General features: G+C 49.0%; 172 protein-coding genes, 4 tRNA genes and 1 rRNA gene. 86 read left to right on the top strand and 91 right to left on the bottom strand.

The window, feature by feature from the left end; genetic code table 11:
• Both FH968_RS12625 and FH968_RS12620 read left to right on the top strand, forming a co-directional pair.
• Positions 1-87, top strand: a tRNA-Leu gene (locus FH968_RS12625).
• Between the two features lie 61 nt (positions 88-148).
• Positions 149-235: transfer RNA gene (locus FH968_RS12620), tRNA-Leu, on the top strand.
• A 36-nt stretch (positions 236-271) separates the two neighbouring features.
• On the opposite strand, the gene FH968_RS12615 is transcribed toward FH968_RS12620, so the two are convergent.
• Positions 272-511, bottom strand: coding sequence for a DUF1435 domain-containing protein (locus FH968_RS12615; RefSeq protein WP_139879997.1), 240 nt, complete (start codon positions 509-511; stop codon positions 272-274).
• Between the two features lie 711 nt (positions 512-1,222).
• On the opposite strand from FH968_RS12615, the gene FH968_RS24175 reads away from it, so the two are divergent.
• Both FH968_RS24175 and fhuF read left to right on the top strand, forming a co-directional pair.
• Complete coding sequence (locus FH968_RS24175; protein WP_370451500.1) at positions 1,223-1,849, top strand: GGDEF domain-containing protein; 627 nt, start codon at positions 1,223-1,225, stop codon at positions 1,847-1,849.
• Between the two features lie 119 nt (positions 1,850-1,968).
• Positions 1,969-2,757 carry a siderophore-iron reductase FhuF gene (gene fhuF, locus FH968_RS12605; protein WP_139879994.1) on the top strand — a complete coding sequence of 263 codons (789 nt, stop codon included), beginning with the start codon at positions 1,969-1,971 and terminating at the stop codon, positions 2,755-2,757.
• 46 nt (positions 2,758-2,803) lie between these two features.
• On the opposite strand, the gene FH968_RS12600 is transcribed toward fhuF, so the two are convergent.
• Positions 2,804-4,150 (bottom strand): PTS sugar transporter subunit IIC, encoded by a 1,347-nt coding sequence (locus FH968_RS12600; RefSeq protein ID WP_139879992.1) that lies wholly within the window; start codon positions 4,148-4,150, stop codon positions 2,804-2,806.
• Between the two features lie 479 nt (positions 4,151-4,629).
• Here FH968_RS12600 and FH968_RS12595 point away from each other — a divergent pair, with 479 nt between their 5' ends.
• The gene (locus FH968_RS12595) at positions 4,630-5,088 is read left to right on the top strand and encodes a YbaK/EbsC family protein (RefSeq protein ID WP_139879990.1); all 459 of its coding nucleotides are present in this window, start codon (positions 4,630-4,632) and stop codon (positions 5,086-5,088) included.
• A 49-nt stretch (positions 5,089-5,137) separates the two neighbouring features.
• Here FH968_RS12595 and FH968_RS12590 read toward each other — a convergent pair whose 3' ends face one another.
• From FH968_RS12590 to pobA, 4 genes are all read right to left on the bottom strand, one after another.
• Positions 5,138-5,842: a LuxR C-terminal-related transcriptional regulator gene (locus tag FH968_RS12590; RefSeq protein ID WP_139879988.1), complete on the bottom strand. Its 705-nt coding sequence runs from the start codon at positions 5,840-5,842 to the stop codon at positions 5,138-5,140.
• 21 nt (positions 5,843-5,863) lie between these two features.
• Positions 5,864-6,535, bottom strand: a complete 672-nt coding sequence (locus tag FH968_RS12585) for a LuxR C-terminal-related transcriptional regulator (protein WP_139879985.1) — start codon at positions 6,533-6,535, stop codon at positions 5,864-5,866.
• A 164-nt stretch (positions 6,536-6,699) separates the two neighbouring features.
• The gene (locus FH968_RS12580) at positions 6,700-7,578 is read right to left on the bottom strand and encodes a helix-turn-helix domain-containing protein (RefSeq protein ID WP_139879983.1); all 879 of its coding nucleotides are present in this window, start codon (positions 7,576-7,578) and stop codon (positions 6,700-6,702) included.
• A 41-nt stretch (positions 7,579-7,619) separates the two neighbouring features.
• A complete protein-coding gene (gene pobA, locus FH968_RS12575; protein ID WP_139879981.1) occupies positions 7,620-8,804 on the bottom strand; it encodes a 4-hydroxybenzoate 3-monooxygenase in 1,185 nt (394 codons plus the stop codon).
• Positions 8,805-9,106: 302 nt separating this feature from the next.
• Here pobA and FH968_RS12570 point away from each other — a divergent pair, with 302 nt between their 5' ends.
• The 4 genes from FH968_RS12570 (at position 9,107) to FH968_RS12555 (ending at position 11,725) form a co-directional block, all read left to right on the top strand.
• The gene (locus FH968_RS12570; protein ID WP_139879979.1) at positions 9,107-9,883 is read left to right on the top strand and encodes a threonine/serine exporter ThrE family protein; all 777 of its coding nucleotides are present in this window, start codon (positions 9,107-9,109) and stop codon (positions 9,881-9,883) included.
• Positions 9,874-10,347, top strand: a complete 474-nt coding sequence (locus FH968_RS12565; RefSeq protein ID WP_139879977.1) for a threonine/serine exporter — start codon at positions 9,874-9,876, stop codon at positions 10,345-10,347. The genes FH968_RS12570 and FH968_RS12565 overlap by 10 nt, the downstream gene beginning before the upstream one ends.
• 108 nt (positions 10,348-10,455) lie before the next feature.
• On the top strand, positions 10,456-11,097 hold the full coding sequence (locus FH968_RS12560; RefSeq protein ID WP_139879975.1) for a TetR family transcriptional regulator: 642 nt from the start codon (positions 10,456-10,458) through the stop codon (positions 11,095-11,097).
• A 118-nt stretch (positions 11,098-11,215) separates the two neighbouring features.
• Positions 11,216-11,725, top strand: coding sequence for a DUF2501 domain-containing protein (locus FH968_RS12555; RefSeq protein ID WP_139879973.1), 510 nt, complete (start codon positions 11,216-11,218; stop codon positions 11,723-11,725).
• A 49-nt stretch (positions 11,726-11,774) separates the two neighbouring features.
• Here the strand turns inward: FH968_RS12555 and FH968_RS12550 are convergent, their stop codons facing one another.
• The 3 genes from FH968_RS12550 to FH968_RS12540 form a co-directional block, all read right to left on the bottom strand.
• On the bottom strand, positions 11,775-12,788 hold the full coding sequence (locus tag FH968_RS12550) for a class I SAM-dependent methyltransferase (protein WP_139879971.1): 1,014 nt from the start codon (positions 12,786-12,788) through the stop codon (positions 11,775-11,777).
• A 120-nt stretch (positions 12,789-12,908) separates the two neighbouring features.
• The gene (locus FH968_RS12545) at positions 12,909-14,075 is read right to left on the bottom strand and encodes a M20 aminoacylase family protein (RefSeq protein WP_139879969.1); all 1,167 of its coding nucleotides are present in this window, start codon (positions 14,073-14,075) and stop codon (positions 12,909-12,911) included.
• 14 nt (positions 14,076-14,089) lie between these two features.
• Positions 14,090-15,424: an MFS transporter gene (locus tag FH968_RS12540; protein ID WP_139879967.1), complete on the bottom strand. Its 1,335-nt coding sequence runs from the start codon at positions 15,422-15,424 to the stop codon at positions 14,090-14,092.
• 171 nt (positions 15,425-15,595) lie between these two features.
• Here FH968_RS12540 and FH968_RS12535 point away from each other — a divergent pair, with 171 nt between their 5' ends.
• Positions 15,596-16,531, top strand: a complete 936-nt coding sequence (locus FH968_RS12535) for a LysR family transcriptional regulator (RefSeq protein ID WP_139879964.1) — start codon at positions 15,596-15,598, stop codon at positions 16,529-16,531.
• A gap of 50 nt (positions 16,532-16,581) precedes the next feature.
• Here FH968_RS12535 and FH968_RS12530 read toward each other — a convergent pair whose 3' ends face one another.
• Both FH968_RS12530 and ascF read right to left on the bottom strand, forming a co-directional pair.
• Positions 16,582-18,012 carry a 6-phospho-beta-glucosidase gene (locus tag FH968_RS12530; protein ID WP_139879962.1) on the bottom strand — a complete coding sequence of 477 codons (1,431 nt, stop codon included), beginning with the start codon at positions 18,010-18,012 and terminating at the stop codon, positions 16,582-16,584.
• A gap of 17 nt (positions 18,013-18,029) precedes the next feature.
• Positions 18,030-19,484, bottom strand: coding sequence for a PTS cellobiose/arbutin/salicin transporter subunit IIBC (gene ascF / locus FH968_RS12525; RefSeq protein ID WP_139879959.1), 1,455 nt, complete (start codon positions 19,482-19,484; stop codon positions 18,030-18,032).
• A 290-nt stretch (positions 19,485-19,774) separates the two neighbouring features.
• On the opposite strand from ascF, the gene FH968_RS12520 reads away from it, so the two are divergent.
• Positions 19,775-20,788 carry a LacI family DNA-binding transcriptional regulator gene (locus FH968_RS12520; RefSeq protein WP_139879957.1) on the top strand — a complete coding sequence of 338 codons (1,014 nt, stop codon included), beginning with the start codon at positions 19,775-19,777 and terminating at the stop codon, positions 20,786-20,788.
• Positions 20,789-20,822: 34 nt separating this feature from the next.
• Here the strand turns inward: FH968_RS12520 and FH968_RS12515 are convergent, their stop codons facing one another.
• On the bottom strand, positions 20,823-21,854 hold the full coding sequence (locus tag FH968_RS12515) for an NADP-dependent oxidoreductase (RefSeq protein WP_139879955.1): 1,032 nt from the start codon (positions 21,852-21,854) through the stop codon (positions 20,823-20,825).
• Between the two features lie 200 nt (positions 21,855-22,054).
• Entirely contained in the window at positions 22,055-23,575 is a 1,521-nt protein-coding gene (locus FH968_RS12510; RefSeq protein ID WP_139879954.1) for a PAS domain-containing methyl-accepting chemotaxis protein, read from the bottom strand.
• Between the two features lie 294 nt (positions 23,576-23,869).
• Here FH968_RS12510 and proP point away from each other — a divergent pair, with 294 nt between their 5' ends.
• The 6 genes from proP to FH968_RS12480 all read left to right on the top strand — a co-directional run bounded on the left by proP (position 23,870) and on the right by FH968_RS12480 (position 30,652).
• On the top strand, positions 23,870-25,375 hold the full coding sequence (gene proP / locus FH968_RS12505) for a glycine betaine/L-proline transporter ProP (RefSeq protein WP_139879953.1): 1,506 nt from the start codon (positions 23,870-23,872) through the stop codon (positions 25,373-25,375).
• Between the two features lie 201 nt (positions 25,376-25,576).
• Positions 25,577-27,145, top strand: coding sequence for an ABC transporter substrate-binding protein (locus FH968_RS12500; RefSeq protein ID WP_139879951.1), 1,569 nt, complete (start codon positions 25,577-25,579; stop codon positions 27,143-27,145).
• A gap of 86 nt (positions 27,146-27,231) precedes the next feature.
• A complete protein-coding gene (locus FH968_RS12495; RefSeq protein WP_139879948.1) occupies positions 27,232-28,281 on the top strand; it encodes an ABC transporter permease in 1,050 nt (349 codons plus the stop codon).
• Positions 28,281-29,114, top strand: a complete 834-nt coding sequence (locus FH968_RS12490; RefSeq protein ID WP_139879946.1) for an ABC transporter permease — start codon at positions 28,281-28,283, stop codon at positions 29,112-29,114. Before FH968_RS12495 ends, FH968_RS12490 begins: the two co-directional genes overlap by 1 nt.
• Complete coding sequence (locus FH968_RS12485; protein WP_139879944.1) at positions 29,107-29,943, top strand: ABC transporter ATP-binding protein; 837 nt, start codon at positions 29,107-29,109, stop codon at positions 29,941-29,943. The genes FH968_RS12490 and FH968_RS12485 overlap by 8 nt, the downstream gene beginning before the upstream one ends.
• Positions 29,930-30,652 (top strand): ABC transporter ATP-binding protein, encoded by a 723-nt coding sequence (locus FH968_RS12480; RefSeq protein ID WP_139879942.1) that lies wholly within the window; start codon positions 29,930-29,932, stop codon positions 30,650-30,652. Before FH968_RS12485 ends, FH968_RS12480 begins: the two co-directional genes overlap by 14 nt.
• Before the next feature lie 3 nt (positions 30,653-30,655).
• Here the strand turns inward: FH968_RS12480 and FH968_RS12475 are convergent, their stop codons facing one another.
• A complete protein-coding gene (locus FH968_RS12475; protein WP_139879940.1) occupies positions 30,656-31,555 on the bottom strand; it encodes a diguanylate cyclase in 900 nt (299 codons plus the stop codon).
• Positions 31,556-32,026: 471 nt separating this feature from the next.
• Between FH968_RS12475 and ygjG the strand changes: the two genes are divergently transcribed.
• Both ygjG and FH968_RS12465 read left to right on the top strand, forming a co-directional pair.
• A complete protein-coding gene (gene ygjG, locus FH968_RS12470; RefSeq protein WP_223271318.1) occupies positions 32,027-33,424 on the top strand; it encodes a putrescine aminotransferase in 1,398 nt (465 codons plus the stop codon).
• Between the two features lie 106 nt (positions 33,425-33,530).
• Positions 33,531-34,502, top strand: coding sequence for a hypothetical protein (locus tag FH968_RS12465; RefSeq protein ID WP_139879936.1), 972 nt, complete (start codon positions 33,531-33,533; stop codon positions 34,500-34,502).
• 56 nt (positions 34,503-34,558) lie between these two features.
• Here the strand turns inward: FH968_RS12465 and lsrG are convergent, their stop codons facing one another.
• The 6 genes from lsrG to lsrA are packed head-to-tail and all read right to left on the bottom strand — an operon-like array spanning position 34,559 to position 40,286.
• Positions 34,559-34,852 (bottom strand): (4S)-4-hydroxy-5-phosphonooxypentane-2,3-dione isomerase, encoded by a 294-nt coding sequence (gene lsrG, locus FH968_RS12460; protein ID WP_139879934.1) that lies wholly within the window; start codon positions 34,850-34,852, stop codon positions 34,559-34,561.
• Positions 34,849-35,739: a 3-hydroxy-5-phosphonooxypentane-2,4-dione thiolase gene (lsrF, locus tag FH968_RS12455; RefSeq protein ID WP_139879932.1), complete on the bottom strand. Its 891-nt coding sequence runs from the start codon at positions 35,737-35,739 to the stop codon at positions 34,849-34,851. Before lsrF ends, lsrG begins: the two co-directional genes overlap by 4 nt.
• 10 nt (positions 35,740-35,749) lie before the next feature.
• Positions 35,750-36,769 (bottom strand): autoinducer 2 ABC transporter substrate-binding protein LsrB, encoded by a 1,020-nt coding sequence (gene lsrB, locus FH968_RS12450; protein WP_139879930.1) that lies wholly within the window; start codon positions 36,767-36,769, stop codon positions 35,750-35,752.
• Between the two features lie 2 nt (positions 36,770-36,771).
• Entirely contained in the window at positions 36,772-37,776 is a 1,005-nt protein-coding gene (gene lsrD / locus FH968_RS12445) for an autoinducer 2 ABC transporter permease LsrD (protein WP_139879928.1), read from the bottom strand.
• Positions 37,777-38,808 (bottom strand): autoinducer 2 ABC transporter permease LsrC, encoded by a 1,032-nt coding sequence (gene lsrC, locus FH968_RS12440; protein WP_139879926.1) that lies wholly within the window; start codon positions 38,806-38,808, stop codon positions 37,777-37,779.
• Positions 38,805-40,286 (bottom strand): autoinducer 2 ABC transporter ATP-binding protein LsrA, encoded by a 1,482-nt coding sequence (gene lsrA, locus FH968_RS12435; RefSeq protein ID WP_139880008.1) that lies wholly within the window; start codon positions 40,284-40,286, stop codon positions 38,805-38,807. The genes lsrC and lsrA overlap by 4 nt, the downstream gene beginning before the upstream one ends.
• Before the next feature lie 231 nt (positions 40,287-40,517).
• On the opposite strand from lsrA, the gene lsrR reads away from it, so the two are divergent.
• The 3 genes from lsrR (at position 40,518) to FH968_RS12420 (ending at position 45,378) form a co-directional block, all read left to right on the top strand.
• Positions 40,518-41,489: a transcriptional regulator LsrR gene (lsrR, locus tag FH968_RS12430; protein WP_139879924.1), complete on the top strand. Its 972-nt coding sequence runs from the start codon at positions 40,518-40,520 to the stop codon at positions 41,487-41,489.
• 40 nt (positions 41,490-41,529) lie between these two features.
• Positions 41,530-43,122, top strand: coding sequence for an autoinducer-2 kinase (lsrK, locus tag FH968_RS12425; RefSeq protein WP_139879922.1), 1,593 nt, complete (start codon positions 41,530-41,532; stop codon positions 43,120-43,122).
• Positions 43,123-43,359: 237 nt separating this feature from the next.
• On the top strand, positions 43,360-45,378 hold the full coding sequence (locus FH968_RS12420) for an FAD-dependent oxidoreductase (protein ID WP_139879920.1): 2,019 nt from the start codon (positions 43,360-43,362) through the stop codon (positions 45,376-45,378).
• Here FH968_RS12420 and rlmG read toward each other — a convergent pair.
• Entirely contained in the window at positions 45,375-46,511 is a 1,137-nt protein-coding gene (rlmG, locus tag FH968_RS12415; protein ID WP_139879917.1) for a 23S rRNA (guanine(1835)-N(2))-methyltransferase RlmG, read from the bottom strand. The two genes, FH968_RS12420 and rlmG, sit on opposite strands and share 4 nt — an antisense overlap.
• Before the next feature lie 85 nt (positions 46,512-46,596).
• Between rlmG and FH968_RS12410 the strand changes: the two genes are divergently transcribed.
• Positions 46,597-47,097 carry a M48 family metallopeptidase gene (locus FH968_RS12410; protein WP_139879915.1) on the top strand — a complete coding sequence of 167 codons (501 nt, stop codon included), beginning with the start codon at positions 46,597-46,599 and terminating at the stop codon, positions 47,095-47,097.
• Between the two features lie 110 nt (positions 47,098-47,207).
• Here the strand turns inward: FH968_RS12410 and FH968_RS12405 are convergent, their stop codons facing one another.
• On the bottom strand, positions 47,208-48,854 hold the full coding sequence (locus tag FH968_RS12405) for a dihydroxyacetone kinase subunit DhaK (RefSeq protein ID WP_139879913.1): 1,647 nt from the start codon (positions 48,852-48,854) through the stop codon (positions 47,208-47,210).
• 136 nt (positions 48,855-48,990) lie between these two features.
• Here FH968_RS12405 and FH968_RS12400 point away from each other — a divergent pair, with 136 nt between their 5' ends.
• On the top strand, positions 48,991-50,493 hold the full coding sequence (locus tag FH968_RS12400; RefSeq protein ID WP_139879911.1) for a helicase HerA-like C-terminal domain-containing protein: 1,503 nt from the start codon (positions 48,991-48,993) through the stop codon (positions 50,491-50,493).
• Positions 50,494-50,545: 52 nt separating this feature from the next.
• Here FH968_RS12400 and lptG read toward each other — a convergent pair whose 3' ends face one another.
• Positions 50,546-51,625, bottom strand: coding sequence for an LPS export ABC transporter permease LptG (gene lptG / locus FH968_RS12395; protein ID WP_139879909.1), 1,080 nt, complete (start codon positions 51,623-51,625; stop codon positions 50,546-50,548).
• Complete coding sequence (lptF, locus tag FH968_RS12390) at positions 51,626-52,729, bottom strand: LPS export ABC transporter permease LptF (RefSeq protein WP_139879907.1); 1,104 nt, start codon at positions 52,727-52,729, stop codon at positions 51,626-51,628.
• Between the two features lie 275 nt (positions 52,730-53,004).
• Between lptF and pepA the strand changes: the two genes are divergently transcribed.
• From pepA to FH968_RS12370, 4 genes are all read left to right on the top strand, one after another.
• Positions 53,005-54,516 (top strand): leucyl aminopeptidase, encoded by a 1,512-nt coding sequence (pepA, locus tag FH968_RS12385; protein WP_139879904.1) that lies wholly within the window; start codon positions 53,005-53,007, stop codon positions 54,514-54,516.
• Positions 54,517-54,632: 116 nt separating this feature from the next.
• Positions 54,633-55,091: a DNA polymerase III subunit chi gene (locus FH968_RS12380; RefSeq protein WP_139879902.1), complete on the top strand. Its 459-nt coding sequence runs from the start codon at positions 54,633-54,635 to the stop codon at positions 55,089-55,091.
• 6 nt (positions 55,092-55,097) lie between these two features.
• Entirely contained in the window at positions 55,098-57,953 is a 2,856-nt protein-coding gene (locus FH968_RS12375) for a valine--tRNA ligase (RefSeq protein WP_139879900.1), read from the top strand.
• A gap of 137 nt (positions 57,954-58,090) precedes the next feature.
• Positions 58,091-58,594, top strand: a complete 504-nt coding sequence (locus FH968_RS12370) for a GNAT family N-acetyltransferase (protein ID WP_189389100.1) — start codon at positions 58,091-58,093, stop codon at positions 58,592-58,594.
• Positions 58,595-58,626: 32 nt separating this feature from the next.
• Here FH968_RS12370 and FH968_RS12365 read toward each other — a convergent pair whose 3' ends face one another.
• Together FH968_RS12365 and rraB are read right to left on the bottom strand one after the other, a co-directional pair.
• Positions 58,627-59,391 (bottom strand): tRNA isopentenyl-2-thiomethyl-A-37 hydroxylase MiaE, encoded by a 765-nt coding sequence (locus FH968_RS12365; protein ID WP_139879896.1) that lies wholly within the window; start codon positions 59,389-59,391, stop codon positions 58,627-58,629.
• Between the two features lie 57 nt (positions 59,392-59,448).
• The gene (rraB, locus tag FH968_RS12360; protein WP_139879894.1) at positions 59,449-59,874 is read right to left on the bottom strand and encodes a ribonuclease E inhibitor RraB; all 426 of its coding nucleotides are present in this window, start codon (positions 59,872-59,874) and stop codon (positions 59,449-59,451) included.
• 164 nt (positions 59,875-60,038) lie between these two features.
• Here rraB and argF point away from each other — a divergent pair, with 164 nt between their 5' ends.
• Positions 60,039-61,046, top strand: a complete 1,008-nt coding sequence (gene argF / locus FH968_RS12355) for an ornithine carbamoyltransferase (protein WP_139879892.1) — start codon at positions 60,039-60,041, stop codon at positions 61,044-61,046.
• Positions 61,047-61,085: 39 nt separating this feature from the next.
• Here the strand turns inward: argF and FH968_RS12350 are convergent, their stop codons facing one another.
• Positions 61,086-61,538: a YhcH/YjgK/YiaL family protein gene (locus FH968_RS12350; RefSeq protein WP_139879890.1), complete on the bottom strand. Its 453-nt coding sequence runs from the start codon at positions 61,536-61,538 to the stop codon at positions 61,086-61,088.
• Between the two features lie 601 nt (positions 61,539-62,139).
• On the opposite strand from FH968_RS12350, the gene speFL reads away from it, so the two are divergent.
• The 6 genes from speFL (at position 62,140) to ridA (ending at position 68,459) form a co-directional block, all read left to right on the top strand.
• The gene (gene speFL / locus FH968_RS12345; RefSeq protein ID WP_139879888.1) at positions 62,140-62,244 is read left to right on the top strand and encodes a leader peptide SpeFL; all 105 of its coding nucleotides are present in this window, start codon (positions 62,140-62,142) and stop codon (positions 62,242-62,244) included.
• A gap of 330 nt (positions 62,245-62,574) precedes the next feature.
• A complete protein-coding gene (gene speF, locus FH968_RS12340; RefSeq protein WP_139879886.1) occupies positions 62,575-64,737 on the top strand; it encodes an ornithine decarboxylase SpeF in 2,163 nt (720 codons plus the stop codon).
• A 118-nt stretch (positions 64,738-64,855) separates the two neighbouring features.
• Entirely contained in the window at positions 64,856-66,178 is a 1,323-nt protein-coding gene (gene potE / locus FH968_RS12335) for a putrescine-ornithine antiporter (RefSeq protein WP_139879884.1), read from the top strand.
• Positions 66,179-66,461: 283 nt separating this feature from the next.
• Entirely contained in the window at positions 66,462-67,394 is a 933-nt protein-coding gene (pyrB, locus tag FH968_RS12330; RefSeq protein ID WP_139879881.1) for an aspartate carbamoyltransferase, read from the top strand.
• Between the two features lie 17 nt (positions 67,395-67,411).
• Positions 67,412-67,873, top strand: coding sequence for an aspartate carbamoyltransferase regulatory subunit (gene pyrI / locus FH968_RS12325; protein WP_139879879.1), 462 nt, complete (start codon positions 67,412-67,414; stop codon positions 67,871-67,873).
• A gap of 199 nt (positions 67,874-68,072) precedes the next feature.
• Positions 68,073-68,459 carry a 2-iminobutanoate/2-iminopropanoate deaminase gene (gene ridA, locus FH968_RS12320; protein WP_139879877.1) on the top strand — a complete coding sequence of 129 codons (387 nt, stop codon included), beginning with the start codon at positions 68,073-68,075 and terminating at the stop codon, positions 68,457-68,459.
• A gap of 43 nt (positions 68,460-68,502) precedes the next feature.
• Here the strand turns inward: ridA and FH968_RS12315 are convergent, their stop codons facing one another.
• Together FH968_RS12315 and mgtA are read right to left on the bottom strand one after the other, a co-directional pair.
• Entirely contained in the window at positions 68,503-70,893 is a 2,391-nt protein-coding gene (locus FH968_RS12315; protein WP_139879875.1) for a beta-N-acetylhexosaminidase, read from the bottom strand.
• Positions 70,894-71,017: 124 nt separating this feature from the next.
• Positions 71,018-73,732: a magnesium-translocating P-type ATPase gene (gene mgtA / locus FH968_RS12310; protein WP_370451499.1), complete on the bottom strand. Its 2,715-nt coding sequence runs from the start codon at positions 73,730-73,732 to the stop codon at positions 71,018-71,020.
• A gap of 363 nt (positions 73,733-74,095) precedes the next feature.
• On the opposite strand from mgtA, the gene treR reads away from it, so the two are divergent.
• The 5 genes from treR to nrdG all read left to right on the top strand — a co-directional run bounded on the left by treR (position 74,096) and on the right by nrdG (position 81,316).
• Entirely contained in the window at positions 74,096-75,043 is a 948-nt protein-coding gene (gene treR, locus FH968_RS12305; RefSeq protein WP_139879872.1) for a trehalose operon repressor TreR, read from the top strand.
• Between the two features lie 121 nt (positions 75,044-75,164).
• Complete coding sequence (gene treB / locus FH968_RS12300) at positions 75,165-76,583, top strand: PTS trehalose transporter subunit IIBC (protein WP_139879870.1); 1,419 nt, start codon at positions 75,165-75,167, stop codon at positions 76,581-76,583.
• A gap of 129 nt (positions 76,584-76,712) precedes the next feature.
• A complete protein-coding gene (gene treC / locus FH968_RS12295) occupies positions 76,713-78,371 on the top strand; it encodes an alpha,alpha-phosphotrehalase (RefSeq protein WP_139879868.1) in 1,659 nt (552 codons plus the stop codon).
• 345 nt (positions 78,372-78,716) lie between these two features.
• Entirely contained in the window at positions 78,717-80,852 is a 2,136-nt protein-coding gene (nrdD, locus tag FH968_RS12290) for an anaerobic ribonucleoside-triphosphate reductase (RefSeq protein WP_139879866.1), read from the top strand.
• The gene (nrdG, locus tag FH968_RS12285; protein WP_139879863.1) at positions 80,852-81,316 is read left to right on the top strand and encodes an anaerobic ribonucleoside-triphosphate reductase-activating protein; all 465 of its coding nucleotides are present in this window, start codon (positions 80,852-80,854) and stop codon (positions 81,314-81,316) included. The genes nrdD and nrdG overlap by 1 nt, the downstream gene beginning before the upstream one ends.
• 18 nt (positions 81,317-81,334) lie before the next feature.
• Here the strand turns inward: nrdG and FH968_RS12280 are convergent, their stop codons facing one another.
• From FH968_RS12280 to FH968_RS12270, 3 genes are all read right to left on the bottom strand, one after another.
• Complete coding sequence (locus FH968_RS12280) at positions 81,335-82,381, bottom strand: permease (protein ID WP_139879861.1); 1,047 nt, start codon at positions 82,379-82,381, stop codon at positions 81,335-81,337.
• A gap of 90 nt (positions 82,382-82,471) precedes the next feature.
• Positions 82,472-83,122, bottom strand: coding sequence for an NAD(P)H-binding protein (locus FH968_RS12275; protein ID WP_139879859.1), 651 nt, complete (start codon positions 83,120-83,122; stop codon positions 82,472-82,474).
• A gap of 15 nt (positions 83,123-83,137) precedes the next feature.
• Complete coding sequence (locus FH968_RS12270) at positions 83,138-83,578, bottom strand: YhbP family protein (protein ID WP_139879857.1); 441 nt, start codon at positions 83,576-83,578, stop codon at positions 83,138-83,140.
• Between the two features lie 53 nt (positions 83,579-83,631).
• On the opposite strand from FH968_RS12270, the gene FH968_RS12265 reads away from it, so the two are divergent.
• A complete protein-coding gene (locus FH968_RS12265) occupies positions 83,632-83,940 on the top strand; it encodes a GIY-YIG nuclease family protein (RefSeq protein ID WP_139879855.1) in 309 nt (102 codons plus the stop codon).
• Here the strand turns inward: FH968_RS12265 and FH968_RS12260 are convergent.
• The gene (locus FH968_RS12260; RefSeq protein ID WP_139879853.1) at positions 83,924-84,430 is read right to left on the bottom strand and encodes a GNAT family N-acetyltransferase; all 507 of its coding nucleotides are present in this window, start codon (positions 84,428-84,430) and stop codon (positions 83,924-83,926) included. The two genes, FH968_RS12265 and FH968_RS12260, sit on opposite strands and share 17 nt — an antisense overlap.
• The gene (locus FH968_RS12255; RefSeq protein WP_139879851.1) at positions 84,424-84,948 is read right to left on the bottom strand and encodes an SCP2 domain-containing protein; all 525 of its coding nucleotides are present in this window, start codon (positions 84,946-84,948) and stop codon (positions 84,424-84,426) included. Before FH968_RS12255 ends, FH968_RS12260 begins: the two co-directional genes overlap by 7 nt.
• A 246-nt stretch (positions 84,949-85,194) precedes the next feature.
• On the opposite strand from FH968_RS12255, the gene FH968_RS12250 reads away from it, so the two are divergent.
• From FH968_RS12250 to FH968_RS12240, 3 genes are all read left to right on the top strand, one after another.
• Positions 85,195-86,190, top strand: a complete 996-nt coding sequence (locus FH968_RS12250; protein WP_139879849.1) for a peptidase U32 family protein — start codon at positions 85,195-85,197, stop codon at positions 86,188-86,190.
• A gap of 8 nt (positions 86,191-86,198) precedes the next feature.
• The gene (locus tag FH968_RS12245) at positions 86,199-87,083 is read left to right on the top strand and encodes a U32 family peptidase (RefSeq protein WP_139879847.1); all 885 of its coding nucleotides are present in this window, start codon (positions 86,199-86,201) and stop codon (positions 87,081-87,083) included.
• Between the two features lie 103 nt (positions 87,084-87,186).
• Positions 87,187-88,197 (top strand): luciferase-like monooxygenase, encoded by a 1,011-nt coding sequence (locus FH968_RS12240; RefSeq protein WP_139879845.1) that lies wholly within the window; start codon positions 87,187-87,189, stop codon positions 88,195-88,197.
• A 31-nt stretch (positions 88,198-88,228) separates the two neighbouring features.
• On the opposite strand, the gene mtr is transcribed toward FH968_RS12240, so the two are convergent.
• From mtr to rlmE, 18 genes are all read right to left on the bottom strand, one after another.
• Complete coding sequence (gene mtr / locus FH968_RS12235) at positions 88,229-89,473, bottom strand: tryptophan permease (protein WP_139879843.1); 1,245 nt, start codon at positions 89,471-89,473, stop codon at positions 88,229-88,231.
• Positions 89,474-89,632: 159 nt separating this feature from the next.
• On the bottom strand, positions 89,633-91,627 hold the full coding sequence (locus tag FH968_RS12230; protein WP_139879841.1) for a DEAD/DEAH family ATP-dependent RNA helicase: 1,995 nt from the start codon (positions 91,625-91,627) through the stop codon (positions 89,633-89,635).
• On the bottom strand, positions 91,620-91,697 hold the full coding sequence (yrbN, locus tag FH968_RS12225) for a protein YrbN (protein WP_139880003.1): 78 nt from the start codon (positions 91,695-91,697) through the stop codon (positions 91,620-91,622). Before yrbN ends, FH968_RS12230 begins: the two co-directional genes overlap by 8 nt.
• Before the next feature lie 110 nt (positions 91,698-91,807).
• On the bottom strand, positions 91,808-92,692 hold the full coding sequence (nlpI, locus tag FH968_RS12220; RefSeq protein WP_139879839.1) for a lipoprotein NlpI: 885 nt from the start codon (positions 92,690-92,692) through the stop codon (positions 91,808-91,810).
• 123 nt (positions 92,693-92,815) lie between these two features.
• Complete coding sequence (pnp, locus tag FH968_RS12215) at positions 92,816-94,945, bottom strand: polyribonucleotide nucleotidyltransferase (RefSeq protein WP_139879837.1); 2,130 nt, start codon at positions 94,943-94,945, stop codon at positions 92,816-92,818.
• A 245-nt stretch (positions 94,946-95,190) separates the two neighbouring features.
• On the bottom strand, positions 95,191-95,460 hold the full coding sequence (gene rpsO / locus FH968_RS12210; protein WP_002434239.1) for a 30S ribosomal protein S15: 270 nt from the start codon (positions 95,458-95,460) through the stop codon (positions 95,191-95,193).
• A 153-nt stretch (positions 95,461-95,613) separates the two neighbouring features.
• Entirely contained in the window at positions 95,614-96,558 is a 945-nt protein-coding gene (truB, locus tag FH968_RS12205) for a tRNA pseudouridine(55) synthase TruB (protein ID WP_139879835.1), read from the bottom strand.
• Positions 96,558-96,962, bottom strand: a complete 405-nt coding sequence (gene rbfA / locus FH968_RS12200; protein WP_034459684.1) for a 30S ribosome-binding factor RbfA — start codon at positions 96,960-96,962, stop codon at positions 96,558-96,560. The genes truB and rbfA overlap by 1 nt, the downstream gene beginning before the upstream one ends.
• Before the next feature lie 71 nt (positions 96,963-97,033).
• On the bottom strand, positions 97,034-99,715 hold the full coding sequence (gene infB / locus FH968_RS12195) for a translation initiation factor IF-2 (protein ID WP_139879833.1): 2,682 nt from the start codon (positions 99,713-99,715) through the stop codon (positions 97,034-97,036).
• Between the two features lie 24 nt (positions 99,716-99,739).
• A complete protein-coding gene (gene nusA / locus FH968_RS12190) occupies positions 99,740-101,227 on the bottom strand; it encodes a transcription termination factor NusA (RefSeq protein WP_139879831.1) in 1,488 nt (495 codons plus the stop codon).
• A gap of 27 nt (positions 101,228-101,254) precedes the next feature.
• Positions 101,255-101,707, bottom strand: coding sequence for a ribosome maturation factor RimP (rimP, locus tag FH968_RS12185; RefSeq protein ID WP_139879829.1), 453 nt, complete (start codon positions 101,705-101,707; stop codon positions 101,255-101,257).
• A gap of 210 nt (positions 101,708-101,917) precedes the next feature.
• Positions 101,918-101,994: transfer RNA gene (locus FH968_RS12180), tRNA-Met, on the bottom strand.
• Positions 101,995-102,054: 60 nt separating this feature from the next.
• Positions 102,055-102,141: transfer RNA gene (locus FH968_RS12175), tRNA-Leu, on the bottom strand.
• Positions 102,142-102,189: 48 nt separating this feature from the next.
• The gene (gene secG / locus FH968_RS12170; RefSeq protein ID WP_139879827.1) at positions 102,190-102,519 is read right to left on the bottom strand and encodes a preprotein translocase subunit SecG; all 330 of its coding nucleotides are present in this window, start codon (positions 102,517-102,519) and stop codon (positions 102,190-102,192) included.
• Between the two features lie 232 nt (positions 102,520-102,751).
• Positions 102,752-104,089 carry a phosphoglucosamine mutase gene (gene glmM, locus FH968_RS12165; protein ID WP_139879825.1) on the bottom strand — a complete coding sequence of 446 codons (1,338 nt, stop codon included), beginning with the start codon at positions 104,087-104,089 and terminating at the stop codon, positions 102,752-102,754.
• Entirely contained in the window at positions 104,082-104,930 is an 849-nt protein-coding gene (gene folP / locus FH968_RS12160; protein ID WP_139879823.1) for a dihydropteroate synthase, read from the bottom strand. The genes glmM and folP overlap by 8 nt, the downstream gene beginning before the upstream one ends.
• A 101-nt stretch (positions 104,931-105,031) precedes the next feature.
• A complete protein-coding gene (gene ftsH / locus FH968_RS12155; RefSeq protein ID WP_139879820.1) occupies positions 105,032-106,969 on the bottom strand; it encodes an ATP-dependent zinc metalloprotease FtsH in 1,938 nt (645 codons plus the stop codon).
• 56 nt (positions 106,970-107,025) lie between these two features.
• Positions 107,026-107,655: a 23S rRNA (uridine(2552)-2'-O)-methyltransferase RlmE gene (gene rlmE, locus FH968_RS12150; RefSeq protein WP_139879818.1), complete on the bottom strand. Its 630-nt coding sequence runs from the start codon at positions 107,653-107,655 to the stop codon at positions 107,026-107,028.
• 125 nt (positions 107,656-107,780) lie between these two features.
• On the opposite strand from rlmE, the gene yhbY reads away from it, so the two are divergent.
• Positions 107,781-108,074, top strand: coding sequence for a ribosome assembly RNA-binding protein YhbY (yhbY, locus tag FH968_RS12145; protein ID WP_139879815.1), 294 nt, complete (start codon positions 107,781-107,783; stop codon positions 108,072-108,074).
• Between the two features lie 106 nt (positions 108,075-108,180).
• On the opposite strand, the gene greA is transcribed toward yhbY, so the two are convergent.
• Complete coding sequence (gene greA, locus FH968_RS12140) at positions 108,181-108,657, bottom strand: transcription elongation factor GreA (RefSeq protein ID WP_139879813.1); 477 nt, start codon at positions 108,655-108,657, stop codon at positions 108,181-108,183.
• Between the two features lie 255 nt (positions 108,658-108,912).
• On the opposite strand from greA, the gene dacB reads away from it, so the two are divergent.
• The 3 genes from dacB to pmrB are packed head-to-tail and all read left to right on the top strand — an operon-like array spanning position 108,913 to position 112,067.
• The gene (gene dacB / locus FH968_RS12135; protein WP_139879811.1) at positions 108,913-110,346 is read left to right on the top strand and encodes a serine-type D-Ala-D-Ala carboxypeptidase; all 1,434 of its coding nucleotides are present in this window, start codon (positions 108,913-108,915) and stop codon (positions 110,344-110,346) included.
• Positions 110,347-110,349: 3 nt separating this feature from the next.
• A complete protein-coding gene (pmrA, locus tag FH968_RS12130) occupies positions 110,350-111,012 on the top strand; it encodes a two-component system response regulator PmrA (protein WP_139879808.1) in 663 nt (220 codons plus the stop codon).
• Positions 111,009-112,067 (top strand): two-component system sensor histidine kinase PmrB, encoded by a 1,059-nt coding sequence (gene pmrB, locus FH968_RS12125; RefSeq protein ID WP_139879806.1) that lies wholly within the window; start codon positions 111,009-111,011, stop codon positions 112,065-112,067. Before pmrA ends, pmrB begins: the two co-directional genes overlap by 4 nt.
• Positions 112,068-112,118: 51 nt before the next feature.
• Here pmrB and cgtA read toward each other — a convergent pair whose 3' ends face one another.
• The 4 genes from cgtA to rplU all read right to left on the bottom strand — a co-directional run bounded on the left by cgtA (position 112,119) and on the right by rplU (position 114,969).
• The gene (cgtA, locus tag FH968_RS12120; protein ID WP_139879804.1) at positions 112,119-113,300 is read right to left on the bottom strand and encodes an Obg family GTPase CgtA; all 1,182 of its coding nucleotides are present in this window, start codon (positions 113,298-113,300) and stop codon (positions 112,119-112,121) included.
• Positions 113,301-113,316: 16 nt separating this feature from the next.
• A complete protein-coding gene (locus FH968_RS12115) occupies positions 113,317-114,282 on the bottom strand; it encodes a DMT family transporter (RefSeq protein ID WP_139879802.1) in 966 nt (321 codons plus the stop codon).
• 99 nt (positions 114,283-114,381) lie between these two features.
• Positions 114,382-114,639, bottom strand: a complete 258-nt coding sequence (gene rpmA, locus FH968_RS12110) for a 50S ribosomal protein L27 (protein WP_024549632.1) — start codon at positions 114,637-114,639, stop codon at positions 114,382-114,384.
• Between the two features lie 18 nt (positions 114,640-114,657).
• A complete protein-coding gene (gene rplU / locus FH968_RS12105; RefSeq protein WP_034498836.1) occupies positions 114,658-114,969 on the bottom strand; it encodes a 50S ribosomal protein L21 in 312 nt (103 codons plus the stop codon).
• A 261-nt stretch (positions 114,970-115,230) separates the two neighbouring features.
• On the opposite strand from rplU, the gene ispB reads away from it, so the two are divergent.
• Positions 115,231-116,202: an octaprenyl diphosphate synthase gene (gene ispB / locus FH968_RS12100; protein WP_139879800.1), complete on the top strand. Its 972-nt coding sequence runs from the start codon at positions 115,231-115,233 to the stop codon at positions 116,200-116,202.
• A gap of 223 nt (positions 116,203-116,425) precedes the next feature.
• Entirely contained in the window at positions 116,426-116,689 is a 264-nt protein-coding gene (sfsB, locus tag FH968_RS12095) for a DNA-binding transcriptional regulator SfsB (protein WP_139879798.1), read from the top strand.
• Positions 116,690-116,734: 45 nt separating this feature from the next.
• On the opposite strand, the gene murA is transcribed toward sfsB, so the two are convergent.
• From murA to mlaF, 7 genes are all read right to left on the bottom strand, one after another.
• Entirely contained in the window at positions 116,735-118,003 is a 1,269-nt protein-coding gene (murA, locus tag FH968_RS12090) for a UDP-N-acetylglucosamine 1-carboxyvinyltransferase (protein ID WP_139879796.1), read from the bottom strand.
• Positions 118,004-118,056: 53 nt separating this feature from the next.
• Positions 118,057-118,311 carry a BolA family iron metabolism protein IbaG gene (gene ibaG / locus FH968_RS12085; protein ID WP_139879793.1) on the bottom strand — a complete coding sequence of 85 codons (255 nt, stop codon included), beginning with the start codon at positions 118,309-118,311 and terminating at the stop codon, positions 118,057-118,059.
• A 125-nt stretch (positions 118,312-118,436) separates the two neighbouring features.
• Positions 118,437-118,739 (bottom strand): lipid asymmetry maintenance protein MlaB, encoded by a 303-nt coding sequence (gene mlaB, locus FH968_RS12080; protein ID WP_139879790.1) that lies wholly within the window; start codon positions 118,737-118,739, stop codon positions 118,437-118,439.
• Positions 118,739-119,368: a phospholipid-binding protein MlaC gene (gene mlaC / locus FH968_RS12075; protein ID WP_139879788.1), complete on the bottom strand. Its 630-nt coding sequence runs from the start codon at positions 119,366-119,368 to the stop codon at positions 118,739-118,741. Before mlaC ends, mlaB begins: the two co-directional genes overlap by 1 nt.
• A gap of 18 nt (positions 119,369-119,386) precedes the next feature.
• A complete protein-coding gene (gene mlaD, locus FH968_RS12070; RefSeq protein ID WP_139879784.1) occupies positions 119,387-119,938 on the bottom strand; it encodes an outer membrane lipid asymmetry maintenance protein MlaD in 552 nt (183 codons plus the stop codon).
• Between the two features lie 4 nt (positions 119,939-119,942).
• A complete protein-coding gene (mlaE, locus tag FH968_RS12065; protein WP_139879781.1) occupies positions 119,943-120,725 on the bottom strand; it encodes a lipid asymmetry maintenance ABC transporter permease subunit MlaE in 783 nt (260 codons plus the stop codon).
• Between the two features lie 7 nt (positions 120,726-120,732).
• Positions 120,733-121,548: a phospholipid ABC transporter ATP-binding protein MlaF gene (gene mlaF, locus FH968_RS12060; protein WP_139879777.1), complete on the bottom strand. Its 816-nt coding sequence runs from the start codon at positions 121,546-121,548 to the stop codon at positions 120,733-120,735.
• A 231-nt stretch (positions 121,549-121,779) separates the two neighbouring features.
• Between mlaF and FH968_RS12055 the strand changes: the two genes are divergently transcribed.
• The 11 genes from FH968_RS12055 (at position 121,780) to npr (ending at position 129,718) form a co-directional block, all read left to right on the top strand.
• Positions 121,780-122,757, top strand: a complete 978-nt coding sequence (locus tag FH968_RS12055; RefSeq protein WP_139879774.1) for a calcium/sodium antiporter — start codon at positions 121,780-121,782, stop codon at positions 122,755-122,757.
• Between the two features lie 15 nt (positions 122,758-122,772).
• Positions 122,773-123,759 (top strand): arabinose-5-phosphate isomerase KdsD, encoded by a 987-nt coding sequence (kdsD, locus tag FH968_RS12050; protein ID WP_139879770.1) that lies wholly within the window; start codon positions 122,773-122,775, stop codon positions 123,757-123,759.
• A gap of 16 nt (positions 123,760-123,775) precedes the next feature.
• Entirely contained in the window at positions 123,776-124,342 is a 567-nt protein-coding gene (gene kdsC / locus FH968_RS12045) for a 3-deoxy-manno-octulosonate-8-phosphatase KdsC (RefSeq protein WP_139879766.1), read from the top strand.
• Complete coding sequence (gene lptC / locus FH968_RS12040) at positions 124,339-124,914, top strand: LPS export ABC transporter periplasmic protein LptC (RefSeq protein ID WP_139879764.1); 576 nt, start codon at positions 124,339-124,341, stop codon at positions 124,912-124,914. The genes kdsC and lptC overlap by 4 nt, the downstream gene beginning before the upstream one ends.
• The gene (gene lptA, locus FH968_RS12035) at positions 124,883-125,443 is read left to right on the top strand and encodes a lipopolysaccharide ABC transporter substrate-binding protein LptA (RefSeq protein ID WP_139879762.1); all 561 of its coding nucleotides are present in this window, start codon (positions 124,883-124,885) and stop codon (positions 125,441-125,443) included. Before lptC ends, lptA begins: the two co-directional genes overlap by 32 nt.
• Before the next feature lie 5 nt (positions 125,444-125,448).
• Positions 125,449-126,174: an LPS export ABC transporter ATP-binding protein gene (gene lptB, locus FH968_RS12030; RefSeq protein ID WP_139879759.1), complete on the top strand. Its 726-nt coding sequence runs from the start codon at positions 125,449-125,451 to the stop codon at positions 126,172-126,174.
• Between the two features lie 48 nt (positions 126,175-126,222).
• Positions 126,223-127,656, top strand: a complete 1,434-nt coding sequence (rpoN, locus tag FH968_RS12025; protein ID WP_139879757.1) for an RNA polymerase factor sigma-54 — start codon at positions 126,223-126,225, stop codon at positions 127,654-127,656.
• Positions 127,657-127,678: 22 nt separating this feature from the next.
• Positions 127,679-127,966, top strand: coding sequence for a ribosome hibernation promoting factor (gene hpf / locus FH968_RS12020; RefSeq protein WP_139879755.1), 288 nt, complete (start codon positions 127,679-127,681; stop codon positions 127,964-127,966).
• Between the two features lie 83 nt (positions 127,967-128,049).
• On the top strand, positions 128,050-128,541 hold the full coding sequence (ptsN, locus tag FH968_RS12015) for a PTS IIA-like nitrogen regulatory protein PtsN (RefSeq protein ID WP_139879753.1): 492 nt from the start codon (positions 128,050-128,052) through the stop codon (positions 128,539-128,541).
• A gap of 53 nt (positions 128,542-128,594) precedes the next feature.
• Complete coding sequence (rapZ, locus tag FH968_RS12010; protein ID WP_139879750.1) at positions 128,595-129,449, top strand: RNase adapter RapZ; 855 nt, start codon at positions 128,595-128,597, stop codon at positions 129,447-129,449.
• Positions 129,446-129,718, top strand: a complete 273-nt coding sequence (npr, locus tag FH968_RS12005) for a PTS phosphocarrier protein NPr (protein WP_064543100.1) — start codon at positions 129,446-129,448, stop codon at positions 129,716-129,718. The genes rapZ and npr overlap by 4 nt, the downstream gene beginning before the upstream one ends.
• Position 129,719: 1 nt before the next feature.
• Here the strand turns inward: npr and mtgA are convergent, their stop codons facing one another.
• From mtgA to FH968_RS11985, 4 genes are all read right to left on the bottom strand, one after another.
• Positions 129,720-130,448 carry a monofunctional biosynthetic peptidoglycan transglycosylase gene (gene mtgA, locus FH968_RS12000; protein WP_139879748.1) on the bottom strand — a complete coding sequence of 243 codons (729 nt, stop codon included), beginning with the start codon at positions 130,446-130,448 and terminating at the stop codon, positions 129,720-129,722.
• A complete protein-coding gene (gene elbB, locus FH968_RS11995) occupies positions 130,445-131,098 on the bottom strand; it encodes an isoprenoid biosynthesis glyoxalase ElbB (protein WP_139879746.1) in 654 nt (217 codons plus the stop codon). The genes mtgA and elbB overlap by 4 nt, the downstream gene beginning before the upstream one ends.
• 235 nt (positions 131,099-131,333) lie before the next feature.
• Positions 131,334-133,682 (bottom strand): aerobic respiration two-component sensor histidine kinase ArcB, encoded by a 2,349-nt coding sequence (gene arcB, locus FH968_RS11990; protein ID WP_139879744.1) that lies wholly within the window; start codon positions 133,680-133,682, stop codon positions 131,334-131,336.
• Between the two features lie 61 nt (positions 133,683-133,743).
• Positions 133,744-134,676: a TIGR01212 family radical SAM protein gene (locus FH968_RS11985; RefSeq protein WP_139880001.1), complete on the bottom strand. Its 933-nt coding sequence runs from the start codon at positions 134,674-134,676 to the stop codon at positions 133,744-133,746.
• A 684-nt stretch (positions 134,677-135,360) separates the two neighbouring features.
• Here FH968_RS11985 and gltB point away from each other — a divergent pair.
• Positions 135,361-139,818, top strand: coding sequence for a glutamate synthase large subunit (gltB, locus tag FH968_RS11980; protein WP_139879742.1), 4,458 nt, complete (start codon positions 135,361-135,363; stop codon positions 139,816-139,818).
• Positions 139,819-139,827: 9 nt separating this feature from the next.
• Positions 139,828-141,246, top strand: coding sequence for a glutamate synthase small subunit (locus FH968_RS11975; RefSeq protein WP_139879740.1), 1,419 nt, complete (start codon positions 139,828-139,830; stop codon positions 141,244-141,246).
• A 73-nt stretch (positions 141,247-141,319) separates the two neighbouring features.
• Here FH968_RS11975 and FH968_RS11970 read toward each other — a convergent pair whose 3' ends face one another.
• The 8 genes from FH968_RS11970 to zapE form a co-directional block, all read right to left on the bottom strand.
• Positions 141,320-142,813, bottom strand: coding sequence for an MFS transporter (locus FH968_RS11970; RefSeq protein WP_139879738.1), 1,494 nt, complete (start codon positions 142,811-142,813; stop codon positions 141,320-141,322).
• Between the two features lie 98 nt (positions 142,814-142,911).
• A complete protein-coding gene (gene nanA / locus FH968_RS11965) occupies positions 142,912-143,811 on the bottom strand; it encodes an N-acetylneuraminate lyase (RefSeq protein WP_139879736.1) in 900 nt (299 codons plus the stop codon).
• Between the two features lie 181 nt (positions 143,812-143,992).
• Positions 143,993-144,775, bottom strand: a complete 783-nt coding sequence (locus FH968_RS11960) for a transcriptional regulator NanR (protein WP_139879734.1) — start codon at positions 144,773-144,775, stop codon at positions 143,993-143,995.
• Positions 144,776-144,943: 168 nt separating this feature from the next.
• Positions 144,944-145,438, bottom strand: a complete 495-nt coding sequence (gene sspB / locus FH968_RS11955; RefSeq protein WP_139879732.1) for a ClpXP protease specificity-enhancing factor — start codon at positions 145,436-145,438, stop codon at positions 144,944-144,946.
• 3 nt (positions 145,439-145,441) lie between these two features.
• A complete protein-coding gene (gene sspA / locus FH968_RS11950; protein WP_139879730.1) occupies positions 145,442-146,083 on the bottom strand; it encodes a stringent starvation protein SspA in 642 nt (213 codons plus the stop codon).
• Positions 146,084-146,405: 322 nt separating this feature from the next.
• A complete protein-coding gene (gene rpsI / locus FH968_RS11945; RefSeq protein ID WP_034459799.1) occupies positions 146,406-146,798 on the bottom strand; it encodes a 30S ribosomal protein S9 in 393 nt (130 codons plus the stop codon).
• A 14-nt stretch (positions 146,799-146,812) separates the two neighbouring features.
• Positions 146,813-147,241 carry a 50S ribosomal protein L13 gene (gene rplM / locus FH968_RS11940; RefSeq protein WP_139879727.1) on the bottom strand — a complete coding sequence of 143 codons (429 nt, stop codon included), beginning with the start codon at positions 147,239-147,241 and terminating at the stop codon, positions 146,813-146,815.
• Between the two features lie 226 nt (positions 147,242-147,467).
• Positions 147,468-148,586 carry a cell division protein ZapE gene (gene zapE, locus FH968_RS11930; RefSeq protein WP_139879725.1) on the bottom strand — a complete coding sequence of 373 codons (1,119 nt, stop codon included), beginning with the start codon at positions 148,584-148,586 and terminating at the stop codon, positions 147,468-147,470.
• A 191-nt stretch (positions 148,587-148,777) separates the two neighbouring features.
• Between zapE and zapG the strand changes: the two genes are divergently transcribed.
• From zapG to degS, 3 genes are all read left to right on the top strand, one after another.
• Positions 148,778-149,179, top strand: a complete 402-nt coding sequence (gene zapG, locus FH968_RS11925; RefSeq protein WP_034459804.1) for a Z-ring associated protein ZapG — start codon at positions 148,778-148,780, stop codon at positions 149,177-149,179.
• Positions 149,180-149,357: 178 nt separating this feature from the next.
• On the top strand, positions 149,358-150,728 hold the full coding sequence (gene degQ, locus FH968_RS11920) for a serine endoprotease DegQ (protein WP_139879723.1): 1,371 nt from the start codon (positions 149,358-149,360) through the stop codon (positions 150,726-150,728).
• 86 nt (positions 150,729-150,814) lie between these two features.
• Positions 150,815-151,882, top strand: a complete 1,068-nt coding sequence (gene degS, locus FH968_RS11915; RefSeq protein ID WP_139879721.1) for an outer membrane-stress sensor serine endopeptidase DegS — start codon at positions 150,815-150,817, stop codon at positions 151,880-151,882.
• Positions 151,883-151,946: 64 nt separating this feature from the next.
• Here degS and mdh read toward each other — a convergent pair whose 3' ends face one another.
• Positions 151,947-152,885 (bottom strand): malate dehydrogenase, encoded by a 939-nt coding sequence (gene mdh, locus FH968_RS11910; RefSeq protein ID WP_139879719.1) that lies wholly within the window; start codon positions 152,883-152,885, stop codon positions 151,947-151,949.
• A gap of 283 nt (positions 152,886-153,168) precedes the next feature.
• Here mdh and FH968_RS23875 point away from each other — a divergent pair, with 283 nt between their 5' ends.
• The 4 genes from FH968_RS23875 (at position 153,169) to yhcN (FH968_RS11890) (ending at position 154,826) form a co-directional block, all read left to right on the top strand.
• On the top strand, positions 153,169-153,354 hold the full coding sequence (locus FH968_RS23875) for a hypothetical protein (protein WP_139879717.1): 186 nt from the start codon (positions 153,169-153,171) through the stop codon (positions 153,352-153,354).
• A complete protein-coding gene (argR, locus tag FH968_RS11900; RefSeq protein WP_139879714.1) occupies positions 153,320-153,790 on the top strand; it encodes a transcriptional regulator ArgR in 471 nt (156 codons plus the stop codon). Before FH968_RS23875 ends, argR begins: the two co-directional genes overlap by 35 nt.
• A 388-nt stretch (positions 153,791-154,178) precedes the next feature.
• Entirely contained in the window at positions 154,179-154,442 is a 264-nt protein-coding gene (yhcN, locus tag FH968_RS11895; protein ID WP_139879712.1) for a peroxide/acid stress response protein YhcN, read from the top strand.
• Between the two features lie 117 nt (positions 154,443-154,559).
• A complete protein-coding gene (gene yhcN, locus FH968_RS11890) occupies positions 154,560-154,826 on the top strand; it encodes a peroxide/acid stress response protein YhcN (protein WP_139879710.1) in 267 nt (88 codons plus the stop codon).
• A 73-nt stretch (positions 154,827-154,899) separates the two neighbouring features.
• Here yhcN (FH968_RS11890) and FH968_RS11885 read toward each other — a convergent pair whose 3' ends face one another.
• The 5 genes from FH968_RS11885 to aaeX all read right to left on the bottom strand — a co-directional run bounded on the left by FH968_RS11885 (position 154,900) and on the right by aaeX (position 159,861).
• Entirely contained in the window at positions 154,900-155,172 is a 273-nt protein-coding gene (locus FH968_RS11885; RefSeq protein WP_139879708.1) for a hypothetical protein, read from the bottom strand.
• Between the two features lie 42 nt (positions 155,173-155,214).
• Positions 155,215-156,669 carry an NAD-dependent succinate-semialdehyde dehydrogenase gene (locus FH968_RS11880; RefSeq protein ID WP_139879704.1) on the bottom strand — a complete coding sequence of 485 codons (1,455 nt, stop codon included), beginning with the start codon at positions 156,667-156,669 and terminating at the stop codon, positions 155,215-155,217.
• 74 nt (positions 156,670-156,743) lie between these two features.
• Positions 156,744-158,705: a p-hydroxybenzoic acid efflux pump subunit AaeB gene (aaeB, locus tag FH968_RS11875; protein ID WP_139879701.1), complete on the bottom strand. Its 1,962-nt coding sequence runs from the start codon at positions 158,703-158,705 to the stop codon at positions 156,744-156,746.
• A 12-nt stretch (positions 158,706-158,717) separates the two neighbouring features.
• Positions 158,718-159,650: a p-hydroxybenzoic acid efflux pump subunit AaeA gene (aaeA, locus tag FH968_RS11870; RefSeq protein WP_139879698.1), complete on the bottom strand. Its 933-nt coding sequence runs from the start codon at positions 159,648-159,650 to the stop codon at positions 158,718-158,720.
• Between the two features lie 7 nt (positions 159,651-159,657).
• Positions 159,658-159,861 carry a p-hydroxybenzoic acid efflux pump operon protein AaeX gene (gene aaeX / locus FH968_RS11865; protein ID WP_139879695.1) on the bottom strand — a complete coding sequence of 68 codons (204 nt, stop codon included), beginning with the start codon at positions 159,859-159,861 and terminating at the stop codon, positions 159,658-159,660.
• A gap of 158 nt (positions 159,862-160,019) precedes the next feature.
• Between aaeX and aaeR the strand changes: the two genes are divergently transcribed.
• On the top strand, positions 160,020-160,967 hold the full coding sequence (gene aaeR / locus FH968_RS11860; protein ID WP_139879692.1) for an HTH-type transcriptional activator AaeR: 948 nt from the start codon (positions 160,020-160,022) through the stop codon (positions 160,965-160,967).
• A 15-nt stretch (positions 160,968-160,982) separates the two neighbouring features.
• On the opposite strand, the gene tldD is transcribed toward aaeR, so the two are convergent.
• The 8 genes from tldD to csrD all read right to left on the bottom strand — a co-directional run bounded on the left by tldD (position 160,983) and on the right by csrD (position 173,342).
• The gene (gene tldD, locus FH968_RS11855) at positions 160,983-162,428 is read right to left on the bottom strand and encodes a metalloprotease TldD (protein WP_139879688.1); all 1,446 of its coding nucleotides are present in this window, start codon (positions 162,426-162,428) and stop codon (positions 160,983-160,985) included.
• A gap of 126 nt (positions 162,429-162,554) precedes the next feature.
• A complete protein-coding gene (gene yhdP, locus FH968_RS11850) occupies positions 162,555-166,355 on the bottom strand; it encodes an AsmA2 domain-containing protein YhdP (RefSeq protein WP_139879685.1) in 3,801 nt (1,266 codons plus the stop codon).
• Positions 166,356-166,414: 59 nt separating this feature from the next.
• Positions 166,415-167,884 (bottom strand): ribonuclease G, encoded by a 1,470-nt coding sequence (gene rng / locus FH968_RS11845; RefSeq protein WP_139879681.1) that lies wholly within the window; start codon positions 167,882-167,884, stop codon positions 166,415-166,417.
• Positions 167,874-168,467 carry a nucleoside triphosphate pyrophosphatase gene (locus FH968_RS11840; protein ID WP_139879679.1) on the bottom strand — a complete coding sequence of 198 codons (594 nt, stop codon included), beginning with the start codon at positions 168,465-168,467 and terminating at the stop codon, positions 167,874-167,876. Before FH968_RS11840 ends, rng begins: the two co-directional genes overlap by 11 nt.
• An 8-nt stretch (positions 168,468-168,475) precedes the next feature.
• Positions 168,476-168,964: a rod shape-determining protein MreD gene (gene mreD, locus FH968_RS11835; RefSeq protein WP_139879677.1), complete on the bottom strand. Its 489-nt coding sequence runs from the start codon at positions 168,962-168,964 to the stop codon at positions 168,476-168,478.
• Positions 168,964-169,983: a rod shape-determining protein MreC gene (gene mreC, locus FH968_RS11830; RefSeq protein ID WP_139879675.1), complete on the bottom strand. Its 1,020-nt coding sequence runs from the start codon at positions 169,981-169,983 to the stop codon at positions 168,964-168,966. Before mreC ends, mreD begins: the two co-directional genes overlap by 1 nt.
• Positions 169,984-170,050: 67 nt before the next feature.
• Complete coding sequence (gene mreB / locus FH968_RS11825) at positions 170,051-171,094, bottom strand: rod shape-determining protein MreB (protein ID WP_034498906.1); 1,044 nt, start codon at positions 171,092-171,094, stop codon at positions 170,051-170,053.
• A 307-nt stretch (positions 171,095-171,401) separates the two neighbouring features.
• Positions 171,402-173,342: an RNase E specificity factor CsrD gene (csrD, locus tag FH968_RS11820; protein WP_139879672.1), complete on the bottom strand. Its 1,941-nt coding sequence runs from the start codon at positions 173,340-173,342 to the stop codon at positions 171,402-171,404.
• Between the two features lie 312 nt (positions 173,343-173,654).
• Between csrD and msrP the strand changes: the two genes are divergently transcribed.
• From msrP to FH968_RS11745, 15 genes are all read left to right on the top strand, one after another.
• Positions 173,655-174,659: a protein-methionine-sulfoxide reductase catalytic subunit MsrP gene (msrP, locus tag FH968_RS11815; RefSeq protein ID WP_139879670.1), complete on the top strand. Its 1,005-nt coding sequence runs from the start codon at positions 173,655-173,657 to the stop codon at positions 174,657-174,659.
• Position 174,660: 1 nt separating this feature from the next.
• Complete coding sequence (gene msrQ / locus FH968_RS11810; protein WP_139879668.1) at positions 174,661-175,260, top strand: protein-methionine-sulfoxide reductase heme-binding subunit MsrQ; 600 nt, start codon at positions 174,661-174,663, stop codon at positions 175,258-175,260.
• 232 nt (positions 175,261-175,492) lie between these two features.
• Positions 175,493-175,945: a type II 3-dehydroquinate dehydratase gene (gene aroQ, locus FH968_RS11805; RefSeq protein WP_139879666.1), complete on the top strand. Its 453-nt coding sequence runs from the start codon at positions 175,493-175,495 to the stop codon at positions 175,943-175,945.
• Positions 175,946-175,966: 21 nt separating this feature from the next.
• Complete coding sequence (gene accB, locus FH968_RS11800; protein WP_139879664.1) at positions 175,967-176,440, top strand: acetyl-CoA carboxylase biotin carboxyl carrier protein; 474 nt, start codon at positions 175,967-175,969, stop codon at positions 176,438-176,440.
• A 10-nt stretch (positions 176,441-176,450) separates the two neighbouring features.
• Positions 176,451-177,797, top strand: a complete 1,347-nt coding sequence (gene accC, locus FH968_RS11795) for an acetyl-CoA carboxylase biotin carboxylase subunit (protein WP_139879662.1) — start codon at positions 176,451-176,453, stop codon at positions 177,795-177,797.
• A 113-nt stretch (positions 177,798-177,910) separates the two neighbouring features.
• On the top strand, positions 177,911-178,153 hold the full coding sequence (locus FH968_RS11790) for a YhdT family protein (RefSeq protein ID WP_139879660.1): 243 nt from the start codon (positions 177,911-177,913) through the stop codon (positions 178,151-178,153).
• Complete coding sequence (panF, locus tag FH968_RS11785; protein WP_139879658.1) at positions 178,143-179,597, top strand: sodium/pantothenate symporter; 1,455 nt, start codon at positions 178,143-178,145, stop codon at positions 179,595-179,597. The genes FH968_RS11790 and panF overlap by 11 nt, the downstream gene beginning before the upstream one ends.
• An 11-nt stretch (positions 179,598-179,608) precedes the next feature.
• Complete coding sequence (gene prmA, locus FH968_RS11780) at positions 179,609-180,490, top strand: 50S ribosomal protein L11 methyltransferase (RefSeq protein WP_139879656.1); 882 nt, start codon at positions 179,609-179,611, stop codon at positions 180,488-180,490.
• A 411-nt stretch (positions 180,491-180,901) separates the two neighbouring features.
• Positions 180,902-181,867 (top strand): tRNA dihydrouridine synthase DusB, encoded by a 966-nt coding sequence (dusB, locus tag FH968_RS11775; RefSeq protein ID WP_139879654.1) that lies wholly within the window; start codon positions 180,902-180,904, stop codon positions 181,865-181,867.
• Positions 181,868-181,892: 25 nt separating this feature from the next.
• Positions 181,893-182,189, top strand: coding sequence for a DNA-binding transcriptional regulator Fis (gene fis / locus FH968_RS11770; protein WP_003855228.1), 297 nt, complete (start codon positions 181,893-181,895; stop codon positions 182,187-182,189).
• A 287-nt stretch (positions 182,190-182,476) separates the two neighbouring features.
• Positions 182,477-182,698: a hypothetical protein gene (locus tag FH968_RS11765; RefSeq protein WP_034459881.1), complete on the top strand. Its 222-nt coding sequence runs from the start codon at positions 182,477-182,479 to the stop codon at positions 182,696-182,698.
• Positions 182,699-183,143: 445 nt separating this feature from the next.
• Positions 183,144-184,169, top strand: a complete 1,026-nt coding sequence (locus FH968_RS11760; protein WP_139879652.1) for an amino acid ABC transporter substrate-binding protein — start codon at positions 183,144-183,146, stop codon at positions 184,167-184,169.
• Positions 184,170-184,238: 69 nt separating this feature from the next.
• A complete protein-coding gene (locus FH968_RS11755; RefSeq protein WP_139879650.1) occupies positions 184,239-185,420 on the top strand; it encodes an amino acid ABC transporter permease in 1,182 nt (393 codons plus the stop codon).
• A 9-nt stretch (positions 185,421-185,429) separates the two neighbouring features.
• Positions 185,430-186,527: an amino acid ABC transporter permease gene (locus FH968_RS11750; protein ID WP_139879999.1), complete on the top strand. Its 1,098-nt coding sequence runs from the start codon at positions 185,430-185,432 to the stop codon at positions 186,525-186,527.
• A gap of 10 nt (positions 186,528-186,537) precedes the next feature.
• Positions 186,538-187,296 (top strand): amino acid ABC transporter ATP-binding protein, encoded by a 759-nt coding sequence (locus tag FH968_RS11745; protein ID WP_139879648.1) that lies wholly within the window; start codon positions 186,538-186,540, stop codon positions 187,294-187,296.
• A gap of 91 nt (positions 187,297-187,387) precedes the next feature.
• Here the strand turns inward: FH968_RS11745 and rrf are convergent.
• A 5S ribosomal RNA gene (gene rrf, locus FH968_RS11740) occupies positions 187,388-187,473 on the bottom strand; the annotation flags it as partial.

Here is a 187,473-nt window from a genome sequence, read left to right as displayed (position 1 = left end):
GCGAAGGTGGCGGAATTGGTAGACGCGCTAGCTTCAGGTGTTAGTGTTCTTACGGACGTGAGGGTTCAAGTCCCTCTCTTCGCACCAATGCGAAGGCGATATCTATCTTTAAGCGCAAGCTATAAGAAAAAACAGAAAGAAAACCAGTGCGAAGGTGGCGGAATTGGTAGACGCGCTAGCTTCAGGTGTTAGTGTCCTAACGGACGTGAGGGTTCAAGTCCCTCTCTTCGCACCATTTCTTGCAGTACTCTCGTTATCCTCAGTTTTATTCCTATCTTATCGTTCCCAAATTCATCATCACCAGCGCAAGCCCACTGGCAAATGCAACGCATGATGGCAATAACACAAAATGACGCAACCGTTTATGGTACAGCATGGCCGTAGACACCAGTAACCCCAACACAATCAGCACTCGCCACTGGCTAAAAGAAAGATCCAGATACCACAACGCGGCGACAATTCCCCCGGGCACCAGCACACCCCACGCGCTTTCTAACTGCCGTTGTAACATTATGGCTATCCCATCAATTGATAATGATAACCAATATCATATGATATTATTTCTCGTTTGTCAGCGATAGCTGTATCGTCCGTTTTATATCAAAACAGTTAAGGTTTTCTCACCATCAGATGACATATATTCATTAAGGTGATAGATTGAGCTGCATTATTAAATCTATGATTAACATCCATATAATTACTTAAAGTAATCACTTTCTGGGTATATTTCCCTATTTCATTCAATAGCATAACGTCGGGCATGAGTCGTAAGAGTTATTTTGATATGACAGCAACGAATTGGCGCGCATTACTTAAAGGGAAACATCAACTCTCTTTACGTTTATTTTTATTACTGAACTCATTTTCTGCGGGTTTTAGTATGCTGTCCCCAGCAACTAACACGCAACACCTTACAGTGCCTATCATTCTGGTCCTGGTGCTAAGCTTGTCATGCCTTGTCTGGCAATTTGTAAATAAAACAAAATTAATTAACATCAACCTCATTTCTTTAATATTTGGGTTACTTTGGGCATGGCATATCTATATAAAAGCCACGGCGATGCCGAATGAAGATCTCTCTTTTTTAATTATTGCTTTGCTGGCAATATTATTTATTGGTTCAATCTCTTTTATCAATAATATACAAGCATTTATTGCATCATGCCTTCCGGTAACCCTGATAGTATTCTGGCTCGATCATGGGGCAAACTGGCCACGCCTATTGTATTCAATTATCCTGCCCGGGGTCGGAATTACCATTCAACATATCATTCATCAGCGCCATGAGAACTTCACCCGTCGCTTGATGGATAAATTGCTCGAAGAAAAAGAAACGCTTAATGATTTGAGTATGTTAGACCCGCTTACCGGTTTATATAACCGTCGTGGATTTCGTAATCGACTCGATACGATTCTGTCCTTAGGCAGCGGGCAGCATTACGTGCTACTGCTGGATATCGATCATTTCAAAGCCTATAACGACAACTACGGCCATAGCATGGGTGATCAGGCCCTGACACACGTCTCCGCCGCTATTCGCGATGCTGTTCGCTCACGCGATGTTGTCACACGTTATGGTGGAGAAGAATTTATGGTGCTGCTGACTGACATTGATGCCGAGCGTGCACTGCTAACGGCTGAACGAATTCGCCAGCGCGTCTATGATTTAGAAATTCCGCATTTGTTTAATGAAGATGTTGCGACTAACGTGACCGTCAGTATTGGTATGGCAGCACTTGAACAGCATGATATTGATGAAGCATTACGCCAGGCTGATGCGGCACTTTATCGTGCAAAACGCCAGGGCCGAAACAGCATACTGACTAGCGATTCACTGCTGATAACCTGAGCTGTAATAACCCGTTATTTTCTCCTTTTTGACATGCTCGCAAAATGACCTTGCTAAAGGTTTTATCTATAGATAGGATTGGCAATCATTATCATTTGTATTAGTGGTCCTGTTTGTCAATGTCGTATCCTTCTTTACAGCTACTTGATGATCTTACATGGCAACCGCCATTTACGAGCTCGCAGCCCACGGTTGCGGATGAGCTACGCGCGCATTTCATCACACATCGGCCGTATTTTAATGACATTATCAAACTCGATGAACCCGCTCCAGCAACCAGCCTGATGCTGCAGCAGTGGGCGAAACCCGCGATGTTAGACTCACTTCTCGCTTGTTACAGCAATCATATTTATCGTAATCAGCCACAGCTTGCCCGGGAGGGTAAACCACTGAAATCACTGTGGGCACAATGGTATCTCGGCTTACTGGTTCCCCCCTTGGTCATGGCGCTCATTACACAGCAACGAGCAATGGATATCGACCCGCAGCACATACATGTCGAGTTTCATGAAACGGGCAGAGCCGCGACTTTCTGGGTAGACGTTCAGGAAGATAAAATCGCGACCACCATGTCGCTTGCTCAACGCCTTGAAAACCTACTCATCAAGGGTTTGATGCCCGTGGTCAATGCACTGGAAAACAGCGGTGAGATAAATGGGAAACTCATCTGGAATAATACCGGGTATTTGCTGAACTGGTTTTTTGGCGAACTTAGAGAATTGCTGGATGAAACAACGATAGCAGAATTGCGCCACGCCTGTTTCTTTGAAAAACAACTGCGCGATGGCCAGGATAATCCTCTTTACCGCACCGTTATCCCTCGTGAAGGTTTACTGGTACGCCGCACCTGCTGCCAACGTTATAAATTGCCTGATGTACAACGCTGCGGTGACTGCACCTTAAAGTAAAACGGCAGGTTTCCCCCACCGTTTCATCTAACCATTCACAGTATATTTAAGCCGCCTGTTGGCTCTCTTCTCCAGACGCTCTTTGCGCTTCTTCCGTTTCCTGTTCCAGCAACTGCTTTTCGTACACTTTAAAGAACGGGAAGTAGATGATGGCAGACACAACAGCCAGCAAGATAACCAGAATCGCTGCACGGAAATCCCAACCTAACGCCCATGCTGCACCAATTGGTGCAGGTGCTGTCCACGGTACTACTGAGATAACTCGCCCAATCAAATCCATCTTCATTGCGCCCCATGCCAGCACGGCGTTAACCATTGGTGCCAACAAGAACGGAATGAAGAACACTGGGTTCATAACGATTGGCGTACCAAAAATCACCGGTTCGTTAATGTTAAAGAAGCTTGGCACTACGCTCAGTCGCCCAATAGACCGCAAGTGAGCCGATTTACTACGCAGATAGCAAATCACCAGCCCCATGGTTGCGCCTGAACCACCAATCACAATAAAGAACGTCCAGAATGCTTCCATAAAGATATGCGGTAGCGGCGCACCTTGTGCCAGAGCACTCTGGTTCATCCCGAGGTTGGTCAGCCAGAACATTTGCAACATGCCAGAAATAATTGCTGCACCATGAATACCTGCAAACCAAAGCAGGTGGCCAATCAGCACCGCCAGCAGAATGGCAGGCAATGAATCCGCCGCAGAAACCAGCGGTTTGAACAGTGACATAATGGCCTGTGGAATCAACATTCCAAACCCAGACTGAATCAGCAAGCTCAGCGGATACAACGTCAGTACAACAACCAAAACTGGTATCAGAAGATCAAAGGAGTTTTTGATCATCGGTGGAACCTGGTCCGGGAGTTTAATCCCGATATTATGCGCTTTCAGGAAACGCATCATTTCGACGCAGTAAATAGCAACCAGGATTGCGGTAAAGATCCCCGTTCCTCCCAGGCTATCGACTGGCATAACCCCTTTGGTTTTCGGTGCAGCCACCAGCAGAAACGCCATCAGTGAAAGCATTGCGCACATGAATGGGTCCAGACCGTGCGACTTCACATAGTGCTTACCGAGGTTATAGGCAATGGCCGCGCAAATGTAGATAGACATAATGCCCATCGTCATATCAAACGGCGTAAGAATTTGCCCTTCAAACTGTTTCGCCATATCCAACCACGCACGTGCAAACCCCCAGGTGGTGGTTGGCGAGAACGGTGGATATGCAAAGACCAACAAGAACGAACCGACAATCATAAATGGCATTGCAGAAATGAACCCATCACGAATGGCCATTACATGGCGCTGTGACGAAATTCGTCCCGCAACGGGGCTAACGTAGTTTTCTACAAAGCGGAAAATCAAATTAAAAGCAGCATGATTCGTAGACATAGCGGCGCTCCTGTCAGGCTAACAACGCGAATGTATCTGCGGGAAAGGTATCGCCGCGCAACAGTCCGTAATTGATAGAGTTGATCCCCGTAACCGGGACCTTTTTAGATACAGCTTTAAATTCGACATCATTGGCACAGCATAAAAAAATAGGTTTCATAGGCTGCTCTTATTATTGGGTACAGGTGTGTGACCGTTTCAGTATTCATCGCTATTTCGCACACTGCAACCGGTTACTGTAACCGGTTGCAGTGATTGTGAAGAAGATCCAAAAATCACTGAAACTTTAACTTCATTAGGCATTTCAAATCACAGCAGTGTCTTTCTGCTCGACAAACTCAAGCATAGACAAATCGATGCAAGCTGATTTAAACCTTTCATACTTCGAGTGATAGGCAGGCTGTAACTCGAAGTATGAAGGGTTTACATATAGCACACGCTTATGCCAAATTATTTGCACTTAAGTATGGGAGAAAAGCATGAGCTTGCAGTCTGTACGGCAATTCTTTGCCGTAAACGCCCCCGATATCGACATCATTGAATTGAACCAAAGCACTGCAACTGTTGCTTTAGCCGCGGTCGCTCATAACGTTGAACCAGGTCAAATAGCCAAAACATTGTCGTTGAAAGTTAAAGATCAGGTGCTGCTGGTTGTCGCAAAAGGTGACGCACGCCTGGATAATAAAAAACTCAAAACTGTTTTTGGGGCAAAAGCCCGCATGTTGAGCAGCGATGAAGTTGTCGTGTGGACGGGCCATCCGGTAGGCGGCGTTTGCCCTTTTGGTCTGGAAAATCCGTTAATGGTTTACTGTGATATTTCACTTAAACAGTATGACGAGGTTTTGCCTGCTGCCGGTGCCATTCATAGCGCAGTACGTATCTCCCCTGCTCGCTTGGCTGAACTCACCGCCGCACAATGGGTCGATGTGTGCCAATAATCAGGAAACTGAGGGCTGGCTCGCACTCCTCAGTTTCCTCCAGTTATCTTCATATTCCCAGGTTACACGGCGGGAAGTTCAATTCCTTCATCCCATTTTCACTGATCATCCACGCGTACATTTCGGCATCCGTTTTCAACGCAAGGCGACGCAACGCACTGCTTTTTTGCGCACTGATAGTTTTATAGTTTTTCCCGAGCAATGCCGCAATTTGAGTCAATTGCCAACCTTTACTGAGTAGCCGTAAAACGCGTCTTTCTGCGAAAGTCAGACTAAGCCTGACCACATCCTTAGTTGATACCTCTGCTGCTTTCTCCTGCAAAAGATGACTGCTGATTCTTTCGACTTCGCTGTCACAATCGAATATATGCTCGATAATGCTGCTCATCGGTTCATATAAAGAAAGCAATGACGTTTTGTTCGTCAGCAAGTATTCAACCGCAATGGTCACCAGATGAGTGGGCAAAGTGAAAATCCACTGCACCTGTCGATACTGATTTTGCAGATGATTAATGAAGCCACATGCATCAAAGCTCTCGCGCAACGGTCTGTCCAACTCAACCATCACCACATCGACATTTGCCATTATTTCTGACTTGAGCTCTAAATAATCCTCCAGTAACACCAGCGAAGACCGAGTTGCTTTTTGCTCCATAACAAACTGCAAACCTTCACGCATTAAAGGCCGCTTACTGATAGCTACCACGCGGCAAAAAGGGTTGCGTAAAAAGATCCTGGCTTTGCTTTCCTGCATCGTTATCTCCTTATAAAACGGCTACTTTCCTGACAGCGCACAACCTAAAACATGAAGATCTTTTTCGCCGTTCAACCCCAATTTTGCCATCGCATGTCTTTTATGCGCGCTCACGGTTCTAATATTGCGGCCTAAATTCAGCGCCACTTGGCTGACGCTGTGGCCTAAAAATAACTGCCCCATAACTTGAGCCTCGCAAACGGTCAGCTCACCACAAACCCGTTCCTCAAGAATGTTTTTGATCATCGGGCTGCATAACATCTCCTTAGAAGAAAATGACTTTACGATGAGATCAATGAAGGTTGTGGTTGGCTCATATTGAGAAATAATCATCCGCACGCCCAGAGCCGAAATATAATTAAGCACACTAAGTTTATGATTACTCGTGTAAGCAACAATTACAGCGTTGGGTTGTACCATCCGGCACCAGTTAATAAGCTTTATTTCCTCAGTTAATCGGCTGGAAGATTCACTGATATTTAAAATGACGAGTGAACCCGGCATCTTTAAAATATCGGCGCAGGGTTCATCAATACTTTTGATAACATTTACTAAATGCCTAATTCTTGGTTCTGATTTTAACTGATGAACGACGCCGGCCGCAGTCAACACACAAGGTAAGATAACCACTACCTGAGCAGATATATTACTCACAGTGATAATATTTTCAATATCATTTTTTTTATTAATCATTCGATACCGTAAAAATTATGAACGTGTATTTACTTATACATTTACCGTATGAATAAATAAGAGATAATAGTGATAAAAGAGGATAGTGGATTTAATTGAAAATTAAAAACAGAAGAAACATTAATAAGAAAAATCCAAGTGAGCTAATAATAAGTTAAATTAATTTATAATTCGCGCATCGGATGGCAACGAAAATTTTTTGGCGTAGTCCCCGTATAGCGACGGAAAAAACGCGAAAAATAGGTCGCTTCGCTAAAGCCAAGATAATCAGAAACCTGGCTTATCGTCATGCTGGTGTAGAGCAAACTGCGCTTAGCCTCCAGCAGCACGCGCTGGTGAAGGACATTCAAGGCACTACAGCCATAAAATTCATGGCACAGATTATTCAGATGAACACTTGATAACCCAACCACACCAGCATAATGCGTCACCGACAATTGCTGCCGATAGTGGCGTTCAACCAGTTGATTGAATTGATGAATAACAGAACGCTTGCGCTCAACACGTGAACTGCCGCTCGGAGCTGGGGCGCACTGCCGATTGAGCCAGACCAATAACGCACTGATCAGTGAATGTAGCATCATGTCACGCGCTTCACCCTGGCCTTCGTACTCACTCTGTAAGGTGCTAAATAAAGTATTAATTTGCCTGCGGGAGCTTTTCACCGGCACGCAAGCTGCTTGCGTGAGCACCTGTAAAGGACGGCCAAATTGCTGTTCAAACTGGGTGATTAAGGGTGCGGAAAACGAGAGAGAGTATCCCTGTGCGCCAGGTGAAAATTTAAAACCGTGCACACACAGCGCAGGCACAACCTGAATACAGGCATGTCCCACGTGATGTTTAACCCCTTCAATATCAATCTCCACCTGCCCTTTATGCAAATAAAGCAGCTGAACTATATCTGCATGTTGATGCGTACGAATGTGCCATTCATAGAGACTGCTGCGGCTGTGGATAGACTCACAATGCAGTAAGTCTGCTGCTGGCCAGTTCCGGCTTTCACCATAAAGTTTAAAGACCGGAATGCTGGTGTTCAGACTCATGACATCCTCTTTCAGAGTAATAAAATCCACATAAGTGTAGTTTATTCAACGGATTCGAATGGTAATCCGACGTAATTCTCGGCGATGGTCGTTAAGCCCGCTCGCGAAGCCAGATAATACTCTCGATCAGCCTGCTGCATTTTGCGATCAAAAGCATTCTGCCCTTCGTAATCATGCAGGAGATTGGTCATAAACCAGCTAAAACGCTCGCCTTTCCACACTCTGCGCAACGCCATTGGCGAGTAGGTTTCCAGCAAGTCGGTTCGTCCTTCTTGATACACCTTACACAATATCCGATACAGGTAATTCACATCTGACGCGGCCAGATTTAGCCCTTTTGCACCCGTCGGTGGCACGATATGTGCGGCATCTCCTACGAGGAAAAGGTTGCCATACTGCATCGGTTCAACCACAAAACTGCGTAATGGCGCAATGCTTTTCTCAAGTGAGTGACCAGTCACTAACTTGTCAGCCAGCTCTTTTGGCAACCGCAGTTTTAGTTCGCCCCAGAAGCGTTCATCTGACCAGGCCTCTACGTTATCGCTCAACGGTACCTGCAAATAATAACGGCTCCGTGTTAGTGAGCGCTGACTACACAAAACGAATCCCCGCTGATGATAGGCATAAATCAGCTCGTGATTTACAGGCGGCGTGTCGGATAACAAACCTAACCAGCCAAACGGATAAACGCGTTCATATTCACGGGTGATTTCCGCAGGAATCGCTTTGCGTGAAACGCCATGAAAACCGTCGCAACCGGCAATGTAATCGCAATCTATACGATAAGCTTCGCCCTGCTTATCAAAAGTGACATAAGGACAATCTGTTTTTACATCAAACAATTGCACATTACTGACGCCATACATAGAGACAGCATCAGTATCATGGCGCGCCTCCATCAAATCGCGGGTCACTTCTGTTTGACCATACACCATCACCGTCTTTCCACCCGTCAGCTCTTTAAGCGGGACAGGAATACGCTTGCCATCGACCAGAAACTCCACGCCTTCATGGACTAACCCTTCAGCATCCATTCTTTTGCTGGCCCCTGCCTCACGCAGTAAATCCACCGTACCATTTTCCAGAATACCTGCCCGAATGCGGCCTAAAACATGCTCCGGTGACTGTCTTTCAAGCACCACATTGCTTATACCGGCGTTATTCAACAATTGCCCCAACAGCAAGCCCGACGGACCAGCTCCAATAATCACTACCTGAGTTTTCATAGGATACGCTCTCTGATATGGCGTTATTAAAATGTTATTTTTATGTTTAATAAATGCGTGCTATTGCATTTTTATCGCTAGAGGAGAGAAAAATAAGGCCAATATCAGCCTAAAACGTGCACTTTTCGAAACTCACGCACAGAATGTGGACGAGTTCATACTTCGCCGAAAATGTGTGCGAAATCGGTTATTACGCTAAATGTTGATCTGGCGCGCCTGATTCAATGTGGCGGCCTATGTTAAAAATGAAGGATGTTAAAATTTGAGCAACAACGCTCGCTTTTCATTTTCATGGACCAAACATGCAGACAGATGTAAACACGCAGCGTGACGTCACCCGTCTCTGCATCCAGTGTGGGCTTTTTTTGCTGCAACACGGTGCAGAAAGCGCCCTGGTAGAAGAGCTTTCCAGCCGGTTGGGTATTGCTTTAGGTATGGATGGTGTTGAAAGCTCAATTTCAGCCAACGCTATCGTATTAAGCACCATAAAAGATAATCAGTGCCTCACCACGACGCGTAAAAATATCGACCGTGGCATCAACATGCACGTGGTGACAGAGGTTCAACATATCGTGATCATGGCAGAGCATAAACTGCTGGATCATAAAGATGTTTTGAAGCGTTTTGAGCACATTAAACCGCTGCGTTATCCGCGCTGGTTAGTCGTGCTAATGGTCGGTCTTTCCTGCGGCTGTTTCTGCAAGCTCAATAATGGCGGATGGGATGGCGCTTTCGTGTCATTCGTGGCCAGCTCCGTCGCAATGTATGTCCGATTGCTTTTCACTGCGCGTCACTTGCATCCACAAATTAACTTCTGCATTACGGCATTTGTCGCGACAACAATTTCTGGCTTACTCATCACCAAAGGGCCGTTTACCTCGACATCAAACATTGCAATGGCGGCAAGCGTACTGCTCCTGGTCCCAGGCTTCCCACTGATTAACGCCGTAGCCGATATGTTCAAAGGCCACGTCAACACTGGTCTTGCAAGGTGGGCTATGGCCAGCCTTCTTACACTTGCAACGTGTATTGGTGTCGTCATGGCGATGTCATCATGGGGGCTACGAGGATGGGAATAATCGATTTTTTACTGGCGTTATTGCAAGACATGGCTCTGGCCGCCATTCCCGCCGCAGGCTTCGCTCTGGTATTTAACGTCCCCCAGCGGGCTTTACCTTACTGCGCTTTACTGGGCGCGATTGGTCATGGTTCCCGAATGGCAATGATGACTGCGGGTATGAACATCGAATGGAGTACTTTTATCGCTTCAATTCTGGTTGGCAGCATTGGAATACAATGGTCGCGCTGGTATCTGGCACACCCGAAAGTCTTTACCGTGGCTGCGGTCATTCCCATGTTTCCAGGTATTTCTGCCTATACCGCCATGATCTCTGCCGTGAAACTCAGCCACTTTGGTTACACCGAAGAGCTGATGATCCAGCTTCTTACTAACTTCCTGAAAGCGTCGTTTATCGTCGGTGCGCTGTCGATTGGCTTATCAATTCCGGGTTTGTGGCTTTACCGTAAACACCCGCGAGTGTGATGCATTTCAGGGCTTCGCTAACTCGTCAGTGCTTTGCCACCGCAAACTTGTTTTAATGTCATCAGGCCTGGGCGGTACCAGCGGCCTGATGACATTAAGGAGCCTTGCGTGGAAACCCACGAAATTTATCTTCCTGAGCGTTTTGATGACGCCAGCCTGAAAGAAAAGATTTTCTTCAGCGCTATAAGTTTGTTCGCTGAATTTGGCCTGAACGGTGCACGCATGGAACAAATTGCAGAGAAGGCAAACACCACAAAACGGATGGTTGTTTATCACTTTAAAAGCAAAGAGTTACTTTATATTCAAGTGCTGGAATATGTGTATACCCAAATCCGTAGCTGCGAACGCCAGCTTAATTTGTCTCATCAACCACCAGTAGAGGCAATGGTGGAATTGGTGGAATGGACATTCGATTTCCACGCCGCCCACCCGGATTTTATTCGTATCATCTGCATGGAGAACATGCAACGTGGGCGCTTTGTGAAAGAGTCAGCCTATCTGCGGGAGATAAACCGCAGTGCGCTGGAAGTGCTGGAAGACGTGCTAACGCGCGGGCAGGAAAAACAGCTATTCAACAAACTTGTCACCGCCAAAGACGTGCACCGCTTGATAAGTAGCTTTAGTTTCTATCATGTTGCTAACAGCTACACCTTCTCTAACTTCTTCGAAGATGGGGCCGAACCGATTGATAGCACCACGCATTACCGTGAAATGGCGGTAAAAGTGGTACTTCGCTATATCGGGCCATAAAAAAATCGTTTTTTCTGGCAGTTTTAAGAAAGCTCCTGGCATCAATGGGCTCGGGCAAAGCGCTATACTCGACGAAAATTCTCCTGCGATGCAGGTAATAGAAAAAGAGTATAAGCAGATGAAAGCAAGCAATAAGATTATGTGCGCACTGGCGCTGGCAACATCCGTATTTGCCGGTCAGGCGATGGCAGCAAGCTGGCAAGATCAGCTCTCCAGCGCGGCAAATGAGTTAAGCAAATCGAGCACCACCAGCAATGCCAGCACAACAGGGACGACCGGCAACTCAGTCGCGTCACTGACCAGCCTTCTCGGCGGCGGTACTAAAGCACTGAGCGCCGACAGCATGACCAACGCGGCGGGTATTTTGCAGTATTGCATGAAGAACAAACTGGTTTCAGCCACCAATACCGACAACATCAAGAATGGTCTGCTGGATAAGCTGGGCTTGGATAGCGGCACCAAACAAAGCCAGCCAGAAGATTATACTCAGGGTCTAATGGGACTTCTGAATACCGGGAATGGCCAGCAACTGAATCTGGATACTATCGGCAGCTCGCCGCTGGCAGAAAAAGTGAAAACTCAAGCGTGTGATTTTGTCCTGAAGCAGGGTGCGAATTACCTATCCTAAAAATATTACCTGTCTCTCAATCTGAGGGGCAGGTTTTTAACCCTCGTAATCAAACTACATTTATTTCCAGCACCGCATACACGCCATCATTAGGTAACGTCACGGTGACATTTTTCAAATCGACTCCAGCCGCAAGAACAATATCTCTTATCTCAAGCAGTGTTCGCGGGTAAAGCGTCGGCCAGCCGATACAGCGTAATAAAAAAGCCAGCTGTGGGCTGGTAGCCAACATGTTGGAAATAATCAGCACGCCACCTGGTTTAACTAATCGCAATGCGTGGCGAATAAAATGCACCGCTTCTGGTGCCGAAAAATATTCGAATATCCCCAGGCCATCAACAAGCTCTGCGGAATACTCACCCAGTTCCTGAACCAGTTTGTCGCTGGCAACCATCCGGTCGAATAAATTCCGCATTAACAACTGAAAATGATGCCCTTCCACCAGGCCATATTGCGTCGCTAGCCCACGGGCAAATTTCAACGACTGCCTGTCATGATCAATCAGCAATAAAGTAAATTTCTGAGCCCGTAACTTTGCGCCACGTAATGTCCTTAATACCGGCACCGCGGCGCCACAGGCAAGGCTTACCCAGTTTCCGGATACGCTATTATTGATATGATTGTCAGCAATGGCTGCCATCACTTTCGCACGCGATCGAACGCCTTGTGCGTCATTGGCATGTATAAACCAGGACCGGCTGTTACTATCCACTTCCCTACCACTTATCAGGCGTTCGGCAAGTGGGTGCTGCACAGCCCAGAGTGAAAGCGCAGTGGGGACTAGTTGGCAACGCCACTCTTCAAGTGCGGGTCTTTCTCGAAAGGCTTGTTCAGAATGTTTGTTCTTGCACCGTATTCGCCGCTTCCCTTCGCTGTCTAAAAAAACCTCCGGGGCTTCAAGCGTCAGATCGTTTGTCAGTTGGTCATTGATCTCATCAATGTGCTGTAAAACCTGGCTCTTCATCGGCCAGTCGTCACTAATATCGCTGTAAGTCACATGTTTAATGGCAAGATCTCCGGGTACAGATCCCGGGATCAAAGAGAGAAAAGGCTGCCAGGACATGTTTAACCTCTACAGACATTTTCTTTCAGTGTAGAAAATGTGTGGTTATTCACCGTCAGCAGAAAGTCGTAATTTATTGGCACCGCTCACCCCGTTTTATGCGAGGTGAGCGGTTTAATATCAGCGTAAAAATGACTCTGTCAGTTTGGCCCAATAGGTCGCGCCACTGGAAATACAGGCATCGTTAAACTGATACAGAGGATGGTGTACGGAGTAATCATTCTTGCCCGTCGCCGTACCCAGCCACAGGTAACAGCCAGGTACTTCCTCCAGCATGAACGAAAAGTCCTCGCTACCCATCGCACTTTTCACCTGTGTTGGATCAGCCACGTTATCGGAGCCAAAAACCTCACGCGCAACTTGCATAGCAAACTCGGTTTGCTGCGGATCGTTCACCGTCACTGGATAACCAAAATCCACGACGATCGATGCTTTCACCCCAAAGCTTTCCGCCTGAGCATGTACCAATTTCTGAATGCGCTGTTTCACCGCATCACGCACCTCAGATTTAAAAGTACGCATGTTCAGCTTGAGTATCGCACTGTGTGGAATGATGTTATGCGTGGTGCCACTTTGCAGGCTCCCAACAGTGACTACCGCAGAATCTTGCGGATCGATATTACGTGACACAATGGTCTGCAATGCCATGACGATCGACGCCCCAGCAACGGTGGGATCAATACAATGCTCCGGCATCGATCCGTGGCCACCCTTGCCTTCGAGCGTGATCGTCATGCTATCTGATGAAGCCATCAGAGCACCGGGTTTCGTCGCAATTTCACCCGCCGGGAGCAATGGGAAATTGTGCAGCCCAAATACGGCATCACACGGGAATAACTTGAATAGGCCATCATCAATCATCCGTTTGGCACCGCCAATGGATTCTTCTGACGGTTGAAAAATCAGATGTAGCGTACCGTTGAACGGACGATGCTTTGCCAGGTATCGCGCGGCTGACAGCAAAATAGCGCAGTGTCCATCGTGCCCGCAGGCATGCATTTTCCCTTCCACAGCACTCGCCCACGGCAGCCCTGTTTGCTCTTGCATCGGCAATGCGTCCATATCCGCGCGGATCCCTAAACGCTTGCCACCGCTTCCTACTTTTAACGTCCCTACTACACCTGTACCACCTAAACCGCGATGGACTTCATAGCCCCAACCCGTCAGCAATTCTGCAATACGATCGCTTGTGCGAAACTCTTCAAATCCGAGTTCAGGGTGTTGATGGAAATCGCGACGAATAGCGATCATTTCGTCTTCACTCTCAAGAATTTCTTTAATCAGCATTGGGATATTCCTTGTTATTCATCAGAGAAAGTTTTGCGTTCATTCCAGGCCAGTAAAGCGGCAAAAGTGACGACGGCACAGAACATTAAATACCAGGCCGGAGCCATTGGCTGCCCGGTCACTTTCAGTAACCAGGTCACGATTAATTGCGCGAACCCACCAAACAGCGTAACGCCAATGGCATAAACCATTGCCATTCCGGAGGCACGAACCGCCTTGGGAAACGCTTCGAGGATCAGCAGGAAAAATGCCGCCGAACTGATATTCGCGAGGATCTGATCAAATGCAATCAGCAGCAAAGTGACCCCCATCGGGGCACCATGCAAAATGGTGGCAAAGATCGGCCAAATCAGCACAAACGATCCCAGTGCGCAGGCGATTAATATCGGTTTACGTTGCGGCAACTTATCCGCCAGCTTGCCGCCGAAAAACGGTACTAACAGCGTTAATGCCGCAGCCGTCAAACTCACCCACCATGACGTGCTCGCCGGCATATGCAGCGTATTAACCATATAAGCAGGCATGTAATAAATGATGATGTAAAAGGTGGTGGTGCCTTTCATCACCAACAAAATGCCCAGCAGCAAAGCGCGGCGATGTTCACGCCATAAGGTCAACGTCGGGCTTACGGCAGCAACGGTGGGTGCCACGGTATGCGTTTCAGTTAGCTGGCGGCGGATATAGACGCCAATCGGCATAATCGCCAGTCCAACAATAAAGGGTATACGCCAACCCCAATCATAGAGTTGTTGTTCACTGAGAACGTGAGTTAACCCGGCCCCCATTGCCGCACCAAATAATGCCGCGCCACCCTGGCTGGTCATTTGCCAACTCACTCGTGCACCGCGACGAGATTTATCCCCCGCTTCCATCAACCATGACGTCGCAGCGCCCACTTCACCGCCCGCAGAAAAACCCTGCAGCATACGCCCGGCCACCAGCACGATAGGTGCAAGAATCCCAGCCTGATGATAAGTCGGCGCAAAAGCTACCATCATCACGCCCAAAGACATCAAAGTGAGGATCAGTGTCATGGCCGCTTTGCGTCCGTGTTTGTCGGCATAATTTCCTAATACCATGCTGCCGAGTGGACGCATCACAAATCCCACTCCGAAGGTCGCCACTGCCAGCAACAGTGAGGTGTAATCATTAGAGCTTGGGAAAAATAGATGACCAATGATCACTGAGAAAAAGCTGTAAACCGCAAAATCATATATCTCGAGGCCATTGCCGAGAGTGACCGCTACCAACGATTTCAGGTTGGTACGCTCCGGGACCAACGGCGCATCATAGGTCAGCGAGACTGACATCCCGGCATCCCCTGGGGCATAGTTGACACGCTGTTTCATGCTCACGTCCTTTTTTTGTTGCTCAGATGTAAACAAAATGTAGGTTTATTTACTATCTGCATAAAAAAAGAACATTACAATCATAAAAATTAGTTATGCCTTTGGTTATCTTATTTGTATTGTGAGAGGGCAATTTTTGCACCACAACGGCAACGCAGTCGGGATGGAAAAATGAAAATCAAACTAAATCAGTTAGATATTTTGTTAGAAGTGGCGGCACAGGGCAGTATTGGCAAAGCGGCGAAAGCGCTACACATCACACAACCCGCCATTTCTAAAACCATTCAGGAGATGGAAGCGGAAATCGGCATGCCGATTCTGCAACGCTCATCACGCGGCGTAACGTTAAATGAGTATGGGCAAGTTTTGTTGCGCCACGCGCGCGATATCGACCGCTCTTTACACCAGGCGCGAGACGAAATCGACACTCTGCTCGGCAAAGCAATGCGTCAGTTACGGGTGGGATTTACGTCAGCTGCGTCCTACGGACCATTTACTCATACGCTAATTCAGTTCCAGGAACGCTATCCCGGCGTAAAACTCATTGTGATGGAAGGCCGGCCGCAGCAACTCCATGATGCGCTGGAAAACCAACGGTTGGATATTGCCGTGATAACCACCGCCAGCAATGCTGTGCCAAATGGTATGTATTACGAAACGCTGTACGCCCTGAGCAACACAGTGATCGCCGGGAGCCAACATCCCGTTACGCACACTACCTCTTTGAAAAATTTAATGGATTACCCTTGGCTCGATTGGGATGAGCCCGGTGAACACTCAATTCTTGGGCAAGTTTTTCGCCGCTATAATTTGCCGCTACCACAAAACATCATCCACTGTTCATCACCATGGATTATGGCGCACATGATGGAGCAAACCGAAATGGTGAGCATGTGGACATCGGTACGTCTGCGCTTTCCTGATTACAGCACCAACCTGCGCCCTCTGGTGCTACGCGAAGTGCTTCCCGCCAGTTGCGTTGGCATTTTGTGCCCGAGTATTGCCAGGCTCTCAACCGCCGGACATACCTTTATGGAAATGCTGAGAATTAGCACGCGTGATTGGTTGCAAGATAGCGATGCGCTAGAGATGGTCGTGCGGGTGTAGAACGGGTGTAGTGCGGTCCAGCTTTCAAACCAGACCGCATGATTCACAAGTTAGCTCAAATCAGAGCCATTGCTGGCGATCACTTTTTTGTACCAGTAAAACGATTTTTTGCGCGTGCGGGAAAGCGTACCGTTGCCCTGATCATCACGGTCAACGTAGACAAAACCGTAGCGCTTGCTCATTTCGCCAGTCGATGCCGAAACCAAATCAATGCAGCCCCATGAGGTGTAGCCAATAACCGGAATACCGTCGTCGATTGCGTCAGCCATCGCTTTGATGTGCTCGCGCAAATAGCTGATACGGTAGTCATCGTTGATTTCGCCCAACTCATTAATTTCGTCTTTTGCACCCAGGCCGTTTTCCACCAGGAACAGCGGTTTCTGGTAGCGGTCGTACATCATGTTCATGGTGATACGCAGACCAAGCGGGTCAATGCCCCACCCCCACTCACTCGCTTTAATATGCGGGTTTTTCAGCGATTTAACGATGTTCGCCGCATTGCTATTTTGCTCGTTCATATCGGCCGAAGCGCAACGTGAAGCGTAGTAACTGAACGAGACAAAATCGACGGTATTCTTAAGAATTTCATCGTCACCGGGCTGTGTTTCGAGCGTAATGCCTTTCTCGCGGAACACGCGTTTGGTGTACGACGGATACGCGCCACGTGCCTGCACATCAATAAAGAACAGGTTTTCGCGATCTTTTTCCAGCGCGGCCCACACATCTTCAGGTTTACAGGAGTACGGGTAGAAATTCCCCCCGGCCAACATACATCCCACCTGATTATTTGGATTAACTTCGTGAGCGATTTTCGTCGCCAACGCGCTGGCCAGCAATTCGTGGTGTGTTGCCTGGTACTTAACTTGTTCTTTATTATCGCCTTCTTCGAATACCAGGCCTGCACCAGAGTATGGGCTGTGCAGCAAAATGTTGATTTCGTTAAAGGTGAGCCAGTATTTCACCAACCCATCGAACGCTTCAAAGCAGGTGCGTGCGTAGCGGGTGAAGAACTCAACCATTTTGCGGTTACGCCACGAACCATATTCCTTCACCAGATACATCGGTACATCAAAGTGGCACAGCGTGACCAGCGGCTCGATACCATATTTATTGCATTCAGCGAACATGTCACGGTAAAAAGCGATGCCTTCCGCATTCGGCATTAATTCATCGCCATTAGGATAAATGCGGCTCCAGGCAATTGAGGTACGGAAAACGGTGAAGCCCATCTCCGCCATTAGCGCGATATCTTCTTTGTAGCGATGATAAAAATCGATACCCACATGGCTCGGATAATATTCGTCATCACGCAAACTAAAGCGCTTCTCGAGACCAAGTTTTACCGACATACGGTCTTTGCCGTGCGGGATAGTATCAACCGTGGTAAGTCCTTTACCCCCTTCAAGATACGCGCCTTCAGCCTGGTTCGCCGCTATTGCACCGCCCCATAAAAAATCATCTGGAAAAGTTGATACTGACATGAGGTTCCTCTTTTTAATTAGTTAGCGTTTACAGCTTGTTGCGGTGCAGCAACGGTGTCGGTCTGTGGTTTTTCGTTACTTTGTTCTACCGGGATATCTTCAAAGCCCAGTAACAATGTCAGGACGAAAGAGAGCACCACGGCCAGAATCATCACGCCAATCACCCACACGATGCTCATTGGGTTCGCTGGGTCAAAGAATTGCACGCTGGTGAACAAGCCAGGAGAAGCCATTGAATGGCTCGCCAACCCGCCGATTCCGGCAACAGCACCACAGACAAAACCGCTGATCAATGCCGCAATCAGTGGGCGTTTCAAACGTACCGCAACACCATAAAGCGCAGGTTCAGAAATCCCCGCCACAATCGCCGATGCAGCAGCAGCAAGCGCTGTCTGGCGCAGTTCAGGGTTTTTCGTTTTCCACGCCACCGCCAGAGATGAGCCACCCAACGACAAGTTGGCGCCGATTTCTGAAGGCATAACCATGCCTTCTTTACCTGTTTCAGCAATGGTTTGAATAATCGACGGGGTAAATACACGGTGCATCCCGGTCATTACCAGCAACGGCCACAATGCGCCCATAATGGCGACAGACAACCAACCCAGGTAGTGATGAATGGTGTAGACCAGTGAAGAAATGCCAGTACCAATCCAAATACCCAACGGGCCAATCAGCATGATGGCAATTGGCGCGGAGATAAGCACAATTAGCATTGGTTTGAGGAAGTTTTTTGTCACCGCAGGCGTGATGCGATCAACCCATCTTTCGATGTAAGACAGCAGCCAGGTCATGCACAGTGCCGGGATAACGGTGTAAGTATATTTCACCGCAGTGACCGACATACCCATAAATTCAACCGGTTGGCCTTGTGCAGCTTTCGCCATCAGGTCAACAAAGTTTGGGTGAACCAGCACACCGGCGATGGCTATCGCCAATGACATATTGGTTTTGAATTTTACCGCCGCCGACGCTGCAACCATCACCGGCAGGAAGAAAAATGCGCCGTCGCCAATCACATTAAGGATGATGAGCGTTGAAGATCCTTTACCAAAGATCCCCGTCATATCCAGAATCATGGCGAGAAGTTTTACCATCGATCCACCAATAATCGCGGGGATCAAAGGTGACATGGTGCCAATCAGCGCATCGAGGATCCCGGCACCAATACGTTTCAGGGTAATTTTATTTTTACCAGACGCAGGAACTACCGGCTGCATACCTTCCGGTAACAGCTTTAGCACTTCAGCATAAGCCTGGGAAACTGTGTTACCGATAATCACCTGACACTGATTTTCACTGCGAACCACACCCAATACACCTTTGATGGCTTTGAGTTTCGCGGTATCCACCACGCTTCCGTCATTTAATACGAACCGCAAGCGTGTCATGCAGTGTGTTACCGCACCTACATTCTCTGCGCCGCCAATTGCATCGACTATCGACTGAGAGACTGCTGCATAATTCTTAGCCATGAGTTACCGCTCGCTCTGTTATGATTTTATTATTTAAATTCATAATGTTATGAATGTTTTATCCGGTAACATCGTGCCAACTTGTAGGGGCCAGAGAAATAGGTAACCGGTTCCACATTAGATTGACCAGGCAAAACAAACAGATCAAATACTAATTTTACATATTGTTAATTTTGTGATGACTATCACCATCAGGTTGCCATTGAGGCCATCTGAAACACTTTCCGGGCAGTATTTTGTCGAGCGGGAATGTGTAAAATGGGCGCATTCAAAAAAGCCTGGAAGCTCCCATGTCGACAATGCTAGAAGTGGCAAACAAAGCCGGTGTCTCAAAAGCTACTGTTTCACGTGTTTTATCCGGCAAGGGTTATGTCAGCGAAGCCACAAAAGAACAGGTTTATAGAGCCATTGAGGAGGCGGGGTACCGGCCAAATTTACTGGCGCGCAACCTGGCGACCAATAAATCAGAATGCATCGGTTTGGTGGTCACCAACACCCTTTATCACGGCAATTACTTTAGTGAAATATTGTCTCAGGCGGCGAAGAAATTAGAAGACAACGGTCGCCAGCTTATTCTGGTGGACGGTAAACACAGTGCGCAAGAAGAGCAGGAAGCCATTCAGTTCTTGCTGGATTTACGTTGTGATGCGGTGATTATTTATCCGCGCTTTTTGACCATTGATGAAATGGATCAGATTATCGAAAAGCATAAGCAGCCAATTATGGTGGTGAACAGAAAATTAAGAAAACACCAAAGCCACTGTATTTGTTGTGACCATAAAGGTTCGAGTTTCCTCGCAACAAAACATCTTATTGAACGCGGGCATCGCGATATTGCCTTTATTACTGGCTCGATGGATTCCCCTACCGCTATTGAACGCTTATCAGGATACAAAGAAGCATTAAATCAATACGATATCAGCATAAATGAAAACCTTATCGTGCAAGGGAAATGGACGCCAGCCAGCGGAGTTGCTGCCGTTGAGTTACTGCTTTTACGCAAAGAAAAAGTCAGCGCGATCCTCGCCAGTAATGATGAAATGGCAATTGGTGCGATGAAAAAATTAAACGATGAAGGGATTTCCATACCTGGCGAAATATCGATAATTGGTTTCGATAATATTCCTATTGCACCTTATCTTTCACCCGCTTTAGCCAGTATCAAAGATCCGGTTAGCGATATGATAAGCGAAGTCATCAGCCGCTTAATATCCATGCTGGACGGTGGGTATTTGTCGCAAGAAAATGTTTTTACATCGGATTTATTGATAAGAAATTCAGTGGTTGATGGGCCTTTTAAATAACACGAAGAGCGGCGCATGTGCGCCGCGCCATAAATTACTCAGCAACCTTGATAATCAGCTTGCCAAAGTTCTTGCCGACCAGCAAACCACGAAACGCTTCAACACTGTTTTCCAGGCCATCGACAATATCTTCACGGAACTGGATTTTCCCTTCCGCCAGCCACTGGCTCATCTGTTTAAAGAATTCAGGGTAATGGTCGCTATAATCTTGCGAGATAATAAAACCTTGTACGCGCAGGCGTTTTTTCAAAATCGTGCCCATCAGTAATGGTAATCTGTCCTGTTCAAACGCGCTATTCATGCCGTTGTACTGGCTAATTACACCGCACACCGGAATACGCGCTTTGGTGTTCAGCAGCGGCAAAACTGCGTCAAACACCGCACCACCGACGTTTTCAAAATAGACATCAATACCTTTGGAACAAGCTTTTTTCAGCTGCTCGGCAAAATCAGGGGCTTTGTGGTCAAGACACGCATCGAATTTCAACGTGTCGGTGACATAGCGGCATTTGTCCGCACCACCCGCGATACCGACGACTTTCGCACCAAGCAGTTTCGCCACTTGCCCAACAACTGAACCCACGGCACCACTGGCCGCCGCGACAACCACGGTTTCTCCCGCTTGCGGGTTACCAATATCGGTCAATCCCATATATCCGGTGAAACCTGGCATACCAAGCAAACCGAGCGCATAGGAAGGATGCTGCATATTCGCATCCAGTTTCTGCAAATCTTCACCGTTGGAGAGCGCATAATCCTGCCAGCCGGTATATGCCAAAACCAGGTCACCCACTTTGTAATCTGCATGTTCAGATTTCTCAACACGGCAAACCGTGCCTGCACCAATCACATCGCCAATAGCCAACCCAGGCGTATAGGACTGGGCATCATCCATGCGCCCACGCATATACGGGTCAAGAGATAAATAGAGCGTTCGCAGCAGCAACTGGCCTGCTGCAGGTTGCGGTACAGGGGTTTGTTCAAGAACGATGTCTTGATTCGTCGGCATGCCCTGCGGGCGCTTCGCCAGTACAAAGCGGCGGTTAGTTTGGGACGACTGCGTCATAATTCTCTCCATAAATTAGGGTCGTGAATAAACGGTCAATCTGTCCCAGACTAGCTAATAATTCGTCGGTGCGCGGTGAAATATGTGCCTTATAAATGGGGAGCACTTCAAATTGGTGGATGTCGCTACGCTAATCCACCCTACGGTTTGACTGGTTTAGTAGGTCGGATTAGCGCAGCGACATCCGGCAAAATAAAAACTTAATGCAAAACCGTCACAGCATCTTCCAGACGCGTCGCCCGATGTTTTACCATGGCAGACACTTCTGCACTTTCTTCGACTAATGCCGCATTTTTTTGCGTAATCGCGTCCAGTTCGGCTACCGCGCGAGTCAAATCAGATAGCCCTTCCGCCTGTTCCGAGGTGGCATGGCTGATTTGTCCAAGTAGTTGAGTGACGTTGCGTACTTGCTCGACAATGTCATTCATGGTGCGTCCCGCTTCGTGAACCTGTATCGTGCCGGACTGCACTTTACTGGCACTGGCATCAATCAACTTGCGGATATCATTGGCGGCAGTCGCACTGCGTTGCGCCAGGTTTCGCACCTCACCGGCCACTACCGCAAATCCTTTGCCCTGCTCTCCAGCCCGCGCAGCTTCAACGGCTGCGTTAAGTGCCAGAATATTGGTCTGGAAGGCAATATCATTGATTAGGCTGGTAATAGAGCCGATACGTTGGGTACTGTCAGCAATGTCATCCATGGTGGTCACGACAATTTCCATCGACTTGCCACCGTGTGCTGCGGCAGCACTCGCAGAGCTGGAAAGTTTGTCTGCGGCAGCAGCTGTTTCAGAGTTGTTCTGCACCGACGCCGCCATCTGGCTCATGGTAGTGACAGTTTGCTGCACATTAGCCAGCGACTGACGCGTCCGTTCATTCAGTTCAACATTGCCCTGCGCCAGCGTCTCACTGCCGCTGCGGACGTTTTCGACCTGATGGCTGACATCATGAATCAACCAGCGGCACATTAATCCTAATTGGCCGATAGCCCGCAACGTCATGCCGATTTCGTCAGTACGCTCAATATGCTGCACACGCTGTTGATTTCCAGTGGCAACTTCCAGCGCCTGGCGTGCAACATTTTCCAGAGGGCGCGCAATTTGCCATTCCAACAAAATACCGGCCAACACACTCCCCAATGCACTCATTAGCAAGTAAGCCGCACCTTGTTCTAGCGCGACAGAGGCAACCATCATCAGCAAAAATACACCGCTCATAATCATGCGAATGCGCCAGCGCAGCGGTAAGGCGGGTAATTTCCCCAACCAGCCTTTTCGCAATACCAACCCTTTAAACAAGCGACGTTTACAACGTCCTTCTCTTAGCGCCTTGTACCGCGACTCAACAGCGGCAATTTCCTCGGGCATCGCTTTAGTACGAATCGACATATAACCGGTGGTTTTGCCATTACGTACCACCGGTACAACATTGGCCCGCACCCAATAATGATCGCCATTTTTGCGCTGGTTTTTAACGATACCCGTCCACGGCTCGCCCTTTTGCAGGGTGTACCACATGTCTGCAAAGGCCGCTTTTGGCATATCCGGGTGGCGCACCAGATTGTGTGGGCGACCCGTAAGCTCATGAAGCTGGTAGCCACTCACTTTAACGAACGCATCGTTCGCATGGGTGATAGTGCTTTTTAAATCGGTTGTGGACATCAATGTCGTGTCGTCATCAAGCAGGTATTCATGCTGTGTAGCAGCCGTGCGCGCAGTCATAGCAACTCCTTTGGGCAGGTTATCCAATTGTTAATATTTTTAGTTATGTTGTTATTTCGGCGCTGCAAAGATTTACTTTAGCGGTTAAACTTGATGGCGATCACACTTTTTTAATTTAGCCATAACTTTTATAATGATTTGGTGGCGAGCTACATTTACCAGTAATTTCATATAGTTATTAATTGTTTTATCATAGTTTCGCTAAGTGCTGGCGTTTTGACCTCCAAATTGTAACCAGCCCACTACACTTAGTTCGGGAGACGTTTCGCTCCCTCCAGGAAAAAGAGGATAGTAATGTTAAAAAGGAAAAAGAAAGTCAGACCTATCAAGGTCAGTGACGTTACGATTATCGACGATAGCCGTCTTAAAAAAGCCATCACAGCAGCCTCTCTGGGCAACGCAATGGAATGGTTTGATTTCGGTGTCTATGGCTTTGTTGCCTACGCTCTTGGTAAGGTCTTCTTCCCGGATGCCAGCCCAAGCGTGCAGATGATTGCCGCACTGGGTACCTTCTCTGTTCCCTTCCTGATTCGTCCGTTAGGCGGCCTGTTCTTTGGCATGCTGGGCGATAAGTATGGCCGCCAGAAAATCCTGTCCATCACTATTATCATTATGTCATTGAGTACCTTCTGTATTGGCCTGATTCCGTCGTACGCGACTATCGGTATCTGGGCGCCAATCCTGTTGTTACTTGCGAAAATGGCGCAAGGGTTCTCAGTGGGTGGTGAATACACCGGTGCTTCAATCTTCGTTGCGGAATACTCACCGGACCGTAAACGCGGATTTATGGGCAGTTGGCTGGACTTCGGTTCCATTGCCGGGTTTGTCTGTGGTGCAGGCATAGTTGTGCTGATTACGGCTATCGTCGGTGAAGATAACTTCCTCGAATGGGGCTGGCGTCTGCCGTTCTTCCTGGCGTTGCCATTGGGCATTATCGGTCTGTATCTGCGTCATGCTCTTGAAGAAACACCGGCGTTCCAGCAGCATATTGAAAAACTTGAGCAAGGCGATAAAGAAGGTCTGACGGAAGGGCCAAAAATCTCCTTTAAAGAGATTGCGACTAAACACTGGCGCAGCCTGTTGACCTGTATCGGCATCGTTATTTCTACCAACGTGACCTACTATATGTTGCTCACATATATGCCGAGTTACCTCTCTCATAACCTGCATTATTCTGAAGAACATGGTGTACTGATTATCATCGCCATTATGATCGGGATGCTGTTTGTGCAGCCGGTCATTGGCTTGTTGAGTGACCGTTATGGCCGCCGTCCGTTTATCATCTTCGGCAGCGTGGCATTACTCCTTCTGGCTATTCCGGCCTTTATTTTAATTAACAGTAATGTGCTGGCACTGATATTCGCCGGGCTGCTGATTCTGGCTGTCATTCTTAACTCCTATACCGGAGTCATGGCTTCCACCCTTCCAGCTATGTTCCCGACGCATATTCGTTATAGTGCGCTGGCAAGTGCCTTTAATATCTCGGTACTGGTTGCAGGTATTACACCAACACTTGCTGCATGGTTAGTCGAGACGACCGAAAACCTGATGATGCCAGCCTATTATCTGATGGTGGTTGCCGCTATCGGCCTGGTTACCGGACTGACAATGAAGGAAACGGCGAATCAGCCGCTGAAAGGGGCAACTCCTGCAGCGTCAGACATTGCCGAAGCGCGTGAAATTGTTCAGGAACATCACGATAATATCGAGCAGAAAATTGAAGATATTGATCGAGAGATTGAAGAATTACAGGCGAAGCGTACCAATCTGGTGCTTCAGCATCCACGTATTAACGAATAGCATTTTTAAATGACTAAACGCCGGGCAAATGTCCGGCGTTTTTATTTCTGGCACAAGCATCATTCCCGAAAGTAATTGGATATACCTAATATTTATAAGCAAAGTATCTTTTGGACTTTGTGAATAGTCATAACTCACCTACCGTATTCAGGTCAGAGAATAACAACTCATAAAAACTCTTCCTTTTAAGCAGGGTGCCACATGCAAAGAAAAGTACTGCCATTACTACTGCTGGCTGCAATCTCCGCAAGCAGCTTTGCCGCCACACCACCAAATACGTTGATTGTTGCCCAAGGCCTGGACGATATCGTCAGCCTTGATCCTGCTGAAGCTAACGAACTTTCCAGCATTCAAACTGTGCCAAGCCTCTATCAACGCCTGGTTCAGGCCGACCGTGATAACCCAGCAAAAGTTGTTCCTGTGCTGGCCAAAAGCTGGCAGGGCGACGCTGCCAATAAAAAATTGACCATCAAACTGCGCCCGGATGCCAAATTCTCCTCCGGGAATCCGCTGCGCCCGGAAGACGTTATTTTCTCTTATATACGAGCCGTAACGCTCAATAAGTCCCCAGCTTTTATTCTTAACGTGCTTGGCTGGCAGCCGGATAACATCGCCAGCCAACTGAAGAAAGTAGACGAACATACGCTGGAATTGCACTGGACGGCAGACGTCAGTCCGGCGGTAGCACTGAATATTCTCTCCACGCCAATTGCTTCTATCGTGGATGAAAAAGCAGTTGCGCCTAATGCCAAAGCCGGTGATTTCGGTAACGAGTGGCTGAAAATGCACTCTGCGGGCAGTGGCCCATTCAAGATGCGTGTTTACCAGCCACATCAGGCGATTGTGCTGGACGCTAACCCAACGTCTCCAGGTGACGCACCTAAAGTTAAAAACATCATCATTAAAAACGTGCCAGATCCGGCAGCTCGCCGCTTGCTGATTCAGCAAGGTGATGCAGATATTGCCCGCGATCTGGGTGCGGACCAAACCAGCGCACTGGAAGGCAAACCTGGCGTGAAAGTGCTGAGCATCCCTTCTGCCGAGCAGAATTACATGGTGTTCAACGCTGGTAACAATGCCAATCCACTGCTGAAAAACCCAGCCCTGTGGGAAGCCGCACGTTACCTGGTGGATTATGAAGGCATCACCAAAGACCTGTTGAAAGGCCAGTATTTTATCCACCAGAGCTTCCTGCCGGTTGGTTTTGCAGGGGCGTTGGGCAACAATCCATTCAAATTTGACCCAGCCAAAGCGCAAGAGATCCTCGCAAAAGCGGGTATCAAAGATGCGCACTTCACGCTGGATGTGGAAAACAAACCTCCTTTCATCACAATCGCTCAATCTATGCAGGCAAGTTTTGCTCAGGGCGGCGTGAAGATAGATCTTCTGCCTGCTGCGGGCAGCCAGGTCTACGCACGCGTTCGTGCCAAACAGCATCAGGCTGCGATCCGTCTGTGGATCCCGGATTATTTTGACGCCCATTCCAACGCCAGCGCCTTTGCCTATAACGATGGCAAAGCGAGCACGGTTGCAGGTTTGAACGGCTGGCAAATCCCAGAGCTGAACAAGCAAACTCTTGCCGCTGTAGCAGAAGCTGACCCGGCTAAGCGCCTGGAGCTGTATAAAAAAATACAGGAAGAGGTGCAGCACAACTCACCATATGTGTTTGTTGATCAAGGCAAAACCCAGGTCGTGGTGCGTGAGAATGTGAAGGGCTATCAGCAAGGTTTGAATGCGGATATGGTGTATTACGATCGCGTGAGCAAATAACCCGTATGGGACACCCGCGCTACGGCATTCTCTTTGGAGAAAACCGTGGCGAGGGTGGCTTTCTCCAACACCAATAAAGAGTCCACATGTCAGACATCTCCACTCTTTCGGCCACGAGTCGGTTACGCCGCCCTTTGCTGGCGCTAGTGCAGGGACTGTTTACCCTGGCGCTTACCCTTATCGGCCTGCTGCTAATCACCTTTGCCCTGTCGGCGCTTTCACCTGTCGATCGTGTGTTGCAAATCGTTGGCGACCACGCAAGCCAGGCTACTTACGATCAGGTCCGCCACCAGCTTGGTTTGGATAATCCCCTGCCCGTTCAGTTCTGGCATTACCTGACGAATCTCGCACATGGCGATCTAGGCACTGCCAGTGCCACTGGCCAGCCCGTGCTGCAAGATTTGCTCTCTGCTTTCCCGGCGACGCTAGAACTCGCCACCCTCGCATTAATTATTGGTAGCGTTCTGGGGGTGATTTTTGGCGTGCTTTGCGCTCGATTCGCAGGCTCTCCCTGGGATTTGGCAGTGCGTACTTTCACTCTGCTCGGCAACTCCGTACCCATCTTTTGGCTTGGTTTACTGATGCTGGCGTTGTTTTATGCGCGCCTGCAATGGAGTGCCGGACCTGGGCGTCTGGACGATATTTATCAATACAGCGTGGAAGCTAAAACCGGTTTTGTGCTCATCGATACGTGGCTTTCCGGTGACCGCGCCGCGTTCCTGAACGCTATCAACCATCTCGCGCTCCCCGTGTTGCTGCTCGCTTATTACTCGCTGGCGAGTATCACGCGATTGACGCGCACCGCTTGTCTGAGCGAAATGAACAAAGAATACATTACGCTTGCGCGCGCCAAGGGTGCCGGGGAGATGACAATTCTGGTGCGCCATGTGCTGCCCAACATCCGCGGCACACTGTTCACAGTGATTGCTCTGGCCTACACCGGCATGCTGGAAGGTGCGGTACTGACTGAGACCGTCTTTTCCTGGCCGGGAATTGGCCGTTACCTCACTACAGCGCTGTTCGCCGGGGACACTACCGCGATTATGGGCGGCACTCTGCTCATTGGCGTGTCGTTTGTCATTATCAATAATCTGACTGACGTGCTGGTGCGAGCCACCGATCCGAGGGTGCATTAATGCCGTCTTATCTCTTTTTTCGCCGCACTTTGCGATCGCCTGCAGCACTCTGCGGCCTGGTGATTATTACGTTACTGGTGCTGGTTGCCGTATTTGCCCCATTGCTGGCGCCGTTCGATCCGAACTGGCAAGACGCCGCTGCACGTCTGCAAGCACCTAATGCTCAACACTGGTTGGGGACTGATAGCTATGGTCGCGATTTACTCTCACGTCTGATTTATGGCTCGCGCCCGGCTCTCGGCCTGGTGTTGCTGGTGACGGTCATTACACTGCCTGTTGGATTGCTAATCGGTATTCTTTCCGGCTATTACGGAGGTTGGCTGGAACGTGTACTCATGCGTTTTACCGACGTTATGATGTCTATGCCACGCCTGATTCTGGCATTTGCCTTTGTTGCGATGCTCGGCCCAGGGCTTATCAACGGTGCACTGGCGTTGGCGCTGACGACCTGGCCCGCATATGCGAGGCAGTCCCGCAGCGAGATCCAACGCCTCCGTCACAGTGATTATCTAGCTGCCGCCGAAATGATGGGTATTCGTGGCCCACGTCTGTTGGCAGGCCATATTCTGCCACTGTGTTTACCTTCAGCGATTGTGCGCCTGGCGCTTGATCTGGCAGGGATTATTCTGGCCGCAGCCGGGCTTGGCTTCCTCGGGCTTGGTGCAAGGCCGCCGATGTCGGAATGGGGATCGATGATCGCTGACGGCATGCAGGTTATTTTCGATCAATGGTGGATTGCAGCGATTCCCGGTACCGCCATTCTTATCAGCAGCCTGGCGTTTAACTTACTGGGTGATGGATTACGCGACGTTCTGGAACCGAGCCATGACTGAGAATCTAATTGAAGTCCGTGGGTTAAACATTGATTACCCGGGTGCACGCGTAGTGGAAAATCTGTCGTTTACGCTGGGTAACGAAAGGCTGGCGCTAGTCGGCGAATCTGGCTCAGGTAAATCCATGACTGCCCGGGCGCTGATGGGGCTGGTGCGTAAACCCGGTAAAGTGAGCGCGACTCAACTCAATGTTCTGGGTAACGATCTGCTTACTTTGCACAACCGCGACTGGCAACGCCTTCGCGGTAATGAAATTGCAATGGTGTTGCAAGATCCACGCTACGCGCTCAATCCGGTAAAAAGCGTAGCTCAGCAGATTGACGAGGCGTTGCGCTTGCATCAAAAACTGTCCACAGCGCAGCGGCGAGAGCGAATCCACGAAGTTATCAACGCTGTAGGATTGCAAGAAAATGTGCTGCCTGGCTACCCGGCAGAACTTTCTGGCGGTATGGGGCAACGTGTGATGATCGCCATTGCGCTGGTTAACAATCCTAAAGTTCTCATTGCCGACGAACCCACTTCTGCCCTGGATGCCCGCTTGCGTAACCAGATTCTGGAACTGCTGGTAGAACAATGCGAACAGCGCCAAATGGCCATGTTACTCATCAGTCACGATCTCCCACTTGTTGCACAACACTGCCAGCGTGTCCTCGTGATGTATCAGGGGCAAAAAGTGGATGAAATGGCAGCCAGCCAACTGGAAACAGCAACGCATCCCTATACCCGCACGCTATGGACATGTCGCCCCAACGCCGCGACTTACGGCATGATGCTACCGACGTTGGACCGCAGCCAGAATCTGCAAGGAGAAAACCATGGCGATAGTTGAAGTCAGCAACCTGTGCGTGCAATTTAGCGCAAAAGGCCAAGTCAAAACCGCCGTGCGCGACGCCAGTTTATCGATAAATTCGGGGGAAACATTTAGCTTAATTGGCGCATCAGGCTGTGGTAAATCCACCATTTTGCGTGTGCTTGCGGGGTTGCAGCGTGAGTGGCAGGGTGGCATAAAACTGCTGGATGGAACAATCAAACCCGGCGTACGCTTTCAGGGTGATTTGCGCCGCAACGTGCAAATGGTGTTTCAGGATCCGTACGCGTCTTTGCATCCCAACCATACGATTTATCGAACGCTGGCCGAGCCGTTAACTCTTCATGGAGAGGCGCAAATTGCCGTCCGGGTAGAAGAGGCTTTGCTTCAGGTCGGACTACCAACTGATGCCATGAAACGTTATCCACATCAGCTTTCCGGCGGGCAGCGTCAGCGTGTAGCCATTGCCCGTGCACTGCTTCTGCGTCCTAAAATTCTGCTGCTTGATGAGCCAACGTCCGCACTGGATATGTCTGTGCAGGCAGAAATTCTCAATCTGCTCAACCGCCTTAAGCAGCAGTTTGATATGACTTACCTACTCGTCAGCCATGATGCCGATGTGATTGCGCATATGTCAGACAGGGCGGCTTATATGGCAGGCGGCGTCATCGAACGTGAATTCAACCGTGCCGCCCTTGTGCGGGGAGAACATCGGATGAACGCTGCATAACCCTTAGCCGAACGCGATCATTTCTTCTGTGGCTGTAGACATAATGCAGCGGTTACGCCCGGTATTCTTGCCGTAGTACATCGCCTTGTCGGCTCGCCCAATGGAACTGTGTAGTGAATCGCTGGCGCCGACTTTGGTCAACCCGCCAGTGACGGTGACGTTGATTACCTGCTCGTCGACCATAATCACGTGCGTTTCAAGATGCTCACGCATACGTTCCGCTGCTGTCTGCGCATCTTCATCGCTTGCCGCTTCCAGCAAAATCACGAATTCTTCACCGCCAAAGCGATAAATACGCTCGGCTTTACGAGTGGCGGATTTAAGCGTGAGCGCTACACTACGCAAAACGTCATCCCCGGCGTTATGGCCCCAGGTGTCGTTAATGGATTTAAAGCGGTCAATGTCCATGATAAGGACATACAGATTGTGATTCATTCGCTCACAGCGAGTCAGTATTAAAGGATATTCCTGATATAACAAATGGCGCAGCGGCAAACCGGTTAAAGCGTCATGTAAATTACGATAGCTAACAAGATATTCTTTATAATTATCCAGACTATTAATAAAAACTCGCTGCGCCTGATGATATTGTGAAACAAGTTCTTCCGAGACGGTTTTGGAAATAATAGATAACATTAATTCTCTGGCAATATCGTGCATTTCAATATGATGCTGGTCGATACCCAGTATCATTTGATGGTCTAACGCTTCCCCTGTAAGACGCAAAGCCAGCCACTTGCTGAACCGGCAGTGATGGTGGGAGGTTATGTCCATAATATCGCGACTTCCTTCGCCACCCAACAGGCTCAAGCGCAGCAATTCCCCAGCCCAGTCATAATGGTCTTTAGTCGCAATATTAAGTTCAGAGAGTGAGTAGTCGAGATCGTTAATATTAATTGTCATACCACATCCAGTTTACATAACTTCAATAAAATTAATAATCACCCCATAAGAGATAACATAGCGAAGTGAAATAATGACCTGTAAAGTATATATTAAACTAAATTCAAATCGTTACGGGTTAATTTATCCTTCTTTACAGAAAGCATTAATTGCTCATTATTATTCTAAATAACCTATGGCTTTTCCGCATTAATGCAAATGATTAATACCCGCAAATATCATCGCGCAGTTTAACTGCTCTATGGTGAAACACGCTGCACACTGATGGTGCAGATTTCTCATTCTTTCCCCTGGGAAAGTGCCAAAGTGCAGAAGATAAATGCGCAAAATGTCAGCAAGTATGATTAATTATTGCACATCCCGCGTTTCGCCTGTCGTTTATCCTGATTTCGCTTATGGACTACGAAGTGGCGTATTCCCTGCAATACTTATTTTGTGTATCGCGTGATACGTCATCCCCAGGAGCACATTTTGAACAGGTTACCTACTAGCGCTTCGGCTCTTGCCTGCACAGCGCACGCTCTCAACATCATCGAAAAAAAGTCACTAAGTCATGAGGAGATGAAGGCGTTAAACCGAGAGGTTATCGATAACTTCCAGCAGCATGTGAATCCGGGTTTTCTTGAATATCGCAAATCAGTGACCGCCGGCGGGGATTACGGAGCCGTAGAGTGGCAAGCGAACAGTTTAAATACGCTTGTCGACACCCAGGGTAAGGAATATTTAGACTGTCTGGGTGGGTTCGGCATTTTTAACGTGGGGCACCGTAATCCAACAGTGGTATCCGCCGTACAGCATCAGCTCGAAAAACAACCCCTGCACAGTCAGGAGTTGCTCGACCCTTTACGGGCGATGCTTGCCAAAACGCTTGCGACACTCACTCCGGGTAAACTCAAGTACAGCTTCTTTAGCAACAGCGGTACAGAATCGGTTGAAGCGGCAATTAAACTCGCCAAAGCCTATCAATCCCCACGTGGGAAATTTACCTTTATCGCCGCCACTGGCGCGTTTCATGGCAAATCTCTCGGGGCATTATCAGCCACGGCAAAAGCCGCTTTCCGTAAACCGTTCATGCCGTTACTTCCAGGCTTCAGGCATGTACCGTTTGGCAATATCGACGCGTTACGCACAATGTTGAGCGAATGCCGTAAAACCGGTGATGATGTCGCGGCCGTTATCCTTGAACCTATTCAAGGTGAAGGCGGTGTGATTATCCCACCTGTCGGGTATTTACCCGCAGTTCGTAAGGTGTGTGATGAATTTGGCGCACTGCTTATTTTCGATGAAGTGCAAACCGGTATGGGACGTACGGGTAAAATGTTCGCCTGCGAACATGAAAACGTACAGCCTGACATTTTATGCCTCGCCAAAGCACTCGGCGGCGGTGTAATGCCGATTGGTGCGACCGTTGCGACAGAAGAAGTATTCTCTGTGCTGTTTGATAATCCTTTCCTGCACACCACTACCTTTGGTGGTAACCCGCTGGCCTGCGCGGCAGCGATAGCCACAATCCATGTTCTGCTTGAGCAAAACCTTCCTGCCCAGGCACAACAAAAAGGACAACTGTTAGTGGATGGCTTCCAGGCCCTGAAACGTGAGTTCCCGGAACTGGTTGTCGATGCGCGTGGACAAGGTTTGTTGATTGCCATCGAGTTTAGCGACAACGAAATCGGCTATAACTTTGCCAGTGTTATGTTCCGCCAGCAGGTGCTGGTCGCCGGGACGCTCAACAATTCGAAAACCATTCGAGTTGAGCCACCCCTGACTATCACTATTGAGCAGTGTGAGCATGTGTTGGGCTGTGCGAGGAAGGCGCTTAATAGTTTGCGAATTTCACAAACAGAAGTTATTGCAGCAGAACAAGAGTGAATACAACGATAAAGAAGGGGCATAAACTTACCATTTATGCCCCTTCTTTAAGTTCTTTGATAATCGCTGTAAAATAAGGTTTTATTTATTTGATGGCGATGATTCTATGCGTTTTTTCTTTCTGGAATGGGTTAATGATTTTGAAAAAATGATGCTTGATTCTCTGGCGGATAACAATCCGGTATTCCAAATCAATCGCATAATGAGACGATTCAAATCACTGAACAACCTTCTTCCTGGCCAATATTTAAAAAGCATGCACAAAAAAATACACTGTGCTATTCGGCTGTCAAAACCGCAAAAAAATGATGTTATCGTCTGCAATGGATACAGCGTATTTCCTTTCCTGGATTATGTGAAAACCATGCAATGTAAAAAAATATTGATTTTGCGCGACTCGGTAGAAGCACTGACTAATAAACGCAGAAAACTGGGGCAGCTCGCAGAAGATCAGGACTACATTGAAACAGTGAGACCTGTTTTTGATGTGATTTTTAGTTTTGATCCTGAAGACAGTAAAAACTATGATCTGACTTATATTAAACAATTCCTACCTTTCACCTGGCAACAAATTCAATCAATAAATGATAAAAATAATAATGTTGAAAATCGCTGCTTCTATGTAGGTGGCTACCAGATTGAAAGAGCTAATCTTATCAATGAAATCACCCCTGTACTGGCAGAGTGTAATTGTACTACTGATTTTTATTTAATGGACAAGTATAATAATAATATTAATTACCCACTAAATTGTATAAATAAAAAAATAGACTACCAGGAAAACATTAACAAACTAAGCCAGTCAAAATTTGTTCTTGAAATAAACAAACCTGACCAAAAAGGGTTAACACTCAGGGCAATAGAAGCATTGGTGTTTAATAAACAACTCATCACCAATAATCCTGAAATAAAAAATCAGGACTTTTATCATCCCTCCCGTAATTTCTTTTACAACGGAAATAACCAGCAAGAGCTCAAGCAATTTTTGCTCACTAAGCCTATAAAAATACAGCCAGAAATAGCACGTAAATACAGTGCTGATGGGATGCTGGAAACACTGAAACAACACATTATTTGAATTGATGTTCTATTCACTGAATCCTCTCAAGACCGAGAGGATGCAGAAGGAAGAAGCTAAACGGGCAACAGTCCCACAAAACTCCGTTTCTTACGCGGTTCTGACATCATCTCATCGAGCTTCTCGACACATGCCAGATAATGCGGTGTTTGCTTATGCGCCAGCACCGCTTCGTCGTTTTGATACGCCTCGTAGATAAAAAACCGTGTCGTAACTTCCGGGTCCTGCAGCACGTCAAATCGCAAGTTACCCGGCTCTTTGATTGAGCCTTCGTGATTGGCGCGGAACACGTCCATAAACTCATCGACCCGTTCCGGTTTGATATTAATCTCCACTAGCGTCACGTTCATGCCTTGCCTCCGTGATGTTTTTCATCCAGCCAGAACTGATACGCCTCGCGAGCGGTAACTTTTTCATGCACCACTTTTTTCACCGCTTTTAACATCGCAAGAGGTGCATCCGACTGGAAGATATTGCGTCCCATATCCACGCCAGAAGCGCCCTGGTCGATGGCTCTAAAGCACATATCCAGCGCTTCTTGTTCCGGTAATTTTTTGCCTCCGGCGATGACAATCGGCACCGGACAACTGGCTGCTACTTTTTCGAAACCGTCTTCGACAAAATAGGTTTTCACAAACTGCACGCCAATCTCTGCGGCGATGCGGCTGGCGAGAGAGAAATAACGCGCATCACGAGCCATCTCTTTGCCCACGCCCGTCACGGCAAGGGTTGGAATACCGTAGCGCGTGCCTTCATCCACCAGTTTGATGATGTTATTAATTGACTGGTGTTCGTATTCGCTGCCGATGTAAATCTGCGCCGCAACCGCACAGGCATTAAGCCGTAGAGCATCTTCCATCGTCACCGCAACACTTTCGCGCGACAGTTCACTGAGAATGGAATTCCCGCCAGATGCCCGCAGCACCACGGGTTTATTGGTGGCAGGCGGCACCACGCTGCGCAAAATACCCCGCGTGCACATCAAGACATCGGTTTCATGAAATAACGGTGCGATAGACAAATCTATGCGCTCAAGGCCGGTAGTCGGCCCCTGAAAATAGCCGTGATCAAACGCCAGCATCACGGTACGCCCGGTGTCAGGGTTGAAAATTCTCGCCAGCCGCGACTGCATGCCCCAGTCCAATGCTCCGCTGCCCTTCAGGTAAAACGCTTTATTTTCCTGTGGGCGACCAATGCCGTAATCTTTCCCTTCTTTAATATCGTCAAGATCTGCCATTTTTCAGCCCTCAGAAATCGTATTTGCCGATGTTGTCTTTAGTAAACACAACGCGCTCCGGCAGCAGCACAATCCCGTTACCTTTGGCTTCATATTGGTAGCCCTGAACGCTATTTGGTTCGACTTTCAGGCTGCCGATTTTCGCCACATCAACGCTGTCACCGACGTTAAGATCACCCTTTTTCAACAGGGTATTTGCGACATTGACCGCAATTTCGCCCTGCTGTACCACATCCCATAAACCAAAGGCTTTCACTGTGCCGCGTTCAACGTAGGGGCGCATGACATTTGGCGTACTAAAGCCAACGATAGCGACATTCGTGCGTTTCAGGTTTTCCGCAGCCTGCGCGGCGGCAGGTAACGCGTTAGCATCAGGTGCAATGATCGCATCCAGATCTGGATAGGCTTTTAAGATCCCTTCCGCGGTTTGTAGCGATTTGGTGGCATCGTTATAGCCAAACTGTGTGGTGACTATCTCCCACTGCGGATGATCTTTAGCTATTTTCGCTTTCGCCTCTTTTACCCACTGGTTTTGATCCGTCACGGTTGGGCTTGAGTAGAAAAATGCGACTTTCGCAACAGGCTTAGTGACTTGTTTGGCCGCCATATCCACCAGCATGCCGCCAAGCTGTTGTGGCGTTCCCTGATTGATGTAAATACTGCGGCATTCTGGTTTAGTATCGGAATCCCACGTCAGCACTTTTACACCGCGCTGCATGGCGCGTTTCAGCGCCGGGCACAGGCCATCTGGTGAAACCGCCGAGACAATAATCGCGTTATAGCCCTGGTTTACGAAGTTATTGATAAGCTGCACCTGCCCGGAAACGCTCGGCTCCGTTGGCCCATCGTACGTCACCGGCACGCCCAGATCTTTGCCCGCCTGCATCGCCCCGTTGCCGCCACTGGTGAAGAAACCCACACCAACCAGTTTCGGAATAAAGGCAATTCTGTCGGTGGCTTGCGCACTCACCACACTAAAGGCTAATGCCAGCGCACTGAGTTGCAGGACGCGTTTTGTTGTCTGCTTCATAATCAAACTCCCGTTAGTTTTCTGTTACCGCGCAAACGACGCCACGCCGCCTGTAGATAATCGCGATGCAAACTCACCGAACGACCAATGACTACCACAATCAACAGCGCACCGGACAATGCACTCGATACCTGATTAGGTACGCCAGCCATCTGTAAACCTTGTTGCAAATACCCCACTAACAACGCAGCCAGCGCGGTACCTAAAATTGAACCGGAGCCACCGTATATATTCGCCCCACCCAGCACTGCCGCCGTTAATGCGGGCATCAATAAATCACGCCCTAAATCCGAACGCGCTGAACCGAAATACGATACCAGTACAATCGCCGCAATAGCCGATGCCAACCCAACCATGCCGTATACGCCATACAGCGAGCCATTCACTGGAAGTGCGGCATAACGCGCGGCACGCGGATTTTGTCCAATCAGAAAGATATGTCGGCCAAAGCGTGCGCGGTGAGTAAGCAGCCAGAACAACAGCGTGATAACCGCAAACATCACCAGCGGAATCGGCAGGCCGAAAAGCGTGAGATTGGCAAAGTTTGTGAATGCATCAGGGAAGCCGCCGATACCTTCATATCCTGTGGCTCCCGCCATACCAGAAAGCAGCAGCGCTGCGCCACCGAACAGATACAGTGTGCCCAGAGTGATAACCAGCGGGCTGATTCCGGTGTAGTGAATCAATGCCGCGTTAAACAATCCACATAACAGACCGACGACAAGAGTGAGAATAATTGCCAGAGAAATCGGCAACCCCGCTTGCAGCATTACACCCAGCGCAATTGCACACAGGCCAATGGTGGATCCAAGTGAAATATCAATGCCACCGCTGATAATCACCAGTGTCAACGGCAGCGCCACAATGCCAATACAGATAAAATCGCTGGTGCTAAACAGCAGCATGTTGATGTCCAGCATGCGCGGGTTAATCGCGCCAAACAGCAGAATTTCCACCACCAAAATCAGCAGCAGCGTGATTTCCCAGTTGAGTTTCAGTCTGTTCATTTACGCCACATCCTTCTTCTTGCGAGGAAATGGCCGGACATTTTTTGCACCAGGTAGCGGTGGCACAAAACGGCCATATTTCTGTGCCCGCTGATGACGCACCAGTGCCTGGCGTAAACGCCCATCCAGCACCAGAACACCGAGCAAAACCAGGCCTGCAATAAAGTCATTCCACCAGGCGGGAAGTTTGAACAGCACCAATACGGTGTCTATTTGCGTTAGGAAGAATGCACCAAGAAAGGCACCAATCACGGTCCCCGTGCCACCCAGTAGCGAAATCCCACCCAGCACGCAGGCGGCGATAGCTTTCATCTCCAGCCCACTGCCAGTTTGGTTTGGCACAAAGCCAATCTGGGAGGCGAAAATAATTCCGGCGATTGCCGCTAACATGCCATTAAATGTGAACGCCAGGAAACGAGTACGGTTGACTGCAACCCCGAGCTGGCGCGCAGCGGCGAGGTTATCCCCCACGGCATAAAAATCACGCCCGAAAGCCGTTTTAGCCAGCATCCACGCTGCAAAAGCGACAAGCACCAGAACCATCACTCCCAACGGTGAAACCCCCAGCGCAACCGGCTCGGATAGCGATTTCAGGCTGGCTGGCAACCCTTCAATCCATTTGCCACCTGTCCAAAGCAGCATCGCACCACGGTAAAGCCCGAGCGTACCGAGCGTGGCGACAATCGCAGGAATGCGCAGCCAGACGACTAAAACGCCATTGATAAAACCCGCCACCGCGCCAATCAACAGCGCGAAAAGCATCGACACTGGCAAGCTATAATCGCTGTTTAGCGCCACACCGACAGCAATGGCGCACAGACCAACGGTTGATCCCACCGATACGTCGATATTACGCGTCAGCATTACCATTGAAGCACCCACCGCCAGCAGGATAAGGATCTGCGCGCTGGTGAAAATCATGCTCAAGGTTTGCAGGCTTAAGTAGCTGTGATTGAGCGCCACCAGCACAACAAACAAAGCGACGATCGCAAGCAATGCACTCAATTCGCGGTTAAGGAGCAATTTTTTCATGCTTTACCTCCGCCAAACGCCATGCTCATCATGCTCTCTACTGTGATAGAGGGTTTACGTAACTCGCCGTTCATCGCACCCTGATGCATTACCAGAACGCGATCCGCAAGCCCGCTGAATTCGTCCAGATCGCTTGATATCATCAGCACTGCTACATTTTGCGCCGCCACACTTTTGATTAACTGATAGATATCTGCCCGTGCAGCGACGTCCACGCCACGCGTCGGCTCATCAATGATCAACAGCAGTGGGTTGGCTTCCAGGCAACGTGCCAGCAAAACTTTTTGCTGATTACCACCAGACAGCGTACGCACGGTTTGTTCAGCATCATTGAGTTTGATCCCCAATGCCCGGTGGTAACGCTCCACCACTGCAGCCTCCCGTTTACTTTGCTGCCACACACTTGGCTCGTTGAGTGCTACGGTATTCCAGCGGATCGGTGCATCAAGAAATAGTCCAGACACCTGGCGATCTTCCGGCAGATAAATTAATCCACGATCGAGACGTGATTTAGTGCGATCGCCGCTAATTTCACGGTTTTCAAAATAAATATGGCCTCCGCGAACAGGGCGCAAACCATAGAGTGTTTCCGCAAGCTCCGTACGTCCGGATCCCACGAGTCCTGCAAGGCCGACTATCTCACCTGCGTACAATTCAAAACTGAGATCGATAAAACCCTCGCCGGTCAGTTCATCAACGCGCATCACCGGAAAATCCTGTGGTTCGGTGCGCCGATTGCCTGGTAATGCCAGCCACAGTTTTTGCGTATCGCTCAGAGCGTGATGGCGATTATTCGGTGTCATGGCGTTGATCAACTGTTCGTCGAGCAACTGTGCAGTTTCACCTTGCAGCACCACCGCGCCGTCACGCATCACTGAAATATGGCTGGCAAGCTGGCGAATTTCCGGTAGCTTGTGGGAGATAAACACAATACCCACGCCAAGGTTTTGCAATGCCCGGATCTGGCGGAAAAGGCGCTCGGTTTCACCAGGTGTCAGCGATGCCGTGGGTTCATCAAGGATCAGGATCTTCGCCTCGCGCATCAAACCACGCAGGATCTCAACCATTTGTTGATCGGCTACTTCCAGCGTGCTGGCCGTGGCGTCGAGCGAGATCTGGCATTCCAGTTGGTGCATTTTCTCTTGCAGACGTTTTTCGACATCACGTTGATGTGGTAGGCGAAAAAGGATGTTCTCGCGCACCGTCAAATTGGGGAACAGCATCGGTTCCTGCGGCACGAGATAAATCCCCAGTTCATGAGCCTGCCCCGGTTTTAAACGCCCAAATGCTTTGCCGTTAACTTTCAGTTCACCGCTATCCGGGGTTTCAACACCGGCAAAAATCTTCATCAGCGTCGACTTTCCTGCGCCATTACCTCCCAGCAACGCATGGACCTGTCCGGCATACAGAGCAAAATCAATACCTTTCAGAACGCTCACGCCAGAGAATTGTTTGCTGATGTGGTGAGCTTCAAGCATTGCGGCGGTGTTGGGCATTTTCACTCCACAATTGAACAAAAGATAAATTGAATTAATAATGTTCAAAAGCGTAGACGCAGGGTTATATTTACAACAGGGCAGAGATCACAAAATTTTTAAATAAATCAGCTAAACCATTTGCATCTGAAAATGATCTTTTTGCCGTGCGCTTCACATTTTCTTACCCCGCACATTCGAACATATGATCTAAATTTTAATAAGAGTTCACCTATGAGCGATAAACGAGCAGCAGAAGAAGGCAAGCTAGCAGCCTTACCAATGGCAGAAGAAGAGTTGCTGGCGCGTGTGGCATGGTCCTATTACCACGATGGGTTAACGCAGAACGACATTGGCGAGCGGCTTGGGCTGCCGCGCCTGAAGATTTCACGCCTACTGGAAAAAGGCCGCCAGTCCGGCGTTATTCGCGTACAGATTAACTCGCGCTTTGAAGGTTGCCTGGCACTGGAAACGCAGTTACAGCAACGGTTCAACCTTAAAATTGCACGAGTTCTTCCCGCACATAGCACGCCTGCGATGAATACCCGTCTGGGCATTGGTGCTGCGCAATCGCTGATGGGGATTCTGGAGCCAGGGCAGTTATTGGCGGTGGGATTTGGCGAGGCAACCATGAACTGCCTTCAACATTTAAGTGGGTTTATCGGCTCGCAGCAGATTCGCCTGGTGACGCTTTCCGGTGGTGTCGGGCCATATATGACGGGTATCGGCCAATTAGATGCAGCGTGCAGTGTCAGTATGATCCCAGCACCGTTGCGAGTTTCATCGCCGCAAGTCGCAGAGATTTTACGCATGGAATCCAGCGTGCGTGATGTGATCCTCGCAGCAACTGCTGCTGATGTCGCCGTGGTAGGAATAGGTGCAATTAATCAAAAGCGCGATGCCACAATTTTGCGCTCAGGTTATATCAGCGAAGGTGAACAACTGATGTACGCCCGCAAAGGTGCTGTGGGCGATATTCTTGGCTATTTCCTGCAAGCGGATGGCGAACTGGTAGAAGGGTTGGAAATTCACCGTGAATTGCTTGGCGTAACACTCGAAGACCTGGCGCATCTACCTACTATTGTGGGTGTCGCGGGAGGCGAAGATAAAGCGGACGCTATTTATGCCGCACTGCGTGGCCAGCGTATCAACGGCCTGGTGACGGAAGAAGATACTGCGCGGGCAGTACTGGCTTTGACGGGTTAAACCTGACTCGCCGACTGCCGCGCTCATAAGAGGAAAGGCGATGAGTTATCTACTTGCACTGGACGCCGGGACGGGCAGTATTCGCGCCGTCATCTTTGATACTTCGGGGCACCAAATTGCTGTCGGCCAGGCCGAATGGAAACACCTGAGCGTGGCCGATGTCCCCGGTTCGATGGAGTTTGATCTCACCACTAATTGGCAACTTGCCTGCCAGTGTATTCTTAAAGCCCTGCAAAAAGCTCATCTTCCACCCGGTGCTATCAGCGCCGTATCCTGCTGTTCGATGCGTGAAGGCATCGTGCTCTACGACAGTAATGGCGAGGCTATTTGGGCATGTGCCAACGTCGATGCCCGTGCCAGTCGAGAAGTAAGCGAACTTAAAGAAATCCACGATTACCAGTTTGAATCTGAGGTTTATCAAGTCTCCGGGCAGACGCTGGCGCTAAGCGCTATGCCACGCCTGTTGTGGCTTGCACATCATCGCCCGGATATTTATCGCAAGGCTGCTACCGTTACGATGATCAGTGACTGGCTGGCGGCTAAACTTAGCGGCGAACTGGCTGTAGACCCTTCCAATGCAGGTACAACGGGAATGCTGGATTTAGCGACCCGCAACTGGCAACCCGCGCTGATGGATATGGCCGGATTGCGAGCAGATATCCTTTCGCCGGTGAAAGAAACGGGCAGTGTGCTCGGTGGCATAACCAAGCAAGCGGCACAACAAAGTGGGCTGTTAGCAGGCACGCCAGTTGTAATGGGCGGCGGTGATGTGCAATTAGGTTGTGTCGGGCTTGGCGTAGTTCGCGCAGGGCAAGCGGCAGTATTAGGTGGCACATTCTGGCAGCAGGTTGTGAATCTTCCTGTCATCAGAACCGACCCCGATATGAATATCCGTATTAATCCGCACGTTATCAGCAATATGGTGCAGGCGGAATCTATTAGCTTCTTTACCGGCTTGACGATGCGCTGGTTCCGGGATGCTTTCTGCGCCGAAGAAAAACTGCTGGCTGAAAGGCTAGGTGTCGACACTTACGCGCTACTCGAAGAAATGGCTGCACGAGTTCCGGCAGGTTCTCACGGTGTGATGCCAATTTTTTCCGATGCCATGCATTTTAAACAGTGGTATCACGCCGCTCCGTCGTTTATTAATCTCTCTATCGACCCAGAGAAATGCAATAAAGCTACATTATTCAGGGCACTGGAAGAGAATGCAGCGATTGTTTCGGCGTGTAATCTTGAACAAATCTCTGGTTTCTCCGGTATACAGTTTGACTCGCTAGTGTTCGCGGGTGGAGGCTCAAAAGGAGCTTTGTGGAGCCAGATACTGAGTGATGTAACAGGTTTGCCAGTGCGTGTGCCCGTCGTCAAAGAGGCAACGGCTCTAGGTTGTGCCATTGCGGCTGGAGTCGGTGCCGGGTTGTTTAATAATCTTGCGGAGGCAGGCGAACGGCTGGTTCAATGGCAACGTGAATTTACGCCAAATCTGGCGCACCGTGAGCTGTATGACGAGATGAAACGCAAGTGGATGAAGGTTTATGCTGATCAACTCACACTGGTTGACAGCGGTTTGACAACATCAATGTGGCAGGCACCTGGATTGGTCATGCCACCTTCGGCCCAACCCTCACCATAGGGCTGTCTCTTATTCACAACGCTAAGTACCAGTGCAATAGCACGTAAAGTGCACGCACGACCGCAACGGGTGCGGCAGCTGATGCCGCACAACCGGATTAACTCTCCAGAAAAAAAACATCATCGATCTTTGAATCCCGTCACAATCATTCGACAACTTTCCCCCATATGCGCTGTAGCCCGCTAAATTACTAACTCATCCGACCACATAATAATAATGACCCTGCAGGAAAAGAATATGAGCTATCCGTCGCTGTTTGCCCCGCTAGACTTGGGTTTCACCACACTTAAAAACCGTGTGCTGATGGGTTCGATGCACACCGGACTTGAGGAGCACCCAAACGGTGCCGAACGTTTAGCGGTATTTTATGCCGAGCGAGCGCGGCACGGTGTTGCGCTAATTGTGACAGGTGGCGTTGCCCCTTCGCCTTCGGGCGTTGGCGTGGAAAGCGGCGCGGTACTCAATGACGCAAGCCAGCTTGCACATCATCACATTGTGACCGATGCAGTGCACCGTGAAGGCGGGAAAATAGCACTGCAAATCCTGCATACCGGACGCTACAGCTACCAGCCAAACCCAGTGGCCCCTTCCGCTATTCAGGCTCCGATTAACCGATTTAAGCCTCATGCACTGAGTCACGATGAAATCCTCACCTTGATTGAAGAATTTGCCCAGTGTGCAAGTCTTGCACAGCAAGCTGGGTACGATGGCGTAGAAATCATGGGCTCCGAAGGCTATTTAATTAACCAGTTTCTGGCAGCAAGAACCAACCAGCGCGATGACGAATGGGGCGGTGATTACACGCGGCGTATGCGTTTTGCCATAGATGTGGTGCGCGCAGTTCGTGACAAAGTAGGAACGAATTTTATTATTATCTATCGCCTGTCGATGCTGGATTTAGTCGATGGCGGTGGCACGTTTGAAGAAGCTGTACAGCTCGCAACAGCCATTGAAAAGGCTGGCGCAACGCTGATTAATACTGGAATTGGCTGGCATGAAGCACGTATTCCTACCATTGCCACACCCGTTCCCCGCGGTGCATTTAGCTGGGTGACTCGCAAACTTAAAGGCGTGGTTTCGATTCCTCTGGTCACTACCAACCGGATTAACAGTCCACAAACTGCGGAGAAGATCCTTGCCGATGGCGATGCCGATATGGTGTCGATGGCGCGGCCTTTCCTTGCCGATGCTGAGTTGGTTTCCAAAGCCCAGCAGGGCCGCGAAGATGAGATTAATACCTGTATTGGTTGCAACCAGGCCTGTCTGGATCAGATTTTCCTCGGCAAAGTGACTTCTTGCCTGGTCAACCCACGCGCCTGTCATGAAACCAAAATGCCGATCGTCCCTGCCCTGTTGCGTAAAAACCTGGCAGTGGTTGGCGCAGGCCCTGCGGGGCTCGCTTTTGCGATCAATGCCGCATCTCGCGGCCACAAAGTGACATTATTTGATGCTGCAGCAGAAATCGGTGGCCAATTTAATATTGCGAAGCAGATCCCGGGCAAAGAAGAGTTTTACGAAACGCTGCGATATTACCGTCGTATGTTAGGAATAACAGGCGTTGAGGTTCGTCTCAATCAATACGTCACCGCACCGATGCTCAAAGAGTTCGACGAAATTATCCTTGCGTGCGGTATCGAACCCCGCTTACCGCTTATCGACGGCATCACGCATCCTAAAGTTTTGAATTACATCGATGTTCTGCGAGAAAAAACACCCGTTGGTGACCGAATCGCCATCATCGGTGCCGGGGGTATTGGCTTTGATACCGCAATGTATCTCAGCCAGGAAGGGGAATCCACCAGCCAAAATATCGCCGAGTTTTGCGTAGAATGGGGTATCGACACCAGCCTGCAACACGCGGGCGGATTACGTCCGGAAGGAGCTCAACTGCATAAAAGCCCACGCCAGATTGTGATGTTACAACGCAAAACCAGTAAACCGGGTGAAGGGTTAGGCAAAACAACGGGTTGGATACACCGCACAACACTTTTAGCGCGTGGAGTGAAAATGCTGGCAGGTGTGACTTATGAACGCATTGACGATGAAGGTCTGCACATCACCGTGGGCGGAGAACCACAGACGCTGGCAGTGGATAACGTGATTATCTGTGCGGGGCAAGACTCGCGTCGTGAACTGGCACAACCGTTACGCGAACTAGGGAAAACGCTGCATTTGATTGGCGGTGCGGATGTGGCAATGGAACTGGATGCCCGACGCGCAATCGCGCAGGGCACCCGTTTAGCGCTGGAAATTTAGCCGTGACGGCCTAATTTCACCGCTTTAAGCACCACAAATTTCTTGTTGGTGGCAACCGTATCGCAGTTACCGAAGATCTTCTTCAGTTTGTGATAGTAGTCCAGATGGCGGTTAGCAACGATGTACAGCTCACCGCCATTTTGCAGACAACGACGAGCGTGGTGGAACATTTCCCACGCCACCTGATCGGTCAAAGAGTGTTGCTGATGGAACGGCGGGTTACACAAAATCGTGTTAAAGCGATAAGGTTCAACACCGGATAGCCCGTTGTTGATCATAAACTCGCAGCGCTCCAGGTTTTCCGGCATGTTGGTTTCAACATTCAGGCGGCTTGATGACACTGCCATCGGCGATTCATCAACAAATACGACATTTGCTTCAGGGTTATTCTGAAGCAAAGTCAGGCCAATCACGCCGTTACCACAACCTAAATCAACAATCTCGCCTTCCAGGTTTTCAGGTAAATGCTCAATGAAGAAGCGCGCGCCAATATCCAGCCCGGTACGGGAAAAGACGTTCGCATGGTTATGAATTGTCCATGGCGTACCTTCCAGTTCCCAGCTCAACGTTTCTGCTACTTCTTTCACCGCTGGTGCGTTGAACGTCGTGTTGATCAGACGTGCTTTTTTCCAGGCAAGCGTTGTGGTGGTTGGCCCAAGAATTTTTTCAAACAACTCGATGGTGGAGTTGTGAATATCACGCGTTTTCGCACCGGCGATAATACGTGTCTCTGGTGTCGCCACATGGCGCAATGCGCGAAGCTGTTGTTCCAACAGTGCCAGCGTTTTAGGGATCTTAATCAAAACCACTGCAGGCGCTTGCGGATATTTAGCGGTGCTATCAAGAAACGTTACGCTGGACTCAACGAGACCGTTTTCGCGTAAGTTCTCACGGATAGCCAGTTCACTAAGATAAGAGTCGCTGATGCTATACGGCTTATGTTCAGCCAGCACGCAAGACAGCGCCCCGAAGTTATCGTTAAAAATCAGGACCGGGCCACTGATTTCGATTTCGTCCAGTTGCTGCAAAAGGTAGTCATCCGCAGCTTCCCACGCCTGTAGTGGGTTAACGTCATCCGTTTCTGGAAAACGTTTTAGTGTCAGTGAACGGAAACCGTCGTCTAATTGGCTCATCGGCCCTCCTGGATGGTAAAATTTCGGCGTAATCCCCGAATGGGGGCGTGAGTATACCTTTTTTCCCTTTACTTTGAGCAGACGAATGAGCGAATTAACTTATCTACAGGGTTACCCGGAGCATTTGCTCTCGCAGGTTCGTACTTTGATTGCGGAACAACGTCTGGGCGAGGTGCTACAAAAACGCTATCCAGATACACATAACATCACCACCGATAAAGCCCTGTACGCATGGACACAAGACCTTAAAAATCAGTATCTACGCAACGCACCACCGATCAATAAAGTCGCTTACGACAATAAAATTCATGTGCTGAATAATGCGCTTGGCCTGCACACGGCGGTGTCGCGTGTTCAGGGAAACAAGCTAAAAGCAAAAGCAGAAATTCGTGTGGCGACGGTATTTAAAAATGCACCAGAAGCATTTTTACGCATGATTGTGGTTCACGAGTTGGCGCACCTGAAAGAGAAAGATCACAACAAAGCGTTCTATTCACTGTGCTGTCATATGGAACCGCAATATCACCAGTTGGAGTTTGATACTCGCTTATGGCTGACGCAGATGGCGTTAGTCGGCCAGGCGTGATAGCAAATTGGTGGATGTCGCTTGCGCTAATCCACCCTACAAAAGCTCATTCATACCGTAGGTCGGATTAGCGCAAGCGACATCCGACTTTCACTTAATATTCAAAGCCATCACTTGCTCAACGTCAATCCTGCAAAGACCTCGGCAATCGCCACTGCACCGGGATCTTTCACCCCTTTCAGGTTATCGCTGTTCACATAGGATGAACGCCCGGCATTGGCTTTTTGCATTTGCGCCGTCGCATTTGCTCCTTCTTGCGCAGCCTTCACAGCGGCGTTCAGAGAACCATCTTTCAGGGCTTCGAGTGCAGGTTGTAATGCATCAATCAACGTACGATCGCCAAGATCGGCACCACCGTAGCGTTTCATCTGCTCAAGGCCAAACAATAACGCATCCGCGAGAGGCTGTTTTTTAGCGAACTTTTGCCCGCTCGCTGTGAAGAAAATGGACATCAGCACGCCGCTTGAACCCCCCATCACCATTGCCAGCCGTTCACCGATTAACTCCAGCAAAGCAGCTGTGTCATTTAATGGCAGTTTGTCGTCTTCATTAAGCTGCGCGATGTCCCTGGCACCTTGGGCAAAGGTAGACCCCGTATCGCCATCACCCACTTTTGCATCCAGGGCATTCAACGCGTTTTCCTGGCCAATAAGCGTATGGGTAATGCTAGTTACCAGTGCTTTTACAGCCGTATTTTCCGACGCTTTAGCCTGTGTTGCTGCGCGAATCACGCTGTGTTTTTGCATCGATAGCGGCTCGAGTTTCACCATAGGCTGCCAGCCCACGGTTTCTACTTCCGCCTGCAAGGCTTCAATAAAAATGTCATTCAGGGCGATGGCAGAAAGTGAGAATCCTTTCATATCTAATGCCGTCACAAGTGCCGCAGGGCCAATAAGATAATTGATTTGATCCTTTAATTCAGAATGAACCAACTCTTTGGTCAGGAGTGCCATTTCCAGCGCGGACGTTGCGCCAAGATTGTTGATCAGCACCGCAAGCCTTGCTTGAGTACCGGTCTTTTCACGCAGACATTTCACCAGACTGGCAACAATTTCATGGCTGTTTTGGCTATTAACCGTGTTGGCACCTGGTTCGCCATGAATCCCAAGGCCTAGCTCGACCTGCCCACCTTTGATGCGCCCCTCTTCGCCATCCTGACCCGGTAGATTACAGGTTTGCATGGCGACGCCCATGCTCGCAATGTTGTCACAAGCAAGTTGTGCGATGTCTCGAACATCACTCAAAGATTTCCCCTGCTCTGCGGCAAAGCCCGCAATTTTATGCACCAGCACCGTTCCGGCAATACCGCGCGGCTGTTTGTTATCCGGTAGCGAAATATCGTCACCGACGATAACCATTTCTACTTTCAAGCCATGCTTTTTGGCCCTTTCCGCTGCAAGACCGAAATTAAGACGGTCGCCAGTGTAATTTTTAACGATAAGCAAACAACCACGATCGCCAGTAACCGCGACAATCGCATTTAGCACGGCTTCCACACTCGGCGAGGCAAACAAATCGCCACACACCGCAGCGGTTAACATTCCTTTGCCGACAAAGCCAACGTGTGCTGGTTCATGGCCTGAGCCACCACCTGAAATAATCGCGACTTTGCTTTTTTTCCAGTCTTTGCGCACCACCACACGAATGGCGGGGTCGGTATCTAAACGCGTCAGGTTACGAAAACGAGAACTGATGATGACACCTTCAATGGCGTCGTTGACCATTTGCTTACGGTCATTAAAGAAGAATCTGGACATAGTTTCCCAATAATAAGTAATACATATACAAAGCATAGCCTTTGCTGCGAGGTATGACGTAAACCAGGATTTTTGACTGATGACGAACTCCTGCCGCTTGCTATGCTTATGGAAATGTCACCACAGGGAAATCATCATGATTGCGCCGCTCCTGATTGCCAGAACCACAGAACAAGAACTGCATCTGCTGCCGAGTATGGCGAACCGCCACGGACTAATAACCGGCGCAACGGGCACCGGCAAAACTGTCACGCTGCAAAAACTAGCCGAGTCCTTTTCCGAAATAGGCGTGCCTGTGTTTATGGCAGATGTAAAAGGCGATCTCACCGGTGTGGCTCAAGAAGGTGCCGAGTCTGAAAAACTCCTCGCAAGGCTTGCCAAAATCGGCGTGAATGACTGGTCGCCTCATAGTAATCCCGTTGTCTTGTGGGATATTTTTGGTGAAAAAGGCCATCCGGTGCGCGCGACCGTTTCCGATCTGGGACCGCTGTTACTGTCACGCCTGCTCAACCTTAATGAAGTTCAGGCGGGGGTACTGCAAATCATCTTCCGTATTGCCGATGACCAGGGTTTATTACTGCTCGATTTTAAAGATTTACGCGCAGCGACTCAGTACATCGGTGATAACGCGAAATCGTTCCAGAACCAGTATGGCAATATCAGCAGTGCTTCTATCGGTGCCATTCAACGTGGACTGTTACAGCTTGAAGAGCAAGGTGCCGAATATTTCTTTGGTGAACCGATGCTAGATATCAAAGACTGGATGCGCACCGATGCCAATGGCAAAGGCGTTATCAATATCCTTTCTGCGGAAAAGCTCTACCAGATGCCAAAAATGTATGCCGCCAGCTTGCTGTGGATGCTGTCAGAAATCTACGAGCAATTACCTGAAGCCGGCGACCTGGAAAAACCCAAGCTGGTGTTCTTTTTTGATGAAGCACATTTGCTGTTTAACGACGCTCCTCAGGTGCTCCTGGACAAAATCGAACAAGTAATTCGCCTGATTCGTTCTAAAGGAGTTGGGGTTTATTTCGTTTCCCAAAACCCGTCAGATATCCCGGATGCCGTGCTAGGGCAGCTCGGCAACCGTATTCAACATGCGTTACGCGCCTTTACACCTAAAGACCAGAAAGCGGTGAAAACCGCAGCGCAAACCATGCGAGCCAACCCTAAATTCGACACCGAAAAAGCGATACAGGAATTGGGTACCGGCGAAGCGCTCATCTCTTTACTGGATGAAAAAGGCAGCCCAACGGTAGTTGAACGCGTCATGGTTATCGCCCCCTGCTCACGCATGGGACCAGTCACTGACGATGAACGTAACGGGCTAATTAACCATTCGCCGCTATACGGGAAATACGATGAAATAGTCGATCGAGAATCGGCTTTTGAACGCTTACAACAAGGTGTTCAGGCGGCAGGTGAACAACAAAATGCTCCACCGACTAAAGGTGAGTCTGTAGCGGTAGATGACGGCATTCTCGGCGGGTTGAAAGATATTCTGTTTGGCACCACTGGCCCGCGTGGAGGCAAGAAAGATGGCGTAGTGCAAACCATGGCGAAAAGTGCGGCGCGCCAGGTGACTAATCAAATTATTCGCGGTGTTTTGGGCAGTATTATGGGTGGACGAAAACGCTGATTTTCTCACCTCACCCCTCTTCCTAAGAAGCGGGGTGAGTAAGGCTATTTTATTAACCTGAGCGCTTCATCATCAGCCACAGACTAATCAGGAAGAAGCTGGCACTTGGCAGTAACGCGCCAAGAATCGGCGGAATGTTATATACCAGGCTTAGCGGGCCAAAGATTTGGTCGAGAACATAAAACACGAAACCAAAACTGATACCCGTAACGACCCGCACACCCATTGGCACACTACGTAACGGGCCGAAAATGAACGACAGCGCCATCAGCATCATTACGGCAACGGAGAGCGGCGCAAAAACTTTGCTCCACATATTGAGCTGGTAGCGCCCGGCATCTTGTCCGCTGGCTTTAAGATACTTAACGTAATTATGCAGACCGCTGATAGACAGCGCATCCGGGTCCAGTGCCACCACCCCAAGTTTGTCCGGGGTCAGATTGGTTTTCCACTCATCACTGACAGTCTGAGAACCCGTGATTTGCATCGGATCGGTCAAGTTAGAAGCATCAACCTGAGACAATCGCCATACCTTATGCTCCACATCGTACTGTGCAGATGCAGCATAACGAACCGATTGCAGGCGGCGCTCTTTGTTAAAGCTATAAATACTGACGCCCGTGAGGTTGTTGTTGCCATTTATGCGTTCAATGTAGACAAAGTTATGGCCATCTTTCGCCCATAAACCTTGCTGCGTAGTGAGCAAAGAACCGCCGTACATCTGTTGCGCACGATAATTACGCGCCATTTGTTCGCCTTGTGGAGCGACCCACTCGCCAATCGCCATGGTCAACAACACCAGCGGAATAGCGGTTTTCATCACCGACAATGCGATTTGCATACGGGTAAAACCGGAGGCTTGCATCACCACCAGTTCGCTGCGCTGCGCCAGCATTCCCAACCCAAGTAAAGCGCCAAGTAGTGCGGCCATTGGGAAGAATATCTGGACGTCTTTTGGCACGCTGAGGATGGTGTACACCCCAGCGCCCATCGCGGAATAACTGCCCTGCCCGGCTTTTTTCAGCTGGTCGACAAATTTAATAATGCCCGATAGCGACACCAGCATGAATAACGTCATCATGATGGTGGTAAAGATGGTTTTACCGATATAACGGTCAAGTACACCAAACATTTATGCCGCTCCTCGTGTATTGCTAAAGCGTGCACGTAGTTGGCGCATCGGCACCGTATCCCACACGTTGAGCACAACTGCGATAGCAAAATAGACCAGGTTAACCAGCCACATCCACATCATCGGGTCGATTCTCCCCTTCGCAGCATTAGATTTCAGCGAAGTTTGAAGTAGGAAGAACACCAGATATAGCAGCATCGCTGGCAGCATTGAAAGTACACGGCCCTGACGCGGGTTAACCACGCTTAATGGAACCACCATCAGTGCCATAATAAACACGGTCACTATCAGCGTGAGACGCCAGTGCAATTCGGCTCGCGCATTGGGGGCATCGTTTGACCACAGCGTGCGAACATACATTTGACTCGAATCATCGGGATCAAGTGCCACAGTCTGGTGGCCAACTATCGCCTGGTAATCCTTGAAATCCGTGATACGGAAGTCACGTAGTAATGCCGTGCCTTCAAAACGAGTTCCCGTGTTGAGCGTGACGATTTGTGATCCATCAGGCCGCTGGGATAAATGACCGGAGTCAGCCACCACCACGGAAGGACGTGCATTACCTTTTGGACGCAACTGCGCCAGGAAAACGTCTTTAAAACTTGAGCCATCGACGCTCTCAATAAAGAGTACCGAGTTACCATCCGTCGCTTGTTGGAACTGCCCTTGGGCAAGTGCGGCCATGCCGGGGTTAGCCTTGGCTTCTGACAACACTTCGTCCTGATGACGAGATGACCACGGACCAAGCCACATCACGTTGACCGTTGCTATCGCGCCGGTAAAGAGTGCGAGGATCATTGCAGCTTTGATCAGCACCGCTTTACTCAAGCCACAAGCATGCATTACCGTGATTTCACTCTCGGTATACAATCTGCCAAACGTCATGAGCAGCCCAAGGAAAAGGCTAAGAGGAAGGATGAGCTGCGCCATTTCAGGCACACCAAGTCCTAACAGGGAAAATACGAGATTTGTCGGAATATCACCGTCAACCGCCGCACCCAGAATCCTGACTAGCTTCTGACAAAAAAAGATCAGCAGCAGTATGAAGAGGATCGCAAGTTGGCTTTTTAGCGTCTCCCGAACCAGATATCTTATGATAATCACATTAAATACGCCTGTTAAAACGAGTCTTTTTGCAGGAAAATCGCTTGTTTCATCGCTTATACGTCATTTATTCTCTTGAGTCGTCGAAAACATCGCTAAGATTAAAAAGCCCGGCATTATTCTGGCGCAGGGTGATTTAAATGACGTCGCCGAAACTGTAAAAACATACTCGTAAGATTAACACGAAGTCATCGCAACCGCGGAGATGAGTTACGAAAGCTTGCAATTCTAGCTGTAGCCACCGCCGTTGTCTTTAAGATTCAGGAGCGTAGTGCATGGAGTTCAGTGTAAAAAGCGGTAGCCCCGAGAAACAGCGTAGTGCCTGCATCGTTGTGGGAGTCTTTGAACCGCGTCGTCTGTCCCCGGTCGCCGAACAACTCGATAAAATCAGCGATGGCTACATCAGCGCCTTGTTGCGCCGTGGTGAGCTTGAGGGAAAACCCGGTCAAACTTTATTACTTCACCATGTTCCGAACGTGCTCTCTGAGCGCATTCTGCTGATTGGGTGTGGCAAAGAGCGTGAACTGGATGAACGTCAGTATAAGCAAGTTATCCAGAAAACAATTAATACTCTAAACGATACTGGCTCAATGGAAGCCGTTTGCTTCCTGACTGAACTGCACGTTAAGGGCCGCAATACTTACTGGAAAGTACGCCAGGCCGTGGAAACGGCAAAAGAGTCTCTGTATAGCTTTGATCAGTTAAAGACCAACAAAAGCGAACCACGTCGTCCGCTGCGTAAAATGGTCTTTAATGTGCCGACCCGTCGCGAACTCACCAGCGGTGAACGTGCGATTCAACACGGTCTGGCCATTGCTGCCGGTATTAAAGCAGCTAAAGATCTGGGCAACATGCCACCCAATATCTGTAATGCCGCTTATCTGGCTTCCCAGGCGCGTCAGTTGGCTGACTCCTACAGCAAAAACGTGGTCACCCGCGTGATAGGTGAACAGCAGATGAAAGAGCTGGGCATGCACTCCTACCTCGCGGTGGGTGATGGTTCCCAGAACGAATCACTGATGTCAGTCATCGAGTACAAAGGCAATAATTCACCGGATGTGCGTCCAATCGTGCTGGTCGGTAAAGGCCTGACGTTTGACTCAGGCGGTATTTCTATCAAACCTGCCGAAGGCATGGACGAGATGAAGTACGACATGTGCGGTGCCGCGGCGGTGTACGGTGTCATGCGCATGGTTGCCGAACTGAATCTGCCGATTAACGTTATTGGTGTGCTGGCAGGCTGTGAGAATATGCCTGGCGGACGTGCTTATCGCCCAGGTGATGTACTAACGACTATGTCAGGCCAAACCGTAGAAGTACTAAATACCGACGCAGAAGGCCGCCTGGTGTTGTGCGACGTACTGACTTACGTTGAGCGCTTCGAACCTGAAGTGGTTATTGACGTGGCGACGCTGACTGGCGCGTGTGTGATTGCCCTGGGCCATCACATCACCGGTTTGATGTCTAACCACAACCCACTGGCTCACGAGCTTATCGGTGCGTCTGAACAAGCGGGTGACCGTGCGTGGCGTCTGCCAATAGCTGATGAGTATCAGGAACAGCTGGAAACCAACTTTGCTGATATGGCAAACATCGGTGGTCGTCCTGGTGGCGCAATTACTGCGGCCTGTTTCCTGTCACGCTTTACCCGTAAATACAACTGGGCTCACCTGGATATTGCAGGAACAGCCTGGCGTTCAGGTAAAGCTAAAGGTGCTACCGGCCGTCCAGTGGCGCTGTTATCGCAATTCCTGTTGAACCGTTCAGGATTTAACGGCGAAGAGTGATTTAACGCCCTCACCCTAACCCTCTCCCCCAAGGAGAGGGATTGCCCGGCTTTCTCCTTCTTCCCGGGAGAAGGTCGGGATGAGGGGAAATCCCATTACCATCAAAAGCGATGTAAATGAAAAACGCGACGTTCTACCTGCTCGACAACGACACGCCTTCCGGTGAGTTGAGTGCCGTTGAAGCGTTGGTGTGTGAACTGGCGGCAGAAAGCTTTCGAGCAGGAAAACGCCTGCTGATTGCCTGTGTTGATGAACAACAAGCTATCCGTCTGGATGAAGCACTCTGGCAGCGTGATGCTCACGCGTTTGTACCGCATAATCTTGCCGGTGAAGGGCCGCGTTACGGCGCCCCAGTAGAATTGGCCTGGCCGCAACGACGTGGAAGTTCACCGCGCGATTTACTGATTAGCCTATTGCCACAGTTCGCAGATTTTGCCACCGCTTTCCATGAAGTGATAGACTTCGTACCTTACGAAGAATCCCAGAAACAACTGGCCCGTGATCGCTACAAGGCGTATCGCGTTGCTGGTTTCCACTTGACTACGGCGACTCATACCCCGCCGGGAACGACATAGCAGACAATGGAAAAGACATATAACCCGCAAGATATCGAACAGCCGCTATACGAGCACTGGGAACAGCAGGGCTACTTTAAGCCAAATGGCGACACCAGCCAGGAAAGCTTCTGCATCATGATCCCGCCGCCGAACGTTACCGGCAGCTTGCATATGGGTCACGCCTTCCAGCAGACGATCATGGACACCATGATTCGTTACCAGCGCATGCAGGGTAAAAATACCTTGTGGCAGGCGGGGACTGACCACGCCGGCATCGCGACCCAAATGGTCGTTGAGCGCAAAATTGCCGCCGAAGAGGGTAAAACTCGTCACGATTATGGCCGCGACGCCTTTATCGAGAAAATCTGGCAGTGGAAGGCAGAGTCTGGTGGCACCATCACTCGTCAGATGCGTCGTCTTGGTAACTCCGTAGACTGGGAGCGCGAGCGCTTCACCATGGACGAAGGGCTATCCAATGCGGTGAAAGAAGTGTTCGTTCGTCTGTACAAAGAAGATCTGATTTATCGTGGCAAGCGCCTGGTAAACTGGGACCCGAAACTGCGCACAGCGATTTCCGATCTGGAAGTTGAAAACCGTGAGTCTAAAGGTTCCATGTGGCACCTGCGTTATCCGCTGGCTGACGGTGCGAAAACCGCTGACGGCAAAGATTATCTGGTTGTCGCGACTACGCGTCCGGAAACCGTGCTCGGTGATACCGGTGTGGCTGTAAACCCGGAAGATCCGCGCTATAAAGATTTGATCGGTAAATTCGTGGTGCTGCCGCTGGTTAACCGCCTCATTCCTATTGTTGGTGATGAACACGCCGACATGGAAAAAGGTACCGGCTGCGTCAAAATCACGCCTGCACACGACTTTAACGACTACGAAGTTGGCCGTCGTCATGCATTGCCAATGATTAATATTCTGACCTTCGACGGTGATATCCGTGAAGTGGCAGAAGTGTTTGATACCAACGGTGAAGAATCTGACGTTTACAGCAACGACATTCCGACAGCCTTCCAGAAACTGGAACGTTTTGCCGCGCGTAAAGCTGTTGTTGCTGCATTCGACGAAATGGGCTTGCTTGAAGAAATCAAACCACACGATCTGACCGTTCCTTACGGCGACCGTGGCGGCGTGGTTATCGAGCCAATGCTGACCGACCAATGGTACGTGCGTACCGCACCTCTGGCGAAAGTTGCAGTAGAAGCCGTTGAGCAAGGCGATATCCAGTTCGTGCCGAAGCAGTACGAAAACATGTACTTCTCCTGGATGCGTGATATTCAGGATTGGTGTATTTCTCGTCAATTGTGGTGGGGTCACCGCATCCCGGCCTGGTACGATGCTGAAGGCAATGTTTACGTTGGCCGTAACGAAGCAGAAGTACGTGCTGAGAACAATCTGGGCGATGACGTTGCGTTGAACCAGGACGAAGACGTTCTGGACACCTGGTTCTCCTCTGGTCTGTGGACATTCTCCACTTTAGGCTGGCCTGAAAACACCGAAGCGCTGCGCACCTTCCACCCGACCAGCGTGATGGTCAGCGGCTTCGACATCATCTTCTTCTGGATTGCTCGCATGATCATGCTGACCATGCACTTCATCAAAGATGAAGATGGCAAACCACAGGTTCCGTTTAAAACCGTTTACATGACCGGTCTTATCCGCGACGACGAAGGGCAGAAAATGTCCAAGTCCAAGGGTAACGTTATCGATCCACTGGATATGGTTGACGGTATTTCCCTGGAAGACCTGCTAGAGAAACGTACCGGTAACATGATGCAGCCGCAACTGGCTGAGAAAATCCGTAAGCGCACAGAGAAGCAATTCCCGAACGGTATTGAACCGCACGGCACCGATGCACTGCGCTTTACTCTGGCAGCCCTGGCGTCAACCGGTCGCGATATCAACTGGGACATGAAGCGCCTGGAAGGTTACCGTAACTTCTGTAACAAGCTGTGGAACGCCAGCCGTTTCGTGATGATGAATACCGAAGACCAGGATTGCGGCTTTAACGGCGGCGAAATGGTTCTGTCTCTGGCAGACCGCTGGATTCTGGCGGAATTCAACCGCACGGTGAAAGCATACCGTGAAGCACTCGACAGCTATCGCTTTGATATCGCTGCCAACATTCTGTATGAATTCACCTGGAACCAGTTCTGCGACTGGTATCTGGAGCTAACTAAACCGGTTATGAACAGCGGTACTGAAGCGGAACTGCGCGGTACGCGTAATACGCTGATTAACGTGCTGGAAGGTCTGCTGCGTCTTGCGCACCCGATTATTCCATTCATCACTGAAACCATCTGGCAGCGTGTGAAAACCTTCAAAGGCATCACAGACGATACCATTATGCTGCAACCGTTCCCGGCGTATAACAGCGCTCAGGACGATGAAGCTGCGTTCTCTGATACCGAGTGGCTGAAGGATGTGATCACCGCGGTACGTAATATTCGTGCTGAAATGAACATTGCGCCAAGCAAACGTCTGGACGTGCTGCTGCGTAGCTGTAGCGAAGAAGCGTTACGTCGTGTGAACGAGAACCGTACCTTCCTGCAAAACCTGGCCCGTCTGGAAAGCATCACTATTCTGCCAGTCGATGATAAAGGTCCAGTTTCCGTGACCAAAATTATCGATGGCGCAGAGCTGCTGATCCCGATGGCAGGCCTGGTCGACAAAGCTGCAGAGCTTGCACGTTTGGACAAAGAAATGGCCAAACTGGATGTCGAAATTACTGCCATCGAAAACAAACTGTCTAACGAAGGTTTTGTGGCGCGCGCGCCTGAAGCTGTAGTCGCAAAAGAACGCGAACGTTTGGCTGCTTGTGGTGAAGCAAAAGTGAAACTGACCGAGCAGAAAGCGACGATTGCCGCACTGTAATAAGTCATGCGAAAAACGAGGCCGGATGAAAATCCGGCCTTTTTTTGGCCTGTAATTGCAATATCCTCACTTGCGCGATTATCCCCGTAATGCTATTAACATCGACTTATGTCCCATCGGGTCTTATGAGTAACATTATGAATATCACTGCTCCGGTCGATATTGCACTGCGCCGGATAACCATCCATGACAATGCGGCTATCGCCCACGTTATTCGTGAAGTCTCTGCTGAATACGGCTTAACTGCCGATAAAGGCTACACCGTTGCAGATCCTAATCTGGATGAGCTGTTTCAGGTTTATAGCCAGCCTGGGCACGCGTTCTGGATTGTGGAATTTGACGGCAAGGTTGTCGGTGGTGGTGGTGTTGCACCATTAACGTGTAGCGAGCCGGATATTTGTGAATTGCAGAAGATGTATTTCCTGCCCGTAGTCCGTGGCAAAGGGTTGGCAAAACATCTGGCACTACAAGCAATGGATTTCGCCCGTATTGAAGGGTTTAAGCGCTGCTATCTGGAAACAACTGCGTTTCTGACTGAAGCCATCGCGCTGTACGAACACCTGGGCTTTGAACACATCTCCGAACCATTGGGCTGCACCGGGCATGTGGATTGCGAAGTGCGGATGATCAAATCATTGTAAGCGCAATAAGGCGAGTGCTCACTCGCCGGTTATCAGGATGCAATTGGCACACCGCTATGAAAACGAAACTCGTTATCCGGGCTGCTAATCAGAGCGGCTTCCACTTCCCCAAAGAAACGTACTCGATCACTGATATCTCCACCTGCAATTTGTTCTGCCAACGCTAAATAATCCTGGTAATGCCGAGCTTCTGAACGCAAAAGCGACAGGTAGAATTTTTGTAATTCGTCATCCAGATACGGTGCCAGTGCAGAAAAACGCTCGCAGGACCTCGCCTCGATATACGCCCCACATATCAATTTATCCACCAGCATAACCGGTTCATGTGTACGCGTTTCGCTGAGCAGACCTTTGGCATAACGACTGGCAGTGATTTTTACATAGGGAATATTGCGGGCAACCATTATTTCACGCACCTGCCAGAAGTGATGCAATTCCTCTTTAATCAACAACACCATACTGTCGATAAGTTGTTGGCCCCAGGCATTATCCGTTTTTGGCATCACGCTTTTGCTCAGGGTTTTATGCAACGCCACAAAATCAGGTTCAGCTCCCTCACGGAATGCAAAATCTTCATAGGGTTTTAACCAGTCGAGTAGCACCTGTGCACTGTCTTTATCTGCGATATATTTGCGAATCAGAAACATAGCAGTTTGCGCAGCCTTGAGTTCGCATATCAGATGGTCCGTCAACAACAGTGGTAAATGCTCAGGCTGACGGGCTTGGGTAATCCATGCTTCAGGCGTTGGGCAGTTCAGGAAATTGAGTACCGGAGAGAGGAGTTGTGGGTAGTTCATAATCGGTCGTTATTGATCCTTGAAATGCAGCGGCGGGGAGCCGCTGCACAAATGCGATTAGTGGCGCACACCGTCGTCGTCTTCATCGACTACGTCGTCATCACCTTCTTCATCACCCTCTTCCCCGTTCGGGTCTTCGTAGTAAGTGCCCCAACCGTCATATTCCACACCGAATTTTTCGGCCAGATTCAGCAACTGTTCAACTTGTTCGTCCAGCAGCTCGGCTTTCAGTGCACTTTCGCTCAGCACGTCACAGCAGATAACGGTGTCACCCTCTTCCACTTCCAGCTCTTCTGGGTCAGTAACTTCGTAACCCATTTTGAACGCTTCAACAGCGGCTTTTTCAAGAGTTTCGAAATCGTCTGCGGAAAGGTGATGCTCAATAGTGTACAGCGCGTCAGGATCGCTACCGTCTTCCAGTAATTCTTCAATAATCAAACGCGTTTCTTCGCGTTGCTCTTCCAGCAGTTCTGGATTTGCCATGGCCCTTTCCTCAATTTGTAGGCAGATACTTCTATTTTCACACACGGCTGAGTTTGCCTCCACCTTTCCCAGCAAAGTTTTATCTGCCGGGGGTTGCAAATGCATATTCATACATATAAATTGAATTTTAATTCAATAAATGGCTTGTGCCATGCGAGGAAATTATGAGTCATTTCTATCAAAAGCATTTTCTTAAATTACTGGATTTTACCCCTACGCAGCTTCACGAATTGCTTGCCCTGTCTGCCAAACTTAAAAAAGACAAGAAAAAAGGAAATGAAATTCAGTATCTTACTGGAAAAAATATCGCGCTCATCTTCGAAAAAGACTCGACTCGTACGAGGTGCTCTTTCGAAGTTGCCGCATTTGACCAGGGCGCTCGAGTCACTTACCTCGGCCCAAGCGGTAGCCAAATTGGGCATAAAGAATCAATTAAAGATACAGCACGTGTTTTAGGCCGTATGTACGATGGGATTCAGTATCGTGGGTTTGGTCAGGAAATCGTTGAAACACTAGCCCAGCACGCAGGTGTACCAGTATGGAACGGGCTGACCAACGAGTTTCACCCAACGCAATTACTGGCAGATTTGCTGACTATGCAGGAGGAACTACCCGGTAAAACTTTCCAGCAGATGACGCTGGTTTATGCAGGTGATGCGCGCAATAACATGGGTAACTCTATGCTGGAAGCCGCCGCGCTGACCGGGTTGAATTTACGCCTGGTTGCACCGCAAGCGTGCTGGCCAGATGAAAGTCTGGTAGCGGAATGCCAAGCCCTGGCTGCCCACAATGGCGGGAAAATAACCCTGACTGAAGACATTGCCACAGGCGTTAAAGGTGCAGATTTTATTTATACCGATGTGTGGGTATCAATGGGTGAAGCCAAGGAGAAATGGGCGGAGCGCATTAATCTGCTGCGGGCTTATCAGGTAAATAGTGCAATGCTCGCGCTGACTGGCAATCCACAGGTGAAATTCCTGCATTGCCTGCCCGCTTTCCATGATGATCAGACGACGCTTGGCAAGCAGATGGCGGAGCAATATGACTTGCATGGTGGAATGGAAGTGACAGATGAAGTATTCGAATCTCCAAATAGTGTGGTGTTCTCACAAGCTGAAAACCGGATGCACACGATTAAAGCTGTGATGGTCGCAACGCTTGCGAAGCTTTAATTAGAATAGGCGGATAATATTTATCCGCCTATTCCAGCATTACACCATCAACATCTTCACGACGACTTTGCGCACTGGGGCCGGTTTGCCCACTGCACAAAGCGGTTTGTGAACTTCCCCAGGATAGAACACCACGAAGTCCCCTTCATTTAATACTACAGTTTTTTCCTGTTCGCCTTCTGGCAAAAACGCGATGTCTTTATCAGCCAACCAATCAGTTTCTGGTGTGCCCGCAGGCAGGCAGCTAAACGTCATACCTTCCTGACCACGCATGACTATCTGGATATCCAGATAACGTTGGTGGAATTCCGCAGGACGCTCTTCGAATGGCTGCGTGCTGTCTTCTGAAACCAGCATAAAGAGACTGTTACCGTCGATATCATGCTTACCCAGTGGCGTTTCTGGAGTGATGTGTTGTTTAACGTGCTCAATCGCCTGACGCAGTTCTTGCGGGAGCCAGGATTGCAAAGAATGAATGTTTCCAATAATCATGATCAATACCTTTTTGAAACGATGTTTTATTAACGGTATTTATACGAGTATTCATCTTCTACCGCCACGGGTATTTTAAGAAAACCTGTGTTGGCGCTACATTATTCGATCTGAATCGTCAACAGAAGGTGCTGGTGACACCGTTAAATCCGTCATAAGCACCATTAAGAGATCAGGTCTTAGTGACAAACTCCAAAAAATAACTTACCTACCGCATTTATCGCTAAAAAAAATAAACGAATAATTATTCACTTATAAATGAAAAAATGCATTGTTTTGCATGAAAAACAACAGGTAAATTTACAACAAATTATTAACAACCACTCATCATTTTCATTTCATCTTTTATCATCCCCCTCAATGACATCAGTAGTTAATACAAATAACCGTGACCATTTTAGCTTTCCCTTTGAATTTCATATCGTCATACATAATTATTTTACAAATCAGCAACCATGGCAATCGCCATTTTATTCATTATATTTAAACATATTATTCACCATGGTTATCGGTACAAACCTCAAGAGTGACCTATGTCACTGTTTTATTAGCGCGCGTAACTAAAATGACCTCAATTTCCACAAACAGGAGGAAATAGAAAATGGAAAACAATAATAGATCCATGCCACATATCCGACGTGTTACGCATATTATGATGTTAATACACCGTAGCTGCTTCGATTTTCATCTCTTCAATTCTAAGTAACCCTCATCAAATGGCATTTGCTATTTCAGATACTCGTGCCCGCTTGTCTCCAGACGTTGATTAATTCAGTAAAAAACTGAATTTGCTATCATTATACTGCGTTCTGCGTGCGGCATTTGACTATCAAAATTAGCACATCAGCCCATCCGGTGAATTAATCACCTGGTATTTACCGACTCACTTCAGTAATTCAATCATACGAATTATTGTGGGTTGTTATTGCCTTTAAAAAATAATATGGCTTCGGGATTCCTGTTGGGAATATCTGACGGACACCCTATACATTAAATATTTACTTGTTAATCAAGAATTCAAGAGAGCAGAATAGTAATGGAAAAATTAAAAATAGCCGTTAATACCAACGCAGCTGAATGCTTTAGCACCGAACGTGAAACCGTAGATATTAACAATACTAATTTTACAGATGTTTCCGCTGCCGTCATTTCTGTTAAAGATGCTATGTCAGGCGTATTGAGAACAATCGAACAAACTGGCTTCGGCATCCCAATCTTTGTCGCTGTATGTTGTGAAGAAGAATTACCAGCTGAAGTCCTGCCACGTGTCACTGGTGTGTTCGAACTGTGCGATGGCAACGTAGATTTCTATGGAAAACAGTTAGAAGCTGCAGCTATTAAATATGAGAAGGACGTTCTGCCGCCGTTCTTTGGCAATCTGGTGGAGTACGTACAACAAGGTAATGCTGCTTTTGATTGCCCAGGACATCAGGGGGGACAGTTCTTCCGTCGCCATCCGGCTGGTCGTCAATTCTTTGATTACTTTGGTGAAACATTATTCCGCTCAGACTTGTGTAATGCAGACGTCTCCATGGGTGATCTGCTCATTCATGAAGGTGCTCCATGCGCAGCACAGATGCATGCAGCTAAAGTGTTTAATGCAGACAAAACTTACTTCGTTTTGAATGGGACTTCCTCTTCTAATAAAGTTGTGCTGAATGCGCTTTTAGCACCTGGCGATTTGGTACTCTTTGACCGTAACAACCATAAATCTAACCACCACGGCGCATTAATTCAGGCCGGAGCGACTCCCGTATATCTGGAAACTGCTCGTAACCCATTTGGGTTTATAGGCGGTATTGATGCCCACTGTTTTGAAGAAAAATATCTGCGTAATTTAGTACAGGAAGTTGCACCTAATCGCAGTGCTGAAAAACGACCATTCCGCCTTGCAGTTATTCAATTAGGCACCTACGACGGTACTATTTATAACGCTCGCCAGGTTGTCGATAAAATAGGTCATCTTTGCGACTACATCCTGTTTGATTCGGCATGGGTAGGTTACGAACAATTCATTCCAATGATGAATGATTGTTCTCCGCTGTTGCTTGAACTGGATGAAAACGATCCGGGCATTCTGGTGACTCAATCTGTGCATAAACAGCAAGCCGGATTCTCTCAGACCTCACAAATCCATAAAAAAGACAAACACATCAAAGGGCAGAATCGTTATGTAAATCATAAGCGTATGAATAACGCATTTATGATGCATGCATCAACAAGCCCGTTCTATCCGTTGTTTGCAGCCCTCGACGTTAACGCCAAAATGCATGAAGGCGAAAGCGGCAAACGTATGTGGATGGACTGCGTAAAAGTGGGTATCGAAACCCGTAAGTTATTGTTAAAACTCTGTAAACACATCCGTCCGTTTGTGCCAGAAACGGTTGATGGTCGTAAATGGGAAGATTTTGATACGGATGATATGGCAAACAACCTTCGTTTCTTTGATTTCATTCCGGGGGAACGCTGGCACTCCTTTGAAGGCTACGCGGAGCACCAATATTTCGTTGACCCATGCAAGCTGATGTTGACCACGCCGGGTATTAATGCCCAAACCGGGGAATATGAAAAATTCGGCGTACCGGCGACTATCCTCGCCAACTTCCTTCGTGAGAACGGGATCGTACCGGAAAAATGCGACCTGAATTCTATCTTGTTCCTGATGACCCCTGCTGAAGACATGGCGAAGATGCAGCATCTCGTTGCTCAAATTGCTCACTTTGAACGCCTGTTGGAAGAAGATGCACCATTAGCGCAAGTACTGCCCTCCATTTATAAAAGCTACGAAGAACGTTATCAGAACTACACCATCCGTCAGCTATGCCAGGAAATGCACGACCTGTATGTTAGCCACGACGTTAAACAACTACAAAAAGAGATGTTCCGCAAAGCTCACTTCCCAAAAGTAGTCATGAATCCTCAGCAAGCCAACATTGAGTTTGTACGCGGCAATGTTGAATTAGTGGCGTTATCTCAAATTGAAGGCCGCATCGCCGCTGAAGGTGCCCTGCCATATCCTCCGGGTGTTTTATGTGTGGTTCCGGGTGAAGTCTGGGGGGGGTCTGTACAGCGTTATTTCCTGGCGCTGGAAGAAGGGATCAATCTGTTACCGGGCTTTGCTCCCGAGCTACAAGGGGTCTACATCAAGCTCGATGAGGACCGGAGAAAACGTGCTTATGGTTATGTTATCAACAAATAAATCTGAGATCAGACTGCGCCAGAGTGATTGGCCACTATTGATTTTTCCATAAATAGAACAGTGGAGAACCGAGCTATTTCCGGTTCTTCACGATTCAAGTTTATAAGAGAGACAGATCATGAGTACGTCTAAAAACAGCAATAAAATGGGCGTCGTTCAGCTCACCATTTTGACCGCAGTAAACATGATGGGCTCAGGCATTATCATGTTGCCCACAAAATTAGCGGAAGTCGGAACGCTTTCTATCGTTTCGTGGTTGGTTACTGCATTGGGTTCAATGGCATTGGCCTATGCCTTTGCCAAATGCGGAATGTTCAGCCGTAAATCAGGGGGTATGGGCGGTTATGCAGAATATGCATTCGGTAAATCCGGTAACTTCATGGCGAACTATACCTACGGTGTGTCTCTGCTGATTGCAAACGTAGCTATTGCCATTTCAGCAGTGGGCTACGGCACCGAATTATTGGATGCGACTTTATCTCCAATCGGGATTTGTATCGCAACAATCGGGGTGCTATGGCTGGCAACAGTTGCTAACTTTGGTGGGGCTCGTATTACAGGCCGCATAAGCGGAATAACCGTGTGGGGCGTTATCATTCCAGTTGTTGGGATTTCAGTGGTTGGCTGGTTCTGGTTTAGTCCAACTCTGTATGCGGAGTCATGGAACCCACATCATTTGCCAGTATTTAAGGCTGTTGGCTCTTCAATTGCGATGACTCTGTGGGCATTCTTAGGTTTGGAATCTGCCTGTGCTAACACCGATGTTGTTGAAAACCCTGAACGTAATGTACCGATTGCCGTTTTGGGGGGAACGTTAGGTGCCGCAGTCGTTTACATTATTTCTACCAATGTGATTGCGGGTATCGTACCGAACATGGATTTGGCGAACTCAACCGCGCCATTTGGTTTAGCTTTTGCCCAGATGTTTACGCCGACTGTCGGTAAAATCATCATGGCTCTGATGATTATGTCTTGCGTGGGTTCTTTGTTGGGCTGGCAGTTCACTATCGCTCAGGTCTTTAAATCTTCCGCAGATGAAGGCTATTTCCCGAAAGTCTTCTCCAAACTGACAAAAGCAGAAGCTCCCGTCAAAGGTATGCTGGTTATCGTAGCTATTCAGTCAATGCTGTCGCTGATGACCATCAGTCCATCGTTGAGCAAACAGTTTGATGTTCTGGTTAACCTCGCGGTTGTAACCAACATTATCCCTTACATCCTGTCTATGGCAGCGTTGGTTATTATTCAGAAAATGGCGAAAGTTGAACCAAGCAAAGCGCGTATTGCCAACACCTTTGCATTTATTGGTGCAATGTACAGTTTCTACGCACTGTATTCATCCGGTGAAGAAGCGATGATGTACGGTGCTATCGTCACTTTCCTGGGCTGGACGCTGTACGGCCTCATCTCTCCTCGTTTTGAACTAAGTAAAAAAAGTGCCTGATTAGCATATCTATAGGCGGCATTAGAGGCAGATAACTATTCACTGCAACCGTTTGCTTTTGGCTAAAATATGTGAACATATCGCTTGAAGTGTCCTCTTACATGCGTATAATGCGCCACAATTTGCCGGAGGAAGCATGGTCCAGTGTGTTCAAAAAAATGCCACACCACGTCGTCTAAAAGACGGCGCTAACCTGTTTTTCTTTCCGTTGCATCAATCAATTCCAAAGGCCCCTCGTTGAGGGGCTTTTTTTTTGCCCGACGCCCGAGAACAGGAGATAAACATGGCTAACCCCCTATATCAAAAACATATCATTTCCATAAACGATCTCAGTCGTGAAGAACTTGAACTGGTGTTATCTACCGCGGCAAAACTGAAAGCCACTCCACAACCTGAGTTACTGAAACATATTGTTGTTGCGAGCTGCTTCTTTGAAGCATCAACGCGTACTCGCCTGTCTTTTGAGACTGCGATTCACCGCTTAGGTGCCTCAGTTGTTGGCTTCTCGGACAGCAGCAATACTTCGCTTGGCAAAAAAGGTGAAACTCTGGCTGATACCATTTCAGTTATCAGCACTTACGTTGATGCCATCGTGATGCGCCATCCACAAGAAGGCGCTGCGCGCCTGGCGACTGAATTCTCAGGTAATGTGCCGATACTGAACGCGGGTGACGGTGCCAACCAGCATCCAACGCAAACGCTGCTGGACCTGTTTACCATTCAGGAAACTCAGGGGCGCCTGGAAAATCTAAACATCGCCATGGTCGGTGACCTGAAATATGGCCGCACAGTGCATTCTCTGGCACAGGCGCTGGCGAAATTTGAAGGTAACCGCTTCTACTTCATCGCACCAAATGCACTGGCCATGCCGAAGTACATTCTCGATATGCTGGATGAAAAAGGCATCGTCTGGAGTTGCCACGAAGCTATCGACGATGTGGTAGGTGAGCTGGATATTCTGTACATGACCCGCGTACAGAAAGAGCGCCTTGATCCGTCGGAATACGCCAACGTGAAAGCTCAGTTCGTACTGCGTGCCGCAGACCTTGAGGATGCGCGAGCAAATATGAAAGTGCTGCACCCGCTGCCGCGCGTTGATGAAATTACGACTGATGTCGATAAAACCCCGCACGCCTGGTATTTCCAGCAAGCAGGCAACGGTATTTACGCCCGCCAGGCACTGTTGGCATTAGTTTTGAATCGTGAACTGGTTTGAGTGAGAGGAAGATAAAGATGACACACGACAACAAATTACAAGTTGAAGCGATTAAACGCGGTACGGTTATCGATCATATTCCTGCGCAGGTGGGCTTTAAGTTATTAACCCTGTTCCAACTGACTGAAACCGACCAGCGCATTACTATCGGCCTGAACTTGCCTTCACGCGAACAAGGCCGTAAAGACCTTATCAAAATTGAAAATACTTTCCTGACGGACGAGCAAGTAAACCAGCTGGCGTTGTATGCACCGCATGCAACCGTAAACCGTATTGATGAATATGAAGTGGTCGGTAAAAGCAAACCGAGCCTGCCTTCACGCATCGATAAAGTGTTGGTTTGCCCAAACACCAATTGCATCAGCCGCAGCGAACCGGTTCATTCTTCATTCGCAGTGAAAAAACGCGATGAAAGTATCAGCCTCAAATGCAAATATTGTGAGAAGGAGTTCGCACATTACGTTGTGCTGGCTGATTAATCGTTGCCGCTCAGGCTCTCACCCCTATAATGGTCGGGAGCTTTTTCACTGTAACCAATCATACTCTTTATATTTCGAGTTGCAGGTGGGCGGACAGGAGCAAATCCCCAAGAGCTTATTACAGTAAGTGACTGGGTTTGTGAGTGTAGCCAACACCCGTGCGGCTTGAAAAATGAAGGGTATTTTAAAAGGAAGAAACATGTCTCGCACTATTAGCACCGAAAATGCCCCAGCAGCAATCGGCCCATATGTTCAGGGCGTAGATCTTGGCAGCATGATTATCACTTCCGGTCAGATTCCTGTGAACCCGAAAACAGGCAGCGTGCCAGAAGATGTTGCTGCGCAAGCGCGTCAGTCTCTCGAAAACGTACAAGCGATTGTTGAGGCCGCTGGCCTGAAAGTTGGCGATATCGTTAAAACGACTGTATTCGTAAAAGATCTGAACGACTTCGCGACCGTAAATGCGACTTACGAAGCCTTCTTTAACGAGCACAAAGCCACTTTCCCAGCGCGTTCTTGCGTGGAAGTCGCTCGTCTGCCTAAAGATGTGAAAATTGAAATCGAAGCGATTGCGATTCGCCGCTAACGATGATGTTTAAAGGCCGCTCTCGCGGCCTTTTATGCCTGGACTATTTAACGCTTGCCCGTAATAGTTTCTGCAATGGATACACCGCTGCAATAACCACTTCATCTTGCGTTTGTGCTGCTTCATCCAACTGTTTCTGAATGCCTTTTACTTCATCAATGCTCAAGGTGCCTTGTTTAGCCACCAAATCAGTTAAGCGTAGCCCTATTCCCGCCAGCTTATCGACATTTTCGGCCACCGGTTTTAACGCTTTAAGCTGATAATTACCGTTGATCAGCTCCAGGACATCTGGCGTGTTACTTTGCCAGCGTGCAAAAGTGTGGCGCAACGAATCTGCACTGTTGCCATCTTCCGGATCGGCGACCAGTTTATCGACCCACATATCGAGTGCGCGCACTTGGTTGCTTTCCGCACCTAATGCATCAGCAAAACGATTAAGCGGTTCAAAGTGATGGTAATTTCCGGCCTGGAATTTCAGGTGCTGGCGCGTGTAGTACTGGGCCGGTTCAACTGCCTGGGCAAGAATCTGCAATGGCATAATATCCGGCGTGCCCGCAAGGCGCGTTAATTGTCGAGCCGCAGCTGCATGCTGCTGTAAGCCAACGGAGACTGTCGACCATGCGTCTATCGCTTGCAGACGCTGGTACATGTTATCGATATCTTTTACATCTTCCGCCGACCACAAACGTTCTGCCACAGCAAAAGTACGCGGCCACAGTTTGATATCCAGCAATGGCGATGCCACGTTTTCCGCCCACAACGCCGCTTCGCCACCCAGAATATTTGTCATCTGTTCAGGTGTGGGGACCACGGGCTGGGTGCCATCAGGTACATCATCAAGCTTCTGCCCGGTAGCCGGATAACGCACGTTCCCCACCAGCATATAACCACTCAGTTTGTCTTTTTCCAGAGTGAGTACCGGACGAGTTTCTCCCATCCAGGTGTCAACGGTAAACGTCACCTGCGTTGGGCTTAACCACTGAATATCACGTACTGCACGTCGGGATTTTCCTTTGAAATCAATAAATCCGCGCCATGCCATTTCAGTGCTCACCAGCGTAAAACTGCCTTCCACTGCACTCCCTTTCAGACGCGGCATGTTGAAGTACCAGCTTTGTGCGCTATCCGATTTGGCAATCTTATCGATGCCATTCAACCCCTTCGGCAGGATCTCGTTGCGATAGTGATATGCGGTTGATTGCGGTTGATCCAGATAGAAACCCGTCGATAGGATCCCTTTGTAACCATTAGCCGCGACAGCCCCCAGCGCATCTTGCCCCTGCCATGATTGGATCAAAATATTTTTAGGCAGATCTGGATGATAAATTTCATCCCAGCCCATCATTTGGCGATGATGTTTTTCGAGTATTTTTTCCAGTCGCTGGTTGAAATAAGTCTGCAACGCATGAGTATCAGCCAGATTATGCTGCTTCATAAACGCCTGAATTTCTGGCGACGCCTGCCATTGCGAGTCATCGACTTCATCCCCGCCGATGTGCAAATAGTTGTCCGGGAAAATTGCTGTCAGCTCGCCAATCAGGGTATCAACAAACCGATAGGAAGCATCGTTGGTCGGATTAAGTAGCGGTTTTAACACACCCCAGTGGCGTTCCATTTGATACGGCCCCGACGCACTCATCAATTCCGGATAGGCCACAGCAATCGCGGAAGCGTGACCTGGCAAGTCCATTTCTGGCACCACACGAATACCGAGCGAAGTGGCATAGCGCACCACTTCTTTCATCTGCGCCTGGGTGTAGAAATCCCCGTCACTGGCCAGTTGCTGTAATTTTGGGTAAGCCGTAGAAGCAAAGCGCCAGCCCTGGTCGTCAGTCAAATGCCAGTGAAAGACGTTCATTTTGGCCGCGGCCATGCCATCTAACTGGCGCAGAATGTCATTGATTGGCATGAAGTGACGGGCGGAATCGACTAATAACCCGCGCCACGGAAAGCGGGGCTTATCTTTAATGGAGACAAACGGAATTGAGGTATTTTCAGGGCCGTTCTGAATCAGCTGTAGCAAGGTTTCCATGCCACGCATTGCGCCAAACCGCGTATTTGCGGTGAGTTTCACACCTTCCGCGGTAACGCTTAATTCGTAGCTTTCATCGCTATCGAGATTGGGTAATGGGGCAGTGGCTTTTTTGATTTGGATATCAATAGTGGGTTTTACAGGATTAGTTTGTGCCGGTTGCAGTTGCCAGCCCGTTTGCTGGGAAATTCGCTGACGCCAACGTTGCGTGGCTCCGGGGAGTTTATCGCCGCTAATTTTTATGGAAATCGTGTTATCGAGAACCAGCGTGCCTTCCGCCGCAAGGTGGTCAACTTGTTGTGGCCAGGGCATTAACGGCAGATCGCCTGCCGGTGCCGCCCAAGCCTGGCAGGTCGTTGCGATACAACCAGCCAGCAAGCTCAAACGTATTGATTTAAACATGAATATTCCTTTAACAATGACGGGCCAGAAAAAGCAAAAACACTCTGGTAACACGTGCGGAAATATTCATCAAGACTATGGAAAGAGATGGCGAGATGCAGATCACATCTCGCCAGGATTAAGATTACTGCCAGCCGTAACGGCGGCTATAGAAACCTTTCACACACTGAGTGAGCGTCATGTATCCCGCAAGGATAGCAATCAGCCATGGGAAGTAGCTCAGTGGTAGCGCCTGAAGTTGCAGGTAGCTTGCCAACGGCGAGAACGGTAGAGCAATCCCAGCAACCATCACCACCAGCGTCATAACCAGCAACGGCCAGGCCGCGCGGCTCTGAATGAATGGAATACGACGGGTACGAATCATATGCACAATCAATGTTTGCGACAGCAATCCCACAACGAACCAGCCTGACTGGAACAGGGTTTGCGCTTCGGGCACGTTAGCCTTGAACACCCACCACATCACGCAGAAAGTCAGAATATCGAAGATGGAACTTATCGGCCCGAAGAACACCATAAAGCGCCCTAAATCCGCCGGGTTCCAGCGCTGTGGTTTCTTGATTTGCTCGTCATCTACGTTATCGAACGGAATCGCAACCTGGGACACATCGTACAGCAGGTTCTGAATCAGTAAGTGCAGTGGCAACATCGGTAAGAACGGCAAGAAGGCACTTGCCACCAGCACGCTGAACACGTTACCAAAGTTAGAACTGGCGGTCATTTTGATGTATTTCAACATGTTGGCGAAAGTTCTTCGCCCTTCAATCACACCTTCTTCCAGCACCATCAGGCTTTTTTCCAGCAAAATGATATCTGCCGCTTCACGTGCGATATCCACTGCGCCATCGACTGAAATACCGATGTCTGCTGCACGTAATGCAGGCGCATCATTAATGCCGTCACCCATAAAGCCAACCACATGCCCTTCACCACGCAGCAGGCGCACGATACGCTCTTTGTGCATTGGTGTAAGACGGGCAAACAGCGTGGTGCGCAGAGCCAGTTTTGCGAGTTCTTCGTCACTCATGTTTTCGATTTCGCTGCCGGTAACCAAATCACCGACATCCAGCCCCACTTCACGGCACACTTTCGCTGCAACCAGTTCACTATCACCCGTCAGGATCTTCACTGCGATGCCACTTTCTTTCAGCGCTTTTAACGCCGGTGCGGTGGTTTCTTTCGGTGGATCAAGGAACGCAATGTAGCCTTCGAGGATCAGATCTGATTCATCAATACGGCCGTAATCTTCAGTACGCGCTGGCAAGAATTTGCTGGCAACCGCCACCACACGCAATCCCTGGCGGTTCAGATCGTCGGTAACCCGGCGGATACGTGCCAGTAAGGAATCACTGAGCGGTACAATCTCATCACCATAACGAACCTGAGTGCAGACGTTGAGGATCTCCTGCAACGCACCTTTGCAGATCAACTGATGTACATCTGGTTGTTCGGATACCACAACCGACATGCGACGGCGTTCAAAATCGAATGGGATCTCATCCACTTTTTGCCAACGTGCTGCGGCATTACGCGCACTCTCTTCATCAACACCTTCCAGCACTGCCACATCCAGCAGGTTTTTCAGCCCTGTCTGATAATGGCTGTTGAGCCAGGCGGTGTGCAGAACATGGTTGCTAACCGCACCAAGAATATCGGTGTGGGTTTCCAGAACAATACGATCCTGCGTCAGCGTGCCGGTTTTGTCGGTGCACAGGATATCCATTGCACCAAAGTTTTGAATCGCATCGAGGTGTTTGACGATAACTTTCTGTTTCGAGAGTTTTACCGCGCCGCGTGCCAGTGTTGAAGTAACAATCATCGGCAGCATTTCAGGCGTCAAACCTACAGCCACAGAGAGCGAGAACAGAGCAGCTTCCCACCAGTCGCCTTTGGTAAACCCGTTAATCAGCAACACGATTGGCGTCATCACGAGCATGAAGCGGATAAGCACCCAACTCACACGGCTGATACCTTTCTGGAAAGCATTCGGTTCGCTTTCTTGCTGAGTCACGCGCCCTGCAAGTTGCCCAAACCAGGTGTTGCCACCCGTTGCAATAATCATTGCCAGCGCTGTGCCGCTCACCACGTTAGTGCCCATAAAGCATAACGTGTCGCATTCCAACGGGTTGTTGTGTGACATATCCCGACTGACTGCCACTTTTTCAACCGGCAAGGACTCGCCAGTAAGCGACGCCTGGCCGACAAAAAGATCGCGAGCCTGCAACACACGCAGGTCCGCAGGGATCATGTCACCCGCAGCCAGTTTGACGATATCGCCCGGAACCAGTTTTTCGATAGGAATTTCGACAAACTTATTTTCACCGCTTTCATCTATTACGCGCAGCACCGTGGCGGTGTTGCTGACCATCGCTTTTAGCGTATCCGCCGCTTTGGTGGATCGCGCTTCCTGCACGAAGTTCAGCAATGTCGCGATCACCACCATCAAAGTGATGACGCCTGCGGCAAAAAGATCCTCAGTCGAGTAGGAAACCAGGCCAAGTATCGTAAGTAACATATTGAAAGGGTTACGGTAGCAAGTCCACAGATGTACCCACCACGGCGACGGCTTTTGTGCTGGAATTTGGTTCAGCCCATGCACGTCGAGCGCACGTTCGATTTCACGCGCATTTAGCCCTTCCGGGTGGCTTTGGAAATCGCGATACAGTTGTTCTTCGGAAGCTGCAGCATATTTCAGGCAGGTTTCGCTCAGCGAGACCGGAACCTCTTGTGCATGAACAATGGAATTGTCACCCGGCATCAAGTCGCGTTGGATCAGGCGACGTGGCAGGTGGCGGCTGAGTTGTGCAAACAACTGCCGGGTCAGATTTTTAAACAGCATAGTAGTCCCTTAGCACCGCATAATACGGTACCTGTTAGCATGCAGGCACGGCTAATCCTTGCCTTGCAGGCCAAATTTTTTCATCAGCAGGGACATCATTGAAAAGTACGATCCACGCCACTGCCTTACGCTATCCGGTAAGGCAGCCACATCTAATAAGAAGGGATTATTACCGGATTATTCCTGTCATTACAGTTTTAGGACTGGGATCGGGTTCCATGTCGCCTCCGGTTAAAAAATATTTCTACAGGCACAGTCTACACCCGTAAAACTAAACCTCATCTAAACCAGATTTTTTCCATTGTGGTATCGTTGGCAAGCCTTACTCTAATAAGAAATTGATTGCAGGGAAGAACCGTCGCTATGCAAAGCCGTCTCACGATAAAAGATATCGCCCGCTTAAGCGGTGTGGGTAAATCCACTGTCTCTCGCGTTCTGAATAATGAAAGCGGGGTCAGCGCCCGCACGCGTGAACGTGTGGAAGCGGTAATGCAGCAAGAAGGCTTCTCCCCTTCCCGTTCAGCGCGTGCTATGCGTGGGCAGAGCGATAAAGTCGTCGCCATTATTGTGACGCGTCTGGATTCGCTATCGGAAAATCTGGCGGTGCAAACCATGCTCCCGTCGCTTTATGAGCAAGGCTATGATCCCATCATGATGGAAAGCCAGTTTTCCCCGAAACTGGTTGAAGAGCATCTTGGTGTCTTGCAGCGGCGTAATATCGACGGCGTCATTTTGTTTGGCTTCACCGGCATTCCTGAGAAAATTTTACAGCCGTGGCAATCAACGCTGGTTTTGATGGCACGAGACGCCAAAGGATTTGCCTCAGTTTGTTATGACGACGAAGGGGCCATTACTATTCTGATGACGCGCCTGTACGAACAAGGTCACCGACATATCAGCTTCCTTGGTGTTCCTCATAGCGATATCACGACCGGTTATCGCCGACATGAGGCGTATCTCGCTTTTTGCAAAGCCCATGCTTTAACGCCAAACTTCGTTCTTCCGGGCCTGGCGATGAAGCAAGGCTATGATCACGTAGAAGAAGTATTGATGCCAGAAACCACCGCCCTGGTTTGCGCCACCGATACCCTCGCCCTTGGGGCCAGTAAGTATTTGCAGGAAAAACAAATCACAACGCTTCAACTGGCAAGCGTGGGCAGTACGCCGCTGATGAAATTCCTCCATCCAGAAATTATCACCGTCGATCCAGGCTATGCAGAAGCCGGACGCCAGGCCGCACGGCAGTTGATCGGCCAAATCACGCAGTCCTGCGATCTGCGCCAAATAGTGATCCCTGGTTCGTTGCTGTAACCGTCTTCGTTCACGGTTTATTGTGATCGTCACTTGATTTTGGGAACGTTCCCGTTTTCATAAAAAAGATTAAAAGATAACCTTGCACGCAGCTAACCCCTCACTCCTTCGGAACATCAAAATGGCCAAAGTGAAACAACAGGATATAGACAGGCTGATAGACCTGGTCGGCGGACGTGCCAACATTGCAACCGTGAGCCACTGTATTACCCGGTTGCGTTTTGTATTGAACAACCCAGCGGCGGCTTCCCCAAAAGAAATCGAAGAACTGCCGATGGTCAAAGGCTGCTTTACCAACGCCGGGCAGTTCCAGGTGGTGATTGGCCCGGAAGTGGGCGATTACTATCAAGCGTTGATTGCGGCTACAGGACATAGCACAGCGGATAAAGAACAAGCCAAACTTGCCGCACGCCAGAATATGAAGTGGCATGAGCAATTGATTTCCCACTTTGCGGAGATCTTCTTCCCTCTGTTACCGGCATTGATAAGCGGTGGTTTGATCTTAGGTTTCCGCAATGTGATCGGTGATTTGCCGATGAGCAACGGCCAGACGCTTGCGCAAATGCACCCTTCTTTGCAATCCATCTACGACTTCTTGTGGCTGATTGGCGAGGCCATTTTCTTCTATCTGCCAGTCGGTATTTGCTGGTCTGCCGTGCGAAAAATGGGTGGGACGCCTATCCTTGGGATTGTACTTGGCGTCACGCTCGTATCACCACAGTTGATGAATGCCTATGAATTAGGTAGCAAAATTCCGGAAGTGTGGAACTTTGGCTGGTTCACGATCGAGAAAGTCGGTTATCAGGCACAGGTGATTCCAGCACTGCTGGCGGGCCTGGCTCTTGGCTTTATTGAGACGCGTCTGAAGCGCATCGTGCCAGATTACCTCTATCTTGTAGTAGTACCTGTGTGTTCACTGATTCTGGCAGTATTCCTGGCACACGCGTTTATCGGCCCGTTCGGTCGCTGGATTGGTGACGGTGTGGCATTTGCGGTTCGCCACTTGATGACCGGCAGTTTTGCACCTATCGGTGCCGCGCTGTTTGGTTTCATGTACGCGCCATTGGTGATTACCGGCGTGCATCAGACGACGCTCGCCATCGACATGCAAATGATTCAGAGCATGGGTGGAACGCCTGTGTGGCCACTGATTGCGTTGTCTAACATTGCTCAGGCATCCGCGGTTGTCGGCATCATCATTTGTAGCCGTAAACATAACGAACGTGAGATTTCAGTTCCGGCAGCGATTTCCGCATACCTGGGTGTGACCGAACCGGCAATGTACGGCATCAACTTGAAATACCGCTTCCCGATGCTGTGCGCGATGATTGGTTCTGGTCTTGCAGGCTTGCTGTGTGGCCTGAGCGGCGTGATGGCGAACGGGATTGGCGTCGGTGGTTTGCCTGGTATCCTGTCCATTCAGCCACGTTATTGGGAAGTTTATTCCCTCGCGATTCTGATTGCAGTGGTGGTTCCCATCGTACTGACCAGCGTGATGTATAAGCGCAAGTACCGTCAGGGCACGTTGTTAGTGGTGTAGACAGTTCACAACCAATGGTGGATGTCGCTTGCGCTAATCCACCCTACCACTACTTTTCGTAGGTCGGATTAGCGTTAGCGACATCCGACATCAGAGGCCGTGATGGCCTCACCGTTTTAGGAATGTTTTATGAATACAACTCCTCCATGGTGGCAGCATGGTGTCATCTACCAGATCTACCCGAAGAGTTTTCAGGACACGACCGGCAGCGGCACCGGCGATCTCGCAGGCGTAATTAAGCGCCTGGACTACTTAAAGCTGTTGGGTGTTGATGCCATTTGGCTGACCCCGTTTTATATTTCCCCACAGATTGATAACGGCTACGACGTCGCCAATTATTGCGCCATCGATCCCACCTACGGCACGCTGGATGACTTCGACAAGCTGGTCGCTGAGGCTCACGTCCGCGGGATCCGTATCATTCTGGATATGGTGTTTAACCATACTTCTACGCAGCATGCCTGGTTCCACGAATCGCTGAATAAAGAGAGCCCTTACCGCGATTTTTATATCTGGCGCGACGGCACACCAGACATTTTGCCAAACAACTGGCGCTCCAAATTTGGCGGCAACGCCTGGCGCTGGCATGCAGAAAGTGGCCAGTATTATCTGCACCTGTTTGCACCCGAGCAGGCGGATCTCAACTGGGAAAACCCGCATGTTCGCGCTGAACTGAAAAAAGTTTGTGAGTTTTGGGCCGATCGCGGCGTAGATGGTTTACGTCTCGATGTGATAAACCTCATATCTAAAGATCAGGATTTCCCAAACGATATTGACGGTGGTGACGGGCGTCGTTTTTACACCGACGGGCCACGCATTCACGAATATCTGCAAGAATTCAGCCGTGATGTGTTTACCCCACGCGGGCTGATGACTGTGGGGGAAATGTCGTCGACAACTCTCGATAACTGCCAGCAATATGCGGCGTTGAATAGCAATGAACTGTCGATGACGTTCAACTTCCACCATCTGAAAGTGGACTACCCTGGCGGGCAAAAATGGGCGTTAGCGGCACCTGACTATGTGGCGCTAAAAGCTATCTTCAGCCACTGGCAGCAAGGCATGCATAATGTGGCGTGGAATGCTTTGTTCTGGTGCAACCACGACCAACCGCGCATCGTGTCACGTTTTGGCGATGAAGGTGAGTTGCGAGTTCCTGCGGCGAAAATGCTGGCAATGGTGCTACACGGTATGCAAGGCACGCCGTATATTTATCAGGGCGAAGAATTGGGGATGACTAACCCACATTTCAAACGCATCATTGATTATCGCGATGTGGAAAGCCACAACATGTATGCTGAACTCCGCGCTCAGGGGCGAGACAGCGACAATCTGTTGGCAATTCTCGCCAGTAAATCCCGCGATAATAGCCGCACACCAATGCAATGGGACGATGGCGAACACGCCGGATTTACTCACGGAACACCGTGGATAAACCTGTGTGATAACTATCAAACCATTAACGCCAAAGCAGCTATTGATGACCCAAACTCCGTGTTTTATGCCTATCAGCAACTGATTAAATTACGCAAGGCGAATCCTGTATTCACCTGGGGTAACTATCAGGATCTGCTGCCAGAACATCCATATTTGTGGTGTTATCGCCGCGAATGGCAAGGGCAAACATTGATTGTTGCCGCAAATCTTAGCCGTGAGAATCAGTGGTGGATGCCAGAAGCCTTCGATGGTGAATGGGATGTGCTGATGAGCAACTACGCTGAAGCGGCGGGTAAACCCGGTGAGATAAGCCTGCGACCGTTTGAGGCGGTTTATTGGTTACAAGGGTAATCGTCTACTCTTTCTCCCTCTGCCAGGAGGGAGAAACTCATACTGAAATTTTAAGAATTCTCCACACAGCCCATCCTTCCTGCTACGCCCGATTTACTTTGTTCTGCATCAATAAAATCGCAAACATCTTTGATGCAAATCACTACATATAGACCTTAAAATGCACCCCGCCCCTACATATTGTATCTTTCGACTATTATAGCAACAAGTTCCACAGACGATTCTGGGGATTATCTGTGGATAAACATAGGCCAGAAAAATGGAAAGCCTATGGCAAAGCGAGCAAATCCCGCTTGCGAACCATCCTATCCGTTTGTGGATAACCTTTTTTAAAATGGAGAAATCATGACACCGCATGTGATGAAAAGAGACGGGTGCAAAGTACCTTTCACTTCAGAGCGCATTAAAGAAGCTATTCTTCGTGCAGCTAAAGCAGCGGGAGTCGATGACGCAGACTATTGCAGCCGTGTCGCAGATATTGTGCGTGCACAGATGGAAGGCCGCAGCCAGGTTGATATTGGTGAGATTCAGACCGCAGTTGAAAACCAACTGATGGCGGGTAACTACAAGCAACTGGCACGCGCTTACATCGAATATCGCCACGACCGTGATATCGAACGTGAGAAACGTGGCCGCCTGAACCAGGAAATCCGTGGTCTGGTAGAACAAACCAACTCCGCCTTGCTCAACGAAAATGCGAATAAAGACAGCAAGGTTATCCCGACCCAACGTGACCTGCTAGCCGGTATTGTGGCTAAACACTATGCCTCGCAACACTTGTTGCCACGTGATGTGGTACTGGCGCATGAGCGTGGTGATATTCACTATCACGATCTCGATTACTCGCCGTTCTTTCCAATGTTTAACTGCATGCTTATCGATCTCAAAGGCATGCTGACGCACGGCTTTAAAATGGGCAATGCTGAGATTGAACCACCAAAATCTATCTCCACCGCAACAGCCGTGACCGCACAAATCATTGCCCAGGTTGCCAGCCACATTTATGGCGGCACCACGATTAACCGCATTGATGAAGTACTGGCTCCGTTTGTGACGGCAAGCTTTGAAAAACATCGTCAAACCGCTGAAGAATGGCAAATTCCAGATGCTAAAGGCTATGCACTTTCTCGTACCGAGAAAGAATGTTATGACGCCTTCCAGTCTCTGGAATATGAAGTAAACACGCTACACACCGCCAACGGCCAAACACCGTTTGTGACCTTCGGTTTCGGTCTGGGAACAAGTTGGGAATCACGCCTGATTCAGACTTCTATTCTGCGCAATCGCATCGCGGGCCTTGGCAAAAACCGTAAAACAGCGGTGTTCCCAAAACTGGTCTTCGCCATTAAAGATGGCCTGAACCACAAAGCTGGCGATGCGAACTACGATATTAAACAACTTGCTCTTGAGTGCGCCAGCAAGCGTATGTATCCAGATATCCTGAACTACGACCAGGTTGTGAAAGTCACCGGTTCGTTCAAAACGCCAATGGGTTGCCGTAGTTTCCTCGGTGTGTACGAAGAAAATGGCGAGCAGATTCACGATGGCCGTAACAACATCGGCGTTATCAGCCTGAACCTACCGCGTATTGCGCTGGAAGCCAAAGGCGATGAAGCCACCTTCTGGGCGCTTCTCGATAGCCGCCTGGAGCTGGCATATAAAGCCCTGATGACGCGTATTGCACGCCTGGAAGGGGTGAAAGCTCGCGTTGCGCCAATCCTGTATATGGAAGGAGCTTGCGGTGTGCGCCTGAAAGCTGACGACGACGTTTCTGAAATCTTCAAGAATGGTCGCGCGTCGATTTCCTTGGGTTACATCGGTATCCACGAAACGGTGAATGCGTTGTTTGGTAACCAGCACGTTTATGACAGCGAAGTGCTGCGCGCGAAAGCCGTGGCGATTGTTGAACGTCTGCGTCAGGCCACCGACAGCTGGAAAGAAGAAACGGGTTACGGTTTCAGCCTGTACAGCACACCAAGTGAAAACCTGTGCGACCGTTTCTGCCGTCTTGATACCGCCGAATTTGGTGTGGTTCCAGGTGTGACCGATAAAGGCTATTACACCAACAGCTTCCACTTAGACGTTGAGAAAAAAGTTAACCCGTACGACAAAATCGATTTTGAAGCACCGTATCCACCTGTGGCGAACGGCGGTTTCATCTGTTATGGCGAATACCCGAACATTCAGCACAACCTGCAAGCGCTGGAAGATGTCTGGGATTACAGCTACAAACACGTTCCATATTACGGTACCAATACGCCAATCGATGAGTGTTACGAATGCGGCTTTACCGGTGAGTTTGAATGCACCAGCAAAGGCTTCACCTGCCCGAAATGTGGCAACCACGATGCAGCTCGCGTATCAGTAACACGCCGTGTTTGCGGCTACCTCGGCAGCCCGGATGCCCGCCCGTTTAACGCCGGTAAGCAAGAAGAAGTGAAGCGTCGCGTGAAGCATTTGGGTAATGGGCAGTTGGGCTAATGAACGTCCACCAATACTATCCAGTCGATATCGTTAACGGGCCGGGAACACGCTGCACGCTATTTGTTTCCGGTTGCGTACACGAATGCCCGGGGTGCTATAACAAAAGTACCTGGCGTGTTAATTCCGGTGTGGCATTCACGCAGAAAATGGAAGACCGGATAATTGCTGATCTGAACGATACGCGGATACGTCGCCAGGGGTTGTCACTTTCAGGCGGTGATCCACTTCATCCGCAGAATATCGCCGATGTACTCAAACTGGTGCAACGGGTTCGGGCGGAATGCCCCGGAAAAGATGTCTGGCTGTGGACCGGTTATAAACTCGATGAGTTAACGCAAGCTCAGCGTGAAATCATTGATTTAATTAACGTGTTGATTGACGGTAAGTTCGTTCAGGATTTGAAGGACCCGGCGCTTGTCTGGCGCGGCAGCAGCAACCAGGTCGTACATCATTTACGATAAAGCCCCTACGGGGCTTTTTTATATTAGAGCCAACGCGCCAACAATCGCCCCACTCAACGCCACCAGACCACCCGCTAACCACAGCGCTTTAGCGGGAAACGCCTTATGCAGCATAACTAATGATGGAAGACTCAGGGCTGGCAAAGTTATCAACAAGGCCAGTGCTGGAGCCATCCCCATTCCCGCCAGCATCATGGTCTGTATAATTGGGATTTCAGCCGCAGTGGGGATCACAAACAGGCAGCCGGCAATCGCCATCGCAATCACCCAGAACAGTGTGTTATCCACCATGCCATCAGCATGCGGGAACAACCAAACACGAGCAGCCCCCAGAACCAGAACCGCGATGATATAAACCGGGATCGTGCTCCAGAACAAATTCCACAGAGCTTTCATCCAACGTTGTAGGAAGTTGCCTTGCACCTGCGCTGTGGCGATAACAGGTTGTGGGATATCGGTGGTTTGAGGCTGGTCCTTCACCCAATGTTGCACAAGAGTCGCCACACCTAATACCGTGATAATCCCAGCAATGACGCGAATTAAAACAAACTGCCAACCGAGTACAAATCCCATAAATACAAGTGTCGCCGGGTTCAGTAACGGGTTACCCAGCCAAAACGCTAGCGCTCCGCCCATAGAAACCGACTGACGTCGCATTCCTACCGCGACAGGCGCTGCGCAGCAAGTACACATCATGCCAGGCAGTGAGAAAAGTGTGCCAAATAGAGTACCGCTAAAACGAGACTGGCCGAGGGTTCGTAGCAACCAGTTTTGTGGGATCAGTACTTGAATCAGCGAACCTAAAAGTACACCCAATACTGCGGCTTTCCATACGGCAAGGAAGTAGACCATTGCATAGTCCCACGCCGCTTTGAATAGATTAGCTTCCGGCTGGGCAATAATGGATTTACCGATACTGTGCGTTTCGGCGGCAGTGAAGGCTTTGCCGTAATACGGCTGCCATTTCACTACCCACAAGCCAACAATGACCACGGCAAAAAACAGGACTGGTTTCCACCAGGCGAACGATTTTTCGTCCACACGCAGTGAAGTTTGAGTTTGCATTGAACATTACCCTGAGATCAAAAAAGACGATTTGTATTATTTTATTGGAATGAATAATACGACTACTGTCAGGGTATTGGAAAGGTAACGCTAAGAAATCGCTGTTCGAGCTGCGATTTCGCGCAACTGACGTGAGTCCAGAATGTTCACGCCATCGTGCGAAGGGGAAAACGCTTCGTGCAACATTGCCTTTGCCACATCCCGTGCTTCGATTGATTTCCATTTGCCAGGCATGATTTTAAACAAGGGGGCAAAAAGCGATTCGTTAAAGCGTTGTGATTCACGATGCCCGAGCAACATGGATGGGCGAGCAATCGTTAGATGCGGCCAGTCTTGTGCTATCAGCGCTGCTTCCATTTCACCTTTTACCCGATTATAAAAAAATGGCGATTTACTGTTAGCACCAATCGCACTGACCACCAGCATCTGTTTCGCGCCCAAACGCAGGCCTGTTATCGCAGTGTCCACCACCAGTGTGTAATCCGCCAGAACGAACGCTTCTTTACTACCTGCCTCACGCATCGTGGTGCCAAGGCAGCAAAAAACGATATCAAGCGGTTCGGTTAATTGCGTTAAAGCATCACTTAACTGTAGATCGTAAGGATTAGTGACTTTGTTCATCGGCGGTACTGGACGCCGTGTTGCAGCAACGATGTGGCTGACTTGCGGTTCATCAATCAGCATACGTAGTAAGTGCCCACCGATCAGGCCTGTGGCCCCCGTAATCAAAACCCGACTCATAAGTTCTCCTTTCGCTTATTCACCAAGTTTAGTGTTATCCCGCAACCAGTGTAATTTTTTCCCAAAACCGAGCGTGTTGTCGGTCATTTTTATCTCATCAAGCCTGATTTCCCAGACCGGGGCTTTCATCACTTTCGCCACCGGGAAGCGCTTGCAGTAGCGGCTGCGAATGCTTTCAACTTCATCTTCAACCAGGGTGATTTCACCGCGAAACTGTACGCCACGGATTAAGGCGACGGTTTTCGGCTGCCCGTTAACGGTTCCAGCAACATTGGCCTTTTTGCCAATAAGTTCGCCGTGCCGGGTGTGGGTTTCGCTTAACAGATAAAATGCTACGCGTTGTTCATCGAATAAGTAGAATGCGTTGGCGCACCATAAATCGCCATTGCTGCCTGCGCAGTATGTCAGTACGTGCTGTTTGTTCAGCCAACGACTGATGGCATCGAGAGTTTCCATGTGCAACCTGAAGAGTGATATTCTGCGGAAAACGTTAATTATGCGCCCCCTTTATGTCATCCTGGTATTTGTATTTAGTCCGTACTCTCGATAACCGTTTGTATACCGGCATCACTACCGATGTGGTACGTCGTTTTGGTCAACACCAGTCTGGAAAAGGGGCGAAAGCGCTACGCGGAAAAGGTGAACTGAAATTGGCGTTTAGTCATCTGGTGGGCGATCGCTCATCAGCTTTGCGCCTGGAATATCGTATAAAACAGCTGACTAAAATGCAGAAAGAGATGTTAGTAGCAGGGAAATTATCTTTTGAAGATCTGCTGGCAGACCTTCAAAAGACCCAAGAAATTAAAATTCGCGATTGAAGTGCTCGTGATATTCAACCAGGCCGCTCACACCATTTAGCGCGTCTTCAGCCAACGGATGAATCAAGAAGCAAGCTTCGGTATCGGGCCAGGTACAACGTAAAGCAAACTGTGCTGCAGGAACAAAACCAAAGCGCCCGTACATAGCCGGTTCACCTAAAGTAACCACCGCCGCGTAGCCAAATTCATTGAGTGAATCCAGCCCTTCGTATACCAGTTGTTTTGCCAGACCCTGACCACGGTAAGCTTCGTCTACAGCAAGTGGCGCAAGGCCAACCCACTGAAGCTCTTCACCTTCTACTGCGACGGGACTAAATGCGGCGTAACCGATAACCTGGCCTTCATCATCTGTGGCAACGATACCCAGAGTTAACAGGCCGTCCTCCCGCAAATCCTTCACTAAATCCGCTTCACCATTTCCTTTAAAAGAACGGCGGAGTAAAGCGTCGATGCCTGGAGCATCAATAGGTATTTCTACACGAATTAGCATGGCTCACCTACCGAGTTACTTTCTGGAGCAGGTTTGTGGTTCATTCCTGCTTCGACAAAATCAGCCAGTTGCAGCAGTAGCATGCGTAAAGGTTTCGGCATTGCATCCAGCTCAATGGCATCCATTAAATTTTTGACATAAAGACCCAGCTCAGTGTCACCTTCAATCACCAGGCGGCGCTGGAAAAATAAGGTATCAGGATCTTGTTTACGTGCGGCTATCAGCAGCAGATCGTTAGCGGTCGCGCTGAAACTAACATCTGCCGGAGCATCTTCACGTACCACCAGCTTATTATCTTGCACCGAAGTAAACCACTTCAGACCGAGATCGCGTACTTCAATACTTAACCAGCGATCCTCCAGAAATTCGAGTTCACCCTCGGCGAGAGCCTGCCGAAACTGCCATCCAAGCACTTGTTCAAGTACCTGACGCTTCAGAGCAAAGGGTGTCAGTTTAACCGGTGTTCTCAACAATGACGGGCCAAGATGGACCAGGCGTGAACGCAATTTATCCAGCACGAGCTCTACTCCTTGAAAAATTTAACCGCTATTTTGCCACACCAACCATTCTCCGTAGCGGTGCAAATCAACAATTGCGCGAGTTATCGATAGCACTTATAAGGCTCATCAATACGCCATTAGCTGCCTTAAATCAAAATTTGTCGCCGCCGGGTTATCTAAAATCCCAGTTCGTTAACAATTTTGCCGCCTACCTTAGGGCTGCATGGGTTACCTCTGAGGTTACCCGATGATTCAGGATAAATTATGGAGTTGCTTTGCCCAGCTGGAAACTTACCGGCGTTGAAAGCGGCCATCGATAATGGTGCCGATGCGGTTTACATTGGCCTTAAAGATGATACCAACGCTCGCCATTTTGCTGGACTGAATTTCACGGAGAAGAAACTGCAAGAAGCGGTAAGTTACGTGCATCAACGTGGCCGTAAGCTTCATATCGCTATCAATACGTTTGCGCACCCGGACGGCTATGCGCGCTGGCAACGAGCAGTGGATATGGCAGCGCAACTCGGGGCCGATGCCCTAATTCTGGCTGATCTGGCGATGCTTGAGTATGCGTCAGAGCGTTACCCGCATATCGAGCGCCATGTTTCGGTACAAGCCTCCGCCACCAACGAAGAAGCAATTCGCTTTTATCATCGCCATTTCGACGTTGCTCGTGTTGTTTTACCACGCGTGTTATCCATTCATCAGGTGAAACAGCTAGCCCGTGTGACTCCCGTACCGCTGGAGGTTTTTGCCTTTGGTAGCCTGTGCATCATGGCGGAAGGTCGCTGCTATCTTTCTTCTTATTTGACCGGTGAATCACCGAATACTGTGGGCGCTTGTTCTCCGGCGCGTTTTGTCCGTTGGCAGCAAACACCGCAGGGTCTTGAATCGCGCCTTAATGATGTGCTGATTGACAGGTATCAGGATGGTGAAAATGCCGGTTATCCGACGCTGTGTAAAGGGCGCTATTTGGTTGATGACCAGAAATACCATGCTCTTGAAGAACCAACCAGCCTGAACACGCTTGAACTGCTGCCTGAATTACTCGCGGCAAATATTGCTTCGGTGAAAATTGAAGGCCGCCAGCGCAGCCCGGCATATGTCAGCCAGGTGGCCAAAGTATGGCGTCAGGCCATCGACCGCTGTATGGCGAACCCTGAAAACTACCAGGCACAACCTGCATGGATGGAAGCTCTGGGTGCAATGGCTGAAGGCACGCAAACCACTCTCGGTGCCTATCACCGTAAATGGCAGTAGGAATGACCATGAAATATTCATTAGGGCCAGTGCTGTACTATTGGCCAAAAGAAACGCTAGAAAAATTTTATCAGGCTGCAGCAAACAGCAACGCCGAGACTATTTATCTTGGTGAGTCGATATGTAGCAAACGTCGCGCTACAAAAACAAGTGACTGGCTGGATATGGCGAAAAGCCTCGCAGTTCAGGGCAAGCAAGTCGTGCTTTCCACTTTGGCTCTGGTTCAAGCTCCTTCTGAGCTCAACGAGTTAAAGCGCTATGTCGAGAATGGCGATTTCTTGATTGAAGCCAATGACCTGGGTGCTGTGAACATGGCAGCAGAGCGCAAGCTTCCTTTTGTCGCGGGACATGCACTCAACTGCTATAACGCGGTAACGCTACGGTTGCTACTGAAACAAGGCATGGTTCGTTGGTGCATGCCGGTTGAACTATCGCGTGACTGGCTGGCAAACATGCTCATTCAGTGTGATGAGTTGGGTATCCGCAACAAATTTGAAGTTGAAGTTCTTAGCTACGGACATCTGCCGCTAGCCTATTCAGCACGTTGCTTTACTGCACGTTCCGAAGATAAGCCAAAAGATGAATGCGAAACCTGCTGCATTAAATATCCAGTAGGGCGCAACATGCTTTCCCAGGAAAATCAGCAAGTGTTTGTGCTCAACGGAATTCAAACCATGAGCGGCTATGTTTACAACCTTGGAAACGAACTGGCTTCGATGAAAGGGCTGGTTGATATGGTCCGTTTATCACCGATGGGGATGGAAACGCTGCGAGTTCTGGAAGAGTTCCGCAAAAATGAAAACGGCAGTGCACCTTTAACTCTGACACAGCAAAATGATTGTAATGGTTACTGGCGGCGCGTTGCTGGTTTAGAGCTGGTAACTCAGAGCTGAGAAAAGGCTCACTTTGTTACTTAAATGTTGATGTTTTTGCGCAATACTGAGGCTAATTATCAGCAAACGAAGTTACCCACTTCGTCTAACAAAGTGAGCCGTTATGTCTGACATTACCCAAGTTCCGTTCTCTTTACTCGATTTAGCCCCTATTCCACAAGGCTCCCAACCTCGTGACGCATTTCATCGCTCTCTGGATTTAGCTCGTCTTGCCGAAAAGCGTGGATATCACCGCTACTGGTTGGCTGAGCACCACAATATGACGGGTATTGCCAGTGCGGCAACATCGGTACTGATTGGTTATTTGGCGGCAAATACAGAAACTTTGCGCCTGGGTTCTGGCGGCGTAATGTTGCCGAACCATTCGCCGTTAGTCATCGCCGAGCAATTTGGTACGCTGGAAACTCTCTACCCAGGGCGTATTGACCTGGGATTAGGCCGAGCACCGGGCAGCGATCAGCGCACTATGATGGCATTACGCCGCCATATGAGTGGTGATATCGATAATTTCCCGCGTGACGTAAGTGAGTTAGTATCCTGGTTTGACGCAACAGATCCTAATCCAGCGGTACGCCCGGTTCCTGGTTACAACACAAAAATTCCTGTCTGGCTACTGGGTTCAAGCCTGTATAGCGCACAACTTGCCGCACAACTTGGGCTGCCGTTCGCATTTGCCTCGCACTTTGCGCCAGACATGTTGTTCCAGGCATTGCAACTTTACCGTGCCCAATTCAAACCGTCTGCTCGCCTGGAAAAACCGTATGCAATGGTGTGCATTAATATCATCGCCGCCGACAGCAACCGCGACGCTGAATTCCTGTTCACATCGATGCAGCAGGCCTTCGTTAAATTGCGTCGTGGTGAAACAGGCCAGTTGCCGCCTCCAATTGAAAATATGGACAATTTCTGGAGCCCGGCAGAGAAGTATGGTGTGCAACAGGCATTAAGCATGTCATTGGTGGGTGATAAAGCGAAAGTACGCCACGGGCTGATTTCATTACTGCGGGAAACACAGGCCGACGAAATTATGGTTAACGGCCAAATTTTTGATAGCGAGGCTCGAATGCATTCATTTGGTTTAGCGATGGATGTGCATGAAAGCCTGAAGAATTAACGAATTAGCCCCTCAACAGAGGGGCTAATTTTTAATGATAAACCGGCAGTAAATCGAAGCTCGATAGGATGTGGATCGCGGCATTGGTCACGCCGAAGATGAGTATCAGCACAATCATTTTATTCCCTCCCCAAACCCGATAAAGCGGGCTGCCAAACTTTTTGCGTGAGGCTTTTGCCAGAAGTGCAGGAACAATAGCCGCCCAGATAGTTGCTGCCAGCCCCGCAAAACCAATTGCGTAGATAAACCCATCAGGCCAGATAACTCCACCCAACATTGGCGGGATAAATGTCACCAGCGCGGTTTTCAACCGCCCCATTGGCGAGTCGTCGAATTTAAACAGATCGGCCAAATAATCGAATAATCCTAACGTCACCCCAAGGAATGAGCTGGCTACGGCGAAGTTGGAGAACACGATAAGCAACAAGTCCAGAGTGCGACTGTTTAGCACACCGCTCAATGCACCGACCAGCACATCAATATTCCCGCCTTTATCCGCAATCGCGATAAAATCGCTGCGTGGGATATTACCCATGCTGCCAACCAACCAGATGATGTACAGCCCCAGCGCCATCAGCGTTCCCCATAACAAACAGCGCTTAATGGTTTGGGGATCTTTGCCGTAATACTTCATCAGGCTCGGCACATTACCGTGGTAGCCAAACGAGGCGAGACAAAATGGTAGTGTCATCAGCAGATACGGGAAATAGCTCGAATTTATCGCTTTGCTATCTAACAACGTTGCGGGTTCGATATGCCACATCAGGCCGCCAAACGTCATAAAGAAGGTCAGGATTTTTGCACCGAGAACAATCGTCGTCATACGGCTGACTGCTCTGGTGCTTAACCAGACAGTAAAGGCGACCACCAATGCAAAAATCAACCCAGCGAATCGCGCTGGGAATTCTACAGACATTTTGCCCAGCGTATGATGGATAATCGAACCACTTGCCGAAATATAGGCATAAGTCAGTATGTAGAGCACAAACGCGATGGAAAGACCGTTAATCAGATTCCAGCCTTTGCCCAATAAGTCTTTAGTAACGGTGTCAAAACTGGAACCAACACGGTAGTTGAGGTTGGCTTCCAAAATCATTAAACCGGAATGCAGCATACAAAACCAGGTCACCAACAGTGCCGCTACAGACCAGAAAAACCACGCACCCGACATCACCACCGGCAGGGAAAACATCCCAGCGCCAATAATAGTCCCGCCAATAATCATTACCCCGCCGAAAATAGACGGTGATACCTGGGTGGTCGATAAGGTTGCCATACGAATTCCTGAAACGATGAACAGCTGTCGAAGCGACAGGTTTACTGCGATACATTGTACCAGTACATGAGTACAATTTGGATAAAAAAAATCCCAGTTGGTTTAACTGGGACTTTTATTACTGTCTGCTGTTAATCAGCAGGCGTAAGCTTCTGTCAATTAAGCTTCGGTAGTACGACGACGAGCAGGAGCTGCACCGCCATCTTCACGACGTGGGCCACGACCGCCTTCACGACGTTCGCCGCTGAAGCTACGTGGTGCACCAGCACCCGCTGGGCCATCACGACGTGGACCGCGGCCGCCTTCACGACGCTCACCACCACCGTTACCGAAAGCACGGCCTGCACCGCCAGCGCCGCCGCCACGACGTTCGCCGCCACGGTCAGTACGAGGTTGTGCATCACCCATCAACTGCATATTCATTGGTTTGTTCAGAATACGAGTGCGGGTAAAGTGCTGCAGGATTTCACCTGGCATGCCTTTTGGCAGCTCGATAGTAGAGTGAGTACCGAACAGCTTGATGTTACCGATGTAACGGCTGCTGATGTCGCCTTCGTTAGCGATAGCGCCAACAATGTGACGAACTTCAACACCATCATCACGGCCAACTTCAATGCGGTACAGTTCCATATCGCCAACGTCACGACGTTCGCGACGAGCTGGAGCTTCGCCATCACGCTGTGGACGATCGCCACGTTCTGGGCGGTCACCGCGTGGTGCACGATCTGCACGATCGCCACGTGGTGCACGGTCGCTACGCTCGAAACGCTCATCACGTTCACGGAATTCACGCTTAGGACGCATTGGTGCATCTGGTGGCAAGATCAGAGGACGTTCACCCTGTGCCATTTTCAGCAGTGCTGCAGCCAGAGTTTCGATATCCATTTCTTCTTCAGCAGAAGGCTGGATTTTCGCCAACAGGCCACGGTACAGATCCAGATCGCTGCTATCCAGTTGTTGCTGAACTTTAGCGGCGAACTTAGCCAGACGACGCTCACTCAGCAGTTCACGGTTTGGCAGTTCTACTTCAGGAATAGTCAGCTTCATGGTGCGTTCGATGTTGCGCAGCAGACGACGCTCGCGGTTCTCAACAAACAGCAGAGCACGGCCAGCACGACCCGCACGACCGGTACGACCGATACGGTGAACGTAAGACTCAGAATCCATCGGGATGTCGTAGTTAACAACCAGGCTGATACGCTCAACGTCCAGGCCACGAGCTGCAACGTCGGTTGCAATCAGGATGTCCAGACGACCGTCTTTCAGACGTTCCAGAGTCTGCTCACGCAGAGCCTGGTTCATGTCGCCGTTCAGCGCTGCGCTGTTGTAGCCGCTTTGCTCAAGGGCTTCAGCCACTTCCAGAGTTGCGTTTTTGGTACGAACGAAGATGATCGCCGCATCAAAATCTTCAGACTCAAGGAAACGGACCAGCGCTTCGTTTTTACGCATACCGTGCACAGTCCAGTAGCTCTGGCTGATGTCCGGACGAGTCGTCACGCTAGATTGGATGCGAACTTCCTGTGGATCTTTCATGAAGCGACGGGTAATACGACGAATCGCTTCTGGCATAGTTGCAGAGAACAGAGCGGTCTGATGACCTTCTGGGATCTGCGCCATGATGGTTTCAACGTCTTCGATGAAGCCCATACGCAACATTTCATCAGCTTCATCCAGTACCAGACCTTTCAGGCTGGACAGATTCAGCGTACCGCGTTTTAAGTGATCAAGCAGGCGGCCTGGGGTACCAACAACAATTTGTGGTCCCTGACGCAGGGCGCGCAGCTGCACGTCATAACGCTGGCCACCGTAAAGGGCCACAACGTTTACGCCGTGCATATGTTTAGAGAAATCCGTCATGGCTTCAGCAACCTGAACCGCCAGTTCGCGGGTAGGTGCCAGCACCAGGATTTGTGGTGCTTTCAGCTCTGGATCAAGGTTGTGCAGCAACGGTAAAGAGAACGCTGCAGTTTTGCCGCTACCAGTCTGGGCCATACCCAGTACATCGCGGCCGGCCAGCAGTTGTGGAATACACTCTGCCTGGATTGGAGATGGTTTTTCATAACCCAGATCGTTCAGGGCTTTAAGGATGGAGTCGTTAAGACCCAGATCAGAAAAAGTAGTTTCGATAGTAGTAGTCTCGATGATATCAGTCATGTAGTACATGTGCCTCGTAGATGGCGGCCAGTCTACATAACTCATCGTGAAATTGACCTGCAATTTTCATTGAAAAGTGTGAACCGGCTCAAATTTGGTTGATTAACGAACAAAAACGCCCTCACCCGTTAAGGTGATGACTTTAATAATAAAGTTTATGGGCTGATCGATGTTCGTCAGCTATTGCTGGTCCGATTCTGCCAGGTCATCTTGCTCCTGGCCCAAGAGCGCTAATTCCAACAATGCATAACGATGCTCAACGTAGTTGTGTACGTTGTTAGCGACCGCTAACTTGAACAGTGCTGTGGCGCTGTCCTTTTCCCCCAGACTTAGGTAGTACTTACCTAAATAGAAGTTGGTTTCACTGAGATGCTCAGCGAGCGAGGTGTTATCCGTTGCGTCCGCCTCGAGGCGTTCCATTAACGTTTTTTCGCTAATGTTCCCCAGGTAGAACTCGACAATGTTCCATCCCCATTGCTCTTTATCCGATCTGTCGAAGCGCTGTTGTAACGCTACTTTAGCCTGCTTTGCATCTAAATTGCTTTCTGCAATGTAGAGCCACAGACTACGGAAAGGATCATTGGGATCGTCTTGATAAAACGCTAGCAGATCATCTTGCGCTAAACGATAACGACCACCGTAGTAGAGGGCGATACCGCGATTTAAATGCGCATAGTTGTAAGTTGGATCAAGCTCAAGTACAGAATCAAACGCTTCATAGGCAGCATCAAAATTGCCTGCCTGCGTTAAATATATACCTAAGTAATTGAATACTTCAGGCATATCGGGGCGGATTGCCAACGCTTGTGAAAAATCATTTCGCGCTAGAGCCCGCAAGCCGAGGCTATCATACAACACTCCGCGCTCATATAAAAGCTGTGCGCGTTCATCATCGGTTAAAGCCCTACTGGCAAGTATCTGTTCCATGCGTGCAAGAATGACTTCTTGCTGCAAAGTTGGCTGCAATGGCACCGCCAGGACTTCACGTTCACGCCAGGAGGAGTTGCTGCATCCTGCCAGCGTTAGAGCTGTCGCAACGAAACACCAGCGCAAAAAAGGCTTCATTTCCCACTCCCGAAGACAACAAATGGATGACGTCCTGTCCACCGGCTCTAAAACGAGACTCCCTGCCCCGTAATAAACAGCTCTCCATGGAAGCATGGAGAGCTTAATCGGTATCGCGTAATCTTACTCAGCTTCTGGTGCAGCAGGTGCTGCGTTTTCTGCTGGAGACTGCTCGGTTGCTTCTTTGATGCTTAAACGAACACGGCCCTGGCGGTCAACTTCCAGTACTTTAACTGGAACTTCTTGACCCATCTGCAGGTAGTCAGTCACTTTCTCTACGCGCTTGTCAGCGATTTGAGAGATATGTACCAGACCTTCTTTACCGCCACCGATAGCAACAAATGCACCGAAATCTACGATACGGGTCACTTTACCCTGATAGATACGGCCCACTTCGATTTCAGCAGTGATCTCTTCGATACGACGAATGGCAAATTTCGCTTTCTCACCATCGGTCGCAGCGATTTTAACTGTACCGTCGTCTTCGATTTCAATAGTAGTGCCGGTTTCTTCGGTCAGCGCACGAATCACAGAACCACCCTTACCGATCACGTCTTTGATCTTGTCTGGGTTGATTTTGATTGTGTGAATACGTGGAGCGAACTGAGAGATATCGCCACGCGGAGCGTTGATAGCCTGTTCCATCACGCCAAGGATATGCAGACGCGCACCTTTAGCCTGGTTCAGAGCCACCTGCATGATTTCGCGGGTGATACCTTCTATTTTGATATCCATCTGCAGTGCAGAGATACCTTCACGGCTGCCGGCAACTTTAAAGTCCATGTCGCCCAGGTGGTCTTCATCACCCAGAATGTCAGACAGAACAACAAAGTTTTCGCCTTCTTTAACCAGACCCATCGCAATACCGGCTACAGCGGCTTTGATTGGCACGCCTGCATCCATCAGTGCCAGTGAAGCACCACATACGGAAGCCATGGAAGAAGAACCGTTAGATTCGGTGATTTCAGACACAACACGCACGGTGTACGGGAAGCGATCGGCTTCAGGCATAACAGCCAGTACGCCACGCTTAGCCAAACGACCATGACCAATCTCACGACGCTTCGGTGAACCGACCATGCCGGTTTCGCCTACGCAGTACGGAGGGAAGTTGTAGTGGAACAGGAAGTTGTCGGTACGTTCGCCCATCAACTCGTCCAGATTCTGTGCATCACGTGCGGTGCCCAGGGTCGCAGTTACCAGCGCCTGAGTTTCACCACGGGTGAACAGTGCAGAACCGTGAGTACGTGGCAGAACGCCAGTACGCACATCCAAACCACGGATCATGTCTTTTTCGCGACCATCGATACGCAGCTCACCAGCCAGAATACGGCTACGAACAACGTTTTTCTCGATAGCGTGCAGAATATCGCTTACTTCGCCAGCATCAATCGTTTCGTCTTCTGCTGACAGTGCAGCGATAACGTCAGATTTGATGATGTCGACTTGTGCGTAGCGTTCTTGCTTATCAGTAATACGGTAAGCATCGCTCAGGCGGGATTCAGCAAGAGCAGCAACTCGCGCGTTTAGCGCTTCGTTAGCGGCTTCTGGCTGCCAGTCCCAACGTGGTTTGCCGGCTTCAGCAACCAGAGAGTTGATGTTCTGGATAACAACTTGCTGTTGTTCGTGGCCGAATACTACCGCGCCCAGCATCTGGTCTTCGCTCAGCAATTCAGCTTCGGATTCAACCATCAGCACAGCACCTTCGGTACCGGCAACAATCAGGTCCAATTTGCTGGTTTTCAGTTCGTCAGAAGTTGGGTTCAGAACGTACTGGTCATTGATAAAGCCGACACGAGCACAACCAATTGGGCCATTGAATGGAATACCAGACAGGCTCAGAGCAGCAGATGCACCGATCATTGCAACGATGTCCGGGTGAACTTGTGGGTTCACGGAAACAACGGTCGCGATAACCTGAACTTCGTTAACAAAACCTTCCGGGAACAGCGGACGCACTGGACGGTCAATCAAACGCGCGATCAGTGTTTCGCCTTCGCTTGGACGGCCTTCACGACGGAAGAAGCTACCCGGGATACGACCAGCAGCGTAAGTACGCTCCTGATAGTTAACCGTCAGAGGGAAGAAGTCTTGACCTGCTTTAGCTTTTTTCTGACCTACTACAGTCACAAATACTGCAGTGTCATCCATGCTTACCATTACTGCTGCGGTAGCCTGGCGAGCCATCATACCGGTCTCGATAGTGACCGTATGCTGACCGTATTGGAATTTACGGACAATCGGAGTTAGCAAAATAATATCCTTAATAATCTTTGGTAGCAGGTGATTGCACTTGCTCCTTTTAACCCGATCTCTATCGCATCCTCGCGACTAATGACAACCCTGACCCGCCCCTGCGGATAAAGCCTCTCATTAGCCGCGCGAACCTCTGCAACAAAGATCACACACTGCAACAATACATTAGTTTCCATAGAATTGCTGCCATCTGGTTGAAAAAAGGGGCCTTAAAAGGCCCCTTTTTCTGAAACTCGCAAGACTTAGCGACGCAGACCCAGACGCTCGATCAGGCTGGTGTAACGTGCTACATCTTTACGCTTCAGGTAGTCGAGCAGTTTACGACGCTGAGAAACCATACGCAGCAGACCACGACGGCTGTGGTGATCTTTTTTGTGTTCTGCAAAGTGACCTTGCAGGTGGTTAATCTGTGCAGTCAGCAGTGCAACCTGAACTTCGGTAGAACCGCTGTCGTTAGTACCACGACCAAACTCAGAAACGATTTTAGCTTTAGCTTCAACGCTTAGAGACATTTTCAACTCCAGAATTATAGATAAAAAGATAGAGTGCCGATCTCTAATTCAGCAACTCCAGTGCACATTCACACAACTGTTAAACAGGAGTTTGAATGTTAAGCCGCGCCATTTTACCTGTAGCAACCTGTTATCGCAAGGCAACTACAAGTGTCAGACGGGATACTCTACAACCAGACGACGAGGCGCAACGCGTCCATCATCATCAATTTCAGCCATGCCGATAAATTTACCTTCATCACCTTCGGTGACGCGGACGAGCCCTTCTGTTGGGCTACCAGAGACTTGCACCGGCTGCCCATTCTTGAAGTAACCCGCAACAGCAGGTAATAAATTCACGATTGGGAAGTCCGAAGCAGGACTATCCATTGGCATCAATAGCGTGTCTAGCAGCACGGATGGATCAATTTCTTGCATTTGCGCTTGTTCAACTAATGTATTCAATTGCTCAAGCGTTACCATGCGTTCTACGGGATACTTGCTCACTGCAAGACGGCGCAGGAAAGTCACATGGGCTCCACAACCAAGTTTTTCACCTAAGTCATCGGTGATAGTTCGGATGTACGTTCCTTTAGAACAGTGAATTTCCAGTTCCAACTCATTGCCTTCATGGCGAATAAATACAAGCTCGTAAACCGTGATAGATCGTGCTTCACGCGGCACTTCGATACCCTGGCGTGCATACTCATAGAGCGGTTTGCCTTGATATTTCAGTGCGGAGTACATCGATGGAACTTGCTGGGTTTCACCACGGAAACTGTCCAATGCCGCAGCCAGCTCTTGTTCGGTAAAGGTCACCGGACGCTCCTGCACAACGGTGCCATCGGCATCAGAAGTGTCAGTACGCTGCCCAAGGCGGGCAATTACACGGTAACGTTTATCGGAGTCCAGCAGGTAACGCGAGAATTTCGTCGCTTCACCAAGGCAAATCGGCAGCATTCCGGTTGCAAGCGGGTCAAGCGCTCCGGTATGACCGGCACGGTTAGCATTATAAATTCGCTTAACTTTTTGCAACGCATCGTTCGAAGACAAACCCTGAGGTTTATCTAACAACAGCACTCCGTGAATATCACGACCACGACGACGAGGACGACTCATTAATCCTCCTTGCTGTCATCCGTATCGTTTACACGACGCTCATCATCGTTTCTGATGACGTTAGAAACCAGATTCGACATGCGCATCCCTTCAACCAACGAGTTATCGTAGAAGAAGGTCAATTCAGGCACGATACGCAGACGCATCGCTTTGCCCAACAAAGAACGAATGTAGCCAGATGCATCCTGTAAAACCTTGATGCCTTCTTTCACTGCTTGTTCGTCTTTATCGTTCAGGAACGTGACAAAAACTTTGGCATAAGCCAGATCGCGTGACACTTCGACACCAGAAACAGTGGTCATCATGCCCAAACGCGGGTCTTTAATTTCGCGCTGCAGGATGATTGCGATTTCTTTCTGCAATTCCTGAGAAACACGCTGTGGGCGACCAAATTCTTTCGCCATAATAAATTCTCCATACAAATCGGGGGGCGCTCGGCCCCCCTTAAAGATATTAGCTAAACGCTCGGCTGATATCAGGCGATGGTACGCTGGATTTCGATGATTTCGAAGACTTCGATAACATCACCAACACGCACATCGTTGTAGTTCTTCACGCCGATACCACATTCCATACCGTTACGAACTTCGTTAGCATCATCTTTGAAGCGGCGCAGGGATTCCAGCTCGCCTTCATAGATAACAACGTTGTCGCGCAGTACGCGGATTGGGTTGTGACGTTTGACCACACCTTCGGTAACCATACAACCTGCGATCGCACCAAACTTCGGTGATTTGAACACATCGCGAACTTCGGCCAAGCCGAGGATCTGTTGTTTCAGTTCCGGAGACAGCATACCGCTCATTGCTGCTTTAACTTCGTCAATCAGATGATAAATGACGGAGTAGTAACGCAGATCCAGGCTTTCGGATTCAATTACGCGACGAGCAGATGCATCAGCACGTACGTTAAAGCCAACGAGGATAGCGTTAGAAGCTGCAGCAAGCGTTGCGTCAGTCTCAGTGATACCGCCAACACCAGAACCGATGATTTTAACTTTAACTTCATCAGTAGACAGTTTCAGCAGGGATTCGCAGATCGCTTCAACAGAACCCTGAACGTCGGCTTTCAGCACGATGTTCACTTCAGACACTTCGCCTTCGGTCATGTTGGCGAACATGTTTTCCAGTTTAGATTTCTGCTGGCGAGCCAGTTTAACTTCACGGAATTTACCCTGACGATACAGAGCAACTTCGCGAGCTTTTTTCTCGTCACGAACAACTGTTACTTCATCACCAGCTGCTGGCACACCAGACAGACCCAAGATTTCAACAGGAATCGACGGACCAGCTTCTGCAACTTCACGACCCATTTCGTCACGCATTGCACGAACACGGCCATATTCAAAGCCACAAAGAACGATATCGCCTTTGTTCAGAGAACCTTCACGAACCAGAACAGTTGCTACCGGACCACGACCTTTATCCAGGAAGGATTCGATAACTACGCCGCTCGCCATACCATCACGCATTGCTTTGAGTTCAAGAACTTCAGCTTGCAGCAGGATTGCATCCAGCAGTTCGTCGATACCTGTACCCGCTTTTGCAGATACGTGTACGAACTGGCTTTCGCCACCCCACTCTTCTGGCATGATGCCGTACTGAGACAGTTCCTGCTTAACGCGGTCTGGATCAGCTTCTGGCTTATCAATTTTGTTCACTGCAACAACTACCGGTACCTGCGCCGCTTTCGCGTGCTGGATTGCTTCGATAGTTTGTGGCATTACGCCATCGTCTGCAGCAACAACCAGAACAACAATATCCGTTGCCTGAGCACCACGAGCACGCATAGACGTAAACGCTGCGTGGCCTGGGGTATCCAGGAAGGTGATCATGCCGTTGTCGGTTTCTACGTGGTATGCACCGATGTGCTGGGTAATACCACCCGCTTCGCCAGACGCCACTTTAGTAGAACGAATGTAGTCGAGCAGAGAGGTTTTACCGTGGTCAACGTGACCCATGATGGTAACAACCGGTGCGCGTGACTCAGCCACTGCATCAGTGTCACGGTCGCTCATCAGCGCTTCTTCTAGCTCGTTCTCACGACGCAGGATAACTTTGTGGCCCATTTCTTCAGCAACCATCTGAGCAGTTTCCTGATCGATGACCTGATTAATGGTAGCCATAGCGCCCATCTTCATCATCGCTTTGATGACCTGAGAGCCTTTAACCGCCATTTTGTTTGCCAATTCTGCAACAGTAACAGTTTCGCCGATTACGACGTCACGATTAACTGCCTGAACAGGCTTGTTGAAGCCTTGTTGCAGTGAACTAGGCTTACGCTTACCTTTACCACCACGTACCGCAGCACGAGCTTCTTCACGGTCAGCTTTAGACTCGCCGTGTTTTCCGCCTTTCTTCTGGCGTGGAGCTTTAGTTGCAGTAGTACGAGCACGAGTACGTCCAGCTTCTACCTGACGGTCGTTTTCGTCTTCTGCCTGGCGGGCATGTTGAGAAGTGGTCACGTGGTAATCAGTTTTATCATCTTCCACTTTCTCTTCTTCCGTCCATACACCAACGTTAGCTTCAGCCATTTTACGGGCTTCCTCAGCTACACGGCGGGCGTCTTCTTCTAATTTGCGACGGGCTTCTTCTTCCGCTTTACGCTTAAGTTCTGCAGCGTCAGCTTCGCGGCGGGCTTTGTCGGCCTGGGCGCTTTTCGTCATATCGTCTTGATTGCTCACTTTGTCTTTTTCCGCAGCTTCACGTTTCGCTTTATCAGCGGCTTCGCGCTTAGCTTTATCTTCAGCATCACGCTTAGCTTTTTCTTGCGCCTCACGTTTGGCAGCTTCCTGCGCCTCACGTTGGGCTTGCTCTTCCGCTTCACGCTGCGCCTGTTCTTCCGCGGCAAGACGTTCGGTCTCTTGCGGATCACGTTTCACAAAGGTGCGCTTCTTGCGGACTTCGATTTGTACCGATTTACTTTTCCCACCGGTACCTGGAATGTTTAAAGTACTGCGCGTTTTGCGCTGTAATGTCAACTTATCTGGCGCAGAACCATGTTCACGGTTCAGGTGCGTCAGCAATGTCTGTTTTTCCTGGGCCGAGACAGAATCATCAGCAGCCTTAGGGATCCCTGCATCAGCAAATTGCTGTACCAGGCGGTCCACGGAGGTCTGAATCTCTGCGGCCAGCGCTTTTACGGTTACATCTGTCATGCTGTTCCTTCCTGCTACAGTTTATTACGCTTCGTCGCCAAACCAGCAGATATTGCGAGCGGCCATGATCAATTCGCCGGCCTTCTCGTTAGTTAAACCTTCAATATCTGACAAATCATCGACACCTTGCTCAGCCAAATCTTCTAGCGAGCTCACACCGCGTGAAGCGAGTTTAAAGGCCAGATTGCGATCCATACCTTCGAGGTTTAGCAGATCCTCTTTAGGTTTGTTATCGCCCAGACTTTCCTCTTGCGCCAATGCCAGTGTGGTGAGGGCGTTTTTGGCGCGATCACGTAATGCTTCCACTGTATCTTCATCAAGGCCATCAATTTCCAACAGCTCTTTCATTGGCACATAAGCCAATTCTTCGAGAGTGGAGAAACCTTCTTCTACCAATACAGTGGCAAAATCCTCGTCGATTTCGAGGTATTTGGTAAAGGTATCAATGGCCGCATGAGCTTCAGCCTGATGCTTGGCTTGCAGGTCATCAACAGTCATTACGTTGAGTTCCCAGCCACTCAGTTGTGCAGCCAGACGTACGTTCTGACCGTTACGACCGATAGCTTGTGCCAGATTGCCTGCCTCTACCGCGATATCCATTGTATGTTTGTCTTCATCAACAACAATGGAAGCCACGTCTGCTGGAGCCATAGCATTGATAACAAACTGTGCAGGGTTATCGTCCCACAACACAATATCAATACGTTCGCCAGCCAGTTCAGTAGAAACTGCCTGAACACGCGCACCACGCATGCCAACACAAGCCCCTACTGGGTCGATACGCTTATCATTGGTTTTCACGGCGATTTTCGCACGAGAACCAGGATCACGCGCAGCGGCTTTAATTTCAATAACTTCTTCGCCAATTTCCGGCACTTCAATGCGGAACAGTTCGATCAACATTTCAGGTTTGGAACGGCTAACAAACAGTTGAGCACCACGAGCTTCCGGACGCACAGCATAAAGCACACCGCGGATACGGTCACCTGGGCGGAAGTTTTCACGCGGTAACATATCTTCACGAAGAATAACAGCTTCAGCGTTGCTACCGAGATCCAAAGAGATGTTATCGCGGTTAACTTTCTTCACAACACCCGTGATTATCTCACCTTCGTGTTCGCGGAATTGGTCAACAACCATTGCGCGCTCAGCTTCACGTACTTTTTGTACGATAACCTGTTTTGCGGTTTGCGTGGTGATACGGTCGAAGGTCACAGATTCGATCTGGTCTTCGACATATCCACCAACATTCAGCTCAGGATCTTCGAATTGAGCCGCATCAAGGGTGATTTCACGCGTTGGTTGGGTAACTTCTTCTACAATGACCCAACGGCGGAAAGTATCAAAGTCACCACTTTTACGATCGATGCTGACACGCACATCAATCTCTTGCTCGTATTTTTTCTTCGTCGCTGTTGCCAGTGCACTTTCCAGCGCTTCGAAAATCTTCTCGCGTGGCAATGATTTTTCGTTGGAAACTGCTTCAACAACAGCCAAAATTTCTTTGTTCATCCTGGGTTTTCACCTCAATCCAAACTATTAAAAGTGGGGTACCAGGTTCGCTTTCTGGATGTTGCTCAGCGCGAACACTTCATCTTTGCCTTCCACCGTAACCGTGATCATCTCACCTTCTACGGCTTTAATAATACCCTGCCATTTACGACGGTTTTGCACAGCCATTCGCAACACAATGCTCACTTCTTCGCCGGTAAAGCGAACGTAATGCTCTGCATTGAACATTGGGCGATCAAGGCCTGGTGAGGAAACTTCCAGGTTGTAAGCCACAGTGATAGGGTCTTCGACATCCAGTACTGCACTTACCTGGTGACTGACATCAGCACAATCATCAACATTGATGCCATCTTCACTATCAATATAGATGCGCAGCGTGGATTGGCGACCCCGAACAAATTCGATTCCTACCAATTCATAGCCCAGCGCCTCGACCGGTGCTGAAATCATCTCTGTTAATTTTTGCTCTAATGTGGACAAGCCCACCCCCAAGACATAAAAAAAGGGCATATAGCCCAGTTATTCTGAAGTCAGATAACAAAAAACCCCGATAAATCGGGGCTTTATATAACTGAACCCTGTACACCGCAATAGCGGCCCGGACACCATCCAGGAGAATTTTTTTCTAAATTCTTCGCGAGGCACCAATTGGTGTTCACAGTATATTTGAAAAAGAACTCTCAGGGAAAGTGGTTGCGGGGGCCGGATTTGAACCGACGACCTTCGGGTTATGAGCCCGACGAGCTACCAGGCTGCTCCACCCCGCGTCCGAAAACGTGGCAAATACTACGCCAGAATTGCATTAAATGCAAGAATTGCAGGAATTTTGGTACCGAGGACGGGACTTGAACCCGTAAGCCCAATCGGGCACTACCACCTCAAGGTAGCGTGTCTACCAATTCCACCACCTCGGCACTTTGCGTACGGCAATCAAATCTTACCGCACAGAAGCTTACTGCTTATTACTGCGGGATATCGCTGCTCGGCTTGGTAAGTGCCGCTGGCTGTGACTCAGTTTTTGTTGGCTGAGTTAAATTATCCCACACACTTCCTTTATCGGTTTTGTTGGTATTGAGGTTACCCAGTACCAGGCTGATGATAAAGAACAGCGTTGCTAACACAGCGGTCATACGGGTCATGAAATTACCTGAACCATTTGAACCAAACAGCGTAGCGGAAGCGCCTGCTCCGAAGGAGGCTCCCATATCAGCGCCTTTACCTTGCTGCAGCATGATAAGACCTACAAGGCCCAAGGCTACAATAAGGAAAACAACTAAAAGAGCTTCGTACATAATCAACCTGTTCCTTGCGGTTTTACCGCATACCAAAGCTTCAAACCAGTCAAGCGGATACGTTTAAGTTTACCCACTGAAGCGGGTGAGAATACTAACCAAAGCCAGGGAGAGGCGCAAGGGCAATTTATTCACATTTCGCTGACTGCGGAAAAAAACAGCAATACATTGCATTTTGTTTATAAAAAAGGCGGTAGATGCCGCCTTTTCACGCTATCACCAAGGTGATGTTTTAAACTGCCTTTACTGCATCAGCAATACGATTGGCATATTCAATGACCAGTGCTTCATCTTCGCCTTCAACCATCACACGGATTAAAGGTTCTGTCCCTGATTTGCGCAGCAGCACACGCCCACGGTTACCCAGAGCTTCTTCCACTTCTGCGGTCACTTTTTTCACAGTATCGTGTTCCAGTGGATCACCGCTACCTGCTGTAAAACGCACATTAACCAGAATCTGCGGGAATAATTTCATTCCGCTGCACAAATCATGCAAGCTCATGTGGTTACGCACCATTGCAGTAAGTACTTGCAACCCTGCGACTATACCGTCACCTGTGGTAGTTTTATCCAACAGAATTACATGTCCTGAGTTCTCAGCGCCAATTCTCCAGCCTTTTTCCTGAAGTTTTTCCAACACATAACGGTCACCCACTTTTGCACGAACAAAAGGAATACCCAGCTGTTTCAATGCCAGCTCCAGACCCATGTTGCTCATCAGCGTGCCAACAGCACCACCGCGCAATTGGCCCTGCCGAAGGCCTTCGCGGGCGATGATGTAAAGAATTTGGTCGCCATCAACTTTATGGCCCAGATTATCCACCATGATCACGCGGTCACCATCCCCATCAAGAGCAATACCAATGTCAGCTTTTTCGGCTAGCACGCGCTCCTGAAGCATTCGTACGTCAGTTGCACCACATTTTTCATTGATGTTGACGCCATTTGGTTCACAACCTACCGGAATAACCGTAGCGCCCAATTCGCGCAGCACATTTGGCGCAATGTGGTAAGTCGCACCATTGGCACAATCAACGACAATTTTAAGGCCGTTGAGGCTTAATTCGTTAGGGAATGTGCCTTTGCAAAATTCGATATAGCGGCCAGCAGCATCAACAATGCGGCTAGCTTTACCCAACTCAGCAGAATCTACACAGGTAATTTCTTTTTCCATTTCTGCTTCGATAGCTTCTTCAACGTCATCTGGCAATTTTGTACCGTCAATGGAGAAGAATTTAATCCCGTTATCATAAAATGGGTTATGCGATGCAGAAATAACGATCCCGGCTTCAGCGCGGAAAGCTCGAGTCAGATAAGCAACAGCGGGCGTTGGCATAGGGCCGGTAAATGATGCTGACAATCCTGCCGCAGCCAGACCAGCTTCCAACGCAGACTCCAGCATATAGCCAGAGATACGGGTATCTTTGCCGATAATAATTTTACGCGAGCCATGGCGCGCTAATACTTTTCCCGCAGCCCAGCCAAGCTTAAGTACAAAATCAGGAGTAATAGGGGAATCGCCTACACGACCGCGAATGCCATCTGTGCCAAAATATTTACGGTTACTCATAGCGTTTTTTTTCCTTCGCTGAAAGTGTGGCTTCCACCACGCGCATCGCTTCGACTGACTCTTTCACATCGTGAACTCTAATGATACTAGCCCCCTGCATTGCAGAGATCACTGCGCATGCAAGGCTACCGCTAAGACGTTGATCCGGTCCGACGTTTAGCAGTTGGCCAACCATTGATTTACGCGACATTCCCACCAATAACGGTAAACCAAAATGGTGGAATTCGGAAAGTCGGGCTAAAAGTTGGTAATTATGGGTGAGATTTTTACCGAAACCGAAGCCTGGGTCGAGTAACAATTTTTCTTTTGCGATACCCGCCGCTTCGCAACGAGCTATTTGGTCGATAAAAAAGCGATTTACATCAGAAAACACATCTGTGTAATGAGGTGCATGCTGCATATTCTTTGGTTCACCCTGCATGTGCATCAGGCAAACAGGTAAACCTGTTTCCGCAGCAGCCTCAAGAGCGCCAGGCGCTTGCAGCGAACGAATATCGTTGATGATATGAGCGCCTACACGCGCCGATTCGCGAATAACTTCAGGTTTCGAAGTATCTACAGATATCCATACTTCAAAGCGTTGTGCAATAGCTTCTACGACGGGTATCACGCGTGACAACTCGCCCTCGACACTCACCTCAGCCGCCCCAGGGCGCGTTGACTCACCACCAATATCGATAATCGTCGCACCGGCGTTGATCATCGCGTTAGCGTGTTTAACGGCCTCAACTAACGAGTTGTGCTGTCCACCGTCGGAAAAAGAGTCTGGCGTGACATTCAAAATCCCCATGATATGAGGATGTGAAAGATCAAGCGTGCTACCCTGGGCTGTGAGTTTCATCGATACTCCCTTGATTTAACTATGGTTAAAACAAAAAACAAAAACCCCGGGACAAGCCCAGGGTTTTATAGATTACTGCATTAACATCTGGCAGATACGACTTATTTGTCGCCCAACTGCTCTGACATAGTGTTACCAGGATTAGGCGTATTCGGTTCATCAACCGGACGCGGTGCACGAGGTGTACCATTGTTGTCAGAATTGTTGTTACCGTTATTTGATTCCTCCCAACCTGCAGGTGGACGCACATCACGGCGATTCATCAGATCATCAATCTGTGGCGCATCGATGGTTTCATACTTCATCAACGCGTCTTTCATGGTGTGGAGAATATCCATATTTTCATTCAGTAGCTGGCGCGCACGAGCATAGTTGCGCTCAATCAACAGCTTAACTTCCTGATCGATGATACGTGCTGTTTCATCGGACATATGTTTTGCTTTCGCCACGGAACGACCCAGGAATACTTCGCCTTCCTCTTCCGCATACAGCAACGGACCGAGTTTTTCAGAGAAGCCCCATTGGGTAACCATGTTACGGGCAATAGATGTTGCTACTTTAATGTCGTTAGACGCACCGGTAGAAACATGCTCAGCACCATAAATAAGCTCTTCAGCCAGTCGACCACCGTACAGCGTAGAAATCTGACTTTCCAGTTTCTGACGACTTGCACTGATCGCATCACCTTCCGGCAGGAAGAAAGTTACACCCAGCGCACGACCGCGCGGGATAATCGTTACTTTATGTACCGGATCGTGCTCAGGCACCAGGCGACCAATAATCGCATGTCCTGCTTCGTGGTATGCGGTGGATTCTTTTTGCGCTTCTGTCATCACCATGGAGCGACGTTCCGCACCCATCATGATTTTGTCTTTCGCTTTTTCGAATTCAACCATCGAAACCACACGTTTGTTGCCGCGGGCAGCAAACAGAGCCGCTTCGTTGACCAGGTTTGCAAGGTCAGCACCGGAGAAGCCTGGAGTACCACGAGCAATAATTGCTGCGTCGATATCTGGAGACAACGGCACACGGCGCATATGCACTTTCAGGATTTGCTCACGGCCACGTACATCTGGCAGACCAACAACAACCTGACGGTCAAAACGACCTGGACGCAGCAACGCTGGGTCAAGCACGTCTGGACGGTTAGTCGCTGCAATAACGATGATACCTTCGTTACCTTCGAAACCATCCATTTCAACCAGCATCTGATTTAGAGTCTGTTCACGTTCATCGTGACCACCACCTAAACCTGCACCACGTTGACGGCCTACGGCGTCAATTTCATCAATGAAGATGATACATGGAGCCGCTTTCTTAGCTTGTTCGAACATATCACGAACACGGGATGCGCCCACGCCCACGAACATTTCTACGAAGTCAGAACCGGAAATAGTAAAGAATGGCACTTTCGCTTCACCCGCAATGGCTTTCGCCAGCAAGGTTTTACCGGTACCCGGAGGGCCAACCATCAGCACGCCCTTCGGAATCTTACCACCGAGTTTCTGGAAACGGCTTGGTTCGCGAAGGTACTCAACCAGCTCAGCAACCTCATCTTTTGCTTCGTCACAACCTGCAACGTCGGCAAAAGTGGTTTTAATTTGGTCTTCGGTCAACATACGCGCCTTACTCTTGCCGAACGACATGGCACCTTTACCACCACCGCCCTGCATTTGACGCATAAAGAAGATCCAAACACCAATCAGCAATAGCATTGGGAACCAAGAAATGAAAATAGAAGCCAACAAACTTGGCTCTTCAGGCGGTTCGCCTACTACTTTCACATTTTTGGTCAGCAGATTATCAAGCAGCTTAGGATCGTTAACGGGGATGTAAGTCGTGTATCGGTTACTATCTTTCTTGGTAACGTTGATTTCACGTCCGTTGATACGAGCTTCACGTACCTGGTCCTGATTTACTTCAGACAGGAAAGTGGAATAATCCACCCTACGGCCATTAGACTCGCTGGGCCCAAAGCTCTGGAACACAGACATCAGCACAACCGCGATGACCAGCCAGAGTATTAGGTTTTTCGCCATGTCACTCAAGGGATTAACCTCATATTACAACTGTGTTAACAAACAGCGTCAGGGTACTATAGTTTTCGCCCTGTCGCTACAATGTACACTTCACGTGAGCGGGCACGAGAAGAGTCCGGTTTACGAACTTTAACAGTCGTAAACAGGGAGCGAATTTCTCGCAGGTATTCATCGAAACCTTCGCCCTGAAACACTTTCACTAAAAAACTACCGCCCGGTGCAAGAACATCACGACACATTTCCAGTGCCAGTTCTACTAAATACATAGACCGAGGAATATCTACTGCCGGTGTCCCGCTCATATTTGGAGCCATATCTGACATGACAACCTGAACTTTACTGTCACCAACACGATCCAACAGAGCTTTCACGACTAATTCATCACGAAAATCACCCTGAAGAAAGTCAACACCAACGATAGGATCCATTGGTAAAAGATCGCAAGCAATGATTCGCCCCTGATTCCCGATTTGAGTCACCACATATTGTGACCAGCCCCCGGGAGCAGCACCAAGATCGACAATTGTCATTCCTGGCTTAAAAAGTTTGTCACTTTGCTGTATTTCATCAAGTTTAAACCAGGCACGGGAACGCAACCCTTTTTTCTGCGCCTGAATTACATATTTATCGCTAAAGTGTTCCTGCAGCCAGCGACTAGAGCTGGCAGAACGCTTTTTACCTGTCATCTCAATTTCCAACTTTGTTCATCGTGAGTAGCAGGCTGTAGAGTTATCAGCACAGCCGATTGGCGATACGAGAGATATGGCGGTAGAATGAACCGTTTTCAATCCCAACGTAAGCAAAAAATACGATGAATCTGAGTACTAAACAAAAACAGCACCTGAAAGGCCTTGCTCATCCGCTCAAGCCAGTAGTTATGCTTGGCAACAACGGTTTGACCGAAGGGGTGCTGGCCGAGATTGAGCTAGCGCTTGAACATCATGAGTTAATCAAGGTGAAAATCGCAACAGAAGATCGCGAAACTAAAACCTTGATCGTGGATGCCATCGTGCGTGAAACCGGCGCCTGTAATGTACAGGTTATCGGTAAAACGCTGGTGCTCTATCGCCCGACTAAAGAGCGCAAAGTTTCTCTGCCAAAATAAGCAGAGAGTGTGCAAAATGCCACGCTCTGTTAGTTGATAAAAGGCCGCAATGCGGCCTTTTTCCTTTCTTTACAATACGCCACGCCATAAAAAAGCGTAGCAGGTATTATAAATATTCCACTTTTACGATTTCAAACTCTACATCGCCACCCGGCGTGCGGATAACAACGACGTCATCCTGCTCTTTACCCACAAGGCCACGAGCAATCGGTGAATTCACCGAAATAAGATTCTGTTTAAAATCAGCTTCATCATCGCCAACAATACGATAAGTCTGCTCTTCATCGCTATCCAGATTCAAAACCGTCACACTTGCGCCAAAAATGACACGACCATTATTCGGTATTTTTGCAATATCGATAACCTGAGCGTTAGACAGCTTAGCTTCGATATCCTGAATACGGCCTTCGCAAAAGCCCTGTTGCTCACGTGCAGCATGGTACTCAGCGTTTTCTTTTAAATCGCCGTGTTCACGAGCGTCAGCAATCGCGGCAATAATTTGAGGGCGACGCACAGACTTCAGGAAATCCAGCTCTTCACGTAATCTTTCTGCGCCACGTAGGGTCATCGGAATAGGTTGCATTGTTATACCTCTTCAAAACTTTCCTGTTCAGAACTGCCTGATGGCACTTCTGAATCCAGAGCCTGGTTTGCATAAAAAGAAGGCAAACCCCTGGCACTAAGCAAAATAAAACTGACCCGGCGTAAAACACCAGGACAGTAACGGATTCCAAATTGACCTGTATTTTACCCTGGAGTTCACTGAGGGTCATCGTTTACTTTGCACTGCGATGCACCGTAGTATGACGACACGTTTCCAGGTTGTTACCGCGAGATTATGCGATTTTTTAGATTTGTGATTGGATTGACCAGTGCTGTGGTGTTTACCGTCCAGGCAGCCAACGTTGAAGACTATACCTCCCAGTTGCCCGCAGGTGCGAACCTGGCATTGATGGTGCAAAAAATTGGTGCGCCTGCGCCATCGATTGACTATCACAGTCAGCAAATGGCGCTACCTGCCAGTACACAAAAGGTCATCACGGCTTTGGCGGCATTATTGCAGTTAGGCCCAGATTTCCAGTTTACCACTACCCTTGAAAGCCATGCGCAAGTCAGCAATGGCGTCTTACAGGGTGACCTGATTGCGCGATTTGGTGGCGATCCAACGCTAAAACGACAGGATATTCGCAATTTGGTTGCAGTACTGAAAAAATCAGGTGTACAGCAAATTCAGGGCAACGTGCTGATCGACACATCGGTTTTTGCAAGTCATGACAAAGCACCTGGTTGGCCGTGGAATGATATGACGCAATGTTTTAGCGCCCCACCAGCCGCCGCGATTGTCGACCGGAACTGCTTCTCTGTTTCACTCTACAGCGCCCCCAAAGCTGACGACTTAGCGTTCATTCGTATCGCTTCTTACTATCCTGTTGTGATGAACAGCCAGGTTCGTACGCTCGCAAAAGGTTCTCCTGACGCACAATATTGCGAACTGGATGTCGTACCTGGCGATCTGAATCGCTTCACACTTACCGGCTGTATGACGCAACGAGCAGACCCTCTCCCGCTGGCTTTCGCAATACAAGATGGTGCAAGTTACGCAGGCGCAATTTTAAAAGCCGAGCTTAAAGAGGCCGGGATCAGCTACAGCGGAACCTTGTTACGCCAGACGCAGTCCAATACACCGGGAACAGTTATCGCTAGCAAGCAATCTGCCCCGCTGCACGATTTGCTAAAGGTAATGCTCAAGAAATCGGACAACATGATTGCCGATACCGTTTTCCGTACTATCGGTCATAACCGTTTTGGGGTGCCAGGAACCTGGCGTTCCGGTGCTGATGCAGTGCGACAAATCCTGCGGCAAAAAGCCGGTGTGGATTTAGGTAACAGTATCGTTGTGGATGGTTCGGGACTCTCTCGTCACAACCTTATTTCTCCAGCCACAATGATGCAGGTATTGCAATATATCGCTCAGAATGACAACCAGCTTAACTTTATCTCAATGTTGCCATTAGCCGGTTATGATGGTTCATTGCAGTATCGCGCGGGTCTCCATCAAGCAGGTGTTGATGGCAAAGTTTCTGCTAAAACCGGTTCACTGCAAGGGGTGTATAACCTTGCTGGATTTATTACTACTGCCAGCGGCCAACGAATGGCCTTTGTGCAATATTTGTCCGGCTATGCTGTAGAGCCTGCCGATCAACGCAACCGTCGTATCCCATTAGTGCGCTTTGAAAGTCGTCTCTATAAGGATATCTACCAGAATAATTAAGTTATGAAACTGCTGATTGTTGAAGACGATTTACTGTTACGGGAAGGCCTGGTACTGGCACTCAACAACGAGGGTTACGCTCTTGATTGCGCAACGACGGCTGCCGAAGCAGATGCGCTGATAGAAAGTAGTGAATACGGCATGATCATCCTCGATCTTGGCCTGCCAGATAAAGATGGCGCCACTCTATTGCGGCAATGGCGTCGCCGTAGTATCAGCACACCAGTGCTAATACTGACGGCTCGCGATGCGTTAGAAGATAGAGTGAGTGGACTAGATTCTGGTGCCGATGATTACCTGGTTAAACCTTTCGCACTCGCCGAACTGCAAGCCCGTACCCGGGCATTGATTCGCCGTTATCAGGGTCATAGCGACAACCTTCTTCAGCATGACGACCTGACGCTCAATCTGCAAACTCAGCAAGTATTGTTGCAAAACCTGCCGGTCGAAATCACCCCGAAAGAATTCGCATTACTGACGCGTTTGATGATGCGTATCGGGCAGACTGTGCACCGTGAAACATTGCAGCAAGATATCTACAGCTGGCAGGACGATCCGGGTTCAAACACGCTGGAAGTACATATCCACAATCTGCGACGTAAGTTAGGTAAAGACAGAATCAAAACAATACGTGGAGTTGGCTATCGCCTGGAGAGCCGCACATGAACAGCATGCGTCAGCGACTGATGATTCTGCTCGCACTCATTCTGCTATTTTTCCAACTCATAAGCGTTATCTGGTTATGGCATGAAAGCCGGGAGCAAATCAGCTTTCTGGTAAGCGAAACATTATCTGCAAAAGCCCGAAACCAGCACGTCGAAAAAGAGATCCGTGAGGCCATTGCTTCGTTATTGGTTCCTTCTCTGGTGATGATCGGCTTCACACTGTTTTTCTCTTTCTGGGCTATTACCTGGATTACCCGTCCGTTGAATCGCCTGCGCACCAGCCTTGCAAACCGTTCAGCCGATAACTTATCAGCTCTGCCTATGTATTCTGATATGGAAGAGATAGTTGCAGTTACCACATCCCTGAACCAATTGCTGGCGCGGCTGGACCATACCATTCAACAAGAACGTTTATTTACCGCCGATGCTGCTCATGAGTTACGTACGCCGCTCGCGGGGATACGGTTGCACCTCGAGTTGATGGCAAACTCAGGCGTGCAGCAAGCGCCTATGCTGCTGGAGCGTATCGATCAGTTGATGCATATCATTGAGCAATTGCTGATGCTCTCGCGTGCCGGGCAAGCTTTGGCAAGTGGTCATTACGACACGCTGAATTGGTATCGTGACATCATCGCACCACTCAAAATGGAAATGGAAGAGATGGTTACCTTACGTGGGCAAACCATTATCTGGGCCGAAGAAAAAGAAAATATCGTTCAGGGTGATGCCGTTTTACTTCGCCTGATGCTGCGGAACCTTTTGGAAAATGCATCCCGCTATAGCCCAGTTGGAAGTATTATAACGGTATCATTAGCTGCTCAGGATAATGGCACGAGCCTTGCCGTATCTGATCAAGGACCTGGTATCAACGAAGCACATCGACAGACGATTACTGATCCGTTCCGTCGTATGGATGAACGTTATGGTGGAAGTGGGCTTGGGCTGAATATTGTCCAGCGTATTGTCCAGCTTCATCGCGGAAAATTAGCACTGGATAACGGTCCGGAAGGTATAGGCCTACTAGTCAGCTGCTGGATCCCATCGCAAAACCAATAACTCACGAATAAAAAAGGCCGGAACATTTCCGGCCTTTTATTTGATAACGTTTTATTTCTGATAGATGATTTCGACGCCTTCGTCGTCTTCTTCATCCCAGTCGTCATCCCAGTCTTCGTCTTCTTCCGCTTCCGCGGCTTCCACTGCGTCGAGTTGCTGTTGATGATAATCATCCCACATGAACTCAACTTTCTCAGGTGCAACCGGCAGAAGTTCAGTGGCTTTAGGGTTAGCAATGATGAATTCCATTACGTCCCAGCACAGTGCATTGACGCCTTCGCGGTTCACTGCGGAGATCAGGTAGTACTTTTCTTCCCAACCCATGGCGGTAGCAATTTCTTTTGCGCGTGCTTCAGCATCTTCTTTGCTCATCAGGTCGGCTTTGTTGAATACCAGCCAACGTGGTTTCTCAGCAAGCTTCTCGCTGTATTTTTCCAGCTCACCAATGATGATGCGGGCATTTTCAGCCGGATCAGATTCATCGATTGGTGCGATATCGATGAGATGCAACAGAACACGGCAACGCTCAAGGTGCTTCAGGAAGCGAATACCAAGGCCTGCGCCATCTGCCGCGCCTTCGATCAACCCTGGGATATCGGCAACCACAAAGCTCTTCTCGTTATCCATACGGACAACACCAAGGCTTGGAATCAATGTAGTAAACGGATAATCCGCCACTTTTGGTTTTGCTGCAGAGACAGAGCGGATGAACGTAGATTTACCTGCGTTCGGTAAACCCAGCATGCCAACGTCAGCCAACAACAGTAACTCAAGTTGAATATCACGCTTTTCACCAGGAGTACCCATGGTTTTCTGGCGCGGAGTACGGTTCACAGAGGATTTGAAACGGGTGTTACCCAGACCGTGCCAACCGCCCTTAGCAACCATCAGACGCTGACCATGCTGAGTCATGTCACCCATGGTTTCGCCAGTGCCCTGATCGATTACACGCGTTCCTACAGGAACTTTAACGGTAGAGTCTTTGCCACGTTTACCGGTACAGTCACGGCTCTGGCCATTTTGACCACGTTCAGCGCGGAAAGATTTCTCAAATCGATAGTCGATCAATGTATTGAGGTTTTCATCCGCCTCAAGCCACACATCACCACCATCACCACCATCACCACCGTCCGGGCCGCCTCTGGGAATATATTTTTCACGACGGAAGCTAACGCAGCCGTTACCGCCATCACCTGCTACGACCAGGATCGTTGCTTCATCAACAAACTTCATTTCACTTCTCCGTAAATCATTCGCCCGAACGTTGTACTGGAAGAACAGCTTCGGTTTTGCGCCAACGTCCCCAAAGACGGTGACCAATGGCTGAATACATTGCACCTGAAACCACGATTAACGCTCCGCAATAACCCACAAGGTTAAGTAACGGCATGGCGAAGAAATCGGGCCAGGCTAACGCTAATAAATCTGAAAACAGCAAAGTAAACAGCGGGGTTAGCGTAATAATGGCGCTAACCTGTGCCGCCTGCCACCGTGCCATGGCTTCTGCCAGTGCCCCATACCCAACCAGTGTATTCAGGCCACAGAAAACTAAACATGCCAGTTGCCAGTCACTAAGTTGGAAAATCTTATCCAACTGAGCCAACGGCAAAAGCGCAATAGCACATAAAGTGTACAGCAAAAAGAGGATCTGTTGCGAGGCCAGGCGGCGTAATAATACCTTCTGCGCCACGCCATAGGTGACCCACACTGTCGCCGCCAGAACACCGAAAATCACCCCGAGGGTGTAATCTGTGAGGCGGGTAAAAATTTCTATCAGACTGGTATTAAAAAACATCACCAACCCGCAAAGTAACATTATGGCCCCGATGACCTGTGTGCCGCGCATTTTTTCTTTCAGCACAACAACACTTGCCACCATCATTCCCACTGGGGAAAGCTGGCCAATAACCTGAGATGCCGTCGGGCTCAGGTACTGCAACGATGAACTAAACAACAAAAAATTTCCGAACAATCCCCCTGTAGCAATGGCGAGTAATGCCAACCAACGGGGTTTACGGAACAGGCGTAAAGGTGGCAGTTTACCGCGTATAGCAAGAATGCTACCTAACCCTATACTTGCCATCAGGAAGCGATAGAAAACAACTGTCGGAGGTTCCATTACCGTCAGCACTTGCTTCATCGCAATTGGCAGAGCACCCCAGCAGATTGCCGTTGTAAGCGCCAACAGAATGCCAATGCCTGCCTGCTGTTTCATACTCAATGTCCTGCGACTTTCTTAATTTACCGGTCGCAGAATGTAAAAAGCCCCGCAACGTGTTGCGGGGCTTTTATCCGTTACCGGAACGCGAAAAACTTATTCAGCAACGATGCTGATAAACTTACGGTTTTTCGGACCTTTAACTTCGAACTTAACTTTACCGTCAGTCAAAGCGAACAGAGTATGATCTTTGCCGCAACCTACGTTGGTGCCAGCGTGGAATTTAGTACCACGTTGACGAACGATAATGCTGCCTGCCAGAACTGCTTCACCGCCGAAACGTTTTACGCCCAGACGTTTAGCTTCGGAATCGCGACCGTTACGAGTAGAGCCGCCAGCCTTTTTATGTGCCATTTAATATGCTCCCCTGTATTAAGCGCTGATGCCGGTGATTTTCACATCAGTGAACCACTGACGATGACCCTGCTGCTTACGGTAGTGTTTACGACGACGAAACTTAACAATCTTAATTTTCTCGCCACGACCATGAGCAACAATTTCAGCTTTAACCACGCCGCCATCGACGAAAGGAACGCCGATTTTGATTTCTTCACCATTAGCGATCATCAGAACTTCTGCGAACTCAACTGCTTCGCCAGTTGCGATGTCCAGCTTTTCCAGGCGAATGGTTTGACCTTCGCTGACTCGGTGTTGTTTACCACCACTTTGGAAAACCGCGTACATATAAAACTCCGCTTTCCGCACGCACCCTACGTATGTTTCAGGTGGCGCTATAAATATTCACAATAGGGCGCGAATATTACGCAAAACGAGAGCCTTTGACAAGCCCTCTCATGAAACATGGTAGAAAAAAAACGCAACATCACACGAGCCGTTTATCTGCCTCGTTTTTTCAGTACAATCTGTACTACATTATCACTCCTCTACCCTCACGTGATTCCATAAAGACATGTGGTAAACAGGACTTTAAGCCAGACTTTTGCGATGAATTTAGAAAAAATTAATGAGTTAACCGCGCAAGATATGGCGGGAGTCAATGCGGTCATCCTTGAACAGCTGAATTCAGATGTCCAATTGATCAATCAGTTAGGGTATTACATCGTCAGTGGTGGCGGTAAACGTATCCGCCCAATGATTGCTATTCTTGCTGCTCGTGCGTTGGGTTATCAGGGAAATGCGCACATCAATATCGCCGCATTAATTGAGTTTATCCATACCGCAACCCTGCTGCATGATGACGTTGTGGACGAATCCGACATGCGTCGTGGCAAGGCAACAGCTAATGCCGCGTTTGGCAATGCCGCCAGTGTTCTGGTTGGAGATTTTATTTATACCCGCGCCTTCCAGATGATGACGCAGCTCGGTTCTCTCAAGGTTCTTGAGGTGATGTCCGAAGCGGTAAACGTGATCGCTGAAGGTGAAGTTCTGCAATTGATGAATTGTAATGATCCGGATATCACCGAAGAAAGCTATATGCGGGTGATTTACAGCAAAACAGCACGCTTATTTGAAGCTGCCGCCCAATGCTCGGGTATTTTAGCCGATGCAACAGAAGAACAAGAGAAAGCGCTTCAGGATTATGGCCGTTATCTTGGTACTGCTTTCCAGCTTATTGATGACCTGCTGGACTACAGTGCTGATGGGCAAACGCTGGGTAAGAATGTCGGTGATGACCTTAATGAAGGCAAGCCAACTCTTCCACTGTTGCACGCTATGCGCAACGGTAATACTGAGCAAGAAAAAATGATTCGGGAAGCCATTCAGCAAGGTAATGGGCGCCACTTACTGCAACCCGTGTTAGATGCTATGGCTGCTTGTGGTTCTCTTGAATGGACTCAATTACGTGCTGAACAGGAAGCTGACAAAGCGATTTCCGCTCTGGATGTTTTGCCAGATAGCGAGCACAAAGAAGCATTAATTGCTCTGGCTCATATGGCTGTTCAACGAGATCGATAGTCTTTTTAGCGCGTCTAATAAAGGCGCGCTAAGTTTCCAATAATTTTATTACCACTTTATCCACACCCTCTCATACCGTTCTGTTTTCATTGATTTTCATTCACTTTGTGTGGATTCACACAGATTTGATTTTTCACGCCACTTATTGGAATCTTTTGGATTATTGCTATGTTATAAATTCCATTGAGTAAACCGGTAAAACGAAGCGGTTACAGGGAGAAACATGGAAAGTAAACATTCTGATTGGCACCCGGCAGATATCATCGCTGGGTTACGTAAACGCGGAACATCACTAGCGGCCGAATCACGAAAAGCGGGACTGAGTTCATCGACCCTGGCTAACGCGTTGACACGTCCTTGGCCAAAAGGAGAATTAATCATTGCACAGGCACTGGAGACATCGCCGTGGGTGATTTGGCCATCTCGCTACTACGATCCACAAACCAATAAGCTTATTGATCGAACCTGTTTGATGCGTAAACGATAAAAAAAACCGGGCATGCCCGGTTTTTCTCTTTTTTAACAACGAAATTTATTCGCCGCCATTACCCTTAACACGTTCAATCTGTGCACCTAACGCCTGAAGTTTATCTTCAATGCGCTCATAGCCACGATCGATGTGGTAAATACGGTCAACGACTGTTGTGCCTTCAGCAATACAACCTGCCAGAACCAGACTTGCAGAAGCTCGAAGATCGGTCGCCATCACTTGGGCACCAGACAGTTTTTCGACGCCGTGGCAAATCACTGTATTACTTTCAATCTCTGCATGTGCGCCCATACGAATAAGTTCAGGAACGTGCATAAAGCGATTTTCGAAGATGGTTTCAGTGATAACACCCGTGCCTTCTGCAACCAAGTTCAGCAGTGTGAATTGAGCCTGCATATCGGTTGGGAAACCAGGATGTGGAGCGGTACGCACCGTGACGCCTTTAGGACGCTTGCCATGCATATCCAGGCTAATCCAGTCTTCACCCACTTCGATATCTGCGCCAGCTTCACGCAGCTTTGCCAGTACTGCATCAAGCGTGTCTGGCTGAGCATTACGGCAAACAATCTTCCCGCCAGAAATCGCCGCAGCAACCAGGAAGGTGCCTGTTTCGATACGATCAGGCAATACGCGGTAAACACCACCGCCCAGACGCTTAACACCTTCAATCGTGATGCGATCGCTGCCTGCACCGGTAATTTTTGCACCCAACGTATTCAGGAAGTTCGCTGTATCAACAATTTCCGGTTCACGAGCGGCGTTTTCAATGATGGTAGTGCCTTCAGCAAGCGTTGCAGCACTCATAATGGTTACCGTGGCGCCTACGCTCACTTTATCCATCACGATGTGCGCGCCTTTCAGACGCCCCTGAACAGAAGCTTTAACATAGCCTTCCTCCAGTTTGATTTCGGCACCAAGCTGCTCAAGGCCGGTAATATGCAAATCAACCGGACGCGCGCCGATGGCGCAACCGCCAGGTAAAGAAACCTGGCCCTGGCCAAAACGTGCAACCAACGGTCCCAGCGCCCAGATAGAAGCACGCATGGTTTTCACCAGGTCATACGGCGCACAGAAAATATTTACGTCACTGGCATCAATCCATACCGATCCATTGCGTTCAACCTTAGTACCCAACTGGCTTAACAGCTTCATTGTGGTATCAATGTCTTTCAGTTTTGGAACGTTTTGGATCTCAACTGGTTCTTCAGCCAGCAAGGCGGCGAAGAGGATCGGCAGGGCGGCATTCTTCGCCCCGGAGATCGTTACTTCACCACTCAGTCGGGTTGGCCCCTGAACACGAAATTTATCCATTGCAACTGCTCTCTTTTAAATTCAAATCGTTACAACCCGCCATAGCGAGTTGCTCAAAAACCATTAAGTTTACGATCGCGATCCCACTCTTGTGGAGTGTAGGTCTTGATGGAAACAGCATGAATACGGTTATCAGCAATCAGATCCATCAATGGCGCATAAACTGTTTGTTGCTTCTTCACGCGACTTAACTCGGCGAATAACTCACCCACCGCAATCACTTGAAAATGGCTGCCATCGCCTGAGACGTGGACTTCCTGGAGGGGCAGTGCGTTCATCAGCACTGTCTGAATTTCATGATTTTCCATGGGATATAATTCGTCGGTTAAGGAAACAAGCCACACATCTTAGAGGAAAGTGGCGCAGGCTTAAATAAGCAAAAAGCCCCTGATCGAATCAGATCAGGGGCAATTATAGTAACGCTATGAAAACACTAGCCTGCAAATGCAGGAAGGATGTCTTCAGGTAGGTTATAAAGTTTGGTCAACGTCTGCAGGTTATCGCTCGCGCCCTGCAGTTCCACCTCAACGTTTTGGCGTCTGGCGAAAGCCACGAGATGAATCAAAAGCGCTAAACCTGAGGTATCAACACGCGATAAACCAGAAAGGTTAAGCACCTTGATATCTGACATTATTTTCTCACGCTGGCGCCACAAAGCCCCCACCGTATCGCTGTCCAACTCACCCGTCAGATGTAAGGTTTCCGATTCACGTTGCCAGTTAAGCTCGCCAACCATTACTTTTTCGTATCCAGTGTAATTGGCATGCGGGAGATAGATTGCAGCTGAGCTGTCAAACCATCGATACCTTTAGTACGCAGGATATCGCTCCACTCATTTTGCTTGGTGGTAATCATGCTGACACCTTCAGCAATCATATCGAACGCTTGCCAGCTACCCGTCTGGCTGTTTTTACGCCACTGGAAATCAAGACGCACTGGCGGGCGGCCATTTGGATCCACGATAGTTACACGAATTGCCACAATGGTGGCATCACCCCATGGCTGCTCGGGGGCAATTTGGTAAGATTGCCCGTTATACATGGCAAGTGCCTGGCCATAAGCTTGTTTCAGGTACGCATCGAATGCTTTGAAATAGGCATCACGCTGGGCTGGTGTTGCATCTTTATAGTAACGACCTAGTACCAATGCGCCTGCATATTTTACTTGCACATAAGGCATTAGTTCCTGAGCAACTATTTCACGCAAATAATCTGGATTTTGGCGAATTTTAGGCTGTTCGCTTTTCAAGCGATCAAAGGTTTTTTGTGCCGCTTCGCCCATTAACTTGTAGGGATTACTTTGATCCGCAGCATTCGCCAGTGGCGCGATAACTAACATCGCAATCATTATAAGTCGTTTAAACATAGATTCTTTCCCCTTAAATTAGTGCGTCGTGCCAGGCTGTGGCGCCGCACTATTATTCTCTGAATCCTGCGATGAGGAATCCCCTGAATTCTGATTATCGCTATTGCTGCTCTTATATAAGAATTGGCCAATCAGGTCTTCCAGCACCAGGGCTGATTTCGTGTCCTGAATCGTCCCCCCCTCTTTAAGGATAGATGAACCGAGTTCAGGGTCATCGAAACCGAGGTTCAACGCGAGATATTGTTCACCGAGCAGGCCTGATGTGCGAATCGCCAGCGAGCTGGTATCTGGGATATGGTTATAGCGTTGTTCAATATCCAGAGTGACACGAGGCAAGTACGTTTTCGGATCAAGAACAATTTCATCAACACGACCAATCACCACACCGCCAAGGCGTAGAGGTGAGCCAGTTTTCAGGCTACCGATATTGTCAAAGGTCGCGTAAACCCGATATGTTGGCTCACTGCGCAAGGAAGTGACATTCGCCACTTTTAGACACAAGAAGACGATGGCAGCCAGTGCAATAATTAAAAATGCTCCAACCCCAGTTTCAAATTTCTTAGTTTGCATGAAATTAATTCCCAAACATCAGTGCTGTAAGCACAAAATCCAGACCCAAAACGGCCAGCGAAGCGTGCACAACGGTTCGTGTTGTTGCCCGGCTAATCCCTGCGGACGTTGGAATAGCATCGTAGCCATTGAATAAGGCAATCCAGGTTACTGTTATTGCAAACACCACGCTCTTAATGACACAGTTAACCAGATCAGTGCGCCAGTTGACGGCATTTTGCATCGCAGACCAGAAGAAGCCTGCATCGATTCCCTTCCAGTTCACCCCGACCAGAGCACCGCCCCATATGCCGACTGCGACAAAGATAAGTGTCAGCAATGGCAAAGAAATAACACCAGCCCAAAAACGTGGCGAAACTACACGGCGTAAAGGATCAACTGCCATCATCTCCATACTGGAAAGTTGTTCTGTTGCTTTCATCAAGCCAATTTCTGCGGTCAACGCAGACCCTGCCCGCCCAGCGAACAGTAATGCAGCTACAACAGGCCCAAGCTCACGCAGTAATGACAAAGCAACTAGCATCCCGAGGCTTGATTCCGCACTATATGTGGTCAGTACCAGGTAACCCTGTAGGCCCAGAACCATGCCGATAAACAAACCTGAAACGATGATAATAATCAGCGACAACACGCCAACGTTATACAGTTGGCGAACAAGCAAAGGTGCGTGTTTACGGAACTCAGGTTTCCCCACCACCGCATTGAAAAGCATTATCCCTGCCCGGCCAAATGACGCGCAGGTTTTCAGCCCCCGCCGTCCGAACGATGCCAGTGCATTAAAGAGCATGAGCAACTTAACTCCCTGTTTCTGATAATAAGTCATTCCGGTAATCCGTTGCAGGATAGCGGAACGGTACTGGCCCATCGGCAATACCATCTAGGAACTGACGTACACGCGGGTCACTATTTTCGCGCAAGGCTGTTGGAGTACCTTCAGCCACAATGTGCTGATCCGCCGCTATATAGGCGTAATCGGCAATACTCAGTACTTCTGGTACGTCATGCGAAACCACAATACAGGTCACACCCAACGCGCTGTTTAATTCTGAGATCAGTTTGACCAGCACGCCCATGGTAATAGGGTCCTGGCCAACAAATGGCTCATCAAACATAATCAGATCGGGTTCAAGTGCGATGGCGCGGGCAAGTGCTGCCCGTCTTGCCATACCACCAGAAAGCTCGTTAGGCATCAGTTTAGCGGCCCCACGTAATCCTACCGCTTCAAGCTTCATCATCACGGTGCTACGCAGTAACTCTTCCGGTAAACGGCGATGTTCACGCAGCGGATACGCCACATTTTCAAAGACATTGAGATCAGTAAACAGCGCACCGGATTGAAACAGCATGCTCATGCGTTTGCGTACGTTATATAAACGCGAACGTGACATTGCTGGCACGTTTTCACCGTCAAACAGGATTTCGCCGCTGTCGGGCTGAATTTGGCCACCGATCAGTCGTAATAAGGTCGTCTTACCAATACCTGAAGGCCCCATTATGGCGGTAATTTTGCCACGCGGCACGTTCAGTGAAATATTGTCAAAGATGCGCCGACTGCCGCGGGTAAAACTGACACCGCGAATTTCGACCAGATTCGTCTGTGTCTGGCTCATCATCTTTCCTTTTATCAAGTTCACGGACGAAGCACTGGTTGAAATCTCAGTTCCAGCCCAATAATTTTACAGAATAATACTCGTCCCGATTAGCGAAAACAGGCATTTGTTTTACTTTTCTGCCACATAAAGTCAGAATTAAGAATTCATACCACACCCTACAGATCTGTACGCTCTGCCGGTACTTTCACAGCACAAGACCGGCGATTATACCTGAATAAAGGATTTTGCATGCTGTTAGCTACAGCTCTGTTAATTATCGGTTTGCTTTTGGTCGTCTATGGTGCCGATCGGCTTGTGTTTGCCGCATCAATACTTTGCCGCAGTTTTGGGGTTCCGCCATTGCTTATCGGTTTAACCGTGGTGAGCATCGGGACATCTTTGCCTGAACTCATCGTCGCAAGCTCTGCCGCTCTGCATGGTCAAATGAATTTAGCGGTGGGGACGGCATTAGGCTCAAATATCACCAATATTTTGCTGATTCTGGGCTTAGCGGCTCTTTTGCATCCATTTACCGTGAATTCCGATATTCTACGGCGTGAATTACCCTTAATGTTAGTCGTAAGTGCCGTTATCGGATGGCTTCTTTTCGATAACCAGCTAAGCCGTATGGATGGCGTGCTATTGATTGCTGTTGCGGTAGCTTATCTGCTATTTACGATTAAAATAGCGCGCCTCGCCGGAAATGAAGGTGCTGATAACCTGACCCGCGAACAACTGGCAGAGCTTCCCCGTGAAGGAAATCGCCCTGTCGCATTTTTATGGCTTGCCGTGGCCTTAATTATTATGCCAATGGCGACACGCATGGTCATCGATAACGCCAGTGTTCTGGCGCATTATTTTGGTGTAAGCGAGTTAGTAATTGGCCTGACGATTATTTCGGTTGGCACAAGCCTGCCGGAACTTGCTACGACAATCGCAGGTGCACGCAAAGGTGAAGATGATATTGCGATTGGTAATATCATTGGTTCGAATATTTTCAATATTGTATTGGTGCTGGGTATTCCGGCACTTATTGCGCCTGCTGAAATAGACCCCCTCGCATTTGCTCGGGACTATTGGGTTATGTTGGTCGTCAGCACCATTTTTGCAATACTTTGCTGGCGCAAGCCTCGCTCTATCGGCAAGACGGCGGGTGCTCTGTTAACATGTAGTTTCTTCGTATGGATTGTGGTGCTGTGGTTCGTTGCATCACCAGTCGTAGGGTAAAGCGGAACGAAAATTATGTCACAGATAGATTTGCAACCGGGTTTTGACTTTCAGCAAGCAGGTAAAGAAGTACTGAAGATTGAACGTGAAGGCCTGGATCAGCTTGAGCAATACATCAATACAGACTTCTCTATGGCCTGTGAAAAAATGTTCTATTGCCAGGGCAAAGTGGTCGTTATGGGCATGGGTAAGTCTGGTCACATCGGTAAAAAGATGGCAGCAACGTTTGCCAGCACTGGCACGCCGTCGTTTTTTGTACACCCAGGTGAAGCAAGCCACGGCGACCTCGGTATGGTTAGCACGCAGGATATCGTCATCGCGATTTCAAACTCGGGTGAGTCAAACGAAATTCTGGCGCTGATTCCGGTTCTCAAGCGTTTACAGGTGCCACTAATTTGCATCACCAGCCGCCCGGAAAGCTCGATGGGTAAAGCAGCTGACGTCCATTTGTGTGTAAAAGTGCCGCAGGAAGCCTGTCCGCTTGGCCTGGCGCCAACATCCAGCACCACTGCTACGCTGGTTATGGGTGACGCGCTTGCCGTTGCGCTGCTCAAAGCACGCGGCTTCACCGCAGAAGATTTTGCACTTTCTCACCCAGGCGGCGCATTGGGTCGTAAACTATTACTACGTGTCAGCGACATTATGCATAGTGGTGACGAGATCCCTCATGTCAGCAAAGATGCGTCATTACGTGATGCTCTGTTGGAAATAACGCGCAAAAATATGGGGATGACCGTAATCTGTGACGATCTTATGAAAATCGAAGGGATCTTCACTGATGGTGATTTACGCCGCGTCTTTGATATGGGCGTTGACCTCCATTCCCTAAATATTGCAGATGTCATGACTGTTGGAGGTATTCGTGTTCGCCCAACTCTATTGGCAGTGGATGCACTGAATTTGATGCAGTCTCGCCATATTACCTCAGTGTTGGTGGCAGATGGCGACCAACTACTCGGTGTGGTACACATGCATGACATGCTACGCGCAGGCGTGGTTTAACAAAGGATTAGCCTTAATGAGTAACCATGAAGCGACTCTTGCCACTTGTTATGGACCGGTAAGCGCGCGCGTGATGGAGCGGGCTGCAAACGTGCGCCTGCTCATTTTAGATGTTGACGGTGTGATGTCTGATGGGCTGATTTACATGGGCAACAGCGGCGAAGAGCTGAAAGCATTCAATGTACGTGACGGTTATGGCATCCGTTGTGCGCTGACTTCTGATATTGAAGTCGCAATAATTACAGGTCGCAAAGCAAAGTTACTTGAAGACCGGTGTGAAACACTTGGCATTACCCATCTCTATCAAGGTCAATCTGACAAGCTTATCGCTTTTCAGGACTTATTAGATAAGCTGGCCATTCCAGCGGATCAAGCGGCTTATGTTGGGGATGATTTAATTGACTGGCCCGTAATGGCTAAAGTGGGTTTGAGCATAGCTGTATCGGATGCTCATCCGTTACTTATTCCACGTGCTGACTACGTTACACGTATTGCTGGCGGGCGTGGGGCAGTACGCGAAGTCTGCGATCTCCTTTTACTGGCTCAAGGAAAGCTTGATGAGGCCAAAGGGCTATCTATATGAGTAAGACCAGACGTTGGGTTATCATCCTTCTTTCATTGCTGGCATTAGTGTTGATTGGTGTAAATCTGGCCGATAAAGACACCGTTGCCCCGCCTACGGTGAATAGCACTGAACCAACTTATAAAAGTGAAAACTCCACGACGCTCGCCTACAGTCCCGAAGGGGCATTAAATTATCGGCTGGTCGCGGAACACGTTGAATATTTTTCCGATACTACCGTTTCGTGGTTCACCAATCCGGTGATGACGCAGTACGACGAAAACAAAGTTGCAACCTGGTCATTACGAGCAGATCGCGCCAAACTTACTAACGATCGGATGCTGTATTTGTATGGGAATGTGGTGCTAACGGCTCTGACACCAGATTCACAACTACGCAAAATTACCACGGACAATGCGCAGGTTAATTTAGTCACTCAGGATGTTGCCTCTGATGACAAGGTAACCTTGTACGGAACCAGCTTTAACTCCAGCGGCCTTAAAATGCGTGGTAATTTGCGCAGTAAAAATGCCGAGCTGATTGAAAAGGTTAGAACATCCTATGAAATCCAGAATAAACAAACTCAGCCTTAATTTAGTACTGACTAGTACGCTTTTAGCCGCCAGTTTTTCGGCATTTGCGCTGACCGGTGATACCGATCAGCCGATTCACATTGAATCTGACCAACAGTCGCTGGATATGCAAGGCAACATCGTCACCTTCACCGGCAATGTTATTGTGACGCAGGGTAGTATCAAAATTAATGCAGACAAAGTAGTTGTGACCCGTCCTGGCGGCGAGGAAGGTAAAGAGATAATTGATGGCTACGGTAAACCAGCCACTTTCTATCAGATGCAAGATAGCGGTAAGCCAGTGAATGGCCATGCATCTACCATGCACTATGAGTTACAAAACGATTTTGTGGTGCTGACCGGTAACGCTTATCTTGAACAGGTCGACAGCAACATTAAAGGCGACAAGATTACCTATCTGGTTAAAGAGCAAAAAATGCAGGCCTTTAGTGAGAAAGGGAAACGAGTGACTACCGTTCTGGTCCCTTCTCAGTTGCAGAAAAAAGACGGCCAGGCAGCTCCGGCTCCTGCCCCGAAAAAGAGTAACTAATTCGTATGGCTACTTTAATTGCAAAAAACCTCGCTAAGGCCTACAAAGGCCGCCGCGTTGTCGAAGATGTAAGCCTGACCGTTAAATCAGGTGAAATTGTTGGTCTACTTGGCCCAAACGGCGCAGGGAAAACCACTACTTTTTATATGGTTGTGGGAATTGTGGCGCGTGATGCGGGCAGTATCGTTATTGATGACGAAGACATCAGCCTTCTGCCGCTTCATGCACGCGCTCGCCGCGGTATTGGTTACTTGCCACAGGAAGCATCAATTTTCCGCCGTTTAAGCGTGTTCGATAACTTAATGGCCGTCCTGCAAATTCGTGACGATCTTACAGCCGAGCAACGTGACGATCGCGCCAATGAGCTGATGGAAGAGTTTCACATCGGGCATTTGCGTAATAACCTCGGGCAGTCATTGTCCGGTGGTGAACGTCGCCGTGTAGAAATTGCTCGCGCATTAGCTGCCAACCCGAAATTTATTCTTTTGGATGAACCTTTTGCGGGTGTTGACCCCATTTCGGTTATCGACATCAAGCGAATCATCGAACATTTGCGGGACAGCGGGCTTGGTGTGCTGATTACTGACCATAACGTACGCGAAACGTTGGCGGTTTGTGAACGAGCCTACATCGTAAGCCAGGGCCATTTAATCGCTCATGGCACACCGGCAGAAATCCTGGAAGACGAGCAGGTTAAGCGTGTGTATCTGGGCGAAGAGTTCAGACTCTGATAGGGTAGGAATCATTAATCGTTATACCTGAGGACGCTCGCTCTGAATATGAAGCAAGGTTTGCAATTACGGCTTAGCCAACAACTTGCTATGACTCCCCAGTTACAGCAGGCGATTCGTCTGTTGCAACTGTCGACGATAGAGTTGCAGCAAGAACTTCAGCAAGCACTGGAAAGCAACCCACTGCTTGAGCAAACCGATCTGCATGAAGAAATCGAAACTCAGGAAGTTCGTGATAATGAAGCGTTAGATACTCGTGAGGCTCTCGAACAGAAAGAAATGCCTGATGAGTTACCGTTGGATACCAGCTGGGATGAAATCTACACCGCGGGTACGCCATCGGGAACTGGAACGGATTACATTGATGACGAATTGCCGGTTTATCAGGGGGAAACAACCCAGTCACTCCAGGACTATCTGATGTGGCAGGTCGATCTCACCCCGTTTTCGGATACCGATACCGCTATTGCAACATCGATTGTTGATGCCGTCGACGAGATGGGTTACCTCACGGTTTCACTGGAAGAAATTCTGGAAAGCATGGGTGATGACGAAATCACAATCGACGAGGTGGAAGCGGTACTCAAACGCGTGCAGCGTTTCGATCCTGTTGGCGTTGCCGCACGCGATCTACGTGATTGCCTCCTCGTCCAGCTATCACAATTCGCCCGAGAAACACCGTGGCTGGTAGAAGCTCGCCTGATTGTCAGCGATCATCTGGATTTGCTCGCCAACCATGATTTCCGCAGTCTGATGCGCGTCACGCGTCTGAAAGAAGAAGTGCTGAAAGAGGCGATGTGCCTGATTCAGTCTCTTGATCCGCGCCCAGGGCAATCCATTCAGACCAGCGAACCCGAGTATGTCATTCCAGATATTCTGGTTAAAAAAATGCAGGGCCGCTGGGCGGTTGAGTTAAATGCCGACAGCATTCCGCGTCTGAAAATAAATCAGCAGTACGCTGCGATGGGCACAAACGCCCGCAATGACAGTGACTCACAATTTATCCGTAGTAATCTGCAAGAAGCAAAATGGCTGATTAAGAGCCTTGAAAGCCGCAATGATACGCTGCTGCGCGTTAGCCGCTGTATCGTTGAGCAACAACAAGGCTTTTTTGAGCATGGTGAAGAACACATGAAACCTATGGTTCTCGCTGATATTGCCCAAGTGGTCGAAATGCATGAATCGACTATTTCCCGTGTGACGACGCAAAAATATTTGCACAGCCCGCGCGGGATATTTGAACTGAAATATTTCTTCTCAAGCCATGTGAATACCGAAGGTGGAGGTGAAGCCTCTTCAACGGCGATTCGAGCATTGGTTAAGAAGTTAATTGCTGCGGAAAACCCCGTGAAACCACTGAGTGATAGCAAGTTAACGACTATGCTATCCGATCAAGGGATCATGGTGGCACGCCGCACTGTTGCGAAGTACCGAGAGTCTTTATCCATACCACCGTCAAATCAGCGTAAACAACTGGTGTGACTTAACCGATAAGGAAGACACTATGCAGCTCAACATTACAGGACATAACGTCGAAATCACTGACGCACTGCGCGATTTTGTGAGTACGAAGTTTGCCAAACTGGAGCAGTACTTCGACAGAATTAACCAAGTCTACATTGTGTTAAAAGTGGAAAAAGTCACGCACATTGCCGATGCAACGCTACATGTGAATGGTGGTGAAATCCATGCCAGCGCAGAAGGCCAGGATATGTATGCGGCTATTGATGGTCTGGTTGATAAACTGGCACGCCAGTTAACCAAACATAAAGATAAACTAAAACAACACTGATAATCCGGGCAACTGTTTTGGCATAGACGGCTCGTTGCCTGGAGTAACGGGCCGTTAGCATAACAGGAGGCTTAGGTGAACTTATGATGAACAACGATTCTGCTCTACAACTAAGTAATGTCCTGAACCAAGAATGTACCCGCACGAATGTACATTGCCAGAGTAAAAAACGTGCACTGGAAATCATCAGTGAACTGGCAGCAAAACAACTCGGCTTACCATCCCAAGTGGTCTTTGAAGCCGTGCTGACGCGTGAACGCATGGGTAGTACCGGCATCGGTAATGGTATCGCCATTCCTCATGGGAAACTGGAAGAAGATACTACCCGCGCTGTTGGGGTCTTTATTAAACTGGAAACCCCTATCGCGTTTGACGCTATCGATAATCAACCGGTAGATCTAATGTTTGCGTTGCTTGTTCCGGCGGATCAAACAAAAACGCATTTACATACTTTGTCTCTGGTGGCAAAACGTCTAGCGGACAAAACAATTTGCCGACGCCTACGTACAGCACAAAGTGACGAAGAGCTTTATCAGATCATTACCGAAACAGAAAACGGTAGTGAACATGAATAATCTGGCTGCGGTCACGTGGATGCCACAGCAAGAGAAGTTGGGGGAGTGATGACATGGTGCTGATGATTGTCAGCGGCCGCTCTGGTTCAGGGAAATCTGTAGCCTTGCGTGCACTAGAAGATATGGGATTCTACTGTGTAGATAACCTACCAGTAGTGCTGTTACCCGATCTTGCCAAAACTCTCGCAGAACGACAAATCTCTGCGGCAGTCAGCATCGACGTGCGTAACATGCCGGAAAACCCGGAAATTTTTGAACAGGCAATGACCAATCTGCCTGATACGTTTTCTCCGCAACTGTTGTTCCTCGATGCCGATCGCAATACGCTGATCCGTCGATATAGCGACACGCGCCGTTTGCACCCGCTTTCAAGTAAAAATCTTTCGCTGGAAAGTGCGATTGATGAAGAAAACGATCTATTGGAACCGCTGAAATCCAGAGCTGATCTGATCATCGATACTTCTGAAATGTCGGTGCATGAACTTGCGGAAATGCTGCGAACTCGCCTGCTCGGTAAACGCGAACGCGAACTGACGATGGTGTTTGAATCCTTCGGCTTTAAACACGGTATTCCGATTGATGCAGATTACGTGTTCGACGTGCGTTTCCTGCCGAACCCTCACTGGGATCCGAAACTGCGTCCGATGACTGGACTGGACAGGCCTGTTGCCGCATTCCTTGACCGTCACACCGAAGTGCACAACTTTATCTACCAGACGCGCAGCTACCTTGAGCTTTGGTTACCGATGCTGGAAACCAATAACCGCAGCTATCTGACTGTGGCGATTGGCTGTACTGGCGGTAAACACCGTTCAGTTTATATTGCAGAGCAGCTGGCAGACTATTTCCGCTCACGCGGTAAAAACGTGCAGTCCCGTCACCGTACGCTGGAAAAACGCAAAACATGACCGTAAAACAGACCGTTGAGATAACCAACAAGCTGGGTATGCATGCGCGCCCAGCCATGAAGCTGTTCGAACTGGTGCAAAGCTTTGATGCTGAGGTGATGCTGAGAAATGAGGCTGGTACTGAAGCTGAAGCCAATAGTGTGATTGCTCTGTTGATGCTGGATTCCGCCAAAGGTGGTCACATCGAAATTGAAGTCACTGGGCCTGAAGAAGAACAAGCATTGAACGCGGTTATCGCGCTGTTCAATGCGGGTTTTGATGAAGACTAATTCACTTCAATTCATGCTGCGCCATGAATGACTCGCCACCAAGTTGGCGCATCTGGCGCAAAATCCATTGCTGGCGCTGCCGTACATACCCGGAAGGAGCATTCGCTTTAAAGCGGATAGGATTTGGTAATACAGCGGCAAGTAACGCAGCTTCTGATGCTGTCAGGTGGCTTGCAGGTTTATGGAAATAACGTTGTGAAGCCTCTTCAACACCAAAAATTCCATCGCCAAATTCTGCGATATTCAAATAAACCGTCAAAATACGGCGTTTAGTCCATATCACTTCCATGCCCAGTGTTAATCCTGCTTCAAAGCCTTTACGCACCCAACTGCGTCCATCCCACAGGAACAGGTTTTTTGCTGTTTGCTGAGATAACGTGGATGCACCACGAACGCGATTTTCATTGCGTTCGTTATGGGCAAGAGCTTTTTCGATTGACGCTACGTCAAATCCCCAATGGTCCGGGAACTTCTGATCTTCCGCCGCGATAACCGCAAGTCCCATCAAAGGTGAAATATCGTCCATGCCCACCCAATCCGAATGCGCAACATAACCAAAATCACCGCTAAACCAGGCGCTAAATTGCCGTTCGACCATTACTGCTGAAAATGGTACTGGTAAAAAGCTAAACAGGATAACCCCCGCCAACCAGATTCCTACCAACGCCAGCACTCCACGCAATAGCCAGCGCTTGATGGAACCGAAGAGCGCAATACGCCCTTTCTTCATTCAGCCATATCCACAACACGAGCCACCAGCTTTTCAATACCCATTGCGGCTTCATCAATACGTGTCGCCAGCATATAAGCAGGTGTAGTCACCACTTTATGCTCTTCATCAACCACGATATCATCGACCGGACAAGGGACATGTTCGGCCCCCATTTCTTCCACAATCTCTGCGGTGTCAATATCCGTACCGATGGTCAAACGTACCGGCACATCCAAAATTTTTGGCAACATCACTGGAGCAATACAAATAAAGCCAAGCGGTTTACCCTGGGCATGGCAATCTCGGGCCAGCCGACGCAGATCGCTATCAATCTGGCAGTCGCTACCTTTGCTGGCAAAATCACACAAGTTTTTTGCGGCCCCAAACCCACCAGGTACGATCAGCGCGTCCAGTTCATTTGCATCAGCCTGAGCCAGCGGGAAGATCGCCCCACGGGTAATTCGTGCCGCTTCAGCGAGCACATTACGATGTTCGATAGCCTTGCCATTGTTAAGGTGATTGATAACGTCTGCTTGAGGTTTATCGGGTGCAAAACAAACAGCTTCAGCGCCACAACGCGCGATTGCCAGCAGGGTAATGACAGCTTCTTGAATCTCGCTACCGTCGTAGACCCCACAACCACTGAGCACCACACCAATCTTCTTCATTCCGCTATTCCTTTTCGTCATGCGATAAATCTTATTAGTTATGATGATTTGATCGCTATGCTTCACACATTTTACTGATTCATGTAACAAATCATTTAAGATTTGCTATCTTAATGCCTGAGCAGCCCACGAGATTATCGGCTGCGCCGCCTGGATAAATACCTATAACTAACGGCGCAACCTGCTTTTTCCCTGGTGTTGGCGCAGTATTTCGCGCACCCCGGTTCATCCGGGGTCATTTTTTGGGAGCGCTTGCAACCCAGGCTTTCAAAACATCTACATCATGTTGCCATTCTTGCTTCAACTCTTCGATCCACTCACCCACATTTTCAGACCATGCAGGTAAATCAGGCGACTGAATTTGCTGAGCAACTTGCTGCAAATGGCGCAACCCAATAGAACCCGCAGCACCTTTGATCTTATGGCCTTCTTCCACCACGCCTTTTTGGTCACGTGCGGTCATGTTGGAGTCCAGTACACTTAGGTAACCCGGCATCATTTTCTCAAACATTGCCAACCCATCAGTAATCAGTTTCGGTCCTACAAGGTCCATGTATTGCTCAAGCATTGGAATATCGAGCAAAGCTTGCTGTTTTTCGCTATTAACTTGAGGCATTTGAGACTCCTTTAAAGACTCTGACTGTTGGTTGTCCCAGAATTTTTGGATCATTGCCATCAACGCCGGAACTGCGAGTGGTTTGCTCAGCACGTCGTCCATGCCAGCATCCAGATACTCTTTTTTATCTTTCAATACGTTAGCCGTCAATGCTACTAACGGTGGTAAATCTTCACGGGCGTAACGTGTTGTTAGCTGTCGGGAAATATCCAACCCCGTCATATCAGGCAACTGGATATCCAACAACACCAGGTCATATTCACCCGGGGTAAATTTTTCTAGCGCTTCTTTGCCGGTCATAGCGACATCTACGCTGTTGCCTAGCTTCTCCAACACCGAACGCGCAACAATCACATTGAGTTCAATATCTTCTACCAGCAAGACGTGTAAAGCAGGCAGCGGCATTTTGTCATCATCAAGCGTATCTTCGACTTCATCAGCCACACGAGGTGCCTGCACCGTCAGGGTAAACAGCGAGCCTTCGCCTGGCGTACTGTTAACAGTAATATCGCCGCCCATACTTTTCGCCAGACGACGCGACACCGCTAAACCGATGCCCGTCCCCGTCGCCGGTTTACCTCCGTGGCTATCCTTCACCTGATAATACATGGCGAAGATTTTGTCCTGTTCATCTTGTGGGATGCCAATCCCGGAATCTTGCACTTCAAAGCGCAGCGTATTTTCTTCCTCATAACGCACGCGCACGGCGACCAACCCACCTTTCGGCGTGAACTTCACGGCATTGCTGATCAGGTTCCAGAGGATCTGACGTAAACGTGTTCCGTCCGTCACCACTTTATGCGGCAGTGGCAACGTTGGGTTCATCTCTAACTTCAGCCCTTTTTGCTGGGCCTGCAAACCAGAAAGATTCTCTAAATCGGCGAGGAAACTGGTGAAGTCAATCGGTTGGTTATCAAGCTGAACTTTACGGCGCTCAAGCTTATCCATATCAATGATGTCATTGAAAATATTACCGAGCGTGATCGCTGAGACATGAATGGTTTTAAGATAATTGATTTGTTCAGGGTTCAGTTCCGTATCAAGCAAGATACGGCTTAAACCGACAATGCCATTCAATGGAGTACGCAATTCGTGGCTGATAGTTGAAATGAAAGTGGTTTTGTCGCGGCTTGCGCGTTCAAGTGCATCCTGATAACGCTTACGCTCAGTGATGTCGCGGCCAAAGCCCATCAAACCGTGACGCTTACCTACACGGTCGTAGTAAGGCACTTTACGAATTTCAAAGCAGGCTTTGCGCCCGTCGGGATAATCCAGCCATTGTTCGTAGGTCAGCGACACATTATGACGGAACACTTTTTCGTCCGTTTCGATAACTTTTTGCGCCGCCTCTGGCGAATACACTTCTTCCGGCTTCAGGTTGATCAGTTGCTTTTCACTTTTACCTGTCAGCAGCTCCATGGCACGGTTACAGCCTGAAAACTCTTTATCTTCATTGCGATAAAAAACCAGATCGGGCGATGCATCAAGGAATGAACGTAAAAATGAGGATTGCTGCTCAAGCTGTATTTGCGTCTCTTCGCGCTCCTGCATCTCAACTTTAAGTTGCTCAAGCATGGTTTGACGTTCATCTTCCGCCTTAACGCGGTCAGCAATTTCCTGGTTCAATTGAGCAATATTGTCTTTGAGCTGCACATTGAGCTTGAGATCCCTTTCACGCATCTCTTCAAGTTTTTGTACAAGCTTTGACAGTCGTTGACGCGACTCTTCGAGTTGTTCAACCACCACGGAAAGGAAATAGACAGCCCAGGGTGTAATTAACAGGCCAAAAAAGATAGAGCGAACAACATCTATACTTTCGACCTGGCCGCGTAACAGCATCGTCACGGCCATTTGCACCACAATAGCCAGCACCACCAGGGCGGAGGCCAGTAACAAAGAGAAGCGCACTAATCCGAGCTTCACCATCAAATCAACGTAATATTGCGCCAGTAACCGGATTTGCTTCATGGAACGTTTCCCTCGCCTTCAATCTGATAAATATACCGCAAAAAGATCTCACGCTCAGGATTTACAATAGAATTGTTGGGCTCCACGGTGTACCCAGTGCCGAACCTTGCGTACCGTGCTGCGTCAGGTACTTGTCGATTTCCCCCATTCCAGTCCAGCGATTTTCACACCACAGTGGTGCCAGCAGGGTCGGTCGGCGGGCATTGGCAGAAATTCTATGAAACACGACATCCAATGGCGTATGGCGAATCATTTCACCAGCGGTCTTCGCGTACTCTTCTAATTCAATGGGTTGCAAACGCCCTGCCTGCCAACTTTTTGCCATAGTACTACCACTGACAATATGCAGTGGATGGAGTTTGATACCGTCCACTCCGGTATCCACAACTTTATCAAGCGTTTCCATACAATGCGTTTGCTCTTCACCTGGCAAACCGACAATAAGATGGCTACACACTTTTAATCCCCGCGCCCGTGCACGGCGAGTGGTTTCCTGATAGCAGGTAAAATCATGCCCGCGGTTGATACGATGCAATGTTTTGTCATTAGCGGTCTGTAAGCCCAGTTCTAACCAGACCTCATAGCCTTTCTCATGATATTCACTTAGCAAATCAAGCACGCTATCCGGAACGCAATCTGGGCGCGTCCCCACGCATAATCCAACGATGCTGGCCTGGCTAACTGCCTGCTGATACATCGAGCGCAACACCTGCACTTCCGCCCATGTACTGGTGTACGCCTGGAAATAAGCGAGATAATGTTGCGCGCGGTTCACTAACTGGGACTGGCGCTCCAGCTGTTCGGCAATTGTATGGTTTTGTTGAGTTTCATCGGCAAAAGACGCGACATTGCAGAAAGTACATCCACCACGACCGATAGTTCCATCGCGATTTGGGCAGCTAAAACCACCATGTAGTGTCAGTTTATGGACCTTATGGCCATAACGGCGCTGAAGATCACCACCAAACATATTGACTAATTTTTGTAACTGCATAATCTGATGGGCCGCCCGTAAAAGGGATGTAGCCTGCCATTTTCTGCCCAATTTAGCGATGACCTGGATCAATCGCTCTGGCGCAGCTTTATCCATTGCATATAAATGCAAAATAAGTGCAATTTTACTCACTCGTAAGATGATTACTTTTCCTTATATCACTCCCTTTTATTTATAGAATATGTGGCATGTTGAAAAACAGTGTCTTGATGCGCGCTAATGCTATATGTCAGTAGATCATACTGGCAATAACATCATTGCCAGCATGGTCTGTAATTCTGCTAGCCCTCAGACAGTGAGAGAGATCACATAACCCGCCTCGTTTTCTAGTCGTTTAATTGCGACAAAAATGATTAAAAAATGTTAATAATCATTATCTTAATTATAAAATAGTGCTATTACCTATAAATAAGAATGCCATTTGACCTGTGTGCGCTTTCCCGATAACTTGGAAATCCGCTGGAAGCTTTCTGGATGGGTTCTGTGCCCATCATATTTATGCAGTAATTTAGATTCCCTCTAAAGCAAGTCCTCAACACTTGTGAAACCGATGCAAAAGGTCATTAAAGAGGGCGACACGCGAGGTGAGCGTATGAAACGCGAAACCCCGTCGCCATGCCCTTTTTACGCCTGTGCGCAATCGGTTGGGAGAGAGTCACGTAGAGCCTGGGGAGGTTCACTGATATGTTGTACGATAAATCCCTTGAGAAGGATAACTGTGGTTTCGGCCTGATCGCCCACATAGAAGGCGAACCTAGCCACAAGGTAGTGCGTACCGCTATTCACGCACTAGCCCGAATGCAGCACCGTGGAGCAATCCTCGCCGATGGAAAAACCGGTGATGGTTGTGGCCTGCTGTTGCAAAAACCTGACCGTTTCTTCCGAATCGTTGCGGAAGAGCGTGGCTGGCGTTTGGCAAAAAATTATGCCGTAGGTATGATTTTCTTAAATAAAGACGACACGCTGGCGAGTGCAAGCCGCCGCATCATTGAAGAAGAGTTGCAAAATGAGACCCTGTCGATTGTTGGTTGGCGCGAAGTGCCCACTAATGAAGACGTACTCGGTGAAATAGCCCTCTCCTCAAAGCCTCGCATCGAACAAATTTTTGTTAATGCCCCGGCCGGTTGGCGTCCACGTGATATGGAACGTCGCCTGTTTATCGCCCGTCGCCGCATTGAGAAACGAATCCAGGATAAAGATTTCTACGTTTGTAGTCTCTCGAACCTGGTCAACATCTATAAAGGTCTGTGTATGCCGGCAGATTTGCCGCGCTTCTACCTGGACCTGGCGGACTTGCGTCTGGAATCAGCAATTTGTCTGTTCCACCAGCGCTTCTCCACCAACACCGTACCACGCTGGCCGCTGGCCCAGCCGTTCCGCTACCTTGCACACAACGGTGAAATCAATACCATCACCGGTAACCGCCAGTGGGCACGTGCGCGTACCTATAAATTCCAGACGCCACTGATCCCGGATCTGCATGACGCTGCGCCATTCGTTAACGAAACCGGCTCCGATTCCAGTTCCATGGATAACATGCTTGAGCTGCTGTTAGCAGGCGGAATGGATATCGTTCGTGCTATGCGTTTGCTGGTTCCACCAGCATGGCAGAACAACCCGAACATGGACCCGGAACTGCGCGCCTTCTTCGACTTTAACTCCATGCACATGGAACCGTGGGATGGTCCAGCCGGTATCGTTATGTCCGATGGTCGCTACGCTGCCTGTAACCTGGACCGTAACGGCCTGCGCCCGGCACGCTACGTTATCACCAAAGATAAGCTGATCACTTGTGCTTCCGAAGTTGGGATCTGGGATTACCAGCCTGATGAAGTGGTCGAGAAAGGCCGCGTTGGCCCAGGCGAGTTGATGGTTATCGATACGCGTATCGGCCGCATTCTGCATTCGGCTGAAACCGATGGAGATTTGAAAAGTCGCCATCCGTATAAAGAGTGGATGGAAAATAACGTCCGTCGCCTGGTGCCGTTTGAAGATTTGCCAGACGAAGAAGTGGGCACCCGTGAACTGGATGACGATACGCTTGCCAGCTTCCAGAAGCAGTTCAACTACAGCGTAGAAGAGCTGGATTCTGTGATTCGAGTGTTGGGTGAAAATGGCCAGGAAGCCGTCGGTTCTATGGGTGATGATACCCCGTTTGCCGTGCTCTCCAGCCAACCACGTATCATTTACGATTACTTCCGCCAGCAGTTTGCACAGGTAACAAACCCGCCAATCGATCCGCTGCGTGAAGCACACGTTATGTCACTGGCGACCAGCATTGGCCGCGAAATGAACGTCTTCTGTGAAGCAGAAGGCCAGGCACACCGCCTGAGCTTCAAATCGCCAATTCTGCTGTGGTCAGATTTCCAGCAGCTCACTTCGCTTGAAGAACAGCACTACCGTGCCGATACGCTGGACATCACCTACGATGCTTCAACCCAGTCGCTGCACGAAACTGTCAATGCACTGTGTGACGAAGCAGAACGTATGGTTCGCAACGGCACCGTGCTGCTGGTGCTGTCTGACCGTAATATTGCTAAAAATCGCCTGCCGGTTCCCGCGCCAATGGCTGTGGGGGCAATTCAAACCCGCCTGGTTGAGAAGAACCTGCGTTGTGATGCAAACATCATCGTCGAAACTGCAAGTGCGCGTGACCCGCACCACTTTGCTGTTCTGCTCGGTTTTGGCGCAACGGCAGTCTATCCATACCTCGCTTACGAAACGCTAGCGAAGTTGGTCGACAACGGCGCGATTGAAAAATCCTACCGTAGCGTGATGCAGAACTACCGCAACGGCATCAACAAAGGGCTGTACAAGATCATGTCCAAAATGGGCATCTCGACTATCGCCTCTTATCGTTGCTCGAAGCTGTTTGAAGCTGTTGGCTTGCATAAAGAAGTTTCTGAGCTGTGCTTCCAGGGTGTTGTCAGCCGTATTGGTGGTGCCGGTTTCAACGACTTCCAACAAGACTTGCTGAATCTGTCTAAACGCGCGTGGTTAGCACGTAAACCACTGGATCAGGGTGGACAGCTGAAATACGTCCACGGTGGTGAATATCACGCCTACAACCCAGATGTGGTGCAGACGCTGCAAAAAGCAGTGAACAGCGGCGAGTACAAAGATTATCAAGAGTACGCGAAGCTTGTGAACGAGCGTCCGGTGGCAACACTGCGCGATATGCTCGCACTGAATCCGCAAGGTGAAACAGTCAGAATTGAAGACGTTGAGCCAGCCTCAGAACTGTACAAACGCTTCGATACTGCCGCAATGTCTATTGGTGCATTAAGCCCGGAAGCGCACGAATCACTGGCTGAAGCGATGAACAGCATCGGCGGGAACTCCAACTCAGGTGAAGGAGGTGAAGACCCTGCGCGCTACGGCACCAATAAAGTGTCTCGTATCAAACAGGTGGCTTCTGGCCGCTTCGGTGTAACCCCGGCTTACCTGGTTAACGCAGATGTTATCCAGATTAAAGTCGCTCAGGGTGCAAAACCAGGCGAAGGCGGCCAATTGCCAGGTGATAAAGTCACACCGTATATCGCAAAACTGCGTTATTCCGTGCCTGGCGTCACACTGATTTCTCCACCGCCACACCATGATATTTACTCTATTGAAGATTTGGCGCAGCTGATTTTCGACCTTAAACAGGTAAACCCTAAAGCGTTGATTTCAGTAAAACTGGTTTCCGAACCAGGCGTTGGCACCATCGCAACCGGTGTTGCTAAAGCGTATGCCGACCTGATTACTATCGCCGGTTACGACGGTGGTACAGGTGCAAGTCCGCTGTCATCTGTGAAATATGCGGGCTGTCCGTGGGAACTAGGTCTGGTGGAAACACAGCAGGCGCTGGTTGCTAACGGTCTGCGTCATAAGATCCGTCTGCAAGTTGATGGTGGCCTGAAAACGGGTCTCGATATCATCAAAGCAGCGATTCTTGGCGCGGAAAGCTTTGGTTTCGGTACCGGTCCAATGGTCGCACTGGGTTGTAAATATCTGCGTATTTGCCACCTGAACAATTGTGCAACCGGTGTTGCAACTCAGGACGAAAAACTGCGTAAAAACCACTATCACGGCCTGCCATTCAAAGTGACCAACTACTTTGAATTTATCGCCCGTGAAACACGTGAGTTGATGGCGCAGTTGGGTGTGAAGCGTCTGGTAGACTTGATTGGCCGCACCGAATTGCTCAAAGAGCTGGACGGAATCACGGCCAAACAACAAAACTTGGATCTATCTAACTTGCTGAAAACAGCTGAACCTATGCCAGGCAAAGCGGTGTACTGGACCGAAACGAACCCGCCATTTGATAAAGGCGATCTGAACGCCCAACTGCTGAGTCAGGCTAAGCCGTACGTGGACGACAAACAGAGCAAAACGTTCTGGTTTGATATCCGCAACACTGACCGTTCAGTGGGTGCCATGTTGTCTGGTTATATCGCGCAACATAATGGCGACCAGGGTCTGGCAGCCGATCCGATTAAAGCGCATTTCAGTGGTACTGCTGGACAGAGTTTTGGTGTATGGAACGCCGGTGGCGTCGAGCTGCACCTGACTGGCGATGCTAACGACTACGTTGGTAAAGGCATGGCGGGTGGCTTGATCTCGTTGCGTCCTCCGGTGGGCTCAGCCTTCCGCAGCCACGAAGCGACCATTATCGGTAACACCTGTTTGTACGGTGCGACAGGCGGCAAACTTTATGCTGCAGGCCGTGCGGGTGAGCGTTTCGCAGTGCGTAACTCCGGTGCAATTACCGTAGTGGAAGGCATTGGCGATAACGGTTGTGAATACATGACTGGCGGCATCGTCTGCGTCATTGGCAAAACAGGTGTGAACTTCGGTGCAGGTATGACCGGCGGTTTCGCTTACGTGCTCGATGAAGATGGCGATTTCCGTAAACGCGTTAACCCTGAACTGGTAGAACTGCTCAACGTTGATGAGCTGGCAATTCACGAAGAACACCTGCGAGGTATGATTACCGAGCATGTGCAACTGACGGGTTCCCAGCGCGGCGAAGAGATCCTGGCAAACTGGCCGGAATTTGCATCGAAATTCACGTTGGTTAAACCGAAGTCCAGTGATGTCAAAGCATTGTTGGGTCACCGTAGTCGAAGCGCCGCAGAGCTGCGGGTGCAGGCGCAGTAAGAGGTCACGATGAGTCAAAACGTTTATCAATTTATCGACTTACAGCGCGTTGATCCACCAAAGAAACCGCTCAAGATCCGTAAAATTGAATTTGTGGAAATTTACGAGCCGTTCTCAGAAGGCCAGGCTAAAGCACAGGCAGACCGCTGCCTGTCCTGCGGTAACCCTTACTGTGAATGGAAATGCCCGGTTCATAACTACATTCCAAACTGGCTGAAGCTTGCCAACGAAGGGCGCATCATTGAAGCGGCTGAACTGTCTCACCAGACAAACAGCCTGCCGGAAGTGTGTGGCCGTGTTTGCCCGCAAGACCGTCTGTGTGAAGGTTCTTGTACGCTTAATGATGAGTTTGGTGCCGTCACCATTGGTAACATCGAGCGCTATATCAACGATAAAGCGATTGAGATGGGTTGGAAACCAGACCTGACTGGCGTGAAGCAAACCGGCAAACGTGTTGCCATCATCGGCGCGGGCCCTGCGGGGTTGGCATGTGCGGATGTGCTGGCACGTAACGGTGTCAAAGCGGTGGTTTACGATCGTCACCCAGAAATCGGTGGTTTACTGACCTTCGGTATTCCAGCGTTCAAACTGGAAAAAGAAGTGATGACTAAACGCCGTGAAATCTTCAGCGGCATGGGCATCGAGTTCAAACTGAACACCGAAGTTGGCCGTGATGTTCAGATTGACGATCTACTGAAAGAATATGATTCCGTATTCCTCGGCGTAGGCACTTATCAGTCAATGCGCGGTGGTTTAGAGAATGAAGATGCGACGGGCGTATTCGACGCTCTACCGTTCCTGATTGCTAACACCAAAAAGATCATGGGTTTTGGCGACTCACCGGAAGAACCGTATGTGAATATGGAAGGCAAACGTGTCGTAGTACTTGGCGGTGGTGATACCGCAATGGACTGCGTACGTTCATCTGTTCGCCAGGGCGCAACGCACGTTATCTGTGCTTATCGCCGTGACGAAGAGAACATGCCAGGCTCTAAGCGTGAAGTGAAAAATGCGCGCGAAGAAGGTGTGGAATTCCAGTTCAACGTACAGCCGCTGGGTGTGGAAGTTAACGCTAATGGCCGCGTCTCGGGTGTGAAAGTTGCTCGTACGGAGTTGGGTGCACCGGATGCTAATGGCCGTCGTCGTCCAGAAATCGTTGCCGGCTCAGAGCACGTTGTCCCTGCTGATGCCGTTATTATGGCGTTTGGTTTCCGCCCACATGCCATGCAGTGGCTGGAAAAACACAGCGTTGAGTTGGACAGCCAGGGCCGTATTCTGGCTCCGGAAGGTAGCGATAACCCATTCCAGACCAGCAACCCAAAAATCTTTGCTGGCGGTGATGCTGTTCGTGGTTCTGACCTGGTGGTCACAGCGATCGCTGAAGGTCGCAAAGCAGCTGACGGGATCCTGAACTTCCTCGAAGTGTAACGATCTACAAAGCACTTAAAAAGCCCGGTGATATGCCTATCACCGGGCTTTTTTATGCTTACTGCAGACGTTGTTATTTAACCACTTTCTGCATTATGCGACGTTTGGCCGCATCCGCATGAACTGCACCACTAAACGGTTTACCGTCGATCGCATCGTGTGTACGCAACGCCTCTGGATGAATCCAGCGTTGAACACGAGATGGCATATCCAGACCAATCAGCAGGATGACTACAAACGTCAGACTGAACGAGAGCGAAGCCAGAGCGGTACCTAAATCGAGGCGCTGCGCAATAGTCGCCCCAATTACTGGAGCGAGTGCACCGCCCAGCGCGCCGACGTTATAGGTAAAGCCTAACCCGGCTGCACGCTGCTCAGTATCGAAATAACCCCCAATCAGTTTTGGCAAGATCCCGGAGATCCCCTGCCCCAACATTTGTTGCAGGAATAAAAGCAAACCCAGCACCCAAATATTGCCGCCACCTATGGCAAATACCGGAATAATTAAGAGTTGTGAGGCAAGTAGACTACAGACATAGGCTTTACGAGTGCCTAACCAGTCACCAAGGAAACCACCCACACAACAACCTACCGCGGCACCAAACCCACTAAAGAAGAGAATGTGGGCCACCGTTAAGGGATCGTATGCCAGTTCAGTTTTCAGATAGGTCGGTAGTAACGCCTGAATCGGCCACGAATAGAGGAACGCAAAGAAAACGACAATCATCAACGTGACGCCTGTCGGCCAACGTTTACCACTACTTTGCACCATGAAACTGATGAATATTGCTGCACATATCAACCCCAGTATTGCGATAAGTGCCGCATTGCCAAGATTGCCGGCAAAGCAGAAGTAAAGTGCACTCGCGACGACTATTGTCAGGCCAATATTGATAATTCTATGTTCACCCCGGTACAAAATATCCACCATGGTTTTGGTCGGTGTTTTATTGGCAAACTTCTCTTTCCAGTCTTCAGCTTCTGGAATATTTTTACGCAACCAGAGCGCGAAAATAATGGGCAAAATACCGATGAAAAACAGCGCTCGCCAGCCCCATACCGGCACCACAACGCTATACACCTGAGCTGCAATCACTGCACCTACTGAAAAACCTGATATCAGAAAACCGCTCGCTTTATTTCGCAGTTGTTTTGGCCAACTTTCAATGACATAGGTAGCGCTCGAGCCGTATTCACCCGCCATTCCCATCCCAATCAACAGACGAGCAAGGAACATGGTGGTAAAACCTGGAGCAAAACCGCAGGCCAACGTACCGAAAGAGAACAACACGATGCTGGTTATCATGGCTAATTTGCGACCATAACGGTCACCCATCGCACCTAAAACCAGGCCACCAAACCAACGTGAGATAAATGCTGCGGAGATTAGGCTCGCAGCTTGAATCGTTGTCAGGCCAAATTCACTTTGAATTTCAGTCAGCACTAACGCAATCAGGACAAAATCAAAACCATCCAACAAGTAGCCAATCCATGCGGCTGAAAATGCTTTCCATTGCGGCTTAGTCAAATGTCGATACCACGGGATCTGTTGGGCAGTGTTGTTCATAAAGCACTCCCGGCGCGGGTTCTTCAAAACCCGCCCTTTGGTTAGGTCAGATTAGGTAATAGCGATACTGTTTTCAGCATCATGGTTTATATGTGCTTTCAGAACGTTGCTCGTTCTTCCTGTAACTGTTCTGCGAGTGCTTTAAGCTCAGGGAGATATTGCTCATCAACCGATGCAAAAGGTTTCCGGCACAGCGGCACGGCAACAACATCCATGTAATGTAAAAGGGTTTTCAACCCACGGAACACACCCACCTTAATTAACAAATCAATAACTTTATTACATTCGCCTTGCAACTGTCTTGCGCGCTGCGTATCACCTTCTTGCACAGCTTGCATGATGGCCAGATAACGCCAGGCCATTACGTTGTAAGTGCTACCAATGCCGCCATCAGCACCTGCTAATAGACCAGAGGCAAAGATTTCGTCATAACCGTTGTAGAGCACAAGATCCGGATGTGCTCGGCGGATCTGTTCCATCTGGTAGAGATCGCCTGAGGTCTGTTTTAATGCGCCAACACCAGGCAAGTTAACTAAGGAATCAATCTGCTCAAGAGTCAGCTTCACGCCACTCAATGCTGGAATGTTGTAGACCACCATGGGCAAACCGCCAGATGAATCAATCACTGCGCGATAGTGGTCACAATGTTCATTGAAGCTGAACGGGTAGTAAAACGGTGTTACTGCGGAGACGGCATCAAATCCATAACGGTGTGCGGCGCTTGCCAGCGTCTGGCTCTCATGTGTGCTGATAACGCCAACGTGCGCAATTAAGGTCACTTTTCCTTTAGCTTCTTCGGCAACAATTTCCAGCACCTGTTCACGCTCCTGTGTGCTCTGCAAGAAGGCTTCACCTGTCGAACCGCCGACATATAGGCCATCGACACCCTGTTCAATATTGAAACGAACCAGACGTCGTAGGCTGTCGGTGTCTATCTGCTGTTGCTGATTAAAAGGAGTAAGTAGTGCGGGCATCACACCGCGAAGATTCTGTGTCATAAACGCCTCTTTGTTGTCTGGTTTCAAAATATAACGACATACCTTTATACCTGTTATACCAGACCAAAAAGTAAACATCACACTCCAAATACGTCAGGATGCGATCTTGTTCATATGAAATTGCGATGGTTGATCAAACGTTACTGGAAAAGACGTGCGTGGGATCTCAGATTAATGTGAGCTACTTTTTCGAATTGCGTTTACGCGGAGTGGAATAATAGGATGCAAATACGCTTTTCAGATGAGCCTTTAATGCAGCGTCAGCCGCATCAGGATCGTGTGACTTGATTGAATTATAAATTTCAATATGCTGCTGATAACTAACATTATTGTGTGCGTGAAGAATATCCTGCGGAACTGTTGGACGCGCCGCAATCAACCAATCCAACAGCGCGACATGTACCGCCATAAAGATTGGATTATCAGGGATCTCCGCCAGCTCCCGGTGGAATTCGATATCAGAGCGAATAAACAGATCGTTATCATCCAGAGCCTGGTTATTCATCTCCAGTGCCTTTCCAAGGCGGGCGATTTGCTCGTCTGTGGCGAATTCAGCGGCATAGCGGACCAGACTGGATTCAAAGAACATTCGCAGTTGCTCAAAATGAGCAATGCCGCCAGGCCGTGAGAGGAAATCTTTCGCCACGCCAGATAGTTCGCCAATAATCGTATCGGCTGATGGCCGTGAAACACGGGCGCGTTCCCCGTTGCTTATCTGCACCAACCCTTTTCGTTTAAGTGCCGCAAGTGCTTCGCGTACCGAAGGGCGGCCAACATTGAAAAAAGCCATCAGTTCGCGTTCCGAAGGCAATTGTTCCCCTTCAGTAAATTCGCGCCTGCGAATCATTTGCTCAAGCTCTTCTTCCACCATTTCCGAGAGTTTTTTACGCGCAAGCGGACGCCGGCGCATCGTATGTCCGATGGTTTCAGTCGTCTCAGGTGGTTGCTCGTCAAATGTGCTCATCGTGTCAGAATTGGCCGTTTTATGGGAGAAAGCTCGAAAATTATATTTTCGAATCATAACACAGCAAATCATGGCTTACGAAAGATGCAACCAGTGGGTTTATTTGAGGCAGTAAAAAGCCAGTCATTAGACTGGCTTCAATTTGCTTTAGCGGCATAACTTCGCGAGTTATTTCACTACGCGCAGTGCCGGACGACCACCTCGAGGAGGGGGAGTATCATCGGGATCATTATCTTCGTCATGATCCGGACGATCACCATCGATAACCTGCATCACCATTTCTGATTCAAATGCATTTTGATCGTCATCGTTATGACTTTCAACACCTTCATCATAGGCAGCTTCAGGCTCAAACATGGTGCCTGCACCGTTTTCACGAGCGTAGATAGCCAAAACTGCGGCCATAGGAACAAATACATTCCGTGGCACACCACCGAAGCGCGCGTTAAAACGCACATCGCCATTTGCCAGTTCCAGATTACCGACAGCTCGAGGCGCGATATTCAGAACGATTTGTCCATCACGCGCATATTCCATCGGAACTTGCACGCCTGGCAATGTCACATCCACCACCAGATGCGGAGTGAGCTGGTTATCCAATAGCCACTCGTAAAAAGCACGGAGCAGATACGGACGACGTGGTGACAATTGTGACATATCCATCAATTAGCCCCGGGTTTGCAGACGCATTTCGCGCTCTGGTTCGGTCAGAGAAGCGAGGAATGAATCACGCTCAAATACGCGAGTCATGTAACCTTTCATCTCTTTAGAACCCGCGCCTGCCAGCTCAATACCCATCTGCGGCAAACGCCACAGAAGAGGTGCCAGGTAGCAATCTACCAAGCTGAACTCATCACTCAGGAAGAAAGGTTTCTGAGTAAATACAGGTGCAATTGCCAGCAACTCTTCACGTAATTGCTTGCGAGCAGCATCAGCTTCTTGAGCAGAACCGTTCATCACGATATGCATCAGGGAGTACCAGTCTTTCTGGATACGATGCATGTACAGGCGACTTTCACCACGAGCAACCGGATAAACCGGCATTAATGGTGGGTGCGGGAAACGCTCATCAAGATATTCCATGATGATGCGGGATTCCCACAGGGTAAGTTCGCGGTCAACCAAGGTCGGTACGCTGTGATTTGGGTTGAGGTCAATCAGATCCTGAGGCAGGTTATCCGTTTCCACATGCTCAATTTCAACGCTAACACCTTTTTCAGCCAGTACGATACGCACCTGGTGGCTATAGATGTCAGTAGGACCGGAAAACAGCGTCATCACCGAACGTTTGTTGGCAGCGACAGCCATGAAAACCTCCAAGTTTATTCAGAAAATTACTGCTAATAGCCGCACAAGCGGCAACTAACCTGACCGTTTGATACCCATCACGCCGGAAAACCACCAGTCGCCACAAAACGAGGCGAAAACAACCTGATGCCGACCTTCGGGCAGAAAATTGGTTGATAGTTTACCAGATTTTACGGGTTTTGTGGGGGACGGATCTTGGATTTGCCTGAAAAATTAGTTTTATCATAATGTTAGAGACACTAAATATAATTTTTAGGCATAAAAAAACCCGGTACAAGACCGGGTTTTTCGCAAATTGAATTCTGCAAATAGCAGATGACAATTAACGTTTGGAGAACTGAGGACGACGACGTGCTTTACGCAGACCGACTTTCTTACGTTCAACTTCACGAGCATCACGAGTAACGAAGCCAGCTTTACGCAGTTCGCCACGCAGGGACTCGTCGTACTCCATCAGAGCGCGGGTGATACCGTGACGGATCGCACCAGCCTGACCAGAAGTACCACCACCTTTAACAGTGATGTAAAGATCGAATTTCTCAACCATATCAACCAGTTCCAGCGGCTGACGAACTACCATACGGGCAGTTTCACGACCGAAGTACTGTTCCAAAGAACGTTGGTTGATGATGATTTTGCCACTACCCGGTTTGATGAAAACACGAGCTGCGGAGCTTTTGCGGCGACCAGTGCCGTAGTATTGATTTTCAGCCATTGCCATGATCCCGATTAAATGTCCAGAACTTGCGGTTGCTGTGCCGCGTGGTTGTGCTCGGTGCCCGCGTAAACTTTCAGTTTACGGAACATAGCACGGCCCAGCGGGCCCTTTGGCAGCATGCCTTTAACCGCGATTTCAATCACACGCTCAGGGTGGCGAGCAATCATCTCTTCAAAGGTCGCTTGTTTGATACCACCGACGTAGCCGGTGTGACGGTAATACACTTTGTCAGTACGCTTGTTGCCGGTTACAGCAATTTTTTCTGCGTTCAGAACGATGATGTAATCACCAGTATCAACGTGCGGAGTGTATTCCGCTTTGTGCTTACCGCGTAAACGGCTTGCCAGTTCAGTAGCCAGGCGACCTAAGGTCTTACCGTCAGCGTCAACAACGAACCAGTCGCGCTGTACGGTTTCTGGTTTAGCTGTAAAAGTTTTCATTAAAAGCTTACCCAATAATAGTTACACGTAGGTGTTCACCCAAACGTTTAAAATCAGTTCAAGGTTCACACGACAAAGTCCGGCAAACCTACCCCTTCGAATAGCCAATGCCAGCACGACCAAGTTTTGGGAAAAAAACTTTGGTTGTAACGTGGGGTCGCAAGATTATAGGGAAGTCGCCCCTAAAGGTCGACCCCTTTTTGTGATTTCAACCACCTAATGTGGTTCAAGGCATATGCGGCAAACGCAAATACTCTTCACTTTGCATTTCTTGCAGGCGAGACAAGCAGCGCTGGAACTCAAAGCGCAATCTTTCTCCCTGATAAATCTCGAACATCGAAACCTGTGCAGAAACCACCAGCTTAACGTGGCGTTCATAAAACTCATCAACCAACGCGATGAATCGCCGAGCTTCATTTTCGTTGCGGGTATTCATCACTGGCACATTAAACAACATAACGGTATGAAAAAGACGTGAAAGCGCGATGTAGTCATGCTGGCTGCGAGCATCAACACATAATGTATTAAAATCTACCGCCAACGTCTGATTAGTAACGCCAAGTGTGGCAAGAGGCCGATGGTTAATTTCCAGCACCGGCTCCCCTTTCCGCGCTAAACCCGCCAGCGCGGTATAGAGTTTTTCCATTTGTTGTGCGGTTTCGTTATTAACTGGAGAGAGCCAAAGGTGGGCTTGAGTCAGTGTTCTCAAACGGTAATCAATGCCAGCATCAACATTCATCACTTCACAATGGCGTTTTATTGCTTCAATTGCGGGGATAAATCGTGCTCTCTGCAAGCCATTACGATAAAGCTCATCCGGCGGAATATTAGATGTTGCCACCAGGGTAATCCCTCTTGCAAACAGCGCTCTCATTAATGTACCAAGCAGCATTGCATCAGTGATGTCAGACACAAAAAACTCATCGAAACAGAGAATATCTGTCTCTTCTTTGAAGCGGTCGGCAATCAGTTCCAGCGGATCGGTTTGCCCTTGTAGCTCGGCCAGTTCTTCGTGGACTCGCAGCATAAATCGGTGAAAGTGCAGTCGCAGCTTGCGCTCGCCAGGTAAACTCTGAAAAAACATGTCCATTAACCAGGTTTTCCCTCGCCCTACTCCGCCCCACATATATAGCCCACGGACGGGGTCCTGATTTTCCGAGACACTACGATTCCCAAAGAGCTTGCCAAAAAAGCCTGTACTCGTTGTTACAGCAGGCGATGGTTTGCTTAATACCTGACAGATAGCGTCCAGCCGCATTACAGCTTCACGCTGAACATCATCAGGTTGATAGCAGCCCTCGGCCAGGGCTTGTTGGTAGCGCAATGCAGGGGAGAGATTTTGCATGGTATTATGGTATTCCCTTAAAAATCGGATTGCCGTTTACTTGATACTCAAAAAGTACTCAAAAAAGGACGGTTGTCGAAAAAAAGGCCGTTCTACCCTAAGCGATGCTGCGTCAGGATTCCACTTCTCTTAGGTTAACGGTTATAGTGGCTACATTACCCTACGGAAACACAAGACAACGGGAGAAGTTCATGACCTGGGAATATGCGCTAATTGGGTTAGTTGTTGGCATCATCGTTGGTGCAGTTGCTATGCGTTTTGGCAACCGCAAGCTGCGTCAGCAGCAGGCTATGCAGTACGAAATTGAGAAAAACAAAGCAGAACTTGAAGAGTATCGTGAAGAGTTAGTCAGTCATTTTGCTCGTAGCGCGGAATTGCTGGATAACATGGCTCATGACTATCGCCAGCTTTACCAACACATGGCAAAAAGCTCCAGCAGCCTGTTGCCTGAAATGTCAGCTGAAGCGAACCCATTCCGTAACCGCCTCGCTGAATCAGAAGCCAGCAACGATCAGGCACCGGTACAAATGCCGCGTGACTACTCTGATGGCGCATCCGGTTTGCTGCGTACCGAGCGCGCAAAACGCGATTAATCACAAATCTAGAATTTTTTTCTGGGGTACAGCTTTCGTACCCCAATCTCTCTCACGCACAGCTATCATTTACTAATATTTCTTCACTCTATAACAACATTGTTACCCGGCTGATATTTCAATAACATCGGAGTGTTATCGGGTTTTCCTTTTTCCAGGTCACGAGAGCAAGCCATCAATGAAGAAACAAACCCTGTTGTTGAGTGCGTTAGCGTTAAGTGTCGGACTAACGTTCGGTGTTGCATCGCAGGTGTATGCATCGTTACCAGCACAAGTTCCGGGTCAGCCAGCCTTGCCAAGCCTTGCACCAATGCTGGAAAAAGTATTACCTGCCGTGGTGAGTGTTCAGGTTGAAGGGACAGCTGCAGCGCCAAGTCAGAAAGTCCCCGAGGAATTTAAAAAGTTTTTTGGTGATGACATGCCACCATCAGAAGCCCAACCGTTTGAAGGTTTGGGGTCGGGTGTGATCATCAATGCGGAAAAAGGCTATGTGCTGACCAATAACCACGTCATTAATCACGCTGAGAAAATCAGCGTACAGCTTAATGATGGGCGTGAGTTTGATGCCAAATTGATTGGTGGCGATGACCAAAGTGACATTGCACTAATTCAAATCCAGAATGCCAGTGGCCTGACACAAATCACCGTTGCTGACTCAGACAAACTGCGCGTTGGTGATTTTGCTGTTGCCGTAGGGAACCCATTCGGCCTTGGGCAAACAGCTACTTCAGGTATCGTTTCAGCTTTAGGTCGTAGCGGCCTAAATCTAGAAGGGTTGGAAAACTTTATCCAGACAGATGCCTCTATTAACCGTGGTAATTCCGGTGGTGCATTGCTGAACCTGAATGGCGAACTTATCGGTATTAACACCGCGATTCTCGCGCCAAGTGGCGGCAGCGTCGGTATCGGCTTTGCCATCCCAAGTAATATGGCGCAAACCCTGGCTAAACAGTTGATGGAATTTGGCGAGATCAAACGCGGCTTGCTGGGTATTAAAGGCACTGAAATGAGTGCTGACATTGCAAAAGCCTTCAACCTGACGACCCAACGTGGTGCATTCGTCAGCGAAGTCTTGCCGCAATCGGGCTCAGCCAAAGCAGGCGTCAAAGCGGGTGATGTAATTACCAGCCTGAACGGCAAAAACATTAGCAGTTTTGCTGAGCTGCGCGCAAAAATCGCCACAACTGAGCCAGGAACAGTGGTGAAGTTGGGCTTGCTGCGTGATGGCAAACCGTTGGAAGTGAGCGTAACGCTGGATAAAAGCACTGCGTCATCGGCCAATGCAGAGTTGATCACGCCAGCCTTACAAGGGGCGACATTAAGTGATGGTCAGCTGAAAGATGGCACTAAAGGCATCAAGCTAGATAGCGTTGAAAAAGGCACGCCAGCCGCACAGGTTGGGCTACATAAAGACGACGTAATCATTGGTGTAAACCGCGACCGAATCTCGAGTATTGCCGAGATGCGTAAGGTGCTTGAAAGCAAACCAGACGTTATTGCACTGCATATTGTTCGCGGTGAAGAAAGTATCTATCTGTTATTGCGCTAATCTGCTCAGTAATCGGACATCTCAGTACGATGTCCGATTAACTCATGCTATTCTTCGTCCGATTTATCATTAACTAACTCAAATTCATGTTTCTGAAGATATTACGCTCGGTGGTAATTGGCCTGATTGTGGCTGGATTGTTGTTGGTGGCATTACCAACGCTGCGCCAGAAAATCGTCCCCTTAGCACCCTCGAAGTTTGACAGTGCCGATGAAACACCACTGAGCTATAACTCTGCGGTGCGCCGCGCTGCGCCTGCTGTGGTAAACGTCTATAACCGCAGTGTTGGTAACAACTCGCATAACCAGCTAGAAATTCGCACCCTCGGTTCCGGCGTCATCATGGACGAACGTGGTTACATCATCACCAATAAACACGTCATTAATGATGCAGAGCAAATTATCGTTGCCCTTCAGGATGGCCGTGTGTTTGAAGCGCTTCTGGTTGGTTCTGATAGCCTTACCGACCTGGCAGTTCTGAAAATCAACGCAACAAACCTTCCTGTTATTCCTATCAACAATAAGCGCGTACCGCATATTGGCGATATCGTGATGGCAATTGGTAATCCATATAACCTCGGGCAAACCATTACTCAGGGGATAATCAGTGCCACAGGTCGTATCGGCCTTAGCCCTTCAGGCCGCCAGTCATTCTTGCAAACAGACGCCTCAATCAACCACGGCAACTCAGGTGGCGCGTTGGTTAACTCGTTAGGTGAACTAATGGGTATCAACACGTTATCTTTTGATAAGAGCAACGACGGGGAAACACCGGAAGGTATTGGCTTTGCGATACCCACACAACTATCCACCAAAATAATGGATAAGCTTATCCGTGATGGCCGAGTAATTCGTGGCTACATTGGCATCGGCGGGCGTGAGATAACACCATTGCACGGCCCTGCAACCGGCATTGATCAGATTCAAGGGATCATCGTTAACGAAGTTTCTCCTGACGGCCCGGCAGCAAAAGCAGGCCTTCTGGTTAATGACGTGATTGTTTCAGTGAACCATAAACCCGCAATTTCGGCGCTGGAAACGATGGACCAGGTTGCTGAAATTCGCCCAGGCTCGGTGATTCCAGTTGAAGTCATGCGCGATGAGAAGAAGCTGACACTGCAAGTAACCATTCAGGAATATCCCGCTACTAACTGATAAATAGCAGGCGAAAAAAAACCGGAAACAAAGTTCCGGTTTTTTTATCTCTTAAACGCAGAGTTTATTTGTTAACAAACTCTTCGCCAAGGGTAATATCTTTCTTCAGTGTATCCAGCATACCTTCCAGCGCCTGGTGCTCAAATGCACTCAGCTTGCCGTAGGATTTGTGCTCTGCAATACCGTTTTTGCCCAACAGCAAAGGTTGAGAGAAGAAACGAGCGTGCTCGCCGTCCCCTTCAACGTACGCACATTCAACAACATTGCTTTCGCCTTGCAGCGCGCGAACCAGAGACAGACCAAAACGTGCAGCAGCCTGGCCCATTGACAAGGTTGCAGACCCGCCACCCGCTTTCGCTTCTACAACTTCAGTACCTGCGTTTTGGATACGCTTTGTTAAATCAGCAACTTCTTGCTCAGTGAAGCTTACGCCTGGGATCTGAGACAGCAGTGGAAGAATGGTCACGCCAGAGTGGCCGCCAATCACAGGGACTTCGATTTCAGTCGGCTGCTTGCCTTTCAGTTCCGCAACAAAGGTGTTGGAGCGGATGATATCCAGCGTAGTCACGCCAAACAGTTTGTTTTTATCGTACACACCTGCTTTCTTCAGCACTTCAGCCGCGATAGCAACGGTGGTATTCACTGGGTTTGTGATAATACCGATACAGGCTTTCGGGCAAGTTTGAGCAATCTGTTGTACCAGGTTTTTCACGATTCCCGCGTTGACGTTAAACAGGTCTGAACGGTCCATACCTGGTTTACGTGCCACACCGGCAGAGATCAGCACGACATCTGCACCAACCAGTGCAGGTTTTGCATCTTCACCGCAGAAACCTTTGATTTTCACATCAGTAGGGATATGACTCAGATCGACTGCAACACCTGGGGTTACCGGTGCAATATCATACAGGGAGAGTTCTGAACCTGAAGGCAGTTGGGTCTTGAGTAGAAGGGCAAGCGCCTGGCCGATTCCGCCCGCTGCGCCGAGGACTGCAACTTTCATCCTAAACTCCTTATTATGGTTAGCAAATACGTGCCGTAACTCCATGCGGTGGCGACCATAATCCAGAGAAGGGGTAATTACAATCTTCCCGCTTTAGGTTTGCGAGGTTACGCAATCCTGAAACGTTACTGCTGCATTTACTCGCCGGGTGGAAACGACGCCTTAGCGCCCGGTCACAACCTGATGTTGTCACATCAACAGGCGGTTACATTACCCCTCCCCACGCAGCAAAACAACATCATTTTGATAACATTTGGTTTACTTACCAACTTATTTAAGAGTCGTGACGAAGGCATGTTTCTCGATAACAAAATTTGATAAAATCCGCCTCTTTCATAACATTATTTCAGGCTTACACCCAGCCAGTTATTTGCATAAAAATTCATTTAAATGCATAATAATGTTATCTTCGTTGACCTGTAAATGGGTGATCTATGCGTATTTCCTCAAAACAAGAAGAATTAGTTAAAGCATTCAAAGCATTATTGAAAGAAGAGAAATTCAGTTCTCAAGGCGAGATTGTCCATGCTTTGCAAAACGAAGGTTTCGAAAATATCAATCAGTCCAAAGTCTCTCGTATGCTGACGAAGTTTGGCGCAGTGCGTACCCGCAACGCTAAAATGGAGATGGTGTACTGTTTACCAGCAGAGCTGGGCGTGCCAACAACCTCTAGCCCGTTGAAGAATCTGGTACTGGATATTGATTACAACGATGCCGTGGTTGTTATTCACACAAGCCCAGGCGCTGCACAGCTAATTGCTCGCTTGCTGGATTCTTTAGGTAAAGCAGAAGGGATTCTTGGCACCATAGCCGGGGATGACACCATCTTTACTACACCTGCGAAAAACTTCACAGTTAAAGAGTTGTATGAAGCGATTCTGGTGTTGTTCGAACAAGAACTTTAAGCACCAGGCAGTACTGTTCCCGCTGTCCCTGAACGGCGGGAATCATTTCTCCAACACCATTCCTTCTATTCTTTTACTCCTGCGTTGAATTCCACTCTCATTCCTTTATCTGTACGCAAACATTTCGTTCATCAGCAAGTTACGTGATGCGCCGCACTAAAAGCTAACGCTAACCATCTCATTGTTTTTAATCATATTTAACATAAAAATAGCAATAAAAGATAATTTTTAATAACTTTACGAAATAATAGAAGCCTCTATTATTGTAAAGTTTCATAGAGAATAATTAGCGTGGTATTAATTATCAGAGTTATTAGTGTATACTTGATTTTGTGATGAGGGTCACGAAACAAAGACCCCAATAAAAGAATACGACGAGGTAAATATTATGAACATGAAATCAACAGTAGTAGCCGCAAGTCTGCTTTCAATGCTGTCATTTGGTGCTTTCGCAGCCACTTCCATCAACACAGAGCAGGCGCAGGGTCTGCAGCCAATGGGCTCAATCTCTGTCAGCCAGGTGGGTAGCGCGCCAATGGATATGCATCAGATGTTGAATAAAAAAGCTGAAGAACAAGGTGCTTCTTCTTACCGCATCATCGAAGCACGTACTGGCGACCAATGGCATGCCACTGCGGAACTGTATAAATAACAGCCCGATTGGCATAAGTTGCAGTAATAAATCGCATAATCAAAACGACGGCCCCAAGAACAATAAATGTAGCTAAAGCCCTTCCGGTCGTTGGTTAAAAACTTAGGAGTAGACATCATGAAAACCAAATTAACTATCGCAGCACTGAGCCTGTTTTCCATTATCTCTTTCGGTGCCAATGCAGCCGCACATCAGGTAAACAGCGAACAGGCACAAAACATGCAGTCTATGGGCAGCATTTCCGTAAGCCAAGTGGGTAGCGCGCCAATGGATATGCGTCAGGAATTATCACAGAAAGCGACCAAAGAAGGTGCATCGGCATATCGTATTACCGAAGCACGTAGTGGTGATACATGGCACGCCACCGCTGAGCTGTATAAATAAACCCTCGTCGTCAACAAATCTGACGACTTTGCCCCCGCTTTCTGGGGGCTTTTTTATATCTGATGCCTAATGACTAACCACGCACGTTAAAACGCAGCTGCCCCTCTAACTCTTCTTCCGCCTCATCAAATAGCAGAATCAATGCTCCATAACGCCGCCTTTGCATCTCTGGGAGATGTACAAATTCAATCTCAGCCGGGAGCGGCAAAATGCCCCCGACGACTACATCCCATAAGCTATCGAGATCGTGAACCTGTTTTTTCTCAAGTCGAAATGCCTGGATAAAGTGGAGATAGAATCCCGGTTGGTCTTCTATCTGTCTAAAATCAAAGGTGTATTTCTTCATTTGTTGCCACCTTAACCAGAACGAGCAGCATCTTCCGAGTGTCTATAACCCACCAATATGCAGGGTTTTGACTTCCAGAAACTCATCCAGGCCCAACACGGAACCTTCCCGGCCAAGCCCGGACTCTTTCACACCGCCAAACGGCCCCAATTCAGTCGAGACGGCACATTCGTTGATACCAATCATCCCACTCTCAAGCGCCTGTGAGACGCGGAATACACGCGATAGATTTTGAGTATAGAAGTAAGCTGCCAAACCAAATGGCGTATTGTTAGCCCGTGCAATCACTTCTTCTTCTGTTTTGAAACTGAAACAAGCGGCCAACGGACCAAAGGTTTCTTCCTGCGCAAGTTTCATATCGTCATTGGCATCAACGATAACCGTAGGCTGCCAGAAATTGCCACCCAATGCATGGCTCTTGCCCCCGACCAGCACTGTACCGCCTTTCGCTTGGGCATCTTCCACATGCTCACGCACTTTATCGACTGCCGCTTGTTCAATTAATGGCCCAACGACCACGCCTTCTTCCAGACCATTCCCTACTTTTAGCGCTTTAACCGCATCGGCCAGTTTATTGACGAATTGGTCATAAACACCTTCCTGAATAAAGAATCGGTTAACACTGACGCAAACCTGGCCTGCGTTACGGAATTTATTGGTGATAGCGCCTTTTACCGCTTCGTCGATGTCAGCATCATTAAATACGATATAAGGAGCATTACCGCCGAGTTCCATCGATACCTTCTTCATGGTTTCCGCAGCGTTGCGCACCAACATTTTGCCGACGGCGGTGGAACCGGTGAATGAAATTTTACGAACTTCATGGCTTGCCATTATTGCGTCACTAATTTCTTGCGTGTTCCCCGCAACGGCGTTTAACACGCCATCCGGCACACCTGCTTTTTTCGCCAGCGCCAGTAAGGCAAATGCCGAAAGCGGCGTGTTATTAGCGGGCTTAATAACCCCAGTACAACCCGCAGCGAGCGCCGGGCCGAGTTTACGGGTGAGCATTGCCATCGGGAAATTCCACGGTGTAATGGCCGCAACAACGCCTATAGGTTCGCGGGTTGCGAGGATACGTGAACCGGGTTTTATCGCGGGAATAATTTCGCCGTTTGCCCGTTTGGCCTGCTCAGCAAACCACTGGATAAAACTCGCGGCATATTCAACTTCCCCCTCCGCTTCTTTTAGCGGTTTGCCTTGTTCAGTGGTCATCAAGCGGCCAAGCCAAGTCTTATTCTCAATAATCAATTGAAACCAGCGGTAGAGAATAGTTGAACGTTCTTTGGCGGTTTTTGCACGCCATGCAGGAAAGGCTTTAGCGGCAGCGGCGATGGCTTCCTCGGCTTCCTTTTTACCTGCTTTCGCGACCTTAGCGACGACTTCTCCGGTGGCTGGATTGAGAACATCGAACGTTTGATTGAGTTTCTGCCACTCACCATTGACCAGATAACCGGTGTTGAATAATTCACTGTCCTGGAGTGCCTGATTTGTCATAAATATCTCCCGTTATGAATTTTGCATCTGGTAAGTATAGATACAAAAAAGCCGACGCAAGGCGTCGGCTCGGGTTAAGCATCTATCAGCGCGTGTTGGTATTTATGCAGCACGTGCGCCAGTCGCTTCACAGGTTCAGTGACCTGTAGAGGGGCTTCCCAGATACAGAGTTTCTCCTGATAAATCTCAAGTTCCTCCAGCAACTGTTCAAAATAACGCCGCCGTTTGTCATCATTGGAAGCCGAGATCACTTTATCCGCCGTATTGCGAAGCTTGCGATGGAATGCAGAAAGATCGTCGTTAACCGGTATCGGCGCATCACGTAGCCGCTGGTGAGCGATGATCAATGTGAGCGCTAAACGATAGCGATCAATATCCCCCGGGAACATGTTAAGCAGTAAAAATAGCTGCTGATAAAGCGCCGGAAGATGGTTTTCTTTACGGCGGTTATTATTGGTGGTCAAGGCTGATACCGCTGCCGAAACAAACTGGTTCAGTAAAGTACGACCAGTGCGCTCTTTAGAATTATCGCGAATCAGCAATATCACCATCATCGCCAGGAAACAGCCGACGATTTGCCCCAACGCACTGTCCAGAAACGTGCTGAAATGAAAGGTCATCGGGTTATCCAGCACGATAACGTTTATTGTCCCGGCCAGTGCGCCCATAGAACCCAGGCGCCGTTTCTGCACTTCAATCCCAATAAAGAAACCAAGCAGAGCAATACTAATACACAGCAGCAAGATACTTTGCTGCGTAGAGGGAATGACCACCAAAAAGTAGAAAGCCCCTAATGGCAACGCCACAAGCATTCCGTATAAGAAGTCGAGCGACACCATACGTGGATTAGGTAAACGCATCGCCAAAGATGTCACAACAGCGATCATCACCATTGCACCACTGCCCGATGTCCATCCAGTCCATAGCCAAAATAAGCTACCAAGAAGGCAAGATACCGTGGTGCGCCAGAAGTTGATCATCGCGTGATGGCCTTCGGCAGACTGTACTTTGATGACCACTTCCTGAGTTAAAACCTCTTCTTCTACCGCGCTAATGCGGGTATTGCTCACCACGCCATGTTTTAGCAAAAGGTAACGCGTTACTGCACCAGTCCAGCTACTAATTGTGACCGGAGTATTTTTCTCCCCGGCGTAGGCAATCATTTTACGGATGACTTTCATCTGTTTATGGACATCAGTGGCGGTTTCCACTGGCATCTCAAATAACTTACGGAACTCAGGTGTGACATATTCTGGACGCGTATTTTGTATCAGAAATGTTTCGCAAGCTTGGGTGATAAGCGTGAGAGAAAGTGTGTTAATGGCTTTCAGCCGGCGGTTAGCACGGCCCCAGCGCGAAGATTCAATTTTGAGATTCGTACGCATGCCTTCAAGAGCCGTAGTACGGCGCACCAGGCCTGCCCAGGCCTTATCCACATCTTCTTTATCGCCATGCGCAATACACAACTGCATCAGTCGATACTGATCCACCAGCAGATTATCCAGCTCACGGTCAATTTCTTGTTTGATGGAGCGCGGTGAAAAGAGCAAGTCGGCAATAATTGCGCAGACAATACCAATCACGATTTCGCTACAACGCTCTACCGCAAACTGCGGTGTCAAAAGAGGATTCGCCTGAATCGTAACGATGATAATCAGCGCCGTGTAGCCAGAAAGCCCCCAGGCGTAGGAGTTTTCAACTTTGACCAGTGAGGAAATCCAGGTACAAAAACCGGCCCAAATACAGCACACCAGCAACATGACAACCGGAGCGCGAATCAATGTAGTAATGATGACTAACGCGGCAATACAGCCAATAAAGGTGCCGACGATTCGCAACATTCCACGGTAGCGAATCGCGCCAGAATATGGCTCACCACCTGCGGCAAATGCAGGCCCTGCTGCGACAAGCGCCGCAGTCAGAACCGCCCAGCGCGGAGTTTCCAGCTGGAATTGGAAGCCAACAAACAAAGCCAGCACGAGGGCAAAAGCCAGTTTGATGGCAAAGCGCAGATGTAATCGGGAGATAAAATACATATCGACCTACGCTTAGCCGAACTCACGCAGACGATGCATGAATTTAATGAACACCGATTCGTGGTCGGTATCTCGGTCTTTATCCCCAGTCACCACGATAGTTGCCGTTGTCCCGGCGGGATAAAGGTTACCCTGTTGCTCATCAAGATGAATCCGCACCGGCACACGCTGCGCAAGACGTACCCATTCCAGATTAGAGTCAACGGTCGCCATGCCTTTAGTGTCTTTTGTGCTGCTGGCATTAGTGACCCCGGCAGAAATGCTATCTACCGTTCCACGCAAAACACGATTGCTGCCAAGTGGTGTGATTTGCACTCTGTAGCCTGGGCGAATACCGTCAAGTTTGGTTTCCTCCATGTAGGCAAGAATGTAGAACGAATCCTGTTTTACTAATGCAACAGCCGTTGAACCACGAGTAATAAACTCGCCGGTATAAACATTAAGATTGGTTACCCATCCATCGGCCGGAGCACGGATAACGGTACGTTGTAAATCCAGTTGAGCTAAATCTCGCGTCGCTTCAGCTTTCGCTAACTGATGCATTACGGTCTGTAGCACATTGTTGGATTGGTCAATTTCTTCACGTGACATCGCCTGAATACCCAATGAATTCCGGCGACCCGCTTCACGGCGTTTTTCCACGGACAGTGTCTGGTAATAGGCAACATCGGCCTGAGCTTGTTCCAGGGCTTTTTGATAACGAGGCTGGTCAATAGTGAACAGAATCTGATTCTTCTTCACTAGTTGGTTGTCGTGTACCTGTACGTCGGTGATTAAACCGGACACATCCGCCGCAATTGCAACAACATCCGCGGTGAAGCGAGCATCACGCGTCCATGGCGATTCGGTATAAAACACCCAAGCGCGGAAGATAGCGATGAAAGCAAGCAACACCAGAATTAGAGTGATGGCAGTGCGGGTCATTTTTCTTGTAAGTACTTTCACTTCAACCTCAAACAAACAGACGCGAGATCAGATAAAACAGGCAGCAATAAAGTGCTGTGTTAAATAATGCCGGGTGCCAGACAAAATCATAAATTCCCGTTGGGGTCAGCAAACGGCGAACCAACCAGAACAGCGCCAGAGAAATAATCAGCTCGAAAAATATCGGAGGAAAAGAAAGACCGAATATCACGATAACGGGAAATAGACTCATGTTAACCTTGCAGAAAATGCAGAAGACACAAACCCTGTAAAGACAGGAACGTTAAGTTAACGAGTAATACGGGTCGTGTTGTTAATAATATATTAACGCAATTGTTAGCCCGTTATCTATAATGTGTGATCTAAATCACTTTTAACTCAGAGTGAACAATGGAAAGACTTAAACGCATGTCAGTTTTTGCCAAAGTCGTCGAACTTGGCTCTTTTACCGCTACAGCAAGACAGTTAGAAATGAGTGTATCGTCCATAAGCCAAACCGTTTCCAAACTGGAAGATGAGCTACAAGTAAAGCTGTTAAACCGCAGTACACGTAGCATTGGCTTAACTGAGGCCGGTAAAATCTACTACCTCGGCTGCCGCAAGATGTTGCATGAAGCACAAGAAGTTCACGAGCAACTCTATGCTTTTAACAACACGCCAATTGGTACTCTACGCATTGGTTGTTCTTCAACTATGGCACAAAATGTCCTCGCGTCCATGACTGCCGATATGCTCAAAGAATACCCTGGGTTGACGGTTAACCTGGTCACAGGCATTCCCGCCCCCGATCTTATTGCTGATGGCCTGGATGTGGTCATTCGTGTTGGTGCTTTGCAGGATTCAAGCTTGTTCTCAACCCGACTCGGGTCAATGCCGATGGTCGTTTGCGCCTCGAAAAGCTATCTACAGCAGAATGGCACACCAGAAAAACCAGCCGATCTTGCGAACCATTCGTGGCTGGAATACAGCATTCGTCCCTACAATGAATTTGAATTAATAGCGCCGGAAGGGCTGACAACGCGCATGCTCCCGCAAGGGCGCTTTATCACCAACGATCCGATGACGTTAAGCCGCTGGCTAAAAGTGGGGGCTGGGATCGCTTATGTACCGCTGATGTGGGTGATCGATGAGATCAATGACGGCTCGCTGGAGATCTTGTTCCCGCGTTATCAATCCGACCCGCGTCCGGTGTACGCGTTATATACCGAAAAAGATAAGTTACCGTTGAAAGTGCAGGTTTGTATTAACTACCTGACTGAATATTTCGTGAAGGTTTCGCACCTCTATCAAGGGGTACGCGAGAACAAAGGACGTGGGAGTGAAAACAGCCGGGATTAACCCGGCTATTTATTTTTATGCTGTGCCACCAACCGTCAGGTTGTCGACTTTGAGCGTAGGTTGGCCGACGCCAACTGGCAGGCTCTGCCCTTCTTTACCGCAGACACCAACACCGTTATCCAGTGCCAGATCGTTACCGACCATAGAGATCTGCTGCATGGTTTCGATACCAGAACCGATAAGCGTTGCGCCTTTCACCGGCTTGGTCACTTTACCGTTTTCGATGAGATACGCTTCGGAAGTTGAGAACACGAACTTGCCGGAAGTGATATCCACCTGACCACCACCAAAGTTCGGGGCGTAAATACCGTATTCAACCGACTCGATAATTTCTTGCGGAGTCGATTTACCCGCCAGCATATAAGTGTTGGTCATACGTGGCATTGGCAGGTGCGCGTAGGATTCGCGACGCCCATTACCCGTTGGCGCAACACCCATCAAACGGGCATTGAGTTTGTCTTGCATGTAGCCTTTCAGTACGCCGTTTTCAATCAACACATTGTATTGACCCGGAACACCTTCATCGTCGATAGCAACTGAACCACGGCGGTTTGCCATGGTGCCATCATCAACAACAGTACACAGTTCAGAGGCAACTAACTGGCCCATCTGACCACTGAATACAGACGTACCGCGACGGTTAAAATCACCTTCCAGACCGTGTCCCACTGCTTCATGCAACAACACGCCAGGCCACCCTGCACCAAGAACGACCGGGAACATGCCCGCAGGTGCCGCAACGGCAGAAAGAGTCACTAATGCCATACGTACGGCTTCTTTCGCCCAGGCATCTGCGCGAACTTCACCATCAATAGTTTCGAGGAAATAGTCATAGCCAAAACGGCCACCGCCACCACTGGAGCCACGCTCGCGTTTGCCGTTGTCTTCAACCTGAACGCTAACGGAAAGACGCACTAACGGACGAACATCAGCAGCCAGTGTGCCGTCGGTTGCTGCGACAAGAATCAGTTCGTAGACGCCAGTCAAGCTAGCGGTAACTTCCTGAACACGTGAATCTGCGGCACGTGCGGCGCTATCAACACGTTTCAGGATGTCGAGTTTATCTTCACGCGTCATGCTTTGCAGAGGATCAGCGTTGGTGTAGAGCGCACTGTGTTGCACGGCACCTAGAGTTTGTACGCGGCCATTCCCTTTTTCCTGCACGATACTGCGCGCTGCATGTGCACTTTGCTCTAATGCCAGCAGGCTAACCTGGTCAGCATACGCAAAACCGGTTTTCTCGCCGCTGACGGCACGCACACCCACACCTTGATCGATGTTGTATGAGCCATCTTTAATGATGCGATCTTCCAACACCCAAGATTCGTGATAACTGGACTGGAAATAGACATCTCCGTAGTCGAGTCGGCGCTCGGATAATTGGCCCAAAATAGAAAACAGATCTTGATGGGTTAAGCCATTCGCAGACAGCAACTGCTCACTTACCAGGTTCAGACTCATCGTTTCGCTACTCTTATTCTTACTGAAAGTTGGTGCCGCTGTTGTTCAGGATGCAGCGAGTAACTGCGTCCTGAACTATGACTGGCATATCTATTGAGCTTGCGGTAATTAATTGCCCGCGTCAAATCACTTAGCGTCGTTAACCCTTGGCTGACGGAGCACTTCATTGATTTGCGGTTTATCGATCGAACCTGTGATGTGGTAACGAAGCACGGAGATTTTGCTCCACAACGGCCCTAATACTTTACTCGCAGCAAATACCGCTGCACCGATTATCGGGTTAACAACAAATGCTGTTGCCACGCCAACTGTGGCAGATATTTCCGGTGCTACGACCGCTTCGATATTGAGTTGGCGGCGAACCAAGTCCACAGAACCTTTCATGCCGATATCGGCTTCCAGACCATCCACCAGCGTATCGTCGGTATGCAGCACGCCATCTTTGACCCACGCGGTACTGCGGATGGAGTCAAAATAGAAGCCATTGCCAAAGGTATCGCTGAAATCAAAGCGTAGTTTACGCATAAGAGCATCGATGCTCACCAGGCGCAGCAATTGCCCTGCATGCCCGGTACCCAGATCAGAAATCTGGCCTTTACCAAATTTGGTATGAAGGATGCCATTGAGTGAAGCGATGTCTGGCTTCCACGGTTTATCACGCCAGTGCAAATCATAGTCTACGTCGAACGATGAACCCTGAATCGGTGTTTTAACCCCAAAGAAGTTAGTCGCTGCATCAAGCTTACCGCCATGAAGTTTACCTTTTATAGAGGTACGCTCTTGGGCCGGGTTGTTAACCCATTGGCCACTGGCAGTCAGCCTGGCAAATCCTGAATCGACTAAACCATTTTCCAGCTCCAGCGTGTTTCCTTTAATGGCGATGTCACCATCAATACGCCCGTATTTCTGGCCCCATAGCCAACATTCAGCACAACGCAGTTGCAAATCAGGCCAGTCGCGGAATTCAATTGAGTTGTTATCTCCCTGTGGGGAAGCGCTACCAGATTTAGCCGTGCTGTTACCCCAATCCGGATTGAAGTAGAGATATTTAATTGCCGCACGCCAGGGTGCATTTTTTTGCATCGTCAACGAGCCATTCACTTCACGGCCTTGGGCCTCGACACGCGTGCCGCCAGGAATGGCGTGGGAAACCAAGCTCAGGTTGTTCCATTGCTGCCCGACAAAGGTCAATGAAGGTGTGCGTAGTGCAACATCCGTCGGGAATGATGCTGAATTGCCGACACTTTCTACCGCGCCCTGGCTAAACAACGCCAGCCATTGCGCTCCATCCATTGCAGGGAGATCAAGTTCTAAGCCAGAATTATCAGGCAATGGCGGAGTGGTATGACTATTCGTAGCCCAAATGGCCCGATCAAGCGTCAGTTTTTTATTCAACAACCAACGGCTGGAGAAGTGATTTGTCGCACCTGCATTACCCGTCAAATCGAAGCTGTTGAGGTTGCCTTTCACCGCAACTTTCAATGGTAGAGGCTCCCCTGCAGCTTTATCGATCGGCGCAGGTAAGTGACTGCTCACATTTTTAAGATCCGCAGCCACATTGACCTGATAATTTGGCTCTCCGTGGTACGGGAGCGAAATCGCCACATCACTTTTCCATGGAACATTGCCACTCACTTCCGCATTGATTAGTGCAGGCAGCACCCCCATCTTTGTCGGCTGCCAGTCACCCAGCAAATTGACACCGACCTGATAATTTTTTTCACCAGTTTTAGTATTGAAATCAATAGTTACCGGTTGATTAAACCAAGTAGCTTTTAAAGGTTCACTTTTCAAATCACCATTCACAAAGCTGAATTTTCCTGTCAGGTTGTTCAGCGTGCTGGATAGCGGTTTTATCAGCAATGTATTGTTATTGAGCTGAACATCACCTGAAGCGGTGGTCAGTTTGCCATCAAGAGGGATATCCAAATGTAAGCGAGTATTCACATCGCCTCCAATCTGGAGTTCATCAAGGGCTGCGGCCAGCGAATCTTTAAGTGGGGTTTCTTTGAAGTACGGACCAACCGCACTTCCCGGGCCGCTGATATCAGAATCAATCAACAGTTTTTCTTTTGCATAATCCGGGATATTCGCCGTCAGATTGCGCCCGGTCACACCACCGAGTTTCACTTCATCAGATTTCATCCATAAACCGTCGTTGATGAAATCCAGTGTAATGTTCAAGTTTTCTAACGCCGGCCAATCTGGTTGGAAGGCAAATTTGGCATTGCGCAGCGGGACGTAAACTTCGAACAGACCCTCGTTGTGCAGATAAGGGAAAAGATGGGGGTTGCCACCATAGACCAGCGTCGCGTTATCAGCTTCCCCACCTTGAATTGCACCACTGAGGTAATCGACGAGTTCTTTGCCCATCAAGTTTTCAGGAAAATAGCGCCAGGCGTCAGCGCCATTGTGCGTACTGATTCCGGCCAAAATACTTAACCATGGTTCGTCACCAGTCGGTTGGTAATAGCGAAAATCCCCCGCAGCCCAAACTGAACGGGCTTTTACATCAAGATTTTTACCATCAAGCTGGAAACCCGCAGCATTTTTTTGCCATTCGAGTGTTGCGACACCGCGTTCAACTTCCAGCGGAGCGCGAAACACACCTTCGTAAGGCATTTTGGCATCGAGGATCTGTGCATTAAGCTGCCCATGTGCCACGCTGCCAGTGACGGAACCAGAGAAATGTTCAACGCCAGGTAACATCTTCCATTGCTTCCAGCTCACATCTTTCCAGCGCCCTTGCATGCGGGTGTTTTCAGTTTGCTCAAGCGGGATATCAAGCGCCAGCACATCAATGTGCCCGCGCGGCTGCAGGGTGGTCCAGATATCGCCTAAATCAGGGGAGATTTTCTCAGCAATCGGCAGCAAACCAGTGAAGCTTTCCAGCTCCATATTGGTTGCACGCACGCGTAATTCATCACTACGGGTACTCTGTTTTCCGCCTACTTCCTGCGGGGCAATCCACGCCAGCGCTAACGAACCTTTTGGCCAGGTTTTATCATCAAGGGTGATATTGGTAGAGGGAATAGCAAGATTCCAGCCCACGTCAGAACGGTCAACATGAGCCATTAAATTATCCACAGACAGCTGATGCGTACTTTTTTTACCCGCCCAGCTTGCGCCACCTTGTTTCAGCCAGACGTTGCCACCGGCAACTTTACCCGCTTTGATATCCATCCAGGCTTCAAGGCTAAACTCAGCGGCCTGTAAATCGACATTGTCTTTCATCCAGCGACCAAGCCACGGTTTTACATCAACGTTATCAGCCTGCAGCCAGACTTTACCGATGTTTAGCAAACCATTTTCGTCGCGCAAATCCATACGCACTTTTGCCAAGCCATGCTGGCCGTTAAAGCTCGATAAACTAACCAGCCCTTCTGCCCGGTGACGGTTGGCTGTGTTAAGCCAGGTAAGTTGCGGAATAGCGAGTTCGGCGCGCTGGCCGGAAAGAGTCAGGAAGCTGAGGGTACTGTCGCGGAGATCAAAATGATCAAACTGGCGTAAAAAGAGATCGCTAACGTCCCCCGTTTCGAACTTGCCGTCACCTTTATTCTGGCTTAGCGGGGTGTTGGTGCGCATCTGCATTTGATAAAAAGTGAGATCGCGGAATTGCCAGCGCGCATGCAAAAGGCTCTGCCAGAGATCAAGCGCCAGAGTAACGCGCTTAACGGTCAACTCGCCGCCGTCTTTCAAGCCCGCTTTGATATCGCGCACGTCCAGCGTTGGGCCATAATTTTCCCAGCTTGCCTGTATCTGACTTGCATCTACAGGCGTGCCCGTCATGGCTTCGATTTTGTTGAGCAAAGCCGGGCGCCAGGCATCGAGATGCGGCAAAACCAGCCGCAAACCACTCACCAGCAGTGCGACGATAACGATCAACGTTGCGCCAGTGAGCAGCAGAATGCCGGGCAGTCGCCTCACGAATATCTCCTTGTTAACCGCCAAAGCGGAACGCAAATCTGCACCAACCGCACAGAGAGTTACATCATAACGACGTCGAACTGCTCCTGATTATAGAGCGGCTCGATCTGCACTTTGACTTGTTTGCCGACAAAAATTTCTACTTCGGCCAATGAATGGGACTCTTCGCTTTTCAACGCTTCCCCTACGGCTGGTGATGCGTATACCAGGAAACGGTCAGAATCATATGCGTGATGCACACGAACGATTTCACGCATAATTTCATAGCAGACCGTTTCAACCGTTTTAACGGTACCGCGCCCATGGCAAGTTGGGCAATCGTTACAAAGCACATGTTCCACACTTTCACGCGTGCGTTTACGAGTCATCTCAACGAGGCCAAGTTGCGAGAAACCGTTAATACTGGTTTTGACGCGGTCTTTGCTGAGCGCTTGTTCGAGTGAATGCAACACACGTCGACGATGGTCTTCATTACTCATATCAATGAAATCAATAATGATAATGCCACCCAGATTACGCAAACGTAACTGGCGGGCAATCGCCTGCGTCGCTTCGATGTTGGTATTGAAAATAGTATCGTCGAGATTACGATGGCCAACAAACGCACCGGTGTTGATATCCACGGTGGTCATCGCTTCAGTTTGGTCGATGACTAAATAACCACCAGATTTGAGCTCAACTTTCCGCTCCAGCGCGCGCTGAATTTCATTTTCGACATCAAAGAGGTCAAAAATGGGCTGGCGACCACTGTAGTGTTCGATTTTGCTGTTCATTTCCGGCATGTATTCTGCTGTAAATTCCAGCAGCATGTCGAATGTCAGGCGGGAGTCGACTCGAATACGGTCGAGTGCCGCATCGGCAAAATCACGCAGCACGCGTTGTGCCAGAGCCAGTTCACCGTAAAGCTGGCAACGCGTCTTGTTGCGTTTTTTGCGCTCGCTAACTTTGGTCCAGACGCGTTTGAGGTAAGCCGCATCTGATGATAAATCTTCTTCGCATACACCTTCGGCAGCGGTACGAATGATAAATCCGCCCTGTTCGTCACAATACGCATTGACGACTTTTTTAAGGCGATCGCGCTCAGCTTCACTTTCAATGCGCTGGGAAACACCGACATGCGAAGCGCCTGGCATAAACACCAGATAACGAGATGGCAGCGTGATATCCGTAGTTAAACGAGCACCTTTGGTACCAAGCGGATCTTTCACCACTTGCACCATTAAGTCTTGCCCCTGGCGCACCAGTTCGGAGATATCGCGTACTGTGAAGTTCTTCTGCTCTTCGCCCGCCACACATTCGGTATGTGGCATGATGTCAGAAGCGTGAAGAAATGCTGCCTTATCAAGGCCAATATCTACAAACGCCGCCTGCATCCCCGGAAGCACCCGGCTAACACGACCTTTGTAGATATTCCCTACGATCCCGCGACGTGCTTCGCGTTCAATATGAATCTCTTGCAGTATTCCACCGTCAATGTAAGCCACCCGAGTTTCCGATGGGGTCACGTTGACTAATAATTCAGCCGTCATGTTTTCCTCGTCCATCACGCAATGCGTGAAAATTACTCAGCAATTCATAGGTTTCAACTAGGGGTAAACCGACTACAGCATGGTAGCTGCCATTAATCTTCCTGACAAAACAACCACCAAGCCCTTGAATACCGTATGCACCTGCTTTGTCCATGGGTTCACCGCTGGCAACATAACCGGCGATATCCTGTTCCGATAATGCGCGAAATGTCACTTCCGTCGTCACAAGGCTTTCAAGCAATGATTCTCTGTCTGCCAGTGCAACCGCCGTCATCACCTGGTGTTGATTACCGGATAACAGACGCAGCATCTGAGCAGCATGTTGTCCATTTTTAGGTTTTTCCAACACACAGCCATTGTAGATAACAATAGTATCTGCTCCCAAAACCGGTAAATCATGCGGTGCAAGAGCAACACCTGCCCGCGCTTTATCACGCGCAAGGCGCACAACATATTGTTGTGCATTTTCGTGGCTCAGACGTTGTTCTTCCACATCGGTAATGATGCGTTCAAATGACACACCCAACTGAGCCAGAAGTTCATGGCGACGTGGAGAGCCAGATGCCAGATATAAAGATGTCATGTTCAATCCTATTGCACTGCAAATTGCTGGCGAATTTTACGCATCAACAAAAAGATCCATGGCCACAATATACCGTTGACCAGGCTGCTCCAGAAAATTTCTGGGCGGAAAGAGACGTTGATGACTAAAAACTCCGACCAGAAAACCATGACATCGGTCATCAATGACAACAGCATGACGACCAAAGCTTGCTGCCAAAGCGCGAGATTGCGGAATAGCTGGTATTTGTATGCCACCAGATAAGCAACGATGCTCAGAGATAACGCCCGTACACCAAGGGTGGAACCACTGATCAGATCCAGTATGGCACCCACCACAAAACCTGTTCCGACATTTACTCGGTGTGGCAAAGCCAGGATCCAGTACAGCAGGATCAGCAAAACCCAGTCCGGACGATAGACTTTCAAGTCGTCCGGCCAGGGCATTACTTGTAACAGTAAGGCGACGAGGAAAGAAAGCCAGATAACCCAACGGCCCTGGCTGCGGTAACTCCCCACTACTGCCCTCCCTGGGTAGCAGGAGCAGGAGAAGTGGTATTCCCTGCCGGTGTCTGAGTAATTCCCGTTGCTGGAGGCGGTACCGGAGCCGGTGGGCCTACAGAATCAGCCGGAGGTAAAACCTGCGGCATCATTTGCATCAGGCGCTCATTGGCGACACGATGAACTTCATCAGGCGGCATCGGGGTTTGCCCCTCGCGATCCGCACCCCACAACAGCAGCAAATAACGCAGACGTTGCAAACCAGCAGTCGGGCGAGCCTGAATGACTGTATATGCGCGTTGAGTATCGAGTTTCACCGAGGAAACGACACCCACTGGATAACCTTCCGGGAAGCGTCCCCCTAAACCAGATGTCACCAACACATCGCCTACACGAATGTCGGTATTTGCCGGTAAATGTTCCAGTTGTAGGTCATCAGTACAGCCGTTACCCGCTGCAATAACGCGGATGTCATTACGCAATACCTGAATCGGTAGCGCATGGGTTGCATCGCAAATCAGCAAAACGCGGCTTGTGAGTTTCGCGACCGCGACAACCTGGCCTACGACACCTTTATCACTGATGACTGGCTGACCTTCATAGACCCCGTTCACGCTACCTTTATCAATAACCACCTGGTCACTGTAAGGATCGTTAACGGTGGAGATAACCTGGGTCACCATTTTTTGCTCGTCCTGACGTAACGGCGAGCCAAGTAATTCACGCAGGCGTGCGTTTTCCTGACGATATTGACCCATCATCAGTAATTCGCTGTTTTTCAGGATCAGTTCCTGACGCAGTGCACGATTTTCGAGTTCTAGCTGATCGCGTGATGCCAGTGTTTGCGACACGCTGTCGAGCAATTCACGGGGACCATTTGAGACAAAATAGAAAGGGCTGACGGCAGTATCCATATACGTTCTAATCTGACTAAACGTACCCAGGCGACTATCGGCAATCATTACACCAATCGCCACCAGCACCGCCAGAATTAGGCGAAACTGCAACGAAGGACCACGGCTAAAAATTGGCTTCATAGGCTATGCGTATTCCAGGGCCTGCAAGAAAGGGCAATCTTAATGACTGCCCCTTACGTGCGGCTGATTACTCTTCGCTGAACAAGTCGCCGCCGTGCATGTCGATCATCTCCAGTGCCTTGCCACCGCCACGGGCTACGCAAGTCAATGGATCTTCTGCAACTACTACCGGAATACCCGTTTCTTCCATCAGCAGGCGGTCGAGGTTACGCAATAATGCGCCACCACCGGTTAGAACCATACCGCGCTCGGAGATATCAGAAGCCAGTTCTGGTGGACATTGTTCCAATGCAACCATCACAGCACTCACAATACCCGTCAATGGCTCTTGCAGGGCTTCGAGGATTTCATTGGAATTCAGAGTAAAGCCACGTGGAACACCTTCAGCCAGGTTACGACCACGCACTTCGATTTCAAGCACTTCATCGCCTGGGTAAGCAGAACCGATTTCGTGTTTGATACGTTCAGCGGTCGCTTCGCCAATCAGTGAACCGTAGTTACGACGGACATAATTAATGATGGCTTCGTCGAAGCGGTCACCACCAATACGTACGGAAGAAGAGTAAACCACGCCATTCAGAGAAATAACGGCAACTTCAGTTGTACCACCACCGATATCCACAACCATAGAACCGGTTGCTTCAGAAACTGGCAGGCCAGCACCGATAGCGGCAGCCATTGGCTCTTCAATTAAGAACACTTCACGCGCACCGGCACCCTGAGCGGATTCACGGATAGCACGACGTTCAACCTGAGTTGCGCCAACAGGCACGCAAACCAGAACACGTGGGCTTGGGCGCATAAAACTGTTGCTATGCACTTGCTTGATAAAGTGTTGCAGCATTTTTTCAGTCACGAAGAAGTCGGCAATAACGCCGTCTTTCATTGGACGAATAGCCGCGATGTTGCCAGGCGTACGGCCCAGCATCTGTTTAGCGTCATGACCGACAGCAGCAACGCTTTTCGGTGAACCGGCACGATCCTGGCGAATGGCCACGACGGATGGCTCATTCAATACGATGCCTTGTCCTTTTACATAAATCAGGGTATTCGCGGTACCCAGGTCAATGGACAGGTCATTGGAAAACATGCCACGAAATTTTTTCAACATACTAAGGGATAATCCTGAAAGCTGGGGCGGACACAAAATCCGCTTACTTTATCAACCACTCATTGCAGCGACAAGGCGCAAAAATGTTCTGCAATGGTGAAAAATTGTGCAGTTTACTACGACTGTGGCACCTTCGGCACGTTTATCCTCAACTGCAGAGGAAATAAACAAACGCTGTGGGTTAAACGAACAGTGCTGGGTAGCAAACTGGGTTCATTTCATGCTTCAACAATCTGGTCAGCAGGCTGATTCGCCCCCTTGAGATGCAGCGCGCGTTATTCTACGTGAAATATTTATAAACGGCAGGTTAAACCGAGTATCTTTGCGAATATTTTTTCACGTTGCTATCGAGTGGTTGAGAGGCCGCAAAAAAATCCCCCTGAGCACCCGCCACGCCTTTCTCCACCAGTGTCTGCCATTCACTTCGAGTTCTGACACCAACTGCAAAAACTTGGGTCTGAGTCCCGTTACAGGCCTCAACCAGGCTCTGCACAAACAACTGATTCTCGGTTCGTTTCTCAATATTTCGCACAAGCCCTGGGTGTAGTTTTATCAACTCGACATCCAAATCTTTAATATAGGACGTACTCACCACAGTCAAACCCGCCTGGGAGACAGCAATACGAACCCCCAATGCTTTGATCAAGCGAATCACAGGTTGCAAACGGCTGATGTGTTGACAAACATCTGCCTCTGCAAGTTCAAAAAGAATACGTTTACGAAGCGATTTTTCGCACTGCATCAATGCATCCCGCAACCAACGCTGGAACGGTACGCGAATCAGTGACTCGACGGACACCTGAATTGCCAGTGTTTCTTCTGGCCAGAACCCTGCTAACGGTAACAAACGGGAAATGATTTGTCGGTCATATTGCTCAGACAAACCAAACTGTTTCACCATTGGCAAATATTCTGCCGCCAGCACTTCTTGTTCGCCGTCGAAAATCCGACACATGATTTCCCGATGATGCACATAGCCATCACGCATCACCGACGGCTTCTGGTAAAAACGTGGACCACCACGCTGCAAGACCTGCTCAATAAGCGTACGCCATTTCACGTTACCTCGCCCTTTCTCAGGCAAACTATCGTCGTAAACCGACCAACCATTTGTCCCTTGCAGCGAAGCATTACGGGTCGCCACTTCCGCATTTTCCATTACTTGCTCTTTGCTTTGCCCACTACGCCACGCACAAATACCAATGTGCATCATGTCATTACGATCCAACATCCGCGTTGGGGGCAAAGAATCGACAGCTTTCAGTAACTGGCTGGCGATGCTATCAGCTTCTTTCAATGTGCGATGCGGTAATAAAACAGCAAAATCGCTGCGGAGATAGCGTGCCAGCAATGCTCCTGGATAACGCATCACAAATGTCGACAACATATTAATAATGGTAAACAAATACTCTTCTACTGCATTGCGTCCCCACGTTTCATGCAGGGTTTCAAAATCTGGTAGGCGAATTATCATGACGACGCCGTGTGCACCAACTTGCTCTTGCTCATCCAGTAAGGTAGCCAGTTGGTTATCAAAAAACAGGCGGTTATTCAGGCCCGTTTTTGCATCTTGTGCAGCAAAGGAGCGGATCAATGTATCCATTCTGCTACGTTGATCGCTGGCGTTTTGCAGATCAGAAAGTAACAAATCAAGCGCACTGCTGGCTTGGGGTGGCCATTCAAGCACCGAACCGCGAACATCAACGCCTCTCTCACCATTCAGAATGCGCCGCGCTCTGCTTTCCAGTAACTCTTGCCCCACCAGCTGCTTTTTCATCCAGCGTATCGCAAAGTACAGCACAATAAGCATGAAGCCAATGGTGATAGACAGAGGAACCGTCGTATAAAGCGAGTTGTAGTAATTCGCTACCGGGTCGCGATAAGTCAGGCTCAGAAACATCCCCGGATGCTTCATTAATTCAACGGTCACGGTACGGAAACTATAACTATTGCCGAGCAAACGGTAGGTTTGAGTCAGTTGATGTTTATAAACAGTGTTATCGCCAACTTTGAAATCGACCTCGGTGATATCAATGGGAACCATGACTTCGTTGAGGCGTTTGATTAGACCTTCAGGTGAGTTTGAAACCAAATCATTATCAATGATGGTGGCAACAGCAACCACGCGTTGATGAACTTTATAATGCATCGCATTAAAGAAGCTTAATGAACAACCAACGAGCGTCACAAAAATTGCGAGGCCGGTTAGTAGTGTCATAAAAGCAGAAAGTTTCGTCGTTAATCGCATCCTTGTGTTAACTCCGTTTGGTGAAGATACCCACCTCTATACCCTAACCGGCATAAACCGTGGCCTGACCTGCTGCGGCATTACATAGTAAAAGAGTTGGCCTGGCAAACACGGTGAACAGATTCTCACCCTTTGTTGCAAAGAGCACACTTTAATCATCTATTCTCAAGTATAGACTTCGATGGATTTTTTCTCATACACGCCGATTCAACTAAACCGCCAATCTGTTTAAGTTTCAATTTTTTGTGACATATTCGCAGGCTTGAGTGTTCTCCGTCATGCTTAGCCTATTGAGCAACGCAGGAGAATAAGATGAAGAAGGTCACCCGCTTCACTGAAGCCGATGTAACACCCGAATCCGTTTTTATGCTGAAACGCCGCCAGGTACTAAAAGCACTGGGTATCAGTGCGGCAGCCCTTTCGCTTCCTCAGACTGCACATGCGGATATTCTGTCGTGGTTTAAAGGTAACGACAGACCACCCGCACCATCGGGAAAGCCCCTGCAATTTAGCCAGCCTGAACAGTGGCAGGCAAAACTAGCCATGACTCCGGAAGATAAAGTCACCGGCTATAACAACTTCTACGAATTCGGTCTCGATAAAGCCGACCCCGCAGCCAATGCCGGGAGTTTAAAAACCGATCCCTGGAAAATCACTATCAGTGGTGAAGTAGCAAAACCACAAACCCTGGATCTCGATGACCTGTATAAGAAATTCCCACTGGAACAGCGAATCTATCGCATGCGTTGTGTTGAGGCCTGGTCGATGGTGGTCCCGTGGATAGGTTTTCCGCTCAGTAAATTGCTCTCTTTGGTTGAACCCACCAGCGATGCGAAATATGTCGCCTTTGAAACGCTTTACGACCCAGAGCAAATGCCTGGGCAAAAAGACCGTTTTATTGGTGGCGGATTGAAATATCCCTACGTTGAAGGCTTGCGCCTTGATGAGGCAATGAATCCTCTAACGATGCTCACCGTTGGCGTCTATGGCAAAGCACTCCCTCCGCAGAATGGCGCTCCGATACGCCTCACAGTGCCATGGAAATATGGTTTTAAAGGGATAAAGTCGATTGTCAGTATCAAGCTAGTTCGCGAATTACCACCTACAACATGGAATATGATCGCGCCCAATGAATACGGATTTTATGCCAACGTAAACCCAAATGTTGATCATCCGCGCTGGTCACAGGCAAGTGAACGATTCATTGGAGCAGGTGGCGTGCTTGACGTTAAACGTCAACCTACGTTGCTATTTAATGGTTATGCAGACCAGGTTGCTTCGCTGTATCGCGGTTTAAATCTGAAGGAGAATTTCTAAAGTGAGATTAACAGCGAAGCAGGTCACGGGGCTTAAAGTGATACTGCATCTCATCGCTTTTTTGCCTTTTGTCTGGTTGTTCTATGCCGCAAATCAGGGATTACTGAGTGCCGACCCAGCTAAAGATATCCAGCATTTTACTGGCAGGATGGCACTGAAGTTGTTGCTAGCGACATTGTTAGTCACTCCTTTGGCGCGATACGGGAAGCAACCGCTATTGATTCGAACCCGCCGTCTGTTGGGATTATGGTGTTTTGCCTGGGCGACAATCCATTTAACCAGCTACGCCATGTTGGAATTAGGTATCAACAATCTGGCACTTCTCGGTCGTGAACTGATTTCTCGACCTTATTTAACTTTAGGAATTATCAGCTGGCTGGTGTTGCTATCATTGGCAGCGACGTCAACCCAATCTTTACAACGAAAGTTGGGGCCACGCTGGCAAAAACTACATAACTTCGTCTATCTGGTCGCCATCCTCGCCCCCATACATTATTTATGGTCAGTGAAGGTTATATCCCCACAACCATTGCTGTATGCTCTGGGCGCAATCATCCTCCTGGCCTTGCGCTACAAGAAATTCCGGCTGTGGCTGCGTTAGGTCCAGATATGTGTTCTTCTCCGCAGAAAAGTGATAGGCCCTGCCCCTAAAAAGGATATGGGTTGATCATCTTCCCTGATAAGACCAGTATTTAGCTGCCAATTGCTACGAAATCGTTATAATGTGCGACTTTGGTTTTTCTGACAGGCCATTTTCTGGCTCTGAAGGTGACAACCGAGCAACTTAGGTATATTTTGTAAAATACCTACAAATTGCAGGAGATGGCAGCACGATGTCGGCTAATTATCACATTTTGCTTTTGAACGGTCCGAACCTTAACATGCTGGGTACACGCGAGCCTGAGAAGTACGGCACGCTCACTTTAGCTCAAATTGTTAACTCGCTCGAAGATGAAGCGAAAACGCTAAATGTCTCGTTCAGCCACCTGCAATCGAATGCGGAATATGAGTTGATCGACCGAATTCATCAGGCTAAAGATACTATTGATTTTATTCTGATTAATCCGGCTGCGTTTACTCATACGAGCGTTGCACTGCGAGACGCTTTGCTGGCGGTAGATATTCCTTTTATCGAAATCCATCTCAGCAATGTGCATGCGCGTGAACCGTTCCGCCATCATTCATATCTTTCTGATAAAGCGGTTGGTGTCATCTGCGGATTAGGCGCTGACGGCTATTCATATGCACTACAGACGGCGGTAAAACGCTTGTCAAAATCCATCTAAACAAGAGTACGGAACCCACTCATGGATATTCGTAAGATTAAAAAACTGATCGAGCTGGTTGAAGAATCAGGTATTTCTGAACTGGAAATTTCTGAAGGCGAAGAGTCTGTACGCATCAGTCGCGCACCGGCAAACACCGGTTTCCCGATGATGCAACAGGCTTATGCAACTCCTATGTACCAGCCGCAGCCAGGCCTGGCTGGCGCTATTGCTCCTGCCGCAACACCGGTAATGGAAGCGCCAGCGGCAGCTGAAGTCAGTGGCCACATCGTGCGTTCCCCAATGGTCGGTACTTTCTACCGCACCCCAAGCCCGGATGCTAAGTCATTTGTAGAAATTGGTCAGAAAGTTAACGTTGGCGACACTCTGTGCATCGTTGAAGCGATGAAAATGATGAACCAAATCGAAGCTGACAAAGCCGGTGTGGTGAAAGCCATTCTGGTTGAAAATGGTCAACCGGTTGAATTTGACGAGCCGCTGGTCGTCATCGAGTAACGAGGCGAACATGCTGGATAAAATTGTTATCGCTAACCGTGGTGAAATTGCTCTGCGTATTCTTCGTGCCTGTAAAGAACTGGGCATTAAGACTGTTGCTGTGCACTCAACTGCGGACCGAGATCTAAAACACGTACTGCTTGCAGATGAAACTGTTTGTATCGGCCCTGCTCAGTCCGTAAAAAGCTATCTGAATATCCCGGCAATCATTTCTGCGGCAGAAATCACTGGCGCAGTTGCGATTCACCCGGGTTATGGCTTCCTGTCTGAAAACGCCAACTTTGCCGAGCAAGTTGAACGTTCAGGCTTTATCTTCATTGGCCCACGTGCTGAAACTATTCGTCTGATGGGCGATAAAGTTTCTGCTATCAATGCAATGAAGAAAGCTGGCGTACCTTGCGTACCTGGTTCTGACGGCCCGCTGAATGAAGATATGGATAAAAACCGCGCCCATGCTAAACGCATTGGCTATCCGGTAATTATCAAAGCATCTGGCGGTGGCGGCGGTCGTGGTATGCGCGTCGTGCGTAGCGATGCCGATCTGGAACAATCCATTAATATGACCCGTGCGGAAGCAAAAGCAGCTTTCAACAACGATATGGTCTATATGGAGAAATATCTGGAGAACCCACGCCACATCGAGATTCAAATTCTCGCTGATGGTCAGGGTAACGCGATTTATTTGGCTGAACGTGACTGCTCTATGCAGCGTCGTCACCAGAAAGTTGTTGAAGAAGCGCCAGCACCAGGCATCACACCTGAACTGCGCAAATTCATCGGTGAACGTTGTTCTAAAGCGTGCATCGATATCAACTATCGCGGTGCAGGTACGTTCGAATTCCTGTTCGAAAACGGTGAGTTCTACTTTATCGAGATGAACACCCGTATTCAGGTTGAGCATCCAGTAACAGAGATGATCACCGGTGTTGACCTGATCAAAGAACAGCTTCGTATTGCCGCTGGTCAACCATTGTCTATCAAGCAAGAAGACGTCCTGGTTAAAGGCCATGCGGTAGAATGCCGTATCAACGCCGAAGACCCGAACACCTTCCTGCCGAGCCCAGGCAAAATTACTCGTTGCCATGTGCCGGGTGGTTTTGGTGTACGTTGGGAATCCCATATCTATTCCGGCTACACCGTACCGCCATATTACGATTCAATGATCGCGAAACTTATTTGTTACGGTGAAACCCGTGAAGTGGCGATCGCTCGTATGAAAAACGCCCTGGCGGAACTGATCATCGATGGCATTAAAACCAACGTTGATTTGCAGACTCGTATCATGAACGATGAAAACTTCCAGCATGGTGGGACTAACATCCACTATCTGGAGAAAAAACTGGGTCTCCAGGACTAAGTTTTTGTACGTTACATCGCTAAAAGGCCGATTTTTCGGCCTTTTTCTTTTTTGATCCTCATCCCGCCGCTATGCGTTACAATCGCCGCTTTCCGCCAACTCAAGGGACAACAATGGACGCGCGTTTTGTTCAGGCCCATAAAGAAGCCCGCTGGGCACTTTGGCTAACCCTTCTCTATCTTGCAGCATGGTTAGTGGCTGCTTACTTACCTGATAACGAAATCGGCCCAACAGGTCTCCCACATTGGTTTGAAATGGCATGCCTATTGGTACCTTTGCTGTTCATTTTCTTGTGCTGGGCTATGGTGAAACTCATCTTCCGTGATATTCCTCTGGAGGATGATCATGCAGCTTGAAGTCGTACTGCCTCTGGTAGCCTACTTATTAGTGGTATTCGGTATTTCGATGTATGCCATGAAGCGACGCACCACAGGTAATTTCCTCAACGAATATTTCCTCGGCAGCCGTTCGATGGGTGGATTTGTGTTAGCGATGACACTTACCGCCACCTACATCAGCGCCAGTTCGTTTATTGGTGGGCCTGGTGCTGCTTATAAATACGGACTGGGCTGGGTTTTACTGGCGATGATTCAGCTCCCGGCGGTGTGGTTGTCGCTTGGCATTCTGGGTAAGAAGTTTGCGATACTTGCTCGCCGTTATAACGCCGTCACCCTGAATGACATGCTGTATGCCCGCTACCAAAGCCGTCTACTGGTATGGCTGGCGAGTCTTAGCCTGTTGGTGGCTTTTATCGGCGCAATGACCGTGCAGTTCATTGGCGGTGCGCGCTTGCTGGAAACGGCAGCCGGTATACCTTACGAAACGGGTCTGCTGATTTTTGGTATCAGTATCGCACTTTACACTGCATTTGGTGGTTTCCGTGCCAGCGTTCTTAACGACGCGATGCAAGGAGTGGTGATGCTGGTTGGAACGATTTTGCTATTGATTGGCATCGTTCATGCCGCAGGTGGCTTACACAGCGCAGTGAATACGCTCCAGCATATCGATCCTAAGCTTGTTTCACCGCAGGGCGCGGAAGACATTCTCTCCCCAACATTTATGACTTCATTCTGGGTGTTGGTTTGTTTTGGGGTGATTGGTTTACCGCACACCGCAGTGCGTTGCATTTCCTATAAAGACAGCAAAGCGGTACATCGTGGGATTATCCTCGGCACGATTGTGGTGGCGATTCTGATGTTTGGTATGCATCTGGCTGGTGCGTTAGGCCGTGCGGTGATACCGGATCTGAAAGTCCCTGATTTGGTTATCCCGACGTTGATGGTTACGGTGCTGCCACCCATCGCAGCGGGTATTTTTCTCGCAGCACCAATGGCGGCAATTATGTCGACAATTAATGCTCAATTGCTTCAATCGTCTGCGACAATCGTTAAAGATCTCTATCTGAACATGCGCCCGGATCAGATCCACAATGAAACGCGCCTGAAAAGAATGTCGTCTGTGATCACACTGATTCTCGGAATCTTGTTGCTACTAGCAGCCTGGCGTCCACCAGAGATGATCATCTGGCTGAATTTGCTGGCATTTGGTGGGCTAGAAGCCGTGTTTCTGTGGCCGCTGGTGCTGGGCCTGTATTGGGAACGTGCCAATGCTGCAGGCGCACTGAGCGCGATGATTGTCGGTGGTGGCCTATATGCGGTGCTGGCGAGTTTAAAAATCCAGCTTCTGGGCTTTCACCCAATTGTGCCATCCCTATTACTAAGTTTGCTGGCGTTTCTGGTGGGCAACCGTTTCGGTCAGCCGCTTCCTGTTCCAGCACTCGTTTCAACTACTGATAAATAAAGAGTTTCGCTATGCCATGGATCCAACTGAAAATTAATACCTCTGGCGTAAACGCTGAAGAACTCGGCGATGCGCTGATCGAAAGTGGTGCAGTTTCCGTTACCTTTCAGGATACCCATGACACACCAGTATTCGAGCCATTACCTGGCGAAACCCGTTTATGGGGCGATACCGATGTGATTGGTTTGTACGACGCAGAAACAGACATGAAGGAAGTGATCGCTATCCTTGAGAACTGCCCGCTGCTGAGCGTCGGTTTCCCACACAAAATAGAACAGATTGAAGACAAAGACTGGGAACGCGAATGGATGGACAACTTCCATCCAATGCGCTTTGGTCAACGTCTGTGGATTTGCCCGAGCTGGCGTGATGTACCTGATGCTGATGCCGTCAACGTGATGCTTGATCCTGGTCTTGCGTTTGGTACCGGGACTCACCCAACTACCTCTCTGTGTCTTGAATGGCTCGACGGTTTGGACCTGGCCGGTAAAACGGTAATTGATTTCGGTTGTGGCTCTGGCATCCTCGCGATTGCCGCTCTGAAATTGGGTGCAAGCAAAGCGATTGGTATTGATATCGATCCACAAGCTATTCAGGCCAGCCGCGATAACGCACAACGTAACGGCGTTTCTGAACGCCTGGAACTGTATCTACCACAAGACCAACCAGAAGCCATGAGCGCCGATGTGGTGGTTGCTAACATCCTGGCAGGCCCTTTACGTGAGTTAGCACCGTTAATCAGCGTGCTGCCTGTTCAGGGCGGCTTCCTTGGACTTTCCGGCGTTCTGGCAAGCCAGGCTGAGGGGGTTTGCGAAGCGTATCAGGACAAATTCACTCTTGATACTGTCGCTGAAAAAGAAGAATGGTGTCGCATTACCGGCATCAAGCGCTAATTTTCATACAACAGTAACGTGGCTTTCGGTCACGTTACTCTATCTTTTCCTCTCCGGCCTCCACACCTCATGTAACAGTCAGATCAATTCATCTGAGTGATATGTCATAACAAAAATGAGAGATCGCTCGCAGAAAAACACTAATTTTGCTGATTAAACCAGCAGTTTATAGTGTGCTGCATGACTTAGTAATCACGAATTTCGCCTATGTGCGATGAAAATATAAAAGAGCACAAATCAATCAAAAACACGTAATGCTTTGAAAATAATCATTAATTTATTTATGGCATTGCACGGGATGAGGATTCATTGATCTACGACAGCTGATTGTTCAAAGTTTGGCCTTTCATCTCAGGTCAAAAATGCGTAATATACGCCGCCTTGCAGGCAAGTATGGTCATTTCTTAACTCATGCGCATTGGACACCACCAGCTCAGGAATCGACTGATAGCAGCACCGATGGCTGGAATCACTGACAGACCATTCAGGACGCTGTGTTACGAGATGGGGGCGGGGTTAACTGTTTCCGAGATGATGTCCTCTAACCCTGAAGTTTGGGCGAGTGATAAATCACGTTTACGAATGGTCCACGTGAATGAACCAGGTATTCGCACCGTGCAAATTGCCGGTAGTGACCCTGATGAGATGGCAGAGGCCGCACGCATTAACGTGGCTAATGGCGCCCAGATTATTGATATCAATATGGGATGCCCAGCGAAGAAAGTGAATCGCAAACTAGCGGGTTCCGCTCTTCTGCAATACCCAAGTCTGGTGAAGTCTATCCTGACAACGGTAATTAACGCAGTTGACGTGCCAGTTACGTTGAAGATTCGCACTGGCTGGGATACGGCGCACCGTAACTGTGAAGATATTGCCCAACTGGCTGAAGACTGTGGCATTCAGGCCCTGACAATTCATGGACGCACACGCGCCTGTTTATTCCAGGGAGATGCTGAATACGACAGCATTCGGGCAGTTAAGCAGAAAGTTTCCATTCCGGTAATCGCGAATGGTGACATTACTGACCCGCTTAAAGCCAGGGCTGTGCTTGACTATACAGGGGCTGATGCTCTGATGATAGGACGTGCAGCTCAGGGAAGACCCTGGATCTTTCGGGAAATCCAGTATTATCTGGACACTGGAGAGTTGCTTCCTCCACTGCCTCTGGCAGAGGTGAAGCGCTTACTTTGTGGACACATTCGGGAACTTCATGGCTTTTATGGTCATGCAAAGGGCTACCGAATTGCTCGCAAACACGTTTCCTGGTACTTACAGGAACACGCTCCAAATGACCAGTTTCGGCGCACATTCAACGCCATTGAGGATGCAAGCGAACAGCTTGAGGCGTTGGAGGCATACTTCGAAAATCTTGCGTAATTAGAAATAAAGAGCTGACAGAACTATGTTCGAACAACGCGTAAATTCTGACGTACTAACCGTTTCAACCGTTAACTCTCAGGATCAAGTAACACAGAAGCCCCTGCGTGATTCCGTGAAACAAGCACTGAAGAACTATTTTGCTCAACTGAATGGTCAAGATGTTAGTGATCTGTATGAGCTGGTATTGGCTGAAGTAGAGCAGCCATTGTTGGACATGGTGATGCAATACACCCGTGGCAACCAAACCCGTGCTGCCCTGATGATGGGTATCAACCGTGGCACGCTGCGTAAAAAATTGAAAAAATACGGCATGAACTGATTCCAATCAGTTAACTTGTTGTTTAAAAAGGCGCTACTCGGCATGGGGAAGCGCCTTTTTTAATCTCTAAAAATCGGGTCACTTCACTTTCCCTCCACATTTTTTTGCCTTGGTACACTTTTCTCCACTTTGTTTACACAGCACATGAATTGCAATTATTCCCCACTCTCTGCAGGTTCCTGTTGGTGATAAAATTACCATATTCACGCCGGTATAGGTTTTTAGATAGCCCGTAGCCTTAGCGATCGGGTTATCCCTGTCCGGAGTTTGGATTAATGAGGTTCCAAATGAAAAAGCTAATTGCCGCAGCGTTGCTTTCTACGCTTCTGGCGGGTTGTGCAACCAACTCACCTTGTGTGCCCGTTTATGACGATCAGGGCCGTCTCGTGCACACCAATACCTGTATGAAAGGGACCACTCAGGATAACTGGGAAACAGCAGGTGCTATCGCCGGTGGTGCCGCAGCGATTGCCGGGTTAACACTGGGTATCGTTGCGTTAACCAAATAAATTTCAGTACACATTAGAAAAAGCGCATCCTTCACTTCATGGGGTGCGCTTTTTTATTGGTAAATCCCTCTAACGTGAAACAAATCACTCAGTCCTCTTCATTTTGTTTTATTGCAGATTGAATCGTGAAACCCCTCACACATCTGCATTAATAATGTCCACCCTAATTTTCACGCCAGAAATTACTTCTTTTCAAATGATCAAAAGCTGAAACTTTTTTGCGCTGAAATGTGGCGTAGGTTTCAGTTTTGCACTGTTACGGGGCGCTGAGAATAATTATTACTGTCTACACTCTGCTTACTGCGACGAGTGGTACACGCATACCGTCTCCCGCAATCTTGGCACTCCACTTGCTTTAACCAGACTGGCTGATGCCACAGACAGGAAAATGGCGCCACCCGGACGCCAACACTTATAACGATAATTTCTCCACACAGGATGCATTATGAAAAAGACATTGATCTCCACTCTGGTCGCTGCCGGTGCATTATTCGCGCTTGCAAACCAGGCTCATGCTGGTACTACGTTTGACGCTGTAAAGAAGAAAGGTTTTGTGCAATGTGGAATAAGTGATGGCTTGCCTGGTTTTTCTTATGCCGATGCAAACGGTAAGTTTACTGGCATCGATGTGGATGTTTGTCGTGGTGTTGCTGCCGCAGTATTTGGGGATGCTTCTAAAGTTAAATATACCCCGCTGACTGCAAAAGAGCGTTTTACCGCGTTGCAGTCAGGTGAAGTAGATATTTTGTCACGTAATACAACGTGGACGTCCTCACGCGATGCGGGTATGGGCATGATGTTTACTGGAGTAACTTATTACGACGGTATCGGCTTCCTGACACATAACAAAGCAGATCTGAAAAGTGCTAAAGAATTGGATGGGGCAACGGTTTGTATTCAGGCGGGTACTGATACCGAACTGAACGTCGCTGACTACTTCAAAGCAAATAACATGAAATACACGCCGGTAACCTTCGATCGTTCCGATGAATCAGCCAAAGCGCTGGAATCAGGTCGCTGCGATACTCTGGCTTCTGACCAGTCACAACTCTACGCCCTACGTATCAAACTGAGTACTCCTGGCGAGTGGATTGTGCTCCCGGAAGTCATTTCAAAAGAGCCTTTGGGTCCAGTAGTGCGTCGTGGTGATGAGGACTGGTTCTCTATCGTGCGCTGGACTCTGTTCGCCATGCTGAATGCCGAAGAAATGGGTGTTGATTCTAAAAACGTTGACCAGATGGCTGCTAACCCCACAACTCCAGATATGGCGCATCTGCTAGGCAAAGAAGGTGACTTCGGTAAGGATCTGAAGCTCGATAACAAATGGGCTTACAACATCGTCAAACAAGTCGGCAACTACGCCGAAATCTTCGAACATAACGTAGGTTCCGACAGTCCGTTGAAGATTAAGCGCGGGCAAAACAACCTGTGGAACAAAGGTGGGATTCAGTACGCACCACCGATTCGCTAAGCGAGACGTCAGAAATGGGCACTACCGGGTAGTGCCCAGTGTTTGAGTTTATGTTACTGAGGTTCGCTTATGTCCCATCGCCGCCCAATCGTAAAAGGTGATTTATCCTTTTCTAATCCTGCGGTTCGTGCCTGGCTGTATCAGATTATTGCTGTCGTCGCCGTCGCTGGCATCGCCATTTACCTGATACACAACACAGTCACTAACCTTAGTAATCGTGGCATCACCTCAGGTTTTGCATTCCTTGACCGCAGTGCGGGTTTCGGCATCGTTCAACATCTTATTGATTATGAGCAGGGTGATACTTATGGTCGCGTATTTGTCATCGGCCTGCTGAATACCTTACTGGTTTCTGTGCTGTGTATCGTTTTCGCATCATTTATTGGATTCTTTCTGGGACTGGCTCGCCTTTCCGATAACTGGTTATTACGCAAACTCTCTACCTTTTACATTGAGACGTTCCGCAATATTCCCCCTCTATTGCAGATCTTCTTCTGGTACTTTGCAGTACTGCGTAACTTGCCTGGCCCTCGGCAGGCCGTCAACGCATTTGATCTTCTCTTTCTTAGCAACCGCGGGCTTTATATCCCTTCACCGCAGCCAGGTGCAGGGGCGCTAGCCTTTATCGCAGCAATTGCGGCGGCTTTGATATTATCTGCAGGTCTGTACCGCTATAACAAAATGCATCAGTTCAAAACCGGGCAGTTACGCCGTACATGGCCTTATGTTTTGGGATTATTGATATTGTTACCGGTGCTGGCTCAGGGAATTTTCGGCGCAGCATTGCACTGGGATGTTCCCGCGTTGCACGGTTTTAACTTTCGTGGCGGGATGGTTCTCATTCCTGAACTGGCGGCGTTAACTCTGGCTTTGTCAGTGTATACCTCTGCTTTTATTGCCGAAATTATTCGTGCCGGTATTCAGTCTGTCCCTTATGGCCAGCACGAAGCAGCTCGTTCATTAGGGATACCGAATCCTGTCACATTGCGCCAGGTCATCATCCCACAAGCAATGCGCGTGATCATTCCACCGCTCACCAGTCAATATCTCAACATCGTGAAAAACTCATCTCTGGCAGCCGCTATTGGCTATCCGGATATGGTTTCTCTATTCGCGGGGACGGTACTAAACCAGACAGGGCAAGCCATTGAGACCATCGCAATAACGATGTCGGTCTACCTAATCATCAGCCTGACTATTTCGTTACTGATGAATATCTATAACCGCCGAATTGCCCTGATTGAGCGCTAAGGAATTATGATGACAAAAATATTGATGTCACAAACGCGCCCAAAGACCATTCGTTTAGGTGCCATGCAATGGGCTCGTAAAAATCTCTTCTCCAGTTGGTCTAATAGTTTACTGACTATTTTCTGCCTATGGATGATGTGGGAGCTCATTCCCCCATTGTTAAATTGGACGATTTTCCAGGCTAACTGGGTCGGTGAGAGCCGTTCAGACTGCACGAAAGAAGGTGCATGTTGGGTTTTTATCCATGCACGTTTCGGGCAATTCATGTATGGGCTCTATCCACATGATCAGCGCTGGCGTATTAATCTCACCCTTCTTATCGGCCTCGTATCTATCATTCCAATGTTCTGGAGTGCCATGCCGCGCCGAGGTCGGTATATAGCTTTATGGGCGGTCGTCTATCCACTTTTTGTTTGGGGGTTGTTATACGGTGGTTTCCTGGGGCTGGATCGTGTCGAAACACGCCAATGGGGCGGGCTAACATTAACGTTGATCATTGCTTCGGTGGGAATAGCTGGCGCATTACCGCTGGGGATCTTATTGGCATTAGGCCGTCGCTCAAGTATGCCAGTAGTAAGAATTTTATCGGTGGTATTTATTGAATTCTGGCGTGGTGTGCCTCTGATAACCGTTCTGTTTATGTCATCAGTTATGTTGCCATTATTTCTTTCTGAAGGAACAAGTATTGACAAGTTAATTCGCGCACTTGTCGGGGTGATTCTGTTTCAGTCAGCTTACGTGGCTGAAGTGGTTCGCGGAGGCTTACAGGCTTTACCTAAAGGGCAATATGAAGCAGCAGAATCTCTGGCACTTGGATACTGGAAAACCCAGGGACTGGTCATCTTACCTCAGGCTCTGAAGATGGTGATCCCTGGTCTAGTGAACACCATTATTGCTCTATTTAAAGACACCAGCCTGGTGATCATTATTGGGCTATTTGATCTGTTTAGCAGCGTGCAGCAAGCCACTGTCGATCCAACCTGGCTTGGAATGTCGACCGAAGGCTATGTTTTTGCGGCCCTTATTTACTGGATTTTCTGTTTCAGTATGTCGCGCTACAGTCAGCATCTTGAAAAACGGTTTAATACCGGACGAACACCGCACTGAGGATAAATAAATGAGTCAAATGAGTCTACAGCCCGCTGATGCGATGATAATGCTAGAAAACGTTAACAAATGGTACGGACAATTCCACGTACTCAAAGATATCAATCTGAAAGTGCAACAAGGTGAACGTATTGTCCTCTGTGGCCCTTCCGGTTCGGGAAAATCCACAACAATACGCTGTATTAATCATCTGGAAGAGCATCAAAAGGGGCGGATTGTCGTTGATGGTACAGAGCTTAACGACGATTTACGCAATATCGAGAAGGTAAGGACTGAAGTCGGGATGGTATTCCAGCATTTTAACCTTTTCCCACATCTGACGGTTTTGCAGAACTGTACTCTGGCACCCATTTGGGTGCGTAAAATGCCCAAAAAAGAGGCTGAAGCATTGGCAATGCATTATCTGGAAAGAGTACGTATTGTGGAACATGCGCATAAATTTCCGGGGCAAATCTCTGGTGGGCAACAACAACGTGTAGCCATTGCACGTTCGCTATGTATGAAGCCTAAGATCATGCTGTTTGATGAACCAACTTCAGCACTTGATCCTGAGATGGTTAAAGAAGTGCTGGATACGATGATTGCCCTGGCAGAATCGGGCATGACAATGTTGTGCGTAACACATGAAATGGGCTTTGCACGAACGGTGGCAGACAGAGTGATCTTTATGGATCGAGGTGAAATTGTTGAGCAAGCTCCTCCGAATGAGTTCTTTGCCCATCCCAAGTCAGAACGTACGCGAGCATTTCTGTCGCAAGTTATTCATTAATCTTCGGGTTAAGACCGCTGTAGCGGTCTTTTTTAAACAGAATGCAAAACAAAAAGGCCATCCTTTCGGATGGCCTTTTTGTTGATTTGAAGCCTGGCAGTTCCCTACTCTCGCATGGGGAGACCCCACACTACCATCGGCGCTACGGCGTTTCACTTCTGAGTTCGGCATGGGGTC

Source organism: Buttiauxella sp. B2, assembly GCF_006376615.1.
In the GTDB taxonomy this organism is placed as follows: Bacteria; Pseudomonadota; Gammaproteobacteria; order Enterobacterales; family Enterobacteriaceae; genus Buttiauxella.
The sequence above is the reverse complement of the archived record's forward strand: the minus strand, read 5'-3'. Positions and strand labels throughout refer to the sequence as shown.

Bases quoted from the DNA above. Each gene is read 5' to 3' on its own strand.
- FH968_RS12615 (WP_139879997.1), bottom strand. From the start codon at position 511: ATGTTACAACGGCAGTTAGAAAGCGCGTGGGGTGTGCTGGTGCCCGGG.
- fhuF (WP_139879994.1), top strand. From the start codon at position 1,969: ATGTCGTATCCTTCTTTACAGCTACTTGATGATCTTACATGGCAACCG.
- FH968_RS12600 (WP_139879992.1), bottom strand. From the start codon at position 4,150: ATGTCTACGAATCATGCTGCTTTTAATTTGATTTTCCGCTTTGTAGAA.
- FH968_RS12595 (WP_139879990.1), top strand. From the start codon at position 4,630: ATGAGCTTGCAGTCTGTACGGCAATTCTTTGCCGTAAACGCCCCCGAT.
- FH968_RS12590 (WP_139879988.1), bottom strand. From the start codon at position 5,842: ATGCAGGAAAGCAAAGCCAGGATCTTTTTACGCAACCCTTTTTGCCGC.
- FH968_RS12585 (WP_139879985.1), bottom strand. From the start codon at position 6,535: ATGATTAATAAAAAAAATGATATTGAAAATATTATCACTGTGAGTAAT.
- FH968_RS12580 (WP_139879983.1), bottom strand. From the start codon at position 7,578: ATGAGTCTGAACACCAGCATTCCGGTCTTTAAACTTTATGGTGAAAGC.
- pobA (WP_139879981.1), bottom strand. From the start codon at position 8,804: ATGAAAACTCAGGTAGTGATTATTGGAGCTGGTCCGTCGGGCTTGCTG.
- FH968_RS12570 (WP_139879979.1), top strand. From the start codon at position 9,107: ATGCAGACAGATGTAAACACGCAGCGTGACGTCACCCGTCTCTGCATC.
- FH968_RS12565 (WP_139879977.1), top strand. From the start codon at position 9,874: ATGGGAATAATCGATTTTTTACTGGCGTTATTGCAAGACATGGCTCTG.
- FH968_RS12555 (WP_139879973.1), top strand. From the start codon at position 11,216: ATGAAAGCAAGCAATAAGATTATGTGCGCACTGGCGCTGGCAACATCC.
- FH968_RS12550 (WP_139879971.1), bottom strand. From the start codon at position 12,788: ATGTCCTGGCAGCCTTTTCTCTCTTTGATCCCGGGATCTGTACCCGGA.
- FH968_RS12545 (WP_139879969.1), bottom strand. From the start codon at position 14,075: ATGCTGATTAAAGAAATTCTTGAGAGTGAAGACGAAATGATCGCTATT.
- FH968_RS12540 (WP_139879967.1), bottom strand. From the start codon at position 15,424: ATGAAACAGCGTGTCAACTATGCCCCAGGGGATGCCGGGATGTCAGTC.
- FH968_RS12535 (WP_139879964.1), top strand. From the start codon at position 15,596: ATGAAAATCAAACTAAATCAGTTAGATATTTTGTTAGAAGTGGCGGCA.
- FH968_RS12530 (WP_139879962.1), bottom strand. From the start codon at position 18,012: ATGTCAGTATCAACTTTTCCAGATGATTTTTTATGGGGCGGTGCAATA.
- ascF (WP_139879959.1), bottom strand. From the start codon at position 19,484: ATGGCTAAGAATTATGCAGCAGTCTCTCAGTCGATAGTCGATGCAATT.
- FH968_RS12520 (WP_139879957.1), top strand. From the start codon at position 19,775: ATGTCGACAATGCTAGAAGTGGCAAACAAAGCCGGTGTCTCAAAAGCT.
- FH968_RS12515 (WP_139879955.1), bottom strand. From the start codon at position 21,854: ATGACGCAGTCGTCCCAAACTAACCGCCGCTTTGTACTGGCGAAGCGC.
- FH968_RS12510 (WP_139879954.1), bottom strand. From the start codon at position 23,575: ATGACTGCGCGCACGGCTGCTACACAGCATGAATACCTGCTTGATGAC.
- proP (WP_139879953.1), top strand. From the start codon at position 23,870: ATGTTAAAAAGGAAAAAGAAAGTCAGACCTATCAAGGTCAGTGACGTT.
- FH968_RS12500 (WP_139879951.1), top strand. From the start codon at position 25,577: ATGCAAAGAAAAGTACTGCCATTACTACTGCTGGCTGCAATCTCCGCA.
- FH968_RS12495 (WP_139879948.1), top strand. From the start codon at position 27,232: ATGTCAGACATCTCCACTCTTTCGGCCACGAGTCGGTTACGCCGCCCT.
- FH968_RS12490 (WP_139879946.1), top strand. From the start codon at position 28,281: ATGCCGTCTTATCTCTTTTTTCGCCGCACTTTGCGATCGCCTGCAGCA.
- FH968_RS12485 (WP_139879944.1), top strand. From the start codon at position 29,107: ATGACTGAGAATCTAATTGAAGTCCGTGGGTTAAACATTGATTACCCG.
- FH968_RS12480 (WP_139879942.1), top strand. From the start codon at position 29,930: ATGGCGATAGTTGAAGTCAGCAACCTGTGCGTGCAATTTAGCGCAAAA.
- FH968_RS12475 (WP_139879940.1), bottom strand. From the start codon at position 31,555: ATGACAATTAATATTAACGATCTCGACTACTCACTCTCTGAACTTAAT.
- FH968_RS12465 (WP_139879936.1), top strand. From the start codon at position 33,531: ATGCGTTTTTTCTTTCTGGAATGGGTTAATGATTTTGAAAAAATGATG.
- lsrG (WP_139879934.1), bottom strand. From the start codon at position 34,852: ATGAACGTGACGCTAGTGGAGATTAATATCAAACCGGAACGGGTCGAT.
- lsrF (WP_139879932.1), bottom strand. From the start codon at position 35,739: ATGGCAGATCTTGACGATATTAAAGAAGGGAAAGATTACGGCATTGGT.
- lsrB (WP_139879930.1), bottom strand. From the start codon at position 36,769: ATGAAGCAGACAACAAAACGCGTCCTGCAACTCAGTGCGCTGGCATTA.
- lsrD (WP_139879928.1), bottom strand. From the start codon at position 37,776: ATGAACAGACTGAAACTCAACTGGGAAATCACGCTGCTGCTGATTTTG.
- lsrC (WP_139879926.1), bottom strand. From the start codon at position 38,808: ATGAAAAAATTGCTCCTTAACCGCGAATTGAGTGCATTGCTTGCGATC.
- lsrA (WP_139880008.1), bottom strand. From the start codon at position 40,286: ATGCTTGAAGCTCACCACATCAGCAAACAATTCTCTGGCGTGAGCGTT.
- lsrR (WP_139879924.1), top strand. From the start codon at position 40,518: ATGAGCGATAAACGAGCAGCAGAAGAAGGCAAGCTAGCAGCCTTACCA.
- lsrK (WP_139879922.1), top strand. From the start codon at position 41,530: ATGAGTTATCTACTTGCACTGGACGCCGGGACGGGCAGTATTCGCGCC.
- FH968_RS12420 (WP_139879920.1), top strand. From the start codon at position 43,360: ATGAGCTATCCGTCGCTGTTTGCCCCGCTAGACTTGGGTTTCACCACA.
- rlmG (WP_139879917.1), bottom strand. From the start codon at position 46,511: ATGAGCCAATTAGACGACGGTTTCCGTTCACTGACACTAAAACGTTTT.
- FH968_RS12410 (WP_139879915.1), top strand. From the start codon at position 46,597: ATGAGCGAATTAACTTATCTACAGGGTTACCCGGAGCATTTGCTCTCG.
- FH968_RS12405 (WP_139879913.1), bottom strand. From the start codon at position 48,854: ATGTCCAGATTCTTCTTTAATGACCGTAAGCAAATGGTCAACGACGCC.
- FH968_RS12400 (WP_139879911.1), top strand. From the start codon at position 48,991: ATGATTGCGCCGCTCCTGATTGCCAGAACCACAGAACAAGAACTGCAT.
- lptG (WP_139879909.1), bottom strand. From the start codon at position 51,625: ATGTTTGGTGTACTTGACCGTTATATCGGTAAAACCATCTTTACCACC.
- pepA (WP_139879904.1), top strand. From the start codon at position 53,005: ATGGAGTTCAGTGTAAAAAGCGGTAGCCCCGAGAAACAGCGTAGTGCC.
- FH968_RS12380 (WP_139879902.1), top strand. From the start codon at position 54,633: ATGAAAAACGCGACGTTCTACCTGCTCGACAACGACACGCCTTCCGGT.
- FH968_RS12375 (WP_139879900.1), top strand. From the start codon at position 55,098: ATGGAAAAGACATATAACCCGCAAGATATCGAACAGCCGCTATACGAG.
- FH968_RS12370 (WP_189389100.1), top strand. From the start codon at position 58,091: ATGAATATCACTGCTCCGGTCGATATTGCACTGCGCCGGATAACCATC.
- FH968_RS12365 (WP_139879896.1), bottom strand. From the start codon at position 59,391: ATGAACTACCCACAACTCCTCTCTCCGGTACTCAATTTCCTGAACTGC.
- rraB (WP_139879894.1), bottom strand. From the start codon at position 59,874: ATGGCAAATCCAGAACTGCTGGAAGAGCAACGCGAAGAAACGCGTTTG.
- argF (WP_139879892.1), top strand. From the start codon at position 60,039: ATGAGTCATTTCTATCAAAAGCATTTTCTTAAATTACTGGATTTTACC.
- FH968_RS12350 (WP_139879890.1), bottom strand. From the start codon at position 61,538: ATGATTATTGGAAACATTCATTCTTTGCAATCCTGGCTCCCGCAAGAA.
- speFL (WP_139879888.1), top strand. From the start codon at position 62,140: ATGGAAAACAATAATAGATCCATGCCACATATCCGACGTGTTACGCAT.
- speF (WP_139879886.1), top strand. From the start codon at position 62,575: ATGGAAAAATTAAAAATAGCCGTTAATACCAACGCAGCTGAATGCTTT.
- potE (WP_139879884.1), top strand. From the start codon at position 64,856: ATGAGTACGTCTAAAAACAGCAATAAAATGGGCGTCGTTCAGCTCACC.
- pyrB (WP_139879881.1), top strand. From the start codon at position 66,462: ATGGCTAACCCCCTATATCAAAAACATATCATTTCCATAAACGATCTC.
- pyrI (WP_139879879.1), top strand. From the start codon at position 67,412: ATGACACACGACAACAAATTACAAGTTGAAGCGATTAAACGCGGTACG.
- ridA (WP_139879877.1), top strand. From the start codon at position 68,073: ATGTCTCGCACTATTAGCACCGAAAATGCCCCAGCAGCAATCGGCCCA.
- FH968_RS12315 (WP_139879875.1), bottom strand. From the start codon at position 70,893: ATGTTTAAATCAATACGTTTGAGCTTGCTGGCTGGTTGTATCGCAACG.
- mgtA (WP_370451499.1), bottom strand. From the start codon at position 73,732: ATGCTGTTTAAAAATCTGACCCGGCAGTTGTTTGCACAACTCAGCCGC.
- treR (WP_139879872.1), top strand. From the start codon at position 74,096: ATGCAAAGCCGTCTCACGATAAAAGATATCGCCCGCTTAAGCGGTGTG.
- treB (WP_139879870.1), top strand. From the start codon at position 75,165: ATGGCCAAAGTGAAACAACAGGATATAGACAGGCTGATAGACCTGGTC.
- treC (WP_139879868.1), top strand. From the start codon at position 76,713: ATGAATACAACTCCTCCATGGTGGCAGCATGGTGTCATCTACCAGATC.
- nrdD (WP_139879866.1), top strand. From the start codon at position 78,717: ATGACACCGCATGTGATGAAAAGAGACGGGTGCAAAGTACCTTTCACT.
- nrdG (WP_139879863.1), top strand. From the start codon at position 80,852: ATGAACGTCCACCAATACTATCCAGTCGATATCGTTAACGGGCCGGGA.
- FH968_RS12280 (WP_139879861.1), bottom strand. From the start codon at position 82,381: ATGCAAACTCAAACTTCACTGCGTGTGGACGAAAAATCGTTCGCCTGG.
- FH968_RS12275 (WP_139879859.1), bottom strand. From the start codon at position 83,122: ATGAGTCGGGTTTTGATTACGGGGGCCACAGGCCTGATCGGTGGGCAC.
- FH968_RS12270 (WP_139879857.1), bottom strand. From the start codon at position 83,578: ATGGAAACTCTCGATGCCATCAGTCGTTGGCTGAACAAACAGCACGTA.
- FH968_RS12265 (WP_139879855.1), top strand. From the start codon at position 83,632: ATGTCATCCTGGTATTTGTATTTAGTCCGTACTCTCGATAACCGTTTG.
- FH968_RS12260 (WP_139879853.1), bottom strand. From the start codon at position 84,430: ATGCTAATTCGTGTAGAAATACCTATTGATGCTCCAGGCATCGACGCT.
- FH968_RS12250 (WP_139879849.1), top strand. From the start codon at position 85,195: ATGGAGTTGCTTTGCCCAGCTGGAAACTTACCGGCGTTGAAAGCGGCC.
- FH968_RS12245 (WP_139879847.1), top strand. From the start codon at position 86,199: ATGAAATATTCATTAGGGCCAGTGCTGTACTATTGGCCAAAAGAAACG.
- FH968_RS12240 (WP_139879845.1), top strand. From the start codon at position 87,187: ATGTCTGACATTACCCAAGTTCCGTTCTCTTTACTCGATTTAGCCCCT.
- mtr (WP_139879843.1), bottom strand. From the start codon at position 89,473: ATGGCAACCTTATCGACCACCCAGGTATCACCGTCTATTTTCGGCGGG.
- FH968_RS12230 (WP_139879841.1), bottom strand. From the start codon at position 91,627: ATGACTGATATCATCGAGACTACTACTATCGAAACTACTTTTTCTGAT.
- yrbN (WP_139880003.1), bottom strand. From the start codon at position 91,697: ATGAAAATTGCAGGTCAATTTCACGATGAGTTATGTAGACTGGCCGCC.
- nlpI (WP_139879839.1), bottom strand. From the start codon at position 92,692: ATGAAGCCTTTTTTGCGCTGGTGTTTCGTTGCGACAGCTCTAACGCTG.
- rpsO (WP_002434239.1), bottom strand. From the start codon at position 95,460: ATGTCTCTAAGCGTTGAAGCTAAAGCTAAAATCGTTTCTGAGTTTGGT.
- truB (WP_139879835.1), bottom strand. From the start codon at position 96,558: ATGAGTCGTCCTCGTCGTCGTGGTCGTGATATTCACGGAGTGCTGTTG.
- rbfA (WP_034459684.1), bottom strand. From the start codon at position 96,962: ATGGCGAAAGAATTTGGTCGCCCACAGCGTGTTTCTCAGGAATTGCAG.
- infB (WP_139879833.1), bottom strand. From the start codon at position 99,715: ATGACAGATGTAACCGTAAAAGCGCTGGCCGCAGAGATTCAGACCTCC.
- nusA (WP_139879831.1), bottom strand. From the start codon at position 101,227: ATGAACAAAGAAATTTTGGCTGTTGTTGAAGCAGTTTCCAACGAAAAA.
- secG (WP_139879827.1), bottom strand. From the start codon at position 102,519: ATGTACGAAGCTCTTTTAGTTGTTTTCCTTATTGTAGCCTTGGGCCTT.
- glmM (WP_139879825.1), bottom strand. From the start codon at position 104,089: ATGAGTAACCGTAAATATTTTGGCACAGATGGCATTCGCGGTCGTGTA.
- folP (WP_139879823.1), bottom strand. From the start codon at position 104,930: ATGAAACTCACAGCCCAGGGTAGCACGCTTGATCTTTCACATCCTCAT.
- ftsH (WP_139879820.1), bottom strand. From the start codon at position 106,969: ATGGCGAAAAACCTAATACTCTGGCTGGTCATCGCGGTTGTGCTGATG.
- rlmE (WP_139879818.1), bottom strand. From the start codon at position 107,655: ATGACAGGTAAAAAGCGTTCTGCCAGCTCTAGTCGCTGGCTGCAGGAA.
- yhbY (WP_139879815.1), top strand. From the start codon at position 107,781: ATGAATCTGAGTACTAAACAAAAACAGCACCTGAAAGGCCTTGCTCAT.
- greA (WP_139879813.1), bottom strand. From the start codon at position 108,657: ATGCAACCTATTCCGATGACCCTACGTGGCGCAGAAAGATTACGTGAA.
- dacB (WP_139879811.1), top strand. From the start codon at position 108,913: ATGCGATTTTTTAGATTTGTGATTGGATTGACCAGTGCTGTGGTGTTT.
- pmrA (WP_139879808.1), top strand. From the start codon at position 110,350: ATGAAACTGCTGATTGTTGAAGACGATTTACTGTTACGGGAAGGCCTG.
- pmrB (WP_139879806.1), top strand. From the start codon at position 111,009: ATGAACAGCATGCGTCAGCGACTGATGATTCTGCTCGCACTCATTCTG.
- cgtA (WP_139879804.1), bottom strand. From the start codon at position 113,300: ATGAAGTTTGTTGATGAAGCAACGATCCTGGTCGTAGCAGGTGATGGC.
- FH968_RS12115 (WP_139879802.1), bottom strand. From the start codon at position 114,282: ATGAAACAGCAGGCAGGCATTGGCATTCTGTTGGCGCTTACAACGGCA.
- rpmA (WP_024549632.1), bottom strand. From the start codon at position 114,639: ATGGCACATAAAAAGGCTGGCGGCTCTACTCGTAACGGTCGCGATTCC.
- rplU (WP_034498836.1), bottom strand. From the start codon at position 114,969: ATGTACGCGGTTTTCCAAAGTGGTGGTAAACAACACCGAGTCAGCGAA.
- ispB (WP_139879800.1), top strand. From the start codon at position 115,231: ATGAATTTAGAAAAAATTAATGAGTTAACCGCGCAAGATATGGCGGGA.
- sfsB (WP_139879798.1), top strand. From the start codon at position 116,426: ATGGAAAGTAAACATTCTGATTGGCACCCGGCAGATATCATCGCTGGG.
- murA (WP_139879796.1), bottom strand. From the start codon at position 118,003: ATGGATAAATTTCGTGTTCAGGGGCCAACCCGACTGAGTGGTGAAGTA.
- ibaG (WP_139879793.1), bottom strand. From the start codon at position 118,311: ATGGAAAATCATGAAATTCAGACAGTGCTGATGAACGCACTGCCCCTC.
- mlaB (WP_139879790.1), bottom strand. From the start codon at position 118,739: ATGGTTGGCGAGCTTAACTGGCAACGTGAATCGGAAACCTTACATCTG.
- mlaC (WP_139879788.1), bottom strand. From the start codon at position 119,368: ATGTTTAAACGACTTATAATGATTGCGATGTTAGTTATCGCGCCACTG.
- mlaD (WP_139879784.1), bottom strand. From the start codon at position 119,938: ATGCAAACTAAGAAATTTGAAACTGGGGTTGGAGCATTTTTAATTATT.
- mlaE (WP_139879781.1), bottom strand. From the start codon at position 120,725: ATGCTCTTTAATGCACTGGCATCGTTCGGACGGCGGGGGCTGAAAACC.
- mlaF (WP_139879777.1), bottom strand. From the start codon at position 121,548: ATGAGCCAGACACAGACGAATCTGGTCGAAATTCGCGGTGTCAGTTTT.
- FH968_RS12055 (WP_139879774.1), top strand. From the start codon at position 121,780: ATGCTGTTAGCTACAGCTCTGTTAATTATCGGTTTGCTTTTGGTCGTC.
- kdsD (WP_139879770.1), top strand. From the start codon at position 122,773: ATGTCACAGATAGATTTGCAACCGGGTTTTGACTTTCAGCAAGCAGGT.
- kdsC (WP_139879766.1), top strand. From the start codon at position 123,776: ATGAGTAACCATGAAGCGACTCTTGCCACTTGTTATGGACCGGTAAGC.
- lptC (WP_139879764.1), top strand. From the start codon at position 124,339: ATGAGTAAGACCAGACGTTGGGTTATCATCCTTCTTTCATTGCTGGCA.
- lptA (WP_139879762.1), top strand. From the start codon at position 124,883: ATGAAATCCAGAATAAACAAACTCAGCCTTAATTTAGTACTGACTAGT.
- lptB (WP_139879759.1), top strand. From the start codon at position 125,449: ATGGCTACTTTAATTGCAAAAAACCTCGCTAAGGCCTACAAAGGCCGC.
- rpoN (WP_139879757.1), top strand. From the start codon at position 126,223: ATGAAGCAAGGTTTGCAATTACGGCTTAGCCAACAACTTGCTATGACT.
- hpf (WP_139879755.1), top strand. From the start codon at position 127,679: ATGCAGCTCAACATTACAGGACATAACGTCGAAATCACTGACGCACTG.
- ptsN (WP_139879753.1), top strand. From the start codon at position 128,050: ATGATGAACAACGATTCTGCTCTACAACTAAGTAATGTCCTGAACCAA.
- rapZ (WP_139879750.1), top strand. From the start codon at position 128,595: ATGGTGCTGATGATTGTCAGCGGCCGCTCTGGTTCAGGGAAATCTGTA.
- npr (WP_064543100.1), top strand. From the start codon at position 129,446: ATGACCGTAAAACAGACCGTTGAGATAACCAACAAGCTGGGTATGCAT.
- mtgA (WP_139879748.1), bottom strand. From the start codon at position 130,448: ATGAAGAAAGGGCGTATTGCGCTCTTCGGTTCCATCAAGCGCTGGCTA.
- elbB (WP_139879746.1), bottom strand. From the start codon at position 131,098: ATGAAGAAGATTGGTGTGGTGCTCAGTGGTTGTGGGGTCTACGACGGT.
- arcB (WP_139879744.1), bottom strand. From the start codon at position 133,682: ATGAAGCAAATCCGGTTACTGGCGCAATATTACGTTGATTTGATGGTG.
- FH968_RS11985 (WP_139880001.1), bottom strand. From the start codon at position 134,676: ATGCAGTTACAAAAATTAGTCAATATGTTTGGTGGTGATCTTCAGCGC.
- gltB (WP_139879742.1), top strand. From the start codon at position 135,361: ATGTTGTACGATAAATCCCTTGAGAAGGATAACTGTGGTTTCGGCCTG.
- FH968_RS11975 (WP_139879740.1), top strand. From the start codon at position 139,828: ATGAGTCAAAACGTTTATCAATTTATCGACTTACAGCGCGTTGATCCA.
- FH968_RS11970 (WP_139879738.1), bottom strand. From the start codon at position 142,813: ATGAACAACACTGCCCAACAGATCCCGTGGTATCGACATTTGACTAAG.
- nanA (WP_139879736.1), bottom strand. From the start codon at position 143,811: ATGACACAGAATCTTCGCGGTGTGATGCCCGCACTACTTACTCCTTTT.
- FH968_RS11960 (WP_139879734.1), bottom strand. From the start codon at position 144,775: ATGAGCACATTTGACGAGCAACCACCTGAGACGACTGAAACCATCGGA.
- sspB (WP_139879732.1), bottom strand. From the start codon at position 145,438: ATGGATATGTCACAATTGTCACCACGTCGTCCGTATCTGCTCCGTGCT.
- sspA (WP_139879730.1), bottom strand. From the start codon at position 146,083: ATGGCTGTCGCTGCCAACAAACGTTCGGTGATGACGCTGTTTTCCGGT.
- rpsI (WP_034459799.1), bottom strand. From the start codon at position 146,798: ATGGCTGAAAATCAATACTACGGCACTGGTCGCCGCAAAAGCTCCGCA.
- rplM (WP_139879727.1), bottom strand. From the start codon at position 147,241: ATGAAAACTTTTACAGCTAAACCAGAAACCGTACAGCGCGACTGGTTC.
- zapE (WP_139879725.1), bottom strand. From the start codon at position 148,586: ATGCAAAATCTCTCCCCTGCATTGCGCTACCAACAAGCCCTGGCCGAG.
- zapG (WP_034459804.1), top strand. From the start codon at position 148,778: ATGACCTGGGAATATGCGCTAATTGGGTTAGTTGTTGGCATCATCGTT.
- degQ (WP_139879723.1), top strand. From the start codon at position 149,358: ATGAAGAAACAAACCCTGTTGTTGAGTGCGTTAGCGTTAAGTGTCGGA.
- degS (WP_139879721.1), top strand. From the start codon at position 150,815: ATGTTTCTGAAGATATTACGCTCGGTGGTAATTGGCCTGATTGTGGCT.
- mdh (WP_139879719.1), bottom strand. From the start codon at position 152,885: ATGAAAGTTGCAGTCCTCGGCGCAGCGGGCGGAATCGGCCAGGCGCTT.
- argR (WP_139879714.1), top strand. From the start codon at position 153,320: ATGCGTATTTCCTCAAAACAAGAAGAATTAGTTAAAGCATTCAAAGCA.
- yhcN (WP_139879712.1), top strand. From the start codon at position 154,179: ATGAACATGAAATCAACAGTAGTAGCCGCAAGTCTGCTTTCAATGCTG.
- yhcN (WP_139879710.1), top strand. From the start codon at position 154,560: ATGAAAACCAAATTAACTATCGCAGCACTGAGCCTGTTTTCCATTATC.
- FH968_RS11885 (WP_139879708.1), bottom strand. From the start codon at position 155,172: ATGAAGAAATACACCTTTGATTTTAGACAGATAGAAGACCAACCGGGA.
- FH968_RS11880 (WP_139879704.1), bottom strand. From the start codon at position 156,669: ATGACAAATCAGGCACTCCAGGACAGTGAATTATTCAACACCGGTTAT.
- aaeB (WP_139879701.1), bottom strand. From the start codon at position 158,705: ATGTATTTTATCTCCCGATTACATCTGCGCTTTGCCATCAAACTGGCT.
- aaeX (WP_139879695.1), bottom strand. From the start codon at position 159,861: ATGAGTCTATTTCCCGTTATCGTGATATTCGGTCTTTCTTTTCCTCCG.
- aaeR (WP_139879692.1), top strand. From the start codon at position 160,020: ATGGAAAGACTTAAACGCATGTCAGTTTTTGCCAAAGTCGTCGAACTT.
- tldD (WP_139879688.1), bottom strand. From the start codon at position 162,428: ATGAGTCTGAACCTGGTAAGTGAGCAGTTGCTGTCTGCGAATGGCTTA.
- rng (WP_139879681.1), bottom strand. From the start codon at position 167,884: ATGACGGCTGAATTATTAGTCAACGTGACCCCATCGGAAACTCGGGTG.
- FH968_RS11840 (WP_139879679.1), bottom strand. From the start codon at position 168,467: ATGACATCTTTATATCTGGCATCTGGCTCTCCACGTCGCCATGAACTT.
- mreC (WP_139879675.1), bottom strand. From the start codon at position 169,983: ATGAAGCCAATTTTTAGCCGTGGTCCTTCGTTGCAGTTTCGCCTAATT.
- mreB (WP_034498906.1), bottom strand. From the start codon at position 171,094: ATGTTGAAAAAATTTCGTGGCATGTTTTCCAATGACCTGTCCATTGAC.
- csrD (WP_139879672.1), bottom strand. From the start codon at position 173,342: ATGCGATTAACGACGAAACTTTCTGCTTTTATGACACTACTAACCGGC.
- msrP (WP_139879670.1), top strand. From the start codon at position 173,655: ATGAAGAAGGTCACCCGCTTCACTGAAGCCGATGTAACACCCGAATCC.
- aroQ (WP_139879666.1), top strand. From the start codon at position 175,493: ATGTCGGCTAATTATCACATTTTGCTTTTGAACGGTCCGAACCTTAAC.
- accB (WP_139879664.1), top strand. From the start codon at position 175,967: ATGGATATTCGTAAGATTAAAAAACTGATCGAGCTGGTTGAAGAATCA.
- accC (WP_139879662.1), top strand. From the start codon at position 176,451: ATGCTGGATAAAATTGTTATCGCTAACCGTGGTGAAATTGCTCTGCGT.
- FH968_RS11790 (WP_139879660.1), top strand. From the start codon at position 177,911: ATGGACGCGCGTTTTGTTCAGGCCCATAAAGAAGCCCGCTGGGCACTT.
- panF (WP_139879658.1), top strand. From the start codon at position 178,143: ATGCAGCTTGAAGTCGTACTGCCTCTGGTAGCCTACTTATTAGTGGTA.
- prmA (WP_139879656.1), top strand. From the start codon at position 179,609: ATGCCATGGATCCAACTGAAAATTAATACCTCTGGCGTAAACGCTGAA.
- dusB (WP_139879654.1), top strand. From the start codon at position 180,902: ATGCGCATTGGACACCACCAGCTCAGGAATCGACTGATAGCAGCACCG.
- fis (WP_003855228.1), top strand. From the start codon at position 181,893: ATGTTCGAACAACGCGTAAATTCTGACGTACTAACCGTTTCAACCGTT.
- FH968_RS11765 (WP_034459881.1), top strand. From the start codon at position 182,477: ATGAAAAAGCTAATTGCCGCAGCGTTGCTTTCTACGCTTCTGGCGGGT.
- FH968_RS11760 (WP_139879652.1), top strand. From the start codon at position 183,144: ATGAAAAAGACATTGATCTCCACTCTGGTCGCTGCCGGTGCATTATTC.
- FH968_RS11755 (WP_139879650.1), top strand. From the start codon at position 184,239: ATGTCCCATCGCCGCCCAATCGTAAAAGGTGATTTATCCTTTTCTAAT.
- FH968_RS11750 (WP_139879999.1), top strand. From the start codon at position 185,430: ATGACAAAAATATTGATGTCACAAACGCGCCCAAAGACCATTCGTTTA.
- FH968_RS11745 (WP_139879648.1), top strand. From the start codon at position 186,538: ATGAGTCAAATGAGTCTACAGCCCGCTGATGCGATGATAATGCTAGAA.